We start from the raw sequence: 229700 nt of genomic DNA, 5'->3' as shown, positions 1-229700 counted from the left end.
ACGTCGAGAGAGGCCGTGAGTCCAGGCCCATCAGCCGACGGCTCCTTCCATCTGCAGTTCGATGAGCCGGTTGAGCTCAAGCGCGTACTCCATCGGCAGCTCGCGCGCGATGGGCTCGACGAACCCGCGCACGATCATCGCCATCGCCTCGTCCTCGGTGGCGCCGCGGCTCATCAGGTAGAACAGCTGGTCCTCCGACACCTTGGAGACGGTGGCCTCGTGGCCCATCTCCACGTCGTCCTCGCGGACGTCCACGTAGGGGTAGGTGTCGGAGCGGCTGATCTGGTCGACGAGCAGCGCGTCGCACTTGACCGTGGACCGGCTGTGCTCGGCGCCCTCCTGGATCTGGATCAGGCCCCGGTAGGACGTCCGGCCGCCGCCGCGCGCCACCGACTTCGACACGATGGTGGACGAGGTGTTGGGCGCGGCGTGCACCATCTTGGCGCCGGCGTCCTGGTGCTGGTCCTCGCCCGCGAACGCGATCGACAGGGTCTCGCCCTTGGCGTGCTCGCCGAGCAGGTAGACCGCCGGGTACTTCATCGTGACCTTGGAGCCGATGTTGCCGTCGATCCACTCCATGGTGGCGCCCTCGTAGGCGACGGCGCGCTTGGTCACGAGGTTGTAGACGTTGTTGGACCAGTTCTGGATGGTGGTGTAGCGGACGCGGGCGTCCTTCTTCACCACGATCTCCACCACGGCCGAGTGCAGCGAGTCCGACTTGTAGATCGGGGCGGTGCAGCCCTCGACGTAGTGCACGTACGAGCCCTCGTCGGCGATGATCAGCGTCCGCTCGAACTGGCCCATGTTCTCGGTGTTGATCCGGAAGTAGGCCTGGAGCGGGATCTCCACGTGCACGCCCGGCGGGACGTAGATGAACGAGCCGCCCGACCACACCGCGGTGTTGAGCGCGGCGAACTTGTTGTCGCCGACCGGGATCACCGAGCCGAAGTACTCCTGGAAGATCTCCGGGTGCTCCCTGAGCCCCGTGTCGGTGTCCAGGAAGATGACGCCCTTCTCCTCAAGGTCCTCGCGGATCTTGTGGTAGACGACCTCGGACTCGTACTGGGCGGCGACGCCGGCGATGAGGCGCTGCTTCTCCGCCTCGGGGATGCCGAGCTTGTCGTAGGTGTTCTTGATGTCCTCGGGAAGCTCCTCCCAGGACGTCGCCTGCTGCTCGGTCGAGCGGACGAAGTACTTGATGTTCTCGAAGTCGATGTCGGACAGGTCCGAGCCCCAGGTCGGCATCGGCTTCTTGGCGAACAACCGCAGCCCCTTGAGCCGCAGGTCGAGCATCCAGTCGGGCTCGCTCTTCTTGCCCGAGATGTCGCGGACGACGTCCTCGTTCAAGCCGCGCCGGGCCGAGGCGCCGGCGGCGTCGGAGTCGGCCCAGCCGAACTTGTACCTGTCGAGCCCTTCCAGCTCTGGGTGGGCTGCAGTAGTCATAGGGAGGTCCTCCCGGACTCCTCGTCATGTGCAAGTGTCGGCGCGGGGGGAGGACCCCCCGCGCCCGCCGGCGGCTCCGCCGGTTCGTGCCCGCCGCCCGCCCCGTCCCCTCCGCAGAGGGAGCGGGGGCTGACGTGGGTGGTGCAGATCCCGTCGCCGTGGGCGATGGTCGCCAGCCGCTGCACCGGGGTGCCCAGCAGCCTGCTGAACGCCTCGGTCTCGGCCTCGCACAGCTGCGGGAACTCCGCGGCGACGTGCGCGACCGGGCAGTGGTGCTGGCAGAGCTGCTCCCCGCCGCCCGGCTGGGGCGCCTTGGCGGCGGCGGCCGCGTAGCCGTCGCCGGACAGCGCCTCGGCCAGCTCGCGGACCCGCTGGTGGGGCGGGGCCGCCTGGACGACCGGGTGGTAGCGGCGTTCGAGGTCGGCGATCTGCCGCCGGGCGAACTCGGCGACCGCCCGCTCCCCCGCCGTCTCGGCGAGGAACCGGAGCGCGCTGGTCGCCAGGTCGTCGTAGGCGTGCACGAACGCGCTGCGCCCGGCGTCGGTGATGGCGAACCACTTGGCCGGGCGGCCGCGCCCGCGCCGCGTCTGCGGGCGGGCCCGGCGCACCTCGATCATGTCGTCGGCGAGCAGGGCGTCCAGGTGGCGCCGGATCGCGGCCGGCGTCAGGCCGACCCGCTCCCCCAGCGCCGAAGCGGTGATCGGGCCGTGCTCCAGGATGAGCCGGGCCACCCGCGCGCGCGTGTCGCGCTCGCTGTTGCCGCTCCCGGAGCGGGCTCCGCTCCCGCCAACGTGCGCACTCTCCGGCGGCGCGCCGACGGGCCGCGCGGTGGCGGCCTCGGCGCTCGTCGGATCCTCGCTCACGTTTTTCACAACATCAGTGTGCCCTAATTCCTTCCGCCGGGCCAACGGAACGTCCGATGTCCTCGCTCACACAGGTAAGCCTTACCTACGTCCCGCCCGCCTTCCGCTTCCGCCCGCCGCCGCCCTGCCGGGGCCGCCGGACGCGCGGCGGCGCCGCGTTCCGGGGCTCGCGGGGCAGCACCACGACGGGGCACGAGGACGCGCGGACGATCTTGCCGGAGGTCGCGCCGAGGAACACCTTGCGCAGCGGGCCGTCATGGCTCGACATGCACGCCAGCACCTCGCCGGGGAGCATATCGACCGAGCGCAGGGCCTTGGCGATCCCGGTCCCGTCCGCCGTCTCGGTCCGCACCTCCAGGCCGGGCCCGGCGAGGCTCGCCGCCTGCTCGGCCGCGCGCGCCAGGTCCCGTTCGGCCCGGTCGAGCTGCCGCCGGACGACGTCCTCGGCGTTCCCCCGGAACTTGGCGGCGAGGCCGGGCGGGCGCGGCACCAGCGTGACGAGCCGTACGGGCAGGCCGAGCGAGGCGGCGATCGCGGCCGAGGAGGCCAGCGGGGCGTCGGCGTCGCGGCGCGGCCAGTACGCGACGGTGAGGCGCTCGAACCGGTCCGGGGCGCCCTCGGCGTACCCGCGCGGGGCGAGCATGACCGGCACGGGCGAGCCGTGCAGGAGCTGGTCGGCGGTGCTGCCGATCGCGATCCGGTCGCGGCGGCCGCGCGGGGCCGAGCCGACGACGATCAGGTCGGCGCGCACCTCCTCGGCGATGTCGATCAGGCCGCGCCCGCTGCCCCGGTGGGCGTGCACCCGCGGGTCCAGGGACCGCTTCGGCACCTTCAGCTCGGCGAGCCGGGCGGCGCCCTGCTCGACGGCCGCCCGCGCCTGGTCCCTGAGGTAGGCGACCCACTCGGCGTCGACCGAGCCGGGGCCGCGCGCGGGCCAGGCGGGCGGGTGGACGTTCGCGACGGTCAGCGGCGACCTCGCGGCGCGGCAGACGAGGGCGGCCAGCGCGAGCGCGTCCTCGCCCCGCTCGTCGGGCGAGTAGCCGACGACGACCCGCATCGGGTCCTGCTGGCTCATGGGCTCTCCTTCCGGAGCTCGGGCGGCTTGGCGAGGCGCGAGTGGCGGCGCCCGTAGGCGAAGTAGGCGACGAGGCCGACCGCCGCCCAGGCCAGGAAGACCAGCCAGGTCACCCCGCCGAGGCCGACCATCAGGTAGACGCAGAAGCCGATCCCGAGCAGCGGCGTGACCGGGTAGAACGGCGTGCGGAAGCTGCGCGGCATCTCGGGCCTGGTCCGGCGCAGCACGATCACCCCGGCGCTGACCAGCGCGAACGCGAACAGCGTGCCGATGCTGGTGGCGTCCACCAGCTTGCCGAGCGGGACCAGCGCCGCGAGCACCGCGATGAACGAGGCGACGATCAGCGTGTTGGCGACCGGGACCGAGGCGCGCCGGCTGACCTTCTGGAACACCGGCGGGACGAGCCCGTCCCGCGACATCGCGAACAGGATGCGCGTCTGCCCGTACATGACGGTCAGCACGACGCTGGCGATGGCGACGACGGCGCCGAACGACAGCACGATCGACGGCCACGACATCCCGGTCGACTCGTCCAGCACCTTGGCCAGCGACGCCTCCGAGCCGCTCAGCGCGAACCGCCGCCAGGACATCGCCCCGACCGCGGCGAGCCCGACCGCGACGTACACGAGGGTCACGATGACCAGCGACAGGATGATCGCGAGCGGCAGGTCGCGCTTGGGGTTCTTGGCCTCCTCGCCCGCGGTGGACGCCGCGTCGAACCCGATGTAGGAGAAGAACACCTTCGAGCCGGCGGCGCTGACGCCCGCCCACCCCATCGGCACGAACGGCGACATGTTCCCGGACTTGAACGCCGTCGCGGCGACCGCGCAGAAGAACACCAGCACGCCGATCTTCAGGAAGACCATGATCATGTTGGCGACGGCGCTCTCGGACGTCCCGCGCAGCAGCAGGGACGCGGCGATCGCCACCACCGCGACGGCGGGCAGGTTGATCCAGCCGCCGTCGCTGCCCGGCGAGCCGCTGACCGCCGCGGGCAGCGTGAACCCGAACGCCTTGTCGAAGAACTCGTTCAGGTAGGAGCCCCAGCCGACCGCGACGGCCGACACCGACACCGCGTACTCCAGCAGCAGGCACCACCCGCACACCCACGCGACGAGCTCGCCGAGCGTGGCGTACGCGTAGGAGTAGGACGAGCCCGAGACCGGGATCGTCCCGGCGAGCTCGGCGTACGACAGGGCGGAGAACAGCGCGGTGACCGCGGCCAGCACGAACGCCAGCGTCACGGCGGGGCCGGCGAGCGGGACCGCCTCGCCCAGCACCACGAAGATCCCCGTGCCGAGCGTCGCGCCGACGCTGAACAGCGTCAGCTGGAGCAGGCTCATCGACCGCTTGAGCTCGCCGCCCTCGCCCTGCCCGCCCTCGGCGACGATGTCGTCGACCGGTTTGGTCCTGACCAGGCTGTGCAGCAGCGTCCCCGGCGGCGAACCGCCGGACGGCGCCGTTCCGGAAGCCAATGCGTTCCCCCCGTAGTCCTGCGTCGGCCGCGTTCGGCCTCCGGCGTGCCCGCCCCTGACGGCGGGCCTGTGCGTGGCTAGAGCGTGCTGGCCAGCGGCCAGGTGGCGTTGGGCGTGACGATCGTTCCCGCGGTGCCGGCCAGGATCTGGACGCACTGGTCGAGCCTGCCGATCGCGGCCATGTCCCCGGTGCGCTCCACGAACCCGGTGACGGCCTCGACCTTCGGGCCCATCGACCCGGCCGGGAAGTCCTCGGCGCGCAGCTCGTGCGGGGTGGTCTGCTTGATCTCCTCCTGGTGCGGCGTGCCGAAGCCGCGCATCACCCGGGTCACGTCCGTCAGGACGAGCAGGGCGTCGGCCTCCAGCGTCTCGGCGAGCAGCGCGGCGGTCGCGTCCTTGTCCACGACGGCCTCGACGCCTTCGAGCTGGCCGACGTCGTTGCGGACGACGGGGATGCCGCCGCCGCCCGCGCAGATCACCACGGTCCCGGCCCGGACGAGCTGGCGCAGCAGCCGCGTCTCGATCACCCGCTGCGGCGCGGGCGAGGGCACCACGCGGCGCCAGTGGTCCCCGTCGGCCTTGATCCGCCAGCCGTACTCGCGGGCCAGCCGCTCGGCCTCGTCGCGGGTGTAGACCTGCCCGACGAACTTGGTCGGGTCGTCGAACGCCGGGTCCACCGCCGAGACCAGCGTCTGGTTGATCACCGCCATCACCTGCCGGCCCGGCAGGGCGTTCTGCATGGCCTGGAGCAGCCAGTAGCCGATCATGCCCTGGGTCTCGGCGCCGATCGTGTCCAGCGGGTAGGGCCGCGTCAGGTTCGGGTCGTTGATGCTCTCCAGCGACAGCACCCCGACCTGCGGGCCGTTCCCGTGCGTGACGATCAGCTCGTGCCGTTCGGCGAGCGGCGCGAGCGACTTGACGGCGGCCATCACGTTGGCCCGTTGCAGCGAGGCGTCGGGCCTGTCCTCCCGCCGCATCAGCGCGTTCCCTCCGAGCGCGACGACGACGCGCATGGCCTCCCTCTCCCCGCTCTCCCGCGTTCCCATGGCCGTGCGCCCGCTCAGCCGAGCGTGGCGACCATGATGGCCTTGATCGTGTGCATCCGGTTCTCGGCCTCGTCGAAGACGATCGAGGCGTCGGACTCGAAGACCTCGTCGGTCACCTCCAGGGCGTCCAGGCCCGTCCGCTGGTAGACCTCCTCGCCGACCTCGGTCCCGCGGTCGTGGTAAGCGGGCAGGCAGTGCATGAACCGCACCCGCGGGTTGCCGGTGGCGCGCAGCACCCCGGCGTTGACCTGGTACGGCCTGAGGAGCCTGATCCGCTCGTCCCACACCTCGTCGGGCTCGCCCATCGAGACCCACACGTCGGTGAGGAGGAAGTCGGCGCCGCGCACGCCCGCCGCGACGTCGTCGGTGACGGTGATCTCCGCGCCGGTGCGCTCCGCGACCCGCCTCGCGGGCTTGAGGACCAGGTCCTCGTCGGGCCAGAGGGCCTTCGGCGCGACCATGCGGACGTCCATGCCGAGCAGCGCCCCCGCCGCGACGTAGGAGTGCCCCATGTTGTTGCGGGCGTCGCCGAGGTAGGCGAACGCGACCTCGCGCAGCGGCTTGTCGCTGTGCTCCCGCATGGTCAGCGCGTCGGCGAGCATCTGCGTCGGGTGCCACTCGTCGGTCAGGCCGTTCCACACCGGGACGCCGGAGTGCTCGGCCAGCTCCTCGACGAACCGCTGCCGGGACCCCCGGTACTCGATGGCGTCGAACATCCGGCCGAGCACCCGCGCGGTGTCCTTCATCGACTCCTTGCGGCCGATCTGCGAGCCGGCCGGGTCGAGGTACGTCACGTGCGCGCCCTGGTCGTGCGCGGCGACCTCGAACGCGCAGCGGGTGCGGGTGGAGGTCTTCTCGAAGATGAGCGCGATGTTCTTGCCGGTCAGGCGCGGGCGCTCGACGCCGCCGTACTTGGCGCGCTTCAGCTCGGCGGCGAGGTCGATGAGGAACGTGAACTCCCTCGGCGTGAAGTCCAGCTCCTTCAGGTAGCTGCGCCCGCGAAGGTTGAATGCCATGTCGCTCTCCGTACGGTGGTGGGCCCGCGGTCAGGCGTCGCGTTCGAGCGGGCAGCTCATGCAGCGGGGGCCGCCCCGGCCGCGGCCGAGCTCGCTGCCCCGGATCGTGAGGACCTCGATGCCGTTCCTGCTCAGGTGGTTGTTGGTGGTGGTGTTGCGCTCGTAGGCGATGACGACGCCGGGCTCGACCGCGAGGACGTTGGACCCGTCGTCCCACTGCTCGCGCTCGGCGGAGAACACGTCCTGCGTCGCGGTCAGCACCTTGATGTCGTCGAGCCCGAGCGCGGCGGCGATGGCCCGGTGCATCTCCTCGGGCGGGTGGTCGGTGATCCTCAGCTCCTTGTCGGTGTCGCCCGGCTCGACGGTGAACGAGGGCAGCATGCCCATCCCGGCGTACTTGGTGAACACGCCGTGGTCGACCATCGTCATCACCGTGTCCAGGTGCATGAACGCCCGCTTGCTCGGCAGCCGCAGCGCGACGATCCGCGCGCAGCTCCCCGCGGCGAACAGCGTCTGCGCCAGCATCTCCACGGCCTGCGGCTGGGTGCGCTCGCTCATCCCGACCAGCACCGCCCCGTTGCCGATCACGAGGACGTCGCCGCCCTCGATGGTCGCGGGCGCCATCGCGGTGCCCTCGTTCCACACGTGGTAGCCGCCCGCCTCGGGACGGCCGTAGCCGTCGGCGAACATCGGGTGCCACCGGTAGACGGCCTCCATGTTCACCGTCTCGCGGGTCCGCGCCTTCTTGCGCATCGCGTTGATCGACACGCCGTCGTACACCCAGCAGGACGTGTCGCGGGTGAACAGGTGGTTCGGCAGCGGCGGCATGACGAACTCGTCCATGCCGATCGAGTGGAACGCGATCGACTTCGGCTCCTCGATCCGGTCCAGCAGCTCGCGCTTGGTGATGCCGCCGATGAGGAACGAGCCGAGCTCGCGGGTGTCCATGGCGTCGAACGCGTTGCGGATCGCGTCGGTCGCGAGCGGCCCGAACCAGTGCGGGTCGGCGACGTAGTCGAGGATGTGCCGGCGGGCCTCGGGGATCTCGACCGTCTCGCGCAGCAGGTCGAGCAGCAGGCTGACCCGTACGCCCCGGGCCGCGAGGACCTCGCGGAACTCGTCGTGCTCCTCGCCCGCGCGCTGCACCCACAGCACGTCGTCGAACAGCAGGCCCGCCGCGTTGGACGGGGTGAGCCGTTTCAGGGACAGCTCCGGGCGGTGCACCAGGACCTGCCGGAGCCGCCCCACCTCGGACCGGACGTTGAAGGACATCGTCTGCCTACCTCCTAGGAGCCCCCGGCGCGCGCCGGAGAGGTGCCGCCGCCCGCGCGGGCGGGCATGTCAGGAGCCCGGGTCGGCCGGGGAGGCGGGCCGCCGCTCGCTCGGGCCGAACTCGCCGCGCCGGGCCTTGGTCCAGATGTAGACCGGGACGCCGACGAGCATCGCGAGGACGCCCAGCATCACGGCCTCCTCGCCGGAGCCGTACACGATCGCGAACGCGAACAACAGCGCCGCGACGGCCATCGCCAGGTCCCGCGCCATCCGTCCCCGGTCGACGCCGCGGCCTCCCGTGACGAGCCAGTAGAGCTGCGCCGCCGCGGAGAAGAAGTACGGGATCGCGGTGGTGAACGAGGCGAACAGCAGGATCGTGTTGAACGTGTTCTCCGACGCGTACGCGAACAGCAGCATCAGCGAGGTCAGCGCCGCGCCGACCAGGATGCCGAGCACCGGCGCGCCCCGGCGCGACAGCCGGGCGAAGCCCGCCGGGAACAGGCCGTCGCGCGCCGCCGCCATCGGCATCTCGGCGACGAGCATCGTCCAGCCGTTCAGCGCCCCGATCCCGGACGCGACCGCGCAGGCCGCCATCACCCCGCCCCAGCCGCTCCCGCCGAACATGTTGTTGATCGCGTCGGCGAACGGGGCGGTGGAGCCGACGAGCTGGCCGTGCGGGACGGTCCCGAAGATCGCCACGGTCGCCAGCAGGTACATCAGCCCGCAGGCGACGACGCCGCAGAGCCCGGCCCGGCCGATGTTGCGCTCCGGGTCCCGGACCCGCTCGGCGACGATGGTCACGCTCTCCATGCCGGAGTAGATGAACAGGATCAGCCCGGCCGCCAGCCAGACCGAGTCCCACAGCGAGCCGCCCTCGGCGTTGAACGGCCCGAAGTTGTCCGACGACATGAAGAACAGGCCGACCAGCGCCACGAAGATCAGCGGGACGAACTTCAGCACCGTGGTGACGAGCTGGAACACCCCGACGTTGCGCACGCCGCCGAGGTTGATCAGCGCCGGCACCCAGACGCCGACGAGGCCGACGGCGATCTGCCCGGCCGTGCCGTTCCAGTGCAGGAAGTAATTGACGTAGCCGACCCAGGCGACCGCGATTCCCGCGTTCCCGCCCCAGGCCGTCAGCCAGAACGACCACGCCGTCCAGAAACCCGCGAATTCCCCGAAAGCCTGGCGCGCGTACGCGTAAGGGCCGCCGCTCGACGGAAGGCGCGCGCCGAGCCTTCCGAACACGATCGCGAGCGCGACGGCGGCGAGCGTCGTGACGATCATCACCAGGAAGCTGATGGTGCCGATCGCCGCGAGGGAGGCCGGCAGCAGGAAGATCCCCGTGCCGACGATGTTGCCGATGACCAGGGACGTCGCCGCGGGCATGCCCAGCCTGCCGCCGCTCGCGGCATGGCCCTCGCCCGGGGGGCGCCCCGTCCCCGCCCGGGTGAGCTCCCCCGCGTCCGGTGGCGGCGATGCGGGCTCTCCCATGCGCATCCCCCCGACACGTGAACGGCCCCCGTTGGGTCACCACGGCACACGGGTGACACGCTGGGAATTACCCGGGACCCCTCCCCCGAAACTCGGCCGGCATTGCCCCCGGACGCCTTATCACCAGCAGATCATCGGCCGATTTTTGCCTTTTCCGGAAGGCGGGGAATTCCTTGGCACCTACTTGAGGGAAAGGGGAGAAAGGCCCCCGGGCGTCCGCTCGCCCGTCCCCGCCCGTGTCAGGCGTGGGGCGCGATCGGGGCGGCGGGGGCGTGGGCGCCCGCGCGCGGCGGGGAGGCGGGGGTGTGCGAGGGGGCCGTGTGGCGGTGGCCGGCGAGGGCCGCCGCGAACAGGACCGCGAGCAGCAGGAGAACGGCCAGGACGACGGGCAGCAGCGTCCAGGCCGACGGCAGCCCCAGCGGGCTGGCCTCGTACCCGCCGAAGGCCGCGAGGCGCCGGGCGTACTCGGGATCCTCGGCGGCGGTCCGCCGCGCGAGCCGTTCCAGCGCCCGGCTCTCCGTCTCCGACAGCGGCATCTCGTCCCCCCACGGCGGCGCACCCGCCCCAGGCCACCGTTTTAACCGATTTGGTGTCTAGTGTCCAAATATTTGACCGGGCGCTGACCCGGGCGCGCGGCCGCCGGGCCGCCCCGGGCGCCCGGCGGGTCCGCACCGCCGGGCCAGGCGCGGACCTGTCGGAGGGCCGCCCTAAACTCGGTTTCATGGCACCCCCCGGAGACGGCGCGGTCGAGATCGACGCGCTGGTGAAGCGTTACGGCCCCACCGCCGCCGTGGACGGGCTGTCCTTCCACGCCGCCCGGGGCGAGGTCACCGCGATGCTCGGCCCGAACGGGGCGGGCAAGACCACCACGATCGAGATCTGCGAGGGGTTCCGGCGCGCCGACTCCGGCACGGTCCGGGTCCTCGGCCGCGACCCGGGCGACCGGGAGCTGCGGGCCCGCGTCGGCGTGATGCCGCAGTCCGGGGGCGTGCCCGGCACCGCGCGGGCCGGGGAGTTCCTGCGGCTGGTCGCCTCGTTCCACGCCTCCCCGCTCGACCCGGCCGCGCTGCTCGCCCGGCTCGGCCTCACCGAGCAGGCCCGCACGCCGTTCCGGCGGCTGTCGGGCGGGCAGCAGCAGCGGCTGTCGCTCGCGGTCGCGGTCGTCGGGCGCCCCGAGCTGGTGTTCCTGGACGAGCCGACCACCGGCCTCGACCCGCAGGCCAGGCACGCCACCTGGGAGCTGGTCGGGGAGCTGCGCGCCGCCGGGGTCGCGGTGGTGCTCACCACCCACCACATGGACGAGGCCGAACGGCTCGCCGACCAAGTGGTGATCGTCGACCACGGCCGGATCGTCGCCGAGGGCAGCCCCGCCGAGCTGACCGGCGCCGAGCGGCAGCTCCGCTTCCGGGCGCGCCCCGGCCTCGGCGTGGAGGAGCTGCTGTCGGCCCTGCCGGTCGGCAGCACCGCCAAGGAGTCGCCCGCCGGGCACTACCTGATCGAGGGCAGCGTCGACCCCGGCCTGCTCGCCACCGTGACCGCCTGGTGCGCGTCCCACGGCGTCATGGCCGACGACCTGCGGATCGAGCGCCGCACCCTTGAGGACGTCTTCCTCGAACTGACCGGACGGGAGCTGCGCTCGTGACCACCGCGACGCCGGGCGCGGAGCCCGCCCGGAGCGCGCGCCCCTCGACCTCGCCCCGGCGCCCGGCGCGGTCCCGCTGCCGCGCATGATCCTCGCCCAGACCGGCTACGAGATCCGCACGCTGCTGCGCAACGGCGAGCAGCTCCTGCTCACGTTGATCATCCCCGTCGTCCTGCTCACCCTGTTCAGCGCCACGTCGCTGCTCGACCTCGGGCCCGGCGACCGGGTCGACTTCCTCGCCCCCGGCGTCCTCGCCCTCGCGGTCATGTCCACCGCGTTCACCGGGCAGGCGATCGGCACCGGCTTCGAGCGCCGCTACGGGGTGCTCAAGCGGCTCGGCGCCACCCCGCTGCCGCGCGGCGGGCTGATCGCCGCCAAGACCCTCACCGTGCTCGCGGTGGAGGCCATCCAGGCCGCGGTGATCTGCGCTGTGGCGCTGGCGCTCGGCTGGCACCCGCACGGCGACCCGTTCTCCGCGGTGCTGCTCCTGCTGCTCGGCACCGCCGCGTTCAGCGGGTTCGGGCTGCTCATGGCGGGAACGCTGCGCGCCGAGGCGACGCTCGCCGCGGCCAACCTCGTCTACATCCTGCTGCTGGCCGTCGGCGGGGTGGTGTTCCCGCTCGACGACTTCCCCGGCGGAATACGTTCGGCGCTGGAGCTGCTGCCCATAGCGGCGCTCGCCGACGGGCTGCGCGACGTCCTCCAGCACGGCGCGGCGCTCCCCGGCGGGCCGCTGCTGATCCTCGCGGTGTGGGCCGCCGCCGGCCTCGCCCTCGCCGCCCGATTCTTCAAGTGGGAGTGATACGTGGCGCTCGCTGAGGCACCCGGGTCCTACGGCGCGGCGGGCGGGGCGCCCCGCCGCGCCCGGACGCTGTCGCTCGGCTCCGTCCCGCCGCCCGCGCTGATCCTGCTCGGCATCGTCTCCGTCCAGGTCGGCGCGGGGATGGCCAAGCACATCTTCGACCAGATGTCGCCGAGCGCCGTCGTGCTCATGCGGCTGCTGACGTCGGCGCTCGTGCTCGGGTTCATCGGCCGCAGGGCGCTGCGCACGGTGGTGCGCGACCACTCCCGGCGCAGCCTGGCACTCGCCGCCGGGTTCGGGCTGGCGCTGGCGCTGATGAACTTCTCGATCTACCAGTCGTTCGCCCGGATCCCGCTGGGCGTGGCGGTCACGGTCGAGTTCCTCGGGCCGCTGACGGTGTCGCTGCTGGCGTCCCGCCGCCCGCGCGACGCGTTCTGGGCCCTGCTCGCGGGCGCGGGGGTCGTGATGCTCGCCAAGGGCGGCGGCGGCATCGACCTGATCGGCGTCGGCTTCGCCCTGGTCGCCGGGGTCTGCTGGGCCGCCTACATCCTGCTGAGCGCCGCCACGGGCCGGCACTTCTCCGGGTCCACCGGCCTCGCGCTCGCCAGCGTCGTCGGCACGATCGCGATCCTGCCGCTCGGCGTCACCACGGGCGGGTCGGCGCTGCTCGACCCCCGGCTGCTGCTGATCGGCCTCGGCGTGGGCCTGCTGTCGTCGGTGATCCCCTACTCGCTGGAGCTGGAGGCCCTGCGGCGGATGCCCGCCCAGGTCTTCGGCATCCTGATGAGCCTGGAGCCGGCCGTCGCCGCGCTCGTCGGCGTGGCGCTGCTCGGCGAGGTGCTGACGGGCCGCCAGTGGGCCGCGATCTGCTGCGTGATCGTCGCCTGCGCGGGCGCCACGCTCGGGCCCGCACGCCGCCCGAGGCCCCCGAGTCCTGACGCCGCCGGGCGGCCGGCGATCATCGCTTCCGGCGAACGCCCCGCCGGTGGCGGGCGCCCAGCGCAGCGTGACAGGATCGAACCACAGGGACGAGCCGTACGAACCGGAGAGGAGCCGCCGTGACCGGCTGGGGAGAGGACCAGGGGCTGCCGCCCGAGTACTTCGACGCGGGGTCGGCGTCGTTCGTCGACTTCCTGCGGCTGCACTCCCCCGACCTCCTCCCGGTCAACCGGGTCGACGAGGACGCGTCCGCGCTGGACCTCCCGCACGGCACGACCGTCCTCGCGCTGACGTTCCCCGGCGGGGTGATGATGGCGGGCGACCGCCGCGCCACCCGCGGCAACCAGATCGCCTACCGCGAGCTCGACAAGGTCCAGCGCGCCGACGAGTACTCCGTCGTCGCGTTCGCCGGAACGGTCGGCCTGGCGCTGGAGATGGTCCGGCTGTTCCAGGTCGAGCTGGAGCACTACGAGAAGATGGAGTCGGCCGCCCTGTCGCTGCCGGGCAAGGCCCGCCGCCTCGGCGCCGTCATCCAGGCCAACCTGGCGCAGGCGCTCCAGGGCCTCGCGGTCGTCCCCCTGTTCGCCGGGTACGACGCCGACGCCGACACCGGCCACATCTACACCTACGACATCACGGGCGCCCCGCAGGAGGCCCGCCGCTTCCACTCCGACGGGTCCGGCTCGCCCTACGCGCTCGGCGCCCTGAAGAAGCTCTACCGCGACGACCTCACCGAGGAGGAGGCCGCCGCCGTCTGCGTCCAGGCCCTGTACGACGCGGCCGACGACGACTCGGCGACCGGCGGCCCCGACCAGACCCGCCGGATCTACCCGACGATCGCGGTCGTCACCGCCGACGGCTTCCGCGCCCTGCCCGAGGACGAGGTGTCCGGCATCGTCGACGAGGTCGTCCGGGCCCGCTTCGACCGTCCCGACGGCCCGATCGCCCCGCTGCACTGACCTCAGGGAACGTCGTACCCGGGTCCTAGACTCGGGATCATGGCACGCGCGAACGACGAGGCCGCGGCCCTCGTCCAGGAACTGGCCGACCTGCTCTCGATCACCGGCGGCGACGCCTTCAAGATCCGCGCGTACGAGAAGGCGGCGCGCGCGATCGCGGGCTACCCCGACGACATCTCCGCGCTCTCCCCGAACGACCTGAAGAAGATCCCCTCGATCGGCGGGGCGATCGCCAAGAAGCTCGAGGACTACAACCAGACCGGCACCATCCGCCAGGTCGAGGAGCTGCGCACCCAGATCCCCGCGGGCGTCCGCAGGCTCACCACGATCCCGACCCTCGGCCCGAAGAAGGCGCTGGCGGTCTACGAGGAGCTCGGCATCTCGTCCATCGACGAGCTGGCGGCCGCGATCCGCGAGGGACGCCTGCGCGGCCTCAAGGGCTTCGGCGCCAAGACCGAGGACAACATCCTGCGCGGCATCGAGCTGATGGAGTCCACCGGCGAGCGGGTCCTCATCGACGCCGCCGCCGACCTGGCCGACGAGATCGTGGCGGCCCTGTCGCCCCTCGCCGAGCGCTGCGCGTTCGCCGGGTCGCTGCGCCGGATGCGCGAGACCATCGGCGACGTCGACGTCCTGGCCGCCTCCCGCGACCCGCGTCCCATCATGGAGGCGTTCAAGGCCCTGCCGTACGTGTCCGAGGTGATCGGCGGCGGCGACAAGAAGACCTCCGTCCGCACCACCCGGGCCTCCAGGTGGACCTGCGCGTCGTACCGCCCGAGTCGTGGGGCGCCGCGCTCCAGTACTTCACCGGCTCCCAGGCCCACAACGTGCGCACCCGCGAGATCGCCGTCCGCGCCGGGCTGAAGCTGTCGGAGTACGGCCTGTTCGACGCCGGCACCAACGACCTGATCGTCTCCGAGACCGAGGAGCAGGTCTACGACCGCCTCGGCCTGCCCTGGATCGCGCCGCCGCTCCGCGAGGACCAGGGCGAGATCGAGGCCGCGCTGGACGGGTCCCTGCCCGCCCTCGTCACCGTTGACGACCTCAAGGGCGACCTGCACAGCCACACCGACCTCACCGACGGCACGGCGTCCCTGGAGGAGATGGTCCGCGCCGCGTCGGCGCGCGGGCTGTCCTACTACGCGATCACCGACCATGCGCCCAACCTGTTCATGCAGCGCATGACCGACGAGAAGATGCTGGCCCAGCGCGAGCGGATCCGCGCCCTCCAGGCCGAGTACCCGGGCCTGACCCTCCTGCACGGCGCCGAGCTCAACATCGACCCGGACGGCGAGGTCGACTGGGACGTCGGCTTCCTCTCCGGCTTCGACATCTGCGTGGCCTCGGTCCACTCCCACTTCACCCAGACGCCCGAGGAGATGACCCGCCGCTTCGTCCGCGCCTGCGAGAACCCGCACGTCCACGTGATCGGCCACCCCATGGCCCGCCTCATCGGCCGCCGCTCCCCCGTGGACGCCGACTGGGACGAGGTGTTCCGGTGCGCCGCCCGCACGGGCACCGCGATGGAGATCGACTCGTTCCCCGACCGGCTCGACCTGCCGTCCGACCTGATCCGCCGCGCCCGGCGCCTCGGCGTCAAGTTCGCGATCGACACCGACGCCCACGCCGTCGGCCACCACCGCAACATCCGCTACGGCGTCGGCACCGCCCAGCGCGGCTGGCTGACCCCCGACGACGTCATCAACACCTGGCCGCTGGACCGCCTCCGCGCCTTCCTCGCCAAGCCCACCCCCTGACCCGCTGGAGAACGGACACCATGACCGAGATCTCGTCCCAGGGCTACGGACCGGACCACGAATCACCGTTCGCCTACGGGCCGCACCACGTGCAGATCGCGATCGCCCCCGGCACCGAGGACGAGTGCCGCAGGTTCTACGTGGACGTTCTCGGCATGCTGGAGATCAAGAAGCCGCCGGCGCTGGCGGCCCGCGGCGGCCTGTGGGTCCGGGCCGACGCCCTGGAGATCCACCTCGGCGTCGAGCAGGACTTCCGCCCGGCCCGCAAGGCCCACCCCGGCATCCGGGTCGCCGACCTGGACGCGCTGGCCGAGCGGCTGACCGCCAGCGGCGCCGAGGTCACCTGGGACGACGCCTTCCCGGGCCACCGCCGCTTCTACGCCTCCGACCCCCTGGGCAACCGCCTGGAGTTCCTCCAACCCGACGGCTCACACCCGCAGTGGTGACAACAACCGGACCGCCGCTTGGCCGACTCCCGGCGGCGTCGTCAGAAGCTGGTCCCTCGATCGCCGCCGCGCCTTTCCTCACGACGCCCACCCATGATCCCGGGAGACGTCCCGCAATCACCGTCGCCGTCCGCAATGGACCGAGTACTGTGTGCGCGCACGGCGTTACATCAGCTCTGCGACGACCTGACAGACTGGGAAGGAGGGCCGCACATGACCGATGTGGCCACCACGTCTTCAGCGAGGACACCGATGAGCGCCGTCCCGGACTGGCCTTACGGCCCGTACACCATCGATGACCTGGACGCATTGCCGGATGAGGGAGTGCGTCGCGAGCTTGTGAACGGGTGGATCACCGTGGCCCCCTGGCCGAGCACAGTGCACGACCACGCCGCCAAGGTCCTTGAGCGGGCCCTCGACCGCGCCGCCGAAGCGGCGGGCGCCGACGCGTACGTCAAAGGGCCGCTGGACCTCGACACCGGCCCCGCCATCCGCGTTCCGGACCTCGTGGTCATCGACGGGCCCGCGGCCCGGGCGGCTCGCGCGCGCAAGGCTCGCGCTTACGACGCGATCGACGCCCTGCTGGTGGTGGAGATCGTGTCACCCAAGAGCGGAAGCGAGCGGACCGACCGCGTGGACAAGGTCTTCGAGTACGCCAGGGCGGGCATCCCGCAGTACTGGCTGGTCGATCTGGAGCCCGAACCCGGCGTCGTCGTGCGGACGCTGGGCGACGACGGCCGCTACCACGTGAGCGGCTCGTTCCTCGCGGGCACGGACCTCAAGGTGGACGAGCCGTTCCCGTTCGCCTTCCCGGTCGCCTCACTGACAGGGTGACCGGCCGGCGGTTCAGGGCGCCGCCTCAGACGCGGCGGTCGCGGCGGACGACGTACGGCGGAAGCGCGGGGCCGGGCCTCACGCCAGATCGTGCCGTCCCGACTTCACACCCTCAATCAGCGCCCGCCATTCACTCGCCGACAGCGAGAGGTACGCACCCTCGGAGTGCTTGCTGTCGCGTACGACGGCGCCGCGACCGGAGGCGGCCACCTCGACGCAGTTGCCATTGCCTCCGCTGCGGGAGCTCTTCCGCCAAACGACCATGGCACGATCAGGAGCGGACATCCCACACCCCCCTCATTCGGCCAATTCTCTCAGCAGCGAGTTCGTTGATGCCGGACTGGCCGCTCCGGCCCTCAAATGCTCAAACGTATCCGCGTACCGTTTGATACTCGCGTCGTCGTCCAGGAACAGGTCGTTGCTCAGTCCCTCGACGTACACGATATCCGGTGCGACCGGCTCGATGAACTTGAGAATGGCGAACGCTCCGAGCATCGCGGGATGCGCTCCGGCCTCGAACGGCAGCGCCTGCACCACGATCCCGGGGCGCCGCATCATCTGGCGCAGGTGCTCCATCTGCGCGCGCATTTCGGCGGGAGTTCCCACCTGCCTGCGCAAGGCCGCCTCGTCGATGATCGCCCAGAGTTTCAGGCCATCGAGAACCGCCTGGCGGCGCATCCGAGTCTCAACGCGACGTTCGACCTCGTCATCACTGGCTTCGGGCAGCATCCCGCGAATGACATGGCGGGCGTAGTCTTCGGTCTGGAGCAGGCCAGGAATGATCGTTGTTCGTAGGTCCACAGTTCGTGCGCCTCGGACTCGAAGGCGATGAAGGTGTTGTAATCGTCGGGCAGGTCCTCGTGGTAGGGCATGACCCAGGTCTGCTGGGACGCCTCGCGCAGCATGGTGGTGAGCGCCTCGCGCATGGCGCCGTCCACCTCGTAGAGGTCGAGCAGCGCCTTGAGGGTGCGTCCCTGCGGGCGCGCTTTGGCGGTCTCGATGCGCCAGAGGGTGGCGGCGTTGATGCCGGTGGCCTCCGACACGTCGTCGCGGCTCAGCCCACGCCGCGTGCGGAGGGAGAGCAGCTCGCTCGCGAGGCGGCGCAGGCGCGCCGTCGGGGGCCGGACGGGCTTCGCCATCGGGTTCTCCTCCAGGGGGCAGGGGTCTGGCGGAGCGCCGGGAGGCCGGGCCTCTCGGCGAGAACTTCAGTCAGATGAACGCAATACATTGCATCCTTGGTCACCGTGTGTGCATGTTTGTGCACAGCTTTCCACATGCCGCGGCGCGGCACCCCCATCTCCAGAAAGGGGCGGACGATGACCCCCTGCGGACCGCTGACCGCGCACATCACGTTCGTTCCCCGGACGAGCACCGTCGGGTGCGCGCGGCGGGTGGCCACGGACGCGCTGCACGCCTGGCGCATCGAGCACGTGGCCGACGAGGTCCGGCTCATCGTGTCGGAGCTCGTGACCAACTCGCGGCAGGCGTTGGAGGCTAGTGCGGACGCGTGCGTCCGGCTCGGGCTCGCCTATGGGAGGCGGTCCTGAGGGTCACGTTGTGGGATCTCAGTCCGTTGCCGCCGGTCGTGGCGCTGCCGGTGCTGGAGGGCGTGGACGGGCGAGGGGTGCCGATCGTGCGGGTGGCACTGGAGTGAGGGGCCGCCGGGGCGGGGGCCGTTCGCGGGGAAGGTGGTGTGGTCGGGGTGCGAGGGGTGGCGGGACGTCAGGCGGGTTGCGGGGCCTGGTGCTTCTGGGCCGGGACGGGCTCGGTCGCGGGGACGGGGCCGCGGTCGCGGAGGGCGAACAGGATGCGGAGGGCGGCGATCCACATCAGGACGGCGCCGAGCATGTGCAGGACGACCAGCGGCGCGGGGACGCCCATGAAGTACTGGATGTAGCCGAGGGCGCCCTGGGCGAGCTCGATGGCGACGAGTTCGACGGCGCGGCGGCGGGCGGCCGTGGGGGCGCCCGTGCGGATCAGGGTGACCAGGAGCACGACCGTGAGGGCGACCGTGATCCAGGCGAGGCCGCTGTGGACGCGGGCGACGTTCTCGATGTTGAAGCCGTAGCGGCGCGAGTCGGCGTCGCCCGCGTGCGGGCCGGTGCCGGTGACGACCGTGCCCGCGATCAGGACCGCGGCGGCGGCGGCGACGAGGGCGCGGGAGAGGTTGCGGACGTACGGGGCGACCAGGTGGCGCGGGCGGTCGTCGCCCTCGCTCGCCCGGGCCCACAGCGCCACGCAGAAGATCAGCAGCGCCGGGGAGACCAGGAAGTGCAGGCTGACCGAGGCCGGGTGCAGCTTGGTGAGAACGACGATCCCGCCGATGACGGCCTGGGCGACGACGCTCAGCGGCTGGGCCGCGGCCCACCAGACGAGGTCGCGGCGGCGCGGGCGCAGGCGCCAGGCGGCGACGAAGACCAGGACGCCCACGGCGAGCACGAGGAACGTCAGCATCCGGTTGCCGAACTCGATCGCCATGTTGACGGCCCCGTGGTCGGGGCTGTGCGTCGGGGTGAGGCTGTCGCCGGTGCACTTCGGCCACTCGGGGCAGCCGAGGCCCGACTTGGTGACGCGGACCGCGCCGCCGGTGGCGACGATTCCGGCGTTGCCGAGGACGCCCAGCAGCGCCAGGAACCGCAAGGACGCGGAGGTGGGGTGCCATACGGCATCGCGCGCCTTGGTCAGCGCGTTGGTTCGCTCAGCCACGCGTCAATCGTATGGGTGGTCCGGCGTGCGGCCGATCCGCCCCCCGGACAACGCGTCACGGGCCGTGCAGGAAACCGGACGGCCCGCGGGGCGCCCACGGCGGGCCCTCCGGGCGGCGGGGCGGGGTGCGCAGAAACGCCTGGCGCGCCGTGGCCATGAGGTCCAGCAGGGCGGTACGGCGCGCCGCGAACCAGCGGGGGTCGGCGACGCCGCGTTCGGCCCGCTTGTGCAGGAGCGCCAGCTCGGTCGCGGCGAGCTGGTAGTCGACCATGGCGCGGGCGGCGGGCGGGCCGCCGACCGCGCGGGCCCACCGGCGGGCGGCGCGGCGGGACGGGATGGCGCGCAGCATCCGGATGTCCTGCGGGGTGACCAGGCCGGTGCCGCCGTACGTGGGCAGGTAGCGCTCGATGAGGCGGACGGTGCCGCGCCGCTCGACCGCCACGACGACGATGAGGACGACCAGGACGCAGCCGTCCAGGAGGTACACGACCGCGAGGCCGCCCATGCCGAACGTGGTCGCGCCGTTCCACAGGCCGTGCAGGAGCATGGCCCCGAGCAGGCCGAGGACGGGCGCGAACAGTTGCAGGCGGCGGTGGGTCGCGGCGTAGGCGACGCCGAGGCCCGTCATGGACGTGAACAGCGGGTGGCTGAGCGGGGCGACCAGGCCGCGCAGGATGAAGACCGCCTGGAGCTGGTCGGCGCCGCCCTCGTCGAACGCCCGCATGTAGTAGGTGACGTTCTCCATCATGGCGAAGCCGAGGCCGACCATCGCGGCGTAGATGATCCCGTCGGCGAACCCGTCGATCTCGTTGCGGCGGAACCAGAGCAGGCCGAACAGGACGGCGCCCTTGAGCGACTCCTCGATGACCGGGGCGCCGAGGGTGGCGCTGACGACGTGGCCCTTCGCCTCGCCGAAGATCGGCACGGTGACGTACAGCAGCCCGAGGGTGTTGAGGACGAGCGCGCCGAGGACGGCGATCCCGGCGCCCCAGGCGAACGAGAAGAGCAGGGCGCGGGCCGGCTCGGGTTCGAGGCGGTCGAGGGTGAGGGTCAGCGCGACCAGCAGCGGGATGGGCAGGATCGCGAGGACGAGCCCGACCCAGAAGCCCGCGCCGCCGTACAGCGCGTCGATGCCGAGCGCCACGACGGCGCAGAACAGGCAGACGGCGGTGCCCGCGATCAGGGCGATCGGGGGCCGGCCGGGGACCCGCCCCTCCAGCACCGCCTTCGGGTCTAGCTGCGCCATGACGCGAGCGTAACCGGAGGGGGCCGGGCCGCCGACGCCGGGGCATGACCTGGGGGAACCGTACGGTCACGGCGCGTGTCCGCACGGAACGGATCAGTGCAGGAGCGGGTCGACGGCGACGGCCGTGAACAGCAGCGCCAGGTAGACGTTCGACAGGTGGAAGAAGCGCATCGGCCGCAGGTGGACGCCGGTGACCCCGGCGCGGACGGCGCGCAGCAGCCGGTGCCCCTCCGCGAGGAAGACCAGGCCGAGCACGACGGCGACGGCGCCGTACAGCGGTCCCATCCCGGCCACCGGCCACAGCACGAGCGAGCAGGCGACGGTCGCGTAGCTGTAGGCGAGGGACTCGACGATGACGCGGCGCTCGCTGGCGACGACCGGCAGCATCGGCACCTTCGCGATCGCGTAGTCCTCGCGATAGCGCATGGCGAGCGTCCAGGTGTGCGGCGGCGTCCACAGGAACACGACGCCGAACAGCACGAACGGGGCCCAGTCGAGGCGGCCGGTGACGGCCGACCAGCCGATCAGCACGGGCATGCAGCCCGCGATGCCGCCCCACACGACGTTCTGCGAGGTGCGCCTCTTGAGCAGCAGCGAGTACACGAAGATGTAGAACAGGATCGCGAACAGCGACATGGCGGCGGACGGCAGGTTGACCGTGAGGGCGAACCCGGCCGTGGACGCCGCGGCGAGCGTGATCCCGAACACCAGGGCGCGGGCCGGGGTGACCTGCGCGCGGGCGAGGGGGCGGCGCCGCGTGCGGCGCATCTTGGCGTCGATGTCGCGGTCGATGTAGCAGTTGATCGCGTTGGCGGCGCCCGCCGAGAGGGCCCCGAACGCGAACGTCAGCAGGACGGTCCCGAGCGGCGGCGTCCCCCCGGCGGCCAGGAACATCACCGGGATGGTGGTGATCAAGAGCAGCTCGATCACGCGCGGCTTGGTGAGCGCCACGTAGGCGCGCACGCTCGCGCCGACCGACCGGGGTTCGGCGACCGGCTGGGGGGCGGGGAGCGCAGGCGCCCCCGGCACCTGGTCGTCCAGCTCGACCCCGGGCTTGTTACTGAGCACCGTCACAATCGGGTCCACGTCCAACTAGGCAGGAGAAGTCGCGTACCGCCTCGGACGGTGCGCCCCCGTGATCGGGCCGCGCCCGGGCCGGTGGCGGCGACTGCGGCGGCTGTCGCCAACCGCGCAATCACTCTAGTGCGACCCCTCCGGGAGGCGAGCACCGGGGCACCGGACGCGCCGCGCGCGCCGGGCCGGACGTGACCCGCGCTACACCGCGGGCCCGGCGCGCGCGTCCGGCCGGGGCCGACCGGCGGCCGCGCGGGCGAGCCCGGCCTCCCCGCGAGATCACCCGGGCGGGGGGTTAGTCGCGGAAGCGATCGGGCAAGGGTCGAAAAGGAGCGGATCGGCGGGCGCGCGGCGGCGGCACGGCCGCCGTTCTCCGCCCCCGGCCGGGGGGCCGCCCGCGCGGTAGGCTCGGAAAGGGCACGGCATGATCTTCGCCGGCCGCGCACCGGCGGCCGAACGGGGGGCGATCGCGCCGGACGTCCCGCGGCGCCCGCACGGGCGCGCACGGCGGCGGTCCGGGGCGGCCCGGCTCCGAGACCCGAAGGAAGAACGCGTGGCCCGGCCCGCGCCGCGGCGGCGGAACCGCCGCGGACGCGAGGATCGGCCGTGCCGCGTGACCGTACATCGCTACATGTGGTTCGAGAGGAGCCTGGCGTTCCGTGAGTGGGGACATCAGCACGTTTGAGTGGTCCGATCTGGACCGGCGGGCGGTGGACGTGATCCGCGCCCTCGCGATGGACGCGGTCGAGGAAGCCGGCTCCGGTCACCCCGGGACGGCCATGAGCCTGGCACCGGCCGCCTACCTTCTTTTCCAGCGTTTCCTGAAGCACGACCCGACCGACCCGAACTGGGCGGGCCGCGACCGTTTCGTCCTGTCCTGCGGGCATTCCAGCCTGACGCTGTACATCCAGCTCTACCTGTCGGGCTACCCGATGACGCTGGACGACCTGAAGTCGCTGCGCAAGTGGGGCAGCCTGACGCCCGGCCACCCGGAGCACGGGCACACCGCGGGCGTGGAGACGACGACCGGGCCGCTCGGCCAGGGCATCGCCAACGCCGTGGGCATGGCGATGGCGGCCCGCCGCGAGCGCGGCCTGTTCGACCCGGACGCCGAGCCGGGCGCGTCGCCGTTCGACCACACGGTGTGGGCGTTCGCGTCCGACGGCGACATCGAGGAGGGCATCAGCCACGAGGCGAGCGCCCTCGCCGCGCACCAGCGACTCGGCAACCTGGTCCTGCTGTACGACGACAACCACATCTCGATCGAGGACGACACCGCGATCGCGCTGTCGGAGGACGTGCGGGCCCGGTACGAGGCGTACGGCTGGGACGTGCACCACGTCGACTGGACGGTGGACGGCGAGTACGAGGAGAACCTCGGCCGGCTCGCCGAGGCGTTCGCCGCGGCCAAGGCCGAGACGTCGCGCCCGTCGTTCATCGCGCTGCGCACGATCATCGGCTGGCCCGCGCCCAACAAGAAGAACACGGGCAAGATCCACGGTTCGGCGCTCGGCGCCGACGAGGTGGCGGCCACCAAGAGGATCCTCGGCATGGACCCGGCGGCGTCGTTCGACGTGCCGGACGAGGTGCTCGCGCACGCGCGCGCCGTGTCCGACCGCGGCCGCGCCGAGCACGCCGCGTGGGACGACGCGTTCGGCAAGTGGCGCGCCGCCAACCCCGGCCGCGCCGCCGAGTACGACCGCATCGCCCAGCGCACGCTGCCCGACGGGTGGACGGCCAAGCTGCCGGAGTTCGAGGCGGGCAAGGCGCTGGCGACGCGCGCCGCGTCCGGCGAGATCCTCGCCGCGCTCGCTCCGGCGCTGCCGGAGCTGTGGGGCGGCTCGGCCGACCTCGCCGAGAGCAACAACACCACGATGAAGGGCGAGCCGTCGTTCATCCCCGAGGAGTTCCAGACCAAGGAGTTCCCCGGCGACCGCTACGGCCGCACGCTGCACTTCGGCGTGCGCGAGCACGCGATGGGCGCGATCCTCAACGGCATCGCGCTGCACGGCGGCACCCGCCCGTACGGCGGCACGTTCCTGATCTTCAGCGACTACATGCGCCCGGCGGTGCGGCTCGCGGCCCTGATGAAGCTGCCGGTGACGTACGTGTGGACGCACGACTCGATCGGCCTCGGCGAGGACGGCCCGACGCACCAGCCGGTCGAGCACCTGTGGGCGCTGCGCGCGATCCCGGGCCTGGACGTGGTCCGTCCCGCCGACGCCAACGAGACGGCCGTCGCGTGGCGGACGATCCTGGAGCACACCGACCGGCCGGCGGGCCTGGCGCTGACGCGGCAGAAGCTGCCGACGATCGAGCGCGGCAACGGCGTCGCGTCCGCGGAGGGCGTGGCGAAGGGCGGCTACGTGCTGGCCGACGCGCCCGACGGGCACCCGAAGGTGATCATCATCGCGACCGGCAGCGAGGTCGAGCTCGCGCTGGAGGCCCGCGAGGCGCTCCAGGCCGAGGGCACCCCGACGCGGGTCGTGTCGATGCCGTGCGTCGAGTGGTTCGACGCGCAGGACGACGCGTACAAGCAGCAGGTGCTGCCGAAGGCGGTCCGCGCGCGGGTGTCGGTGGAGGCCGGGATCGCGCTCGGCTGGCGCGCGTACGTGGGCGACGACGGCGAGTCGGTGAGCCTGGAGCACTTCGGCGCCTCGGCCGACTACAAGACGCTGTTCCAGCAGTTCGGCATCACGTCCGAGCGCGTGGTCGCGGCGGCCAAGGCCAGCCTGATCAAGGCCGGCGCCGGGAGCGCCGGCAAGGGCTCGACCACCGGCAACTGACCGGGCGGCGGGCGGCGGCCCGCGCCACCGGCCGGGGCTCCACCGGGGCCCCGGCCGGCGCCCGACCCGACCCGACCCGACCCGGCCCGGCCGGGCCTGGCCTGGCCGGACGGTCCGCCGCCCCACCCCCCGGACCCGCGAAACTCGACGAGGAGAAAAGCGATGAGTGAGAACCTGAAGAAGCTCTCGGACGAGGGCGTGTCGATCTGGCTCGACGACATCAGCCGCGAGCGGCTGCGCTCCGGCGGCCTCGCGAGCCTGGTCAAGGACAAGCACGTCGTCGGCGTCACCTCCAACCCGACGATCTTCGCCAAGGCGCTGTCCAAGGGCTCGGCGTACGACGAGCAGGTCCGCGACCTGGCGGTGCGCGGCGTGGACGTCGAGGAGGCGTCCCGCGCGATCACCACCTACGACATCCGGTGGGGCTGCGACGTGCTGCGCCCCGTCTACGACCGCACCGAGGGGCTGGACGGCCGGGTGTCGATCGAGGTCGACCCGCGCCTCGCCCGCGACACCGAGAAGACCGTCGCCGAGGCGCGGGCGCTGTGGTGGCTGGTCGACCGGCCCAACCTGTTCATCAAGATCCCGGCGACCGAGGAGGGGCTGCCCGCGATCACCCGGGCGCTCGCCGAGGGCATCAGCGTGAACGTGACGCTGATCTTCTCGCTGGAGCGGTACGGGAAGGTCATCGACGCGTTCCTCGCCGGGCTGGAGCAGGCCCGCGACAACGGCCGCGACCTGACCCGGCTCGCGTCGGTCGCCTCGTTCTTCGTCAGCCGCGTCGACACCGAGATCGACAAGCGGCTCGACAAGATCGGCTCGGCGGAGGCGAAGGCGCTGCGGTCCAAGGCGGGCCTCGCCAACGCGCGCCTCGCGTACGCCCTGTACGAGGAGAAGTTCGGCACCGACCGCTGGAAGTCGCTCAAGGACGCCGGGGCGCGGCCCCAGCGCCCGCTGTGGGCGTCCACCGGCGTGAAGGACCCCGACCTGCCCGACACGCTGTACGTGGACGAGCTCGTCGCGCCCGGCACCGTCAACACGATGCCGGAGGCGACGCTGGAGGCCGAGGCCGACCACGGCCGGGTCGCCGGCGACACGGTGCGCGGCTCGTACGACGGCGCCCGCGCGCACATGGCCGCGCTGAAGGACGCCGGCGTCGACTACGACGACGTGGTCCGGGTGCTGGAGGACGAGGGCGTCGAGAAGTTCGAGGCGTCCTGGAAGGAACTGCTCGGCACCATCGCCCGCGAACTGGAGGACAAGGCCGAGGGGGCCCGCGCGTGACCTCGCTGGTGACCGCCGGAGGGGTTTCGGTCACCATCCGAGGCGCCGTCCTCGACGAGAGCGAGACGGTCCTCGACCGTCTCGTCTCCGACGGCGTTCCGCGCTCCCTGACGTCGCGGAACGCGAACCTGTGGGGCCCCGACGCGGCCGCCGCCGGCGCGGGCCGGCGGCTCGGCTGGCTCGACCTGCACGCGACGTCGCGGCCCCTGCTCGGGCCGCTGCGCGAGCTGGCCGAGGCGGCGGGCGAGGCGGGCCTCGACCGGGTCGTGCTCGCGGGCACGGGCGGGTCGGCGGTCGCCGCGGAGGCGATCGCCGCCGCGGCCGGGGTGGAGCTGACCGTTCTCGACACGGCCGACCCGGGCAGGTCGCCCGGGTGGCCGGCGGGGACGGGCTGGACCGGACGCTGGTCGTGGTGTCGGACCGGAGCGGCGAGACCGTCGAGACCGACGCGCTGCACCGCGTGCTGGACGGCGCGTTCCGCGACGCCGGGATCACCGGCGCCGGCCTCGCCCGCAGGTTCGTCGTCGTGACCGGCCCGGGATCGCCGCTGGAACGGCTCGCGGCCGAGTCGGGCCACCGGGTCGTCCGGGCCGACCCGGGCGTCGAGGGCGCCTACTCGGCGCTCGCCGCGTCCGGGCTGGCGCCCGCGGCGCTCGCGGGCGCCGACGTGGAGGCGCTGCTGGACGACGCGGAGCGGCTGTCCCCCGCGCTCGCGCAGCCGTACGACAACCCGGCGCTGGCGCTCGGCGCCACGCTCGGCGCGTCGGCGCTCGGCGGGCGCGACAAGCTGGTGCTCGCCGACCACGGCTCGGGCCTGCCGGGGTTCGGCGGCTGGGCCGAGCAGCTCGTCGCCGAGTCGACCGGCAAGGACGGCAGGGGCCTGCTGCCGGTCGTGGTGGAGGGCGTGGACGCGCCCGGGTTCGAGCTCGCGCCGGACGTGCGCCGCGTCGTGCTCGGCGGCCGTCCCGACGACCCCGGTCCGGGCCGCGGATCCGGGACCCGCGAGGCGGCGGTCCGGGAGGCCGGGCTGAGCGTCGCCGGGCCGCTCGGCGCGCAGTTCCTGCTGTGGGAGTACGCGACGGCGGTGGCGTGCCGGGTGATCGGCGTGGACCCGTTCGACCGGCCCGACGCGCGGACGTCCGCCGAGGCCGCCGCCGCGTTGCTGCGGGCCGAGGAGGGCGCCGCGCCGACCGTCGTGCACCGGCCGCCCGCGCTGGTCTCCGGCGCGGTGGAGGTGCACGCGCCCGAGGAGGCGCTGAAGGGCGCCAAGTCCCTCGCGGACGTGCTGGAGGCGGTGCTGGACGGCGTCGACGACGGCGGCTACCTCGCCGTCATGGCGTACCTGGACCGTTCGGGCGACGCCGGGGCCGAACGGCTGCGGGCGCTGCTCGCGTCCCGCGGCGCGGAGGTGCGCAAGCATCCGGCGCCCGTCACGTTCGGGTGGGGTCCGAGGTGCCTGCACACCGCCGGGCAGTACCACAAGGGCGGCCCGCGGAACGGGTCGTTCCTCCAGGTCACCGGACACAACGAGGCCGACGTCGCGGTGCCGGGCAGGCCGTACACGCTGGGCGAGCTCCAGCTCGCCCAGGCGTTCGGCGACCAGCGGGCGCTGCGCTCGCTCGGCCGTCCGGTCGTCCGGCTCCACCTGCGCGACCGCGCGGAGGGCGTCGCCCAGCTCGCCGAGGCGCTCGGCTGACCGCCGCCGGGCCGTCCTGACGGGCCGTCCCCGCGCCGCCGCGCCGTGCGCGGCCCTGCGGAGTGCTCACCGGGGTGCGTGCCGGCGACCGGCGAGTCATATCACCGGCCAGAAGATCGAGGAGTCGGTCGCGAATGGGCGTTCTCTCCTGAAACGATGGGGCTTAGGAGGGATAGTGTCTCGGTTCGACGTACTGACGCGCGGCGACGTCCTCGACTCGGCGCTGCTGGCGCGGGACTACCTCGTCGACTGCGGCGTGCCCGGCGCGCTGGCCGCCAAGGACCCGCGGCTGTGGGGGCGGCGCGCCGTCGACCACAGCAGGCTCGGCTGGCTGGACCTGCCGTCCGCGTCCCGCGGGCTGCTCGCCCAGGTGGACGGGCTCGTCGCCGAGGCGCGCTACTCCGGCCTGGACCACGTCGTGCTGATCGGCGTCGGCGCGGAGAGCCTCGCCGCGCAGGCGATCGTCGAGGCGCACGCGTCCGCCGCCGCGGCCCCGGGCGCGCACGGCGCGCCGGGCCGGGCGCCCTCCGGCGAGCTGACCGTGCTGGACGGCGGCGACACCGCGGCCCTCGCGTTCGCCCTCGAACGGCTCGACCGGACGCTCGTCGTCCTCGCCAGCAAGTCGGGCGTGTCGCTGGAGGGCGACGCGTACCGGCGGATCTTCGCCGACGCGTTCCGGCGGCACGGCATGTCCGAGCGCGAGATCGCGGGCCGGTTCCTCGTCATCACCGACCACGGCAGCCCGCTGCACGACTTCGCCCGCCAGTGCGGCTACCGGATCGGCCTCACCGACCCGTACCTGCCCGGCCACTTCGGCGCGCTGTCGGCGTACGGGCTCGTCCCGGCGGTGCTCGCGGGCGCCGACGCCGAGGGGCTGCTGGACGAGGCGGGCGCGCTCGCCCCGTCGCTGTCCGGGAACGACGACAACCCCGGCCTGCTGCTCGGCGCGATCCTCGGCGGCTGCGCGCAGCAGGGCCCGGAGGGCATGGCGCGCGACAAGGTGGTGCTGCGCGAGCCGGGCGGGCCCGGCGCGCTGTCGGCGTGGATCTCGCAGCTGCTGTCGGTCGGCACCGGCAAGCGCCGCCGGGGCGTGCTGGCGTTCGAGCCGCCCGGCAGCCCCGCCGGCTGCCCCGACGTGCACGGCGTCGCGATCAACCCGAGGGCGGCGGCGCACGAGGACGCCGACACCTCGCTGTGGGCGCCGCTCGGCGCGCAGTTCCTGCTGTGGGAGTACGCGACGGCGGTGGCGGGCTGGCTGCTCGGCGTGAACCCGTTCGAGGCGGGCAGCACCGTCGTGCAGGAGGCCGAGGACGACGCCGCGACGATGCTGCGCGCGGCGGGCGCCGGGCCGCTGCCGGGCGGCGAGCCCTCGTTCGTGGACGGCGGCATCGAGGTGCACGCCGACGTGCCGGGGCCGAGCGGCGCGCCCGGCGTCGGCCTGCTCGGCGCGGGCGCGCTGCCCGCGGTGCTCGACGGGCTGCTCGGGACGCTGCCGAAGGACGGCTACCTCGCGGTCACCACGTACCTGTCGGGCGACTTCTCGGGCCGCTACCTCGCGCCGTCCCTCGCGCGCCGCGCGGGCCGTCCCGTCGTGTACGGGGCGGGCCCGGGGTTCCCGCACGCGACCGGGCCGATCCACAAGGACGGGCCGGGCAACGGGTCGTTCCTGGTCATCACCGGCGAGCCGGCGCCCGGCGACGCGCTCGCGGCGCACCCGATCCCCGGCCGCCCGTACGGGCTGGCCAAGCTCCAGCTCGCGCGGGCGCTCGCGGAGGTGCGGGCGCTGCGGCAGCGCGGCCTGCCGGTCGTGCGGCTGCACCTGCGCGAGCCCGTCTCCGGCTTCGGCCGCCTCACCGAGGCGGTGCGGGCGGTGGCCGGGGCGCAGCGGACCACCCGATGAGCTTCACCTCCGTCGTCTCCGGTGAGACGTCCATCACCGCGCGCGGCCCGATCCGGGAGGCCGCCGAGCGGGTGCTCGGCCGGCTGTGGATCGACCAGGTCCCCGTACGGCTCGCGTCGGAGGACGCGGCGCTGTGGCCGTCGTCGGCCGCGGCGGCGGTCGAGGGCCGCGCGCTGTGCTGGCCGGGGCAGCCGGGGCCCGCGCGGGCGCTGACCGGCCGGATCGCCGCACTGCGCGGCGAGGCGCGGGAGGCGGGCGTGACCGAGGTCGCGCTGCTCGGCCGCGGCGCGCCGGCGCGGGCCGCCGACCTCATCGTCCGGCACGCCCTGGACCGGGAGGCCGCCGAGGCCGCGGCGGGCGGCACGCGTTCCGCGGGCGCCGCCCGCCGGTCGCCGCTGACCGTGCTGGACGGGCCGGAGCCCGGCGCGCTGCTGCGCGTCGCGGGCGACCGCGAACGGCTGCTCCGCACGCTCGTCGTCGTGACCGGCGACGATCCGGCGACCGACATGCTGCGCCGCGTCCTGCTGCGGGCGTTCGAGGAGGCGGGGCTCTCCCCCGGCCAGATCGCCCGGCGGTTCGTGATCGTCGCCGATCCGGGCGCCGCGCACGCGAAGGACGCGGCCGAGGCCGGGCACCCGGTGTTCGACGCGCCGAGGCCGACCGTGTTCGGGGCGCTGTCGCCGTACGCGCTGGTCCCGGCGGGACTGGCGGGCGCCGACGTCGGCGCGCTGCTGGACGAGGCGACCGCCGTCCTGCCGTCCCTCACCAGGCCGGAGAACAACCCCGGGCTGGTGCTCGGCGCGATCCTCGGCGGCGCGGTCCGCGCGGGCCGCGAGAGCGTCGTGCTCGGCGGGTACGCGGCGGCGGTGCCGGGGCTCGCCGACTGGATCGCGCCGCTGCTGGCCGAGGGCACGGGCGGGCGGCTGCTGCCGATCGTCCAGCGCGGCGGGATGCCCGTGCTGCCGACCGGCGACATGTTCCTCGTCACACTGGACGGCCGGCCGCGGCAGGACGACGCGACCGTGTCCGGTCCCCCGGCGGCGCAGCTCGTCGTGTGGGAGTACGCCGTCGCGGTGGCGGCGTACCTGCTCGGCGTCGACCCGCTCGGCCCGCCCGTCGCGCCCGCCGCGTCCGTCGTGCCCGCCGTGCCCGTCGCGCCCGCCGTGCCCGCCGCGTCCGGCGCCTCCGCTCCGCCCGGCGCGCCCGGCGCGCCGAACACGCCCGGCGGCGACACCGGCGGCGGGGCGCTGTTCAGCGACGGCGATCCGGGGCGGGCCGTCGAGGTGCACACGAGCGACGCGGCGTTCGCCGGGGCGGGCGACCTGCCCGCGGTGCTGGACGCGGTGGCGGGGCGGGCGGGGAGCGCCGGGGGCCGCGGGCACCTGTCGATCGTCGCCTACCTCGACCCGGACGAGGCGCGGGGGCAGGGTACCCAGGTCAGGCGGCTCGCGGGGCTGCTCGCCGCGCGGTGTGCCCGCCCCGTGACGGTCGCCTGGGGTTGCCGTTACCCCGCGTTCGGGAATGATCATCAAGAGAAGGGCGTATACCTGATGGTGACCGGGAACGTCGTCCGCGACGTGCCGGTCCCTGACCGGCACCACCGGCTGGGCGCGGTCCAGCTCGCGCAGGCGCTCGCGGACGCCCGCGCGGCCCGGGGCGGCGGCCGCCCGGTGGTCCGGCTGCACCTGCAGAACCGGTGGTCGGGCCTCGCCCGGCTGCTCGACGCGGCCCGAGGAGGGGCATGAGTCCGCCGTCACCGGCGACACGTAGTGATAGCAGGACGAGTCAGTGGGCAAGAACGGTCCACGGCATAGTGCGAGAAGAGGGGGCCGCCACGTGACCACCGCCAACCCGCTCCGCGATCCGCGCGACAAGCGCCTGCCACGGGTCGCCGGACCGTGCGTGCTGGTGCTGTTCGGCGTGACCGGGGACCTGTCGCGCAAGAAGCTGCTGCCGGCGATCTACGACCTGGCCAACCGGGGGCTGCTGCCCCGGGGTTCTCGCTGGTCGGCTTCGCCCGCCGCGAGTGGGACCACCAGGACTTCCGCCAGATCGCGTACGAGTCCGTCAAGGAGCACGCGCGCACCCCGTTCCGCGAGGACGTCTGGGAGCACCTCGCCGAGGGCATGCACTTCGTGCCCGGCGAGTTCGGCGACCCGGGCGCGTTCGACGCGCTCGCGATGGCGGTCAAGGAGCTGGACGAGAGCCGCGGCACCGGCGGCAACTACGCCTTCTACCTGTCGATCCCCCGAAGTTCTTCCCCCAGGTCGTGGAGCAGCTCCAGCGCAGCGGCCTCGCCGAGCGCGGCCACGGGGCATGGCGGCGGGTCGTCGTGGAGAAGCCGTTCGGGCACGACCTGGCGAGCGCGCAGGAGCTCAACGACACCGTGCACCGCGTCTTCCCCGAGGAGTCGATCTTCCGGATCGACCACTACCTCGGCAAGGAGACGGTGCAGAACATCCTGGCGCTGCGGTTCGCCAACACGATGTTCGAGCCGATCTGGAACCGGTCGTACGTCGACCACGTGCAGATCACGATGGCCGAGGACATCGGCATCGGCGGGCGCGCGGGCTACTACGACGGGATCGGCGCCGCCCGCGACGTGATCCAGAACCACCTGCTCCAGCTCCTCGCGCTGACCGCGATGGAGGAGCCCACCTCGTTCAGCGCCGAGGCCGTCCGCGCCGAGAAGGCCAAGATCCTGTCCTCGGTGCGGGTGCCGGGCGACCTCGCCACCTCCACCGCGCGCGGGCAGTACGCGGCGGGCTGGCAGGGCGGCGTGAACGTCCGCGGCTACCTGGACGAGGAGGGCATCCCGAAGGACTCCCACACCGAGACCTACGCGGCCGTCAAGCTCGACATCGACAACCGCCGCTGGGCCGGGGTGCCGTTCTACCTGCGCACCGGCAAGCGCCTCAGCCGCCGCGTGACCGAGGTCGCGATGGTGTTCCAGCAGGCGCCGCACCTGCCGTTCTCGCACACCGACACCGAGGAGCTCGGGCAGAACGCCCTGGTGATGCGGGTGCAGCCGGACGAGGGCATCACGGTGCGGTTCGGGTCGAAGGTGCCGGGCACCTCGATGGAGATCCGCGACGTCAACATGGACTTCGCCTACGGCGAGTCGTTCACCGAGGCGTCCCCCGAGGCGTACGAGCGGCTGCTGCTCGACGTGCTGATCGGCGACCCCCCGCTGTTCCCCCGGCAGGAGGAGGTCGAGCTGTCCTGGAAGATCCTCGACCCGATCGAGGAGTACTGGGCCGCGCAGGGCGCGCTCGACCAGTACAAGTCCGGCGGCTACGGGCCCGACAGCGCCGACGAGCTGATGGCGCGCGACGGCCGTACTTGGAGGCGACTCTAGCGATGAACATCGATCTCACCGACACCACCACCCGGCGCATCCAGGACGCGCTGACGCAGGCCCGGCACCTGATGGGCGGGCCGGCGATCGGCATGGTGCTGACGCTGATCATCGTGACGGACGAGTCGGCGCAGTACGACGCGGTCCGGGCGGCCACCGAGGCGGCCCGCGAGCACCCCTGCCGCGTCCTGACCGTCATCTCCCGCGACGCGCGCGGCAACTCCTCCCGGCTGGACGCCGAGATCCGGATGGGCGAGACCGGCCCCGGCGAGACCGTGCTGCTGCGCATGTACGGGCCGCTCGCCGAGCACGCCGACTCGGTGGTGGTCCCCCTGCTGATGCCCGACACGCCCGTGGTGACGTGGTGGCCGGGCGGCAAGGTCCCGAAGGTGCCGTCGGCCGACCCGCTCGGCCGGCTCGCGCAGCGCCGCGTGACCGACTCGTACGCGGCCCGCGACCGGCTCGGCACGCTCGCGCAGCTCGCCAATGGCTACCAGCCGGGCGACACCGACTTCACGTGGACCCGGCTGACGTCGTGGCGGTCGCTGCTCGCGGCGGCGCTCGACCAGGACCACGACGAGATCGTCTCCGGCGAGGTGGCGGCCGAGCCCGACAGCCCGAGCGCGGAGCTGCTGGCCGCGTGGCTGTCGGTGCGGCTCGGCGTGCCGGTCGGCCGCGCCGTGTCGGACGGTCCGGGGATCACCGGGGTGCGGCTCGCGACCGAGTCCGGCGAGCTCGGCATCTCCCGCCCGGACGGGCGGGTCGCGACGCTGTCGCGGACCGGCCAGCCCGACCGGCAGGTGTCGCTGATGCGGCGGCACATGCCCGAGCTGCTCGCCGAGGAGCTGCGCCGCCTCGACCCCGACGAGGTCTACCAGGAGGCGGCGGTCCGCTTCGCCAAGGACCTGGCGGCCGGGTCGTCGCAGGGCGTCGCCGCCGACCCGGTGTCGGACTCGCCGAGCGCCGCGACCGCCGAGGGCGCCGCGCGCGGGACGTCGGCCGGGACGTCGGAGGGCAAGGCTTCCGCGAGCCGTACGGCCAAGCCGCGCGCGGCCCGCAAGAAGCCGGCGGAAGAGTCGTGACGCCGACGGTCCTGGTCCACCGCGACCAGGAGCTGCTGGCCAAGGCGGTCGCGGCGCGGCTGGTGACGCGGATCGTGGACGCGCAGGCGGCGCGCGGGTCGGCGTCGGTCGTGCTGACCGGCGGCGGCGTCGGCACCGCCGTGCTGGCCGCGCTCGCCGCGACCGGCGCGCGCGACGCGATCGACTGGCGCGCGCTGGACGTGTGGTGGGGCGACGAGCGGTTCCTGCCGACCGGCGACCCCGACCGCAACGAGACCGGCGCCCGCGACGCGCTGCTCTCGCACGTCGGCCTCGACCCGGCGCGGGTGCACCCGATGCCCGCGAGCGACGGCCCCGACGACGGCGACCCGGAGCTGGCCGCCGAACGGTACGCGGCCGAGCTGCGCGCCGCCGCCCGTCCCGAGGACCACGGGCCCGTCCCGTCGTTCGACGTGCTGATGCTCGGCGTCGGGCCGGACGCGCACGTGGCGTCGCTGTTCCCGGAGATGCCCGCGCTGTACGACGAGCGCCCGGTCGTCGCGGTGCGCGGCGCCCCGAAGCCGCCGCCGACGCGGCTGTCCCTGACGCTGCCCGCGATCAGGGCGGCGCACGAGGTGTGGGTGCTGGCGGCGGGCTCGTCGAAGGCCAAGGCCGTACGGCTCGGCCTGTCGGGCGCGGGCCCCGTCCAGGTCCCGGTCGCGGGCGCGCGCGGGCGGCGCGCCACGCTGTACCTGCTCGACCGCGCCGCGGCGGCGGAGCTGCCGCCCGGCATCGAGCGCATCGCCTCGCCCTAGGCACGCCGCTCCACCGGCCGGTCGCGGACCGTGCGCCCCTCCCCGGAGGGCCGCACGGTCCGTCCCGTTCCGGGCCTCCTCCGCGCGCCGCGTATCCGTCGTCCCGACCAGATCGGGGCGCGACGCCGCATACTCTGGCGAACGGGGGGAATCCCGTGTCGAGCGATGAGGAGTTCCAAGGTGCTCAAGGGTCGGGCCGGGCTCGCGGGAGTGGCGATCGTCTGCGCGGCGGCGGTCGCCGCCGGCTGCTCGTCGGGGGGCGACGGCGACGGCGGCAAGGACGGCGGCAAGGACGGCGGTCCCGCCGGGACGCTCGCGATCAGCCCGGCGCAGGGCGCCAGGCAGGTGTCGCCCGACCAGCCGGTGACGGTGAAGGCCGACAAGGCCAAGGTCACCGCGGTGACCGTCGCCGACGCCAAGGGCCGCTACAAGGCCGAGGGCGCCCTCGCGCCCGACGGGAAGTCGTGGCGGACGACGCGTCCGCTGCGCCCGGCGACGTCCTACACGGTCACCGCGCGCGGCACCGGCGACGGCGGCAAGCAGATCAACGCCACGGCGGCGTTCACGACGCTGACACCGCGCAAGAAGCTGGAGAGCGGGATGTCGCCGCTGGAGGGCGAGACGGTCGGCGTCGGGATGCCCGTCCAGCTCTTGCTGACCCAGCCGGTGCCGACCAAGGCCGGAAAGCAGGCGGTGGAGCGCGCCCTTGAGGTGCGCATGTCCAAGCCGGTCGAGGGCGCCTGGTACTGGATCAGCGACAAGGAGGTCGACTTCCGGCCCCGCGAGTACTGGCCGTCCGGCGAGAAGGTCAAGGTCGTCGCGAGGCTGGCGGGCCTGAAGGCGGGCGACGGCCTCTGGGGCATGAAGGACCGCACGCTCACGTTCACCGTGGGCCCGAGGCACATCACCACGATCAACGCCGAGACGCACCGGGCGAAGGTGACCAACGGCGGCAGCACCGAGCGGACCATGAAGGTCAGCCTCGGCAAGCCCGGCGACGACAGCTACACCGGCGTCATGATCGCGCAGGAGAAGGCCGCGAGCATGGTGATGGACTCCGCCACGACCGGCGACCCCGGCGCGTACCGGATCCCGACCAAGTGGAACGTCCGCATGACCTACAGCGGCACGTTCGTCCACTCCGCGCCGTGGTCGACCGGCTCGCAGGGCAACTCCAACGTCAGCCACGGCTGCGTGAACGCCGCCCCCGACGACGCCAAGTGGTTCTTCGACTTCACCAACCGGGGCGACATCATCGAGGTCACGGGCACGACCCGCAAGCTCCAGTTCGGCAACGGCCCGACCCCCTGGGCCAAGTCCTGGACCGAGTGGCTCAAGGGCAGCGCCCTCGGCGCCCCGGTCACGGGCACAGCGCTTAATTGAAGCCCCGGCCCAGGACGCTCGCCTGGCGGCTCGCGTCCTGACCGCTGCTTTGCGAGTGCTGCATCGCTTCGCGATCTGTCCGGGGGAGGCTCGCCTTCGGCCTCGCCTCCCCCGGACAGTCAACGCACTCGCGCGATGGCTTGGGGCGTTGGAGGAGCCCCTTAGCCGTCCCGAGTCGTGCGGGGCGCGGTGAGGGCGGCGGTGGTGGCGGCGGCCAGGTCGTCCAGGTAGTCGGCGGGCAGGGTGGTGCGGGCCACGGCGAGGCGCCAGTAGAGCGGGCCCGTGATCAGGTCGAGGGCCAGGTCGGCGTCGGCGCCCGCGGGCAGCTCGCCGCGGGCCGCCGCGTTGCCGAGCACCTCGGTGACCACGCTCTGCTGGGTGTCGCGGAGCGCCGCCTCCAGGGTGCGGGCGATGTCGGGGTTGCGGGCCGCCTCGGCGAGCAGGTCGGGGACGATCTGGGTGGCCAGCGGGTCGCGCAGCGCGCGGGCGATCTTGCCCAGCAGGTCGCGGACGTCCCCGCGCAGCGTGCCGGTGTCGGGGATCGCCACGTCCTGGACGGCGACGGCCGACACCACGTCGATGACCAGCCGCAGCTTGGACGGCCACCGCCGGTAGACGGCGGTCTTGCCGACGCCGGCCCGGCGGGCGACGGCCTCGATCGACATCCGCCCGTAGCCGTGCGCCGCGAGCTCCTCCAGGACGGCGAGCCGGATGGCCTCGGTGATGTCCTCCCGGAGCACGGCGGCTCCGGCGGGGGCACGCCGGGAGGCCCGGGGATCGGCTGGCATGGCCTCACCCTACCGGCACGGCGGTACGCGCCCGCCACGACGAAACGGTTGCGTTCCGACGTGGCCCTGCCCTACCGTCGAACGGGACGACGGGACGGTAGCGTTCTGTCGTGAAATGCCGGGAAGGATACCGACGTGAGCGGACGACAGCGGGCCGGCGCCGCGACGCGGGCCCCGGACACGGAGGTGGGACCCGCCGAGCTGGCCGCGCGGTACGGGCTGACGGTGAGCGGGTCCCGGCCCGGCCCGGCCGTCTACGGGCGGCGGCTGTGGTCGCGCCGCCACTTCATCGCCGCGTTCGCCACCGCCCGGCTGAACGCCATGCACACCGGCGCGCGGCTCGGCGGGCTCTGGCAGGTCATCACGCCGCTGCTGAACGCGGCGGTCTACTACCTGGTCTTCGGGCTGCTGCTCGGCACCCGGCACGGGACGCACGGCTTCGTGCCGTTCCTGTGCACGGGGGTGTTCGTCTTCGGGTTCACGCAGAGCGCCGTGCTGGCGGGGACGCGGGCGGTGCAGGGCAACCTCGCCCTGATCCGGGCGCTGCACTTCCCGAGGGCGTGCCTGCCGCTGGCCTCCACGCTGCTCCAGCTCCAGCAGCTGCTGTTCTCGATGGCCGTGCTGATGGTGATCGTCGTGGCGTCCGGGGAGCCGGTCACGGCCCGCTGGCTGCTGGTCGTCCCGGTGCTGGCGGCGCAGTCGGCGTTCAACGCGGGCCTCGCCATGGCCGTGGCGCGGATCGGCGCGCGGGAGACCGACGCCGCGCAGCTCATGCCGTTCGCGATGCGGACCTGGATGTACGCCTCCGGCGTGTTCTACGACCTGCGGGGGCTCACCGAGCACGCCCCGGGCTGGGCCGCCGCGCTGCTGAACGCCAATCCGGCACTGCTGTTCATCGACCTGATGCGGTACGCCCTGATGGACTCGGTGCCCCGGTCCGGCCTGCCCGCGCACGCGTGGCCGCTGGTCCTCGCGTGGACCGCCGCGGTGGGCGCGGGCGGCTACCTCTTCTTCTGGCAGGCCGAGAAGGAGTACGGACGTGGCTGAGACGCGCGTTCCCACCGTCATCGCCGACGGGCTGCACATCGTCTACCGGGTGCACGGCTCGGCGGCGGGACGCGGCCCGGCCCCGTCGGCGCTCGGCCGCCTGCTGCGGCGCCGCCGGTCCCCCGCCGTCCGCGAGGTGCACGCGGTCAAGGGCGTGAGCTTCACCGCCTACCGGGGCGAGGCGATCGGCCTGATCGGCAGCAACGGCTCGGGCAAGTCCACGCTGCTGCGCGCCGTCGCGGGCCTGCTGCCGCCGCACGAGGGCCGCGTCTACACCGACGGGCAGCCGGCGCTCCTCGGCGTCAACGCGGCGCTGATGAACGACCTCACGGGCGAGCGCAACGTCGTCCTCGGCTGCCTCGCCATGGGGATGCGCCCGCGGGAGGTCCGGGAGTGCGCGGACGACATCGTCGACTTCTCCGGCATCGACGAGCGCGGCGACTTCAGCTCGCTGCCGATGCGGACGTACTCGTCGGGGATGGCGGCGCGGCTGCGGTTCGCGATCGCCGCCGCCAAGACCCACGACGTGCTGATGATCGACGAGGCGCTGGCGACGGGCGACGCGGGGTTCCGGCGGCGCAGCCAGGAGCGGGTGCGGGAGCTGCGCGAGCAGGCGGGCACGGTGTTCCTCGTCAGCCACAGCCTGGGCACGATCCGCGAGACCTGCGAGCGGACGATCTGGCTGGAGGCGGGCGTGATCCGCATGGACGGGCCGACGGACGAGGTGGCCGGCGCCTACGAGGAGTTCGCCCGGGGGCGGTGACGGCCGCGCGGGGCCCGTCCGTGGACCAAAGTCGATGCGGGCGCGACCTTGGCGAGGTCTCCCCGTACCGCGGGCTGGGTAGCGTTGGCCTGGTGAGACTCCGGCCGGCGATGCGCGAGAGGGCGTCCGACGCGGCGGTCACGGCCGTCGCGGTGGTGCTCGGCCTGCTCATGCTCCGCTCGGCGCAGGTGGACCCGATGCCGGGCCAGCACGTCCACCTGCCCTCGGACCTGGCGGTGGGGGGCGCGGCCTGCCTGGTCCTGCTGCTGTTCCGGCGCCGGTGGCCGGTCCAGGTCGCCCTGCTGCTGTCGGTGGGCGACCTGCTGGCGTCCTCGGCGATGGGCGCGACGGCGATGGGCCTGTTCACGCTGGCGTCGCACCGCCCGTGGCGGGTGGCGCTGGCCGTCGCCGGGCTGAACGCCGTCCGGGTGCTCGTCACGTTCCGGCTGGCGGGCACGGACCGGGAGTACGTCGAGAGCGTCACCGTGGTGCTGCTGGTCTACGCGGTGATCGTCGCGATCGGGATGCTGGTGCGCTCGCGCCGCCAGCTCGTCGAGTCGCTCACCGAGCGGGCCCGGCAGGCGGAGGAGGGCCAGCGGCTGCGCGTGGAGGAGGCGCGGCTGCTCGAACGCGAGCGGCTGGCCCGCGAGATGCACGACGTCCTCGCCCACCGGATCTCGCTGCTCGCCGTCCACGCGGGGGCCCTGGAGTTCCGCGCCGACGCGCCGGACGAGCAGCGCCGCGCCGCCGGGGTCATCCGCCGCAGCGCGTACGAGGCGATGGAGGACCTGCGGGAGGTGATCGGCGTGCTGCGCGAGGCCGCGCCGGGCGCGCAGCCGGAGCGCCCGCAGCCGACGCTGACGGACCTGCCCGCGCTGGTCGAGGAGTCGCGCCGCGCGGGCGCGCACGTGACGCTGGACGAACGGGTCGCCGACCCGGAGAAGGTCCCGGCCCGCGTGGGGCGGCACGCCTACCGGATCGTCCAGGAGGGGCTGACCAACGCCCGCAAGCACGCCCCGGGCGCCCGCGTGCGCGTGACGGTCGAGGCGGTCGGGCCGTTCCTGGCCATCGAGATCGACAACCCGCTGCCGCCGGGCCCGCGCCCGCCGGCCCTGCCCGGCGCGGGCGCGGGGCTGGTCGGGCTGGCCGAGCGCGTCGGCATGATCGGCGGCACGCTGGACCACGGCCTCAGCCCGGAGGGCCGCTTCCGCCTGGCCGCCCGCCTCCCCCTCCCGGACGCGTGACCGGCCGCGCCCCGTCCGCCGCCGAGGCGAGGGCGGACGTGTCGTAGCGGCGCAGCGCGGCCGTCCACCCGGCGGCGATCAGCGCGCCGGCGGCGAGGCCCGCCCCGAGGAACACCGGGCGCGGGTCGTCCCCGCAGGCGCCGGTGAGCGCCCCGGCCGCCGCCGCGCCGACCGGCGTCGCCGCGAGGAACAGCGCCCGCACCGCCGTCGTGGCGCGGCCCATGAGCTCGCGGGGGATCCACGCCTGCCGGGTGGCGCGGTTGACGACGCTCGCGACGGTCACCGCCCACACCTGAACGGCGTTCGCCGCGAGCAGCGCCCACCAGGCGGTGGCGAGCCCCATGGCCAGCAGGGACGCGGCGGCGACGCCGATGGCGGCCGACAGGGCCCGCAGGGGGCCGAGGCGGGCCGCCAGGGCGGGCGCGGCGAGCGCGCCGCCGAGCCCGCCGAGGCCGCCCGCCGCGACGGCGGCGCCGACCGCCGCCGGGGACAGGCCGAGGGTGACGCGGGCGAGGAAGACGATCAGCGTGTCCACGGCGAGGCACAGGTTGACCATCGTCTGGAGGGCGGTCAGCACGAGCAGCGGCCGGAACGCCAGCACGAACCGGACGCCCTCCCCGAACGCGCGCACCGGCCCGTCCGCCCGCGCCGGACGGGCCGCCGGGCGGCGGCGCGCCACGGCCGCGAGGGACGCCAGCGACACGGCGTACGTGGCGGCGTTGAGCAGCAGCGCCGGTTCCGGGCCGACGGCGGCGGCGAGGACGCCGACCAGCGCGGGACCGGCGACCTGGGACGCCTGCGCGGCGGCCTCCAGGGCGGAGTTGGCGCGCAGCAGGCCGGGCCCGGGGAACAGGTCCTTGACGGCGACGGCGAGGGCGGCGTCGAAGAAGACCGTGGCCGCCCCCGACAGGAACGCCAGGGCGAGGACGAGCCACAGCCGGGCGCCGCCGCACCAGGCGAGCACCGGCAGCGCGACGAAGACCGCCGTCCGGACGGCGTCGGACGCGATCAGGGTCGTCCAGGGGCTGAGCCGGTCGGCGACCGGGCCCGCCGGGACGCCCGCGAGGAGGTACCCGATCCCGCGCGGCGCGGCGGCCAGCCCGGCGGCGAGCGGGTCGTGCGTCAGCCGCAGGACGAGCAGCGGGACGGCCAGCAGCGCGAGGCCGTCGCCGAGCGCCGACACCGCCTGCCCGGCCAGGAACACGCGGGCGGGCAGGCGCGCGGGAGGGGACCGCGCCGCGCGGAGGGGCATGGGCGGGGCGTACCCGCCGCCCGCTCAGGCGAAGCGGGCCAGGAACGGCTCCAGGGCGTCGGCGAGGCGTTCGGGCTGCTCGGCGGGGACGTAGTGCGTCGCGTCCTCGACGGTCGCCACGGAGCAGTCGGGCAGGACGCGGGCGACCGCGTCGAGGGACGCGTCCGTGACGTCCGACAGCGAACCCTTGACCAGCAGCGCCGGGCGGGCAGCGGCCAGCAGCTCGGGCTCGTAGGAGTGCGCCGTCCAGTCCTCGCGGCAGGCGAGGACGTGCTCGCGGCGGAACACCGGCACGAGTCCGTCGCTCTCGTCCCGGACGAACGAGGGGGCGAGGTAGGCGCCGACCCGTTCGCCGAAGTAGCCGAAGAACGCGTCCCACGACGGGAACGGCAGCGGCCAGCCCTCCACCCACGCGCGCGTGCGCGCCTGGTCGGGCGTGCGGGTGGTGTCGGGGTGCATGTCGACGGCGGCGAACGCGCGGACCAGGTCGGGGCGGCGGTGCGCGAGCATCCAGGACGTGATGGCGCCCATCGAGTGCCCGGCGACGACGGCGGGGCCGAGGCCGAGCCGTTCGATCAGGGCGGCGGCGTCGGCGGCGAACGCGGCCCGGTCGTACGGGCCGTCCGGCTTGCCGCTCGCGCCGTGCCCGCGCTGGTCGGGGAGCACGACGCGGAACCGGTCCGCGAACCGTTCGGCGATCGGCCGCCACGACGAGCCGCGCGTGTAGAGGCCGTGCAGGATCAGCAGGCCCGGCGCGTCGGGGCGGCCGAGCTCCTCGTAGGCCAGCTCGACGCCGCCGTGGCCGGGCGCCGCGCCCTTGCGTGCGCGCATCAGTGGCATCCGTCCAGGACCCGCGGGGCCCAGTCGCGGGCCAGCACGTCCACCAGCCCGAGGTCGGTGATCTTCACGGTCGGCGAGACCGCCAGCGTCAGGGTGGACACGCTCATGAACGGGTTGCGGTGCCGCCAGCCCCACGCGGCGAGCTCCTCGCGCACGAGGCGGGAGGCGTCCGCCACGGCCGCGGCCGGCTCGGCCGACATCACGCCGCCGACGCCGAGCGGCAGCCGCGCGGTGACCGTCCCGCCGCGCGCGACCGCCACTCCCCCGTCGCCCGCGAGGACGGCCTCGGCGGCGGCCCGCATCGACGCGCGGGTGGTGCCGAGCGTGACCAGGTTGTGGCTGTCGTGCGCGTACGTCGTGGTGACCGCGCCGTCCGCGAGGTCCATCCCCGTCACGGGCACGCAGGCGGTGTGGTCGCGGCCGTGCCGGTTGCGGACCCAGCACAGCGCGGCGCGCCCCTCCCACGCGACGACGCCGCCGCGCACGTCGAGCTCGATCTCGGCGGGCTCGGTGTAGGTGTCGACCGGGTTGACGCGCAGCGCCCGGAAGCGGTGCGGCCCGTCCGGCAGGTCCACCCGCCACGCGTACTCGCCGTCCGGCAGCCCGTCCACGTGCACGGACCCGCTGAACGGCCGGCCCTCCGGGCGGGGCTCGGGGTAGGCGGCGCGGCCGCCCTCCGCGACGACGCGCCCGCCCGCGAGGACGGTGTGGACGGCGAAGTCCTCCAGCGGCCCGTCCAGCAGGACGAGGTCGGCGCGCTTGCCCGGCGCGACGACGCCCCGGTCCGGGAGCCGCAGCCGCTGCGCCGGGGTCCAGGTGAGGGCGCGCAGGACGTCGAGCGCGGGCAGCCCGGCGGCGACGGCCGTGCGGGCGATGTGGTCCAGGTGGCCCCGCGCGGCGATGTGGTCGGCGGCGAGGTCGTCGGTGACCAGGCAGAACGGCGGGAGCATCGGCAGCGCGAGCAGCGCGGCGGCGACCTCGGGCTCCAGGCACTTCTCCTGGAGCATGACCGTCATGCCGAGCCGGGCCTTCTCGACGGCGACCTCGGGGGTGTTCTTGGTGTGGTCGGAGTCGATCCCGGTCGCCATGTACCGGCTCAGCTCCTCGCCGGACAGCCCGGGGCAGTGCCCGTCGAGGATCACGCCCCGGTCGCGGGCCGCGCCGATGATCGAGTGCATCCGCGGGTCGCCGGACACGACCGCGCGGTAGTCCATCACCTCGGCGAGGGCGCGGACGCCGTCCCAGCCGAGCAGTTCGTCCACGTCGGCGGCGTCCAGGTGGGCGCCGGAGTGCTCGAACCCGGCGAGCGCGGGCACGCAGGACGGCACGCCCCACAGCTGCGTCTGCGGCGTCGCCCGGCCCGCGCCGACCATCCAGCGCATCGCCTCGCGGCCCGCGACGTTGACGATCTCGTGCGGGTCGGCGAGGACGGTGGTGGTGCCGCGCGGCAGCGTCAGCCAGGCGAACGCGGCGGGCGTGAGGAACGAGCTCTCGACGTGCATGTGCGCGTCGAGGAAGCCGGGGACGACCAGCCTCCCGGCCGCGTCCAGCTCCTCGCGCGCCGCGCCGGGCGCGGACGGCGGGACGACGCCGGTGATCGTCTCGCCGGTGACGAGGACGTCGGCCTCGAAGGTCTCGCCGGTGAAGACCGAGACGACCCGGCCCCCGCGGATGCGGATGTCGTGCACCTGATCCCCCGATCAGTGGACGGAGTTGTAGAAGAAGTAGAGGAGGAACGGCAGCATGACCCACATCCCGAGGTGGATCTCCTTGAACCGTCCCGCCACGGCCTTGATCAGCACGTAGGCGGTCAGCCCGGCGGCGATGCCGGTGCCGAAGTTGCCCCAGAACAGCGTGCAGGCCACCACGAGCGCCGCCGGGATCGCGTCGGTCGGGTCGGACATGTCGACCTTGCGGAGCCCGGCCAGCATCCCGAGCCCGATGAACACCAGCACGGGCGCGGTGACGGCCTGCGGGATCATGGTGGCGAGCGGGGTGAGCAGCAGCAGGACGGCGAACAGGCCGCCGGTGACGACGGAGGTCAGCCCGGTCCGGCCGCCGGAGTCCGAGCCCGCGGCCGACTCCAGGTAGGTGGTGACGCTCGGCCCGCCGATCGCCGAGCCGCCGATCACGCTGACCGAGTCGACGAGGAACGGCTTGTTGACGTTCGGGATCTCGCCCTTGTCGTTGGCGAGCCCGACCCGTTCGCCGACGGCGAGCACGACGCCGGTCGTGGAGAAGAACTCCGCCGCGAACAGGGCGAACAGGTAGGGCAGGTAGTCGGGCTTGAGCGCGCCGAGGATGTCGACCTCGAACCCGACCGGGCCGAGCCCGGCGGGCAGCTCGAACAGCGAGTCCGGCACCTTGGCCACGTCCAGCGGGATCGCGACGACGGTCAGCGCGACCATGGTGATCAGCAGCGCGCCGGGCACCTTGCGGGACGCGAGCGCGGTCACCACGACCAGGCCGCCGATCGCGAGCCAGGCCGAGTGCGAGCCGAGGTCGCCGAGCTTCATCCCCTTCGGCCCGAACTCGATCAGCCCGGCCGAGCGGAACCCGAGCATCGCGATGTAGAGCCCGATCGCCGCGCCGATCGACAGCCGCACCGAGTCGGGGATGACGCGGGTGACGAGCTGCCGGACGCCGAGCAGGGTCAGCGCCAGGAACGCCACGCCGGACCAGAACACCATGCCCATCGCGACCGGGTAGGGCACCTGGTCGTGCTGGATCAGCGTGACCGCGACGAGGGCGACGCCGCCGAGGCCCGGGGCGAGCACGAACGGCAGGTTGGCGTACAGGCCCATGAACAGCGTCGCCAGGACCACCGTGACGATCACGCCGGTGGTGGCCGCCGCGCGGGGCACCCCGGCGTCGGCGAGCATGCCGGGCACGACCACCACGACGTACGCCGCCGCGAGGAACATGCTGAGGCCCGCGACCACCTCGGTCCGGACCGAGGTGCCCCGCTCGCTCAGCTTGAAGAAGCGGTCGAGCGTCGAGGGCCGCGCGCGGCCCGGCGGGCTCGACGGGCCCCGCTGCCCGGCATCTGTGACCATCCATGCTCCTCAGAGGTGCAATCGCTTGCAGCAGGTGAGCTGCAAGCGCTTGCACGATAGGATACCGGCCGGAAGGGGGCAAGCGATGACGCGGCTGGACGACGTCGCACGTGAGGCGGGGGTGTCGGCCTCCACCGTGTCGCGCGCCCTGACCCGTCCCGGCATGGTCTCCGAGGCCACCCGGTCGCGGGTGCTGGCCACCGCCGAACGGCTCGGCTACCGGCACCATCCGGCCGCCCGCGCCCTCGCCACCGGCCGCGCCGGGCTGCTGGCCTTCGCCGTCGCCTCGCTCGCCAACCCGTTCCACGCCCCGATCATCGCGGGCGCGCAGGAGGCCGCCGAGGAGGCCGGGTCCGAGCTGATCGTCGTGGTGACCGACGGGTCGGCCGCCCGCGAGGAGGCCCTGTTCGAACGGCTCGCCGACCGGGTGGACGGCTTCGCCGCCGTCGGCCCCGCCGCGCCCGCGGCCCGGCTCGCCGAGGCCGCCCGGCGGCTCCCGCTGGTCACCCTCAACCGGCGGGTCCGCGGCGTCAGCTCGGTGGTCATCGACACCCCGGGCGGGATGGCCGGGCTCGGCGCCCACCTCGCCGCCCTCGGCCACGCGCGCGTCGCGTACCTGGGCGGCCCCGAGGGGTCGTGGCTGGACCGGCGGCGCCTGCGCGAGCTGCGGCGGGCCATGCCGGACGCCGAGATCGCCGCCTCGGGGCCGTACCCGCCCGAGTTCGACGCCGGGACCCGGGCGTTCGACGCCGTCGCGGCCTCCGGCTGCACCGCCGTCGTCGCCTACAGCAGCACGGTCCTGCTCGGCCTGCTGCACCGGATGACCATGAAGGGCCTGCGCGCCCCCGGCGACCTCAGCCTCGCCTGCGCCGACGACCTGTCGGCGGCGGGCCTCGCCATGCCGGACGTCACGGCGCTGCGCGTGCCGGGCGCCGAGGCGGGCCGCCTCGCGGTGGAGCGCCTGCTGGACCTGGCGCGCTCAAGCCGTCCGGGGACGCCCGCCCACCAGACCCTCGGCGTGACGCTCCTCCCCCGCGCCTCCACGGCCGCGCCGGGACGGGGCGCCGGGACGGGGCGCCGCCGGGGTGATCGGGAGCGCGCCCGGCCCGTAGAGTGAGCGGATGGACTCTCCGACCCGCGTGCTGATCGTGGACGACGACGCGCTCGTCCGGGCGGGCCTGTCGATGATGCTGGCCGGGGCGGAGGACCTGGAGGTCGTCGCGGACGTCGCCGACGGCGCGGAGGTCGTCCCGGCGGTCAACGAGCACCGGCCGGACGTGGTGCTCATGGACATCCGGATGCCGCGCCTGGACGGCCTCGCCGCGACCGAGCGGCTGCGCGCGCGCCGGGAGCCCCCCGAGATCATCATCCTGACCACGTTCGACACCGACGACCACATCCTGCGGGCGATGCGGGCGGGGGCGAGCGGGTTCCTGCTCAAGCACACCCCGCCCGCGGAGATCGTCCGCGCGATCCGGCAGGTGGCGTCCGGGGAGCCGATGATGTCGCCCGCCGTGCTGCGCAAGATGATGACCTACGTCGCCGACACCGGCGTCGATCCGCGCCGCGAGCGGGCCCGCGAGCTGCTCGGGCGGCTGAGCGAGGGCGAGCGCGCGGTCGCGGCGCTCGTCGGCCGGGGCCGCACCAACAGCGAGATCGGCCGCGAGCTGTCGCTGAGCGTCGCGACCGTCAAGGCGTACGTGTCGCGGCTGCTGACCAAGCTGGAGCTCAACAACCGCGTGCAGATCGCGCTGCTCGTCCACGACGCGGGGACCGCCGACCCGGCGGGGTGAGCCCGCGGGCGCCCCGGCCCCGCCGACCGTCCGGTCCCGCCGTGCCGTACGGCCCCGCCGACCGTCCGGTCCCGCCGTGCCGTACGGGATGGCCTTTCGGCCCGGGGCGCTTCGACTTCGGTCGCGGCGGCGCCGACCATCGGCCGACGCGGCGGGCCCTCCGCGCTTGCGACGCTGGATGCATGATCAGTGTTGAACGCCTGACGAAGCGCTACGGAGAGGTCGACGCGGTCCGGGACGTGACGTTCCGGTGCGAGCCCGGCACCGTGACCGGCTTCCTCGGCCCGAACGGGGCCGGGAAGTCGACCACGATGCGGATGATCTGCGGGCTGACGCCGCCGACGGCCGGGAGCGCCACCGTGAAGGGCGTGCCGTACCGGAGGATCGCCAATCCGGGGCGGCACGTCGGGGTGCTGCTCGACGCCGCGGCGCAGCACGCGGGCCGCACGGGGCGGGAGACGCTGGCGCTGACCGCGCGGATCCTCGGGGTGGAGCAGGACCGGGTGAAGCGGTCCCTGGACACGGTCGGGCTGTCGCCGAAGGCGGCCGGGCGCCGGGTCGGCGGCTACTCGCTCGGGATGCGGCAGCGGCTCGGGATCGCGCAGGCGCTGATCGGCGACCCGAGCGTGCTGATCCTGGACGAGCCCGCGAACGGCCTGGACCCCGAGGGGATCTTCTGGATGCGGGGCTGCTGCGCGACTTCGCCGACCGGGGCGGGACGGTGCTGCTCTCGTCCCACCTGCTGCGGGAGGTCGAGGCGGTCGCGGACCGGTTCGTGGTCATCGCGAACGGCCGGGTGGCCGCCGAGGGGACCAAGGACGACCTGCTGTCGGGCCCGGCGGGGACGCTGGTGCGGGCGCTGGATCCGGGGGCGCTGGCCGCCGCGCTGGCCGCGGCCGGGCTGGGGCCCGCCCGGCGGAGGGCGGCGCGCTCGTCGTGGACGGGACGCCGGAGGCGGTGGGACGGGCCGCCGCCGCGGCGGGCGCCGTCCTGCTGGAGCTGCGCCAAGCCGGCGGGGGCGGCCTGGAGGAGCTGTTCCTGTCCCTCACCGCGCCGCCCGCACCCGCCGCGCCGCCCGCAGCGAACGGCTCGGCCGCCGCGGCCCCCGTCCCGGCCCGGATCGCCACGGAGAAGGAGGACGTCCGATGACCGCGCCGACCGCCCAGGCGACCGCGCCGGGCGCGCTGCTCGACCCGCCCCGGCCGCCGCTCGGACGGCTCGTCGCCGTCGAGCTGCGCAAGATGACCGACACCCGCGCGGGGCGCTGGCTGCTGGTCCTCATCGGGCTGACGGCCGTCGCGATGATGCCGGTCGTGCTGTTCGCGATGGACGAGGAGGAGCAGTCGCTGCGGGAGATGTTCGTGGCGTCGCAGACCGGGGTCGCGCTGCTGCTGCCGGTCCTCGGCATCCTCGCGGTGACGGGCGAGTGGTCGCAGCGGACCGCGCTGACGACGTTCGCGCTGGTGCCCGAGCGCGAGCGGGTGCTCGCCGCCAAGCTGCTGGCCGGGGCGGGCCTGGCGGCGGCGTTCGCGGCGTTCGGCGGCGCGGTGGCGGTGCTGGCCCGCGCGGTCGGCGGCGCGGCCGGGCTGTCGGGCGGGAGCTGGTCGCTGCCGCCTTCGCTGTTCGCCACGGCCGTGCTGTTCGCGGTGGTCACGCTGGCGATCGGCGTGGCGTTCGGGATGCTGTTCATGAACCCGGCCGTCTCGATCGTGCTGTACTTCCTGCTGCCCACGCTCTGGAGCACGCTCGGCGAGATGATCGACAGGCTGAAGGGCCCGGCGGGCTGGCTCGACACCAACCAGACGTTGAACGTGCTGTACGAGACGGGCGTCAGCGGTGAGGAGTGGGCCCGCGTCGGGACGTCCCTGGCGGTGTGGCTGCTGGTCCCCCTCGCGGCGGGCGCGGTCCGGCTCGCCCGCCGCGAGGTGAAGTAGCGGGCCTCAGCCGTCCGCCCCCTCGCGCGCCGCGGCCCCGGGCCGGTCGGGCTCCCCGCCCGGCCGGCCGGGGCCGCGTTCGGCGAGGGGGACGTGCCTGAGCAGGAGGGCGGCGGCGAGCCCGACGGCCAGCAGCGGCAGCGACGCGGCGAACAGCACCGAGAACGCGTGCGCGAACGCCTCGGCGACGCCGTCCCGGACCGGCGCGGGAAGGGTGCGCAGCACCTCCGGCCGGACGGCGTCGTCGAACGAGGGCACCCGTCCGGCCGGGACCCGCTTCCCGACCTCGGCCGCGAACCGGCCGGAGACGATCGAGCCGAACACCGCCATCCCGGCCGCGGTCCCGACCATCCGGGCGGCGAACACGCCCGAGCTGGCCGCGCCGAGGTCGCGCGGCGGCGCGGAGTTCTGCGCGACGAGCAGGACGACCTGCTGCGACAGGCCGGCGCCGAAACCGAGGACCGCCATGAACGCCCCGGCGGCGACCAGGCCCGTCCCGGTGTCCATGGTGGCGAGCAGCGCGACCCCGGCGGCGCTGACCGCCATGCTCGCGGCGGGCAGCCGGTGGTAGCGGCCGGTCCGGGCGATGCGCCGCCCGGCGAGCGACGAGGACGCCAGCAGCGCCGCCATCATCGGCAGCAGGAGCAGGCCCGACTCGGTGGCGCCCGCGCCCCCGACGACCTGGAAGAACATGGGCAGGTACGTGGCGAGGCCGAAGCCCGTCGCGCCGCCGACGGCCGCGACCGCGCACGCGATCGCGAACGAGCGGTCGCGGAACAGCCGGGGCGGGATCACCGGCTCGGCCGCGCGCCGTTCGGCGAGGAGCCACAGCGCGAGCAGGACGGCGGTCGCAGCGGCGAGGCCGAGCGTCTCGGCCGAGGCCCACGCGTACCGTCCGCCCGCCCAGCTCGTCAGCAGGGTGAAGCAGGTGACCGCGCCGCCGAGCAGGACGATGCCGGGGTAGTCGACCCGGGGCCGCCCCTTCGGCTTCGGCAGCCGCAGGAACAGCAGGGTGGTCGCGAGCGCGGCGAGCCCGAGCGGCAGGTTGAGGTAGAAGGCCCACCGCCAGGACGCGTGGTCGGTGAGGAGGCCGCCGACGAGCGGGCCCGCGACGCTGGACACGGCGAAGACGATCGCCGAGTAGCCCTGGTAGCGCGCCCGCTCCCGCGGCTCGAACAGCTCGCCGGTGAGCGCGAACATCGAGCTGAGCAGGCAGCCCGCGCCCGCGCCCTGGACCACGCGGAACGCGATCAGCAGCGTCATCGTCGGCGCCGCGCCGCACGCCGCCGACCCCGCGAGGAACGCGGCGAGGCCGGCGAGCAGCACGGGCCTGCGGCCGAACAGGTCGCCCAGCCGTCCCGACAGGGGGACGGCGACGCTGGTCGCGAGGACGTAGGCGGTGGAGACCCAGGCGAGCCGGTCCAGGCCGCCGAGGTCGCCGACGATCGTCGGCAGCGCCGTGCCGAGGACGGTCGCGTCCAGGGACGACATCAGCCCCGCGAGCAGCAGCCCGCCGAACACCAGCAGCCGCTCGCGCCGTCCCATGGGCACGTTCATGTGCGCTCCTCACTTAGCTGACTAAAGCATTTAGATGCTAAGAGCACACACATGTGGAACGCAACCGTCCCGCTAGACTCGGCGGCATGGACGACCCGGTGACCGCCGTGGAGCGGAACATGGTCCGGCTGCGCCGCGGGATGTCGCGGCAGCGGCTCGGGAAGGCGGCGCTGCGCGAGCACCACCTCCCCGTGGACCTCCAGATCCTGCATCTGGTGGACGTGATCGACGAGGGCCCGGACGGCCCCGGCCAGGAGATGAGCGTCGGCCTCGTCGCCGCCCGCCTCGGCGTCGACGCGTCCCGGGGCAGCCGGATCGTCGCCGAGGCCGTGAAGTCCGGCTACGTCCGCCGGGTCGCCTCGCAGGAGGACGGCCGCCGGATCCGCCTGGAGCTGACCGACGAGGGCCGCGGCGTCGTCGAGGCCGCCCGGGTGACGCGGCACCGGCACATCGCCGAGGCGCTCGACGGCTGGACCGCCGAGGAGCGCCGCGAGTTCGCCCGCCTGCTCGACCGGTTCCTGGACGGCTTCGCCGGCTGAGGTTTGACCTTGCCCCTGGGGCAGAGCCCAGCATCGGAGGCGTCCCCCACGAGGAGGAACGCATGGGACTGCTGACGATCGGCGCGTTCGCGAGGGCGGCACGGCTGTCGCCGAAGGCGCTGCGCCTCTACGACGACCTCGGGCTGCTCTCCCCCGCGCGCGTCGATCCGGCGTCCGGGTACCGGCTGTACGACCCGGCGCAGCTCGAACGGGCCCGCCTGGTCGCCTGGCTGCGCCGCCTCGGCATGCCCCTCGCCCGCATCCGGGCGGTCTGCGACCTGCCGGCCGCGAAGGCGGCGGAGGAGGTCCGGGCGTACTGGGCGGACGTCGAGGCCGGCACCGCCGCCCGCCGCGATCTCGCCGCGTTCCTCGTCGACCACCTGGCGAGGAAGGAGACCCACGTGACCGCGCAGCTCCGGCTCGACCACGCCGCCCGCACCGACACCGGGCTCGTCCGCGAGTCCAACCAGGACTGCGCCCGCGCGGGCGACGGCCTCCTGGCCGTCGCCGACGGCTTCGGCCCCGGCGGCGCCGCCGCGAGCGCCGCCGCCGTCCACGCCCTGACGGGCCTGGACACCGCGTCGGGCGACCTGCTGAACGTCCTGGACGAGGCCGTCGAGCAGGCCGCCCGCGCCGTCCGCGAGGCCGCGGCCTCCGGCGGCACCACCCTGACCGCCCTGCTGTGGACGGGCTCGCGGTTCGCGCTCGTCCACGTCGGCGACTCCCGCGCGTACCTGCTGCGCGAGGGGAGCTTCTTCCAGATCACCCACGACCACACGCTCGTCCAGGCGATGGTGGACGAGGGCCGCATCGCGCCCGAGGAGGCGGACGCGCATCCCGACCGCGCCCTGCTGTCCCGGGCGCTGGGCGGCGGCGCGGTCTCCCCCGACATCCGCCTGCACGACGTCCTGCCGGGCGACCGCTACCTGCTGTGCACCGACGGCCTGTCCGCGGTCGTCCCCCGGGACGAGATCGAGTCAGCGCTGGCGTCGGCCCCGACCCCCGACGACGCGGCCGACGCCCTCGTCGCGCTGGCCACCGGCCACGGCGCCCCCGACAACGTGAGCTGCGTCGTCGCCGACGCGGCCCCGGCGGATCAGCGTGAGACGGGCACGCGCCGTCCGCGGACCAGCAGGCGGAGCACCCACGCCTGGACGAGGCCGACGCCGGTCGTCGCGACGAAGAACACCGCCATGTCGAACGGCCGGGGCAGCTCCCCCGCCATCTCGGTCAAGGCCAGGGCGACGGCCGACAGGGGCAGCGTCGCGAAGACGAGCCAGATCCCGATGAAGCCGGGGTCTTCGGCGAACATGAGCACCGCGGCGACCATCACGGTGACGGCGATCACCATCCCGGCGTACAGGCCGGGAAGGATGATCCCGAACCAACCTGAACTGCGGCGTGCCGCGACTGCGGAAAGACGAGCGAACATGACTCCATGGTCGCCGTCGCCGCAGGTCGTCCGCCTGAGTACCCGTACTCAACCCGTCCGAGTAGCCGCGCCCGGGCTGGTCTGTCGGACGCCGCTGCTACCAATGGCGCCATGCGCGACGACGGCGAGGCAGAGGTCGAACGGTTCGGATGGGTCCACGACGCCATCGGCGACGCCGCGTGCGTCACGATGGTCGAGTCGGACGACCCCGGCGCGGTGGCCCGCGCCTTCGGCGGCGTCCTCGACCAGGCGTGGGACGGCTCCCTGGGAGAGCTGCACGACGACGGAGGCGTGACCCGCCAGGTCGCCGTGCGCCGCGTCGGCGACGGCGACGGCGGCCTGGTCATCGGGATCGAGATCAACGGCTACCAGGGCTCGCTGCCGGAGGTCGTGCGCCGCGTCGCCGAGCACGGGCGGGCCGTCAGCGCGTTCTGGAACATCGACAGGAACACGAGCTTCTGCCACGGCGCGGACGGCCGCCTGCTGACCACCTTCGACGTGATGGCCCCGGACGGGCGGCACGGCGACGCGCCCGACTGTCTGGAAGGGCTCCGGGCGGGCCTCCCCTGGGATGACGGCGACTGGATCCAACTGATGTTCGCGCTGTCCGCCCGCGTGCTCGGGCGGCCGTTCGAGCGCGCATGGCTGGACGAGGACTTCACGATCGTCCCGATCCTGACGTGGCCGGACGACGTACGCGACGAGATCCAGCCCGAGTACGACTCGCTGACGTACGACGAGCCGACGATGGCCTACGCGCTGCGCACGTCCGGCGCGGCGGCCCTGAGACGCGCCGCTCGCGCCGCCGCGTCGTACGCGGCGGGCGTCGCGGGCCTGGCCGACGACCCCATGGTCCTCAACGGCCTGAACGGGCGCGGCGCCGGCGACCTCCTCGCGCTCGAACGGAGCCTCAGCGGCCAGGACGAGGAGGCCCGCCCCCGCGCCGTACGGGCCGTCCGGGCGCTCGCGGCCTCCGATCCGCTCGCGGCCGCGCACCAGGCGATCGACTCCGCCCGTTCCACGGTGCGGGCCGAGCGCGGCGACCTCCCGCCGCTGCGGGGCGCGGTCCTGTCGGCGCTCGGCGATCCCGCCCCGCCCGCCGGCTCCCGCGGCCTCGCGGCAGGCGACGGCGCGCCGCTCGAACGGTACGGCTGGCTGGCCCGCCACTGGCTCGCGCCGTCCGGCCGCGTCACCTACATCCGGACATCCGACCTCGCCGCCGTCGCCCGCGCCTGCGGCGTCGACGCGCGCCGGGCGCCCACCGGACCCGCCGCCCTGAGCGACGCCCCGGCGGCGGCCATCCGCCAGGAGGGCGACTGGACCATCGTCGTCGAATCCCACCCCTCGTCGGTGATCACACCGGAGGCCCGTCGCCGGCTGTCGGAGAGCACGATGGTCGTGCACGCCGACTGGTGCGCCAGAAGCATGCCGATCTTCTACTACCTGGTGGGCGGCACGCCGCTGACGGTCCTGCGGCCTCCCGGAGTCGATGACGCGTCCGGAGAGGCGCCCCGTGCGCTGCGCCAGGAGATCTCCGACGTGGGCGGGGCTCCCGAGGGCAGGAACGGCACGTACCAGGGCATGTGGATGCTGGCGCTCGCCGAGCGGATCACCGGCGTGCCGCTGACGCCCGGATCGCTCGACCTGCCCCACCTGCTGACGGTCACGCCAGGTGACGGCGGAGGCTCGGCGGGGTAACAGATGTCGCGTTCGAGTGGCGCGAGGGGATCCGCGACCTGCACAATGCCCCGCATGCCCCGCAATGAAGATCATGTCCGGACCCGGCGCCGCGTCCTGCGTTCCGGGACGACGGTGGAGGACGTCGACGCGTTCGCGCAGGACCGCGAGTGGCCCATGGCGGACGTCATCGAGCGCGACCGGGCGGCCGGGACCGACGGCAGGGTCACCTGGCGGGCCGGGGACGGCGTGGCGCTGGTGTACGTCGAGGACGCGCTGTTCGGGATCGGCTGCTACACCTTCGACGGCGACCCCGGCGAGCTGGCGGCGCTGGCGGACAAGGCGCTGGAGCCGTGGTCGGTCGAGGAGCTGTGCGCGCAGCTCGACGAGGCGCCGGACGCCAAGGCGCGGGGCCAGCGGGTGCTGCGGCTGGGGCTGGCGGCGCCCGTACGGCACGACGCGGAGGTCTTCGCGCGCATCGCGGCGACCTTGAACGACACCGACCCGCGCGTCCGCTACGCGGCGCTGTACGCGGCCTCGTTCACCGGCTACGGCGAATTCGCTCCGCTTGTGCGGAGGATGGCGCAGAACGACCCCGAGCAGTTCATCCGCGACCGGGCCGCCCGCCGCTGACCCCGGCCGCCGCCCCGCTCCCCGAGCAAGGCCCAGGCCGGGCGTGGTCCCCGGTCCTGGGCCTTGCTCGTTCCGCGGGCCGGTCAGCGGCAGGCGGTCAACAGTAGGCCGTCACCAGGTGACGGACAGGCTGGAGAAGCCCCGGATGAGCAGGCCCTTCTTCCAGTGCAGGGCGGCGTCGTCGGCGCTGATGCGCAGGGCGGGGAAGCGGGTCAGGAGCGTGTGCACGGCGATCTGGAGTTCGGCGCGGGCGAGCTGGGCGCCCAGGCAGAAGTGGACGCCGTGGCCGAAGGCGATGTGCGGGTTGCTCTCCCGCGTCACGTCCAGGTCGTGGGGGTTGTCGAAGACGGCCTCGTCGTGGTTGGCCGAGTTGATGGACGGGACGACGGAGTCGCCCGCCTTGATGGTGACGCCGGAGAGTTCGACGTCCTCGGTCGCCACGCGGGGGATGCCGCTCACCGCGCCGAGGGGGGTGTGCCGCAGGAGCTCCTCCACCGCGTTCGGGATGAGGGCGGGGTCGGCGCGCAGGGCGGCGAGCTGGCCGGGGTTGCGGGCCAGCATGTAGGTGAAGTTGGCGATCTGCGTCGCCGCGGTCTCGTGGCCGGTGACGAGGAGGCCGACGGAGAACTCGACGAGCTCCTGCTCGGAGAGGCGGTCCTCCTGGTCGCGGGCCCGGATGAGGCCGCTCAGCATGTCGTCGCGGGGCGCGGCCCGGCGCGCCTCGATCAGGCCCGCCAGGTACAGGTTGAGCTCCTTGACCGCCGCGAAGATCTCCTCGGGCGGCAGCGCCGTCGTGGACAGCAGGGCGTCCGACAGCTCGCGGAAGCGCCCGTGGTCGGCGTAGGGGACGCCGAGCAGCTCGCAGATGACGGTGACCGGCAGCGGGAGCGCGAACATGGTGACCAGGTCGGCGGGCGGGCCGTGCTCCAGCATGGCGTCGGCGAGCCCCTCGGCGATCTCGGTGATGCGGGGGCGCAGCGCCTGCACGCGGGCGCCGGTGAACGCCTTGGAGACCAGGCTGCGGATGCGGGTGTGCTCCGGCGGGTCCATGCTCATGACCCCGGCGGGGAACAGCGGCTGCGGGGTGAAGCGCGGGCCGTCGGGGTTCCTGGTCGTCTCGCGGCTGCTGAAGCGCGGGTCGGTGAGGACCTCGCGGACGTCGGCGTGCCGGGTGACCAGCCACGCCTCGCCGCCGAACGGGAGCCGGACGCGGACGACCGGGCAGGTCGCGCGCGCTTCGGCGTACTCGGGCTCCAGGGCGAGGCTCGTTCCGTCTCCGAACGGGTAGTCCACGGTGTCTCCTTCTCAGTCGGTGGGGGCGAGGGCCGTGCCGTCCGCCGCGCGCACCCGGATCGCCTCCATGGGGCACGCGTCGGCGACGGACAGCAGCAGCGGGTCGGGGGCGGCGGACGGGTTCCGGGGTACCGAGCGGCCCTCGACGAGGGCGAAGTGGGCGGGGGCGGTGCCGACGCACACGCCGCTGGCGATGCAGTCCGGGGTCACCTCGACGTGCCAGGGGCCGTTCATGCCGCGACCTTCTCCACGACCGGCGCGGCGGGCGCGGGGACGTCGCGGAGCCGCCACATCCCGGCCGTGTAGACGCCGTCCACGACGAGGATCGCCACGTACAGGAAGGGCAGCAGGACCGAGTGGTCGTACACCGGGGCGGGCGGGTAGAGGAAGACGCCCAGCGCCGCCAGCCCGGTCCCGGCCATCTTGCTCAGCGCGATCCCGAGCGACTGGCCCGCGGCGGAGCGGCGGGCGTTCAGCATCGCCAGGAAGAGTCCCGACATGACGAGGTTCTGCACGAACGAGGCGCGGACCCCGAAGACGTCGTCGAACTCCTTGTTGAGCAGGACGATGGTGGGGCCGGTGACGGCGAGGACGAGCGCGAACATCGCGTAGAAGCCGGCCCGGGGCAGCCAGTCGAACTGGCGCGGCCCGTAGCGCAGCGTCTGCGCGAGGATGACCAGGTCGAAGACCAGCCAGACGAAGTTGACCACGAACTGCGCGGCCAGCTTGACCGGGTCCTCGTGCGGCGGCAGCTCCACCAGGGTGTACCAGAACTCCCAGGTGAGGTTGGCCGACAGCGCCACCAGCGGCACGCCGTAGACCTTGTCCCGCCGCGACCGCAGGATGATCAGGATGTAGGCCAGGGTCCACATCAGTCCGGCGAGGGACTGGATGACGATGCCGGTCATCGCTGGGCACCTCCGGGGCGTGCGGCCCGCGCGGCCTCGCGGCCGAGGGCGAGCGCGTAGCCGATGATCTGCGCGGCGGCGGGCCGCCGCTGGGCGGGGGCGGGGATCTCGTTGTCGTCGCACACGACGTCGATGAGGTACGGGCGGCGGGCCACGCGGGCGACGCGCAGCGCGTTGCGCAGCCCGGCCATGGTGGTGACGCGCTCGGCGGCCAGGCCGTACGCGCGGGCCGCCTCGGCGAGGTCGCCGTTGTGCAGCGCCGACCCGTACTCGGGCCAGCCCATGATCTCCTGCTCGAACCGGATCGCGCCGAGCCGCCCGTTGTCGAAGACCACCACGGTCACGGGCAGGTCCAGGTCGGCCAGCGTGCCGAGCTCGCTGAGCGTCACCGCGAGGCCGCCGTCGCCGACCGCGGTGAGCACCGGCCGGTCCGCGCCGGGCGCGAGGGCCGCGGCGGCGGGCACCGCGAACCCCATGGTGGCGAACGAGCTGGTCCACACGAAGTCCTGGCGGCCCGTGAGGTACCGGTAGATCCACAGGGTGGTCAGCCCGACGTCCACGGTGACGAGCGGCGCGGGGCCGCCGCCGGCGAACCGGTCGGCCAGCTCCATGGCGAGCGCGGACGGCCGGATCGGGCGGCTCGGCCGGGTGGGGATGCGGCTGCGCCGTCGCCGCGTCGCCAGGTAGCGGGCGTGCCGGGCGCGGGCGAAGCCGAGGTGCTCGCCTCCGGGGGACGCGGCGGCGCCGAGCCGTTCGGTGAGCGCCTGCGCGGTGTGCCTGGCGGTGCCGTGCAGGGGCAGGCCGGCGCGGGAGGCGTTGGCGAGCCGGCCGAGGTCGTGGTCCACCTGGATCAGGTGGTGGTCGCCGGGCAGGTCGAAGGCCGAGGCGCCGCGCCGGGAGATCCCGAACGCGACGACCACGTCCGCCTCGTCCAGGGTCTCGGCCGCGCTCTGGTGGCCGGACGAGCCGATCGCCCCGGCGTGGTGGGCGTGGTCGTCGGGCAGGACGCCGCGTCCGGGCATGGTGGTCACCACCGGAGCGCCCAGCGCCGCGGCGAGTTCGCCGATCTCGGTGGTGGCGCCGCGCCCGCCGCGCCCGATGAGGATGACGGGGCGGCGGGCCGCGGCGAGCAGCGCGGCGGCGCGGTCGAGGTCGGGGCGGCGGGCAGGACGGGCGACGGCGCGGGCGGTCTGGGACCGGGCACCGGTCCGTCCGCCGGACGGTCCAGGACGGCGGGGTCGATCTCGATGTGGACGGGCTGCCCGGCCGCCGCCGTGCGCAGCGCGTGCACGGCGGCGGCGAGCGTCCCCGGGGCGCCGTCCAGCCGCAGTGTGCGCGCGGCCCCGGCCAGCAGCAGGGTGCCGTCGACCACGGCGCCGGGCGTTCCCAGCACGACGACGGGCGCGTGGTCGTAGGCGGCGTCGTAGAGGCCGTTGAGCTGGAGCACGGTGTCGGCGTCGGGGCCGGTCAGGCACAGGGCGGGGCGGCCGGTGTGCTTGGCGAGGGCCGAGGCCGCCATCGCGGCGGACTCGGTGTTGCGAACGGCCCGTACGGTGATGCCCGCCGCCTTGCACAGCCCGGCCAGCGGCTCGGTGGCCGGAGTGGGGCGGACGAACGCCGCGGCGGCGTCCAGCTCGGCCAGGACCTCGGCGAGCGCCGTCCCGACTGAGGGGCCGTCCGGCGTCCCGGTGGGAGCATCGGCGGCGGCGCGGGCGGCGGCGCGGCGGGGCGCGCTGAGAGTGGTGGTGTCGCGGCGCGGCTCGGCGCCGAGGAGGGCCTCGCCCGAGACGTGGATCAGTTCGGGGCCGCCGGGCGCGGCCGTCAGGGCCCCTTCCAGGGCGGACGGCGTGGCGGCCGCGGCGGTCGCCAGCCCCGCCGCGGCGGCGAGGCGCCGCACGTCGGTGCGCCGGTCGTCCGCCACGCAGATCAGCGAGACCGGGACGCGGTAGCGGCACAGCGTCAGCAGCTCGCCGGCGAAGTCCTGGAGGGCGGTGTCCGTGGTGACCGCGACGGTGCGGCGGCCGGGACGCGCGAACGCGGCGCCGATCGCGGCGGGCAGCGCGCTGCCCGCGACCCGCAGCCCGAAGGACGAGGTCAGCAGCCGTTCGCGGACCGGCAGGGCCCTGAGCGCCCCGTCCAGCGGACGTCCCGGCTCCAGGGCGACCACGGCGTCGGCGGGCAGGGCCCGGTCGATGACCTGCCAGAGCGGCGCGGGGGAGCGCCGTCGCGCAGGTCGCCGACGGCGCCCAGCAGCCCGCCGGTCCGTTCGCCCGGCGGCGCCAGCTCGCGGAGCTGCCGGAGGATCTCGGCGGGCTCGCCGAGCAGCCGGATCCAGCCGTCCGGTCCGGGCCGCGCGCGTTCGGCGCCCTCGGCGACCTGGACGACGTCGTGGCCGTCGGTCAGCTCGCGGGCCGAGGCGCTGCACGCGCCGACCAGCAGCACCCGCCCGCATCCGCGCAGGGCCCGCACGCAGTCGGCCACGCGCTCGTGCAGCACCGGCAGCGCGGGCCCGTCGGGCAGCGCCGCGAAGTAGCGGTACCCCTCGGGCAGCACCAGCACCGGTGCGCCCAGGTGCTCGGCGAGCGCCTCGATGGGGCCCGCCTCCCGAGCGGTGACCGCACCGACGATCACGGCGGTCGGCGCGGTGCCGAGCAGGTCGGCGACCCCGCCGAGCAGTGCCTTGTCGGCGGCGCTCCCCGCGCCGGGAAGGCTCCGCGCCCGCGGGACGGCCGCCCCGCGCAGCGGCGCGGCGAACACGTCGGACGGGCAGGCGAGGTGGGCGGGGCCGCGGCGCAGCGCCGCCTCGGCCAGGGCGCGGTGCACCATCGGGATCTGGCCCGGGGCCCCGATCGACCGGTTGTAGACGGTGGTCTGCGCCATCAGCGCCACCGGGTCGATCTCCTGGAACGAGTCCATGCCGACCTGCTCGACGGGGACCTGGCCCGAGAGCGCCAGCAGGGGTGCGCGGTCGGCGTGCGCCTCGAAGACGCCGAGCGGCAGGTGGGTGGCGCCCGGTCCGGCGGTGCCGACGCAGACGCCCGGGACGCCGGTGAGCTTGCCGTACGTGGCGGCCATCAGCGCGCCCGCGCCCTCGTGCCGTACGCCGACGAGGCGGATGCGGCCGTCTCGGCGCAGCGCGTCGACGAACGCGTTGAGCGATTCGGCGGGCATGCCGAACACGGTGGTGACGCCCGCGTCGGCGAGGGCGGCGACCGCGGCGTCGGCGAAGCGGCGCCGGCCGGCCAGCTCGCTGTAGATGTGGCGGTTGACCTGCATGCTCGATCAGTCCTCCGGTCGGGTGGCGACGTGCGCGTAGGCGATGCCGCCGGTCAGGGGCGTCCGGGCGTAGCGGACGAGGCCCGCTCCGGCCAGCAGGTCGCGGATCGCGTCCGGGCCCCGGTACGTGGTGATCTCCTCGCGCAGGTGGCGGTAGCCGTCCAGGCCGCGGGCCCGGCCGAGCAGGCCCATCACGCCGAGGCCGCCCAGGTAGGCCGACCGCAGCAGCGGCTGCTCGGGGACGCCGAGCTCCAGCAGGACGAGCCGTCCGCCCGGCCGCAGCACGCGCGCCATCTCGGCGGCGCAGCGGTTCCGGTCGTCCATGTCGTCGATGGCGAACGCGACGGTGACGGCGTCGAACGACGCGTCGGGGAAGGGCAGCTCCTCCCCCGGCGCGCGTTCCAGGGAGACCCGGCCGATGAGCCCGCGCCGGGTCACCTTCCGTTCGGCCACCGCGAGCATCGCCGCGTTGATGTCGCAGCCGGTGACGCGGACGCCGGGGTGCCGCTCGGCGAGCGTGACGGCGAGGCTGCCCGTGCCGGTCGCCACGTCCAGCACCCGGCTTCCGGGCTCGGCGGCCGCCAGGCGGGCGGCGGTGCGCCTCCAGCGCCGGTCCGATCCGGCGCTCAGCAGCGAGTTGAACAGGTCGTAGCGGGGGCGACGCGGTCGAACAGCGCCTGCGGTGTGGCGGGACGGCGGCCCGGGGCGGGCCGCGCGGCGGCGGGGCGCCGCGCGGCGGGAGGCTCGTCGGCGGCGGTCGGACGCTCCATGGCGGAGGGCTCCTTGTCGGGGGTCGGAGGCGGGGCGGCGGCGTCGGCGTCGCGGCGCGAGTCCATCGCGAGCAGGTCGCTGCCGGCGATGAGCACGGCGCCGGCGACGATCACGGCGACGCTGCTCCAGTGCGGCTCCTGGAGCAGCAGGATGGTCGCGAGGAACGCGCTGGACATCGCCATGTCGCTGCGCAGGAGGGCGTTGGCCGCGGCGGCGTCGCGGGCCCGTACGAGACGGAGCCCCTGGTAGGCCGCCACGAGCGTCCAGGGCATGGCCCAGAGCACCCGCGCCGGGGAGGCCCCGGCGACCACCAGGACCGGCAGGCAGAGGTAGACCGCGACGGTGGCGGCGGCGGCGCACCGGGCCGCGGCGCGGCGGGACGCGAACAGCGTCGCGGAGGTGCGCAGCCCGGCGGCGCGGTCGCCGTCGTAGTCCGGGACGTTCTTCACCAGGCCCTTCGCCACGAACCAGGCGAGCAGGAAGGCGAGCATCGTCCAGGCGGCCCGGTCCGGGACGCGCACGTCCCCGATGCCGACGAACCAGCCGATCAGGAACGGTCCGATGACGGCCTGGGCGAAGACGTACAGGCCGAGGAGCGGGCGCGCCTTGAGCCGGAGCGGGCGGAAGGAGTACTGGTGCAGGGCCGCGAGGCCGACCAGGGTGAAGGCGGCGAAGGCGAGGCCGTGGAGGGCCGCGAGCGCGAGCATGAGCACGTTGAGCGCGACGAGCGTCCAGGCCAGGCGGCGCAGGCCGAGCCGGTACAGCGTCCACATGCGTCCCGGCAGGTTGCGGCTGTCCTCCTCCACGTCGGTGTAGGTGTTGTGCAGGTTGGCCGAGAACCCGACCAGCAGCGCCAGCAGCGCGGCGGGCAGGGCGCGGGCCGGGGAGACGGGGGCGTGGCCGAGGCCGAGCGCGAACGCGACCAGGCCGGGCACGCAGGTCCGGGGCCGGCCGAGCGTGACGATCAGCCGGGCGGCGGCGGCCGGCGGGGCCGTCCCGCCGCCGCGGCGGACGGCCGCGACCTGCTGGGGCGGGCGCAGGGCGTGGAACCGCCGCGCGGTGAGGGGCGCCGGAGGCGCCTGGGCCGTGGGAGCCGAGGTCATCGCGGGCCGCCCCTCAGTAGGTCCGGCCTGCGAGGCAGGTCACCAGCTCCGACAGCATCGCGTGGCCCGCCGGAGTGAGCGCGCCCGCGGCCGCCGACAGCGCCCCGGCCGCGTGCCGGGTCTGCTCGGCGACGGCCGCCCGGGCGTAGGCGGGGCCGCCGGAGGCGAGGACCTCCCCGAGAACGTCCTGGACCGCTCCATCACCGGCGTCCTCGCGCAGCGCGGCCAGCGGGCCCGCCAGCCGCGGGCGCTCCCGCACCGCGTGCAGCACCGGGAGGGTGAACACGCCCTCGACCAGGTCGTGCCCGGCCGGCTTGCCGAGCCGGTACGCCGGGCCGGTGAGGTCGAGCAGGTCGTCGACGAGCTGGTAGGCCAGCCCGAGATGGTGCCCGTAGTCCGCCAGCGCCTGCTCGGCGGCGGCGTCCACGCCCGCGGCCATCGCGCCGAGGCGGCAGGCGGCCGACAGCAGCGCGGCGGTCTTGCCGGTGATCGCCTCGTAGTAGGCGTCCTCGGTGCGGGCCGGGTCGAACAGCGTCGCGGACTCGCGGGCCTGCCCCTCGCAGAGCCGGACGAACGTCGCGCAGCCGAGCGCGCCCTCCCGCGGCCCGAGGTCGCCGGCCACCGCCAGCGCGCGGGCCAGCAGGAAGTCGCCGGCCAGCACCGCCCGGATGTTGCCCTCGCGGACGTTGACGGTGGGCGCGCCGTGCCGGACGTCCGCCTCGTCCATCACGTCGTCGTGCACCAGGCTCGCCAGGTGCAGCAGCTCGGCGACCGCGCCGCCCCGGACCGCCCGCTCGCACACCTCCTCCCGCGCGGGTCTCCCGGGGGCGGCGCCGTCCGGCGCGCAGCACCAGGTCGCGTACGCGGTGGCCAGGGCGAGCAGCGGGCGGAGCCGCTTGCCGCCCGCCACCACCGGCGCGACCGCCTCGGTGATCAGTCCGTCGGCCGCGGCGCTCTGGTCGGCCAGCAGGTCCAGGCAGGCGCGCAGGTCGGACTCCCACCGCCCGGTCGTGACGCAGCCGGCCACCAGCCGGTGCGGCGCGGTGCCGAGCAGCCGCGAGAGCTGCGCCTCGGGCCCGGCGGCCGTGAGCAATGCATCCATGACTCCCCTCGAACAAGACGGGTCCAGTCGGTCCACAACAGCCGGACATTACGTCGAAGAATTGCTGGTCGTCAGCCTTCTGGCAAGTACCGGACGACTTTCCTAATTTGAAATGCAAAATGAATATAATCGCGCGCACGGATAACATGCATAAACGACTTCCGTACACTCGCCCAAGGGAGATCATTTTCTTCCTTGACCCTGGCGCGCACGGCATGAACAGTGGGAATGCTCCGTTCACCACGCTTTACCGAGCGTACACACACGACTCCGAGGAGGAGTGGGCCATGAAACTCAGCGCACTGGAGGAGCTCCGAACCGCCCGTGGGCTCGACCGGAGCATGGCACCCGCGATGCGCGAACTCAGTGCCCGTTCGGGCCCGGTCGCGCAATTCGGGTTCGGGCCGCTCAAGGTAACGTTCCTCTTCGGCCCGGAGGCCAATGAATTCCTTTTCTCCAATGCGCGGAAGTTCCGCTGGCGGGGCGGTTTCGAGTCGCTGGTGCCGCTGGCCGGCGAGACCGCGCTGCTGGTCAGCGACGGGCCCGGCCACGACCGGCGGCGCGGCCTGGTGCAGCCCGCCTTCACCCGCGAGCCGGTGGCCGGATACCTGGACGTCCTGCTGGGAGAGCTCGACGCGACGCTCGATTCATGGCGTCCAGGACAGCAGGTGGATCTTTACTCGACCTTCCGCGCGATGGTGCGGGCCTCCACCGTCCGCGGGTTCTTCGGGCCCGCCCTGGCCGCGGAGCACGCCGCGCTCGGCGCCGACCTGGAGGACGCGCTCCACCTGCTGAACTTCTCGCCGCCCCGGCAGCAGCTGCTCCAGGCCGTCCCCAACCCGGTGCGCCGGCGCGCGCGGGACGCCATCGCGCGCATCGACCGGCGGGTGCGCGCGGAGATCGCCCGGCGCCGTTCCGCCGCCGACCCCGGCGGCGACGTCCTCGGCGTCCTGCTCGCGCACGGCGAGGGCGCCATGACCGACACCGAGCTGCGCGACATGGTGGTCAGCCTGATCGTGGCCAGCTACGACACGACCAGCGCCGCGCTCTCCTGGGCGGTGTACGCGCTGTGGTCGGACGGCGCCGCCTTGGGCAAGGCCGCCGAGCAGGTCGCCGAACGCCTCGGCGGCCGCCCGCCGGTGCTCGGCGTCCTGCGCGAGCTGCCCTACCTGGACTGGGTGACGTCCGAGACGCTGCGCCTCTACCCGCCCGCGATGGCCGGCGCCCGCACCGCCGCGGAGGACTTCGCCTTCGCCGGGCACCGCGTCCGGGCCGGGGACATGGTGGTCTACAGCCAGTACGTCACGCACCGGCTCCCGCGCATCTGGACCGACCCGGACACGTTCTGGCCCGAGCGCTGGGACCGGAGCCGTCCGGGCTACCGGCACCCGTCCAGCTACGAGTACCTGCCCTTCGGCGTCGGCGCGCGCCGCTGCATCGGCTCCAACCTCGCCCGCGCCGAGGTCGCCGCCGTCCTGGCCCGCCTCCTCCAGCGCACCGAGCTGACCCTGCTGTCCCGCGACGTCGAGCCCACCGGCTTCACGGCGATGTACCCGAAGGGCGGGATGACCGTCCGCGTGGACGGCGTGAGGACCCCACTCCCGACCCCCTGAGCACCCCGGACACGCGGCCGGCGACGTCCATGTCGCGAACCCGCCGGACCCCGGCGGGCCGCGCTGCTGCACTTGAACGCATGGTCAGAAGCTGGTGCGCCGTCGTGGCGCTGACGACGGGGTTCTTCTCGATCGTCACCACCGAGATCCTCCCGATCGGCTTGCTGACGTCGATCGGGTCCGACTTCTCTGTCTCGGACGGGACGGCGGGCCTGATGATGACGATGCCCGGGCTCCTGGCGGCGGTCGCGGCCCCGGCCGTCACGGTCGCGACCGCCCGGTTCGACCGGCGGACGATGCTGTGCGCGTTCATGGCGCTGCTCACCCTGGCGAACGTGCTCGTCGTCGTGGCCCCGGCGTTCTGGGCCGTACTGCTGTCGCGGGTGCTCGTCGGGGTGACGATCGGCGGGTTCTGGTCGGTCGGCGCGGGGCTCGGCGGCCGTCTCGTGGCGAACGGGCCCCGCGCGACGTCGATCGTCTTCTCCGCCGTCCCGCTCGGCTCCGTCCTCGGCGTCCCAGCGGGAACCCTGATCGGCGACCTGGCGGGCTGGCGCGCCGCGTTCGCCGTGATGGCCGCCCTCAGCGCGGCGGTCCTCGTCGCACTCGCCGCACTCCTGCCCCCGCTGCCGCCGCAACACGCCACCCGCCCGCACGTGCTCACCGGGCTGCTGCGCCTCCAGGGCGTACGGGCCGGACTGCTCGTGACGTTCCTGATCGTGCTCGCCCATTTCGGGACCTACACCTACGTGACGCCGTTCCTCCAAGACGTCACGCACGCAAGCCCGACGACCATCACGGCGCTGCTGCTGGTGTACGGCGCGGCCGGAATCATCGGCAACTTCGCCGCAGGCCCACGCGCCGCCCGCCACCCACGCGCCACCTTCGCAACCGCCGCCGCCCTCCTAGCGGTCGCAACACTTCTCCTGCCCGTACTGGGCCGCTGGCACTTGGCCGCGTTCGCGCTCCTCCCCTTGTGGGGCATCGCGTACGGGGCGGTGCCGGTGTGCTCGCAAACCTGGTTCGCGAAGGCGGCCCCCCACACCCCGGAAGCCGCCTCAGTGATCTTCACCGCGTCGTTCCAGGCGACCCTGTCCCTCGGCGCCCTGACCGGCGGCGCCGCCCTGGACCACACGTCCCCGTCCATCCTGATGCTGCTGGGCGCGGCAACAGCCACCCTCACAGTCGCGGCCATATCCACCCGTCGCCCCGAACGCCCGCGCAGCCCCCTACCGGCCGAACCCCACCACCACGATCACGCGGTCTGACGCCCGTCGCGCTTGAGCACGCCCAGGAGCGCTCGCCACTCCCCCGCCGAGAACGCCAGCACGGGACCGTCCGGATCCTTCGAGTCCCGCGCCAGCACACCGGTGCCCAGACCCGCGACCTCCACACACTGGGTCTGGCCGCCTCCGCTGTAACTGCTTTTGCGCCAGCGGGTGGTTGAGAAATCGTTCTCGCTCATACGTCGGACGATAGCCGTTCGATCAAGTCTCGGGATCTGATTTCCGGGAGGGCGATCTCGCGGAGGCGGTCCATCGCCAGGTGGTAGTGCTCGACGTCCGAGGGCTCGTCCACGTACCAACTGCGGGTCAGGCTGTCCATCGCGACGACCTCCAGCAGCGCATCGGGACCGATGCCGATGATGGTGAACGATCCGTCGACCGCGGGATGGCCGCCGGCCGAGAATGGCACGATCTGAAGCTCGACATGCGGCAGTTCCGCCATCTCCAGCAACTTGGCGTACTGGCACCTCATGACGGATGGGCCTCCCATCTGGACGTGCAGCGCGGCCTCTCCCAGCACGGCGGAGATCCTGGGCGGGTTCGGCCGGTCGTGAAGCGCCTGCCGCATCATCCGGAACTCGACGTCGGCCTCGGCGTTGTGCGGCCTGCGCAGAGCGAGACCTGAACTGCTGATGACCGCACGGGCGTAGTCCTCGGTCTGGAAAAGCCCGGGAACCAGTTGTGCTTCGAAGTTTCGCAGGAAGACGGCTTCGGATTCGAGCGCCGCGTAGTCGACGATGCCGGGTTCCAGACGTTCGTCGAAGTCGTGCCACCAGCCGTCCTGGCGGCCCTGGGAGGCGAGCGAGAGGAGACGGTCGCGTACCAACTGGTCGGTGACGCCGTACTCGTTGAGGATGTGTTTGAGGTCGCGGGGGCGGATGGCGCGGTGGCCGTTCTCGTACGAGCTGAGCGAAGCCTGGGAGTAGTCGAGCAGGCGACCTGCCGCGCGTTGCGTGAGGCCGAGGTCCACCCGAAAGCGGCGCAACGCTTCGCCGATCCTCCTCCGGCGGTACGTCAGCCGAACGTCGTCGTCTCGCATGCGCACGAGACTGTCACGCCAAGTAGCCGTTCGGTGATTTTCCGTGGAAGTTAGAAGTATTCGTTTTTGAACACATCAGCCGGTCCACGGATCGCGGGTGAATACATCCAACCTCCCCGGAAAGCGTTGAGGGGGTCACGGAGCGCGACGACGCTGGCGGGGACTTCGAACGGAGGGATCGGCGATGGCAGACATGACGGTGCTCGCCGTGCTGACGCTGCCGGGGGTGGCGCGCTCGGCGCCGTACGCCCGGCGGTTCCTGCACGACACCCTGGTGCCGGGGCATCTCGGGCCGCGTGACGAACTGCTGGACGACCTCGTTCTCGTCGTGGACGAGTTCGTGGGGAACGGCATCCGGCACACCGCGTCCGGCAGAGGCGGCAAGGTGACGATCTCGCTGCTGCGCGGGCAGGGCCTGCTGCGGGCGGAGGTGACCGACGACGGGGCGGACGGCGCGCGGCCCGTCCTGCGCGAACATCCGCAGGACGAGAGCGGGCGGGGGCTGCACATCGTGGAGGCCGTCGCGACGCGGTGGGGGCACCGGCCGGACGGAGCGTGCACCACGGTGTGGGCCGAGTTCGCGGTGGACGCGGCTGCCGGCCGTCCGGAACCGGCGGCCCACACCGCCGCGAACGGCCTGCCGCGACCTTGACCGGGCGCGCCGATACTTCGACGGTCGTTTGAACGTCCGCGTCCTACGTTCGGACCATGGAGCTCCGACGCGAGGGGGCCGTCCACGAGCGGCGACGAGCGATCGTGAACGAGACGCTCGCCGACATCGCCCCGTCCGCGCTGCGTGAGGACGTCCGCGCACGACTCGCCCCGAACAACACGGTCAGCGACGAGACCCGCGTTCGGGACGTGCTGGTCGCTGTTCTCGGCCGGGCGCTCGGCGTGCGCGGTCCGGACGCGTTGGACGCGCTCGTGGAGGCGGTGCCGGTGGCGGCGGCGCGGTATCTGACCGGTGATCCCGATCCGGCCGCCGACGCGGCGGTGCGGACGCTCGTCCAAGTGCTCGGCGGCGGCCTCATGGACGAGGAGGTCGCCAACCGGATCGCGGTGCTCATGCAGGCTTGCGAGGCGACGGTCGCGCTCGTGCGGAACGCGACCGTGCTCGCGCGGGACCTGCCCGACCCGGGGCGCTGGCCCGCCGAGGCGGTCGTCGCGGAGACGCTCCGGTACGACCCGCCGGTCCCGGCCATGCGCCGGACGGTCCGCGAGGACGTGGAGGCGGGCGGGCACGCCGTCGCGGCCGGGAGCCTCGTGACGCTCGACCTGCGCGCCGCCAACCGGGACCCGGCCGTGTTCTCCGACCCCGACCGTTTCGATCCGGGCCGCGCCGAGCCGTGGCACCTGACGTTCGGCGCGGGACGCCGTCCCTGCCCCGGCGCCGACCACGCCCTGCACCTCGCCGCGGGCGTGCTGGACGCCGCCCTGGCCACGAAAGAGACCGCACGATGACGACGCGTACGGAGGAGAACCGCGGGATGAGCGACTTTCGCGATCTGCACTACGGGGAGCGGCCGTTGCTGCTGCCGAACGCCTGGGACTTCGCCAGCGGCGCGGCGCTCGCGGAGGCGGGGTTCGCGGCCGTCGGAACGACCAGCCTGGGCGTCGCGGCGGCGGCCGGGAAGCCCGACGCGACCGGGGACACGCGGGCGGAGACGCTCGCGCTGGCGCGGAACCTCGCGCGGCTGCCCGTGCCCGTGACGGTCGACATCGAGGGCGGTTACTCCGAGAGCCCCGGCGAGGTCGCCGCGCTCGTCGCCGAGCTGGAGTCGTACGGCATCGCCGGGGTGAACCTGGAGGACGGGCGGTCCGGCGGGACGCTCGTGGAGGCCGAACGGCACGCCGCCGTGGTCGAGGCGGTCAAGGCCGCGGCGCCCGGGGTGTTCCTCAACGCGCGGACGGACACGTTCTGGCTCGGCGGCGACTCCCCCGACCTGGACGAGACGCTGCGGCGGACCGCCCTGTACGACGCGGCGGGGGCGGACGGCGTGTTCGTGCCCGGCCTCGCGGAGGACGCCGACGTGCGCGCCGTGCTGGACGCGGTCGAGGTGCCGCTGAACGTGCTCTACCTGCCCGGCCGGACCCCGTACGAGCGGATGGCCGGGCTCGGCGTGCACCGGATCAGCCTCGGGTCGCTGCTGTTCCGCGCCGCGCTCGGGACGGCGGTCGCCACCGCGCTCGGGATCGCGCCCGGACCGGTGGCGGCGGAGCCCGCCGCCCCGTACTCCTACGCCGACGTGCAGCGGATGGTCAGCGCCGCCGCGCCCTGACGGCCCGCTCGTGGGCGGCGACCGCGTCGCCCAGGAACGCGACCGACTCGCGGAGGGTGCCGCGCTCGCGGGTCTTGGCGAGGACCGCGAGGCGGTGCAGCGGGATCACGGTCTGCATGAACCCGGCCGGGGTGTTGGAGCGGATCATCGGGATGCGGTCGTGCGCGTCGGACAGGCCGAGGTCCTGGTAGCCCCACCGGCTCGGCGCCGCGCGCAGCAGGGTCTCGCCGACGTAGCGGACCGCGCCCTCGACGAACGGCCCGGAGCCCGCCGCGATCACCGAGTCCCAGTCGGGGTGGCGTTCGAGGACGAGGCCCTCCAGCGCGTCGAGCGAGTCGAGGGAGAAGTCGAACGGGAAGCCGCCGGGCAGGTGGCCGGCCCGCCACCCGTCGAGCGCCTCGGCCATTCCGGCCGTCCAGGCGTCGAGGAACGCGCGGGCCGGGGCGGTCATGGTGCGCCGGTCGTCCTGCGCGTACCAGTCGGGGGTGCCGGGCTCGGCCGCGGGGGGCGCGCCGCGGCGCGGCTTGCCGTCGCCCGGCCGGAGGGCGAGGCCCTCCAGGTCGATGGCGAGCTCGTCGTGCAGCGCCCGCGCCTGCTCGGGCGTCGCGAGCACGTAGAGGTCGCCGCCGCCCTCGCCGTCCCCGGGGACCGCGTAGAACATGCGGGGGTCGTCGCCGCCCGGTTCGAGGTCGTCGACGCACTCCATGATCGTCATATGGTCGAGGCGGCCGTCCGGCCCGTGCTCGACCTGCCACCACACCGGCTCGCCGTCGCGCAGGAAGTGCAGGCTCTCCTCGCCGCGCTCGTCGCGGACGAGCTCGACGTCGCCGACCGCGACGGCGCCGCCGCCGCACGCGGCCGCGCGTTCGAGCACGGCGGCGTAGCCCTGCTCCAGGTCGTCCACCGGCTCGTCCGGGACCCAGACCGTGGCGCCGCACTCGTCGAGCAGGTCGAGCAGGGCCTCGTGGCCCATCTCCCCGTCGGGCGCCGTGAACCCGATCGCCGCGAGCGCCTTCGCGGCGTCCTCCGGCGGCACCATGCCGATCTCCACCAGCCGGTCGGACACGCCCCGGCCCGTCATCCGCGTCGTTCTCACCATGCGGGGATGATGGCAGCCGCGTCGGACCTTCTGCGTTTCTTCGAGTGAACCGGCAGGTCACGGGCCGTCCCCGGCGGACCCCGCCGATTCGGGCGCGCGGGACCCGGGTATGGGCCCGGCAGGACCGGAAGGGGGAACGGGCATGGCCGAGATCCGCTTCGACGAGCTGCCGCTCGACCTGGCGTTCACCGACGTGCGCGGGGACGGGCGGCGCCGGCTCGCGCTGTTCGCCGACCCGTGCGACCCGTTCACGCGGGAGCTCGTCCGCGACCGGCTGCCGGACGTCACCGGCGTCACCGTGCACACGATCCTGCTGCCGCTGGAGATCTACTCCGGCGCCGACCGGCTGACCCGGCTGATCTGGGCCGCGCCGGACCGGGCGGACGCCTGGTACCGGTGGATGATCGACGGGACCGAGCCGCCCGGCCCGCCGGACGAGCACGCGCCGCTGTCCCGGCTGCGGCTGGCCGCCGAGGAGATCGGCGTCAACGCCACGCCCACGCTCGTCTTCGAGGACGGCACCATGCTCGCCGGGGCCGCTCCCGCCAGCGAGATCGCCGCCCACCTGAGCTAGCGGTCGTGGCCGGTGACGGCCGCCGCCACGCGGGCGAGGGCCGAGGTCCGGGGCGACGCGGCGGCGGCCTCGCGGGCGTCGGCGGCGCGGTAGAGGGCGTACATCGCCTGGACGCCGAGCCAGCGCAGCGGCTCGGGCTCCCAGCGGCGGACGCGGCGCCCGGTCCACGGCAGCGCGGTGAGGTCCGTGTCGCGGCGCAGCAGCAGGTCGCGCAGCGTTCGCCCGGCGAGGTTGGACGCGGCGACGCCGTGCCCGGTGTAGCCGCCCGCGTGGCCGAGCCCGGTGAGGTGGTCCACGGCGACGGCCGCGCACCAGTCGCGCGGGACGCCGAGGACGCCCGACCAGGCGTGCGCGACCTGCCCGCCCTCGGCGGCGACCGCCGGGAACATTCCCGTCAGCGCCCGCCACAGCGCGTCCACCGTCGCCGGGCTCGTCCGGCCCGCGCCGTCCGGCCCGGCGCCGAGGTCGCGCAGCCGGGAGGCGTAGCGGTACGGCCGGCCCCGGCCGCCGAACGCGATCCGCCCGTCGCCCGTGCGCTGGGCGTACACGTAGTAGTGCGCCATGTCGCCGAGCAGCTCGCGGCGCTCCCAGCCGATCCGCTTCCACGCGCCGTCCGGCAGCGGCGTCGTCACGATCATCGAGCTGTTCATGGGCAGCCAGGCGCGGTGGTGGCCCTCCAGCGCGGCGGTGAACCCCTCGGTCGCGCGGACGACGTACTCCGCCGTCACCGTGCCGTACGGGGTCGCGGCGGCGGCCGGGGCGCCGTTCGCGCGCGGGAGGATCCGCAGGGCGGGCGTGCGCTCGTACACCTCGACGCCGAGGTCGCGGACGGCCTGCGCGAGCCCCTGGACGAGCGCGGCGGGCTGCACGCGGGCGCAGTGCGGGCTCCACGCGGCGGCCGTCATGCCCTCGACGCGCAGCCGGTCGTCGCGTTCGGCCCGGTCCAGCAGCCGCAGGTCGCCGCCGTCCCAGCCCCACGCGGGCGCCGAGGCGACCAGCTCCTCCAGGCGGGCGCGCTGGGCGGCGTTGCGCGCGACGGTCAGGACGCCGCCCTTGACCAGGTCGGCGTCGATGCCCTCCGCCCGCGCGACGCGCGCGATCTCGTCGACCGCGCCGAACATGGCCCGTTGCAGCGCGACCGTCGCGGCACGGCCGTGCGCGGCGGCGTAGCGTTCGCGGGAGCCCGCCAGCTCGCCGACGGCCCAGCCGCCGTTGCGGCCGGACGCGCCGTACCCGGCGAACTCCCGCTCCAGCACGACGACGCGCAGGCCGGGGCGGGCCTTCTTGAGGTAGTACGCGGTCCACAGGCCGGTGTAGCCGGCACCCACCACGCAGACGTCGGCGGTGCGCGGGCCGGGGAGGCGGGGGCCGGGGACGGGGCGGCCGATCGGGCGGTACCAGTACGAGACGCCGCCGTTGGCGAAGCCTTCGGCGAGCGGGGCGCCAGGGGACCTCATCCCCTCATCCTGAAGGATCCGATCGCGGAACGGCCAGAGCGCCACGGATCCCGTCGTCGCCGCGCGGACGGGGTACGGGTTCAGGCGTCGATGGCCGGGCGGGCGCCGAGCCAGGCGGTGCGGTACGCGGCGTAGTAGGCGGGCCCGTCCGGGCCGTTCGCGCCGGCGTCGGGGCCGCCGCCCGCGCCGCGCCGCCACGGCCGCATGCCGAGCCGTTCGACGACCTCGGCGGACGAGGAGTTGCGCGCGTCGATCTCGGCGGTCACCCGGGGCAGGCCGACGACGCCGAACGCGTAGTCGAGGACGGCGCGGGCCGCCTCGGCGGCGAGGCCCTGCCCCCACCGGTCCGGCTCCAGGCTGTAGACGATCTCGACGTCCGGGCCCCGGCCCGCCGGGCCCTCCTGGCGGCGCAGCCCGACCACGCCGACGAGCGCGCCGTCCGGGTCGGGGCCGGCGGTGGGGAGGCCGCCCCGCCCCCGCGCGCCGCGCCCGTACGGCCGCGCGCCGGCCCTGCGGGCGCCGGGGCGCGCGTCGATCAGCGGCCCGGGACGCAGCGCCCACAGGCCGTACCCGGCGGTCGCGAAGTCGCGCTGGCTGGCCGCGATGATCTCGGTGACCTGCACCGGGGTGATCACCAGGTCGTCCAGCAGGTACCGCCGGACGAGCGGCCCGGTCCAGTGCGCGAGCAGCGCCCGGTGGTCGCTCATGCCCACGGGGTGCAGCGCGAGGCGCCCGGTCCGCAGCACGTCAGTCATGGGGATCGTCCTGTTCCCACGCGGGCGCGGGCTCGCCGTCCGGCACGCCCACCCGGAACACCCGGAGCTGGAGGGCGAGGGCCGCGTAGTACCCGACCAGCGTGACCAGTTCGACGACGGCGGCGCGGCCGAGCGTCGCCGTCGCCTCGGTGAACACCGCGTCGCCGAGGTCGCCCTCGGCGGCGAGCTGCCGCGCCGCCTCGTACACCACCCGCTCGCGGACGTCGCCGAGCATCGGCGCCCGCCCGGCGCGCAACGCGGCGACCTCGTGCTCGGTGAGCCCGGCGCCGAGGCCGGCGCGCTCGTGCGCGTACCACTCGAAGTCCGAGCGGGCGTGCGCGGCCACCACCAGCGTCGCGATCTCCCGCTCCCGCTTGGTGAACCCGGTGCGGAACCGCAGCGCGGCCCCGAGCTCCTGGAGCGGCAGCCCGACGGCCGGGCTGTAGAGCATCGCGTTGAACGGCCCGAGCAGCCGGCCCGCCTCGTCCACCATCCGGAAGGCCGGGCGCCGTCCCGAGCGCGGCCCGCGCGCGCCGCCCGTCACGGCGTCGTAGACCTCGCGCTGCTCGTCGCCGAGCGCGCGGGGGAGCAGGAGGGGCAGGCGCGTTCCCGGCGGGTCCCGCGGAGGTGGATCGTTGACGTGCTCACCGCTCAAGGGGTCGATCACTCACCGCACGCTAGGCCGTCGCGGCGGGCCCCTCAACCCCTGTCCGCAATGTGGAACCGGCTCCGCAGGAGGACGTGGCGGTCGCGCCACAGGCGGCCGCGGGGACGGCCCGCGGCCCCGCCCGCCGCGCCCGTCCCGGCCGCGGATCGTTCCAGACGGGCGCGGCCTGCGGCGTTTCCCCGGACGTCCGGGCGGGGCCGCTGGAAGGATGGCGCGGTGACCGGTATCTACGACGACCCCTGGGCGTACGAGCTGGCCTGTTCGTTCCGCGACGTGCCCGCGGAGGTGGACGTGCTGCTGCGCTGGACGGCCCGCCACCGCGCGGGCGCGGCGGGCCCCGGCCCGCGCTCGGCGGGCTGGACGGCGGCGGCGTGCGCGACGTCCTGGAGCTGGCGGCGGGCCCGGCGGAGCACGCCCGCGAGTTCGCCCGCCGGGGCGTGGCGGCGACGGCGCTGGACCTGCATCCCGCGATGTGCGCGTACGCCGCGCGGCGGGCCAAGGAGGAGGGCGTCGGGCTGGACGTCGTCCAGGAGGACATGACGGCGTTCGCACTCGGCCGCCGGTTCGACCTCGTCGTGACCATGCTCGACTCGACGTCGCACCTGATGACGCTGGACGCGTTCACCGCGCACCTGGACCGGGCCGCCGAGCACCTGCGGCCCGGCGGCCTCTACGTGGTGGAGATGTCGCACCCGCGCGACCGGCTCAGCGACGACCCGAGCGTCAGCACCGGCTGGACGGTCGAGCGCGGGGACGTGCGCGCCACCGTCCGCTGGGGCGAGCCGTCCGACCGCCTCGACCCCGTCACCCAGGTCTCCGACGACCACGTCACCATGACGGTCTCCGGCGGCGGAGCCGGGGCGGGACGCGGGTGATCCGCGACGTGGTCCCCTACCGCTTCTGGTCGGCCACCGAGCTGGCGGCCGCCGTCCGCCTCTCCGGCTCCCTGGAGATCGTCGCCCAGTACGGCGACTTCGCCGACGTCCCGCTGTCCGCCCGGACGCCTGGCGCATGATCACCGTCCTCACCGCCCGCTGACCGGCCCGCGGGGCGGGCGGGCACCGATCGGCGCCCGCCCGCCGGCGCGGGTCAGGGGGCGGTCGCCCAGCCGGGCATGGGGTATCCGGCGAGCAGTTCGCGGACCTCGCCCGCGACGCGGGCCACCGCCGCCTCGTCCTCGGCCGCGACGGCCTGGACGACCTCGTCGATCCACGCGGCGATCCGCGGCATCCGGTCCTCGGTGAGGCCGCGGGTGGTGATCGCGGCGGTGCCGAGGCGGAGGCCGGACGGGTCGAACGGCTTGCGCGGGTCGAACGGGACGGCGTTGTAGTTCAGCTCGATGCCGGCCCGGTCGAGGGCCTGCGCGGCGGGCTTGCCGGGGACGCCCTTGCCGGTCAGGTCGATCAGGACCAGGTGGTTGTCGGTGCCGCCGGAGACCAGGTCGTAGCCGCGTTCGAGCAGCGCGGCCGCGAGGGCCTTGGCGTTGGCGACGACCTGGTGGGCGTAGGCGGCGAAGCCGGGGCGGGACGCCTCGTCCAGCGCCACCGCGATCGCGGCGGTCGTGTGGTCGTGCGGGCCGCCCTGGAGGCCCGGGAACACGGCCTTGTCGATGGCCTTCGCGTGCTCCTGCGTCGACAGGATCATCGCGCCGCGCGGGCCGCGCAGCGTCTTGTGCGTGGTCGTGGTGATCACGTCGGCGTGGCCGGCCGGGGACGGGTGCGCCCCGCCCGCGATGAGGCCCGCGATGTGCGCGACGTCGGCGGCCAGCACCGCGCCGGCCTCCCGCGCGATCTCGGCGAACGCCGGGAAGTCGATCGTGCGCGGGACCGCGGTGCCGCCGCACCAGATCAGCTTCGGCCGCTCCTTGAGCGCGAGGTCGCGGACCTGGTCCATGTCGACCCGGCCGTCCTCGGCGCGGACCTCGTACCGGACGGGGTTGAACCATCTGCCCGTCGCCGACACCGACCAGCCGTGCGTGAGGTGCCCGCCCATCGGCAGCGACAGGCCCATCACCGTGTCGCCCGGCTGGAGGAACGCCAGGTAGACGGCGAGGTTGGCGGGCGACCCCGAGTAGGGCTGGACGTTGGCGTGCTCGACGCCGAACAGGGCCTTGGCGCGCTCGATCGCGAGCAGCTCGATCGGGTCGACGTTCTGCTGGCCCTCGTAGTAGCGGCGGCCGGCGTAGCCCTCGGAGTACTTGTTGGTGAGGACGGACCCGGTCGCCTCCAGGACGGCGGGCGAGACGTAGTTCTCCGAGGCGATCAGCCGGATCTTCTCGAACTGGCGGCGGGCCTCCGCCTCGACCAGCCCCGCGATCTCGGGGTCCTGGCTCTGGAGGTGGGGAAGGGCCGGTTGGTGCATGACTGCCTCCGCGCTCGTCGGCGCCGGGGACGCGCTGGGCGGGCGCCCCGGCGGGGGCCCGTACACCCAGGCGCGCGGTGTGCGGACTACTTTCGCTCCCCGGTGGTCGACTCCACCTTGACTGCGCCAGTCGCGTCCGCGCCATCATAACGGCCCGCCCGGACGGCGGGTCGAGACGGGATCGAGACGAGCACGAGACCACCGAGCAGCAGCGGCGGCCACGCCGGGCGCGTGAGCGAACGGTACGAGCGCGGCGAGACGGCGAGGACGGCGGCCGTGAGGGCGAGCCCGCCGGTGAGGATCCGCGCCCCGGCGGGCCGTTTCTCCGAACGATCATTCGGCGGTGAGCCTGGCCGCCAAACCGTCCAGGACGCAGCCGAGGCCGAACGCGAACCGCCGGTCGCACTCGCGGTCCACGTCCAGGCCGGCGGAGGCGTCCGCCGCCATCCGGCGGGCGAGCAGCGGGTGCCGTTCCGTCGCGCGGCGCAGGTAGTCGGCCGCGGCCTCGTCCCGCCACCGCCCCGACCGCTCCAGCGCGGCGCGCCACGCGACCTCGGCGGTGGCGGCGCCCACGACGTGGTCGTTGACGGCGGCGAGCGCGGCGTCCAGGTCGGCGCCGGCGAAGCCCGCCGCCGACAGCGCCCCCAGCCCGGCCTCCGCCAGCGCGAAGGCGTTCGGGCCCAGGTTGGGCTGCCCCACGAGATCGGTCAGCGCCCACGGGTGCCGCAGCAGCATCCCCCGGTGCGCCGAGGCGAGCGCGGCGACCCGTTCCCGCCACTCCCCTCCCCCGCCGTCCGCCGGGCGCCGCGCCTCCGCCGCCGGGCCGATCTCCGCGAGGACCTCGCCGAGGACGTCGTCGAACGCGAGTTCCAGCAGCTCGTCCTTGGTCGCGACGTACCAGTACAGGGCGCCGGCCGTCACGCCCAGCTCGCCCGCGACGCGGCGCATCGACAGCCCGGCGCGGCCCTCCGCGTCGAGGATCGCGACGGCGCGCCGGACGAGCTCCGCGCGGTCGAGCCGCCGGTCGCGGGGCGGCCGGTCGGGCCGCAGCCATACCGAGGAAGTGGGCACGCCCTTATCCTATACAGTGTTCAAGACTCTTGAACGACGTTTAACACTTGGAGGCGGACATGGCCGACGTCCACGCGACCGTCTGGGACGACACGGAAGGCGGCGCAGCCACCGCCGTGCTCGTCCACGGATCGACGTCCTGGGGCGACGACCCCGAGTTCGGCTTCGCCGCGCAGCGCCCCCTGGCCGGCCGCTTCCGCGTCCTCGCGATGGACCGGCGCGGCCACGGCGCGAGCGCCGGCACCGGCTCGGACGCGTTCGCCAGCGACTACGAGGTCGACGCGGACGACATCGCCGGGCTGCTCGGCGACGGCGCACACCTCGTCGGGCACTCCTACGGCGGCGTCGCGGCGATGCTGGCGGCGGCGCGGCGGCCCGAGGCGGTCCGGTCCCTCACGCTGATCGAGCCGGGCTGCTACCAGGCGGCGGCGGACCACCCCCTGGTCGCCGCGGCGCTGGAGGCCAACCGCGCGGGCCTCGCGGAGCTGCCCGCCGACCTGCCGCCCGAGACGTACCTGGCGGCCGCGACCGACGCCGTCGGCCTCCCGCCGCTGGAGCCGACGCCGCGGCGGCTGCGCGCCGCCGCGTCCGCCCTGCGCGAGCGGCCGTGCTGGGAGGCGCCGATCCCCGTCGCCGCGCTCGCCGCCGCGCCCTGGCCCAAACTGGTGATCACCGGGACCTGGGAGAACGCCCTGGACCTCTACCGGGAGCGCGGCGGCGAGCCGATCATGGCCTGCGCCAGGGTGACCGCCGACCGCATCGGCGCGACGCTGCTGCGCGCGCGGGGCGCGGCCCACTACCCGCACGTGGAGACGCCGGAGACCGTCAACGGCGCCCTCGCGAACCTCTGGGCCTCCGCCCCGTGACCCGCGCGTGCCGTACGGGCCTCAGCGCGGCACGGCCACGCCGATCACCCGCGGCGCGACGACGGAGACCTTCGCGCTCGGCGGGAAGATCAGGTTGCGGCGGGACTTCAGGTCGTACCCGGCGCGCTCGATCGTCGTGACGGTGTCGCGGTTGCAGTGGCAGCCGCCGTTGAGGCGCGACCACAGCCGGTCGAGGAGGTCCTGGCGGCGGCCCCAGCCGCCGCCGGACCGGACGTGCTCGTAGAAGCGGACCTCGCCGCCCGGCCGCAGGATGCGCCGGAACTCGGCGAGCGCGGCGACCGGGTCCGACACCGAGCACAGCACGCCCGACACCACGACGGCGTCGGCGGACGCGTCGTCCAGCGGGATCGCCTCGGCGGTGCCGTCCAGCAGCCGGATCGGGACGCGGGCGGTGCGCGCCGCCGCCCCGGCCCGCTCGCGCAGGAACGGCTGGGGCTCGACGGCGATCACGTCGCGGACCCCGGACGGGTAGTGCGGGAAGTTCAGGCCGTTCCCGGCGCCGATCTCCACCACGTGGCCGGACAGCCCGTCCAGCAGCTCGCGGCGCAGTTCGGCCTGGCCCCGTTCTTCGGCACGGCCCGCGACGAGGTCGAAGTAGCGGGCGAAGAGGGAGTTGGTCATCCACTGATCATCAACGCCCGCGCGCCGGAGCGGAACCCCGCCCGCCCCACCGGCGGGCGCCCGCCCCACCCGCGCCGCCGGCGCCGGGACGCGAACGGCCCGGTCTCCCAGGGGGAGCCGGGCCGAGGCGAGGGAACGGAGGGGGCGGGGTCAGCTGCGACCCGCGGACTCCAGGGCCTTCCTGACGGCGGCGCGCTTCTCGCGGAGCTTGGCGAGGGCCTCTTCGAGGATGGCCTCGCCGTCCTCGTCGCTCCGGCGCTCCTTCACGTACGCCAGGTGCGTCTTGTAGGGCTCGGTCTTCGGCGGGGCCGGGGGTTCTCCGAGTCCTGCCCGGCCGGGAACCCGCAGCGGGGCAGTCCCAGGTGTCGGGGACCGCGACGTCCGTCGCGAAGCTGGGCGGGTCTCGTGCCGGTTGGCACAGTAGAAGGTGACCCATACGCGGGCGCCGCGTCTCCGCGCTCGGCCTCCCCCATCGGACCGGCCCCGACACGGCTGCCCCGAATCGCGTTGCCACTACCCACGGACTACTCCTCGTTGAAGTCTGCCGCCGCGCGGTGCCCGCGAGGGCGCTCGGCGCGGCGATGTACGTTGCTCCGGCCGGCTCAGCCGACGCCCTTGCCCTTGAACAGCAGCCCCAGCACGATGATCGAGGCGAACCAGATCACACCGGTGCCGACGGTCAGGCGGTCGAGATTGCGCTCGACGACCGACGATCCGCCGAGGGACGAAGAGACGCCGCCGCCGAACATGTCGGACAGGCCGCCGCCCTTGCCCTTGTGCATCAGGACGAGGACCACCATCAGCAGGCTCGTGACGATGAGCACGATGGACGTTGCGATGATCACAGTTCAGCGCCTTCTTCTGGCCTACCCCCGCGCGGTGCGGGGCTTGTCGTTTTCCAGGCTGGTCGTGACGGGGTCGGAGCGGCGAGCCGGACGGTTTACCCGTCAGCTACGAAGGGTACGACGAAGTCTTCGCTGGTTCGGCAGGAACCCCCATGTCGCAACCGAATTGATCAGTTTTGATCAGACCGGCAGGTCCCGGTACCGGCAGATCTTGACGAACTCTCCCGGGTCAAGGCTGGCACCTCCGACCAACGCGCCGTCCACGTCGGCCTGGGCCATGATCCCGGCGATGTTGGCGCCCTTGACCGACCCGCCGTACAGGATACGCACCTGGTCGGCGACCCCGCCGTCGTAGAGCTCGGCGAGCCGGGTGCGGACCGCCCCGCAGACCTCCTGCGCGTCCTGGGGGGTCGCGACCTCGCCGGTGCCGATCGCCCAGACCGGCTCGTACGCGATCACCAGCGTGCGGGCCTGCTCGGCGGTGATCTTCTCCAGGGCGCCGTCCACCTGCGCGAGGCAGTGCGCGACCTGCCCGCCCGCCTTGCGGACCTCCAGGCCCTCGCCGACGCAGACGATCGGGACGATCTCGTTGGCGATCGCGGCGCGCGCCTTGGCGTTGACGGTCGCGTCGTCCTCGCTGTGGTACTGCCGCCGTTCGGAGTGCCCGACGGTGACGAACGAGCAGCCGAGCTTGGCGAGCATCGCCCCGGAGACCTCCCCGGTGTACGCGCCGGACGCGTGCTGCGAGACGTCCTGCGCGCCGTACAGGAGCTGGAGCCGGTCGGCGTCCACGGACGTCTGCACCGAACGGATCGCGGTGAACGGCGGCAGGACCGCGACGTCGACCGCCTCGTAGTCGGCCTCCTTCAGCCCGAACGCGAGCTTCTGGACGAGCGCGATCGCCTCCAGGTGGGAGCCGTTCATCTTCCAGTTGCCCGCCATCAGCGGCTTGCGGGAAGGGGTGGCAGGGGCCATGCGTCAGTCCTCCAGGGCCTGAAGGCCGGGCAGCGTCTCGCCTTCGAGGTATTCGAGGCTCGCGCCGCCGCCGGTCGAGATGTGGGAGAAGGCGCTCTCGTCGAAGCCGAGCTGCCGGACCGCCGCGGCGGAGTCGCCGCCGCCGACCACGGTGAACGCGCCGGAGTCGATGAGGCCCTGCGCGACGGCGCGGGTGCCGTGCGCGTAGGGCTCCATCTCGAACACGCCCATCGGGCCGTTCCAGAAGACCGTGCGCGCGCCCGCGAGGCGGGAGGCGAACAGCTTGCCGGACTCGGGGCCGATGTCCAGGCCGAGCCGGTCGGCGGGGATCGCGTCGGCGGCGACGACGGAGTGGTCGGCGTCGGCGGCGAACGCGGTGGCGGCCACGACGTCCACGGGCAGCACGAACTCCACGCCGGTCTCCTCGGCGCGCCGCAGGTAGTCGCGGACGGTGCCGAGCTGGTCCTCTTCCAGGAGGCTCTTGCCGACCTCGTGCCCCTGCGCCTTGAGGAACGTGAAGACCATGCCGCCGCCGATGAGGATGCGGTCGGCCTTGCCGAGCAGGTTGTCGATCACGCCGAGCTTGTCGGAGACCTTGGAGCCGCCGAGGACGACCGCGTAGGGCCGTTCGACGTCGTCGGTGAGCCGCCGCAGCACGCCGACCTCGGTCGCGATCAGGCCGCCGGCGGCGTGCGGGAGCCGCTTCGGCACGTCGTAGACGCTGGCGTGCCTGCGGTGCACGGCGCCGAACCCGTCGCCGACGTACAGCTCGGCGAGGGCGGCGAGCTTGTCGGCGAACGCGCCGCGCTCGGCGTCGTCCTTGCTGGTCTCGCCGGGCTCGAACCGCAGGTTCTCCAGCAGGGCGACCCCGCCGCCCTCCAGCTCCAGCGCGGCGGCCTGGGCGGAGTCGCCGACCACGTCGCTGGCGAACGTGACGGCCGAGCCGAGCAGCTCGGCGAGCCGCGACGCGACCGGCGCGAGGGAGAACTCGGACCTGACCTCGCCCTTCGGGCGGCCGAGGTGGGCGCAGACGATCACTCTGGCGCCCCGGTCGCGCAGCGCCCTGATCGTGGGCACGCTGGCCCGGATCCGCCCGTCGTCGGTGATCCGCCCGTCCTGGAGGGGGACGTTCAGATCGGCCCGGACGAGCACCCGCTTCCCGCTGACGTCGAGATCGTCGATGGTGCGCATCGAAATGCGATGTCCTTCCGGAGATGCGGCCGCCGTGGCCGCGCGGCCCCCTCGAACGGGACGCGCGGGCCACGGCGGAGGGACCCTTCTAGAGGCCGGCGCCGACGAGCTTGACGAGGTCGACCAGGCGGTTGGAGTAGCCCCACTCGTTGTCGTACCAGCCGACGATCTTGACCTGGTCGCCGATGACCTTGGTCAGGGTGGCGTCGAAGATGCAGGACGCCGGGTCGGTGACGATGTCGGAGGAGACGATCGGGTCCTCGGTGTAGGTGAGGATCCCGGCGAGCGGCCCCTCGGCGGCGGCCTTGAAGGCGGCCTTGACGTCCTCGACGGTCGTCTCGCGGCTCAGCGTCGCGGTCAGGTCGGTCGCCGAGCCGGTCGGCACCGGGACGCGCAGCGCGTAGCCGTCGAGCTTGCCCTGGAGCTCGGGCAGCACGAGGCCGATGGCCTTGGCGGCGCCGGTGGAGGTCGGCACGACGTTGACCGCGGCGGCGCGGGCGCGGCGCAGGTCCTTGTGCGGGGCGTCCTGGAGGTTCTGGTCCTGGGTGTAGGCGTGGATCGTGGTCATCAGGCCCTTCTCGATGCCGAACGTGTCGTTCAGCACCTTGGCCATCGGACCGAGGCAGTTGGTGGTGCAGGACGCGTTGGAGATCACCGTGTGCTTCGCCGGGTCGTAGGCGCCGTCGTTGACGCCGAGGACGATGGTGACGTCCTCGTTCTTGGCCGGGGCGGAGATGATCACCTTCTTGGCGCCGTTGTCGGCGTGCACCTTGGCCTTGGCGGCGTCGGTGAAGAACCCGGTGGACTCGACCACGACGTCCACGTCGAGGTCGCCCCACTTGAGGTTGGCCGGGTCGCGCTCCTCGAACGCCTTGATCGACTTGCCGCCGACCACGATCTCGTCGGAGGTCGCCTTCACCTCCTGGCCGAGCCGGCCGAGGATGCTGTCGTACTTGAGCAGGTGGGCGAGGGTGGCGTTGTCGGTCAGGTCGTTGACCGCCACGATCTCGACGTCGGCTCCGCTCGCCAGGGCTGCGCGGTAGAAGTTGCGGCCGATCCGGCCGAACCCGTTGATGCCTACTCGGATGGTCACGGAACGGCTCTCCTCGTACGTCGTCGTCTCGCCCGGCGTCGTCCCGGGCCGTGTCTGCCTGATTGCGGCGGCGCCTCCCGCGTCGGTCCCGGAGGCGTCCCCACGTCCGACCCTATCTAATGGGGGCCGCCCGGCCCGACACCGGCCACGTGGGAAATCGCGGGTGAGCCCGGCTCCCCCGTCCGGGGGATCAGTAAGATCGCCTTCCATGCGTACGGGGTGGTTCGTCCTGATCCTGGGGACCTTGGCGGGCCTCCTCGCACCCTCCGCCGCCGCGTCCCCCGCGTCCGCCGCGCCCGCGCCGGGGAGCCGCGCCGACCATCTCGCCGCCGCGCTGCGGCGCGACCCGGTGTACGTGACCGATCACGCGCCGCGCGCGCTGGCGCCGGACGCGCCGGCGCGGATCCGGGCGGCGGTGCGCCGCCTCGGCGTGCCCGTCTACGTGGCCGTGACGCCGACCCTGCTGGGCGGCGGGACCGAGGGCTCGGACGATCTCGTTCCGCTGCTGCGCGACCGGCTGCGGCGGGACGGGGTCTACATCGTGGTCGCGCCGGAGGGGACGGACGGCGCCGCCCGGCAGTACGGCGGCGGCCGCTCCCTGCCCGTCGAGGACGCCTGGGCGGCCACGGAGCTGGAGATGCCGTACGACGCGGGCGCGGTCGCCGTGCTCGACCGGTTCGTGGAGATCGCCGCGTCGGGCCGCGCGCGCGAGCGCCGCGACCATCCGCGTCCCCGGCCGAAGTCCAAGGTCAGGCAGGCCCTGGACGAGGACGACGCGTCCGACCGGCGCGCCGAGCTGCTGGAGCGTTCCGCGTTCGGAGGCGGAGCCGCGCTGAGCGGGCTCCCCCTCCTCGCCCTGCTCGTCGTCCGTCGCCGTGCGGGGCGGCGCGCCGTACGGTCCGGCGGCCGGAACGCCTCGAAGGCCAAGAACGGACAGCGGAGGAGGCGGCGATGACCTCCACGCGCGTGCGGACGCTGTTCTTGGGGCTTTGCTGGGCTGCCTGGCACCGTTCCCGGCGGCGGGCGCTGCGGCGGGCGCTGCGGCGGGCGAGCGCACGCCGCGGGCCGTGGCGTCCGGGGGTGAGAACGATCCGATCCCTGCGTACGCCTACAAGCGGCTCGACAGGATCGGGGCGGCGCTGGCGAAGGACCCGCTGTTCGTCGATCCCGATCTGGCGTCGGCGCTGGGCCCGGCCGACCGGGCGCGCGTCCGCAGGGCCGCCGGTGCGGCGTCGCGGCGGATCGGCGCGCACGTCTACGTGGTCGTGGCGCCGAACCCGAGGCAGTCGGAGGCCGAGGGCGACGACGAGGCGTTCCTGACCATGCTGCACCGGCGGACGGGCCGCGACGGCCTCTACCTGATGGCGAACTCGCGGGGGCGCTTGCAGGCCGGGGCGTTCAGGGTGCCGCGCGAGATCCGGTTCTCCGACCTCTGGGACGACGCCCGGCCGGACGAGGACCGTCCGTTCGCGGGCCTCGCGGCGCGGCTGGCTGACCGGCTGCGCCACTTCGGCGACCGCCCGTCGGCGTCGCCGACGATGCCGTACCGGATCGCCTCCCCGGACCCGTTCGGCAAGGAGAACGAGCTGCGTCCCGCGGAGGCGCACCCGAAGGGGCCGTTCCTGACCGGTCTCCTGCTGGCCGGGCCCGTCGCGGCGATCGCGCTCTACTGGCTCGGCCGCGGCGGGGCCGCCCTGCGCCGCAGGACGGGGCCGCACCGTCCCACGGTCCTGGACGCGGACGCGATGCCCGTCGAGGCGCACCCCGGCGCGCCTGACAGGCCGAGCACGCGGTGGCTGCGCCGGACGGGCGGCCGCGACCTCGAACGGCTGCGGCTCCTGCTGCCCGCCGCCGGGGACGGGCGCGGCACCCGGTACGCCCTGTCCGCCTACGACGCCGCGAAGATCGTCTACGACGAGGCGGGCGGTGGCGCCGAGGGCGCGCTCGACCTCGCCGGCGCGATCGTGCTGGCCCGGCAGGGCCGCGCCGCCCTCGCGCGCCGGACCGAGAACCCGCCTCCGCCGTGCTTCGTCAACCCGCTGCACGGCGAGTCCACCCACCGCAGGCCGGTCGAGCTGGACGGGCGGACGCGGCGCCGCCCGCTGTGCGCCGCGTGCAACGGCGCGAAGCCGGACGCGCTGCCCGGCCGGGTCCTCAAGGTCCCCGGCCCGGACGGGCCCCGGCCCCACTTCCTGGTCCCCGGGATCTGGCGCGACACCGCGTTCGGCGCCGACGGCAACACCCTCGTCCCCCGCGTACTGGAGCATCTCGGTGTCCACTAAGCCCTCCCCCGGCGAGACGCTGGCGGCGGCCCTGCGCCGCTCCCCGATCCACGTGGACCGCTCCCTGTCGGCCGCGATGCCGGCCGCCGAGCGGCGCCGCCTGGCCGCCGCGTTCCGCAGGGCGCCCGCGCCGGTGTTCGTGCTGCTCGTCCCGCTGGTCAAGGGCGGCACCTGGAGCGACCCGGAGCAGCTCGCGACCGTCGTGCACGACCGGCTCGGCCGCGACGGGATCTACGTGACGCTGGACGACGCGCCCGACCAGATCCAGGCGTACGAGTTCGGCGGCGAGTGGCAGGCGCGGGACGCCGCGTGGGCCGTCAACCTCGACCGGGCGATGAACGACGCGTCCCTGGTGAGCAGGCTCGACCGGCTCGCCGGCCTGCTCGCCGCGGGGACCGGGACCCGCGAGTACCGGCGCCTGTCCGACGAGCTGGACCGGCGCGTCCGCCACAGCGACCGGCCCGACGCCCCGTCCGGCGACGGCGGAGGCGCCGTGCCGCTCGCGGCCGGGGGCGCGGCGGCCGTCGCGGTCGCGGGCGTCGCCGGGCTGCTGGTGTGGCGGCGGAGGAGGATGGCGGCGGTCCGGCGGGCCGACGCGGGCCTGCTGCTGCCCCGCACGGTGTTCTCCACGGCCGGGCGGGCGAGCGAGGAGCAGCTCCGCGAGCAGGCGTCCCGGGAGGTCGTCGCGTTCGGCGAGCTGCTGGACGGGACGGAGGTGGACACGGCGCGCGAACGGCCCCGCGCGCTGCTGACCCGCGCGCTGGACGCCTACCAGGCCGCGGGCAAGGCGCTGGACGGGGCGCGCGGCGTCGCCGACCTCGCCGGGGTGCTCGTCCTGGTGGACCAGGGCCGCGACGCGCTCGCGTCGGCGCGCTCGGTCGCGGGCGGCGGGGCCGAGACGCCGCCGAGCCCGCTGTGCTTCTTCGACCCGCTGCACGGCGACGCCGCGGTGAAGGTCGACTGGCGCCCCGTCGGGACGCGCCGCTCCCTGGAGGTGCGCGCGTGCCGGGCCTGCGCCAAGGCGGTCCGCGCGCGGCGCACCCCCGAGATCCTCATGGACCGGGTGGACGGCCGGGACGTCCCGTACTTCGAGGCCGACCCGGACCGCAGCGTGTGGGCCGCGACCGGCTACGGGCAGCTCCGCGACGACCTGGTCCACCGCGTCCTGCGCGGCGACCTCGGCCCCCGCGCCTGACCCGCGCCTGACCCGCGCCCCCAGGTCACCGGCGCGCCCGGCCCGGCCGCGCGGGGCCGGTGACCTGGCGGAGGACGGCGGATGAACCTTCGGTGACGCGGGCAACCCCGGGCGCGTCCCCGGGAGTCTTCGGAGGTGTATCTACGATCTTCGAGGGCCGTCCGGCTGGCGGCCTGGGCCGCGCCCGCCGCGCTGGCGCTGCCGCTCGCCGCCGCGTGCTCGCAGGCCCGCTCCGTCTCCCCGCCGCACGCCTCGCCGCACGCGGTCCGCCCCGCGGCGGCGACGTGCCTCGGCTACAACGGGCTGGACCGGCAGAACACCGCCGCCGAGGTGAAGGCGGGACGGTTCCGCGGCCCCGGCTCGCCGCCCGTGCGCGTCGCGAAGGGCACGGACGTGGACTGGGGCCTCGACCCGTACCGCGACCGCACCTGGCAGCTCTGGCTGCACTCCCTCGAATGGCTCGGCGGCCCCCTCAAGGCGTACCGGCTGACCGGGGACCGCGCCGCGCTCGCCGCCGCAGCCGGGATCGCCCGCGACTGGATCGCCGACAACGAACGGCCCGGCGCGCGGTTCGGCGACGAACGGCGCGAGGCGATCGACCAGTCCGCCAAGTTCCGCCTGATCACCCTCACCTGCCTGCGCGCCGACTACCGGGCGGCGTGGCTGGACGCCGCGATCGCGCGACACGCGTCCTGGCTCGCCGACCCGCGCCACTACTCCGGCCCGTGGAACCACGGCACCGACGAGTCGCTGATCCTGCTCGCGGCGGGCTGCGGCATCGGCCGCGCCGATCTCGCCGACACCGGCTACCGGCGGCTCGTCGACGCGGTCCTGAGGCCGCCCGGCGGCGCCCGGCCCGCGATCGACGCCGAGGGCGCCAACAACGAGCAGTCCACGCACTACTCCGTCTACAACCGCGGCCGCTGGCGGCTCGCGATCGACGCGATGCGCGGCTGCGGGCGCCGCGTCCCGGACGAGCTGGTCCGCAGGCACCGGCTGATGGACGAGTTCATCGCGTTCCAGACGACCCCGGCGGGCGACCTGCTCCAGATCGGCGAGTCGTTCGCGAGCACGGTGGACCGCGTGGGACGGCCGGGCAGCGGGCCGCTGAAGTACGTGCTGACCAAGGGCGCCGAGGGCAGGCGGCCGAGCGCACGCGCGCGCGTGTACGGCGCGGGGTACGTGATGGGCCGTTCGGGCTGGGGCGGGCGCGGGCGGCCGTTCGCGCGGGAGACGGCGTACACGGCGCGGTTCGGCCCCGGCCGCTACGCGCACGGGCAGAACGACCACATGGCGCTCACGTTCTTCGCGCAGGGACGCGACATCCTCGTGCCGAGCGGCCACATCGGCTACAGCGACAAGGCGTGGCAGGCGCGGCTGCGGGCACCGGACGCGCACAACACCCTCGTCGTGCGGGACGCGCCGTTCCGGAGCAGCGCGTCCACGGCGCTGACCGCGCACCGCTTCGCGTCCGGCGCCGACTTCTTCCGGTTCTCCGACACCGCCTACGCCGGAACGACCCGTACCCGGTCGGTGCTCGCCGCCTCGGGCCCCGACGTGCTGGTCGTCCTGGACGAGGCCCGGTCGCCGGCGCCGCGGACGGTCGAGCAGCTCTGGCACCTGCCCGCCGCGTTCACCGCGTCGGCCCGTCCGGACGGCGCACGGGCGGCGGCGGGCGGAACGGGCGGGACGGGCGGAACGGCCCCGGTGCGCGCCCACTTCCTGCGGGTGCCGCTGCCGGGGACGGCGCTGCGGCCCCGGCGGTCAGCAAGGGCTGGATGGTCCCGTCGGCGCGGACCGTTCGCGACGCGCCCGTCGTACGGCTCGGCGCGCACGGCGCGGACGTGCGGATGCTGACGCTGATCGCACCGGTCCGCGGGGAGGGGACTCCGGTGGTGCGGTCGGCTCCGGGGCCGGGCGGCTCCCTGCGCGTCACGCTGACCATGCCGGACGCGGCGGACGCCACGAGCGCGCCGAGCCCGGCGGGCGCGGGGGCCGGGGCGGGCGGACGGCTCGCCGTCGAGGTCGCCCCGGACGGGACGATCCGCCGCCTGCCCTGAGGCCCCGTCCGTCCGCCGGGCTCAGGGGGCGAGCATGTCGGCGGTGAGGTTGGCGTCGGTGCCCGGGATGCCCTGGTCGCCCGCGCGCTTGTCGGCCATCGCCAGCAGACGCCTTATACGGCCCGCGATGGCGTCCTTGGTGAGCGGCGGGTCGGCGAGCTGGCCGAGCTCCTCCAGCGACGCCTGCTTGTGCTCCAGCCGCAGCCGCCCGGCGTTGACCAGGTGCTCGGGCGCGTCGTCGCCGAGGATCTCCAGGGCGCGCGCGACGCGGGCGCCCGCCGCGACGGCGGCGCGGGCCGAGCGGCGCAAGTTGGCGTCGTCGAAGTTGGCCAGCCGGTTGGCGGTCGCGCGGACCTCGCGGCGCATCCGCCGCTCCTCCCAGGCCAGGACGCTGTCGTGCGCGCCGAGGCGGGTCAGCAGCGCGCTGATCGCGTCGCCGTCGCGGACCACGACCCGGTCCACGCCGCGCACCTCCCGCGCCTTGGCGTGGATCTTGAGGCGGCGGGCGGCGCCGACCAGCGCGAGCGCCGCCTCCGGCCCCGGGCACGTCACCTCCAGCGACATCGAACGGCCCGGCTCGGTGAGCGAGCCGTGCGCGAGGAACGCCCCGCGCCACGCCGACTCGGCGTCGCAGGCCGCCCCCGCGACCACGTGCCGGGGCAGGCCGCGCACCGGCCGCCCGTTGTTGTCGATCAGCCCCGTCTGCCGCGCCAGCGACTCGCCGTCGCGGAACACCCGCACCACGTAGCGGTTGCCCTTGCGCAGCCCGCTCGGCGCCAGCACCACGACCTCGGAGGTGTGCCCGAACACCTCGGCGATGTCCTTGATCAGCCGCCGCGCCGCCACCCCGGTGTCGATCTCGGCCTCGATCACGATCCGCCCGCTGACCAGATGCAGGCCGCCGGCGAACCGCAGCAGCGTCGAGACCTCCGCCTTGCGGCAGCACGGTTTCATCACCGGCAGCCTGCTCAGCTCGTCCTTGACCACACCGGTCATCGCCATGAATGAACCCTCCCCTATCGGTCTTCCAGCAGTGTCGCCGATGACGGCCCCGCCGGATGTCAGTCATGAAAGATCTGTACGAAGGCTTGGGCCAGCCGGGCGGGATCATGACGCGGCGACCCGTCGCGGGCCGCGACGTCGGCGAGCACGAGCCGTCCCCCGAGCGCCCGCACGGCCTTGTCGAGCGCCTCGGCGTCGTCCACCACGCCCTCGTCGGCGAGCACCACGTCCACGCGCAGGTCGGGGGCGTGCGCCTGGAGGACCTCCAGATGGGTCTGCGGGGAGAAGTCGTCGGTCTCGCCGGGCTGCGGGGCGAGGTTCAGCGCGACGACGCGGCGGGCGCGGGAGCCGGTCAGCGCGCGGGCGAGGGCGGGGACCTTCAGGTGCGGCAGGACGCTGGTGAACCAGGAGCCGGGCCCGAACACCACCCAGTCGGCGTCCTCGACCGCGGCGAGCGCCTCCGGGCAGGCGGGCGGATCGGACGGGACCAGCGACACCCCGAGCACGGTGCCGGGCGTCTTCGCGCACGCGACCTGGCCCCTGACCTGGCTGACCTCGCCGGGCCTCGCCGGGTCGGCGCCGCGCACCTCGGCGACGATGTCGAGCGGTACGGCCGCCATCGGCAGCACCCGCCCGTGCGCGCCGAGCAGCCGCCCGACCCAGTCGAGGCCCGCGACGGTCGAGTCCGGGGCGTCGCCGCCGAGCAGCTCCCACAGCGCGACGATCAGCAGGTTGCCGACGGCGTGGTCGCGCAGGTCGCCCTGCGAGCGGAACCGGTGCTGGACGACGTCGCGCCACGTCTGGCCCCACTCGTCGTCGCCGCACAGCGCGGCGAGCGCCATCCGCAGGTCGCCGGGGGCAGCACGCCGAGCTCGCGGCGCAGCCGCCCGCTGGAGCCGCCGTCGTCGGCGACCGTGACGACCGCCGACAGCCGGTCGGTGACGCGGCGGAGCGCGGACAGGGAGGCGTAGAGGCCGTGGCCCCCGCCGAGCGCGACGACCTTCGGGCCGGGGGCTTTCACCGTGCCGTTCTTCTCCTCGTCCGTGGCCTGTGCCGGGGGCGGGACCCGCGCCGCGCCCCCGCGGCCCGCGTGCGCGCGCCGCTCCGGGCGGCTCGCGCGCGCGTGCGGCGCACAGGGGTCACTCGCGGCCCAGATCGCGGTGGGCGACCTGCACCTCGATGGCCTCGTCCCTCAGCCTGGCGGCGAGTTGTTCCGCCATGGCCACACTACGGTGTTTGCCACCGGTACATCCCACGGCGAGCGTCACGTAGTGCTTTCCCTCGCGCTCGTAGCCGTCGGACAGCAGCCTCAGCACCTCGGTGTAGGCGTCCAGGAACTCCTTGGCGCCGCGCTGCCCGAGCACGTAGTCGCGGACGGCGGTGTCGCGGCCGGTCTTCGGCCGCAGCTCGGGCACCCAGTGCGGGTTGGGCAGGAACCGGCAGTCGACCACGAGGTCGGCGTCGACGGGCAGCCCGTACTTGTAGCCGAACGACACGACGGTCGCGCGGAGGCTGGACTCGCCGGTGTCGTTGCCGAAGAACCCGACGATCTTGGCGCGCAGCTCGTGCACGTTCAGCCCGCTGGTGTCGATCACCAGGTCGGCCTCGGCGCGGACCTCGCGGACGGCCTCGCGCTCGCGGGCGATGCCGTCGACGAGGCGGCCGTCGCCCTGGAGCGGGTGCGGCCGGCGGACGCTCTCGAACCTGCGGACCAGGTCGGCGTCGCTCGCCTCCAGGAACACCACGCGGGGGTGGACGCCGCGCGCCTCCAGCTCCGCGATGGACGAGTGCAGGTCCTCGGTGAACCCGCGGCTGCGCACGTCGACCACCACCGCGATGCGGGGCACCGCGTCCTTCACCCGCCCGCCGAGGTCGGCCATGGTGGCCAGCAGCCCCGGCGGCAGGTTGTCGACTACGAACCAGTCGAGGTCCTCCAGCGACTTGGCCGCGGTGCTGCGGCCCGCCCCGGACATCCCGGTCACGATGACGATGTCCGGTATCCGCGTCTCGGCGGTCACGTCGGCTTCCCCTCCCCCTGCGGTCCCCCGCGCTCGCCCGGCGCTCCGCCGGGCCCGGGCTCCCCGGCCCGTTCCCCTGTGCGGGCGCGCGTCCCCCGTGGAGCGCGGCCGCGATGGACTCGGCGCCGCGCCGGCCGATGCCGGGAACCTCGGCGATCTGCTCGGGCGTCGCCTCTTTCAAGCGCTTCACGGACCCGAAGTGTTTCAGCAGCGCGGCGCGGCGCGCCGGGCCCAGTCCCGGAACGCTATCGAGTTCGCTCACGGTCATGGCCTTGGAACGCCGCTGCCGGTGGAAATTGATGGCAAACCGGTGCGCCTCGTCGCGGACCCGCTGGACCATGAACATGCCCTCGCTGTTGCGCGGCAGGATCACCGGGTCGTCCTCGCCGGGCAGCCAGATCTCCTCCAGCCGCTTGGCGATGCCGCACACCGCGATGTCGTCGACGCCGAGCTCGTCCAGCGCCCGCTGCGCCGCCGCGACCTGCGGCGGGCCGCCGTCGACGATCACCAGGTTGGGCGGGTAGGCGAACTTGCGGGGACGGCCCGTCTCGGGGTCGATCGGCTGGTGCGCGCCGGCGGCCTCCAGGTCGGCGGGGTCGGCCGGGCCGCCGCCGGGGCCCGCGGGGGCCTCGGCGCCCGCGGCCGGCTCCGCGCCCCCGTCCCCCGCGCCGGCTCCGTCGTCGGTCCCCTCACCGTTGCCGTCTCCGTCGCCGTACGCGTCGAAGCGGCCGGTCTTCTCGCTCTCCGCCAGGTAGCGGCGGAACCTGCGGGTGATCACCTCGTGGATGGAGCGGACGTCGTCCTGCCCCTCGACCGCCTTGATCGAGAAGCGCCGGTACTCGGCCTTGCGGGCGAGGCCGTCCTCGAACACCACCATCGAGGCCACCACGTTGGTGCCCTGGAGGTTGGAGACGTCGTAGCACTCGATCCGCAGCGGCGCCTCGTCGAGCTCCAGGGCCTCCTGGAGCTCGCGGAGCGCGAGGCTGCGGGTGGTCAGGTCGCTGGCGCGGCGGGTCTTGTGCTGCTTGAGCGCCTCGTGCGCGTTGCGGGCCACGGTCTCCAGCAGCGCCTTCTTGTCGCCGCGCCGGGGGACGCGCAGCCGCACCGGACCGCCGCGCACCTCGCCCAGCAGCTCGGTCATCGCCTCCTCGTCGGGCGGCAGCGCGGGCACCAGCACCTCGCGCGGCACCGAGTCGCTCTCGCTGTAGATCTGGATGAGGAACGTCTCGACCAGGTCGGCGGTGGTGACGGCCTCGACCTTGTCGACCACCCAGCCGCGCTGCCCCCGGATCCGCCCGCCGCGCACGTAGAACACCTGGACGGCGGCCTCCAGCTCGTCCTCCGCGAACGCGATCATGTCGCAGTCGGTGTTGTCGCCGAGGACGACCGCCTGCTTCTCCAGGGCCCGTTCGAGGGCGCGGACGTCGTCGCGCAGGCGGGCGGCGCGCTCGTACTCCTGGCTCGCGGCGGCCTCGCGCATGTCGCGTTCGAGGCGCCTGATGAAGCGGGCGGTGTTGCCCGCCATGAACTCGCAGAAGTCGTCGGCCAGCAGCCGGTGCTCGTCGGGCGAGACCCGGCCGACGCACGGCGCGGAGCACTTGCCGATGTAGCCCAGCAGGCAGGGCCGGTCGAGCTGGTGCTGCCGCTTGAACACCCCGGCGCTGCACGTGCGCACCGGGAACACGCGCAGGAGCTGGTCGACCGTCTCCCGGATCGCCCACGCGTGCGAGTACGGGCCGAAGTAGCGCACGCCCTTGCGCTTGGCGCCTCTCATGACCATCACCCTCGGGAACTCCTCGTTGAGGGTGACGGCGAGATAGGGATAGGACTTGTCGTCGCGGTAACGGACGTTGAACCGGGGGTCGAACTCCTTGATCCAGGAGTACTCGAGCTGGAGCGCCTCGACCTCGGTGCCGACCACCGTCCAGTCGACGCGGGCCGCGGTCTGGAGCATCGTCTGGGTGCGGGGGTGCAGGGAGGCGAAGTCGGCGAAGTAGGAGTTGAGCCGCGAGCGCAGGCTCTTGGCCTTGCCCACGTAGATCACCCGGCCGTGCTCGTCGCGGTACCGGTACACCCCCGGCGAGTCGGGAACGGACCCCGGGGCGGGTCGATAGGTCGCCGGATCTGCCACGGTGGAAAGCCTAGTAGGGCCCGCCGACACCCCGCGCGCCCGAGACCGTCGCCCGCGGGTGACGCAGATCTCGTCCGCGCGCCCGTTCGGGCCGCCTCTCCTCGGTTATGGCCATCCAGAAGTCCGTTTTGTCCCCGCGCCCTGGAAGGAGGCCGGTCGGATCGTGTCCGCGCTGTGGGCCTGGATCGTGCTGGCGGTGACCGTCGCCGCGTCCGTGACCGTCGTGGAGGCGGTCCGGAGGCTGCTGGCGGGGAGGTTCTCGACGCGGTGGCCGGAAGCGGGCGCGGTGGCCCGCCGCTGCGCCGCTCCCGCCTTCGCGTTCGCCGTCGTGGTGAGCGCGAACGCCGCGCTGCCGTACGGGACGCTGCCCCACGGGCCCGGCCGCGCCCTGGACCACCTGCTGCGGATCGCGGCGATCGGCGCCACGACCTGGCTCGTCCTGCGGATCGCGTACGCGCTCAGCGACCCGCCGCTGAACCGGCTGACCCGCATCGCGGGCGAGCGCAACCGCCGGGCCCGGCGGGCCCGCACCCAGATGCTGCTGCTGCGCCGGATCGCGGCCGTGGTGGTGTGGATCCTCGCGGTGGGCGCCGCGCTGTTCACCTTCCCCGCCGTACGGGCCGTGGGCGCGGGGGTGCTGGCCTCCGCCGGGGTCGCGGGGCTCGTCGTCGGGATCGCGGCGAGGCCCACGCTCGGCAACCTGTTCGCCGGGCTCCAGCTCGCCTTCAGCGACGCGCTGCGGCTGGACGACGTGGTCGTGGTGCAGGGCCAGTGGGGACGCGTCGAGGAGCTGACGCTGTCGTACGTGGTGGTGTGCCTGTGGGACGACCGGCGGCTGATCCTCCCGGTCTCGTACTTCACCGAGCAGCCGTTCGAGAACTGGACGCGGCACACCAGCCGGGTCCTCGGCACCGTCCTGCTGCACGTGGACTGGACCGTCCCGGTGGACGACCTGCGCGAGGAGCTGTACCGGATGCTGCGCGAGCACCCGCTGTGGGACCGCCGCGAGTGGGTCCTCCAGGCGGTCGAGACGCTGCCGAACGGCCTGGTCCAGCTCCGCGCGCTGGTGAGCGCCGCCGACTCGGCGAGCGCCTGGGACCTGCGCTGCGACGTCCGCGAGCACATGATCGCCTACATCCGGGACCGGCACCCGGACGCGCTCCCCCGCTTCCGCGCCGAACTCCCGGCCCCCGGCGAGGCCCTGGCCCCCCACCACCCCCCCGAACCCGCCACCCACACCCCGTAACGCCAAGCCACGCACGCAGCCCAACCGAGCCTTTCTCGGGCGAGAACGCGCCGTAACGCCGGGCCACGCGCCATTGGGCCAGGGAACGCGCCGTGGCGCTGGGGCACGCGCCGTTGGGGCCGGGCACGCCCTGGCACCGGGCACGCGCCATTGGGTCGGGGGACACGCCGTAACGCCGGGGGATGCGCCGGGTGCCGGGCACGCGCCGTTGGGGCCGGGCACGCGCCCTGGCGGCGGGCGACGCCTCGTTGGGCGGGGGACGCGCCGTCCGGGCCGGGCACGCGCCGTAGCGGCGGGGCACGCGTCCTGGCGCCGGGGAAGCGCCGTTGGGCCGGCGGATGCGCCCGGGTGCCGGGCACGCGCCATTAGGGCCGGGCACGCGTGTAGCGCCGTGGGGCCGGGCACGTGCCCTGGCACCGGGCACGTGCCCTGGCTCGGGGGCAGCGCCGTTGGGCCGGGGCACGCGCCGTTGGGGGCCGGGACGGGTCGTAGGGGTGGGGGTCGTGTTGTTGGGGTGGTCAGGCGAGGGTGATCTTGTCGCCTTGGACGGTCACGGGGCGCTCTTCCAGTGGCTCGGTGGCGGGGGGCTTCGCGACCGAGCCGTCGGAGATCTTGAACTTGCTGCCGTGGCAGGGGCAGTTGATCGTGCCGCCGGACACCGAGCCGACCGCGCAGCCGCGGTGCGTGCAGGTGGCGCTGAACGCCTTGAACTCGCCCTTCGCGGGCTGCGTCACGACGACCTTCGCGTCCTTGAAGACCTTGCCGCCGCCGACCGGGATCTCGCTCGCCGAGGCGAGCGCCGCGCCGCCGCCCGCGCCGCCGGACGAGCTCTGGCCGCCTCCGGCCGGGCTCTCGCCGCCGGAGGCGTCACCGTCGTCGTCGCCGGACCCGCCGCACGCCGCCGCCAGGCCGGCGGCGCCGACGAGCCCGGCTCCGACCAGGAGCCCGCGCCTGGTGTTCCCTTCGGGCGGCCCGGTCGCGGGCCGGGCCTGCGTGCCGTCCACCTGCGGTTCGAGCTCCTGAGCCATGGATCCTGACCTCCGCGGTTCGCGCCTGGGTTCTCCGCCGTCACCGGGGAGTACGGACGCGGGCCGTTGAAGGTTCAATCCGTTGCGCGGCGGCCGGTCAGGCGACCACGATGGCGTCGCCCTTCACCTGGACCGGGTACTCCTGGAGCGCCTTGGAGGCCGGGCCGTGCGCCACCGACCCGTCCGCGATCTCGAACTTGCTGCCGTGGCAGGGGCAGTCGATCGTGCCCCCGGCGACCTTGTTGGCAAGGCAGCCCTGGTGCGTGCAGACCGCGCTGAACGCCTTGAACGTGCCCTTGCTCGGCTGGGTCACCACGATCTTGGTGTCGGCGTACACCCGGCCGCCGCCGACCGGGACGTCCGCGACCTTGCCGATCTCCTTGCCCTTCAGCTTGTCGGCGGGCTCGGGCTCCTTGCCCCCGCCGCCGCACCCGGCGGCGAGCAGCGCCGCCCCCGCCGCGCCGGCGCCGCACAGCACGGCGCGGCGGCCGACTCCCCCGTTCCCGGCGGCCACGGCGGCCCCGGTCGTCATCTCGTCACTCATGGTCCTCATCATGGACCCGGCGGTACGGAGCGACGATCCGGGGCCGGGGGCGCGGGGGCGCGGGCGGGTGTCAGATGCCCATCTTGGCGAGGAACTGGCCGGTGTAGCTGGCCTCGACCTTGGCGACGTCCTCGGGCGTGCCGGTCGCGACGACCGTGCCGCCGCGCGAGCCGCCCTCGGGGCCCATGTCGACGATCCAGTCGGCGGTCTTGATCACGTCGAGGTTGTGCTCGATGACGATCACCGTGTTGCCCTTGTCGACCAGGCCGTTGAGGACGCCGAGCAGCTTGCGGATGTCCTCGAAGTGCAGGCCGGTCGTCGGCTCGTCCAGCACGTAGATCGTGCGGCCGGTGGAGCGCTTCTGGAGCTCGGCGGCCAGCTTGACGCGCTGGGCCTCGCCGCCCGACAGGGTCGGCGCGGGCTGCCCGAGGCGGACGTAGCCGAGCCCGACCTCGTTCAGCGTGTGCAGGTGCCGGTGGATCGCCTTGATCGGCTCGAAGAACGCGGTGGCCTCCTCGATCGGCATGTCGAGGATCTCGGCGATCGTCCTGCCCTTGTAGTGGACCTCCAGCGTCTCGCGGTTGTAGCGGGCGCCGTGGCAGACCTCGCAGGGGACGTAGACGTCCGGCAGGAAGTTCATCTCGATCTTGATCGTGCCGTCGCCCGAGCAGTTCTCGCAGCGGCCGCCCTTGACGTTGAACGAGAACCGGCCCGGCTGGTAGCCGCGCACCTTCGCCTCGGTGGTCTGCGCGAACAGCTTGCGGATGTGGTCGAACACGCCGGTGTAGGTCGCCGGGTTGGACCGCGGGGTGCGGCCGATCGGCGACTGGTCGACGTGCACGACCTTGTCGAGCTGGTCGACGCCGTTGACCCGCTTGTGCTTGCCCGGGACCGTGCGGGCGCCGTTGAGCTGCTTGGCGAGCGAGCTGTAGAGGATGTCGTTGACCAGGGTGGACTTGCCCGACCCGGACACGCCGGTGACGGCCGTGAACACGCCGAGGGGGAACGCCACGTCGACGTCGCGCAGGTTGTTCTGCTGGGCGCCCTTGACGGTGACCTCGCGGCCGCGCTGCCGGGGGCGGCGGATCTCGGGGACCTTGATCTCGCGGCGGCCGGACAGGTAGGCGCCGGTCAGCGAGCGCTCGGACGTCCGCAGGTCGTCGACCGTGCCGGACACGACGATCTCGCCGCCGTGCTCGCCCGCGCGCGGGCCGATGTCGACCACCCAGTCGGCGGCGTTGATCGTGTCCTCGTCGTGCTCGACCACGATCAGCGTGTTGCCCATGTCGCGCAGCCGGATCAGGGTCTCCAGCAGCCGGTGGTTGTCGCGCTGGTGCAGCCCGATGGACGGCTCGTCCAGCACGTACAGCACGCCGACCAGGCCGGAGCCGATCTGGGTCGCGAGCCGGATGCGCTGCGCCTCGCCGCCCGCGAGGGTCGCGGAGGCGCGGTCGAGGGTGAGGTAGTCCAGGCCGACGTCGAGCAGGAACCCGAGCCGCGCGTTGATCTCCTTGAGGACCCGCTCGGCGATGTGCCGGTCGCGCTCGTCCAGCTCCATGGCCAGCAGGAACTTGGCGCACTCGCCGATCGGCATCGCGGCGATGTCGGCGATCGACCGCCCGCCCATGGTGACCGCGAGGATGACCGGCTTGAGCCGGGCGCCCTTGCAGGTCGGGCACGGGATCTCGCGCATGTAGCCCTCGAACTTCTCCCGGGTGGAGTCGGTCTCGGACTCGGCGTGCCGCCGCTGGATGTAGGGGATCACGCCCTCGTAGGCGGTGTAGTAGGACCGCGTGCGGCCGTAGCGGTTCTTGTAGCGGACGTGGACCTGGGTCTCGTGCCCGTTGAGGATCGCCTTGCGCGCCTTGGCGGGCAGCCGCTCCCACGGGGTGTTGAGGTCGAAGCCCATCGCGTCGCCGAGCGCCGACAGCAGCCGCAGGAAGTAGTCGCTGACGTGCCCGTTGGACCAGGGCTGGATCGCGCCCTCGCCGAGCGTCAGCTCGGCGTCGGGGATGACCAGCTCGGGGTCGACCTCCATGCGGGTGCCGAGGCCGGTGCAGTCGGGGCAGGCGCCGTAGGGCGAGTTGAACGAGAACGAGCGCGGCTCCAGCTCCTCGAACGACAGGTCGTCGTAGGGGCAGTAGAGGTGCTCGGAGAACATCCTGGTGCGGTGCTCGTCGCCCTCGGGCACGTCGACGAAGTCGAGGACGATCGTGCCGCCCGCGAGGCCGAGCGCGGTCTCGACCGAGTCGGCGAGCCGCTGGCGGGCCGAGTCCTTGACGGCGAGGCGGTCGACCACCACGGAGACGTCGTGCTTCTCCTGCTTCTTCAGCTTGGGCGGCTCGTCCAGCCTGATCATCTCGCCGTCGACCAGCGCGCGGGAGTAGCCCTTGGACTGGAGCTCGCGGAACAGCTCCAGGTACTCGCCCTTGCGGCCGCGGATCACCGGCGCGAGCACCTGGAACCGGGTGCCCTCCTCCAGCTCCAGCACCCGGTCGACGATCTGCTGCGGCGCCTGCCGGCTGATCGGGCGGCCGCACTCGGGGCAGTGCGGGTGGCCGATCCGCGCGTAGAGCAGGCGCAGGTAGTCGTAGACCTCGGTGATCGTGCCCACCGTCGAGCGCGGGTTCTTGCTGGTGGACTTCTGGTCGATCGACACGGCCGGGGACAGGCCCTCGATGAAGTCGACGTCGGGCTTGTCCATCTGGCCGAGGAACTGGCGGGCGTAGGCCGACAGCGACTCGACGTAGCGGCGCTGGCCCTCGGCGAAGATCGTGTCGAACGCCAGGCTGGACTTGCCGGACCCCGACAGACCGGTGAACACGATCATGGAGTCCCGCGGCAGGTCGAGCGAGACGTCCTTCAGGTTGTGCTCGCGTGCTCCACGCACGATGAGTCGGTCATGCACGGCGTACTTCCGGTTCCTCTGGGCGCGGTGACGGGGACGGGACGGGCCCCCAGGCTAATCGCGGGGTGCGACAGAACGCTGCCGGAATCCCCCGAAGTGATAACGGCGACGGACGTCGCCGCATTTCATGGGTGGTACCCGCCCGCCCCCGAGAGGGCGGGCGCCACCCGGAAACCGTACACGTGTTCGAAGATCTCCCGCCACCCGAACGCGCCGACGCCACCCGGGGCCCCACCCCGCCTCTCCCGCCCCACCGGCCCTCCCGCGGCCGCCCGCGCCGCCTCCCACCGGCGCGTCCAAGGCCGTCCACGGCCCCGCTCCCTTACCAGAAGGTGACGAACGTCGCACCCCACCACCCCTCCGGACGCCGGGACGGGCCGTCCGGCGGTCACGGACGGGGGCGCAGGCCGTCGAACAGCAGCCCCAGCGCGCGGCGGCGCAGGTCCGCGTCCCAGCCGGCGTGCAGGGCGCCCTGGCAGGCGGCCACCACGAGCGCCACGACCTCGTCCCGCCCCGCGTCCGCGCGGACCGTCCCCGCCCGCTGGGCGGCGGCGAGCAGCACGCCGATGCCGTTCGTCGTCGTCCTGCGTGCCCGCGACGGACGGGTCGCGCCCTGGCGCGAGCGACAGGACGCCGCCGCCATGGCGACCGCCCTGGCGGAGGCGTGACCGCCGGGGCCGCCGGGCCGGGCCGTGTGGCGCGGGGGCTGGGGTTGGGACAAGATGGAGGCTTCTCCGGGGGAAGGGGCCGGTTTGGACGACTGGAAGAACATCGTCGACGAGCTGGACGGCGGAGTGGAGCGGATCCTCGCCACGCTGTCGAAGCTGACCGACGAGGACATGCGCGCCCCCTCCGCTCTGCCCGGATGGACGCGCGGGCACGTCGCCACGCACATCGCGCGCAACGCCGACTCCCTGTGGAACCTGCTCGAATGGGCCCGTACCGGCGTGGAGATCCCGCAGTACCCGAGCGTGGAGGCGCGCAACGCCGACCTGGAGGCGGGCGCGGGCCGCGGCGCCGCCGAGCAGGCCGAGGACGTCCGCGCGACCGCCGAACGGTTCGCGGCGCAGGCCCGGTCGCTGCCCGAGGGCGCGTGGGACGCGCAGGTGCGGGCGATGCTCGGGTTCTCGCATCCGGCCTGGTACGTGGTGTTCCGCCGCTGGCACGAGGTCGAGGCGCACCACGTGGACCTCGCCGCCGGGTACGGCCCGGCCGACTGGCCCGAGCCGTACGTGCGGTGGGCCCTCGGCAGCACGCTCACCGACCTCGCCGGGCTGCCCCCGGAGAAGCGCGCGGCCCTCGCGGGGCACCGGCTGACGGCGACCGACTCCGGCGAGTCCGCCGACCTCGGCTGGACGCCCGGCGGCCCGGAGGTGTCGGGGTCGGGCCCCGCGCTGCTGGCCTGGCTGAGCGGCCGGTCGGACGGGGCGGGCGTCACCGTGCGGCCCGACGGCCCGCTGCCCGAGCCCCCGCCCTGGCCGCACGAGCCGTCCGGTTTCTGACGCGCGATCCGCCGGAACGCCGGGCGGCCGGGCCGCCAAGGCCGCCGGAACCCCGGTCAACAGGGCCGCCAAGGCAGCCGGTCAGCGGCCGGCGGAGCCGTGCTCGCCCGCCATGCGGCGCAGCGTCTCGACGGACCGTACGGCGATCCGGTGCCGCGCGACCGTGAGGGCCTCGCGCAGGGGGTCCTCGGCGAGGAGCCCGGCGACCTTGCGGCGGCCCATGCCCGCCCAGCGCCCGAGGTCCTGCTGGTACACCGGCACCGCGACCTGGGCCGCGCCGTCGCCGTTCGCCCCGGGCAGGGGCGTGCCGAAGCGGGCGACCAGCCGCAGCAGGCGGCCCGCGAGGCGGCGGGCGGGGTCGTCGGGGAAGTGGGCGGCGCGCAGCTCGTTGGCGTCGCGGAGCCGTTCGGCGAGGACGGCGGCGACGGCCCACGTCGCGCCGGGATGGGCGTCCAGGACGGCGCGGAACCGGTCGGCGGGCAGCACCAGCGCCTCGACGGCCGTGAGCGCCTCCGCGCTGGCCTGCCGGGCGCCGCCGTCGGCGGCCTCCAGCTCCCCCACCACGTCGCCGGGGCCGAGCAGGTCGAGGATGACGGTCTCGCCGCCGCGGTCCGTCCACACCTTCACCGCGCCCGAGCGCAGCACGAACACCTGGGAGGAACGGGTGTGCTCGCGGGTCAGCAGCGCGCCGGGCCTGATGATCACCGTGGCGCCGGCCCGGCGCAGCGCCTCGCGGGCCCGGCCGGGCAGCGCGTCCCAGAACGGGGTGATCTCCATCTCGCCTCCTCGCGGCCGGGGTGGGGGCCGTTCCCCCGCCGTCATTCCGCCGTGCCGTCGCCGCCTTCCGCGCCGCCCTCCCCCGCCGCCGGGCCGTCGGCGTCCTGGCCCTCGGCCTCCAGCCACTTGTCGAGCGCGCGGGTGCGGCGGGCGCAGTCGGCGGCGGCGGCCGCGTCGCCGAGGGCCAGGTGCGACTCGCGCAGCGCCTCCAGCGCGATCCGCTGGCCGCGGTGGTCGTCCATGTCGCGGCGGATGACGATCTCGGTGCGGAAGTGGCCGACGGCGCTCGCGTGCTTGCCGAGCCGCTGGCAGGCGCGGCCCATGGTGCGCAGCGAGTACGCCTGCTCGCGGGTGTCGCCCAGCTCGGTCGCGAGGTCGAGGGCGCGGCGGCCGGTCTCCAGCCCCTCCTCGGCGCGGCCGAGGTCGAGCTGGATGGCGGCGAGGTGGACCAGCGCGGTGCCCTCGCCGTGCCGGTCGCCGACCTCGCCGAGCAGCCGCAGCGCCCGGCGCTCCATCTCCAGCGCCTCCTCGGGCCGGCCGCTGCGGCGCAGGACGGCCGCGAAGGTGTCCATGCCGACGCCCATCCCGTACCAGTCGCCGCCCTCCTCGCGGATCCGCAGCGCCTGCCGGGCGGCGCGCTCGGCGTCCTCGGGCAGGCCGAGCCGCAGGTACGTGCGGGCGAGGCTGCCGAGCGTCCCGGCGAGGCCGCCGCGCGCGCCGAGCTGGTGCCACAGGTCCAGGGCCTCCAGGCCGAGGACGAACGCCTCCTGGTGCCGTTCGAGGCGGCGCATGGTGACCGACAGGTGCTCCAGGTCGTGCGCCTCGCCGTGCTGGTCGCCGATCTCCCGGCGGATCTCCAGGGCGCGGACGAGCTGCTCGCGGGCCTCCCGGTAGCGGCCGAGCCGCCAGTGCGCGACGCCGATCTGCGCGAGCGCCTCCGCCTCGCCGTGCCGGTCGCCGATCTCGCGGTGCAGCCGCAGCGCCTGCCCGCAGTAGGTGAACGCCTCGGCGAACCTGGCGGCGTCGCACATCAGCATCCCGAGGGTGGTCAGCGCCCGCGCCTCGCCGTGCCGGGCGCCGAGGGCCCGGTAGGTGCGCAGCGCCTGCTCGGCGTCCTTCTGCGCCATGTCGCGCAGGCCGAGCCCGGCGTTCATCCGGGCCAGCTCGGTGAGCGCCTGCGCGGCGCCGTGCCGGTCGGCGTGGTCCTGCCGGATGTAGAGGGCCTCCAGCGCGTGCGAGACGGCCTCGTGGACGTCGCCGCGGCGGCGGTGCACCTGCGCGAGAGTGAGCAGCGTCTCGGCGACGCCCGGCAGGTCCCCGGTCCTGCGCCGCACGCCGAGCGCCTCGCCGGCGTGGGCGAGCGCGGCCTCGTAGTCGCCGAGGCCGAGGTGGGCGCGGGCCAGGGTCTCGTGGCCCTTGGCGACGCCGCCGTCGTCGTCCAGCGACGCGTGGACGCCGAGCGCGCGGCGGGCGTGCTCGATCGCGGTGAGGTAGCGGCCGAGGGCGGCGTGCACGTCGGCGAGGGTGCCGAGGCTGATCGCCTCGCCGTACCGGTCGGGCGGGTCGGCCGAGCGGAACGCGCGCCGCGCGTCCTCGCCGTACCCGACGGCCTGCACCGCGCGGCCCAGCTCGAAGTGCGCGACGGCGAGGTTGTGCAGCATGACCGCGGCGGCGGCCCAGTCCTCCTCGGTGCGGGCCGCGCGCAGGCCCGCGTGGTGGACGGCGATGTTGTCCTCGCTGTACCGGCGGAACGCCTGGAAGTCGAACAGCGCGTCGGCCAGCTCCCAGCAGGTGCGGTGCAGCCCGAGCCTGGACGCCTGGTGGACGGCCGCGACGAGGTTGCGCCGTTCCGCCTCGAACCACGCGAGGCCCGCCGCGCGGTCCGCGGCGGGCGTTGACGGCGGGCGCGCGGAGGGCCCCGCGAGGGAGGGGCGCCGGTGGCGGCCGAGCGCCGCGCCCGCCGCGCGGGCGTCGGCGAGGTAGCCGGCGAGGAGCCGCCGCTGCGCCGCGAGCCGGTCGTTGTCGGCGTCCTCGCTGAGGCCGCGTTCCCGGGCGAAGTCGCGCAGCAGCTCGTGCAGCCGGTAGCGGCCGGGCGCGGCGTCGTGGACCAGGTACGCCTGCCGCAGCCCGTCCAGGCACTCGCTCGCCTCGTCCAGGGGGCGGTCCATCAGCGTGGCGAGGGTGGCGGGCGTGAAGTCGGGTCCCGCGACGAGCGCGAGCCGTCGGAACGCCTCGCGCTGGTCCCGGCGCAGCCCCCGGTACGCCACGTCGAAGGTCGGGCTCAGCACGGCGCGCAGCCCCTGCGGGCCCGCCTCGTGCAGCCCCGTCCCCTGGCCCGCGCCGTCGTTCAGGAGGCTCTCGTGGAGGAAGCTCTCGTGCAGCAGCCCCTCCTGGAGCCCGGCCTCGACGAGGCCGCTGGTGACGGGCAGGCCGGCAGTGTACGGGGCGGCGGCGGGCGCGTCGTGGTCGGCCAGCTCGCGGACGGTGCCGGCGATCGACTCGCCGGGGTTCTCGGCGAGCTTGCCCGCCATCACCGCGAGGGCGAGCGGGAGGAACCCGCACTCGCGGGCGAGCCGTTCGACCGCGCGGTGCTCCTCGCGCACGCGCGCGTCGGCGGGACCGAGGACGGCGGCGATGAGGTCCACGGCCTCCTGGGTGACCATCTCCCTCAGTTCGAGCGTGCGGATGTCGGCGCCCTCCAGCAGCGCGGGCAGCCGCCGGCGGCTCGTCACGATGACGAACCCGGCGCCCGCGGCGGCGAGCAGCGGCCGGATCTGCCGGGCGGACGCGGCGTTGTCGAGGATCAGCAGCGTGCGCCGGTCGCGCAGCAGCGAGCGGCACTGCGCGCCCAGCTCGTCCTCGGTGCGCGGGAGCTGGTCGCCGGGCACGCCGACGCCGCGCAGGACCTGCCCCATCGCCTCGGCCGGGGTGACGGGGCTGCGGGCGGTGCCGCGCAGGTCGGTGAAGATGACGCCGTCGGGGAACCGTTCGGCGACGCGGTGCGCCCAGTGCAGCGCCAGCGTGGTCTTGCCGACCCCGGCCATCCCCTGGATGACGACCGCGCGCGGCAGCTCGCTCTGCGCCACGAGCAGGTCGAGCTTGCCGAGGCTGACGGTGCGCCCGGTGAAGAACGGGTTGTCGGCGGGCAGCGGCGTCCCGGGCGGCCGTCCGGAGGAGGTCTCCAGCCGCACGCCCGTCCGCACGGCGATCCCCGAACGGGTCCGGCCCGCCTTGGCGGGGCCGCCCGCGCGCGGCGCGCCGGACCGCGGAACGGGTCGCGGGCCGGGGCCGCGCCGTTCCGCCCGTTCGCCCCAGTCGGGAGAGGCGGGCCGCAGGCCCTCCGCGTCCTCGTCCGCGCGGGACGCCGCGGGCCACTCGTCGCCCCAGGGGCTCGCGGCCTTGCGCAGCGCCTCCGGGTCGAGGATGGTCAGGGGCCGCGCCTTGCGCGACAGGATCTCCTTGTCGCGCCACAGCCGGAACCAGCGGACGAGCGTCTCGCGCGAGATCCCCGACCAGTTCGCCAAGTCGGCCTGGCTGAGCCGGAGCGGGATCTCGATGCCCTTGGAGGTGCGCTCGCCGAAGCGGTTGCCGAGCTCCAGCAGGTGGTACGCGAGGCGCTGCGGATGGTCGGCCGCGCGGACGGCGTGCCGCCGCCCGCCGCACGTGTCGCGTTCGGCGATCGTGTGCATCATCGCCTCGGTCACCTGCGGGTTGGCGTCCAGCAGGCTGCCGAACTTGCGGCGGTCGATGCGCAGCGCCGCGACGTGGCCGAGCGCCGCGACCGTCCCCCGCTGCGGGTGCCCCCACGGGGCGAGCCCCCCGATCAGGTCGCCCGCCCCGTAGAGCTCGATGATCGACTCGTCGCCCTCGCTGGAGTCGACGAACTCCTTGGCGACCACGTTCGTCACCGTCCGCGCCCCGGAGCCGAACAGCACGTGCACGCCCGGGGCCGTGACGCCCTGGTGGCACAGCATCCCGCCGGGCGGGACGACCGTCCGCCGGCCCATCGCCCGCAGCGCCTGGCGCTCGGTCACCGCCAGCCGCGCCCAGAAGCTGCCGGGCCGCACGTCGTGGTCCAGCACGCTCATCCCCCCGCCCCGGCGACGGCCGTCCCGACCGTCCAGAACAGGAACAGCACCGAGGCCGTGACCGCCCACGCGACCGCCTGCCAGGACAGCTCGCCGCACCGGTGCGCCGCCGCGAGCAGCCGCCGCAGCTCACCGTCGCGCACGCGCGCGTCGAGGACGGCCGCCGCGCCGAACGGCGTCCAGGGCACTCCGGGATCGACGGCCCCGCCGGTACGGCCGCGCGCCTCGCCGAGCGCCCTGCGCATCGTCCGGCGGGACCGCAGCACGCAGCCCAGCGACGCCGCGTACGGGCCACCCACGAGCGGCAGCAGCGCGAGCGCTGCCGGTCCCGGCCGGGCGCCCCCGCCCAGCCGGGTGGCGGCGCCGACGAGCACGAGCGCCAGCAGCACGACGGCCACCGCCGCGTCCCGCCCGCACAGCCGGACCAGCTCGCACGCGTGCCCGAGGAGCTCCTCGGGCCGTTCCTCGCGGCCGGAGGGGCTCCCCTGGCCGGGGCGGAATGCGGTCACCACCACGCCACCGTCCTCACAGGTCGTTCCCGGCGAACCTGACCTTCCACGCACCATCGTGCGGCAAGCGGGCCGGGAGTTCCGCCAAGAACGGCACGTTCCGCCTGCGTCCGGCGACTCATATTCGCCGGGCCCCCGGATGGGAGAGGATGGGATCACGTCCCGACGGAAGGCGGACCATGACCTACACGGGAATCGTCGAGGCCGGCGGCAGGCCCGACGTGCGGGAACTGCCCGGCCTGACCGTCACCAAGGTGTCGGTCGGGCCGTACGACAACAACGCCTACCTCCTGCGCTGCACGGCGACCGGGGAGCAGTTGCTGGTCGACGCGGCCAACGAGGCGTCCCGGCTGCTGGAGCTGATCGGCGACGGCCCGCTCACGCGGATCGTCACGACGCACCGGCACCAGGACCACTGGATGGCGCTGAGCGAGGTGGCGGCGGCCACGGGCGCGCCCGTCGTCGCGCACCCGTTCGACGCCGAGGCGCTGCCCGAGCCGGTGGGCGAGCCGGTCGAGCACGGCGCGACCGTGCGGGTCGGCCGGGCGTCGCTGGAGGTCGTCCACCTGCGGGGGCACACGCCCGGGTCGATCGCCCTGCTGTACGACGCGGGCGGCGAGCTGGCCGCCAAGCCGCACCTGTTCACCGGCGACAGCCTGTTCCCCGGCGGGGTGGGCAACACGTGGGGCGACCCCACGCTGTTCAAGCAGTTGCTGGCCGACGTGGAGGAACGCGTCTTCGAGCGCCTGCCCGACGCGACCTGGTTCTACCCGGGCCACGGCAAGGACTCGACCCTCGGCCGGGAGCGTCCCTCCCTGCCCGAATGGCGAGCCCGCGGCTGGTGACGATCCCGGCCGCGGGCTGCCTGCGGGTTATCTCAGAGGGTGGGTGGGGGTTTTCCGCCGGTACGGCCATCGGCCGTGATCAGGTGAAGATGCTGACGCCTCCGGGGCCGACGAGCAGCCCGACCACGATGAGGACGATGCCCCAGAGCAGGTCGCGGCGCGCGAGCAGCACGTAGATGCCGGAGATGACCAGGATCACGGCGATGAGCCACAAGATGAACATCATGACGCCGTGGTCCCCTCAGGAAAGAACGACAAACAAGCACGCCCAACACGGCATGGGACGAACGCGGCGGGCGGACCGCCTCGCGACCCCGCCGGACGCCGCGCGCACGGGGCGCCGCGGGCCCTCGCGGCCCGCTCGGAACCACCGATGAGGGGAGTTCGTTTCTCCCACCACCATCGACCTCGGGGACCGAGACCAGGAGAGCCGACATCCGCGAACGCGAAGAGGTGGATCCCGGGACGGCCCTGCGCTTTCCGGCCGGCTCGCTGGTGCTGGTCGCCGGGCTGCCCGGCGCGGGCAAGAGCACGATGCTGGACCGGCTGTACGGGCTGAGCGGCGAGGAGACCCGGCCGGTCCGGGCCGGCGGGGCGCGGGTGATCGACTCGCGGCAGTCCAGGAACCGCTGGGCGCGGCTGCTGCGCCCGCTGCCGACCCGCGCCCGCACCCCCTCGTGCACGCCACCCACGTGTGGCGGATCGCGCGCGCCGTACTGGGGGGCCACTCGGTCGTCGCGCACACGCGCGGGACGTGGCCGCACATCCTGCGCGGCTTCGCGTGGCTGGTGCGGCGGCGCGGCGGGCGGATGTACCTGGTCCTGATCGACGTCGATCCGGAGACGGCGCGGGCGGGGCAGTTCGCGCGCGGCCGGACGGTGACGGCGGCGACGTTCGCGCGGCACACCCGCCGCTGGGGCCCGCTGATCGAACGGGGCCGCGCGGGCTCGGTCCCGCCGGCGGACGGCGTCACGGTCCTGGACCGCGACGCCGCCGACAGGCTGGAGGCGATCCTGTTCGTCCCGAGCCGTCCGCCGCCTCAGCGCAACCCGGCGAACCAGCGGACGACCAGCGCCGTCCCCGACAGGTTCGAGCCGAGGTGGCGCGAGCCCCCGTAGGTCCGGTCCGCCACGTCCACGACGGGCGCCCGCACGCCGCGCGCGGCGAGGGACGCCGCGCAGTGGGCGGTGTTGGCGGTGGTCGCCTGCTCGTCCCGGCCGATCTCGTAGAGCCGGACCGGGACCCGCGGCGTCCACGCCGTGCAGACCTCGCCGTCCACGCGCAGCGCCTCGGCGAAGCTCGGCGTCGGGTGGCGCAGGAGGTCGAACCCGCGCGGGGTGAGCAGTTCCCCGATCGTGCCCGGCAGCGTCTCCAGCATCTCCCGGCCGGGCGTGGTGCCGTCGAACAGCCGCTCGGCGTCCTTGGCGTACGGCTGCCGGAACACCTCCTCCGGCGCGGTGTAGAGGCCGCCGTGGACGCGGTTCCACGAGGTGAGCAGGTACGTGGCGTACGCGACGCTCATCTTCGGGTCGAGCTCGTGGCCGAGCAGGGCGGGCAGTTCGGCGCCGCGGAAGTCGTAGGCCCCGCTGATCGGCGCGACGGCGCGCGTCCGGAACCAGGGGTCGGCGCCCTCCTGGAGCGCCCGCGCGAGGCCGAGCGCCGCCGACGCCCCCTGCGAGAACCCGGTGACGAGGACGTCGCGTTCCAGCGTCCGGCCGCGGCGCGGCGCGAACTGCCGCGCGGCGCGGAGCATGTCGACGGACGCCGTGGTCTCCGAGGGGACGTCCTTCCACGGGTGCGCGCCGGGCCCGGACCCGAGCCCCAGGTAGTCGGGCGCGACGGCCGCGAACCCCGCCGCGCCGTACGTGACCGCGGGGCCCCGCGCCCACACGGTGTCCGCGCGGGACGGCGCGTCCGCCTTGTAGCTCATCGTGCCGTGGGCGTACGACACGGTGCGCAGCGCGCCGCGCGCCCCGTCGCGCGGCAGGACGAGCAGGCCGCTGGCGGTCGTGGCGCGCCGCCGGGTGTCGACCGTCCGGTAGACGAGCCGGTAGGCGTCGACGCCGTACCTGACCCGGCCGGCGTCGAAGCCGTCGCTCTCCAGCCACTCGCGCACCTTCCGGGCGGGCATGGCGCGCACGTGCTCGGCCGACAGCAGTTCGCCGCGCGCGGCCGCGGTCTCGGCGGGCTTCGCGGACGGGGCCCGCTCGCCGTCCGCCGCGAGCGCGGGCACGGTCGCGGCGGCGGTCACCGCCGCGCAGGCGGTTCCTGCCAGCACGCCCGCCAGGGCACGGGATCGGGAACGGTTCATCGGGGGCCTCTCTCTCGTTCGCGGTGATCATCTCGTTCGGGCCCCCACAGCCTCCGGCCCGCCGGCCCGGACCCGCATCGCGCTCCCTGGTGATCTCGTCCCCGCTACCTGAGAGGGCCCCGCGGCGAGGGCGGCGTCCGGCCGGGGCGGGTCCCGGCGGTCTATAGGGTCGGGGCAGCACGGAACCGAAGAGAGGCGGGAGCATGGCGCAGCAGGTACGCGGGGTGGTGGCACCGGGCAAGGGCGAGCCGGTGCGGATCGAGACGATCACGATCCCCGACCCCGGACCCGGCGAGGCCGTGGTGAAGGTCCAGGCGTGCGGGGTGTGCCACACGGACCTGCACTACCGGGAGGGCGGGATCAACGACGAGTTCCCGTTCCTGCTCGGGCACGAGGCCGCCGGGGTGGTCGAGTCGGTCGGCGACGGGGTGACCGGGGTGGAGCCCGGCGACTTCGTCGTCCTCAACTGGCGGGCCGTGTGCGGGCAGTGCCGGGCGTGCCTGCGGGGGCGCCCGTGGTACTGCTTCGACACCCACAACGCCGCGCAGAAGATGACCTTGGCGGACGGGACGGAGCTGTCGCCCGCGCTCGGCATCGGGGCGTTCGCCGACAAGACGCTCGTCGCCGCCGGGCAGTGCACCAAGGTGGACCCGGCCGCGAAGCCGGAGGTGGCGGGGCTGCTCGGCTGCGGCGTGATGGCCGGGCTCGGCGCGGCGATCAACACCGGCGGGGTGGGCCGCGGCGACTCCGTCGCGGTGATCGGCTGCGGCGGCGTCGGCGCGGCGGCGGTGCTCGGGGCGCGGCTCGCGGGCGCCGGCACGATCATCGCGGTCGACCTGGACGAGCGGAAGCTCGCCACCGCGGCCGGCCTCGGCGCGACGCACACGGTGCGCGCCGGGGACGGCGACGTGGTCGAGGCCGTCCGGGAGCTGACCGGCGGGTTCGGCGCGGACGTGACGATCGACGCGGTGGGCCGCCCGGAGACCTACGAGCAGGCGTTCTACGCGCGCGACCTCGCCGGGACCGTCGTGCTGGTCGGCGTCCCGACGCCGGAGATGCGGCTGGAGCTGCCGCTGCTGGACGTCTTCGGGCGCGGCGGCTCGCTGAAGTCGTCCTGGTACGGCGACTGCCTGCCGTCCCGCGACTTCCCGATGCTGATCGACCTCTACCTCCAGGGCCGCCTGGACCTGGACGCGTTCGTCTCCGAGACGATCCCGCTGGACGGCGTGGAGGCCGCGTTCGAGAAGATGCACCACGGCGACGTGCTGCGCTCGGTGGTGGTGCTCTGATGGCCGCCCGGATCGAGCACCTGGTCACGTCCGGGACGTTCTCCCTGGACGGCGGCACCTGGGACGTCGACAACAACGTCTGGATCGTCGGGGACGACGCGGAGGCGGTCGTGATCGACGCCGCGCACGACGCCGACGCGATCGCGGCGGCGGTCGGCGGCCGGCGGCTCGTCGCGATCGTGTCCACGCACGGGCACGACGACCACATCGACGCGGCGCCCGCGCTGTCGGCGCGGACGGGCGCGCCCGTGCTCCTGCACCCGGACGACCTGATGCTGTGGAAGCAGCGGCATCCCGATCTCGACCCGGACGGCGCGCTGGCCGACGGGCAGACGATCGCGGTCGCGGGGACGGACCTCACGGTCCTGCACACCCCCGGCCACAGCCCCGGCGCGGTGTGCCTGCACGCCCCGGACCTCGGGACGGTCTTCTCCGGCGACACCCTGTTCCAGGGCGGGCCGGGCGCTACGGGCCGTTCGTACTCCGACTTCCCGACCATCGTCGCCTCGATCCGCGAGCGCCTCCTGACGCTCCCGGGCGAAACGGTCGTCCGCACGGGCCACGGCGACAGCACGTCGATCGCCGCCGAGGCCCCCCACCTCGACGAATGGATCGCCCGCGGGCACTGACCGTCCCCCGGCGGCCGCCGAACGCGAGACGGCGGGCGGCGGGGCGGCTAGTGTCCCCCTTGGCGGACGGGCCGAGCGCGCCGCCGAGGATGCCGGTGGACGAGCGGCGCCGGCCGGCGAGGGGGTGCGATGCGGCTCAGGGCTACGCCCGCCGTGCTCGCGGCGTGCGCGGTCATCGCGCCGGCCGCCGCGGGCTGCGGCACGGATTCGAGCGCGTCCACGGGCGCGCTGAACGTTCCGCCGCCGACCGCGTCGGCGCCCGCCGCGGCCCCGCCGCCGTCCGGAGCACCGCCCGCGTCGCCGTCCGCCGGAGCGTCCGAGGACCCCGGCGCCCGCGCGACCGGGCCGCTCGGCAAGAAGGGCGGCTGGCGGATCACGACGTACTACACGGCCGTCGAGAGCTTCCACAAGGGCGCGCGCAAGGCCGTGCGCGGATGCCCGAAGCTGCACTGCTCGCACGGCAGGACGCCGCTGGGCTCCTACCCGGCGGACTTCCTGAAGATCATCCAGACGGAGGGCAGCGGCCGGATCACCACCGGGCCCAACCGGGGCCGCTACCTCAACTGGTCGCACAGCGTCGGCTGGTGGCTGGACGACACGACGCGCGACTCGGGCGCGCGCCCGCTGAAGGCGTGGAGCTCGGCGGCGGCCGACCGTTCGGTGCTGAAGCGCGGGCAGCGGTTCGTCATCACCGACTGCGGCAGGGACGGCAACGGCCGTCCCGTCGAGGCCGCGGTGTGCGAACGGTTCCGCAAGGCCCGCTGGACGGTCACGGACCTGTTCCGCCCCGGCTACGGCGGCGAGAACCACGCCGACGTCTACATCGGCGAGGAGACCGGCCCCGGCTTCGTCCACTCCCCCTACTACACCACCCTCAAGGGCGCCACCCTGGGCACCGCCTGACCCCGTGCGCGCCCGCGGGAACGCGGGTCAGGCTCGTGACGGGCGGCGCGGGGAGGCGAGCCGGGTGGGCTCGGCGCGGCCCCTCAGGGTGACCTCCTCGCCCTGCCACCAGTGCGCCGCCTCGGCGGGGTCGGCGGCGTCCACGAGGGACCCGGCGGCGAGGACGCGGTCCTCGGTGGTCTTGGCGAGGTCGGTGAGGCGGGCGGCCTCGTTGACCGGGTCGCCGATGACGGTGTACTCGAAGCGCTCCTCGGCGCCGATGTGCCCGGCGACCGCCTCGCCCGCCGAGACGCCGACGGCCGCGCGCAGGCCGGGGACCTCGCCGCGCAGCCGGACGGCCAGGTCGCGGGCCGCGGCGAGGGCGCGGTCTGCGGCGCTGTCCAGCTCCAGCGGCGCGCCGAACACCGCGAGGGCGGCGTCGCCCTCGAACTTGTTGATCCAGCCGCCGTGCGCGCCGATCACCTCCACCACCACGGCGAAGAAGTCGTTGAGCAGCTTGACGACCTCGGTCGGGGGACGGTCGGCGGCCAGCCGGGTGGAGCCGATGATGTCCACGAAGATCACCGCGACCTCGCGCAGCTCGCCGCCGAGGTCGATGCCGCGCTCCAGCGCGACCCGCGCGACGTCCTCGCCGACCTGGCGGCCGAACAGGTCCTGGAGCCGGGCGTGCTCGCGCAGCCCGGCGGCCATGTGGTTGAAGCCGGCCTGGAGCAGCCCGACCTCGCTGGCGTCGTACACGGGGACCTGGACGTCGAGGTCGCCGCGCTCGACCCTGGCGAGCCCGAGCCGCACCGACTCCACCGGGTCGGCGATCGCGCGGGCGGCGCCGTAGGTGACGCCGAGGCCGACGAGCAGCGCGGTGCCGCCGAGCGCGAGCACGGCGTACGCGAAGTCCCGCACGGTGACGGTCGCGATGAGGAACGACCCGACGGCGAGCGCGATCAGCCCGAGGATCGGGACGGCGGTGCCGAGCGCCCACGCCAGCACCGACCGCGCGACCACGCCGGGCAGCCCGGAGCGGCGCGGCATCCCCATCCGCAGCGCGGTGGTCACGGCGCGGCGCAGCAGCCGCTCGGTGAGCAGGTAGACGATCGTGCAGGTGGTGAGGCCGCCGAGCAGGCTGGTCAGGCCGAGCTTGACGGCCAGCAGCCCGGAGAACGGCGCGTTGATCACGACCCAGCCGACCGTGCCGATCCCCCACAGCGTGAGGTGCACGGCCATCAGGCGCAGCGGCCCGTACAGCAGGAGCGAGCGCTCCAGCCGGTTGGGCTCCTCGTGCCGTTCGGCGAGGCGGCGGACGCGGCGGAAGAACCGTTCGCCGAGGACGAACCCGACGGGCAGCGCCGCGGTCACGTAGGCGGTGAAGACCCAGAGGTTGACCTGGCGCAGCCGTTCGGACTCCTCGCCGTCGGGGTTCGGGATCACGATGGTGAACAGCAGGACGACCAGGGCCCCGCCGAGGTTGGCGACGCCGGTCGAGAGCGTCACCATGACGCGGGCGCGGCGGGCGATGCGGGCGCGGGTGTCGCCGGGACGCCCGTCGATCAGGCGCCACAGGGGGCCGAACGGGCTCCGGCCCGGCCGCAGCGCCGCCGGATCGGCCTGTTCGATCTCCATGAGGGTGCAGATTAGCCGCTTCAGGGCAATGTTCCGCACGTCACACCCCCCCGGCGGGACCTCCGCCACCGCCGGGACGGCGGGCGGGGCTCAGGTGCGGATGGGGTCCAGCAGGCGGTGCGGTTCGCGGAGGTACACGCTGACCGGGTCGTCGCGGCGCAGGGCGCCGGGGCCGGGGTGCATCTCGACCTCGGTCGGGCGGACGGGCCGGTCGCAGGCGGGGCAGGTGGCGTCGTCGGCGAGCCGGCCGCCGCACTCGGCGTGCACGAAGATCCGCATCTCCTCGGCCGAGCGGTGCCGCTCGCCCCACCGGGCGAGGGTGTGCACGACCGGCCACAGCTCGACGCCCATGGGCGTCAGCGCGTACTCGTTGCCCTCCTTGGCGAGCACGCCCGCCTCGGTGAGCGCGTGCAGCCGGGCGGACAGGACGGCCCGCGGGATGCCGAGGTGGGCGAGGTAGTCGCTGAACCGCCGCACCCCGTACAGGGCGTCCCGGACGATCAGCAGCGTCCAGCGCTCCCCGACGACCTCCAGCGCGCGGGCCACGGAGCAGTCCTGCCCCGCGTAGTCCTTACCGAGTGCCATGCCCGCCACACTACCCCCGCCCAGGTTCGGTGAACGAACCACGCTGTGCTAGGGTCGGCGATCTTCCGGTTCATTCACTGAACCAGCCTAGCTCCGGGAGAACCCATGACGACCACGGCGCCCCCACGGGCGGACCGGCGGGCCGGCGGTTCCGCGGCGGTCATCGCCGTGCCCGCCGCCGCCACCCTCCTCGCGCTGATGAACTACACCGCCCCGATGGCGGTCCTCGCGGACACCTCCGCGGGCCTGCGCGCCGGGACCACGGGCCAGATCTGGATCATGAGCTCGATCAGCCTCGGCCTCGCCGCCGCGCTGCTCGCGGTCGGCAGCCTCGCCGACGACCACGGCCGCCGCCGCGTGTTCGCGATCGGGACGGCCGCGCTCGCGGCCTCCAGCGCGGCGTGCGCCGTCGCGCCCGGCGCCCTGGTCTTCGTGATCGGCCGCGTCGTGCAGGGCGCGGCGAGCGCGGCGCTGATCGCGACCGGCCTCGGGATCATCGGCGCCTCGTTCGAGGGGCACCGGCGGGCGCACGCGACCGGCGTCTGGGGCGCGATGCTCGGGCTCGGCATCGCGCTCGGGCCGATCGCGGCGGCCCTGATGACCACCGCCGCCGGCTGGCGCTCCTGGTACTGGGCGGCCGCCGCCGCGTCCGTCCTGCTCGGCGCCGCCGCCCTGCGCACCCTGCCCGAGTCGCGCGCCGCCCGGCGGCGCGGCCTGGACCTGCCCGGCGCGGCCACGCTGAGCCTCGGCGTCGCCGCGCTGCTCGCCGCGATCACCTGGGGCCGGACGGGCTGGACGGCGCCCGGGGTGCTCGGCCTGTTCGCGGCGGCGGCGGTGCTGCTCGCCGCGTTCGCCGTGATCGAGCTGCGGCGCGCGGAGCCGATGCTGGACCTGGCGCTGTTCCGGCGGAGCCCGTTCCTGCTGTCGATCATCGGGGCGCTGGTCACCGGGCTCGCCGTGATCGGGATCATGAGCTACCTCGCGACCGTGATGAACGTCGCGCTCGGCCTGTCGCCGTTCGCGTCCGCGCTGGTCCTGGCCGTCTGGTCGAGCCTGTCGTTCCTGGCCGCGCTCCAGGCCCGGCGCCTGCCGCGCCGCCTGTCGGCCGGGCACCTGCTCGGCGCGGGCCTGCTGCTCAGCGCCGCCGGCGAGGTCGCGATGCTCGGCCTGAGCCCCGGCTCGGCCTGGGAACGGCTCGTCCCCGGGCTCGTCGTCGCGGGGATCGGCAGCGGCCTCGCGAACGCGATGCTGGCGCGCCTCGCCGTGGAGAGCGTCCCTCCCGACCGGGCGAGCATGGGTTCGGGCGCCAACAACACCGCCCGCTACATCGGCGCGGCGCTCGGCGTCGCGATCGTGGGCGCGATCGCCGCGGGCGGCGACAAGGCCTCCCTCGCCCACGGCACCAACGTCGCGATGCTCCTGTCCGCGATCGTCGCCGCGCTCGGCGGCGGGGCGGCCCTGGTCGTCCACCGCCGCCCCGCCCAGTGACCTCCGCGGGCCCGTGACCTCCGCGCGCCGGGGCCGGGGAGACCGGCGCGCGGGGCCGCGCCTCAGGCGAGCTCCTCGACGAACGCGGCGAGCTGCGCCAGGTTGCGGCACTCGAACATCGGCACGACCTCGCCGTACCGGGACGCGGCCGAGTCGCCGGTGTCCCAGCGCGGGCGCGGCTCGGGGTTGAGCCAGTACGCGTGCCGGGCCCGACCCGCCATCGCGCGCAGCGTGGGCAGCGCCAGGTCGCCGTAGTTGGACCGGGCGTCGCCGAGGATCAGCAGCGACGTCTTCGGCCCGACCGCGTCGGCGTACCGGTCCTCGAACACCTTGATCGCGTGGCCGTAGTCGCTGCGCCCGGTGATCCACACCAGGTCGGCCTCGGCGGCGAGCCTGGTCATGGCGTCCGCGACGTCCGCGCCCGGCGCGAAGTACTTGGTGATCTCGTCGGTCGCGTCGATGAACGCGAACGCGCGGACCTTGCTGAACTGCTCCCGCAGCGCGAACGTCAGCAGCAGCGTGAAGTGCGCGAACGCCGACACCGAGTCGGAGGCGTCGCACAGCACGACCAGCTCCGGCTTGTGCGGGCGGCGCGGCCGGTGGTGCGTGGTGAGCGGCACGCCGCCGCTCGCGAGCGACGCGCGGACCGTACGGCGGAAGTCCAGGCGGCCCCGGGCGCCGAGGCGCTGCCGCTGCGCGAGCCGGGTCGCCAGGCGGCGCGCCAGCGGGTACACCTCGCGGCGCAGCGCGGCCAGCTCGGCGCGGCGGGCGGAGGAGAAGTCGAGCCGTTCGAGCGGCGGCCGGACCGACAGGCGCGCGGTCCGTTCGACGCCGGTGTCCTCGGCGATGCGGCGCCGCACCTCGGCGCCGACGAGGCTCTCGAAGCGGGAGATGCGGTCGCGGAACGTGCGCCGCGCGATCCGTTCGGCCATGCCACCGCGCTCCTGGCCGTTCAGCACGGCGCTGAGCAGGCCCGCCATCAGCGTGTCGGGCGACATCGCGTTCAGCACCCCGGACGAGAACCACGACTCCTGGCCCGGCGTGCGGCCGTAGTCGCCGACCGCGGCGCGCGCGAACCGCCGCAGCCCGGCGTCGTCGCCGTCCAGCAGCAGGTCCGCCAGCTCGCGGCGGCGCGCCTGCACCTCCGGGTCGAGCGGCGGCGGTACGGGCCGTCCCTCGCCGTCGAGGGTGCGCGCGGGACGTTCCCATGCGGCCGGGTCTCCGCCCGCGACGCCGTCGCCGAGCGCGGGCGGGAACCACAGGTCGAAGAGCGTGTCGAACGCGGGGCGGTGCGCGGGCCGCTTGACCAGCGTCGCCGCGTACGCCGCGCGCAGCGACGCCCGGTCGAGCAGGTCGACCGCCCGCATCGCCCGGACGGCGTCCAGCCCCTCCGCGACCGACACCGGCAGGCCCGCCTCGCGCAGCGCGGCGACGAACCCGGTGTGCCGGTCGACCAACGACGCCATCGCGTTCAGCTCCCCTCGTCCCCTCGGTCTCCGCGGCCCCTCGGTTCCCGCGGCCGGACCTCAGCCCTTCAGGCCGAGCTCCTTGACGGCGCGTTCCTGGTCGGAGACGTGCTTGAGGACGACGCCGAGGGTACGGGCGACCGCGGCCTCGTCCAGCTCGTCCAGCCCGAGCGCCAGCAGGGTGCGGGCCCAGTCGATCGTCTCGGCGATGGACGGCGCCTTCTTGATCTCCAGCGCGCGCAGCGTGCCGACGGTGCGGACGAGCTGCTCGGCGAGCTCGGCCTCGATGCCCGGCACTCGCGCGAGCACGATGTCGCGTTCCCGCGCCGGGTCGGGGTAGTCCAGGTGCAGGTACAGGCACCGCCGCTTCAGCGCCTCCGACAGCTCGCGCGCCGCGTTCGAGGTGATCGCGACGAACGGGCGGCGGACGGCGCCGACCGTGCCGAGCTCGGGGATCGTGACCTGGTAGTCCGACAGGACCTCCAGCAGCATCCCCTCCACCTCGACGTCGGCCTTGTCGGCCTCGTCGATCAGCAGGACGGTCGGGTCGGCGCGGCGGATCGCGGCCAGCAGCGGCCGTTCGAGGAGGAACTCCTCGGAGAAGATGTCGTCGTGGGTCTCCCGCCAGGCCCGGTCCGCCGGGGCCGCCTGGATGGCGAGGAGCTGCTTTTTGTAGTTGAACTCGTACAGCGCCCGCGCCTCGTCCAGGCCCTCGTAGCACTGGAGCCTGATCAGCTCGGCGCCGGTCGCCGCGGCGACGGCCTTGGCCAGCTCGGTCTTGCCGACGCCCGCCGGGCCCTCCACCAGCAGCGGCTTGCCGAGCGCCTGCGCCAGGAACACGGTCGTCGCGATCGACTCGCCGGCGAGGTAGCCGACCCCGGCGAGCCGCTCGGCGGCGTCGGCGGGCGAGGCGAACAGCGGGTCGGAGTCGAGCGTCATCCCTTGCCCTTCGGCTTCGTCCTGACCTTGGTGTACGGCTGGTTCGTCCCGGCGAACAGCAGCTTGGCGCCGTTGTCGGTGACGGTGACGCCCCAGTACGACGCGGTCTTCGGGTCGCCGCCCTGCCAGGAGAAGCGGAACCGGTCCTTGCCGTCCGGGATGGCCTGCCCGCTCCAGAGCGTCTGCCGGCCCTTCTTCCACACGCCCTTGCCGTCGGCGGTGAACTCGAAGTAGTCCTTCGCGGCCGCCACCCACCGTCCGACGAGCGGCTTGACCTGCGCCGCCTGGACGGCGGGCATCGGCGCGAGGCTGGTCGCGGCGCCGCCCTTCGCCGGAGCGGCCTCCCCGCCGCCGCCGCATCCGGCGAGCACCAGCGCGGCGGCGACCGCGGCGGCCGGCGGGAGGGTCGAGCGGGCCCGCAGTCTCACGATGGACCTCCGGAGGATCTTGGAAGGATTCGGCAGTTTACCGGCGCGCCAGCGGACCGTTTCCGGACCGCCGCTCCCCTCATCCCTGCGGGGTACGCACCGGTTCGTCCCGAGGAGGGAGGTCACCGGCGCCCCCCATTGCCTATAACCGAACCATGACCACACCACGCCTGCCGCGCGAGGACCTGACCGCGGCGCTGGCCGCCCGCCGCGAGCTGGGCCCCGAGTACGACGACGCGTTCATCGAGACGGTCGTCGACCGCATCAAGGAGACCCTCGACGCGCGGGGCGCGTCGCCGGCCCCCGCCCCCGCGCCGCGGCGCGCGCCCGTGACGACCGGCACGGGCGGCCAGGACCACAGCCTCGCCCTCGCGGTGCTGTCGCTGCTGGCCGCCATCCCGCTCTCCGCGATCGCCGTGGTGAACGCCGACCTCCCGGGCCTGTTCCTGATCCTGGCGATGATCGTCCTGGTGAACGCCACCTACATGTTCCGCCCGCGCCGCTGAGTTGATGGAAGCCCCGGCGGTGTCGATTGAAGCCCCGGCTCAGGCCGCTCGCCTGGCGGCTCGCGTCCTGACCGTGCCTTCGCGAGCGCTGCATCGCTTCGCGATCTGTCCGGGGGAGGCTCGGCTTCGCCTTCGCCTCCCCCGGACAGTTAACGCGCTCGGGTCGTGGTTGAGGTGGTCTTGGCCGTCCGGGTCCTTCGCGGGGGCGGGGCCGGGCGGCCTGCGGGGCTACTTGCCGGGTTCGGGGTCGCGGGGTAGGCCGAGGAGGCGTTCGCCGATGATGTTGAGCTGCACCTCGGTGGTGCCGCCGTAGATCGTCATCGCGCGGCTGAACAGCATCGCGCGCGCGACGATGCCGCTCTCGGCCATCGGCACCTCGGTGGTCGCGGCCGTGCCCTGGGCCGCCCAGCAGTAGTCGGCGACGTCCTGGTTGAACTGCACGCCGAGCAGTTTGCGGACGCTCGCCTCGGCGCCCGGCTCCACACCGTTGAGCTGCTTCAACGTGGTGCGCAGCCCGAGCAGGTCGATCGACTGGCCCTGCGCGACCAGCTCCCCGACCTCCGCGGTCGCGACCGCGCCCAGCTCCCGGCCCTTGAAGAAGTCGAGCAGTTCGGGCACGCCCATGCCCATCCCGCCGCCGGTCGACAGCGACACCCGCTCGTTCGACAGGGTGTTGCGGGCGACCTGCCAGCCCTTGTCGACCTCGCCGACCACGCAGTCGTCCGGGACGAACACCCCGTCGAGGAACACCTCGTTGAAGATGGCCTCGCCGGTCAGCTCCTTCAGCGGACGGACGTCCACGCCCTCGGACTTCATGTCCACGAGGAAGTAGGTGATGCCGTCGTGCTTGGGGGCGTCGGGGTTGGTGCGGGCGATGCAGAAGCCCCACTGGGCGAACTGCGCGACCGACGTCCAGATCTTCTGGCCCGTCAGCTTCCAGCCGCCCTCGACGCGTTCGGCCTTCATCGACAGCGACGCCAGGTCCGAACCGGCGCCCGGCTCGGAGAACAGCTGGCACCACACCATCTGCCCGCGCAGCGTCGGCCGCAGGAACCGCTCCTTCTGCTCCTCGGTGCCGTACCGCACGAGGGACGGGACGAGCCACGCGCCGATCACCAGGTTGGGCGCCTTGACCTTGGCCGCGCGCAGCTCCTGCTGGATGAGGATCTGCTCGACCGGGCCCGCGCCCTTGCCCCAGGGCTCGGGGAAGTGCGGGACGGTCCAGCCGTCGTCGCCCATCCGGGCGTTCAGCTCGTTCTTGTCCTTGATCGCCGCCAACTCGGCGACCTGGGCGCGGATGCGCTCACGCAGCGGCTGGGTGCCCTCGTCCAGCTCCAGCTCCACCTCGCGGCGCCCACCGTCCAGCGCCAGCCCCGCCACCTTGGCCGCCCAGCCCTCAGACGACCCCAGCAGCGCCCGCAACGTCAGCGCCCGACGCAGGTACACGTGCGCATCGTGCTCCCAGGTGAACCCGATCCCACCCAGGATCTGGATCGCGTCCCGCGCCGTACGCACCCCCGCGTCCGCCGCGACCACCGCGGCCACGGCGGCCGCGAACCCGGCCTCCCTCGCCCCCTCGTCCAGCGCACGGGCCGCGTCCCACGCGGCGGCGCGGGCCTGCTCCAGCCGGATCAGCATCCGGGCGGCCTTGTGCTTGACCCCCTGGAACTGCCCGATCGGACGACCGAACTGCTCACGCACCTTGGCGTACTGCGACGCCGTCGCCACCAGCCAGCCCGCCAGACCCGCGGCCTCCGCACCGAACAACGCCGCAGCCAGATCACGGACCCGGCCACCGGTCACACCGTCCAGCACCCGGTCAGCGGCCACCGCCACCTCGGGAACCTCGACGGTCGCGACGCGCCGCACCCGGTCCAGGCTCTCGACCGGCGTGACCTTCAGCGCGGACGCGTCGACCGCGACCCACTGCTCGCCGTCGTCGGTCGCGACCGGCAGGACGACCACGTCGGCGAGCACCGCGCCCAGCACCGTCGCGGCCGTGCCGCCGACGACGAGCGCGCCGCCGTCGCGGCGGCCGGTCAGCGCACCGTCCAGCGCCACCGCCGCCGTCCTCGACCCGTCCGCCAGCGCGGGCAGCAGCTCGGCGCGCGCCTTGGCGTTGCTGGAGGCGTCCACCACCGCGCTCGCCAGCACCGTCGGAAGGAACGGTCCCGGCGCGGCGGCACGGCCCAGCTCCTCCACAACGATCGCCAGCTCCAGCAGCCCGTAGCCCTGCCCGCCCTGCTCCTCGTCCAGATGCAGCCCGAGCAGGCCCTGCTCGGCCAGGGCCGACCAGAACGGCGGCCTGGTCTCCTCATCGGCTTCCAACGCCGCGCGTACGACCGTCGCCGGAATGTTGCGCTCGGCGAAGCCGCGCACCGACTCGGCGAGTGCCTCATGCTCCTCGGTCAGCCCGATGGCCATTCGTCACCTTCTCTCAGACCCGCTGTCGACCAAAATTCTAGAACAGCATTCTGGTCCTGTGGGGTAGTGACGTTACTAACAGGTCACTTCCGCGGCTCGGCCGGGCCCGCCGCAGCGTCCGACCCGGCGTCCGGCGCGGCCGCCCCGTCCGCCGCGGCGGCCACGGCCCCGCGGGCTTCGCCTTGCCCCGACCCCAGGTCAGGCTGGCGACGGTGGTCGCGACGAGGGTCCCGGCGATGACCGAGAGCGACAGCCAGATCGGCACCTCCGGCGCCCAGGCGACACCGTACTCGTGCAGCGCGTGGAAGATGAGCTTCAGGCCGATGAACCCGAGGATGAACGCCAGGCCGTGCCCGAGGTACACCAGCCGCTCGGCCAGCCCGCCCAGCAGGAAGAACAGCTGCACGAGGCCCATCAGCGCGAACGCGTTGGCGGTGAACACCAGGTACGGCTCGGTGGTCAGCCCGAAGATCGCGGGGATGGAGTCCAGCGCGAACAGCACGTCGGTCGAGCCGATCGCGATCATGACGATGGCGAGCGGGGTGACCATCCGGCGGCCGTCCCGCCGGGTGAGGAACCGGTCGCCCTCGTACTCGTCGGACGTCGGCACGACGCGCCTGGCCCACCGCAGCAGCGCGTTCTCCTTGAAGTCCTCGTCGTCGCCGCCGCGCACCAGGCCGTACGCCGTCCAGAGCAGGAACCCGCCGAAGATGACGAACACCCACGTGAAGTTGGCGATGGCCGCCGCGCCGACCGCGATGAAGACGCCGCGCAGGACGAGCGCGATGACGATGCCCGCCATCAGCACCGTGTGCTGCGCGTGCTTCGGCACCGCGAACCGCGCCAGGATCACCATGAACACGAACAGGTTGTCGACGCTGAGGCTCTTCTCGGTGACGAACCCGCCGAAGTACTCGGCGGCGTACCGCCCGCCCGAGAACGCCCACACACCGAGCCCGAACAGGACGGCGAGGCCGATGTAGAAGACCGACCAGAACGCGGCCCTGCGGGTCGTGAACTCGCGGGTGTCGCCGCGGTGGACGACGAAGAGGTCGATGGCGATCACGGTGAGGATCCCGGCGAGGGTCAGGGCCCACACCCATGGCGAAACGTTCAAGATGCACCTCCGGCGTACGTGTTCGAGCGCCGGAGGTCTCTCCCGTCCTGCGCCGTCACGGCGCGGACCGCGGGCCCCGGGCCGGTGCGGACCGGCCGTGCTGACGAGACCCGTGCGCGGGGATACTCCCCTCCATCACCCCGTCCAACGGGGGCGGGCGGCGAGTCGTTCCCGTTCCGCGAACTTTGCTCGGCTTGCGCCGACTCGCTGGGTTTGCGCCGAGTCGCTCAGCTCGCGCCGAGCAGTTCCGCGTAGAGCGCGGCGAGCTGCTCGACCGCGTCGTCCTCGGTGGGCAGCGTCGCGGCGCGCTGGGCCGCCGCCGCGCCGAGCCGTACGGCCAGGGCCGGGTCGTCCAGGACGCGGCCGACGGCGCGTTCGAGCGCGGCGGCGTCGCCCGGCGGGACCAGCAGCGCGGCCTCGCTCTCCGGGCCGCGCACGAGCGGGCCCCCTCCCGCGGCGGGGCCGCGCCCACCATCCCGGGAATGCCGCCGACGCGGGTCGCGACCATCGGCCGTCCCGCGCGCAGGATCTCCTGGACGATCAGCGGCTGCCCCTCCCACACGCTCGGCACGACCGCGATGTCGCTCGCGGCGAGCAGGCCGGGGACGTCGTCGCGCTGCCCGAGCAGCCGGACCGGGAGCTTCTCGCGCTCGATCCGTTCGCGCAGCGCGCCCTCCAGCGGGCCCGTCCCCGCGATCGCGACGAGCGGCTCGGGCGTCCGCCCCGCCCAGCCCGCCGCCGCGTCGAGCAGGGCCGGCAGGCCCTTCTGGTCGGCGAGCCGCCCGACCGTGAGGATCAGCGGCCGGTCGCCGACGCCGAGCCGCGCGCGCAGGTCGGCCCGGACGGCCGGGCTGGGCAGCTCGCTCGGCGCGGGCGCGGGCACCAGCGCGTGCCGGACATCGCGCGCGCCGAGGGCGCGCATCCGCTCCTCCAGGTCGGGCGAGACGCCGAGGACCGTGCGGGCGCCGCGCGCGACGAGCCGTTCGAGCGCGCCGTAGATCGCGGCGGTCCGGCCGCCCGCGATGACCGCGTTGTGCAGCGTCACCGCCAGCGGCGGCCCGCCCCGCGCGAACCGCAGCGGGCCCGGCGCCACGCGCGCGCACGCGGTGGCCGCGAGCGCGCCCGCCCGCAGACCGTGCGCGTGCACGACGTCGGCGTCGCGCAGCAGCGTGCGGAGCCGCGCGACGGCCTTCGCGTCCTGGATCGGGCGCGGCCGGTCGGTCAGGTCGACCTCCGCGAAGCGCGCCCCGGCCGCGCCGAACCCGAACGCCTCCTCCGTGGACGCGGGCCCGCAGACCACCACCGACGCGCCGCGCCCCGCGAGGCCGGCCGCGACCGAGCGGACGTGCCGTCCGACGCCGCCGCCGCTGGTCCCGAGCACGAGCGCGACGCGGGTGCCGCGCGGGACGCCGCCGTTGGTGTGCGATTCAGGCATTGCGCGTGACCCTCCGGGTGAGGACGGCGCGCAGCCCGCGGCCGTCGATGGCGAACGCGATCGCCAGGAACACCGCCCCGGCGGCGACGGCGGCGAGGAGCCCGACGCCGACGTTGCGGACCTGCGCGCCCGTGCCGAGCAGCGCCGCCGTCGCGTACCCGGCGGCGCCTCCCCCGGCGCCCCCGGCGAGCCCGGCGGCGAGCGCGCGCGGCACGCCGACCGCCGCGGCGCGGCCCCGGGCGCGGACGAGCGTCGCGACCAGCAGGACCCCGGCGACGGTCATCCCGGCGGTGTTGCCGAGGCCGAGCGCGGCGACCACCCAGCGGCGGTCGGCGGAGAACACCAGCGCCACGTCGGCGGCCATGACGACCAGCCATCCCGCGACGACGGCGAGCGCGCCCATCCGGCCGCGGTGGCACGCGTACAGCACGCGGCCGAGGTGCGCGACGAGCCCGTACCCGACGACGCCGGGCGCGAACGCGAGGACCGCGCGGGTCAGCACCTCCTGCTGGCCGGCGCTGCCGGGGTTGAACACGACGGCGACGGGGAGCGCCACCGCGGCGAGCACCGCCGCCCCGGCGCACGACACCAGCAGCACCGCGCGGGTCGTCGAGGCCGTGATCCGGTCGAACTCGGCCGCCTGGTCCTCGCCGCCGCGCGCCGACAGCATCGGGAACGCGCTGGTCGCGATCGGCACCGCGAGGATCGCCCACGGCAGCAGGTAGATCGCCCACGCGTACTGGTAGTTGGCGAGCGCGCCGCCGGTCCCCTCGTAGCTGAGCCGGACGACCAGCAGCGCGGACAGCTGCTGCGCCGCGACCGTCGCGAGGCCCGCGAGGGCCAGCCGCCGCACGCGCCGCGCGACGCCGTCGGGGAAGCCGAGCGCGGGCCGCAGCCCGAGCCGCAGCCGCCACGCGGCGATCCCGGCGGTGGCGGCCATCGCGACGCCGCCGAGCGCGGTGCCGACCGACAGGGTCAGCTCGGCGTGCGCGGGCAGGCCCGCCAGGTCGTTCTCGTAGCCGTCGCCGAGCGGGGCGTACACCACGTACGCGCCGATCACCACCAGGCTCGACATCAGCGGCGCGAGCGCGGGCGCGACGAACCGGCGGTGCGACTGGAGCAGCCCGTACAGCACGACCGCGAGCCCGTACATCACCATCTGCGCGGACATCACGGCGAGCATGTCGCCGCCGACCGACACGATGTCGTCGCGGGAGCAGCCCTGGAGGTCGGTGCCGACGAGCATCCGCATGATCGGCCTGGACCCGAGCGCCATCAGCAGCGACAGCGGCACCATCAGCAGGACGATCCAGGTCAGCAGCGCCGACGCGATCCGGCGGACCTGCTCGCGGTCGCCGCGTTCGGCGGGGCCCGCGAGGACCGGGACGACCATGCTGGCGAGCGCGCCGCCCGCGACGATCTCGTAGACGATGCTCGGGAACTGGGTCGCGGTGAAGTACGCCTGGCTGAGGCACGACGTCGTGACCGTCTGCGAGAACGCGTAGGTGCGGCCGAACCCGGCGAGGCGCGACAGCACGGTGATGACCGCGATGACGACGGCCGCGCCCGCGAGCCCCCCGGTCAGGCGGCGGAGGTTCGGTGTCACGGCGGCGGGCTCGCGGGCGTCGGCACGGGGTGGTTCTTCCAGGAGTCGGGACGTGGGGGAGCTTCGCGGCGGGCGGGCCGCCGCGCGCCGTCACGGGTGCGGCGCGGGGACGGGGGTCAGGACGCGGGGTCGCCGCTCGTCTCGCTCTCGGCCGAGCCGGGCTGCGGCGGCACCGCCGCGCGCGCGGCGCCGGGGCCCCCGTCGGCGGGCGCGGGCGGCGCGGGGTCGGCCGCGGCGGCTCCGGAACCGGCGGACGCGGGGTCGGCCGCCGCGGGGGCGGGCGCCTCGACGGGCCGGCGGCCCAGCATGTCGATGCGGTTGAGCGCCGGGGTGCGGGCGATGACCTTGGTGAAGCTGACGAACTCGCTCGCGGCGTTCAGCCCGACGAGGCCCGCGAGGACGGCGAGGCGGGGCCCGCGCCCGAGGCGGGTGGCGGCGAGGCCGAGGAGCGCGCCGAGCGCGTTGGAGCCGGTGTCGCCGAGCATGGCCCGTTCGGCGAGGTCCTCGGGGAGCAGCGCGGCGGCGGCGCCGAGCGGCGCGGCGACCAGGGCCGAGCCGGACGGGGTGAGCGCGAGCGGGACGCCGGTGATGAGGCCGACCTTGATCGCGCGCCCGGGGCGCAGGTCGAACAGGTTCATCAGGTTGGCGCTCCCGGCCACGATCGCGCCGTTGACGAGCGCGTCGAACGCGCGGCCGGAACGGGACGGCGCGGGCGACCCGGCGATCGCGGCGGCGGCGAGGCCGGTCGCGCCGATGCCGAGGATCTTCACCGCGCCGCTGGTGACCTCGCCGCGGGCGAGCGCGGCCAGGTGCCCCTTGAACCCGCGCGACGACGCGGAGCCCGCCAGGTCGTCGTAGCCGCCGAGGACGCCCGATCCGGCGCCCGCGAGGAGCGCGGCGGCGCGGGCGCGGCCGGGCACGCCGGGCGCGAGGAGGCCGGCGGCCGCGGCGCCCGCGACGAACGCCGGGCCCTCCAGGAGGGTGACGGGCTCGCCGCGGTGGTTGGTGCGGCCCCACACCTCGGCGCCGTCCAGGCCGTTCATCCCGGGGGACGGCGCGTCAGCGCGGTGTGGGCGGCGCGGGCCGCGGCGGCGCCGAGGGCCGTGCCCGCCAGCAGGCGCGCGCCCCTCGCGGCGGCGCCGGCCGCGCCCTTCACCGCGCTCCCCGCCGTGCTGCTCGCCGCGTCCCCGACCGTGCCGGAGGCGATGCGTCGGTCCATCGAGGTCACCCGTTCTTCCCCGCTGCGGGCGCGGGCGAGGGCAGGTAGCCGCTCACGCCCGAGCCGATCCCGTAGTGTCCGGACTTGCCGCCCATCTCGTTCTGGAGCGCGAGGAGCGCCACCACCTGGCCGGACGAGGTGTCGACCATGTCGGCGGTGGAGACCGACTTCTCGGCGTCGGAGTCGCGCAGCGCCTTGATCAGCCCGCCGTCCTGGGCGGCGGTGAGCGGGCCACCGACGACGGTACCGCGATCGGCGGCGTCGAGGGCGGTGGCCAGCGAGATCAGCGCCTTGTTGTCGGCGTCGCGCCCCTCCGCCGCGTACGGGGTGGACGGCGCGACCATCACCGCGAGGGTCGCGTGCTGGCCCGGCTTGCCGCTGGTGGTGACGTACCCGGCCTGCCGGAACCCGTTGAGGACGGTGCCGCCGGAGGCGTCCTCCCGGCCCGCCTTCGCGGCGTCGCGGGTGACCAGCGCGGACGCGAGCACCGTGCCCGCGCGCCCGTACGGGCCGTCGGCGGCGGGCAGCTCGACGCCGTCGGGCTTGAGCTGGGTGGCGAGCTCGTCGACGGTCTCGGTCTGGTTGTCGTCCAGGTACTTCTTCTGGATGGTGACCCGGCCGGTGACGGCGGCGCCCGCGTTCTTGGCCAGCTCGCTGACCTGCTCGATGCTGTCGTTGCTCGCGCCCGGCGTCTCGACCAGCACGACCGACTGGCCCTTGAGGCGCTCGGCGACCGTCTGCGTGCCGAGCACCGAGGCGTACTGCTCCTCGCCGTCGATCTGGTGCTGGAGCTGCCGCTGCTGCGTGCGCGCGTCGTTCAGCCCCTTGGACGCCGAGTTGGCCTGCCGCTTCAGCGTGTCGGTCACCGAGTCGGACAGGGTGGTGGAGCCGAGCACGATGCCGAGCGCGAGGGCCAGGAAGATCGCGACGATGGAGACGAGGTGGTAGCGGAAATCGATCACGTGAAGAGTCCGGTCAGCCAGAAGAGGAAGGCGTGCCAGCGGTCGGCGAGCAGGGGGCGCAGCACGTCCCCCACCGGTGACATGAACACGGCGGTGGTCATGGCGACGAACGCGCCGAGGACGAGGAACATCAGCGACCAGGTGGAGATCCGGCTCCGGTAGAGCCGGCTCACCCCCTTGGCGTCGACGAGCTTGCTGCCCACCCGCAGCCGGGTGAGGAACGTGCTCGCCATGCCCGCGCGGCCCTTGTCGAGGAACTCGACCATGTTGGCGTGCGTGCCGACCGCGACGATGAGCGTGGCGCCCTTGTCGTCGGCGAGCAGCATCGCGATGTCCTCGCTGGTGGCGGTGGCGGGGAACGTCACGGCCTCCTGGCCGAGCTCGTGCACCCGCTGGAGGCCGGGCGCGCGCCCGTCGCGGTAGGCGTGCACGACGATCTCCGCGCCGCTGGTCAGCGCGTCGTCGGAGACCGAGTCCATGTCGCCGACGATCATGTCGGGACGGTAGCCGGCCTCCAGCAGCGCGTCCGCGCCGCCGTCCACGCCGATCAGCACCGGGCGGTACTCGCGGATGTAGGGCCGCAGCGTCGCGATGTCCTCGCGGTAGTGGTAGCCGCGCACGACGATCAGCGCGTGCCGCCCGTCGATCTCCGTCTCGACGTCCGGGACGCCGACGCCGTCGATGAGCAGGTCGCGCTCGCGCTTGACGTACTCCATCGTGTTGGCGACGAACGCCTCCAGCTGGTGCGCGAGGCCCGCCTTCGCCTCCACCAGCGCCGCCTCGACGGTCTCGGGCGTCTGCGCGGTGCCCTTGGCGACCACGTCCTCGCCCTTGAACACCGAGGAGTCCTCGACCCGGACCTGGTCGCCCTCCGCCAGCTTGACGAAGATCTCGGGCCCGACGTCGTCGACGAGCGGGATCCCGGCGTCCACGAGGATCTGCGGGCCGAGGTTGGGGTAGCGGCCCGAGATGCTCGGCGCCACGTTCACCACCGCGCCGACCTCGCAGGACACCAGCGCCTCGGCGCTGACCCGGTCGAGGTCGACGTGGTCGATCACCGCGACGTCGCCCGGCTGGAGCCGCTTGGTCAGGTCCTTGGTCCGCCGGTCGAGCCGGGCGGCGGCGGTCACGCCCCGGCGGCCGTCGTCGCGGCCCCGGCCGAGCGCGCGGACGCGCCGCGGCAGCTTCGGTGACCGCCGGGCGCGGCGCTCGGCGCCCCGCTCGGTCGTCGGAGACGGATCGTTCATCGTTTGCCATCCTGCCAGAGCGCCGAAGGTGACACCTGCAACGACGAGCGGCGAGGCGTGTTCGTTCGTGCGCTCTGCGTAGTTTCGGAGTGCTACAGGGCTTTGGAACGCTTCGCGCGGGGCGTGCGGCCTGGGCGCGCGCCGTTCCCTGGGGGGCGGGGGCCCGGCGGTCTCGCCGGGTCAGCGTTCTTCGGCGGCGAGCTCCAGGAGTTCCTCGGCGTGGGCGCGGCCGAGCTCGGAGTCCTCCAGCCCGGCCAGCATCCGGGACAGCTCCCGGACGCGGCCCTCGCGGTCGAGCGCGGTGACGCCGCTGCGGGTGACCGTGCCGTCGTCGGACTTCTCCACCAGCAGGTGCTGGTCGGCGAACGCGGCGACCTGCGGGAGGTGGGTGACGACGATCACCTGCGCGTTGCGGGCGAGCCGGGCGAGGCGGCGGCCGATCTCGACGGCCGCCTTGCCGCCGACGCCCGCGTCGACCTCGTCGAACACGAACGTCGGGACGGGGTCGGCGCCCGCGAACACGACCTCGATCGCGAGCATCACGCGGGACAGCTCGCCCCCGGACGCGCCCTTGTGCAGCGGCAGCGGCGGCGCGCCGGGGTGCGGCGCGAGCCGTACCTCGACCTCGTCGGCGCCGTGCGGGCCGTACTCCCCCGTCTGCGCCACCGTGACCTCGACGCGGGCGTGCGGCATCGCGAGGGCGGTCAGCTCGGCGGTGACGGCGGCGGAGAACCGCTCGGCGGCGCGGGCGCGGACCGCGCTCAGCTCGGCCGCCTCGGCGGCGAGCCGCTCGGTCAGCTCGGCGTGCTCGGCGGTCAGCTCCTCGATGCGCCCGTCGTCGCCCTCCAGCTCGGTCAGGCGCGCCGCGGACCGCCGCGCCCACTCCAGCACGCCGTCGATCGTCTCGCCGTGCTTGCGGGTCAGCGCGGTCAGCTCGGCGCGGCGCTCCTGGACGGCGGCCAGCCGCGCCGGGTCGGCGTCGACCGACTCGGCGTACGAGGCGAGGTCGGTGCCGACGTCGGAGACGAGGTAGCCCGCCTCCGCGAGCCGGTCGGCGAGGCCCGCGAGCTCGGGGTCGTGGTCGCGGACGGCGTCGAGCGCGTTGCGGGCCGTGCCGAGCAGGCTCACCACGTTGGCCGCCTCGAACGCCGCGGCCGGGTCGCCGAGCAGCGCCTCGTGCGCCGCGTCGGCGGCGCCGCGCAGCGCGTCGGCGTGGCCGAGGCGCTCCTCCTCGGCGGCCAGCTCGGCGTCCTCGCCGGGCTTCGGGTCGACCTTCTCGATCTCCTCCAGGCCGAAGCGCAGCAGCTCGGCCTCCTGCGACCGCTCCCGCGAACGGGTCGTCAGCTCCTCCAGCAGCGCGGTGACCTGCCGGTGCCGCTGGTAGGCCCGGGTGTAGGCGCGCATCGGCTTGGTGAGGGCGCCGCCCGCGTAGCGGTCGAGCGCGCCGCGCTGCCGCCCCGCCTGGAGCAGCCGCTGCTGGTCGGACTGGCCGTGCACGGCGACCAGGTCGTCGGCCAGGTTGATCAGCAGGCTGACCGGGACCGACCGGCCGCCGAGGAACGCCCGCGACCGGCCCTCCGCCGACACCGACCGGGTCACGATCAGCATGCCGTCGTCGAGCTCGCCGCCCGCCTCCTCGACCCGTTCGACGACCCGGCCCCCGGCGTCGACGACCAGCCGGCCCTCGATCGTGGCCTTGCCGGCGCCCGGCCGGACCCGCTGCGGGTCGGCGCGCCCCCGAACAGCAGGCCGAGGCTCGTGACGACCATCGTCTTGCCCGCCCCGGTCTCGCCCGTCACGACGTTGAAGCCCGGGGACAGATCGAGCACGGCCTCGTCGATCACGCCGAGGCCCTGGATCCGCACCTCATCGACCATCGGACGCACCAGCGTCACAACCCCTCGCAAACGATCCCGGTTCCAGCGCCTCGCTTGGCTCGCTTGGTGAGATTATCGCCCCTGCCCGGTTCCGGCTGCCCCGCCGGCGGCGTGCGATCCGCCGCTCCCGCCCGCGCGGGGCCGGTCCGCGCCGCCCGCCGCCGGGTCGCCCTCGCCCCCCGCGGGGACCTGCTCGACCTGCGCGTTCCCGTCCGGCGCGGGCTGCGCGGCGGTCTGCCGCACCCGTCCCCGCCAGCCGGTGACCGGCAGCCCGAACTTCGTGACGAGCCGATCGGTGAACGGCGTCAGATGCAGCCGCGCGAGCCGTACGGGCTCGGTGCCCCTGCGCACCTCCACGCGCGCGCCCGGGGGGAGGTCGAGCGTGCGGCGCCCGTCGCTCCACAGGACGGCCCGGGGCGTGTCGGGCAGGACCTCGATCGCCACGACCGAACGCGGCGACACCACCAGCGGCCGGGCGAACAGCGAGTGCGCGCTGATCGGCACGACCAGCATCGCCTCCACCTCCGGCCACACCACCGGGCCGCCCGCCGAGAACGCGTAGGCGGTCGAGCCGGTCGGCGTCGCGCACACCACCCCGTCGCAGCCCCAGTTGGACAGCGGCCGCCCGTCGATCTCGGCGACGACCTCCAGCATCCGCTCCCGCTCGGCCTTCTCGACGGTCGCCTCGTTCAGCGCCCACGTCGTGCCGGTGACCGTGCCGTTGCGGCGGACGACGACGTCGATCGTCATGCGCTCCTCGACGTCGTAGCGGCGCGTGACGACCCGGTCGACGGTCGCGGCCAGGTCCTCGCGCTCGGCCTCGGCGAGGAACCCGACGTGCCCGAGGTTGACGCCGAGCAGCGGGGTGCCCGCCGACCGCGCGAGGTCGGCCGCGCGCAGCAGCGTGCCGTCGCCGCCGAGGACCATCACCACCTCGGCGCCCTCGGCCGCCGCGGACGTGCGCGGCATCACCTCGACGCCGGCGCAGCCGATGTCGTCGGCCTCGCCGTCCAGCACCCGGACCCCGATCCCCGCCTCGCTCAGCCGCTCGATGACGAGCTGCGCGCTGCGGACCGCCTCGGGGCGCCCCGTGTGCGCGACGACGAGCACCGATCTGCTGCTCACTGCGGGCCCTCCGTGATGGCCTCGGCCAGCTCTGCCTCGTCCAGCGGCGGCGCGTCGGCGCGCAGCCACAGGAAGTACTCCACGTTGCCCGACGGGCCGGGCAGCGGGCTCGCCGTCACCCCGCGCACGCCGAGCCCGAGGGTCGCCGCGTGCGCGGCCACGCCCCGTACCGCCTCGGCGCGCAGCCCTGGGTCGCGGACGACGCCTCCGGCGCCGACCCGGTCCTTACCCACCTCGAACTGCGGTTTCACCATCATCGCGTAGTCGGCGCCGGCGGCCGTGGCGCCCTGCACGGGCCCGAGCACGAGCCGCAGCGAGATGAACGACAGGTCGCCCACGACCAGGTCGGGCAGCGGCTCGCCGAGCATCCCCGGCTCCAGGTCGCGGATGTTGACCCGCTCCAGCACGGTCACGCGGTCGTCGGTGCGCAGCGGCCAGGCGATCTGCCCGTAGCCCACGTCGACCGCGTACACGTGCTCCGCGCCGGCCCGCAGCAGCACGTCGGTGAACCCGCCGGTGGACGCGCCCGCGTCGAGGCACCGCCGCCCCGCGACCTTGAGGTCGGCGAACGCCTCCAGCGCGCCCGCGAGCTTGTGCCCGCCGCGCGACACGTAGTCGGGGCCGGCGTCGCCCTCGGCGAGGAGGATGGCCGCGCCCGCGTCCACCTGCGTGGCCGCCTTCCCGGCCACCTGCCCGGCGACCTTGACGCGCCCGTCGGCGATGAGCTGCCCCGCCTGCTCCCGCGACCGCGCCAGTCCGCGCCGTACCAGCTCGGCGTCCAGCCGCCGACGGCTCATCCCCGCCCCTCCGGCCGCCCCGGCCCCGACCAGCCGTGAGCCGGACCGCCCTGCGGCGGACGGCCCTGCACCGGACCGCCGTGGACCGGACCGCCCTGCGGCGGGCGGCCCTGCACCGGACCGCCCTGGGCCAGACCGCCGTGGGGCGGGCGGCCCTGCCCCGGCCTGCCCTGGGCCAGACCGCCCTGCCCCGGGCCGCCCTGCCCCGGGCCGCCCTGCGGCGTGCGGCCCTCCGCCGGCCCGCCGAGACCGCCGGGACCGCCGCTGTGGGCGGGGGGCGGGGCGGGGCGGGGGTGGCCGGGGTGCTCCGGACGGGGCGCGGCGGGCGGAGCGGGGGCGGGGCGCAGCGCGTCCGGGAAGCGGCCGGGGCGGGCCTGGTCGTCCTGGTCGGCGGACGCCAGCAGCTCCTGGAGCCGCTGGTGGACGTCCTCGAAGATCTCCACGTGCTCGGCCACGGGCGCCCCGCCCAGCTCGGCGAGGCGGGCCAGGGCGGTGTCCACGCGCGGGTCGCCGGTCGGCTCGGGCGGCGGCCCGCCGGGCCGCCGCTCGAACGCGGGCCGCTCGGGCGCGGGCCGTCGCGGCTCGGCCGCCGTCTCCGCGGCCTCGTCGGACATCACGATTACCTCCATGGGGCCCCGGACCGCGGGTCGCGGGTCGCTTCGGGCTCAGTCAGAACGCTACCGTCCCTTCACGACATCGTTGTCGACCGAACGGGGAACGGCCTGACCATGGCGAACGAGGACGATTGCCGCGCCGCGCTCGACCGCATCGCCGAGCGCCTCGCGCAGGTGGACGCCGACAAGCTCGCCGAGCACGTCGTCGAGCGGACGATCAGCGCCCGCATCCCCGACGCGGGCCTCGCCTATCGCACGCGCATCCACGCGGGGGGCCTCGACCCGTTCCAGCCGACCGACGACCCGAAGAGCGCCCAGGTCCGCCTCACCGTGGGCAGCGACGACCTGGTCGCGATGGCCCGCGACGAGCTGAACCCGGCCAAGGCGTGGGCGACCGGGCGGCTCAAGATCGAGGCGAGCATCTTCGACCTGCTGCGCCTGCGCAAGCTGCTGTGAGCCGGGGCGGCGTCACCGCCCGGCGAGGCCCAGCCGCTCCAGCGGCGCGGCGAACCCCTCCGGCGCGACCGGCCGCTCCGCGTCCCACACGGCGGCGGCCAGCGCGCGCAGCCCGTCGTACGGGTCGCCCGAGCCGGTGAGTTCGACCGTGTCCCCGCGCGCGCCGTCCAGCCCCCGCAGCGGCGGTCCTCGCCGTCCCGCACGACCTCGGGGTGGGGGACGAGCAGGCCGCCGAGGTCGGCGGCGAGGTAGGTGGGCCGGTGCTCCGGCTCCGCCGCCAGCAGGGTCGCCGGGTCGGTCACGCCGGTGAACACGAGCAGGCTGTCGGCGCCGCCGTTGTGCGCGCCCTCGATGTCGGTGTCGAGCCGGTCGCCGACGACGAGGGGCCTGCGCGCGCCCGTCCGCAGGATCGACTCCTGGTGCAGCGGGCGCTCAGGCTTGCCCGTCACGACCGGTTCCCGGCCCGTCGCCGAACGGATCACCTGGAGCAGCGACCCGTTCCCGGGGAACGGCGGCCCGTCCCCGCCCGGCAGCGTCCGGTCCCCGTTGGACCCGACGAACAGCGCGCCCTGGCTGACGGCCCGCGACCCTTCGGCGATCAGCCCGTACTCGATGCCGGGCGCGTAGCCCTGCACCACCGCGGCCGGGCGTTCGGAGGCGTGCGACACCGGCCGGAGCCCCTGCGCGTACAGGGCGTGCCGGAGGCCCATCCCCCGACGACGAGGACCTTGGACCCGGCGGGGACCCGTTCGGCGACGTAGCGCGCCGCCGCCTGCGCCGACGTCACCACGTCGTCGGCGGACGCCGGGACCCCGACGTCCGCGAGGAGCCCCGCCACCGCCGAGGGCGTACGGGAGGCGTTGTTGGTGACGAAGGCCAGCCGCTGCCCGGCGGCACGCGCCTTGGCGAGCGACTCCGCCGCGTTCGCCACCGGCTTGTGCCCGATGTAGACGACGCCGTCCAGATCCAGCAAGGCGACGTCGTACGCCTCGCTCAACGGCCGCTCGCTGCCCTTCATCGCGCTCCTCGTCGGTCGTCCGTCGGGGTCCACAGCATCCCATCCGCCGGGCGGGGGCCTCCGGGCGGCGTCGCCGTGAGGGGAAGGAGGGCTCACTCGCGGGAGGCCAGCGTGGCGCGGGCCTGCCGGAGGGCGTTGGCGTAGTCCTTGTTGTCGGGACGCATCGCGGCGGCGAGGGCGAGGTGCTCGACGGCGCCCTCGAAGTCGCCGAGGCGGCTCAGCGCGAGCCCGAGGCCGAACAGGGCGTAGTCCTCGGCGGGCTCCTCGCGGACGATCTCGCGGAACGTCTCGGCGGCGTCGCCGAAGCGGCGCGTCCCGAACTGGGCGCGGGCGAGGGCCTCGCGGATGCTCAGGGACGCCGGCTCGGCGTCGGCCGCGCGGGTCAGGAGCTGAAGGGCCGCCGCGGCGCTGCCGGTCCGCAGCAGCTCCAGGCCCCGGGTGTACCACTCGTAGACGCCGCCCCCGGGCGCCGCCGGTTCCTCCCCCTGGGAATCCTCGGGCCGTCCGGGCCCTTGAACACTCATGTGGACCTCCCCTCGGACACTGATCGTCATGACGGTACCCGGCGGGCGCGCGGACGCCCCCCGGTGATTACCATGCCCACAGTGGACGACGACCTCCCCTCGGGCCTCGGGCCCGAGGAGTTCAGCGCCTGGATCTTCGGCGCCGCGGCGCCCCGGGCCGAGGGAGGGCTCGTGCTGGCGCCGTTCCGCGGCGTCCGGTTCGTCCCGGATGTCGTGGGCGATCTGGCGTCGGTCACCACGCCGCCGTACGACCTGATCGACGAGGACGCGGTGCGGCGGCTGCTGGCGAGCGGCGGGCACAACATCGTCCGGCTGATCCTGCCGCGGGCGGACGGCCAGGGGTACCGCGAGGCGGGCGAGACGCTGTACCGGTGGCTGGACGAGGGCGCGCTGGCCGCCGACCCCGACCCGGCCCTGTACGTGTACGAGGCGTCCGAGGGCGGCGCCGTGCGGCAGCGCGGCCTGATCGGCGCGCTCGGGCTGCGCGCCGAAGGCGACCGCGTCGTGCTCCCCCACGAGAACGTGTTCCCCGGGCCGGTGCGCGACCGGCTCGCCCTGATGGCCTCGGCGAACGCCAACCTGGAGCCGATCTTCCTGGTGTACGAGGGCGGCGGCGACGCGGCGCGGATCGTCGACGAGACGGCGGCCACCGCGGCGCTGGCGGAGTTCCGCGCCGACGACGGGTCCGCGCACCGGCTCTGGCGGATCACCGACCCCGGGCTGCACGCCCGGATCGCGTCCGACCTGCGGAACCGCCGGGCGCTGATCGCCGACGGCCACCACCGGTACGCCACGTACCGGGCGCTCCAGGCCCGCCACCACGCCGCCGGCCACGGGCCGGGCCCGTGGGACCACGGGCTCGCCCTGCTGGTCGACTCGACCGCCTACCCGCCGCGTCTCGGCGCGATCCACCGCGTCCTGCCCTCGCTGGAGCCCGCCGCGGCCCTCGAACGCGCGCGCACGGTGTTCCGCGTCGCCGAGCAGCCCGACCTGCTCGCCGGCGTCGAGGCGCTCGCCGCGGCGCGGGGGCCGGCGTTCCTGCTGAGCGGCGGCGGCCGGCCGCACCTGCTCACCGACCCCGACCCGGCGCGGCTGGCCCGCGCCATGCCCGCCGAGCACTCGCCGCGCTGGCGCGGCCTCGACACGGCGGTCCTCGACCACCTGCTCGTCCGCGGCGTCTGGGACGTCCCGGAGAACGAGCGCAGCGTCGAGGTCGTCCACGACGACCCCGTGGCCGCCGCCGACCGCGCCCGGCACACCGGCGGCACCGCGGTGATCCTCAACCCGCTGAGGGTCGAGGACGTCCTGGCCATCGCGGGCGAGGGCGAACGGGTCCCGCGCAAGTCCACCTCGTTCGGCCCGAAGCCCCGCACCGGCCTCGTCCTGCGCCTCCTCGACGCCGCCCGGTGACACGCCCCGATCCGCCCGCCCGGACGGCTCCAGCCGGAGACCGCCCGCGGCCCGACCGACCCCGTCCGGAGGGAACGACGAACATGGCCAAGCTCATCGACAAGGTCGCGTGGCTGCACCTGGAGGGCGGCCGGATCCTCAGCACCCGTTCACGCGGGAAGGACGCGTACTACCTCCCCGGCGGCAAGCGCGAGGCGGGCGAGAGCGACCTCGACACGCTCCAGCGGGAGATCGCCGAGGAGCTGACCGTGACGATCCTGCGCGACACCGCCGTCCACGCCGGCACCTGGGAGGCGCGGGCGCACGGCCACGCCGAGGACGTCACGGTCCGCATGACCTGCTACCACGCCGACTACACCGGCACGCTCGCGCCCAGCCACGAGATCGAGGAGGTCGTCTGGCTCGGCTACGCCGACCGCCCCCGCGTCTCCCCGGTGGACCAGCTCATCTTCGACGACCTGCGCCGCGCCGCCCGCCTCGCCTGAGCCCGGGGCGGTGGCACGCCGCGGGTGGCACGACCGCGCCTCCGGGAGCGATGATCGCTCCATGGACACCACGACGACGATCACTCCCCTCGGCGGCGACGTCTACGAGATCGACACCCGGATGGCGGGCTACGCGGGCATCACCGCCGGATACCTGATCATGTCCGACCGGCCGTGCCTGGTGGAGCCGGGCACGGCCGGGTCCGCGCCCGTGGTGCGGCGGGCGCTCGCCGACCTCGGCGTCGGCCCGGCCGACCTGGCGACCGTCGTGGTGACCCACATCCACCTCGACCACGCGGGCGGCGTCGGCGACATCGCCGAGACGTACCCGGACGCCGAGGTCGTCGTGCACGAGAAGGGCGCGCGCCACCTCGTCGATCCCGAACGGCTCATGCGCAGCGCCCGCATGGTGTACGGCGACAGCCTCGACACGCTGTTCGGCGAGCTGAGGCCCACCGAGGCGCACCGCATCCGCGCCGTCGAGGAGACCGGCGTCATCGACCTCGGCGGGGGCCGCCGCCTGGAGTCGCACTACTCCCCCGGCCACGCCAAGCACCACGTCGGGCTCGTCGACTCGCAGACCGGCGACCTGTACGTCGGCGACGCCGCGGGCATCTACATCCCGGAGACCGCGGACGTGCGGCCCGCCACGCCGCCGCCGGACTTCGACCTGGAGACGGCACTGAAGTCGCTCGACCGGTTCAAGGCGCTCCAGCCCGAACGGCTCCTGTTCGCGCACTACGGGCCCGTGTCGGAGGTGGCCGACACGCTGGACCGGTCGGCCGAGGAACTGCGCGTCTGGGTGGACGCCGTGCGCGGCGCCCGCGACGAGGGCCTCGACCTCGACCACGCCGTCGCGATGGTCGTCGACCGCACCAGCGAGCGCTACGCCGTCACGCGCGACGACGCCGACCCGGACCTCGCCGCCAAGCAGGAGATCCTCAGCAGCGCCAGGAGCAACGTCGCGGGCATCATGCACGCCCTCGACCGGCACGCCTGACCGCGGTCACCGGCGGAACGGGCCGGCCACCTCGAACGTGAACCCGTCCGTTCCGCCGACGAACCCGCTCTCGCCCCGCTGCGACGAGAAGTACAGGCGGCGCCCGTCCGGCGAGAACGCCGGCCCGGTGATCTCCGACTCGTCATGGCCCAGCACCTGGAGGAACGGCGCGACCACCCCGTCCGGCGTGATCACGTTGATCTCCATGTCGTCGCCGTCCTCGGCGACGTAGAGGTCGCCGGACGCCGCGCCGGTGAGGTTGTCCACCCCGTGCAGGGGCGCCTCGCCGCCGGTGACCAGGTCGTCGTCGTACGCGATGTCGAGCCGTCCCTCTTCCGCGTCGTACGCCCACACGCGGTTGTCGCCCTTGGTCGTGAAGTAGCACACGCCGCCCGCGTAGTAGCAGCCCTCGCCGCCGTCGAAACGCATCGCGCCCGACACCTGCGCCCGCGTGGGCGTGACCCAGAGCTGCGGATTGGGGACGCGTTGCCAACCCACCGGGCCCGTACCGGTGCCGACCATCACGTCCAACGTCCCGTCCGCGAGGTCGCCCCACGTCTTCGGCGTGAACCGGTAGAAGCACCCGTCCGGCTGGTCCTCGGTGAGGTAGACGGCCTTGCGGTCGGGGTCGCAGGCCGCCGCCTCGTGCTTGAAGCGCCCCATCGCCGGACGCGGGCGCGCGGCCTTCACCCCGCGGGGATCGGTCTCGTACACCAGCCCCAGTCGTGCTCCTCGCAGGACAGCCACGCGCCCCACGGCGTGGCCCCGCCCGCGCAGTTGAGCGTGGTCCCGCTGAGAACACGGTAGGCGGACGTGACGCGCCCGCCCGCGTCGAACCGTACGGCCGACGCTCCCCCGACCAGCGGGACCTCGGAGTTGCTGACGTAGATCCAGCCGTCCCCGTCGGCGAAGCACGCGCCGCCGTCGGGCGCGGGATGCCAGGTGTGGCGCGTCCCCTCGACCCGCTGGAGGGAGCGCGCCACGACCCGTCCGGTGAAGCCCTCCGGAAGCCGGAGGCCGTTGGCGTCGGCGGCCAGCAGCGGACCGTACGGACCGGGCCCGGGTTGCGCGGGCCCGGCGAACGCCTCCTGCCACAGTGCTCCGGAGAAGGCCGTCGCACCGCCAGCGACGGCCGCGGCGCGCAGGAACGTGCGTCGGTTCAGGGGCATGGCGCTCCTCACAGGATCCGTTCCGGACCGCGATGAAGCCGATCACCACCGGACGACCCCGGTGGCCCCGAACGGCACGATCCCGTGAATATCCGGTGAAAAGCCCCGCCCGTCAAGACCTCTGACCGGCGCGCGTCACTCCCCCGCCGACGGCCGTTCCGGCCCCTCCGGCTTGGGCTCCAGGAAGATCACGTTCGCCTCCGGGGACTCCTCGCCGACCCCGTCCTGCCCGGAGCCCTCCTGCTCGTCCTGCCCGGCCGCGACGTCCTCCGGAGCCGCCTTGAACTCGATCGCCGTGGCATCGCCGCCGACCGCCTCCACGAAGCCCTCAGACGCACCCTCTCCGCCCGAAACCCCGCCAGAAGCACCCAAGCCAGCCCCAGCCACGCCAACCCGCCCGACGCCCGCCTCAGCCCCTTCGGCCGAACCTCCCTCATCCTCTCCGACACGGGATCCCGCAGCAGGAGAACCGCCGTCCGGCTCCTCACCTACATCGCCACCCACCGCAGCAGGAGAAGCACCGTCCAGCCCCTCGCCCGCACCACCGCTCCCCGCAGCACGCCCCTCAGAGCCCGAGCCCTCCGAAGCCGCGCTGACAGAGCGGTCCGCAAGCCCCTCGCCCGCTTCAGCCGAGCCGCCAGATCCAGCCGAACCACTTCCAGGAGCCGCAGCACCGGACGCACCCTCACGCCCCGCACCCGCCTCCCCGGCCGCGCCAAGCACACCCGCAGCAGACTCATCGCCAGCAGAGACGTCCGTACGCCCCTCATCCGCATCTCCAGCGGCCTCGGGCGCGTCGCCGTTCTCCGCCGCGCTGGGCAGAACCGCATCCGGGTCCGCCACGCCATCAGCACCCCTGCCGCCCTCAGCGACAGCGTCACCGCCCTGGGCGTCCTGGAGTGCCTGCGAGGGAGCGTCGGAACCGTCGTCGGGAACGCGCTCCGCGGCGGCAGTCGCCGAGGCGGCGACGTCGGAGGCCTCGACGGCTTCCGCGGCCCGCTGGTCAGCGACGGCGGAGCCTGCGGCGACGTCCGGCGTCCCGCCCTCGGACACGTCCGCCTCCAGGCCGAACTCGTCCTCCACGGTGTCGAGGATGTCCAGACCTTCGAGGTCCGCGTAGCGTTCGGCCGCGTCCGTCTCTCCGTCCCGGTCGGCCGCCGCCGCCCTGGCGAACCAGTCGGACGCCTCCTCGGTGCGTCCCGCGTCGACGAGCGCGTCCGCGTAGGCGTAGAACAGCCTCGCCGACCACGGGCGCAGCCGCCGGTCCCGAAGCTCGGGCACCTGGAGCGTGACCACGGCCGCGTCGAACTGCCCGAGGTCACGACGCGCGCCCGACTCCACGATCCGGAGTTCGACGCGCCCCATCGGGTCGAGCTTCTTCGCCTCCGGCGCCTTCACCAGGTCCAGGGCGCGTTCCGGACGGCCGAGGCCGCGCTCGCAGTCCGCCATGACCGGCAGGTACGAGTCCTCACCGGCGTGCAGGCGCCGCGCGGCGCGCAGCTCGGCGAGCGCCTCCGCCCACTCACCCGTGTAGTACGCCGCGAGCCCGGCCGCCTCACGGACGATGCCGACCCGCGAAGCCAGCCGCCGCGCGGCCCGCGCGTGCCGGTACGCCAGCTCGGCGTCGTCCTCGGCGAGCCTGCCCGCCATCACCAGATGACGCGCGACCCGGGCCGCCAGATCCTTCGGCAGCGTGCGCAGCTCGGCCCGCGCGTCGACGTCCAGCTCCTCACCGGTGACATCGTCCGGGAGCGTCGGATCGTCGTGCTTGGGCGCCTGCACCTCCCGCTCGCGACCGGAGTCACGACGGTCGGACCGGTCCCGAGGCGGGCCATAGGAACGTCCGCCGCCATCCTGCGGACGGCGCGGCCCACGTCCCTTGAACGTCTTGTCGCGGTCACCGCCAGGGCGCCGCCCTTCACGATTGCCCTCGAACCGCCGTCCACCCGAACGCTGACCCGAGTCACGATCCTGCCGGAACCCGCCGGCCCGCCGGTCCCGCCGCCAGGACGCCTCTCGCGGCTCTCGTTCCGCTCACCGGACCGCCCCTGAAAACGACGATCCTGCGGACGCCCCTGGAACTTCCGCTCCTGCGGACGTCCCTCAAACTTCCGCTCTTGAGGACGTCCCTCGAACTTCCGTCCGTCCGAACGCCCCTCGAAGTTCCGCCCCTGCGGCCGTCCCCCGAACTTCCGCTCTTGAGAACGCCCTTCGAACTTCCGCCCCTCCGGACGCCCTTCAAACTTCCGGTCCTGCGGCCGGCCCTGGAACTTCCGCTCCTCCGAACGCCCCTCGGAACCCCGCTCCTGCGGACGACCTTCGAACCTCCGGTCCTGCGGCCGGCCCTCGAACTTCCGTCCCTCCGGACGCCCCTGGAACTTCCGATCCTGCGGCCGGCCCTCGAACTTCCGCCCCTCCGGACGGCCCCGGAAATCACGGCCTTGAGGCTTTCCACCCTCAGGACGCTTGTCTTCCCGCGAACCACCGGCGCGAGGACCACGGGGACCGCCGTATCCGGCCCCTCCCCGTTCGCCCTGCTGGCCGCGGCGGTCATCAGACCCCCTGAACGGCCGGCTCGGACGACGTTCATCACGCTGTCCTCCGGACCGCTCCTGGCGATCCTTCCAGCCACCGCCACCGCCACCGCCACCGCCGGCCCCGGCGGGCCGCCCCCAGCACCGGGCCGCCCGCCTGACGCGGGCCGTCCACCGGAGCCGGTACGGCCACCGCCGTTCGGTCGCCCACCGCCCTGGGGCCCACCGCCGCCCGCGGGACGGCCGCCGGAGAACGAACCGCCACGCGGGCCGCCGTTCCCCTGCCTACCGCCCTCACCGGACCGGTTCTCCGAACGGCCGCGGCCGCCCTGAAAGCCACCGGACCGAGGCGCACCGCTACGAGGGCCTGCGCCCTTCCGAGGTCCGGCCCCACCGGGCCCGCCGCGGGGGTCGCCCCCGCGCCGGTCGGGCGTGCCACGCCCTCCGCCCTTGCCACGCCGCTCGCGGTTCTCGTCGCTGCGGCCGTCCTCTTCCGCGCTCATCACGTCCGTCACAGTTCTCGGTGGTTCGTGGACTCTTGCAGCCTACTTTGAGCAGGACCCAGACATGCGTCGAGGGCCGCTCCGATTAAAGAATCGAAACGACCCTCGACCAAATAAAGTCCGGCGGTGTCCTACTCTCCCACACAGTCTCCCGTGCAGTACCATCGGCGCTGAAGGGCTTAACTTCCGGGTTCGGGATGGGACCGGGTGTTTCCCCTTCGCCAAAACCACCGAACGACCAACCCCGACACCACCCCACGAGGGGTTGTGCGGGAAACTCTTGGCCGCCCAAGCAACATCCGGCTCAGGCAACAACTATTCACACATCAAAAACCACACGGATCAAAGAACCCGCGAACGGGGTCTTCGGGTTCCCGGTTGTTGTTCGGGAACCACACAGGGACGCGAGCACACCAGGCGCCGACCACCCCCGATAACGGGGGCGGCGGGGTCTGTCGATTGGTTTGAACGTTGTGTGTGTTCAAGCCACTCGGCCTATTAGTACCGGTCAACTCCACACGTTACCGTGCTTCCATGTCCGGCCTATCAACCCAATGGTCTGTTGGGGGCCTTACACCCACAAAAGGGGTGGGAGAACTCATCTCGAGGAAGGCTTCCCGCTTAGATGCTTTCAGCGGTTATCCCGACCGAACGTAGCCAACCAGCCGTGCCCCTGGCGGGACAACTGGCACACCAGAGGTTCGTCCGTCCCGGTCCTCTCGTACTAGGGACAGACCCTCTCAATTCTCCTACGCGCGCAGCGGATAGGGACCGAACTGTCTCGCGACGTTCTAAACCCAGCTCGCGTGCCGCTTTAATGGGCGAACAGCCCAACCCTTGGGACCTACTCCAGCCCCAGGATGCGACGAGCCGACATCGAGGTGCCAAACCATCCCGTCGATATGGACTCTTGGGGAAGATCAGCCTGTTATCCCCGGGGTACCTTTTAGCCGTTGAGCGACACCACTTCCACACGTAGGTGCCGGATCACTAGGCCCTGCTTTCGCACCTGCTCGACATGTCTGTCTCACAGTCAAGCCCCCTTGTGCCCTTGCACTCACCACCTGATTGCCAACCAGGCTGAGGGAACCTTTGGGCGCCTCCGTTACTCTTTAGGAGGCAACCGCCCCAGTTAAACTACCCACCAGGCACTGTCCCCCACCCGGATCCACGGGTGCGGGTTAGACGCTCAAAACGACCAGAGTGGTATTTCACCAACGACTCCACCCAGACTGGCGTCTGGGCTTCACAGTCTCCCACCTATCCTACACAAGACGCTCCAAGCGCCAATGCCAAGCTGTAGTGAAGGTCCCGGGGTCTTTCCGTCCTGCTGCGCGAAACGAGCATCTTTACTCGTACTGCAATTTCGCCGGGCCTGTGGTTGAGACAGCGGGGAAGTCGTTACGCCATTCGTGCAGGTCGGAACTTACCCGACAAGGAATTTCGCTACCTTAGGATGGTTATAGTTACCACCGCCGTTTACCGGCGCTTAGATTCTCAGCCTCGAAAACTCGCGTCTTCTAACCGGTCCTCTTAACGTTCCGGCACCGGGCAGGCGTCAGTCCGTATACAGCGTCTTACGACTTCGCACGGACCTGTGTTTTTAGTAAACAGTCGCTTCCCCCTGGCCTCTGCGACCACACCCAGCTCCGGAGGCATGCTCCATCACCGGGCCTGGTCCCCCTTCTCCCAAAGTTACGGGGGCAATTTGCCGAGTTCCTTAACCACAGTTCACCCGATCGCCTTGGTATTCTCTACCTGACCACCTGAGTCGGTTTGGGGTACGGGCCGCCGGTACACTCGCTAGAGGCTTTTCTCGGCAGCATGGGATCACTCACTTCACCTAAAACGGCTCGGCATCACATCTCACCCTGTGTGTGCCGCGGATTTACCTACGGCACGGGCTACCTGCTTACCCCAGGACAACCACCGCCTGGGCTGAGCTACCCTCCTGCGTCACCCCATCACTCACCTACTACCCCCTCGGGTCGACCGCTAGGCCCATCCCGGTCCCCGAAGGAACCAGGCGGGATTCAGGGTCTTAGCATCAGAGGGTTCAGCGTTGGCGCATACCAGCGGGTACGGGAATATCAACCCGTTGTCCATCGACTACGCCTGTCGGCCTCGCCTTAGGTCCCGACTTACCCTGGGCGGATTAGCCTGCCCCAGGAACCCTTGGTCATCCGGCGCACACGTTTCTCACGCGTGATTCGCTACTCATGCCTGCATTCTCACTCCCACACCCTCCACCGCACGATCACTCGACGGCTTCACCGGACGCAGGACGCTCCCCTACCCACCCCAGCATCAGCTGGAGTGCCACGGCTTCGGCGGTGTGCTTGAGCCCCGCTACATTGTCGGCGCGGAATCACTTGACCAGTGAGCTATTACGCACTCTTTCAAGGATGGCTGCTTCTAAGCCAACCTCCTGGTTGTCACGGCAACTCCACATCCTTTCCCACTTAGCACACGCTTAGGGGCCTTAGCCGATGATCTGGGCTGTTTCCCTCTCGACTACGAAGCTTATCCCCCGCAGTCTCACTGCCGCGCTCTCACTTACCGGCATTCGGAGTTTGGCTGACGTCAGTAACCTTGTAGGGCCCATCAGCCATCCAGTAGCTCTACCTCCGGCAAGAAACACACGACGCTGCACCTAAATGCATTTCGGGGAGAACCAGCTATCACGGAGTTTGATTGGCCTTTCACCCCTAACCACAGGTCATCCCCCAGGTTTTCAACCCTGGTGGGTTCGGGCCTCCACACCGTCTTACCGGCGCTTCACCCTGCCCATGGCTAGATCACCCCGCTTCGGGTCTACAGCATGCGACTCACAACGCCCTATTCAGACTCGCTTTCGCTACGGCTACCCGCCACCGGTTAACCTCGCCACACACCATAACTCGCAGGCTCATTCTTCAAAAGGCACGCCATCACGAACAACACTCCCCGAAAGGAGTGCTGAGGACGCTCTGACGGCTTGTAGGCACACGGTTTCAGGTACTATTTCACGACCCCTCACCGGGGCACTTTTCACCTTTCCCTCACGGTACTGGTCCGCTATCGGTCATCAGGAAGTATTCAGCCTTACCACGTGGTCGTGGCAGATTCACACGGGATTTCACGGGCCCCGTGCTACTCGGGACAACACCCAGGAGACAACATGATTTCGCTTACCGGACTCTCACCGTCTACGGTCGGCCATCCCAAACCGTTCAACTATCACATTGTTTTATAACTCCCCGCCAGACTGGTAGACCTGACCGGATGCTCCCACAACCCCGCACACGCAACCCCTACCAGGTATCACACGCGCACGGTTTAGGCTCCTCCGCTTTCGCTCACCACTACTCACGGAATCACTTTTGTTTTCTCTTCCTGCGGGTACTGAGATGTTTCACTTCCCCGCGTTCCCACCAACCGCCCTATACATTCAGACGGCGGCGACACCCCATGACGGGTGCCAGGTTTCCCCATTCGGAAATCCCCGGATCACAGTCTGGTTGCCGACTCCCCGAGGCATATCGCAGGCTCCCACGTCCTTCATCGGCTCCTGATGCCAAGGCATCCACCGTATGCCCTTAAAAACTTGAACACACAAAACGATCAAACAAATCGCAGACAAGACACCAACCCCCGACACCACCCGCCGGCCCCAACCCCCTCACCGGAAAAACAGTCAGAAGGAAGAAAGACCAAGATGGTCGAGGTCGAGTCTCGCCAGAGATGCTCGCGTCCACTGTGCAGTTCTCAAACAACAAACGAGTCCACCAAACCCGCACAGCTGAAAAGCATGCGGAGTCTGGTCCCGTAGTCCAGAAGAAACACCCCAACCCCCTCCACCCACACCAACGAGTCGGTGTGTGTTCAAGGGGGCTGAAGGGCCCGTTTCCTCAGGACCCAACAGCGTGCCCACCCCACCACCAGCCCGACACCGGCGACTCCCACTCCCCACACAGACCCAAAGAGTCCGCGGGGCGGTACTTGCCGGCTCACACGGGCGGTGAGCTGAATAGCCAGTGCTCCACATCTATGAGCAGCCACCCGGCGAACATGCGCCGCCGATGATGGCCACCGACCACAACCTCCCCACGGGGAGGGGTGTGGCCGATTGGTGCTCCTTAGAAAGGAGGTGATCCAGCCGCACCTTCCGGTACGGCTACCTTGTTACGACTTCGTCCCAATCGCCGGCCCCACCTTCGACCGCTCCCCCCGCACAAGGCGGTTGGGCCACGGGCTTCGGGTGTTGCCGACTTTCGTGACGTGACGGGCGGTGTGTACAAGGCCCGGGAACGTATTCACCGCAGCGTTGCTGATCTGCGATTACTAGCGACTCCGACTTCACGAAGTCGAGTTGCAGACTTCGATCCGAACTGAGACCGGCTTTAAGGGATTCGCTCCACCTCACGGTATCGCAGCCCTCTGTACCGGCCATTGTAGCATGTTTGCAGCCCAAGACATAAGGGGCATGATGACTTGACGTCATCCCCACCTTCCTCCGAGTTGACCCCGGCGGTCTCCCATGAGTCCCCACCCGAAGTGCTGGCAACATGGAACGAGGGTTGCGCTCGTTGCGGGACTTAACCCAACATCTCACGACACGAGCTGACGACAGCCATGCACCACCTGTCACCGGCCCAAAAGGACCCCGCATCTCTGCGGGTTTTCCGGCGATGTCAAGCCTTGGTAAGGTTCTTCGCGTTGCGTCGAATTAAGCAACATGCTCCGCCGCTTGTGCGGGCCCCCGTCAATTCCTTTGAGTTTTAGCCTTGCGGCCGTACTCCCCAGGCGGGGCGCTTAATGCGTTAGCTACGGCGCGGAATCCGTGGAAGAACCCCACACCTAGCGCCCAACGTTTACGGCGTGGACTACCAGGGTATCTAATCCTGTTCGCTCCCCACGCTTTCGCTCCTCAGCGTCAGTACAGGCCCAGAGAACCGCCTTCGCCACCGGTGTTCCTCCCGATATCTGCGCATTTCACCGCTACACCGGGAATTCCATTCTCCCCTACCTGCCTCTAGTCTGCCCGTATCCACCGCAGACCCACAGTTAAGCTGTGGGCTTTCACGACAGACGCGACAAACCGCCTACGAGCTCTTTACGCCCAATAATTCCGGACAACGCTTGCGCCCTACGTATTACCGCGGCTGCTGGCACGTAGTTAGCCGGCGCTTCTTCTGCACCTACCGTCACTTCCGCTTCGTCGGTGCTGAAAGAGGTTTACAACCCGAAGGCCGTCATCCCCCACGCGGCGTCGCTGCGTCAGGCTTCCGCCCATTGCGCAATATTCCCCACTGCTGCCTCCCGTAGGAGTCTGGGCCGTGTCTCAGTCCCAGTGTGACCGGTCGCCCTCTCAGGCCGGTTACCCGTCGTCGCCTTGGTAGGCCATCACCCCACCAACAAGCTGATAGGCCGCGAGCCCATCCCCAACCGAAAAACTTTCCACCACCCGGCCATGCGACCAATGGTTGTATCCGGTATTAGACCCAGTTTCCCGGGCTTATCCCAGAGTCAGGGGCAGGTTGCTCACGTGTTACTCACCCGTTCGCCGCTCGAGTACCCCCGAAGGGGCCTTTCCGCTCGACTTGCATGTGTTAAGCACGCCGCCAGCGTTCGTCCTGAGCCAGGATCAAACTCTCCATCAAGGCACAACGACAAGCCCAGGGGCGAACCCAGACCCGCCAAACCTCAGGAAACAATCCCAGCAAACAACCCCAAACCAACGTTCAGGGCCGTATTGCCTCAAAGAAATCCCCAACCACCAGCCAACAAACGACCGGCGGCCACGGGGCGACCCGACCCAAAAAGATCGAGCCGATAAAGGCACTGGCTTTTAACACGCTGTTGAGTTCTCAAGAAACGGACACCCACCGCGCCAGACCCACTCACGCGGGCCTTGCTCCGGGGCAACCCTTCAAGCCTACCCGATCCGTCCGGTTACGCAAACCTTGTCCGGTTCGGGGTTCCATGTCCCGTCTGGGCGCGAAAGATCCGCGTCCATCAGGTCTCTGGAGGTTCCCCGGGGTCGGCCGCCGTCTCCGGCGTCCCGCTCCCCTTGGGGCAGGTAGAACACTAGGTCGCCCCGCCGGGACCGTCAAATCAAGCCTCTGGAGCACGAAAGCGCAGGTCACGCTGGCTTTTGCCGCCCTGTAGAGGCCCCGGGTCCGGTACCCGTGACCGCACTGTGACGTTGAACTGACAATGTTTCCCGCTCAGCGGCCCCCTCAAACACCAGGGATGCCCGCCCGGAACGCTTCCGGGCGGGCATCCCTTGAGGCCCACGAGCCGCCGCGCGTCGCAGCCGTGCACGGCTCCGCGTCGGTGGAGTCTGCCGGTTCAGGCGGGCTGAGCAGCTCCTAGCCGGCGGTCACCTCGATGCCGCCGACGTTGCGCTTGCCTCGGCGGAGGACCAGGTAGCGGCCGTGCAGGAGGTCCGTGGCGGCCGGAACGGCGTCCTCCGACTCGACCTTGGCGTTGTTGAGGTACGCGCCGCCCTGGCCGATCGTCCGCCGTGCCTCCGACTTGCTCTTGCACAGGCCGGACTCCACGAACAGGTCGGTCACGGGTGGCAGGTCGCCCGGCGGGACCTCGGCGCGCGGTACCTCGGCGAGGGCGGCGCGCAGGGTCCGTTCGTCCAGCTCCTCAAGGACGCCCTGGCCGAACAGCGCGCGCGAGGCCGCGACGACCCGTGCGGTCTCGTCGGCTCCGTGGACGAGCGTGGTCAGCTCCTCCGCCAGCGCGCGCTGCGGGGCGCGGGCGGCGGGACGGTCGACGCCCTGCTTGATCAGGTCCTCGATCTCCTCGCGGGTGCGGAAGCTGAAGACCTTCAGGAGCTTCTCCACGTCCCGGTCGTCGGCGTTGAACCAGAACTGGTAGAACGCGTACGGCGAGGTCAGTTCGGCGTCGAGCCAGTACGTCTCGCCGCCGGCGGTCTTGCCGAACTTCGTCCCGTCGGCCTTGGTGAGCAGGGGCGTGGTGAGGGCGTGCGCGGTCTCGCCCTCGGCGCGCCTGATCAGGTCGGCGCCCGCGGTGAGGTTGCCCCACTGGTCGCTGCCGCCCGTCTGGAGCCTGCACCCGTACCGCCGGAACAGCTCCAGGTAGTCCATCGACTGGAGCAGCACGTAGCTGAACTCGGTGTAGCTCATGCCGGTCGAGTCGAGCCGCTTCTTGACGGTGTCGCGGGCGAGCATCCGGTTGACCGGGAAGTGCTTGCCGATGTCGCGCAGGAACTCGATGGCGGTCATCCGGCCGGTCCAGTCGAGGTTGCTGACCATCAGGGCGCCGTTCGGCGAGTCGTCGAAGTCCAGGTACCGCGACACCTGGCCGCGGATCCGCTCGACCCATCCGGCGACGGTCTCCTCCGAGTTGAGGACGCGTTCGGCGCTCTTGCCGGACGGGTCGCCGATGAGGCCGGTGGCGCCGCCGACCAGGCCGATCGGCCGGTGCCCCGCGCGCTGGAACCGGCGCAGGGTGAGGAGCTGGATCAGGTTGCCGAGGTGCAGCGACGGCGCCGTCGGGTCGAAACCGCAATAGAGCGTGACCGGCCCCGCGGCGAGCAGGGCGCGCAGTTCGCCCAGATCGGTGGACTGCGCGATCAGATCGCGCCACGCGAGGTCATCCAGGATGTCGGTCACGTTCTCCCTCGTCTCCGGCTTGCTTCGACGTCACCCACCAGCGTGCCCGATGGGCCGTCCCACACGGTAACGATATTCAACGGCCATGGAGGAGGTACCGCGCGGGAACGGACATCCGGCGGCCCGTCCCCGACGGACGGAGTGGCCGGGTCCGGTGAATCTGGAGCGCGGGCGCCTCGGCGCCCCTGCGAAACGGTCCGCCGCCTGGGTTATGACTCCAGAACGAGCCACAGTGTGGGGGCGGCTAGGGAGTCAGCGGTCCGCGCTGAGCGTCTTGCGGCGGCGGGGGACGTGCGCGCGGTACGGAGAGACGCTGGGTTCGCCCTCGATCCAGAAGCGCCAGGGGGTCTCCTTGGCGCCGTTCACCCCGGTTCGCGGGCCCGAGCGGATGAGCGCCGGATCCGCTGGTTCGCCCGTCAGGATCCGCAGGGGGCCGTCGGGTGAGCACACGTCCAGGCCGTTCTCCTCGCGCGCGATGCCGAGGGCCTGGCAGAGGCGGGCGGGGCCGCGCGCCAGGTCCCGTTCGGTCGAACGGGGCCGACGCAGCCGGGCCGTGTCGGCGCCCTCGACCACCTCGCCCGCGCGCAGGAGCACCCCCGAGGCGAACCCGACCGGGCCGCACACGAGGTTGGCGCAGAAGTGCATGCCGTAGGTGAAGTAGACGTACGCGTGGCCCGCCTCGCCGAACATCACCTCGTTGCGGCGCGTACGCCCTCGGTAGGCGTGCGAGGCGGGGTCGAGGGGCCCGGCGTACGCCTCCACCTCGGTGAGCCTCAGCGCGACCTCTCCTTCGGCCGTACGGTGCGCGAGGACCCGCCCCAGCAGTGCGGGCGCGACCTCGTCGACCGGCCGGTCGAAGAACTCCCGTGGCAGCAACGCTCCGTTCATCGCCTCACCGTGCTCGTCCGTCGGATGCCAGACGCTCACTTTATGGCCCTGCGGGCACTGTTCCGCCCGTGATGGGCCGTACGGGCTCTCTCCCCCGCGCGTGCGCGTGGGAGAGAGCCCGGCATCGGCGGGACGGCGCGTTCCCCTGCCTCCGCCCCGCGCGCGCGTGGGGCGGGGGTCCAGGGGTCAGGCGTCCGGGTCGGCGGTGGCCCAGGCGGCGTGCTCGTTCACCTGGGCGCGCAGGGAGGCGAGCTGCTCGCGGACGCGTTCCGGGGCGGTGCCGCCGTACGCCTTGCGGGACGCCAGGGCGCCGGGGACGTTCAGGACCTCGCGGACGTCCGGGGTGAGGTGCGGGGAGACCTTCGCCAGCTCCTCGTCGGTGAGGTCGTCGAAGTCCTTGTCGTTGACCTGGCACCAGACGACGAGGTGGCCGACGACCTCGTGGGCGTCGCGGAACGCCACGCCGCGCCGGACCAGCAGCTCGGCGAGGTCGGTGGCGAGCGCGAACCCCTCGGGGGCGAGCGCTTCGAGGCGTTCGGTGTTGACCCGCATGGTGGAGATCAGGCCGGACATCGCGGGCAGGACGAGCAGCAGCGTCTCGACGGCGTCGAACGCGCCCTCCTTGTCCTCCTGGAGGTCGCGGTTGTAGGTGAGCGGCAGGCCCTTGAGGGTGGTGAGCAGGGCGACCAGGTGGCCGATCAGGCGCCCGGCCTTGCCGCGGGCCAGCTCGGCGACGTCGGGGTTCTTCTTCTGCGGCATGATCGACGACCCGGTGGCGTAGGTGTCGTCCATCTCGATCCAGCGGAACTCCTGCGAGGCCCAGAGGCAGACCTCCTCGCCCAGGCGGGACAGGTGCACGCCGGTCATCGCGGCGGCGAACAGGAACTCGGCGACGAAGTCGCGGTCGGCGACGGCGTCCATCGAGTTGGGCGCGGCGGCGTCGAAGCCGAGCTCGGCGGCGGTCGCCTGCGGGTCCAGCGGCAGGGACGAGCCCGCGAGGGCGCCGGAGCCGAGCGGGGAGACCGCGGCGCGGCGGTCCCAGTCGCGGAGCCGGTCGATGTCGCGGGTCAGCGGCTGGACGTGCGCGAGGAGCTGGTGCGAGAACAGCACCGGCTGCGCGTGCTGGAGGTGCGTCATGCCGGGCGCGGCGACGCCCATGTTGTGCTCGGCCTGCGCGATCAGCGCGGTCTCCAGCTCGACCAGCCGCGAGACGACCTGGCGGGCGTGGTCGCGCAGGTACAGGCGCAGGTCGGTGGCGACCTGGTCGTTGCGGCTGCGGCCGGCGCGCAGCTTGCCGCCGAGCGCGCCGAGGCGTTCGAGCAGGCCGCGTTCGAGGGCGGTGTGCACGTCCTCGTCGGCGACGGTCGGGCGGAACCCGCCCGAACGGCACGCCTCCTCCAGGTCGTCGAGGGCACCGATCATCCGGTCGAGCTCCTCGCCGGTGAGCAGCCCCGCCCGGTGGAGCACGCGGGCGTGCGCGCGCGAGCCCATGAGGTCGTACGGGGCGAGACGCCAGTCGAACTGGACGCTCACCGAGAGCCGCGCGAGCGCGTCCGACGGCCCGCCCTCGAACCGGCCGCCCCACAGTCGCGTCGGTGCCTTGGTCACGGAAATCCTCTTCTTCCCACCGCTGTACGTTCGTTGTGTCTGTCTGGTCGTCCGGTCCGGGCGTCGTGCCGGCCGGCGGGCGTCCGCCGCTCCGGCCGGGGAACGACCCGGCGCGTCCCGCCCCGCGAGCGGGCCGTACGGCCGGACCGTCGTGCCGTGGCCGCCCGTCCGCGCGGAACGGACGGAGCGGCCGCATGACGTCCGCCTCAGCGTACGGCCAAACGGCCTCCGGCCTCACCGTACGGCGGGCACCGCGCCTTTCGCGCCGCACCTTTCGCGTCGCGCCTTTCGCGCCGCGCCCCGCCCGCGTGCGGACGGCGCGCCGGGGCCCGAGCGGTCAGGGCGTCCGGTCGCGGTCCCGGGCGGACGCGATCTTGCTGGGCAGGCTCCACAGCTCGACGAAGCCCTTGGCGAGGCTCTGGTCGAACGTGTCGCCGGTGTCGTAGGTGGCCAGGTCGTGGCTGTAGAGCGAGGCGCCGCTGCGGCGGCCCGTGACGACGGCCCGGCCGCCGTGCAGGGTCATCCGGACGTCGCCGGACACGTGCTCCTGCGCCTCGGCGATGAACGCGTCGAGGGCGTCCTTCAGCGGCGAGAACCAGAGGCCGTCGTAGACCAGCTCGCCCCAGCGCTGGTCGACCGAGCGCTTGAACCGGGCGAGGTCCCGCTCGACGGTGACGTTCTCCAGCTCCATGTGCGCGGTGATCAGCGCCACGGCGGCGGGCGCCTCGTACACCTCGCGGCTCTTGATGCCGACGAGCCGGTCCTCGACCATGTCGATCCGGCCGACGCCCTGGGCGCCCGCGCGGCGGTTCAGCTCGGCGATCACCTGGTACGGGCCGAGGGCGCGGCCGTCGAGCGCGACGGGGACGCCCGCCTCGAACGTGATGACGACCTCGTCGGCCTCGCGCGGCTCGGCGGGGTCGGCGGTGTAGTCGTAGACGTCCTCGGTCGGGCCGTTCCAGATGTCCTCAAGGAAGCCCGTCTCGACGGCGCGTCCCCACAGGTTCTGGTCGATCGAGTAGGGCGACCTGGCCGTCACGTCGATCGGCAGGCCCTGCTCACTGGCGAAGGCGATGGCCTTGTCGCGCGTCCAGGCGTGGTCGCGGGCCGGGGCGATGACCCGCAGGTCGGGGTGCAGCGCCGACAGCCCGGCCTCGAACCTGACCTGGTCGTTGCCCTTGCCGGTGCAGCCGTGCGAGACGGCGGTGCCGCCGAACGTCCTGGCCGCGGCGACGAGGTGCTTGACGATCAGCGGCCGGGACAGCGCGGACAGCAGCGGGTAGCGGTCCATGTAGAGCGCGTTGGCGCGCGTCGCCGGGACGCAGAAGTCGGCGGCGAACTCCTCCTTGGCGTCCACGACGACCGCCTCGGCGGCGCCGCAGGCGAGGGCCCGCTCGCGGATGGCGTCGAGGTCCTCCCCGCCCTGGCCGACGTCCACGGCGACGGCGATGACCTCGCCGCCGGTCTGCTCGGCGAGGAAGGGGATGGCGACGGAGGTGTCGAGTCCTCCGGAGTAGGCGAGGACGACGCGCTCGCTCATGGCTCGGGCCTCCTGAAGGGTTCCGGGGTCGGTGTTCGCTGGGGCGTCTCCCCCGGCGGCTGCGGTGCCGGGCGGGTGCGGGGCCGGGCAGGGCCGGGCGGGTGCGGGGTCAGACGGGCCGGGGCAGGGTCAGGGCCAAGCGGGTGCGGGGGCCTGGCGGCCCCTAGGCTCGTCGCTCCCGCGGGTCGGCCAGCCGCAGGAGCGCCTGGGCCAGGTCCTCGCCGCCGTCCGGGTCGCGGGCGATGACCAGGATCGAGTCGTCCCCCGCGACCGTGCCGAGGATCGACGGGAGCTCGGCGTGGTCGATGGCCGACGCCAGGTACTGCGCGGCCCCGGGCGGGGTGCGCACCATGACCAGGTTGGCGGACGCCTCGGCGGAGACGAGCAGCTCGGCCGCGAGCCGGGTGAGCCGGCCCGCGAACGTCTCCGCGGCGCCGGTGCGGGTGCGCCTGATGCGCTCCCCGCCCTCGCCCGGCACGGCGTAGATGAGGCTGCCGTCGTCGGCGCGGAGCTTCACCGCGCCGATCTCGACCAGGTCGCGCGAGAGCGTGGCCTGGGTGACCTCGACGCCGGCGGCGGACAGCAGGTTGGCGAGCTCGCCCTGCGAGTGCACCGGGTGCCGGGTCAGCAGCTCGATCACCTTCGCGTGCCGGGCGGCCTTGGTCATCGGGGTCGTCATCGGGCGCTCTCCAGCAGCCAGGTCAGCAGCGCCTTCTGCGCGTGCAGCCGGTTCTCCGCCTCGTCCCACACCCTGCTGCGCGGCCCGTCCAGGACGGACGCGGCGATCTCCTTGCCGCGGTAGGCGGGCAGGCAGTGCAGGACGACCGCGTCGGCGGCGGCGCGGCCGAGGACCGCCTCGTCGATGGCGTACGGCTCGTACAGCGCGGTGTCCTTGCCGTCCTGGCCCATCGACACCCAGGTGTCGGTGGCGAGGACGTCCGCGCCGGACGCGGCCCCGGCGGCGTCGGCGGTGACGGTGACCGAGCCGCCGGTCGCCGCGGCGAGCTCGGTAGCGCGGGCGACGACCTCGGGCGCGGGCGGGAGCGGGGCGGGCGCGGCGATCCGCACGTGCATCCCGGCCGTGGCGCAGCCGAGCAGGTACGAGTGGGCCATGTTGTTGGCGCCGTCGCCGAAGTAGGCGAGGGTGACGCCGGCGAGGCCGCCCTTGGCCTCCCGCACCGTCTGGAGGTCGGCGAGGACCTGGCAGGGGTGGAACGCGTCGGTGAGGGCGTTGACGACGGGCACGGACGTCCCGGCGGCCATCTCCTCGATCCGCTCCTGCCCGCCGGTGCGCCACACGATGGCGGCGACCTGCCGTTCGAGGACGCGGGCGGTGTCGGCGACGGTCTCGCCGCGGCCGAGCTGGCTGGCGCCGGCGTCCATCACCACGGCGTTGCCGCCGAGCTCGGCGACGCCGACGGCGAACGAGAGCCGGGTGCGGGTGGACGGCTTGTCGAACAGCACCGCGACCGACCGGGGGCCCTCCAGGGGGCGGCGGGAGAACGGGTCCTTCTTGAGGGCGGCGGCGAGGTCGAGGACCTCGGCCTGCTCGGCGGGGGCGAGGTCGTCGTCCCGCAGGAAGTGCCGGGTCATCGGGCGGCCTCCTTAGCGGCGGCGGTGAGGATCGAGGGGAAGGCGTCGACGAACGAGCGGGCCTGCGCGGCCGTGAGGACCAGCGGAGGCGCGATCCGGATCGCGTCGGGCTGCACGGCGTTCACGAGGAACCCGGCGTCGCGCGCGGCGGCCTCGACGGCCGGCGCCGCGGCCTCGGTCAGGACGGCGGCGCGCCACAGCCCGCGGCCCCGCACGCCCGCGAGGAGGGGGTGGTCGATCGCGGCGAGGCCGTCCGCGAGGATCCGCCCCACCTCCCGCGCGTGGTCGAGCAGCCCGTCGTCCTCGATGGTGGTGAGGACGGCGAGCGCGGCGGCGGCGCTGACCGGGTTGCCGCCGAACGTGCTGCCGTGGTCGCCCTTGGCGAAGATCGTCCCGGCGGCGCCGAACGCGACGCACGCGCCGATCGGCAGGCCGCCGCCGAGGCCCTTGGCGAGCGTCAGGACGTCCGGCCGGCGGCCCTCGTGCTGGAACGCGAACCACGCGCCGGTGCGGCCGATCGCCGACTGGATCTCGTCGGCGACGAACAGCGCGCCGGTCGCGTCGCAGATCTCCCGCACGGCCGTGAAGTAGCCGTCCTCCGGCGGGACGACGCCCGCCTCGCCCTGCGTCGGCTCCAGGAAGACCGCCGCGCACTCCTCGGTCACGGCGGCCTTGAGCGCGCCGGCGTCGCCGTACGGGACGAACCGCACGTCCAGCGCGAACGGCCCGAACGGCTCGCGGATCGACGCCTTCCCGGTGAGGGACAGCGCGCCCATCGTCCGGCCGTGGAAGCCGTTCTCGGCGGCGACGACGTACGGGCGGCCGCCGGCCTTGCCGTACTTGACGGCGAGTTTCAGCGCGCACTCGTTGGCCTCGGTGCCGCTGTTGGCGAGGAACACCCGGCCGCCGCCGCCCGCGAGGCCGAGCAGCCGCTCGGCGAGCAGCACCTCGGGCTCGTGCAGGAACAGGTTGGAGGTGTGCGCGAGCCCCGCGGCCTGCGCGGACACCGCGGCCGCCAGCGCGGGGTGGCCGTGGCCGAGGGAGCTGACCGCGATGCCCGCGATCAGGTCGAGGTACTCGTTGCCGTCGGCGTCCCAGACCGCGCACCCCTCGCCGCGCGCGAGCGCGAGCGGGGGGACGCCGTAGTTGGGCATGAACGCGGCCTCGTACCGCTTCCTCAGCTCGTCGTTGGCTTTCGTGGCGTTCGTCATCAGACCGTGCTCCCGTTCCCCGCCCACGTCGCGTCCTCCAGCACGGGACCGCCGGGGTGACCCGGCAGGACCATCGTGCCGATCCCCTCGTCGGTGAAGATCTCCAGTAGCAGCGAGTGCAGCACCCGCCCGTCCAGCACGTGCGCCTGCGGCACGCCGCCGCGCACCGCGTGCAGGCACGCCTCCATCTTGGGCAGCATGCCCGCCGACAGCTCGGGCAGCAGCGCCGCCAGCTCGTCGGTGGTCAGGCTGTCGACAACGTCGTCGCTGGCCGGCCAGTCGGCGTACAGGCCCTCGACGTCGGTGAGGACGACCAGCTTGGTCGCGTCGAGCGCGACGGCGAGCGCGGCGGCGGCGGTGTCGGCGTTGACGTTGTAGACCTCGCCGTCGTCGCCGCGCGCGATGCTGGACACGACCGGGACGCGCCCGTCGTCCAGCAGCGCCCGCACGGCGCCGACCTGCACCTCGACGATCTCGCCGACCTGGCCGATGTCGACGGCCCTGCCGTCCACCAGGGCGAGCTTGCGCTCGGCGGTGAACAGGTTGGCGTCCTCGCCCGACATCCCGACGGCGAACGGGCCGTGCCGGTTGATCAGCCCGACGACGTCGCGCTGCACCTGGCCGGTCAGCACCATCCGGACGACCTCCATGGCCTCCGGGGTGGTGACGCGCAGCCCGGCGGTGAACGTCGACTCGATGCCGTTCGCCGCCAGCGCCGCGTTGATCTGCGGGCCGCCGCCGTGCACGATCACCGGCCGCAGCCCCGCGTACCGCAGGAACACCACGTCCTCGGCGAACGAGTGCCGCAGCGCCTCGTCGGTCATCGCGTGCCCGCCGTACTTGATCACCACGGTGGCGCCGTGGAAGCGCTCCAGCCACGGCAGCGCGCTGATCAGCGTCTCGGCCTTGGCGGTCACGCCCGCGCGGTTGCTGCGGATCCGCGCCCCGGACACGGTGCTCATGTCGAGTACGCCGAGTTCTCGTGGACGTAGTCGGCCGTGAGGTCGGTCGTCCAGACGGTCGCCGAGTGCGGGCCCGCCGACAGGTCCACCGTGATCGTCACGTCGCGGGGGCGCAGGTCCACCTTGTCGCGGTCGTCGCCGAACGAGCCGTTGCGGCAGACCCAGACGCCGTTGATCGCGACGTTGAGCTGGTCGGGCTCGAAGACGGCCTCGGTGGTGCCGACGGCGGACAGCACGCGGCCCCAGTTGGGGTCCTCGCCGTGGATGGCGCACTTGAGCAGGTTGTTGCGCGCGATGGAGCGGCCGACCGAGACGGCGTCGGAGTCGCTCGCGGCGCCGACGACCTCGATCGCGATGGCCTTGGACGCGCCCTCGGCGTCCACCAGGAGCTGCCGGGTGAGGTCGCCGCAGACCTCGGTGAGCAGCGCGGTGAACTCCGCCTCGTCCGGCGTGACGCCCGCGGCGCCGGACGCCATCAGCACGACGGTGTCGTTGGTCGACATGCAGCCGTCGGCGTCGAGCCGGTCGAGCGTGACGGCGGTCGCCGAGCGCAGCGCCCGGTCCAGCGCGGCGGCGTCCAGGTCGGCGTCGGTGGTGAGCACGCAGAGCATGGTGGCCAGGGACGGGGCGAGCATCCCGGCGCCCTTGGCCATGGCGCCGACCATGTAGCCGCCGGCGCCCTGCCGGAACGAGATCTTGGCGACGGTGTCGGTGGTGCGGATCGCGTCGGCCGCGGCGAGCCCGCCGTCGCCGCGCGACAGCTCGGCGACGGCCTTGTCCACGCCCGGCAGCAGCGCGTCCATGGGGAGCCGCTCGCCGATCAGCCCGGTGGAGCAGACGATGATCTCGCCCGCCGAGTCGGCCAGCAGCGCGGCGGCGCGCTCGGCGGTGGCGTGGGTGTCCTGGAACCCGGGCGCGCCGGTGCAGGCGTTGGCGCCGCCCGCGTTGAGCACGACGGCGCGGGCGCGCCCGCCCTTGGCGACCTGCTCGGACCACAGCACGGGCGCGGCCTTCACGCGGTTGCGGGTGAAGACGGCGGCGGCGGCGCGCGAGGGCCCGTCGTTCACGACGAGGGCCACGTCGCGGGCCCCGCTGTCCTTGAGTCCGGCGACCACGCCTGCGGCGCGGAAGCCCTGAGGGGCGGTGACGCTCAAGGGGACACTCCGATCGTGGTGAGCCCGAGTCCTTCGGGCAGGCCGAGGGCGAGGTTGGCGCTCTGCACCGCGCCGCCCCCGGTTCCCTTGGTGAGGTTGTCGATGGCGGCGACCACGACGACGCGTCCGGCGGCCTCGTCCAGGGCGACCTGGAGCAGCGCGGTGTTGGCGCCGAGGGTCATGGAGGTGGCGGGCCAGCGCCCCTCGGGGAGCAGCCCGGCGAACGGCTCGCCGTCGTACGCCTCCTCGTAGGCGGCCCGGAGCGCGCCGGCGGTGAGGCCGGGACGCGCCTTCGCGGTGCAGGTGGCGAGGATGCCGCGGCTCATCGGCGCGAGCGTCGGGGTGAACGAGACCGTCACCGGCGCGCCCGCGACGGCGCTGAGGTTCTGGACCATCTCGGGGGTGTGCCGGTGCGTGCCGCCGACGCCGTACGCGCTGACCGAGCCCATGACCTCGCTGCCGAGCAGGTGCGGCTTGGCGGCGCGGCCCGCGCCGGACGTCCCGGAGGCCGCGACCACCACGACGTCGGGCTCGACGAGCCCCGCCGCGAGCGCCGGGAACATGGCGAGGGTCACCGCGGTCGGATAGCAGCCGGGCACCGCGATCCGCTTGGCGCCGCGCAGCGCCTCGCGCTGCCCGGGCAGCTCCGGCAGCCCGTACGGCCACGTCCCCGCGTGCGGCGAGCCGTAGAACCGCTCCCAGTCGGCCGGGTCGGCGAGCCGGAAGTCGGCCCCGCAGTCGACCACGAGCACGTCGTCGCCGAGCCGTTCGGCGAGCGGCCCCGACTGCCCGTGCGGCAGCGCGAGGAAGACGACGTCGTGCCCGGCCAGGGTCTCGGGGGTGGTCTCGGCCAGGACGCGCCCGGCCAGGGACCGCAGGTGCGGCTGGTGCGCGCCCAGCTCCGTGCCCGCGTTGGAGCCCGCCGTCAGCGCGCCGATCTCGATCTCTGGATGTCCCGCCAGGATGCGCAGCACCTCGCCGCCCGCGTACCCGCTGGCGCCGGCCACCGCCGTCCGGATTCCCATGTGCACACTGCCCTTCTCCAGCAACGAGCAAGAGTATGCATGATGTTGGATGAGTATTCAATGTGACGGTGCCCGCTTCTCACCATCCGAGACATACCGGGCCCGCGGCGGCGGCAGTTACTTAGATGCCTAATGATTTGACACCTAACATTCGTACCCCTAAGAATGCGGGCCATGGAGAACCTCGGTTTCGGCGACCTGGCGGCCCTCGGCCCGGTCGACGAGTGGCCGATCGGGCGGCTGTTCGCGGCCGCGTCGCGGCTGTCCGGGCCGGTGGTCTGGCGGATCGTGGAGCGCCACGGCGTGAGCCCGGCGGGGTTCTTCCTGCTGCGGGTCCTGCTCGGCCAGGACGGCCTGCGGCCGGGCGAGGCCGCCCGGCGGCTGATGATCACCCCGGCGACGGTCACCTCCGTGGCCGACACCCTGGAGCGCAACGGGCACATCGAACGGCGCCGCGACCCCGGCGACCGCCGCGCCGTCCTGCTGCACATCACCGACGCCGGGCGCGCGCTCATGGCCGAGAAGGGGCCGGGCATCGGCGCCGACCTCCACGGCCTGTACGCGGTGGTCGACGAGGACGACGAGCCCGCCGTCCGCCGTTTCCTGCTCAGGCTGATCGAACGGTTCGAGACCTATCCGGACACGAAGGGAGACGGCGCGTGACCCCATCCCCAGAGATCGCCGTCCGCACGGTGGATCTGCACAAGACGTACTCCGGGCCCCGGGGCGGCGTCCAGGCCGTACGGGGCATCGACCTGGAGGTGCGGCACGGCGAGTTCTTCGGCCTGCTCGGCCCGAACGGGGCGGGGAAGTCGACCACGATCGGCATGCTCACCACCCTGGTCGTCCCGACGGCGGGCGAGGCGAGCGTCTGCGGCTACGACGTCGTGAAGCGGTCGGTCGACGTCAAGCGCCGCATCGGCATGGTGTCGCAGAACAACACCCTCGACAGCGACCTCACCGCGTTCGAGAACCTGGAGTTCCGCGGCCGGTTCTTCGGCCTCGGCGCCCGCGACGCGCGGCGCCGCGCGGACGAGCTGCTGGAGATGTTCGGCCTCACCGAACGGCGCGGCGGCAACCCGTTCGAGCTGTCGGGCGGCCAGGCCAAGCGGCTGATGATCTGCCGCGCGCTGGTGCACCGGCCCGAGGTGCTGTTCCTGGACGAGCCGACCGCGGGCCTCGACCCGCAGACCCGCGTCAACCTGTGGGAGGTGCTGCGCGGGCTCCAGGCCGAGGGCCAGACGATCCTGCTCACCACCCACTACATGGAGGAGGCCGAGGCGCTCTGCGACCGGGTCGCGGTCGTCGACCACGGCAGGGTGCTCGCCAGCGACACCGTCGACGGGCTGAAGGGCTCGACCGGCGCCGACACCGTGATCACCGTCAGCTACGACGGGGACGTGCCGGACGGCGTCCGGGCCCTGGACCGGCGCGACGGCATCAGCAAGGTCGAGCTGGGCGAGGGGCAGGTGCGGGTGTTCGCCACCGCGCCGGACGGCCTGCTCGGCGAGCTCGTCACCGCGGCGGCCTCGGCGGGCGTCACGGTCACCGACGCCTCGCAGCTGCGCCCCAGCCTGGAGACCGCCTTCCTCACCCTGACCGGACGGGAGTACCGCGAATGACCACGATCTCCCCCGCGGCCGGGACGTCGGCCGCGGGCCGCCCGCCCGCCCCGCACGTCCCGCGCCCCACCCTCGCCCGCACGTTCCTCGCGATGATGGCCCGCGAGCTGCGGGTGCTGCGCAAGAACTTCGTCTCGACGTTCGTGCGCGTGCTCATGCAGCCGCTGATGTTCGTCTTCGTGTTCGCCTACGTGCTGCCCAAGATCGGCGGCGGGGCGATGGCCGCCGGCGGCGGGAGCGGCGCGACGTTCGCCACGGTCCTCGTGCCCGGCCTGGTCGGGTCGTCGATCGTCATGCAGGGCGTGATGGCGGTGGTCTTCCCGCTGATGATGGAGCTGAACTGGCAGCGCTCGATCACCGACCGCGCGCTCGCGCCGCTGCCCGTCCCGCTGCTGGCCGTACAGAAGATCGCGGCGGCCGGGCTCCAGGCCCTGATCGGCGGCCTGCTGGTGTTCCCCGCGGTGCTGTTCATCCACGCCGACGGGCAGGCGCCCAGCGTCCACGTCGACAACTGGCCCGTGCTCGTCCTGGTCCTGGTGCTCGGCTCGCTGATGGCCTCGGCGGGCGGGCTGCTGCTCGGCACGCTCATCGACCCGCAGAAGGTGCAGGTGCTGTTCGCCCTGGTCCTGATGCCGATGTCCATGCTCGGCTGCGTCTACTACCCGTGGGCCGCGCTCGACCACGTCCGCTGGCTCCAGATCGTCACCCTGCTCAACCCCATGGTGTACGTGAACGAGGGCCTGCGCGCCGCCCTCACCCCGCAGATGGACCACATGTCCTTCTGGGCCTACATGGGCGTGCTGGTCGTCAGCACCGCCCTGCTGACCTGGTCGGCGACGAGGACGTTCACCAAGCGCGTCCTCACCTGAAGCGGCACCGCGCCGACGACGCACCACGGCCGCGCGGGCGGACGGGCCCCTTCCCAGGAGGCCCCGTCAGCCCGCGCGGCCGTTGGAGCGGCCTCAGAGCGGGTCGGTCTCCGTCAGTCCGGTCACGCGGTCCATCCTCAGCCAGCGGGTGATGCCGAGCGTCCTGAGGAACGGGACGTCGTGGCTGACGACGACCAGCGCGCCTTGGTACGAGTCGAGCGCCTGGGCGAGCTGCGCCGCGCTCGCCATGTCGAGGTTGTTGGTCGGCTCGTCCATCAGCAGCAGCCGCGGCGCGGGCTCGGCCAGCAGCAGCGACGCCAGGACGGCGCGGAACCGCTCGCCCCCGACAGCGCCCCCGCCTTCCGGTCGGCCTTCGCGCCCCGGAACAGGAAGCGCGCGAGACCCGACCGGATCGCGTTGACCGGCGCCGCGGGCGCCTGGACCCGGACGTTGTCGACCACGCTCAGCGCGTCGTCCAGGACGTCGAGCCGCTGCGGCAGGTAGCGCACGCCCTCCACGCCCGTCCTGACCACGACGTCCGGCCCCACGCCGAGCACGGCGTCCGGCGCGCCCACCGCATCGGCCGGCCCGTCCTCGGCCTCACGCGCGGGCGCGGGCGCGGGGTCGATCCTCGGGACCTCCTCCCCGCGAGCGCGCGGAGGAAGGTGGTCTTGCCCGAGCCGTTCGCGCCGACCAGGGCGATCCGCTCGGGGCCGCGCACGATCAGCTCCGAGAGGGTCGCCGGGGACGGCTCGGCGGCGGCGAGCCCGGTCACGGTCAGGACCGTACGGCCCGCCGGGACCTCGGTCGCGGGCAGCTCGATCCGGATCTCGTCGTCCTCGCGGACCGCGTCCTCCGCCTCCGACAGCCGGTCGCGGGCCCCGGCGAGCCGTTCCTCGTGCATGATCCGGTGCTTGCCCGCCGACACCTGCGCCTGCCGCTTGCGCTCCTGCATGATGATCTTCGGTTCGCGCTTGCTCTCCATCATCTTGTTGCCGTAGCGGACGCGGCGGGCGAGCTTGACCTGCGCCTCCTCCAGCTCGCGCTTCTGGCGGCGCAGGTCGGTCTGGGCGGCGCGGACGGTCCGCTCCGCCGCCTCCCGCTCCACCGCGAGCAGCTCCTCGTACCCGGTGAGGTTGCCGCCGAACGACCGGACGCCGCCCTCGCGCAGGTCGGCGATCTCGTCGACCCGGTCGAGCAGCTCCCGGTCGTGGCTGACCACGACCAGCACCCCCGGCCAGGACGCGACGGCGTCGTACAGGCGGCGGCGCGCGTCCAGGTCCAGGTTGTTGGTGGGCTCGTCCAGCAGCAGGACGTCGGGCCGGGCGAGGAACCGCGCCGCCAGCCCGACCATGATCACCTCACCGCCGGACAGCGTGCCGGCGGTGCGGTCCAGGCCGACCCCGGCGAGGCCGAGCCGGTCGAGCTCGGCGCGGGCGCGCTCCTCCACGTCCCAGTCGTCGCCGACGGCGGTGAAGTTGGCCTCGGTGGCCTCGCCGCGCTCGATGGCGTGCAGCGCCGCGCGGGCCGCGCCGATGCCGAGCAGGTCGGCGACGGTGCGGGCGGTGCCGAGCGGGAGGTCCTGCGGCAGGTAGCCGACCTCCCCCGCGACGCTGACCGTGCCCGACGCCGGGCGCAGCTCCCCGGCGATCAGCCTGAGCAGCGTCGACTTGCCCGAGCCGTTCACCCCGATCAGCCCGGTCCGGCCGGCGCCGAACGCGGCGTCCAGGCCGTCGAGCACCACCGTGCCGTCCGGCCAGGCGAACGACACGTCCTGGCAAACGATCGCGAATGACAAAGGGGCCTCCATGACACGTCGGTGGAATGCGGACTCATGGAGACACCGCGAGCGGAACGCGCGACGAGCCGGAGGGCGGAAAAGGAGAACGCCCGGCGGGACGAGGGTCCACTGAGGTCACGTAGCGCGTGCCCGCGCGCTCGTCGAGGACGAGCGGGGCCGCCGCGCGGTGTCGGACCTCAGTTCCTCAATGGACTCCCCAGCCGGACGACAATGTGACCGGTCCAGCGTAGCCGGACCCTCTGACCAACACAAAACCCCGAGGACGCATTCCCGCGCCCCGGGAAAAGACCGAACGGCCCCGCGCGGACGCGCGGGGCCGTTCATCGCAAGGGGCGCCTACGCGCCGCGCAGGGTCGCGCCGGTGCGGTCGGCGGCCACCGCCACGGCGGCGTCGCGGGCCGCGGACGCCTCCTCGGCCGTGAGCGTCCGGTCGGGCGCCCGGAACCGCAGCGTGTAGGCCAGGGACTTGCGCCCCTCCCCCACCTGCTCGCCGGTGTAGAGGTCGAACAGCCGGATCGACTCCAGCAGGTCGCCCGCGCCCTCGCGCAGCGCGCCCTCCACCTCGCCCGCCGGGACGTCGGCGCCGACGACCAGCGCGACGTCCTGCGTGGCGACCGGGTACGTCGACACCTTCGGCGAGCGCGGCAACCGCGGCTCGCCGAGGCGGCGCATCTCCAGCTCCATCGCGCAGGTGCGCGCGGGCAGCCCGTACGCCTTGATCACGCGGGGGTGCAGCTCGCCCGCGTGCCCGACGAGCGTGCCGCCCGCGTACAGCGCCGCGCACCGTCCCGGATGCCACGGCTCGTGCCGGTCCGCGCGCACGGCCAGCTCGACGCCGACCTCGCGGGCCACCGTACGGGCCGTCTCGATCGCGTCGGCCCAGATCCCCGGGCGGCCCGGCCCCCACCAGCCGGACGGCTCGCGCTCGCCGGACAGCACCACCGCGACCCGCAGCGGCTGGTCGGGCAGCGCCGCGTCCACGGAGGCGATCTCCTCGGGCGTCGGGCCGCGGTCGACCCGCAGCCGCGGCGCCTTCGCAGGAGCGCCCTCGCGCGGGCGGAACACCAGGCCGAGCTCGTACAGGCCGACGTCGCCGAAGCCGCGGCCGAGGTTGCGCGCGAGGGCGCGCAGCAGGCCCGGCAGCAGCGTCGTGCGCAGCAGCGGCTCGTCCTCCGACAGCGGGTTGGCGAGCCGCAGCGCCGTGCGCCGCGGGTCGTCCGCCGGGAGCTGGAGGTCGTCCCAGTCCCGCTCCGAGGCGAACGGGAAGCTCAGCACCTCCACGTAGCCCGCCCCGGCGAGGGCGCGGCCCACCCGGCGGCGCGTCCGCTGCTCCACGGTGAGGCCGCGGCCCGCGACGGGGCGCGGCGCGCGGGCCGGGATGTTCTCGTAGCCCTCCAGCCGGATGACCTCTTCGGCCAGGTCGTTCGGGTCGGTGAGGTCGGGACGCCACGACGGCGGCGCCACCGTCAGCGTCTCGCCGCCCTCGACCGCGCAGCCGACCTGCTCCAGCCGCCGGACGACCGTGTCGCGGCCGTACGCGACGCCCGCGACCCGGTCGGGGTGCCCCGCCGGCATCGTGATCGCGACCGGCGGGGCCGGCGCCTGCGCGTGGGTGACGCCCGCGACGATCTCGGCGCCGCCGAGCTCGGCCAGCATCCGCGCCGCGCGGTACGAGGCGTACAGCGGCAGCTCCCGGTCGACGCCGCGCTCGAACCGGTACGACGCCTCGCTGTGCAGCCGGTGCCGGCGGCTCATCCGCGCGGTGCCGATGGCGTCGAAGTGCGCGGCCTCGACGACCATGTCGGTCGAGGCGCCGTCGATCTCGGTGGCGAGGCCGCCCATCGTCCCGGCCATCGAGATCGGCCCGGACGCGTCGGTGATCAGGATGTCCTCGGGGTCGAGCGTGCGCTTGACGTGGTCGAGGGTCTCCAGGCTCTCGCCCGCCTCGGCCCGCCGCACCACGATCGGGCCGGTGAGCTTGGCCCGGTCGAACGCGTGCAGCGGCTGCCCGAGCTCCAGCATCAGGTAGTTGGTGACGTCCACGGCGAGCGACACCGGCCGCATCCCGGCGCGGTGCAGGCGCACCCGCATCCACAGCGGCGTCTGCGCCGCCGGGTCGAAGCCGCGCACCTCGCGCAGCACGAACCGGTCGCACGCCGACGGGTCGGCGATGCTCGCCGGGTAGGCCTCGCCGGACGCGTCGGCCTCGGCCGGCAACTCCACGGCCGCGGGGTCGGTGAACGCCGCGCCGTACGCGATGGCCGCCTCGCGCGCGATGCCGCGGATCGACAGGCAGTAGCTGCGGTCCGGGGTGATCGCGATGTCGAGCACGTCGTCGCGGAGCCCGAGCAGCTCGATCGCGTCGGCGCCGATCTCGGCGTCCGGCGGCAGCACCAGGATGCCGTCGTGGTCCTCGCCGATGCCGAGCTCGCTGACCGAGCAGATCATGCCCTCGGACAGGTGCCCGTACGTCTTGCGCGCGCCGATCTGGAACCCGCCGGGCAGCACCCCGCCCGGCAGGATCACCACGACCCGGTCGCCGACGGCGAAGTTGACGGCGCCGCACACGATGTTCTGCGGCTCGCCGCTGCCGTTGGCCCGTCCCACATCGACCCGGCAGTAGCGGATCGGCTTCTTGAACCCGGTCAGCTCCTCGATCGCCAGCACCTCGCCGACGACGAGCGGGCCGGTGATGTCGGCTCCGGCGCGGTCGACGGTCTCGACCTCCAGGCCGGCGTCGATGAGTCTCGCGGCCAGCTCGCGGCCGGTGACGGCGGCGGGAAGGTCGACGTACTCCCGCAGCCACGAAAGCGGGGCCCGCATCAGATCTCCATCCCGAACGGGAGGGTGAAGCGCACGTCGCCCTCCATCATGTCGTGCATGTCCTCGGCCCCGTGCCGGAACATCAGCGTGCGGTCGATGCCGAGGCCGAACGCCCAGCCGCTGTAGCGGTCGGGGTCGATGCCGCAGGCGACCAGCACCCGCGGGTTGACCATGCCGCAGCCGCCCAGCTCGATCCAGCCCTCCGAGGAGCAGGTGCGGCACGGCTCGCCGCCCGGCTCCGCCGACGCGCCCCGGCACACGAAGCACCGCATGTCGACCTCGGCGGACGGCTCGGTGAACGGGAAGTACGACGGCCGCATCCGCGTCGTCAGGCCCTCGCCGAACATGCCGTTCACGAACGCGTCGATGCCGCCGCGCAGGTCGGCCATCGTGATGCCCTCGTCCACCACGAGCCCTTCGAGCTGGTGGAAGACCGGGCTGTGGGTGGCGTCCAGCTCGTCGGTGCGGTACGTGCGGCCGGGCGCGACCACGTACACCGGCAGCGGCTTGGTCAGCAGCGACCGGATCTGGAGCGGCGAGGTGTGCGTGCGCAGGACCAGGCCGGTGTCCTCGGACCCGACGAAGAACGTGTCCTGCATCGTCCGCGCCGGGTGGTCGGGCTTGAAGTTGAGGGCGTCGAAGTTGAACCACTCCGCCTCGACCTCGGGGCCCTCCGACACCTCGAAGCCCATCGAGACGAACACGTCGGCCATCCGCTCCCGGATGGTGGTGAGCGGGTGCCGGGCGCCGCGCGCGCCGCGCTCCCACGGGAGCGTGACGTCGACGGCCTCCTCGACGAGCACGCGCTGGTCGCGTTCCTCCTCCAGCTCGGCCTGGCGGGCCTTGAGCGCCTGGCCCACCGCGCCGCGAGCGGCGCCGATGCGCTTGCCCGCCTCGGCGCGGGCCTGCGGCGGCAGCGCGCCGATCTCGCGGTTGGCGAGGGCCAGCGGGGAGCGGTCGCCCGCGTGCGCGAGGCGCGCCCGCTTCAGCGCGTCGAGGTCGGCGGCCGAGGCGATGGCCGCGAGGGCCTCGTCGCGGGCGCGATCCAGCTCTTCGGGCTGCAACGCGGACACCTCGACAGGGTCGTAGGACTTGTTGGGTGCAGACATGGTGGTGTGATGACTCCGGTCGGCGTGGGACGCCCGCAGTCTAGTGGGCGGGCGTTCGAGATCCTTGACAGCGGATCGCGGACGAGGCGTGCGCGGTTCGCGCGGCCCGCGCGGCGCGGATGGTCAGGACGCGTAGTCCGGTGCGCCGGCGGGCACGGTAAATCGGAACTCGGCGCCGCCGCCGGGCGCCCGCTGGACCGTGATCACGCCGCCGTGGGCCTCGACCAGGCCCTTGACGATGTAGAGCCCGAGGCCGGTGCCGCCCCGGCGGTTGCCTCCGGGGCCGCGCCAGAACTGCCGGAAGACGCGCTGGGCCGCCTCGGGGGGATCCCCTCGCCCTCGTCGCGTACCGACACGGCCGCCCCTTCCTTGTGCGCGTCCGGCTCCACCACGATCGTGACGGTTCCCGCGCCGTGACGCACGGCGTTTTCCACCAGATTACCGAGGATCTGGTCGACTTTGTCGGGGTCCAGCCACATCTCGGGCAGGTCGCCGCGCGACTCGAAGCGGAAGCGGTCCTCGGCCTCCCCGGCCGCGATCCGGCCCGCGATGACCTTGCGGACCTCCTCGGGCAGGTCGACGACCTGGCGGTGCATCTCCAGCCGGCCGGCCTCGATCCGGGAGACGTCCAGCAGCTCGGTGATCAGGCGGGTGACGCGGTCGGCGTCGGCGTTGACGGTCTCCAGCATGACCCGCTTCTGGTCGTCGTTGAAGCGGTGCCACTTGGCCAGCAGCGTCGCGGTGAAGCCCTTGACGCTGGTCAGCGGGGAGCGCAGCTCGTGCGCGACGGTCGAGACGAGGTCGGCGCGGTCGCGTTCCTGCCGGGCCCTGCGGATCGCGTCGCGCAGGCACACCGTGAACCGTTCGACCCGGCCGTGCTCGTCGCGCCGGTAGGCGGCGGTGACGAGCAGCTCGGTGCCGCCGGGCAGGAACAGCGACCGCTCGGGGTGCCGGGTGCGGGTGCGGAGTCCCTCGTACGGGGCGAGGCACTTCCACCAGTCGCGCCCTTCGGCGTCGTGCAAGGGCAGAACGTCCCGGAAGTCGCGTCCCACGGCGGCGGCGGCGTCGACTCCGGTCATCCGCGCGGCGGCGGCGTTGAACACCAGGACCCGCGCGTCGCGGCCGGCGACCATGAGCCCGTCGGGGAAGTCGTCGGCCGCGCCGATCGCGGGCAGGGGTCCGGGCTCGTGCGGGGAGTCCTCTCCACCCACAACGGCCTCCAGAACACCGGTGAGAACGCGGCCTGTCGAAAGAAGACTCTATCCGGAGACGGCCACCTTGCGGGACCCGGAGAACCCCCTACGGAAAGGCATTTGTGACCGCCCCGAGGACCACCGCCCGTCGCGTACGACGACGCCCGCACGGCAACACCGGCCCCGGACGCATCCGGACCGAAGCGCTCGCACCATGTCGGCCGCGCCGCTCGCGTCCACGACGGGGACGCTGCCGGGCGAACGTCACCGGCTGAACATCACCGGCCGGCAGCCCAGGGCGGGCCCTTGCGTTCCTGCGACCCGCCCAGCCGCGCGTCCCGCTCCCGAGCTCCCGCACGGAGCAAGCCGAACGCTGGCAGGGCGGGCGGGTCAGGGGGTGTGAGGGTCCCCGGTCAGGCGGAGGAACCGGCGGCGGACAGCGCTCCGGCGATGTCGGCATGCACGGTGAACAGGCGGTGCAGGCCGGTGATGCGCAGCAGCCGGAGCTGAGCGGGCCGGACGCGGGCGAGGTGGATCTCGCCGCCCTCGGCGGAGATCTGGTTGTGCGCGGCGACGAGCGCGCCGAGACCGGTCGCGTCGCAGAACGGGACGCCGGCGAAGTCGACGACGATCCTGCGGGGGCCGCCGCCGTGCAGCTTGATCAGCCGGGCGCGCAGCACGTCGGCGGTGTGCAGGTCGATCTCGCCGACCACCTCCGCCACGACCGCGTCGGACCGCTCCCGCACGACGGTGACGTCGAGGCCCGCCTGCACGGCCGGGGCCTCGGGGACGGCGGGCGCGCCGGTGCCGCCCCGGGCACGCGCGCCCGCGCGGCAGCGGACGTCAGGCCCCCGCCTGCCGGGCCGCCTGGCCGCCCTGCTCTCGTCGATCATCACGTCGCCCCCACTCTGCACGGCGTCATCGCCGCCCTTGTTGAACACCGTAGGCATCCGGCGAGACACGTGGATCCATCGCCGGGTTGGTATCCCGCTCCTACCTGGGAACGAGTGACCGCCGGACGCGAACCCCCCGCCCGCGTCCCGGCGGGGTTCCATCCTCCCAGGTCAAGAGAGGCGAAAAGCCCTATGGCGCGGCCGTTTGCGGCCATCGGGCGGGTGAAACGGGCCCGCGTGGGAGGGGTGGACCTTCGGGTGATCCGCGACGGCCGTCCGGGGGCCGTACGGGCCTGTGGCCTGCGCCACGTTCGCGCCGGGCGGGAGGCCGTCGCGCGGCGCCGCCGCTCTGCCCGGCGGCCTCAGCCGCGCGGCGCCGCCGCTCCGCCCGGGGCCTCAGCCGCGCTGCGCGCGGGCGGAGGCGTAGAGGCAGACGGCGGCGGCGGTGGCGAGGTTGAGGCTCTCGGCGCGGCCGTAGATCGGCACGCGGACGACCTCGTCGACGTGCCGGAGGATCTCCTCGGGCAGGCCCCACGCCTCGTTGCCGAAGACCCACGCGGTGGGCCCGGAGAGCACGCCCCGGTCGATCGCCTCGTCCAGGGTGCGCTCGCCCGCGCCGTCGGCGGCGAGGACGGTCAGGCCCGCGCCCTTCAGCTCGGCGATCAGCTCGTCGAACCGGGGCCCGACGACGACCGGCAGGTGGAACAGGCTGCCCGCGGACGCACGGACGCACTTGCCGTTGTACGGGTCGACCGACGCGTCGGTGAAGACGACCGTCTCCGATCCGGCGGCGTCGGCCGTGCGCAGGACCGTTCCGGCGTTGCCGGGGTCGCGGACGTGGGCGAGCACGGTGACCAGCTTCGGGCCGGTCTCCAGCGCGCCGCCCAGCGGAACGTCGACGAACTCGCAGACGGCCAGGAGCCCCTGCGGGGTGACGGTCTGCGCGAGCTCGGCCATGACCTCGCCGCTGACCCGCAGCACCGGCGCGCCGGCGCGTTCGGCGGCGGCGACGAGTTCGGGGTGGCGGCTCTCGGCCTCGGCGGTGGTGAACAGCTCGGCGAGGCCGCCGGGGATCTCCAGGGCCTCGCGCACCGCCTGCGGGCCCTCGGCGAGGAAGCGGCGCTCCCGCCGCCGGAACGCGCGTTTGGCGAGCCGCCGAGCGGCCTTCACCCGTGGTGATCGGATAGAGGTCAGCTCGCGGCCCGCCATGGCGCTGTGCTCAGCCCGTCTTCCGGTGACCGGCTCAGGCCGCCGCGCTGCCCTCGGCGGGCAGCGCCTCCTTGGCCAGCTTGACCAGGGCGGCGAACGCGGGGGCGTCGTTGACGGCGAGCTCGGCCAGCATGCGGCGGTCGACCTCGATCTCGGCCGCCTTCAGGCCCTGGATGAACCGGTTGTAGGTGATGCCGTTGGCGCGGGCCGCAGCGTTGATCCGCTGGATCCACAGGCGGCGGAACTGCCCCTTGCGGTCCTTGCGGTCCCGGAACGCGTAGGTCATGGAGTGGAGCTGCTGCTCCTTGGCCTTGCGGTACAGGCGCGACCGCTGGCCGCGGTAGCCGCTCGACCGCTCCAGGACGACCCGACGCTTCTTGGCGGCGTTGACCGCTCGCTTCACGCGTGCCACGTGTTCACTCCTTCGTGGGGGCCGGGGCCGTCGGGCCTCGGCCGGTCGTACGGGTTGACTGGGCCGGCGGCTACTTGCGCAGCAGCTTCTTGATGTTCTTGGCGTCGGCGTCGGCCACCACGGCCGGGCCGTCCAGGCGGCGGGTCCGCTTGGTCGGCTTGTGCTCAAGAAGGTGGTTGCGGTTGGCGCGGCGGCGCATCACCTTGCCGGAGCCGGTCAGCTTGAACCGCTTCTTGGCACCGCTGTGGGTCTTGGTCTTCGGCATGGTCGCCGTCGTCTCCCTCGCTCGGCCCCCGTGCGACCGGCACGGGGGCGCGCCTGATCGGACGCGTCCCGCAGCTCTCACGGGAGCGCCTGGTCAGGCTTCAATGTACGTGCGTCACGACCTCGCGAGCACCGCGAGGTCAACCGGGCCCGCCGGCGGGCGGTCCCGGAGCGGCCCGGCCGGGCCGTTCGGGCGGTGCCGGGCTAGGCGTCCGCGGCGTCGCGCTCGGCGTCCGCCGCGTCGCGCTCCGCCTTGGCCTCGGCCTTGGCCTCCGCCTTCTTCTTGTGCGGACCGAGCACCATGATCATGTTTCGGCCGTCCTGCTTGGGCCGCGACTCGACGAAGCCGAGGTCGTCGACGTCGTCGGCGAGCCGCTGGAGCAGCCGGAAACCGAGCTCGGGACGGGACTGCTCACGACCGCGGAACATGATCGTGACCTTCACCTTGTCCCCGGCCTTCAGGAACCGCACGACGTGACCCTTCTTGGTCTCGTAGTCGTGCGGGTCGATCTTCGGGCGGAGCTTGATCTCCTTGATGATCGTGTGCGCCTGGTTCTTCCGCGCCTCACGCGCCTTCATCGCGGACTCGTACTTGAACTTGCCGTAGTCCATGAGCTTGGCGACGGGCGGGCGCGCGGTGGGCGCCACCTCGACCAGGTCGAGGTCCGACTCACGCGCGAGTTCAAGGGCCTTGGCGATGGGCACGATGCCCACCTGTTCGCCGTTCGGGCCGACGAGCCGGACCTCGGGCACGCGAATGCGGTCGTTGATACGCGGTTCGGCGCTGATGGGACCTCCTTGGGGCCGTTACTCAAGTTCTGGGACCGGTCGTACCCCGGGGCCTTTCACGCGAAAAGCCCCGCACGACTCGCATGCGGGGCCACCTTCGGTCTCCTCGGCGACGTCGATCGCCGGGGATGACGGGGGAACGGACGCGCCGCGTCCGTGCACCTGGACCGAATACCCACCGGCCTCGTCGGCCGGTCAGGTGGGAGGTGGCCTCCGCTTGAGCGCCCGGCACGGCAGACCTCGCGGTCGTCCGCACAGGGCCGGTCAGCATTCAGGTTATCACCTGTCCGGCGCCTGCGCGCCGTACCGGCGGGGCACGATTTCCCATCCGCACAACCACGGCGGCCCGCGCCACATTCCCGCTCCCGTTGCGGATATATCGGTCAACGTTATATACAGATGATATGAGCAGGTCCATGCAGGAACCCACGTTCCTGATCCTCACCGCGCTCGCGGAGGGGGCCAGGCACGGCTACGGGATCATCGAGGACGTCGGGCGGATCTCCGACGGCCGGGTCCGGCTCCGCGCCGGCACGCTGTACGCGGCGCTCGACCGGCTGGCGTCGGACGGGCTCATCGCCGCCGACCGCGAGGAGGTCGTGGCCGGCCGGCTGCGCCGCTACTACGTGCTGACCGAGGACGGCGCGCGGCGGCTCGCCGACGAGGCCGAACGCCTCGCGCGCCGGGCCGAGATCGCCGCGCGGCGCCTGGCCGCCCTCCCCCGCCTCGGCGGCGGGCCGGACGGCGCCGGCCTGGGCGGCGCGGGAGCGCCCGCCTGACCGCACGGATCCGAACGCCCCCCGCGCCGAACCGCACCCGCGCCGAACCGTCCGGACGGCTCGGGACGGCTCCGCATGTTCATCTCCCGGTCTGGAGGGACCGTTGAGCACTCTTGAACATCGTTACCGCCGGCTGCTGCGCTGGTATCCGGCCGACCACCGGGACCGCCACGAGGACGAGATGCTCGGCGTCCTGCTGGCGACCGCCGGGCCGGACCGGGAGCGGCCGACCGCGCGCGAGTCCGCCGACCTGATCGCCGGCGGCCTGACCGTCCGGCTGCGGAGGCTGCCGCGCGCGTTGCGCGGCCCCGAGTGGCGCGAGGGGAGGCGCTGGCCGCGACGTTCGCGTCGCTGATCCTTCTCGGCGCGTGCGTGCGCTACGCGGTCTCGGCCGCCGTGGCCGCGTACGAGACGCAGGGGGCCGGCATCGCGCCCGAGACCCTGTACGCGACCGCGCCGCTCTGGGCGGGCTGGGCCGCCGTCGCGGTGCTGGCGCTGCGCGGGGCGCGGACCGTCGCGTCCGCCGGAGTCGTGGCGGTGGCGGTGGTGACGCTCGCCGTGTACCCCGCGCTCGACCCGTCCAGCCTCAGCGCCGAGGGGAACGCCTCCGTCCCCATCCTGCTCGGGGCGGTCATCGTCGCGGGACTCCTCGGCTCGCGCGGGACGCCCGTCGGCCCCCGGCTCCTCGCCCGCCGCACGTTCGCGATCGCGCTCTGCGCCGCCGTCGGGCTCGGCGTGGTGGCGGTCGCGCACGCCTTCACCTGGTTCTACCTCCCCGAGGAGGCACTGAAGGACGCGTACCTCGGCCCGGCGCTGGGGGGCGCGGACGCGCTGGCCCCGATCGTGGTGGCGCTGGCGGGAGGCATGTGGCTCGCCCGCACGCCCGCCGGACGGCGCGCGGCGCCGCTGCTGGCGGTCCCGCTGCTGCCGGCCGCGCTCGGGCCCGGCTACGTCGCGTACAGCAGCGTGTTCGGCGCGGTGATCATGGCGATCGTGACGGTGCCCTCGCTGCTGGCGTTCCTGGTGGCGGGCACGCGGAAGGCGGTGCGCGGGGCCCGCGCCGCGCGGTGAGAGGTGACGGTCATCTGCCCGGCCGGGGACCCTGGCTCGACGGGCCGGACCTGTACCGTTGACGCACGACGGCCCGCCGGGGTCGGCTCCACGGAGGGAAGCTCCGCGATGCCCCGCCGCAGCACGGTCAACGGTACGGCCGGCCGGTTCACCGCGACGACGCGGATACGGCTCGAGTTCGCGCAGAAGGCGTTCATCGTCGACGAGGGCAGGCTGCTCCTGGTCCGCAAGTCGGCGTCCGACCCGTTCCACCCGGGGCGGTGGGAGGTGCCCGGCGGGCGGCTGGAGGTCGCGGCCGACCTCGGGCTCGACGACCACATCCGGCGGGAGGTGTGGGAGGAGGTCGGCCTGAAGGTCGAACCCGGCCCGCCGTTCCACATCTGGCAGTGGTTCATGCGCGACCGCGACCGCGCGGACGACGCGACGGCGCAGGTCCGGGTCGTCGCGGCGGCGCGGCGGTGCCGCCCGATGAGCCTGGACGTCAGCCTCGACCACCAGACCGAGAGCGACCACCTGGCCGAGAGCGCGTGGGTGCCGCTGGCCGAGGTCGGCCGGTACGAGCTGATCCCGGACCTGCGGCCGGTCATGCGGGCGTTCCAGCGGTTGCGGCCTGCCGGCGGCTGAGGGTGGGCATCGCCGCGTCCGCCCGTTCGCCGGTGCAGTGGCCCGGCCTGGACGGCGCCGCCGAGCGCCGCTTCTCCCTGGTCGTGCTCGGGGACGTGCGGATCGAGGTGCGCGCGTCGCTGTCCACCGTGCGGTTCACCGACCTGACCTCGGACCGGCTCGCGTACGCCCCGGCGCGCGCGGTCGTCTCGGGCACGGCCGTCAACCTGGCCCGCCGCGCGACCGGCTACTTCCGCCGCGTCGCGGTGCTCGGCAAGGTCGGCGACGACGACTTCACGCCCGTGATCCGGCGCGAGCTGCGGCGGCTCGGCGTGCACGACCTGCTCGGCGTCGAGCACGGCATGCCGAACGGGGTGGCGGTGATGCTGCGGGACAGGCCGGACGGCGACGGCCGGGGCGTGCGGCTGCTGATCGCCGAGGAGGACGCCCCCGACCGGCGGCTCGCCGAGGCCGACGTGCGGCGCGCGGCGCCCGGGATCCGGCGCGCGGACGCGCTGTTCACCGACGGGTACGCGCTGCTGGCCCCCGTCTCGCGGGGCGCCCTCCACGCGGCGGCGCGGACGGCGCGCGAGGCGGGCACCGCCGTGGTGTTCGACCTGGTGCCGCACGACATCGACGCGCGCCTGCCTCTGGTGGACGTGCTGCCGCTGCTGTCCCTGGCCGATGTGGTGATCTCGGAGGCGCCGACGCTGGCCCGGCTGCTCGGACGGCCCGCGCCCGTGGGCGGCGCGGAGATGCGGGAGCTGCTGCCCGCGCTCGACCGGGCCGTCCCCGGACGGCCGCTGTGGCTGCTGCGCTTCGGCGCCAGCTCGCTCGAACGCGTCCTGGCGCACCAGCGTGAACGGCTGCTGATGGAGTACGCGAGCGGCTATGGCGAGGGTGTGGAGCGCACGGGCTTCGGCGACCGGCTGGCGGCGGGCGAGCTCTACTGGTGGCTGTCGTCCCGCTGAACCTCGTCCACCGCTGAACGCAGCGCGGCGAGCGTGCGCAGGAACCGTGCCCGGCTGTCGGGCAGGCCGAACAGTTCCTGCCAGCGCCACACCGGTCGTTCCTGGCCGGCCTCGTTTCCGGGACGGTTCGTGCGTTCATCGTCGTTGCGCGGTCCGGTTCCCGGCGCAGCGGGGTGTACGAAGCCGTCGCGGGGAGGCTGCGCGGTCGCGTCGAGCGCCGCGAGGACGGCCCACCGCAGGAACTGGCTCGGAACGGTGTCGCCCGGATGGACGGTGAGACAGTCGTCCTGATCCAGGAGCAGGTAGGACCGGCCGCTGAGGACACGGTCCCGTACCGCGCCGTGCCCAGCGGGCTTGCCCGGGAGGCCGCGGTCTTCGACGACCTGGCGGATCGCGAGCCTGCCCGGGAGGAAGTGCCAGTGCGCGTGGTCGATGCACGCGCCCCCGCCCTGCGACCTGCCCGGACCGTGCTCGAAGACGACCAGCTCTCCGCTGCCGTACGCGGCGCGGTAGAGGCGGGCGACGCGCTCGCGCCACGCCCGCGCACGGGTCCACAGGCGGGGGGAGAACGTCCCGGCGGACTGGTGGTGCCGGGCCGTGACCAGCAGAACGTGCCCGTCGAGCAGGGGCGCGACGTCCGGCGTGAGCAGGAAGTCTCCGTCGGCGTCGAGGACGGCGTCGGCCCCCGGCAGGCCCGCCATCTCGTTGAAGCGGAAGCGCAGCGGCGGGCACAGCACGCACTCCCCCGCGGCGTCGTCCCCTGCCAGTGGCTCGGCCAACGCGTCCTCCAGGGTCACGGGTCGCACGAGCGGTCATCACCCAGCGTGCCCGCTCGCCTGCCTCGTTGATCGGTACGGCGAGCGCCACAGCGCTGGAACCGGAGGGGTACAAAGCCTGCCCTGACGGGAATACTGACGGGGAGAAGGCGGAACAGTGAACCAGAACCCCCGAATCCCCTCAACGGCGCGAGGCGCCCACTCCGTACCCATGACGACTCCGATCATCGACCTCGCCGCACTCGACCGCAGACTGAACGAGTCGCTGGACGTGCTGCGCGACACATACGCCCCCGACCAGGGCTCCGGCGGCGGCTGGTACCACGAGCTGAGCAGACCGGAGCCCGGCGCGACCGCGACGGCCCTCGGCCTGCTGGCGTTCGTGGAGGCCGGCCGGCCGTTCGAGCACCTCGACGAGGGGCTGGCGTTCCTCGCCAGACGCCAGTCCGAGTCCGGCGACCCGCTGCGCGACGGCGGCTGGGCGACCAAGACCAGCCTCGGGATGCCGGTCGTGGAGGCCACCGCGTGGATCGCGCGGTTCCTCGCCCGCGCGCGCTGCGACCTGCGCGACGACGCCCCGGACCTGCGCCGCGCCTACCACTGGCTGCTGCGCAACCAGAACCCCGACGGCGGCTGGGGGTCGCTGCGCGGCAGCCCGTCGCGGGTGTGGCTGACCTGCCTGGCGCTGCGGGCGCTCGCGGCGATCAACCCGTACGACCCGGCGGTGGACCGGGGCGTGGAGTGGCTGACGTCCGACCGCACCGCCGTGCGGCCCGCGTGGGGGCCGACCCCGACGGCCGGCCCGACGGTCACGCACACCGCGTTCGCGCTGGTCACGCTCGCCGAGGCGCGGCCCGCGCTGCGCACCGAACGGCTCATGGCCGCCTACGACTGGCTGGGCGCGAACCTCGACCCCGACGACGAGCACATCTGGATCGAGACCTACGACGTGTCGCCGCACGGCTCGGCGTCCAAGCCGGTGTGGCGGCTCGCGCTGTGGCACTACGGGCTGCCGATGGCGCTGTCGGCGCTGCTGCGCGACCCGCGCGGGCCGACCGGTCCGCTCGTCGCGCGGGCGTTCCGCACGCTGGTGCGCGGCGAGGTGACCGGCCCGCGCTGGACCGGCTACCCGGGCAGCGGGCGCTCGTCGCTGTGGACGCTGTGGTGGCGGCTGGAGACGCTGATCGACCTGTCGCGCGTGCCGCTGGCCGCGACCGGCGACGTCCTGCACTGGCTGCCGGACGCGACGGTCGTGCAGCGCGCGCACGCGCGGGAGCTGCCCCTGGCCGCGCTGCTCCCCCACCGCCGCCGCTTGCAGCCGATGACGCACGTCCGCCGGCACTGGTCGGCGGTGCTGCTCACCCTCGTCGGCGCGGCGAGCCTCGTGGGCGTCGCGGGCGGCGTGTGGGGATGGCGCGACTTCTGGCTGAGCGTCATCCTCCCGATCATGCTGACCGCGGTGGACGAGTCCGTGAAGCGCCGCAGATCCCCGGCCGATCCCCCGATCCGGCCCCGGCGCCCGCTCCCGCGCCCGCACCGCTCGACATGCCGAACGTCCGCTGAGCGCCGCACCCGGACCGGCCCCGCGGACGCGCCGGTCCGCGGGCGGGCGGCGGGTCAGGTGGCGGAGCGGCGGGCCAGTTCGGCTTCGCCCGCCGCGCGCATGGCGTCCACGGGGACGTCGTCGCGGCCGGTCATCAGGGCGACCTGGCGGACGGCCTGGTGCAGGAGCATGTCGAAGCCGCCGACGACGGTTCCGCCCGCCGCGGCGACGGCGGCGGCGAGCGCGGTCGGCCACGGCGCGTACACCACGTCGAACAGCGCGGCCCCGGAGGCGGCGACCGGCTCGGCGTACGCGTCGGCGGAACGGCCCGGCAGCGTCGAGACCACCAGGGCCGCCGGGAGCAGGGCCGGGAGCCGGTCGAGGCGTTCGACGCGGACGTCCAGCCCGAACCGGCCGCCGACCTCGGCGGCGTCCGCCGCGCGCTCGGGGGCGCGGACGGCGAGGACCGCCTCGTCCAGCCCGAGCCGGGCGAGCGCCGCCAGCGCGGACGCCGCGGTCGCGCCGCCGCCCAGCACCACCGCCGACGCGGGCGCGCCGAGCCCCGCCTCCGACAGCGCGGTCACGATGCCGTGCACGTCGGTGTTGTCGCCGAGGCGGCGGCCGCCGCGCAGGACGACCGTGTTGGCGCCGCCGACCTTGACCGCGAGGTCCGACACCTCGTCCACCAGCTTCAGCGCGACCCGCTTCAGCGGCATCGTCAGCGACAGGCCCGCCCACTCGGGGCCGAGGCCGTCGAGGACGCCCGCCAGGCCGTCCTCGCCGCACTCGACCGCCTCGTACGTCCAGCCCTCCAGGCCCATCGCCGCGTACGCCGCCCGGTGCAGCACCGGGGACAGCGAATGCGCGATCGGTGAGCCGAGGACGGCCGCCCTGCGGGCCGTCAGTTCCCCGGGTGCTCTTGCTGCCATTGCTCGAACTTCTTCTTCAGCCTCTCGAATTCCGCCGGGTCGTCGGTGAACTCGGTGATCTTCTTGGACGGGTTGGTCGCGATGAAGTACAGCCACGAGCCGGAATCCGGCTTCACCGCCGCCTCGATCGCCTCGGGCCCCGGGTTGGAGATGGGGCCCGGCGGGAGCCCGTCGTGCAGGTAGGTGTTGTAGGGCGACTGGGTCTTCAGGTCGTTGTGGGTGACCGTCAGGGTGCGCCGGTTGAGCGCGTACAGCACGGTCGTGTCGAACTGGAGCCTCATGTGGCGGCTCAGCCGGTTGCGGATCACGCGCGAGATCTTCGGGAAGTCGGACGCCCGCCCGCCCTCGGCCTGGATCAGGCTGGCCATGGTGACCAGCGTCGCCGGGCTCATGCCCGCCTGCTCGGCCTTGGTCTCCAGATCGACCTGCTCGGCCTCCTTGGTGAACCGCTCGACCATCTGCTTGAGGATCTGCTTGGCCGAGCCGTTCGGGTCCAGGTCGTAGCGGCCCGGGTACAGGTAGCCCTCGACCTTGCCCTTCGCGTACGACGGCAGGCCGAAGTCCTGCGGCCTGGCCGCCGCCTTCTGGAAGTCGCGCAGGGGTATGCCGGTCTTCTTCGCGATGAGCCGGTAGACCTCCACGGCCCGCATGCCCTCGAACACCGTGATCTGGTTGCCCGCGCGCGATTTCGGGTCGAGCAGCAGCGCCATCGCCGCCTTGGACGACATCTTCAGCCGCATCCGGTAGAAGCCCGGCTGGATGCCGCTCGCCCGGGTCTCCTTGCCGTACACCTTCAGGAACGCCCGGCTGCTCTTGACGACGCGGTGCTGCTGGAGCGTCACGGCGATCACCGAGCCGCTGTCGCCGTCCTTGATCTGGACGGTCACGTTCCCGCCGCCCTGCCCGGAGTAGTCGGGCGGGTGCATCCGGTTGTCGAGCCAGGCGTAGCCGAGCACGCCGCCGGTGCCGAACACCGCCACGACGAACGCCAGCGCGAACAGCGCGGCGGCGCGGCCGTTGCGGCGGCGCCGCTTCTGCCGCCTGCGGGTACGGCGGCGCTCCCGGCGGCCGGGCGGCTCGTCGTGGTACGGCTGCTGCTGAGCGCCCTCGCCGTACGGGTCCGAGAACAGGTTCAAGTCGTTCATGCGCTTCCCCGGACGATCTCGCCTGAGGGACGCCCCGTCAACCGTTCGCCGTCCAGCGCCGCCTGGAGCAGGACGGCCGCCGCGGCCTGATCGACGACCTGGCGCCGGGCCCGGCCGTGGACTCCGCCGGCGCGCAGCCCGCTCTCCGCCGTGACGGTGGTGAGCCGCTCGTCGTACAGCCGGACCGTCTCCGGGGAGAGCCGGCCCGCCAGCCTGCGCGCGAACGCGCGGGCCTTGCCCGCCGCCGGGCCCTCGCGGCCCGACAGCGACGTCGGCAGCCCGACGACCACCTCGATCGCCTCGTGCTCGGCGACGAGCGCGACGAGGCGGTCGATGTCCCCCTTGCCGCTCCTGACGGTCTCCAGGGGTGAGGCGAGGACGCCGCCGGGGTCGCAGCGGGCCACGCCGATCCGCACGCTGCCCACGTCGACCCCGAGCCGGACGCCCTGCCTCATCGCACCGCTCCGGACGGCCGGAACGGGCACGGCGCGGGTCTCAGGCCCGCCGGGTGGTTCACGCGGCCCCTACTGCTCGTTCGACCGCGGCCAGCGCGTCGCCGAGGGCCCCGGCGTTCGCGCCCCCGCCCTGGGCGAGGTCGTCCTTGCCGCCGCCGCCCCCGCCGAGCGCCTTGGCGGCGAGGCCGACCAGTGCGCCGGCCTTCAGGCCGCGCTCGCGGGCGCCCTCGGTGACCGCGACGACCACGACGGGCCGGTCCTTCGGCACGCCCGCGACCATCACCACGGCGGGCCGCGACGTCAGCCGCCCGCGCACGTCGACCGCGAGCTTGCGCAGGTCGTCGGCGCCGGTGCCGTCGGGCGCGCGGTGCCCGACGAACGCGACGCCGTTGACGTCGCGGGCGCCGTCGGCGAGCGAACCGGCGACGGCGAGGATCTGCTGCGAACGGAGCCGGTCGAGCTCCTTCTCCGCGTCGCGGAGCCGGGTGACCACGCCGGAGATCCGTTCGGGCAGCTCCTCCTTGCGGACCTTCATCTGCTCGGCGAGCTGGGAGACCAGCACGTTCTCGCGGGCCAAGAACCGGAACGCGTCGATGCCGACGAGGGCCTCGACGCGGCGGACCCCGGCGCCGATGGACGACTCGCCCAGCACCTTGATCAGGCCGAGCTGCCCGGAGCGCGCGACGTGCGTGCCGCCGCACAGCTCGCGGGAGTAGTCGCCGACCTCGACGACCCGCACCTCGTCGCCGTACTTCTCGCCGAACAGGGCCAGCGCGCCCATCGCGCGGGCCTCGTCGATCGAGGTGTGGAACGCCCGCACGTCCAGGTCGTTGATCAGCACGTCGTTGACCTCGTCCTCGACGTCGCGCAGCACGCTGACCGGCACCGCGCCCGACGCGGTGAAGTCGAAGCGGAACCGGCCCGGCGAGTTCTCCGACCCGGCCTGCGCCGCGCCCTCGCCGAGCGCGCGCCGGAACCCGGCGTGCACCATGTGCGTCGCGGTGTGCGAGCGGGAGATCGCGCGCCGCCGGTCGACGTCGATCTCGGCGTACGCGGTGTCGCCCACCTGCGCCTCGCCGCTGCGGACCCGCCCGCGGTGCACGATCAGCCCGGCGAGCGGCGACTGCACGTCGTCCACCTCGATCACCGCGCCGCTGCCGAGCCGGATCAGGCCCTGGTCGGCGAGCTGGCCGCCGCCCTCGGCGTAGAACGGGGTGCGGTCGAGGACGACCTCGACCTCCGCGCCCTCCCCGGCGGCCTGCACGCTGGCGCCGCCGACGAGCAGCCCGGCGAGGCGCGCCTCGCCGAGGACGTCCTTGTAGCCGATGAACTCGACCCGGCCGTCGGCGCGGCCCAGCATCTCGTCCAGCACCGACACGTCGAGGTTGCCGGTCTTCTTCTCCCGCGCGTCGCGCTTGGCGCGGTCGCGCTGCTCGGCCATCAGCCGCCGGAAGCCCGCCTCGTCCACCTCCAGGCCCGCCTCCGACGCCATCTCCAGCGTCAGGTCGATCGGGAACCCGTAGGTGTCGTGCAGCTTGAACGCCTGGTCGCCCGGCAGCGCGGAGCCGCCGGAGCGCCGGGTCTCGGCGACCGCCGTGTCGAAGATCGCGGTGCCGGTGCGCAGCGTCTGGAGGAACGACTCCTCCTCCGCGTCGATCACCGCGTGGATGCTGTCGGCCGTGCGGATCAGCTCGGGGTACTGCTCGCCCATCGCCCGCACCGCGACCGACGTCAGCTCGTGCATCAGCCCGGCCTCCTCGCCGCCGAGCAGCCGCAGGTTGCGGATGGAGCGGCGCAGGATGCGGCGCAGCACGTAGCCGCGGCCCTCGTTGCCGGGACGGATCCCGTCGGCGACCATCATCGTGCCGGAGCGGACGTGGTCGGCGACGACGCGCAGCGACACGTCGTCGCGCTGGTCGCGGCCGTAGCCCGTGCCGGTCAGGCCGGCGGCGCGGTCGAGGACCTTCCACAGGGTGTCGGTCTCGTAGATGTTGTCGACGCCCTGGAGGATCGCCGCCATGCGCTCCAGGCCCATGCCGGTGTCGATGTTCTTGGACGGCAGGTCGCCGAGGATCGGGAAGTCGTCCTTGCCCTCCCCCGGGCCGCGCTCGAACTGCATGAACACGAGGTTCCACACTTCGAGGTAGCGGTCCTCGTCGGCGACCGGGCCGCCCTCGCGCCCGTACTCGGGGCCCCGGTCGTAGTAGATCTCCGAGCAGGGCCCGCACGGGCCGGGGACGCCCATCGACCAGAAGTTGTCCTCCATGCCGCGCCGCTGGATGCGGTCGAGGGGGACGCCGACCTTCTTGTGCCAGATGTCCTGGGCCTCGTCGTCGTCGGTGTAGACGGTGGCCCAGAGCCTCTCCTCGGGGAACCCGAACCCGCCGTCGGCCTCGGACCGCGTCAGCAGGTCCCAGGCGAACGGGATCGCCTGCTCCTTGAAGTAGTCGCCGATGGAGAAGTTGCCCAGCATCTGGAAGAACGTGGCGTGCCGGGTGGTCTTGCCGACCTCCTCGATGTCGGGCGTCCGCACGCACTTCTGGGCGCTGGTCATCCGCTGCGACGGCGGCGTGCGCTGGCCGAGGAAGTACGGCTTGAACGGGACCATGCCCGCGTTCACCAGCAGCAGGGTCGGGTCCTCGGCGATCAGGCTGGCCGAGGGCACCACGGTGTGCCCGCGCTCTTCGTAGAACTTGAGGAAGCGGCGTGCGACCTCTGCCGACTCCATGATCAGTGGCCATCCTTGTCGTCGTCGATGATCGTGTAACGCGCTCTGAGGACCCGGCGGCGCGCGGGGCCCTCGGTCTCGGGGGAGCCTGGTCCATCGCGACGGCCTCGCGCAGCTCCTCTTCGCGGGCCCGCATCTCGGTACGGACGTCGTCCGCGAAAAGCCTCAACCGCTGCCCGGCGCCCTGCCCCGCGTCGACCGCGCGGGCGGCGACGCCCTCGGGCGACCAGGTGCGCGCGAACCGTTCGACCTTGCGCTTGACGCGGTGCGTCGCGTAGACGCCCGCGCCCGCTCCCAGCGAGAGCCAGAACAGCCGCTTCACGCCGCCTCGCCCCGCCCGCCGCGTACGGGCGCGCCGCGCATCAGCGGCGCCCCTTGCCGGAGGAGCGCGCGGGAAGCTGCGGGCGGCCCTCGCCGCCGCGCTCCTCGCCGTCGCGGTGCAGGGCCTTGCGGACCCCGTAGGAGAACGCGGCGGCCTTCACGAGCGGACCGCCGACCACGGAGGTCATCACGGTGGTGACCGCCGAGACGTTCTGGGTGACCCCGGCGACCTGCTTGGTGATCATGTCGGTGCGGCCGAGCTGCTCGTTGGCGCGCCGGACGGTGCGGGTCATGTCCTCCATCAGCGGGCCCGCCTGGTCGCCGATGTCGGCGACCAGCCGTCCCGCGTCGCGGAGGAGGCGGGCGAGTTTGAGCAGGGTGAAAGCGAGGAAGGACACCAGGACCGCCCAGAACACGGCCACGATGAGACCTGCTAGCTGTCCACCTGTGAGCATCAGGGCTTCCGTTCGCTGTGGGTTCGGCTCGGGCCGGATTCGGTCAGACAGACCCTACCGTGGGCGGAGGTCCCGGCCGTGCCGGGCCGAAACACCCCGTCCGGGCCGGCCGCGGGCCCGCCGCGCACCGGCGTGCGGCCCGCCGCCCGGCACGCGGGTCCTGCGGGCAGGCTACCGGGCGCGGGCCCGGATCGGCGGGATCACCGGCCCGGCCCGTCGCCGCCCTTGGCTCCCTTGCCTCCCTCACCCCGCAGAACGGAGCGGATGCGCGCCAGGACCTCGGTGAAGCGCGCCTCGGCGCCGTGCCGCGTCGGCCGGTAGTACTCGCGGCCGTCGACGGCGTCGGGGGCGTACTGCTGGCGGACGACCCCGCCGGGGTGGTTGTGGGCGTAGCGGTAGCCCTTGCCGTGCCCGACCTTGGCCGCGCCCTTGTAGTGCGCGTCGCGCAGGTGCCCCGGGACGGGGCCGGCGAGGCCCTTGCGGACGTCGCCGAGCGCCTCGTCCACCGCCGTGATCACCGCGTTGGACTTGGGCGCGAGGGACAGGTGGATCACCGCCTGCGCGAGGTTGATGCGCGCCTCGGGCAGCCCCACGAACTCGACGGCCTGCGCGGCGGCGATCGCGGTCTGGAGCGCGGTCGGGTCGGCCATGCCGACGTCCTCGCTGGCGTGCACGATGAGCCGCCGGGCGACGAACCTCGGGTCCTCGCCGGCCTCGATCATGCGGGCGAGGTAGTGCAGCGCCGCGTCCACGTCGCTGCCGCGGATGCTCTTGATGAACGCGCTGATGACGTCGTAGTGCTGGTCGCCCTCGCGGTCGTAGCGGACGGCGGCCCGGTCGACGGCGCGTTCGAGCACGTCGGCGTCTATCGGGCGGCCCTCCTCCACGACGAGCGCGGCGGCCTCCAGGTAGGTCAGCGTGCGGCGCGCGTCGCCGCCCGCGAGCCTGATCAGGTGGTCCTCGGCGGCGGGGTCGAGCTCGTGCGCCCCGGCGAGGCCCCGCTCGTCGGCGAGGGCCCGGCGGACGACCTCGCGCAGGTCGTCCTCGCCGAGCGGTTCGAGGGTGAGCAGGAGCGAGCGCGACAGCAGCGGGCTGATCACGGAGAAGAACGGGTTCTCGGTGGTGGCGCCGATGAACGAGACCCAGCGGTTCTCGACGGCGGGGAGCAGCGCGTCCTGCTGGGCCTTGTTGAACCGGTGCACCTCGTCGACGAACAGCACCGTCTGGCGCCCGGACATGCCGAGCTCGCGGCGGGCCAGGTCGATCTCGGCGCGGACCCGCTTCACCCCGTCGCTGACGGCGGAGATCTCCACGAAGCGGCGGCTGGTCGCGTGGCTGACGACCGTGGCCAGGGTGGTCTTCCCCGTGCCGGGCGGCCCCCACAGCACCAGGGACATGGGGACGTCGCGGTCGACGAGCTGCCGGATCGGCGTGCCCGGCCCGAGCAGGTGCGCCTGCCCGACCACCTCGTCCAGCCCGCGCGGCCTCATCCGCACGGCCAGCGGCTGCTCGGCGCCTCCCCCGCCCCCGGCGGGGACGCGTAGGGCGCGGCGGACGCGGCGGGCGCGCCCGGCGCGGGCTCGTCGGCGGCCGGGTCGTCGAAAAGCCCCTCCGCGAGGCCCGGTTCACCCCTCTTGGTCACTCTCCGACACTATCTCGCCGTGCGGACATTCCCGGCCGTCCGCCGTCGCACCCCGCGCCATCGCGGTCGCCGCCGTCGCGCCCCGCGCCATCGCGGTCGTCGCCGTCGCGGCCCGTGCCGCCATGGCCCGTGCCGTCGCGGCCCGCGCGGTCATGGACCGCGCGGTCATGGACCGCGCCGTCGCAGGCCGCGCCGTCATGGCCCGCGCCGTCATGGCCCGCGCCGTCAAGGGCCGCGCCGTCGCGCCCCGCGCCGTCATGGGCCGCGCCGTCATGGGCCGCGCCGTCATGGCCCGCGCCGTCATGGCCCGCGCCGTCGCGGCCCTCGCCGTCGCGGTGGGCGGGGAGGTGGGCGGTGGCGGCGACGCATCCGAGGACGATCGCGGCGCCGACCGCGCCGTCCAGCCAGTAGTGGTTGGCGGTCAGGACGACCACCAGGAGCGTGACCACCGGGTGGAGGACGATCAGGTGCCGCCACCGGCCGCGCCCGTAGCGGACCACGCCCCACGCGACCATCAGCGCCCAGCCGACGTGCAGGGACGGCATCGCGGCGAACTGGTTGCTCATGCCCTGGCCCGGCTCGTTGGCGTACGCGCTCGGGCCGTACACGGTCATCAGGTCGACGAGGCCGTGCCCGGAGAGCATCCGGGGCGGGGCGAGCGGGTACAGGAAGTGCACCAGCAGCGCGACGGCGGCGGAGCCGACGACGATCGCGCGCACGCGCGGCCAGGCCCGGCGGCGCAGGAACCACACCCACGCCATGAACAGCACGCTGGCCGGGAAATGGACGCGGACGTAGTACTCGTTGGCGATCCGGACCCAGCGGTCCCAGCCGAGGGCCCAGCGCTGGAAGGACGACTCGTCGGGCAGGCCGAGCGTCCTTTCGAGGTCCCAGAGCCGGCGCGCGTTGCCGAACGCCTCGTCCGGGCGGCCGTCCGCGAGGTGCCGCCCGTACCCGTACAGGCCGAGCAGCGTCGCCATGAGGGCGACCTGGAGCCCGGCCGAGGCCAGCAGGGCGAGGAGTCTCCGGCCGGTCCACGGCATCGCCCCCGAATCCGCCGAACGCCGCATGCCTTCCATCTTCGGGGCTCCGGAGCCGGACGCCCTCGTACGTCCGAAGGGTCCTGGAATCCCCCTCAGGTCCCAGGCGGGCCCGCCCTTCCGGCGGCGCGGGAACCCTGCCCGGCCCTGCGGCGTTGGTAAGGCCCGGAAGCGGAAATCTGGAGCGTGACGGTGACCGGGACGACCTGGCGTCGGCGCCATGGGCAGGCCGGCCTGCTCGTGGCGCTGCTCGTCGTGGCCGGGCTCGTCTTCAGCTACGGGCTGGGCCACGCCCCGCCCATGCGGATCTGCACCGAGCACGACCTCGGCGGCCCGTCCGCGATCGCCGCGTCGGCGCCGGAGCGGACCCATGAGGTCCCCCGCACGTCCCCGGACGCGACCGCCTCGGCCCTCGCCGCTGTGCCCGCCCCGGCGCCCGCCTCGCAGCCGTCCGCTCCGTACGCGTCGCCGACCGTTCCGATGAAGGCGCCGCCGCTCAGCCCGCTGGACGCCTGCCTGTGCCTGGCCGTCCTGCTGACGTTCCTCGTCCTCGCCCTCGCGTCCTCCCCGGGGCGTTCGCGGCTCCGGCTGGCCGCGCGGAACGGCTGGACGCTCGCGCCGCCGCCCGCCGGCGTGCCCTCCCCGCCGTCCCTCTCCTCTCTCCAGGTGCTCCGGCTGTGATGACGCGGCCGTAAAGGCCCACGTCCCGTCACAACCCGGCTCAGCATCCCTGAGAGGAATACACGCATGTCCAAGAGCGCCCGCAACGCGCGCGCCGGGAAAGCCCGGCCCAACGCCCTCACCGAACGGCAGGTGCCGTGGGGAGGCATCGCCTTCTTCGCCGTGATCGGCGTGGTGGCGATCGTCGCGATCTCGTACGCCTTCCTCCAGACCCGGCCGTCGTCGGCGTCCGGGTCCGGTTCCGGCTCGGCGGACATCGCCGGGCTGGTCGAGAAGAACGGCCTGAGCCGCGACCACACGACCGGCCCGGTCAAGTACGACACCAGCCCGCCGATGGGCGGCGCCCACGACCCGATGTGGCAGAACTGCGACGCCCGCGTCTACGACCGGCAGCTCCGCAACGAGAACGCCGTCCACTCCCTGGAGCACGGGGCCGTCTGGGTCGCGTACCGCCCCGACCTGCCCGCCGCGCAGGTGAAGGCCCTGAAGGACAAGGTGTCCGCGACCGACTACTCGCTGATGAGCCCCTACCCGGGCCTCGACGCGCCCGTCGTCCTCACCGCCTGGGGCAAGCAGCTCAAGCTCCAGAACGCGTCCGACCAGCGGGTGGACGCGTTCCTGCGGGCGTTCGTGAAGGGCCCGCAGACGCAGGAGCCCGGCGCGGCCTGCGACGGGGCCAAGGACACCCCGTGACCGTCCAGGAGGGCTCTGAGGACCCGGGAGCCGTCCGCGAGGAGCCCGTGGACCCTCCGTCCCTTCCGCGCGCGCGGAAGGGACGGAGGGCGACCGTCATCGTGGCGGTGGCCGTCCTGCTCGTCGCCGCCGTTCTCGCGGGCAGGTCGGCGCTCGGGTCCGGTCCGCCGGGGAACGAGAGCGCCGAGGCGGGTTTCGCGCGGGACATGAGCGCGCACCACGCGCAGGCGGTACGGATGTCGTTCATCGTCCGGGACCGGACGCGGGACCCGGCGACCAGGCTGCTGGCGTACGACATCATCACCACGCAGTCGGCCCAGATCGGCATGATGACCGCCTGGCTGGACGAGTGGGACGTGCCGAAGACCGACCCCGGCGGCCCGATGCGCTGGATGGCGGGGCACCCCGGGCACGGCGCGGCGTCCGCGTCCGCACCCTCCCCCGCGCCGGACGGCGACGGGGCGCGGATGCCGGGGATGGCCACGCGGGAGCAGCTCGCCGGGCTGGAGCGCGCCTCGGGGCGTTCCGCCGAGGTGATGTTCCTGCGGCTGATGATCGCCCACCACCGGGGCGGCGTGGCCATGGCCGAGGCGGTCCTGACCCGTACCGGCCACGCCCGCGTCAGGGCCCTGGCGCGCACCATGGTCACCGGCCAGCGGTCCGAGATCGACCTGATGAACGGCATGCTCAGGGAGCGCGGTTCGGCGGCGGCCTGACGCCCCGTGCCGATCTTCCCCATAACGCTTGACAGGGGAGGCCGATCGCGGGTCACTGACCACCATGGCCAGAAACCTCAGCGGCTACCGGCGGACCCTCGACCTGTTCGAGGGCGTGGTCGGCGGCGTGGCCCCGGACGCCTGGGGCGCGCCGTCGCCCTGCGCGCGGTGGTCCGCCAGGGACGTCGCCGGGCACGTCACCGGCGGCCAGCACATGATCCGCGCGCTGGCCGCCGGCGAGCCCGTCCCGGACGTCAACGCCGACCCGGCCCGCTTCAGCCCCGGCGACGCGCTGCTGGCGTGGCGGACGGCCCGCAAGGAGTGCGCGGCGGCCCTCACCCCCGAGGCGCTGAGGCGGCCCGTCCCGGTCGGGGCGCTGGGAGAGCTGCCGCTGGCCGACTTCCTGGAGGGCTACATCCTGGAGCCGCTCGTGCACGCCTGGGACCTCGCCCGCGCCACCGCCCAGCCCGAACGCCTCGACCCGGACCTCGTGCACCACGCGTTCGCGACGGCCCAACTGGTGGCCGCTCCCTTACGGGCGGCAGGCCACCTGGCCCCGCCGCTCCCCACCCCGCCTGGAGCCGACGAGCAGACCCGCCTCCTGGCCTTCCTGGGACGCCCCGCCTAGAACGGCCGCGGCCCCAGCGCGGCTAGGAGAACTCCGCGAGAGTGCGCTCGGCCTCTTCGAGCCAGGCGCGGCGGGCGCTGAGCGCCTCCTCGGCGTCGCGGACGTCCTTGTCGCGGCCCGCCGTCCGCGCCTTCTCCAGACGCTTCTCGAGCTGCTCGATCGAGTTGCGGAGCTGCGCGACCGTGGCCTCGGCGCGGGCGCGGGCCTCGGGGTTGGTGCGGCGCCACTCCGACTCCTCGGCCGTGCGGACCGCCTCCTCGATCTTGCGGAGCCGTCCCTCCAGCCGGTCGCGCTGGTCGCGCGGCACCATCCCGGCGGCCTCCCAGCGCTCCTGGACGGCGCGCAGCGCCTGCCGGGCCTGGCGGACGTCGCGGACGGGCACCAGCCGCTCGGCCTCGGCGAGGATCTTCTCCTTCTCCTCGGCGTGCACCCGCAGCTCGGCGTCGCGTTCGGCGAACGCGGCGGAGCGGGCGGCGAAGAAGGTGTCCTGCGCGCCCTTGAACCGGGCCCACAGGTCCTCCTCGGCGTCGCGCCCGGCTCGGCCCGCGAGCTTCCAGCGGCGCATCAAGTCGCGGTACGCGGCGGCGGTCTCGCCCCAGTCGGTGGAGCCGGTCATCGTCTCGGCCTCGGCGACCAGGCGCTCCTTCTCGCGCCTGGCCTCCTCGCGCTGGTCGTCCAGCGTCGCGAAGTAGACCTTGCGGCGCTTGGTGAACGCGTTGCGCGCCGACGACAGCCGCTTCCACAGCGCGGTCTCGGTGGGCCGGTCGATGCGGTCGGCGGCCTTCCACTCCTCGACGAGCTGGCGGAGCCGCTCGCCGCCGTTCTTCCAGTGGGTCTCCTCGACCGCGATGCGCTCGGCCTCGGCGACGATGCGCTCCTTGATCTCCCGCGCCTCGTGCCGGGCGTGCTCGCGCCGCGCCTTGACCTCCTCGCGGCGCCGCCCCACCTGCTCGGTGAGGCCGTCGAGCCGCCGGGCGAGCGCGTCGAGGTCGCCGACGGCGTGCGCCTCGGTGACCGCCTCGCGCAGCCGCTGGATGCTCTGCTGGGCCTGCGCGGGCTGGAGGTCGGTGGTGCGGACGCGCTGCTCCAGCAGGCCGATCTCGGTCGCGAGCGAGTCGTACTTGCGCTTGAAGTAGGCCAGGGCCTCGTCCGGCGCCCCGGCCTGCCACGACCCGACGACGCGCTCGCCGTCCGACGTCCTGACGTAGACGGTGCCGTCCTCGTCCACCCGGCCCCAGGGATCGGTCGCGCTGGACACCCTTGCCTCCTGAATCGCAGGCCCGAACGGGATCACACCCACCGGACCCTCCACACCTTAGTATCCCGTTCGCCTATTTCCCGGCGATCGAGACGTCCTGGATCGTGACCTTCTTCTTGGGTTGTCCCGTCCCGTCCTGGCCCGGCTTGTCGATCCCGCCCTTGGCGACCTTGTCGAGATCGTCCAGGCCAGAGGTGATCTTCCCGAAGACGGTGTAGTCCGGGGAGAGCTGCGAGTCGCCGTACACGAGGAAGAACTGGCTGCCGTTCGTGCCGGGACCGGCATTGGCCATCGCGAGGGTGCCCTTGCCGTACTTGGCGCCCTCGGTGTTCTCGTTGGCGAACTGGTACCCCGGGCCGCCGCTGCCGGTGCCCGTCGGGTCGCCGCACTGGAGCATCTTCAGCCCCTCGCTGGCCGACAGGCGGTGGCAGGACGTCTTCTTCCAGAAGTCCTTCTTGGCCAGGAACGCGAACGAGTTGACCGCGCAGGGCGCCTTCGCCCCGTCCAGCTCCAGGCCGATGTCGCCCTGGGACGTCTCGATCGTCGCCTTCACCGGCCCGTTGTAGGCCGGCTTCACCGGCGGGGTCCCGAGGTCCTTCGGCGCCCCGGCCTCGCCCGCCTTCGGGGTGTAGGCGCACTCCCCCGGCTTGGCGGACGGCGTCGCCGCCGCGTCCGGGCCGTCGGCCTTGGACTTGTCGTCCTTGCCGGCGAACACCGCGATCCCGACGCCGGCGGCCGCGATCACCGCGACGCCGACGGCCGACCCGATGACCTTCATACGGCGGGCGCGGGCGGCCTGAGCCTGCCGGCGCTGCTCCTGACGCTCGTAGCGCTGCCGTGCGAGCTGCTTCTTGCGGTCCTTCCCCGCCACGTGCCTGCCCCTCCGCTGTGATCAGGTGAACGTGCAGCGCATAGTAGCGGTACCGGCGAGCCGGGCGTACCGCCCGAGCGCACCCGTTTCCACCGCGCCGACACGGCGATCGGCCTATCTCGTTCGCGGTGGCCACGGCCGCGCCGGTACCCTCGTGACCGGATACCGCCACACCTGCGCGCGGCCGGGGACGGTCCCGGCCGATGGGCGCGAGAGCCGGCGGCCCCGCGGAAACGTTCAGCTACTTCACAGGAACGCCGCCGCGGACAGCCCCGCCTGAGAATGGCCTGAAGGAAGGACGACCGTGCTCGTCGCCGGGTTCCCCGCTGGATCGTTCGAGGCGAACTGCTACGTCGTGGCGCCCGCCGCGGGCGAGGAATGCGTGATCATCGACCCCGGGCAGGACGCCGAGGCGGGCATCGACGAGCTGCTGCGCGAGCATCGCCTGAAGCCCGTCGCGGTGCTCCTCACGCACGGCCACATCGACCACGTGTGGTCGGTCGCCCCGGTCTGCGGCGCCAAGGACGTCCCGGCCTACATCCACCCCGACGACCGCGACCTGCTGACCGATCCGGCCAAGGGGTTCTCCCTGGCGGCGGGGCAGCAGCTCTTCGGCGGGCTGACGCTGTCGGAGCCCGACGACGTCAAGGAGCTGGCGGACGGCGCGGTGCTGGAGCTGGCCGGGCTGTCGTTCACCGTCGACCACGCCCCCGGCCACACCCCCGGGTCGGTGACGTTCCGGACCCCGCCGGACGGGCAGGTCCCCGACGTGATGTTCACCGGCGACCTGCTGTTCAACGGGTCGATCGGCCGCACCGACCTGCCGGGCGGATCGTACGAGGAGATCCTCGCCAGCCTCTCGCGGGTGTGCCTGTCCCGCCCGGACGAGACGGCCGTGCTGCCCGGCCACGGTCCCGAGACGACCATCGGGCACGAGCGGGCCACCAATCCGTTCCTGCTTGAGCTCGTCCCGGGGGGTCCAGGGGGGTCGTCCCCCATGACCAGCACAGACGGCCCCAACAAGGGATTTTGAGCCTAGACACATGAGTTCGAGCTTCCAGGCCCCCAAGGGGGTCAGTGAATACGTTCCGCCGCGCGCGGACCTCTTCTACGCCATCCGCGAGGCGTTCGCCGAGCAGGCGCGGCTGGCCGGTTACGGCTACCTGGAGCTGGCGGTGTTCGAGGACACCAACCTGTTCCGGCGCGGGGTCGGCGAGTCCACCGACGTGGTCAGCAAGGAGATGTACACCTTCGAGGACCGCGGCGGCCGGTCGCTGACGCTGCGGCCCGAGTTCACCGCCACCGTCCTGCGGTCCGTCCTGGAGCACGGCCTGCACAAGCAGGGCGGCCTGCCGGTCAAGGTGTGGACGACCGGGCCCGCGTTCCGCGCCGAACGGCCCCAGCAGGGCCGCTACCGGCAGTTCTACCAGCTCGACCTGGAGGCGATCGGCTCCGAGGACCCGCAGGTCGACGCCGAGACGATCGCGATCGCGGCGGGCTGGTACCGCTCCATCGGCCTGACCCGGGTGCGGCTGCTGCTGAACTCGCTCGGCTGCAAGGAGTGCCGTCCCGCCTACCGGGCCCTGCTCCAGGAATTCCTGCGCGGCCTCGACCTCGACGAGCCGACCCGCGAGCGCATCGAGATCAACCCGCTGCGGGTGCTGGACGACAAGCGCCCCCGGGTCCGCGAGCAGCTCGAAGGCGCCCCGCTGATGGCCGACCACCTGTGCCCGGCGTGCAAGGCGTACCACGACCGGGTCCGCGAGCTGCTCGGCGACCTCGGCATCGAGTGGGAGGACACCCCCACCCTCGTGCGCGGGCTCGACTACTACACCCGCACGACGTACGAGTTCGACCACCCGATGCTCGGCGCGCAGTCAGGCATCGGCGGCGGCGGGCGCTACGACGGCCTGTCGGAGGACATCGGCGGCCCGGCGCTGCCCGGCATCGGGTTCGGGCTCGGCCTCGACCGGACGGTCCTGGCGCTGGAGGCCGAGGGCGCGCCGTTCGCCGCCGCCCCCGCTGCCAGGTGTTCGGGGTGGCCCTCGGCGAGGAGGCCGAACGGCGCCTGTTCTCCCTCGTCGCCGAGTTGCGCGCCGCCGGGATCGCGGCCGACATGGCGTACGGCGGCAAGCGGCTCAAGGGCGCGATGAAGGACGCCGACCGTTCCGGCGCGGCGTACGCGGTGATCCTGGGCGAGCGAGATCTCGCCGCCGGATCCGCGCAGGTCAAGGATCTCGCGGCCGGCGACCAGGAATCGGTCGCGCTCGACGCGCTCACCACGACATTGAAGGAAAGGCTCTCACGATGATCCGCTCGCACGAGGCGGGGACGCTCCGCAGGGAGCACGCCGGGCAGCAGGTGACGCTGGCCGGCTGGGTCGCCCGGCGCCGGGACCACGGCGGCGTCACGTTCATCGACCTGCGCGACGCCTCCGGCACCGCGCAGGTCGTGTTCCGGGAGGAGGACGCCGCGCACGACCTGCGGGCCGAGTTCTGCGTCAAGGTCGTGGGCGAGGTCCGGATCCGGCCGGAGGGCAACGAGAACCCCGAACTGCCCACGGGCGACATCGAGGTCGCCGCGGCCGACATCGAGGTGCTGTCGGAGTCGGCGCCCCTGCCGTTCCCGATCGAGGGCGACGCCAACGTCAACGAGGAGGTGCGGCTCAAGTACCGCTACCTCGACCTGCGCCGCGACGCCGTCGCCAAGGCGATGCGGATCCGCTCGCAGGCGTCGTTCCTCATGCACGACGTGATGCGCGGGCACCGGTTCGAGTACGTCGAGACGCCGACGCTCACCCGCTCGACGCCCGAGGGCGCCCGCGACTTCCTCGTGCCGGTCCGGCTGAAGCCCGGCCACTGGTACGCGCTGCCGCAGTCGCCGCAGCTGTTCAAGCAGCTCCTCATGGTCGGCGGCCTGGAGCGCTACTACCAGCTCGCCCGCTGCTACCGCGACGAGGACTTCCGCGCCGACCGGCAGCCGGAGTTCAGCCAGATCGACATCGAGATGTCGTTCGTCGAGCAGGACGACGTCCTCCAGGTGGGCGAGGACCTCGTCGCGCGGCTGTGGAAGGAGGTCGCCGGCTACGAGATCCCCCGGCCGATCCCCCACATCACCTACGCCGACGCGATGGCCCGCTACGGCTCCGACAAGCCCGACCTGCGGTTCGGCAACGAGCTGACCGACATGACGGCCTACTTCGCCGACACCTCGTTCCGCGTGTTCCAGGCGCCGTACGTCGGCGCGGTGGTCATGCCGGGCGGCGCGGCCCAGACCCGCAAGGAGCTGGACGCCTGGCAGGACTGGGCCAAGGCCCGCGGCGCCCGCGGCCTCGCCTACGTGCTCGTCCAGCCGGACGGGTCGTTCACCGGCCCGGTCGCCAAGAACCTGTCGGACGCCGAGAAGGCGGGGCTCGCGGCCGAGACCGGCGCCTCGCCGGGCGACGCGGTGTTCTTCGGCGCGGGCAAGCGGCACGCGACCCAGGAGCTGCTCGGCGCGGCCCGCCTGGAGATCGGCCGCCGCCGCGGCCTGATCGACGAGTCCGCGTGGGCGTTCACCTGGGTCGTGGACGCCCCGATCTTCGAGCCCGTCGAGGACGACAAGGGCGAGCAGATCGGCTGGACGTCGGTGCACCACCCGTTCACGGCGCCGAAGCCCGAGTACGCCGACACCTTCCACGACGACCCGGGCTCGGCCCTCGCCAACGCCTACGACCTGGTCTGCAACGGCAACGAGATCGGCGGCGGCTCCATCCGCATCCACCGCGCCGAGATGCAGCAGCGGGTCTTCGACGTCCTCGGCCTCTCCAAGCAGGAGGCGGAGTCCAAGTTCGGGTTCCTGCTGGAGGCGTTCAAGTTCGGCCCGCCGCCGCACGGCGGGATCGCCTTCGGCTGGGACCGCACGGTCATGCTCCTCGCCGGTGAGAGCTCCATCCGCGACGTCATCGCCTTCCCCAAGGCCGCGTCCGGCTACGACCCCCTCACCGCGGCCCCCACCCCCATCACCCCGCAGCAGCGCAAGGAGGCCGGCATCGACGTCGTCCCCGAACAGGAGACCCCCGCCGACGCCTGACCCGCCGACGCGAAGGGCCGGGCACCGCGACCGCGGTGCCCGGCCCTCGACGTACGAGCGGGACGGTGCCGGAAGAGAAGACTCGGCGGAACGAACCCGGCGCGGTGCCGGGCGGGGGTCAGCGGGTGGCGCCGCTGGTGACGCGGTAGACGTCGTAGACGCCGTCTATGGAGCGGACGGCCTTGAGGACGTGCCCGAGGTGCTTCGGGTCGCCCATCTCGAACGTGAACCGGCTGACGGCCACGCGGTCGCGGGTGGTGGTCACGGACGCCGACAGGATGTTGACGTGCTGGTCGGACAGGACGCGGGTGACGTCGGACAGCAGCCGGGGCCGGTCGAGCGCCTCGACCTGGATGGCCACCAGGAAGACCGAGTCCTCGCCGGGCGACCACTTGACGTCGATGAGGCGGTCGGGCTGCTCCTTCAGGCTGGCCACGTTGGCGCAGTCGTTGCGGTGCACGGACACGCCGTGGCCGCGGGTGACGAAGCCGACGATGTCGTCGCCGGGGACGGGCGTGCAGCAGCGCGACAGCCGTACCCAGACGTCGGGGTCGCCGGCGACGACGACGCCGGGGTCGCCGGCCGGGCTCTTGCGCTTGCGGCGGGTCGGGAGCGCGATCTCCGCCAGGTCCTCCTCGGCGCTCTCGACGCCGCCGAGGGCGTCGACGAGGCGCTGGACGACGTGCTGGGCGGAGACCTGGCTCTCGCCCACCGCCGCGTAGAGCGACGAGACGTCCGGGTAGCGCATGTCGCGGGCGAGGGCGAGGAGGGCCTCGCCGGACATCATCCGCTGGAGCGGCATGTTCTGCTTGCGCATGGCGCGGGCGATGGCGTCCTTGCCGGACTCGATCGCGGTGTCGCGCCGCTCCTTGGAGAACCAGTGCTTGATCTTGTTGCGGGCGCGGGCGCTCTTGACGAAGTTCAGCCAGTCGCGGCTCGGGCCGGCGTCCTGCGACTTGGAGGTGAAGACCTCCACGGTGTCGCCGTTGTCGAGGGTCGATTCGAGGGGTACGAGGCGGCCGTTGACGCGGGCCCCGATACATCGGTGGCCCACCTCGGTGTGGATCGCGTACGCGAAGTCGACGGGCGTCGCGCCCTGCGGCAGCGCGATCACGTCGCCCTTGGGGGTGAAGACGAAGACCTCGGAGACCGAGAGGTCGAAGCGGAGCGACTCCAGGAACTCGGCCGGGTCGGCCGTCTCCTTCTGCCAGTCGAGGAGCTGGCGGAGCCACTGCATGTCGCCCGCCTTGCGGCCCGCGACAGTCTCCTCCTTGTACTTCCAGTGCGCGGCGACGCCGTACTCGGCGCGCCGGTGCATGCCCCACGTGCGGATCTGGAGCTCGACCGGCTTGCCCTCGGGGCCGATCACCGTGGTGTGCAGCGACTGGTACATGTTGAACTTCGGCATCGCGATGTAGTCCTTGAACCGGCCGGGGACCGGGTTCCATCGCGCGTGGATCGAGCCGAGGGCGGCGTAGCAGTCGCGGACGCTGTCGACCAGGACCCGGATGCCGACCAGGTCGTAGATGTCGTCGAAGCTGACGTCCCGGGCGATCATCTTCTGGTAGATCGAGTAGTAGTGCTTGGGGCGGCCGGTGACGGTCGCCTTGATGCGGGCCTCGCGCAGGTCGGTCGAGACGTTCTCGATGACCTCCTGGAGGTAGACGTCGCGGCGGGGCGCGCGCTCGGACACCAGGCGGGCGATCTCGTCGAACCGCTTGGGGTACATCGTGGCGAACGCCAGGTCCTCCAGCTCCCACTTCAGCGTGTTCATCCCCAGCCGGTGGGCGAGGGGCGCGAAGATCTCCAGGGTCTCACGGGCCTTGCGCTCCTGCTTGTGGCGCGGCAGGTAGCGCAGCGTGCGCATGTTGTGCAGGCGGTCGGCGAGCTTGATCACCAGGACCCGGATGTCGCGGGACATCGCGACGACCATCTTGCGGACGGTCTCGGCCTCGGCCGCCTCGCCGTACTTGACCTTGTCGAGCTTGGTGACGCCGTCGACCAGCGCGGCGATCTCGTCGCCGAAGTCGGAGCGCAGCTCCTCGATCGTGTACGGGGTGTCCTCGACGGTGTCGTGCAGCAGCGCGGCGCACAGCGTCTCGGTGTTCATGCCGAGCTCGCCGAGGATGGTGGAGACGGCGAGCGGGTGGGTGATGTACGGGTCGCCGCTCTTGCGCTTCTGGGTGCGGTGGTAGTGCGCGGCCACGTCGTAGGCGCGCTCGATCAGCCGCAGGTCGGCCTTCGGATGCGTGTTGCGGACCGTCTTGATCAGTGGTTCGAGTACCGGGTTCATAGTGGGGCCGCGCTGGGCGCCCAGCCTGGCCAGCCTTCGGCGCACCCGGGCGGCGGACGGTGGGATCGTAGCCGGAGCCGGCCTGGATGTACTGGTGGACGACGTGCTGGCGGACGACGCGCCGGCGGACGGGCCCGGCGGTGCGGCCTGGTCGGACGCGGCGGACAGCACCTGGTCGGCGGACGGCGGCGGGGTCGCGGGCACCGGCGGGGACGCGGGTGGCGGGGCCGCGGGGGCGGGCTCGGGTGCGGGGGACGCGGGCGGCGCGGGCTCGGGCGCGGGCGCGCCCTTCCCGGCGGACCCTCCGGCCGTTCCGGTCGCGGCGTTCTCGCCGCCGGATCCGGCCTCGGGTTTCGCCGCGGCGGCGGTCACCGCGTCTGTTGATACCACCTCACCGGGCACTCAGCCTCCCTGGAAATGTGGGCGCCGCACCCATGAGGTCCCGCGGGGAAGCGCCCGTCCCCGCCGGACCCGATGCCGCCAGTGTATCCGGCACCGATTTCGTACTAGACCGTAACCAGCGAATGGACGTCCAGATTCCCCAGCTTGTCGCGCCCGTGCAGGAACGACAGCTCGATCAGGACCGACAGGCCGACCACCTCGGCTCCGGCCCGGCGGACGAGGTCCGCGGCGGCCCGGGCCGTTCCTCCGGTGGCGAGCACGTCATCGACGATCAGCACCCGGTCTCCGGGCCCGAACGCGTCGACGTGCATCTCGATCGTCTCGGTCCCGTACTCGAGATCATAGGTCTCCTCGTACGTCCGCGAGGGCAGCTTCCCTTTTTTGCGCACCGGGACGAAACCCGCGCCGAAATGGTAGGCGACCGGCGCGGCGAGGATGAATCCTCGCGCCTCGATCCCGACGATGTGGTCGATCGTGCCGCGCCCGTAGTGGTTGACGATCGAGTCGACCGCGCCGGCGAACGCCACGTGGTCCGACAGCAGCGGCGTGATGTCCTTGAACACCACGCCCGGCTTCGGGTAGTCGGCGATGTCGCGGATCCGGTCCCGGATCAGCTTCTCTAGGTCCACTCGTTGCGCTCCCCTGTCGCGCGTCGGCCGTGCCCGGTCCCGTCGGTGCGACGGGCCTGGCACGGCCGGCGTCCTGCTCTCAACGACTACGTTCGATCATGAAACGGCGCGGGCGTCACTTGCCGCGGCGCTGCTGGCGGGTGCCCTTGCGGGGCTGCTGCCGGGGTCCCTGCTGGACGACCTTGCGCACGGTCACCGAGGCCGGGACGCTCTGCCCCGCCTCGCCGGAGGCGGCCTCGCCCGAGGGGGCGTCGTCGCCCGCCGGGTCGTCCGCGGGCCCGGCGGCGGTCGCCTTGGCCATCTTGGCCTGGCGCTTGGCGCTCTGGCCGCGACGGGCGATGTTCTCGCGGAGCTGGCGGTACTTCGGCTCGCGCTCCTTCAGCTGGACGAGCAGCGGCGTCGCCACGCAGATCGAGGAGTACGTGCCGACGATCATGCCGACGAACAGCGACAGCGACAGGTCCTTCAGGGTGCCCGCGCCGAACAGGAAGGTGCCGATGAACAGGATGGCGCCGACCGGCAGGATCGCCACCAGCGAGGTGTTCAGGGAGCGGACCAGCGTGCTGCTGAGCGCCTGGTTGGCCGCCTCACTGTAGGTGATCTTGGAGGTGGTGGTGAGCGGCCGGGTCACCTCCTTGATCATGTCGAACACCACGACGGCGTCGTACAGCGAGTACCCGAGGATCGTCAGGAACCCGAGCAGCGTCGCCGGGGTCACCTCGAAGCCCGACCAGGCGTACACGCCCGCCGTGATCACCAGGTCGTGCGCGAGCGCGACCACGGCGGCGAACGCCATCCGCCACTCGAACGCCACCGACAGGTACAGGATGATCAGGATGATGAAGACGGCGAGCGCCTGCCACGCCTTCTTCTGGATCTCGCCGCCCCAGGACGCGCCGACGACCTGGGTGCTGATCTTGTTGCTCGGAACGTCCAGTTCCTTGGTGATGTTGTCCTTGATCTTGGTGACCTGCTGGGAGGACAGGCTCTCGGTGGTCACCCGCCAGTCGCCGCCGGCCTTCTGCACGATGGCCTGGTGCGCGCCGCCGCCGGTGACGGCGCCGCGGACCTTCTCGATCGAGGTGTGGGGCGCCTTCAGCGTGAAGACCGAGCCGCCCTTGAACTCCACGCCGAAGTTGAGGCCCTGGACGACCAGGCCGAGGATCGACAGGACGAGCAGGACGCCGGAGATCGAGTACCAGATCTTCGGCTTGCCGACGATGTCGGCGCTGATCTCACCGCGGTAGATCCGGGAGATGACCGCGCGCAGTCCCATGATCAGACCTCCTGGCTCGTCGTGCGGGCGGCGGGCCCGGAGGCGTCCGCGCCGGTGCGGCGCAGCCGCTTGGCGTCCAGCCCGGACAGCTTGTGGCCCTTGCCGAAGAACGCGGTGCGCGACAGCAGCGCCACCAGCGGCTTGGTGAAGAAGAACACCACGATCACGTCGATCAGCGTGGTCAGGCCCATCGCGAACGCGAAGCCCTTGACGCCGCCGACGGCGAGGAAGAACAGCACGAGCGCCGCGAGGAACGTGACCGCGTCGGCGACGAGGATCGTGCGCCGGGCCCGCTTCCAGGCGTTCTCCACCGAGGGCCTCAGCTTGCGTCCCGCGCGCAGTTCGTCGCGCAATCGCTCGAAGTAGACGATGAACGAGTCGGCGGTGATGCCGATGGACACGATGAGGCCGATGATGTGGGCCAGCGACAGCCGGAAGCCCATGTTCTCACCGAGGATCACGACCGAGAGCCAGGTGATGCCGGAGGCGACGATCAGGGACGAGACCGCCACCAGGCCGAGGCCCCGGTAGTAGAGCAGGCAGTAGAGCACGACCAGGACCAGGCCGATCGCGCCCGCGATGAGGCCGCCCTTGAGCTGGTCGGAGCCCAGCGTCGAGGAGACCTCGTCGATGGAGCTCTGCTTGAACTCCAGCGGCAGCGCGCCGTACTTGAGGACGTTGGCGAGGTCGGTCGCGTAGCTCTGGGTGAAGCTGTCGGGCGGGCCGTCGATGCTCGCGGTGCCGCCGGTGATCGCGCCCCGGTTGATGCTCGGGGCGGACACGACCTGGCCGTCGAGCACGATCGCGACCTGCGCCTGCGGTGAGCCCGGGTTGGCCTGGTACGCCTGGTACGCCTTGGTGGTGACGTCGCCGAACTGCTTGGCGCCCTTGCCGTCGAACTTCAGCGCCACCGACCAGCTCGCCTGGCCCTGCTGGGCGTCCGGCGGCATCGCGTTGGCGCTGGAGACGTCCTCGCCGAGCACCTGGACCGGGCCGAGGATGTACTTGGAGATCCGGCCGCTCTCCTCTTTCTGGTCGCACGCGGCGACCCACTTCCTGTTCGGGTCGTTGGACCCGGGGACGCGCCGGTCGCCGGTGTAGCAGTTGAGCTGCTCGAACTGCTTGACGACCGCCTTGTCGTCCACGGCGGACAGGTCGTCGCCCTGCTGCGGGACCTGCGGCGCCGGCTGCGACGGGGTGCCGGACGGCGCTGTCGACGGGTTCGCGGACGGGGCGCCGGAACCGGACGGGTTGGGCGTCGGCGCCGTCAGCGCCCCCGACAGGGCCCGCCCGCGCGGCGTGGCCGTGGTGGACGGCTTGGCCGAGGCGCTGGAGGACGGCGTCGAGGACGGCGACCCGCTGGGCTCGCCGCCCTTGCCGTCCTTGCCCTTTCCGTCCTTGCCCTTGCCGGTCGGGCTCGTCGTGGGCGTCGGCGTCGCGGCTCCGGCCGGCCGGCCGTCGGCGATGGCGTACGCCTGCCGGAACTGGAGCTTGGCGGTGGTGCCGATGAGCTGGACGACCCGGCCCTGCCCCTCGCCGGGCACGTTCACGACGATGTTGTTGGTGCCCTGCTTGGCGACCTCTGCCTCGGAGACGCCCAGCCCGTTGACGCGCTGCGTCATGATCTTGACGGCCTGGTCCATCTGGCTGGAGGGCGGGTTCTTGCCGCTCTCGGTCTTCGCGGTCAGCGTGACGGTCGTGCCGCCGGCCAGGTCCAGCCCGAGCTTGGGCGTCGGGTGGCCCTGGAGGAACATCAAACCGGTCAGGGCCGCCAGGACCGCGAAGAGCGCGGCGAGCGTGCGCCCGGGCCTGGGGACATTGCTACGAGGCGAAGCCACTGGTCGTCCAACTTCCCGTCTAGAGTCGATGCCGGTCCGGCGTCAGGCGGAGTTCTTCCCCGATGCCTTCGCCTTCGCCTTGGACGGGACGTCGTCCTCGACCTCGTCACCGGCAGCGTCCTCGACCTCGTCGGCCGGGCCCTCGGCGTCCGCGGCGGCGCTCTTGGAGGCGCCCTTGGGCGCGTCCTTGGACAGGTCGATCGAGGTGCCCTCGGCCTTGCCGTCCAGCTCGTCGTCCTCGACCTCGTCCTCAACGGACTCGTCGAGGTCCTCGTCCTCGGTCTCGGCGTCGGCCTTCAGGACCTGCATGACGGCCTGCTTGACGAACCGGACCTCGACGCCGGGGGCGATCTCCAGGAGCAGCCCGTCGTCGTCGACCTCGACGACGGTGGCGCGCATGCCGCTGGTCGTCAGCACCCGGGCGCCCGGCTCCATGGCGCTCTGCATCTCCATCTGCTCCTTGCGCCGCTTGCTCTGCGGGCGGATCAGCAGGAAGTAGAAGACGAGCGGCACGGCGAGCAGAAGCAGCAGGTTGAAGGCTCCGCCGCCGCCTGAACCCGCCGCGATAATCATGTTGCTGCCCATCACAGGGGCATCCTTCCGATGTGTTTTGCCCAGCCTGTGGCCAGATCGGCCTCTTCCGAGGACCGCCGGCTGGAGACGGTGTGACCAAGTCCCGGAGTCTAGAGAGTACGCCAGACACCGGCAACGACGTGACGACCGGCGACGCCGGGAAGTTCCCAAGCCGTTACCAGATGATCACTGATCGGGCCGATCGGAGTCTCCGGTGAGGGAGTCCGTGTCGAACAAGGTACCCGCCATGGGGGACGACGGCGGCGGGGCCAGGCCGAGGTGGGCCCAGGCCGCGGGGGTGGCGATCCGCCCGCGCGGCGTCCTGGCCAGCAGACCCTGGCGGACGAGGAACGGCTCGGCCACGACCTCGACCGTCTCGGGCTCCTCCCCCACCGACACCGCCAGCGTCGAGAGCCCCACCGGTCCCCCGCCGAACTTGCGCATCAGCGAGGCCAGCACGGCCCGGTCGAGCCGGTCCAGGCCCCGTTCGTCGACCTCGTAGAGGGTGAGCGCGGCGCGGGCCAGCTCGTGGGTGACCGCGCCGTCGGCGCGGACCTCGGCGTAGTCGCGCACGCGGCGCAGCAGGCGGTTGGCGATGCGCGGGGTGCCGCGGGAGCGGCCGGCGACCTCGGCGGCGGCGTCGCCCGCGATCTCGACGTCCAGCAGCCGCGCGGACCGCCGGACGATCACCTCCAGCTCGGCCGGCTCGTAGAAGTCCATGTGCGCGACGAACCCGAACCGGTCGCGCAGCGGCCCGGGCAGCATCCCGGCGCGGGTGGTGGCGCCGACCAGGGTGAACGGGGCGATGTCGAGGGGGATCGCGGTCGCGCCGGGGCCCTTGCCGACGACGACGTCGACCCGGAAGTCCTCCATCGCCATGTAGAGCATCTCCTCGGCGGGCCGCGCCAGCCGGTGGATCTCGTCGAGGAAGAGCACCTCGCCCTCGGCGAGGGTGGACAGCACGGCGGCGAGGTCTCCGGCGCGTTCGATCGCCGGGCCGGACGAGATCCGCAGCGGCTGCCCGAGCTCCGCCGCGATGATCATGGCGAGGGTGGTCTTGCCGAGGCCGGGGCCGCCGGACAGCAGGACGTGGTCGGGGGTGCGTCCGCGCTGGAGGGCGCTGTGCAGGACCAGGGAGAGCTGCTCGCGGACGCGTTCCTGCCCGATGAAGTCGTCGAGCTTCTTCGGGCGGAGGGCGGCCTCGATGACCTGCTCCTCGGGCCCGTCGGCGTCGGCGGAGACCAGCCGGTCGTTCGGATCGGTCACTTGCTCAGCTTCTTCAGCGCGGCCTTGAGGAGGGCGGCGACCGGCGGGGTCTCGCCGCCCGCGGCGAGGTCGGCGGCGACGGCGTCGACCGCGGCGTCGGCGTCGCGGGCGGACCAGCCGAGGTTGATCAGCCCGGCCTGGACCTGGTCGCGCCAGACCTCGGCGCGGGCGGGCGCGCGGACGCCGTCCGCGCCGTCGCCGACGGGGCCGCCGAGGCGGTCCTTCAGCTCCAGGACGATGCGCTGGGCGCCCTTCTTGCCGATGCCGGGGACCCTGGTGAGCGCCGCCAGGTCCTCGGCGGCGACCGCGCGGCGCAGCGCGTCGGGCGTGTGCACGGCCAGCATCGCGAGGGCGAGCCGGGGGCCGACGCCGCTGGCCGTCTGGAGCAGCTCGAACACCGACCGCTCGTCGTCGTCGCCGAACCCGAACAGGGTGAGCGAGTCCTCGCGGACGACCATCGAGGTCGGCACCCGCGCCTCGTCGCCGACGCGCAGTCCGGCGAGCGTGGCGGGGGTGCACTGCACCGAGAACCCGACGCCGTGCACGTCGATCACGGCGCCGTCCGGTCCGGCCGCGGCCACCCGGCCGCTGACGAAGGCGATCACTGCCCGACTCCTCCCTTGCCCCGGCCCGCGCGGGCCGCGAGCCGCGCCTGGTCCAGCCGGGTCCGCGCGCCGCCGCGCCAGACGTGGCAGATCGCCAGCGCCAGCGCGTCGGCCGCGTCGGCCGGTCTCGGCGCGGCGTCGAGCCGCAGCAGCCGGGTCACCATCATCGTCACCTGGGCCTTGTCGGCGCGGCCGTTGCCGGTCACCGCGGCCTTGGCCTCGCTCGGGGTGTGCATCGCGACGGGCAGGCCCCGGCGCGCCGCGAGCAGCATCGCCACGCCCGCCGCCTGCGCGGTGCCCATCACCGTGCGCACGTTGTGCTGCGAGAACACCCGCTCGACCGCGACCGCGTCGGGCCGCAGCTCGTCCAGCAGGGCCGCGATGCCCGTCTCGATGCCGAGCAGGCGCAGCGCGATGTCGTCGTCGGGGCTGGTGCGCACGACGTCGACGCGGACGAGCCGGAGCGGCTTGCCCGGGGCGCCCTCCACGACGCCGACCCCGCATCGCGTGAGCCCCGGGTCCACGCCCATCACCCGCACGGCCCGCTCCTTCGATCATCTGTTCGGCAGCCGACACGTTATCGGACCAGGATGACATCGGTCGCCCGCGCGGCGGGCGTGTCCCGCCGTACGCGCGGCCGGGGCCGGGCGTACGGCCGCGGCCGGTCAGAAGTAGTCGAGGGAGAACGGGGCGGCGGCGAACGCGGCGGACAGGGCGTGGAGCGCGCCGGCGTCGCCGGCGGCCAGCCCGGAGCGGCTCAGCGTGCTCGCCGGGAGGCCCGCGTAGAGGGCGGACAGGCCCCGGATCCCGACGCGGACGGCCCCGGCGTCCTCGGACGTGGCGCGCTCCAGCCGTCCCTCGCCGTCCTTGACGATCAGCCGCCAGGCTCCCGAGTTATCGGGCAGCAGCGCGTCCTCGACGACGAGCGGGACCTCGGCCGACAGCCCGGCGGGATAGCCGCGCGCCGCGATCGCCGCCGGCGCGTCCACCACGCGCAGCATCCACTGGTGGCGGGCGACGTCCTCGTCGTCGCGGTCGCGCAGCAGCCACAGCACCGGGTCGTACGGCGAGACGCAGGCGCGGACCGTCCGGGCGATCGTCGAGCCGGAGCCGACGATGCCCCACAGCGCCCGGTAGGTCGCCTCCGAGCCCGCGACGAGCCTCTCGACGCGCAAGACCTCGTTGCCCTGGCCCCACCTGTAGGCGAGGAAGCCGTCCTCGGCCAGGTAGTAGTACAGGTCGGGCTGGCCGAGTTCGAACCGCCACCGCTGCTCGCGGCGGTCGATCGGCCCGCTGTCGCGCGCGGCCTCGTGCACCCTTCGCAGCACCGAGACGACCTCGGCGGCGTCGTCCGGTCCGGCGCGGCGCACCCGGACGGGGTCGCCGGCGCGCAGGTCGCGCAGGTCGGACGCGCTCAGGTCGAGCCAGTTCTGCGCGCCCGCGTGCTCCCAGCCGAGCGAGCGGTACAGGGCGGTGGTGGCCGGATAGAGCATCGACACCGCGTGGCCGAACCCGGCGCAGCGTTCGAGCACGTACCGCATGAGCGCGCCGCCGACGCCGCGCCCGCGGGCCTCCGGCGCGACGGTCACGCCGCTCACGCCGCCCATCGACACCGGCCGGCCGTTCCACCACTGGTCCATGTCGTGGAGATGCGCGACGGCGACGACGCGGCCGTCCTCGTAGCCGGCGAAGTAGCGCCGCTTGTCGAGGTTCTCCCGCGCGGCGCCGACGCGGGCGGCCCACTCGTCGTCGGCCAGCGGGCCGAACGCCCTGGAGCGGATGTCGCGGGTGGCCTCGAACTCCTCGGTCGTGGTGAGAGCGCGAATCTCCATGATCAGACCGTACGCGAACGACGACGCCGCCGCGTCCCGTTAAATCGGGCGCGGCGGCGTTCGAGGACGCCGGGGAACGGGGTCCCGCGTCAGGCGTCGATCTTGGCCAGCACGTCGTCGGGGACGTCGAAGTTGGCGTAGACGTCCTGGACGTCGTCGGAGTCCTCCAGCGCGTCGAGCAGGCGGAACACCTTCTTGGCGCTGTCCTCGTCGAGGGGGACGGTGACGCTCGGCAGGAACTTGGACTCGGCCGACTCGTAGTCGATGCCGGCGTCCTGGAGGGCGGTGCGGACCGCGACCAGGTCGCCGGCCTCGCTGACGACCTCGAAGTTGTCCTCGTCGAGCTCGTTGACCTCTTCGGCCCCGGCGTCCAGGACCGCCATCATCACGTCGTCCTCGCTGGTGCCGGACTTCGGGACGATCACCACGCCCTTGCGGTTGAACAGGTACGACACCGAGCCGGGGTCGGCGAGCGAGCCGCCGTTGCGGGTCAGCGCGACCCGGACCTCGGACGCGGCGCGGTTGCGGTTGTCGGTGAGGCACTCGACGAGCACCGCGACGCCGCCGGGGGCGTAGCCCTCGTAGGTGATGTTCTGCCAGTCGGCGCCCCGGCCTCCTCACCGGCGCCGCGCTTGCGCGCGCGCTCGATGTTGTCGTTGGGGACCGAGTTCTTCTTCGCCTTGTAGATGGCGTCGTAGAGGGTGGGGTTGGCGTCGGGGTCGCCGCCGCCGGTCCGCGCCGCCACCTCGATGTTCTTGATCAGCTTGGCGAAGAGCTTGCCCCGCTTGGCGTCGAGGGCCGCCTTCTTGTGCTTGGTGGTCGCCCATTTGGAATGGCCGGACATGTCAATCCTCCTGCTTCGTCGCCCGGCGCACCAGATCGGCGAAGTAGTGGTGCACTCGGTGGTCGCCCGTCAGCTCCGGATGGAACGCTGTGGCCATCAGCCGGCCCTGGCGGACGGCGACGATCCTACCGGCGTTCCGTCCGGTCTCGGAGCGGCCGAGGACTTCGACCGAGTCGCCGACGGCCTCCACCCAGGGCGCGCGGATGAAAACGGCGTGGTACGGCGTGTCGCCCATACCGGTCAGCTCCACGTCGGACTCGAACGAGTCGACCTGGCGGCCGAACGCGTTGCGGCGCACGGTCATGTCGATGCCGCCGACGGTCTCCTGGCCGTCCGCGCCGTCCCGGATCCGGTCCGCGAGCATGATCATCCCGGCGCAGGAGCCGTACGCGGGCATCCCGGCCTCGATCCGCTTGCGCAGCGGTTCGAGCAGGTCGAACGTGCGCGCCAGCCGCCACATCGTGGTGGACTCGCCGCCGGGGAGCACGAGGCCGTCGACCCGTTCGAGCTCCTCGGGGCGGCGCACGGTCGTCGCGCGGGCTCCGGCGGCCTCCAGGGCGCGGGCGTGCTCGCGCACGTCGCCCTGGAGGGCGAGGACTCCGATCATGGGCACGGCAGCAGTCACGGACGAGCCTTTCGGGGGAGGGGTTCGGGTTCCATCTTCGACAACGCCCGCCCCCACTCCCGATCTTCCCGCGAACGGCCCGTACGGCGCGCGAACGTGCGGGACTCGGGCGTTCCGGCCGGGCCCGGAGGGGGCTAGCCGTGCTTGAAGCGGCGCAGCGGGAGTTCGAGGGGGAGGAACCCGTCCCCGCCGCGGTCGGCGATGCCGCGCCCGAACATGTAGCGCTCGGCGAGCGCGAGGCCGAACTCCTCGGGGTCGAACGGCAGCGGCACGTCGGGGGCGCCGGCGTCGATCGCGTCCCAGAACGGGCGCTCGACGGGCAGCCGGGCGCCCTGGTCGACGACCACGCCGTCCTCGGCGGTGACGAACACGTCGCGGCGCAGCTCGCCCGCCTCGTACCAGCGGAACCAGCAGCCGGACACGACGTTGTGCAGGACGAGCACGCCGCAGCCCGCGCCGGGCAGGGCCGCGGCGGCGGTGTCGGCGATGCGGCGGGCGTCGTCGTCCAGGCAGAACAGGCGCCGGTCGCACAGCAGCAGGGCGCGGTCGTAGGCGCCGACGAACAGCTCGTCCTCGTAGGGCCAGAGCGCGAAGTCCAGGACGGTGTCGCCGGTCTCGGTGAGGGTCGCCGCCGGGTACAGGCCCTTGGCCAGCGCGGCGGCGGCGGCCGGATCGGGTCTCAGGCCGGGCCGGAACACCTCGGCGGGGCTCCCACGCTCGCGCAGGCCAGTGCGACCGACCAACCCATCTCGTCCCCTCCCGCGGCCGGGCACCGCCCGGGGTTCGCCCTCCCCCACCGGCCGCGCGGCCAGCGTAAACCCTGCCAGGGCGCGCTGTGGAGGGGGCACCGGAAGTAACCGACCGGTCACTTGGTCCGGTCCCGGACACGCGTCCGCCCCCGGGCGCGGGCCCGGGGGCGGGTCGTCCGACGGGCCGCCCCGGCGGGGCGGGCCGCGGTCGCCGCCGGTCAGCGGCGGGTCGCGGCGGCCGGCGTCACCAGCCGCGGCCGGCGAACTTCTGGTCCTCGCCGAGGGACGCGACGTTGATGCCGACCATGGCGTCGCCGAGGCCGCGGGAGACCTTGGCGATCACGTCGGGGTCGTCGTGGAAGGTGGTGGCCTTCACGATGGCCTCGGCGCGCTGCGCGGGGTTGCCGGACTTGAAGATGCCCGAGCCGACGAACACGCCCTCGGCGCCGAGCTGCATCATCATCGCGGCGTCGGCCGGGGTGGCGATGCCGCCCGCGGTGAACAGCACGACCGGCAGCTTGCCGGCCTCCGCGACCTCCTTGACCAGCTCGTACGGGGCCTGGAGCTCCTTGGCGGCCACGAACAGCTCGTCCTCGGGCAGCGACCGCAGGCGCCGGATCTCACCGCGGATCCTGCGCATGTGCGTGGTGGCGTTGGAGACGTCGCCGGTGCCCGCCTCGCCCTTGGAGCGGATCATCGCCGCGCCCTCGGTGATGCGGCGCAGCGCCTCGCCGAGGTTGGTCGCCCCGCACACGAACGGCACGGTGAACGCCCACTTGTCGATGTGGTTCTCGTAGTCGGCCGGGGTGAGCACCTCGGACTCGTCGATGTAGTCGACGCCGAGCGCCTGGATCACCTGGGCCTCGACGAAGTGGCCGATCCGGGCCTTGGCCATGACGGGGATGGAGACGGCCTGGATGATCCCGTCGATCATGTCGGGGTCGCTCATCCGGGAGATGCCGCCCTCGGCGCGGATGTCGGCGGGCACCCGCTCCAGCGCCATGACGGCCACCGCGCCGGCGTCCTCGGCGATCCTGGCCTGCTCGGGGGTGACGACGTCCATGATCACGCCGCCCTTGAGCATCTCCGCCATGCCGCGCTTGACGCGGGCGGTCCCGGTCGCGGGGGCGCCGTCGGCGGCGGGACTCGGCTGTGCGTCGGGACTGGGAGTGGACACGGGCATTCCTCACATGAACGGACGACAGATCAGGTTCCATGATATTGCCTGCTCGTCACGCTGTTCGACCCGCCACAGTGTCAACGGAAGGCGGGGCGGCCTTACGCCGTGTACAGCCGCGTGCCCGGGAACGGCTCCTTACACCCCGGACCGCCCGCCTCCGGCCCGGCGGAGGCCCTCGGAGGGCGCCCCCGCCGAGGGCCCCTCGCGCCGTTCGGGATCAGGGTTGGTAGGGCTTGCCGTCGTTGAGGAGGACGACCCAGACCTGGCCGGGCGCGAACGTCATCGGCTTGCCGTCCGGGGTGGTGTAGGTCGTGCCCTTGCCGGCGCTCGGCCGCGACCACTTGGCGTCGTACGCCTTGCCGTCGCGCAGGACCGTGGCGCGGCCCGTTCCGGTGGTGTGGATCAGCGGCGTGTAGCTGCCCAGGAAGTCGTGGAACGGCGAACGGGTCGTCTTGGCGTACTGCACGACGATGGTCTGGCCGCCCAGGATCCCGCCCTCGGCGGCCCGGTCGGGCTGCCCGCCCCAGGACGCCAGCCAGCGGCGCTGCTTGGCCGACCAGGTGAAGCCCATGGTCGTGGCGGGCCACTTGGCGGTGAAGCCGCGGGTCGGCTTGCCGCCCGCGGGCGCCGGACCGAAACGGAAGCCGATGTCGCGGGGCGGCGCGGCGTTCGGGGCGTGCTTCAGGAGATTCCGGGGGTCGGCGTAGAGGTTGTAGGGGATCGGCTTCGGACCGGCGCGGAAGTAGGCCGAGCCCGCGTTGTCCTGGGAGATGTCGTACACCGGCGCCCTGCGGATGTACTTCTTCATCTTGCTCTGCACGCCGGAGAACGCGAACGCCGGGCGGCCGAACTGCGGCAGCAGGTGCAGGTCGGAGATGCGGGCGCTGCGGACGGGCCCGACCCGCTTCGGCAGCCTGGACGAGTAGACGGCCATCAGCCGGGTCTCGCCGCCCTCGACCTGCTCGACGTACACGATGTCGGCCGAGCGGACGCCGGTCTGCGGCATCGCGGGCCGGGTGTTCTCGATCTTGACCGCGAGGACCGGGTTGCGCAGGCCGGTCCGGCCCCGGTGAACGGGTGGGTGGTCGGCGCGGCGGAGCCGTCCGTCCCCGGGGCGCCCGGCGGTCGCGCGCCGTCCCCGCCGCCGGAGCCGGAGCAGGCCGCCAGGGCGCCCCGAGCACGAGGACGCCGAGCCCGGCGGTCACCCGTCCGCGGACGGAACGATCCCAGACGAAACGCACGATGTTTCCCTCCCATGCGGCGACCCGCCCGAGGGTAGCGAATCAGAATTAGGCGTTTGTCCTGCTATGGGGGGTGATGGTCAGATGCCCGGCGGGTCGTCGTCGATCTCGAAGAAGCCCGGCAGCGGGGCCTTGCCCGCGAGCGGCAGCACCCGGATCAGCAGCTTGCGGCGGGCGATCCGGGCCTGCGAGACCGCGTCGTTGTAGAAGCGCCGGGCGTAGGCCACCTTGGCCGCCGACGAGGACAGCTCCTCCAGCACGGTCGGCCCGTCGGCCTCGGCGGTCAGGGCGCCGACGAACTCGGGCTGGTCGACCACCGCCCGCAGCGCCCGCGACAGGTCGCTCTCGGCGAACTCGCGGTTGTCGGCGTCGGCGGTGCGGGCCTCGTGCGCGGCGGTCGCGAGCACGAGGCTGGTCGCCGGGTCGAGCAGCCGGGACGCCGCCAGCTCCAGCGCCGCCGCGGCCCGCCGCACGAGCGCGGCGTCCAGCGCGGCGCGGGCCGTCTCCACCCGCACGTGCAGCCGGTCCAGCCGCGTCGCGCGCCACGAGACGTACACGCCGGCGAGGAAGACGACGGCGATCCAGAACAGCACATCGATGATCCAGTCGGGGAACACCCGGCCTCCTCCTAGGCCCCGAGGCCGGACTCGACGACGCCCGCGTCGCCGGCGGCGACCGTCTCGTACACGCGCAGCACGTCGCGGGCCACCGACGACCAGTCGTACGCCCGCACGGCCGCGCGCGCCTCGGCCGACAGGTGCTTGCGCCGCGCCGGGTCGTCGAGCAGCTCACCCGCCGCCGCGGCGAGCGCCTCGTGGTCGCCGACCGGGAACAGCGCCCCGGCGCGCCCGCCGAGCAGCACCCGGTCGAACGCCTCGATGTCGCTGGCGAGGATGGGCGCGCCCGCCGACATCGCCTCGGCGAGGACGATGCCGAAGCTCTCGCCGCCGAGATTGGGCGCGACGAACACGTCCACCGAGTGGTAGGCGCGGATCTTGTCCTCCTCGCTCACCATGCCGAGCACGACGACCCGTCCGCGCAGCCCCGGCGAGACCCGGGAGACCACCTCGTCGGCGTCGCCCGGCCCCGCGAGCAGCAGCCGCAGCCCCGGCCGCTCGCGCCCGAGGATCTCGAACGCCCGCAGCAGCACCTGGAGGCCCTTGCGCGGCTCGTCCATGCGGCCGAGGAAGCCGAGCGCCCCTCCCCCGGCCCGTCCGGCGCCGCCCTCGCGGTCGCCGTCCGCGCCGTCCGCGCCGTCGCCGCGGCCGGGCCAGCCCGGGAGCGGCGCGGCCATCGCGTAGCGCTCGGTCGCGACGCCGTTGGGGATCAGGACCGCGTCGCCGCCGAGATGCTCGACCAGGGTCTTGCGGGCGGCCTCGGACACCGCGATCCGGCCGGTGATCTTCTCCAGCGCGCTCTGGAGGATCGGCGCGGTCACCGACACCACCCGCGACTTCTCGTACGAGGCGTGGAAGGTGCCGACGATCGGGCCGTCCGCGGCCCAGCACGCGAGCAGGCCGAGCGACGGCGCGGCGGGCTCGTGGACGTGCAGCACGTCGAAGCGGCCCTCGTTGATCCACCGCCGCACCCGCCCGGACGACAGGAACCCGAACGCGAGCCGCGCCACCGACCCGTTGTAGGGCACCGGGACCGCGCGCCCGGCCGACACCACGTAGGCGGGCAGCCGGGCGTCGTCGTCGGCCGGCGTGATCACCGACACGTGGTGGCCGAACCCGATCAGCGCCTCGGCGAGGTCGCGGATGTGCTGCTGGACGCCTCCGGGGACGTTCCAGGTGTACGGGCAGACGATGCCGACCCTCACCGGCCGGCCCCCCGGCCGGCGCCCGGCAGGTCGTCCACCCAGACCTTCTGGAGCATGTGCCAGTCCTCGGGGTGGGCCCTGATGCCCGCCTCGAAGACCCGCGCGAGTTCCTGGGTCATCGCCTGGATCCTCTCCTGTCCGCCGCCTTCGCCCGGAACCGGGATCTCCTCGTGCACGCGCGCCGCCCAGTACTCGCCCTCGTACCACAGCGTGACCGGGATGAGCGCCGCGCCGGTCCGCGTCGCCAGGGCCGCCGCCACCCCGGGCATCCGCGCGGTGGCCCCGAAGAACTCGACGTCGACGCCGCCCGCGGTCAGGTCGCGGTCGACGACCAGGCACACCGGGCGTCCCGCGCGCAGCCGCTGCGCGAGCCGCCCGTACGCCGAGGCGCCCTGGTGCGCCAGCACCTCCATGCCCAGGCTCTCACGGAACGCGACGAAACGGTCGAACAGCGACTCGGGCCTGAGCCGCTCGGCGACCGTGGTGAACGGGTGGCCCTGGTGGACGAGCCACGCGCCGGCGTGCTCGTAGTTGCCCATGTGCGGCAGCGCGAGGATCACGCCGCGGCCCGCGTCGAGGTTCTCGAAGATCTTCTCGTGCCCGGTGACGCGCATCTTCCCGACGATGCGCTCGCGGTCGTACTCGGGCAGCCGGAAGACCTCCAGCCAGTAGCGGAAGTAGGAGCGCAGCACCTTCCTGCTCAGGACGCGGACCTCGTCGTCCACCTCCGCCTTGCCGAGCACGCGGCACAGGTTGCGTTCGAGCTGCCGGACGCCCCGGCCGTGCCGCTGCCAGGTGCGGTCGGCGAGGGCCGCGAACGCCAGCCGCGCCGCCCCCTCGGGCATCTTGCGGACCACGCCCCACCCGAGGGCGTACGCCGCGTCCATCACGTCGTCGCGCACCTGCGCGGGCGCGGGGGCCCGGAGGTTCACGGTCATCCGCGCCTCTCCGGCGCCGGGGCGCCGGCCTGCGGCTCCGCGCCGTTCCGGACGGCGGGCCCGGGCTCGGCGGGCGCGGGCGCGCCGGGGTCGGCGGGCGCGGGGGCGGTCGCCTGCCGGTAGACGGTCGCGAACCGCTGGAGGACGGTGACCGTGGACAGGACCGCGAGCACCCACAGGGCCAGCGCGAGGATGAACGGCACGCCGAGCCCGTCCAGCCCGGCGGCGACGAGCGCGATCAGCAGCCGTTCGGCGCGCTCAGCGATGCCGACGTCGCAGGTGTAGCCGAGGCCCTCGGCGCGCGCCTTGGCGTACGAGACGACGACGCCGGCGACCAGGCAGTAGAGCGCGACCGCCGCGAGCTGCTCCTGGTCGTCGCGGTAGAGGCCGATCATCAGCCCGGAGAAGATCGCGGCGTCGGCGACCCGGTCCATGGTCGAGTCGAGGAACGCGCCGAACTTGGAGATCTTGCCGGTGACCCGCGCGACCGCGCCGTCCAGCATGTCGAACAGCACGAACGCGGTGATGACCATCGTGCCCCAGAAGAACTCCCCGCGCGGGAAGAAGCCGAGGGCGCCGGCCATGACGCCGGCGGTGCCCACGACGGTGATCGCGTTGGGCGAGACCCCGGTCCGGGCGACGGCCCGGCCGATGGGGGTCAGGACGCGGCCCAGCGCGGGCCGCACTTTGTTGAGCATCGCCGTCCGTTCTTGTGATGTCGAGTCGGGAGCCGGCCGGCCGGGCGCGGCGGGCGGGCCGGACGCGGTCTCGGACGGGCCCGGCCGGCGGGCGGGCGGGGCCGCACGGCGGGCCCATCGTAGTGCGGCGGCCCCCTTCCGGGGGTGCCGGCGGCGCTCCGGACCGGCGCGCCCGCCAAGAGATGCGCCGGGTTTGCCGCCCACCCCTTGTGATCCGCGCCGCCACGGGAAAGGGTGTTGGCACGGGTGTGACGTCGGTCACGCACGTCGCACAGGCCGGGCGCCGCACTCGGACGTCAGGGCCGGGCCCCGTCGGGCCGGGCCCCAGCCGCACGCGGGCCTCCGCGGGGAGGCCCGTCCGAGGAGGTAGTCATGGCGGACAAGGGAGGCCACCCGGGAGCCCCCGGCAGGGCGCCGGAGGCCGGGCAGTGCGACAGGGTGCGCAACGTCGCGCTGGTCGGCCATTCCGGGGCGGGGAAGACGACGCTCGCCGAGGCGCTCCTCGCCGCGACGGGCGCCGTCCAGCGGCCCGGCCGGGTCGAGGACGGCACCACGGTCAGCGACTTCGACGAGGTCGAGGTGCGCCAGCAGCGTTCGGTCAACCTCGCCCTGGCCCCGTTCATGTACGGCGACATCAAGGTCAACCTGATCGACACCCCCGGCTACGCCGACTTCGTCGGCGACCTGCGCGCCGGGCTCCGGGCCGCCGACGCGGCCCTGTTCGTGATCTCGGCGGTGGACGGCATCGACGGCCTCACCCGGATGCTCTGGGAGGAGTGCGCCGCCGTCGGGATGCCCCGCGCCGTGGTGATCACCAAGATCGACCAGCAGCGCGGCGACTTCGACGACGTGGTGCTGTCCTGCCAGGACGCCTTCGGCGAGGGCGTGCTCCCCTGCTACTTCCCGGTCGGCTCCGGCGACGGCCTGAAGGGCCTGATGGGCCTGCTCACCCAGCGCTGCTTCGACTACTCCAGCGGCGAACGGGTCGAGTGCGCGCCCGACCCGGAGTTCGTGGACCAGATCGCCGAGCAGCGCGCCGCGCTCATCGAGGGGATCATCCAGGAGTCCGAGGACGAGACCCTCATGGACCGGTACCTGTCCGGCGAGGAGATCGACGTCAAGGCCCTGGTCGAGGACCTGGAGACCGCCGTCGCGCGCGGCAGCTTCTACCCCGTGCTCGCCACGTCCGTCCCGCACGGCGACCACCCCGGGCCGGTGGTCGGGATGCGCGAGCTGCTGGAGGTCGTCACGCAGGCGTTCCCGTCCCCGCTCGAACACGGCATCCCGCCGGTCACGCCCGTCAAGGGCGGGCCGCCCAAGGAGCTGCGCTGCGATCCCGACGGGCCCCTGGTCGCCGAGGTCGTCAAGACCACCTCCGACCCGTACGTGGGCCGGATCTCGCTGGTGCGGGTCTTCTCGGGCACGCTGCGTCCCGACATGACCGTGCACGTGTCCGGGCACGGGTTGGAGGACCGCGGCCACGAGGACCACGACGTGGACGAGCGCGTCGGCGCGCTCACCTCGCCGCTCGGCAAGACGCAGCGCACGGCCACGGCGTGCCGGGCGGGCGACGTGTGCGCCGTCGCCAAGCTCGCCCGCGCCGAGACCGGCGACACCCTCTCCGACCCGGCCGCGCCGATGGTCATGGCGCCCTGGTCGATGCCCGACCCGCTGCTGCCGGTGGCGATCCGCGCGCGGTCCAAGGCCGACGAGGACAAGCTGAGCCAGGCGCTCGGCCGGCTCGTCGCCGAGGACCCCACCCTGCGGCTGGAGAACAACGCCGAGACCCGCCAGCTCGTGCTGTGGTGCATGGGCGAGGCGCACGCCGACGTCCTCATCGAACGGCTCCGCACCCGCTACGGCGTCGAGGTCGAACGGGTGGACCTGCGCATCCCGCTGCGCGAGACGTTCGGCGGGAAGGCCAAGGGCCTCGGGCGGCACGTCAAGCAGAGCGGCGGGCACGGCCAGTACGGCATCTGCCACATCGAGGTCGAGCCCCTGCCGTCCGGCGGGGGCTTCGAGTTCGTCGACAAGATCGTCGGCGGGGTCGTGCCGCGCCAGTTCATCCCGTCGGTCGAGAAGGGCGTCAGGCAGCAGATGGCGCGCGGCGTGCACGCGGGCTACCCCCTGGTCGACATCAAGGTCACGCTGTACGACGGCAAGGCGCACTCGGTCGACTCGTCCGACATGGCGTTCCAGGCGGCCGGCGCGCTCGGGCTGAAGGACGCCGCGTCCCAGGTCCCGGTCCTGCTGCTCGAACCGGTGGACGAGCTGTCGGTGCTCGTCGCCGACGAGTACGTGGGCCCGGTCATGTCCGACCTCACCTCGCGGCGAGGCCGGGTGCTCGGCTCGCAGTCAGTCCCGGGCGGCCGGACCATGGTCAAGGCGGAGGTGCCGCAGCTGGAGGTCGTCCGGTACGCGATCGACCTGCGGTCGATGTCGCAGGGCACCGGCACGTTCAGCCGCGCGTTCCTGCGGTACGAGCCGCTCCCCGCCCACCTGGCCGACAAGCTCGCCGCCGAGGACGCCGGAGGAGGCTGACCCGGCGGTACCCCTGCCCCGTACCTCCTCCCCGCCGCCCTCCGGCCCGGCGTCCGCCGCCGGCCGGGCCCGTCCCCTCGGCCCGGCCGGCGGCGCGGCGCGCCGGGCGGGTGGACGACGCTATCTGGGGGTATGCCCCTCAAGTCCCCCCATGTCTCATCCCTGAGGCTGATCCACGATTCGGCCATGCGGTCGATGGTGTCCTGGTAAGGACGTGAAATTCTGACATCGTTATGGGGAACTCGGGGAAAGACCGCAGCCGGAGGCGCTGGGACGCCGGAAGGTCATCAAGAGGATCGGGCTCGCGGCGGGCGGGCTGCTCGCCGGCGGCGCCGGCGTGGTCGCCCAGCAGGCGTGGGAGCGGCAGGTCCCGCCCACGCCCGCGTCGGCGTCGTCGGTCGACTCCTGGCAGCCGCCCGAGCACCAGGTCGACGTCGTCTGGGCCGTCGACACCGACCGGCGCCTCGTCGCGCTCACGTTCGACGACGGGCCGATGGAGCACTGGACGCCGCAGGCGCTGGACGCGCTGGAGGAGGCGAAGGTCCCCGCGACGTTCTTCGTCGTCGGCAGCCGGATGCGGCGCAACGCCGGGCTCGTGCGCGGCCGCCTCGACCGCCACGAGATCGGCAACCACACCTGGCGGCACGACGACCTGTCCACGATGAGCCACCGCGACGCCTACCGGTCGATCCACCGCACCCACCTGGCGATCAGGGAGGTCACGGGCAAGGAGGCCCGGCTGCTGCGCCCGCCGTGGGGCCGCGTCGGCGGGACGACCCTGCACGTCGCGGGCGAGCACGGCTACGACCTGGCGCTGTGGTCGCTGCTCGTCCAGGACCGCAAGCTGCACAAGCGCCCCGAGGCCATGGTCGAGGCCATCGTCGACAACGCCCGTCCGGGCACGATCGTCCTCGCCCACGACGTCGGCGCGCCGAGCCGCGAGACCGCCGTCCGGGAGCTGCCCGCGATGATCCGCGGGCTGCGCGGCAAGGGCTTCGAGTTCGTCACCGTGTCGCAGCTGCGCGAGGCGTCCACCCGCCCCGGCGGCACCCGCCGCCCCGAGCAGGGCGAACACCCCGGCCCCGCCGCCCCGCGCCTCAACGCGGGCCAAGCGCGCCCGGCGTCCCCAAGCCCCGCGGACCCGGCGACCCGGCACGCCTCAGGTCCCGCGCGGCCCTAAGCTGACGAGATGCATCTGGTGGTCTCTCGCCTGGGCTCGCGCGCCCGGCTCTGGCGGTCGCTGGTCGCCGCGGCCATGATCGGCGGGCTCTTCTACACCAGCGCGTACGGGTCGGACGACGACTTCCCGCTGGGCCCGATGACGCAGTTCGCGTTCTCGGTCAAGAACGACGGCGGGGAGATCCACTCGCACTGGCTGGAGGCCGACACCGCGGCCGGCGAGCACGTCAAGCTGTCCATGGACGCGGTCGGCTCGGGCATGAAGCGCGCCGAGATCGAGGGCCAGATGGACCGGCTCGTCCGCGATCCCTCGCTGCTCCAGGGCATCGCCGACGGCCAGCGGAGGCTGCACCCGGGCAAGCCCCGGCTGACGAAGATCTACATCGTGAAGCAGGTCCAGACGTTGAAGCACGGCAAGGTCGTCAAGACCGTCCTCCAGACCCGCGTCACCTGGAACGTTCGATGACGGCCCCCGGCGAGCCCTCGCCCGCCGGCGACGCCGGGCAGGGGCGCAGGCCCGCGACGCCCTGGGGGCGGTGGTGGTACGGGCCGATCCCCCGCGCGCGGATCGCGTGGCTGCGGGTCGTCGCCTACGTGTTCCTGCCGTTCGACATGCTCCTGCTGACCAGCAGCTCGCTCGCGCACGCGCGGCTGCCCGCCGACCTGTACCAGCCGGTGCGGCTCGCCCGCTGGCTGCACCTGCCCGCGCCGACGCCCGCCGCGATGTACACGGTGCTCGTCGTCACGATCGCGGCCGGGCTGGTCGCCATGACCGGCCGGGTGCTGCCGCGCGCGACCGGCTACGTCGCCGCCGCGGGCTACCTGTGGTGGGTCACGATCAGCATGTCGTACGGCAAGGTCGACCACGACCACCTGGCGCTCGTCGTCGCGCTGTGGGTGCTGCCGAGCGTCGGGCGGGCCGGGTTCGGCGACCGGAGGGGCAGCGAGGCGGCGGGGTGGTCGACCCGTTCGATCCAGGTCTCGGTCGTCGCCGCCTACTTCCTGTCGTCCTGGGCCAAGATCCGCGTCGGCGGGTTCCCCGAGTGGCCGAACGGCGCGACCGTGCAGTGGGCGCTGAGCCGCCGGGGGACGCCGTTCGGGCGCAGCCTCATCCAGTTCCCGCTGATGCTCAAGATCAGCCAGTGGGGCACGTTCGTCGCGGAGTTCACCTCGCCCGCGCTGCTGTTCGTCCGCGGCCGGCCGCTGTACCTCGGGGTGATCGGCTTCGCGCTGTTCCACGCCGTGACGTACGCGCTGATGACCATCCACTTCCTGCCGCACGCGATCTTCCTGAGCGCGTTCCTGCCGCTGGAGCGGGTCACCGACCGGCTGCCCGCGCGGGTCCGGGGGTGGCTCGGCGCGGCCCCCGGCGCGAGCCCCGCCGCGGAGGAGGAGCGGGCGGACGGCTCCGAGCCGCCCGGCCCCCGCGGCGACCGCACGCCCCTGCCGTCCTGACCGGCGCGGCCCGTACGGTCCGCGTCACTTCCCGGCGGTCGCGCCCGGACGCCTGTCGGGGGGCAGCCTGCACGCGGCCGTGCCGCCGGGCATCCGCTGCCGGTTGTCGGCGACCAGCCGGTACGCGGCGCTGGCCAGCCAGCTCAGCGGCGCCACGCGCATCAGGACGCCGGGGACGCGCCAGAGGCCGCCCGCGTCGGTGAGCATCCGCCCGATCGCGTCGGACCCGCCGGAGACGCGGCCCGTGCGGTCGATCCACAGGACCTCGTGCCCGGCCCGTTCCCGCGTGGTGCCGAGGGCCCCCAGATCGGCGAACTGGAACGCGACGACCTCGGCCGAGGTGGGGATGCGCCGTTCCAGGAAACGGGCGGACGACGTGCAGAAACCGCAGTCGCCGTCGTAGACCAGCACCGGCCGCTCGCGTCGCTTCATGATCCCATCATGCCCCGCCGCCGGGCGGGCCTCCGCGCCGCCCGCCGCCGACCGCGCGGCGCGCCTCCACGCGGCGGGCGGCGGACGCGGACGGCCCGCCGGGCGGCGTCAGACGTCCTGCGGCCAGGCGTCGGCGAGCATCCGCCGGGTGTCGCGCAGGAGCTGCGGCAGCACCTTGGTGTGCCCGACGACCGGCATGAAGTTGGTGTCGCCGCCCCAGCGCGGCACGACGTGCTGGTGCAGGTGCGCGGCGATGCCCGCGCCCGCGACCTGGCCGAGGTTCATGCCGACGTTGAAGCCCTGCGCGCCGCTCGCCTTGCGCAGCGCGGCGAGCGCCCGGCGCGTGAACACGGCCAGCTCGGTGTACTCGGCCTCGTCCAGCTCGGTGTAGTCGGCGACGTGCCGGAACGGCACGACCATCAGGTGGCCGGAGTTGTACGGGTACAGGTTCAGCACCGCGAACACCGACCCGCCGCGCGCGACGACCAGCCCGTCCTCGTCGCTCATCTTGGGGATCTCGCAGAACGGGCACGCGCCCTCGGCCTCCGGCCCGCCCGGCTTGTTCTCGCCCTTGATGTAGGCCATCCGGTGCGGCGTCCACAGCCGCTGGAAGTTGTCGGGGATGCCCGCGCCGCCCCGTTCCTCCTCCAAACGGGGCCCGGACGGCGTCCCCGCACCGGACTCGGGCGCGTCGTCGCGCGCCTCCTGCACCACGGGCTCCTCCGGCTCTACGCTCAAGGCGGCGCTCTCCTTTTGTTCAACGGCCCTGACCAGCAGCATAGAGAGAGGAGCGGCCCGGCCTGAAGTCGGGATCCCCGGCGGGCACCGGCGCGCGCCCGCGAATCTAGACTTTCGTGACGCCGCACGCGCCACTCCGACACCGCGTCGCCCCAGCACCGGGCGGACGCGTCCGACCCCGTGGGGAGCCGATTCGATGACCGGGGAGACCCCCCTTCCGGAGCCCGGTTCCATGCCGTTCTACCCCGGCCCGCCGAGCCCGTCCGGACCGCCGAACGCGCCCGGCGCGCCCGGCGCGCCCGGCACCGCGCCCAACGCGCCCGGTGGGCCCGGGATGCCGCCGAACGCGCCGGAGGCTCCGCCCGGTTCCGGGCCCCCGCCGGGGTCGCCGGGGTCGCCGCTCGCCGCGCCGACTCCCGCCGCTCCCCCGCCCCTCTCCACGCCGCTGACGGGCAGCGCCCCGCCCGCGACGCCGCTCTCGTCCACGCCGTCCGCCGTGTCGGCGGCGCCCGCGGGGGCGTCCAGCGCCCACCGCGTCCCGCCGGGCCGCGACGGCGGCGATCCCGGCTACGGCGGCCGGATCACCATCGACGACGAGGTCGTCGTGAGGATCGCGACGCTGGCGGCGCTGGAGGTCGCCGGGGTGGTCGCGCTGACGGCCCGCGAGGGGCCCGGCCGGGGCGGCGGGGTCGCGGTGCGCCTGCGCGACGAGGAGGTGTCGCTCGACCTCGGCGTCGCCGTCGAGTACGGCAGCGTGATCATGGACGTGGCGACCGCGGTGCGGGCCAACGTGGCGCGCGTGGCCGGGCTCATGCTCGGCAGGCGGGTCGCGGAGGTCAACGTGGCCGTCGAGGACGTCCGGGTGCCTCCCGGGCCGTCCGCCTGACCGCCCGTCCCGTACGGCCCCGGACCGCCGAACGGCTCATGCGGGAAGGGGCCCGGAGGGCGGTACGGGACGAGTCCCCGGGGTCGCTCCCCTCCCGCCCACGGGAACGACCCCGGCGACTGGACTGGCACTCTAGACACGGCACCGATGCATACCAAGCGGTTTCTGCCGGGACGGGCGGGCGCGGGCGGTATGCGACGCCCGGCGGCACGCGTCACCCCGCGAACGACCGCCTGAGGCGTCCGCGGGCACGTCCACGGAAGCGGGAGGCGCCCGCGGAAGCACCGTCCGCGGGACGGTTCAGGCGCTCGGGCGGGCGTAGCAGGTCTGCATCGAGACGCCGACCGACACCGTGGTGACCCTGACGCGTTCGACCGACTGCGGGGCGACGCCCCTGAACAGGAACTTGTGCGGCTTCCCGCCCCGTACGGTCGCCTGCTGGGGCTCCGGCGAACGGCCCCGCGCGGTGACCTCGGCCCGTACGGCGCCGCTGCCGGAGACGGAGATGGAGACCTCCAGCCCGCCGGTCGCGGCCCGGTAGGAGGCCGTTCCGGCGGGGCACCAGGAGATGCCGGCGCCCGAGCCGTTCTGGCCGGGCATCGCGGGGCCTCCCCCGCCGCCGCCCTGCCCGCCCGGGTAGGGGCTGCCGCCGCGGGTCTGCTGCGTCGCGGGGTTGGACGCCGCCGCGGACGGCCCGGGGTAGCCGGGCACTCCGGCCCCGCCGGGGCCGGCGCCCGCCGTCGCGCTCGGGGCGGTCGAGGTCTCGGCTCCGGCGGACTCGGACCCGGCGTCCTTGTTGACGGCGGGACGGATGAGGACCACGACGGCCGCGGCCGCGAGGAGCAGGGCGCCGCCGTATCCGGCGATCCGGGCCCAGAACGACCGCCGGGCGCGCCGGGCCGCCCTCGTGGACTTCATCTCCGCACATCTCCCCGGTGGTGGCAGGTGACCGTTGAGGCTACCAACTCCGCGTGCGTCACGCGGGGCGGGCGGCGAGGGGGTACGGAACGGCCCCGCCCGGCGCGGATCAGCGCCGGACGGGGCCGCCGGGACGGAGCCCGGACGGGGCCGCCGGACCGCCCGCCGGACGGGTCGCCGGAACCGGGCCGCCGGGCGGGCGGACCGCAGGGTCAGATCTGGACGCGGGCCTCGATCGCCTTGACGATCTCGTCGGCCGCCTCCTCGATCGGGACGCCGTTCTTCTGCTCGCCGTTGCGGTAGCGGAACGAGACCGCGTCCCGCGCCACGTCGTCGTCGCCCGCGAGCAGCATGTAGGGGATCTTCTGCTTCTGCGCGTTGCGGATCTTCTTCTGCATCCGGTCGGAGGAGGTGTCGACCTCGACGCGGACGCCCCGGTCGCGCAGCACGGCCGCGACCTTCTCCAGGTGCGCGACGTGCGCGTCGCCGATCGGGATGCCGACGGCCTGCACCGGCGACAGCCACGGCGGCATCGCGCCCGCGTAGTGCTCCAGCAGCACGCCGAAGAACCGCTCGATCGACCCGAACAGCGCCCGGTGGATCATGACGGGCCGCTGCCGGGTGCCGTCCGCCGCCTGGTACTCCAGCCCGAACCGCTTCGGCTGGTTGAAGTCGACCTGGATGGTGGACAGCTGCCAGGTGCGGCCGATGGCGTCCTTGGCCTGGACCGAGATCTTCGGGCCGTAGAACGCGGCGCCGCCCGGGTCGGCGACCAGGTCGAGCCCGGACTCGGCGGCGGCGGTGCTGAGCGCCTCGGTCGCCTCCTCCCAGTCGGCGTCGTCGCCGATGAACTTGGGCGAGTCGTCGCGGGTGGACAGCTCCAGGTAGAACTCGTTCAGGCCGTAGTCGCGCAGCAGGTCCAGGACGAAGGTGAGCAGGTTCCTGATCTCGTCGCCCATCTGCTCCTTGGTGCAGTAGATGTGCGAGTCGTCCTGGGTCATGCCGCGCACGCGGGTGAGGCCGTGCACGACGCCCGACTTCTCGAACCGGTAGACCGAGCCGAACTCGAACAGCCGCAGCGGCAGCTCCCGGTACGACCGCCCGCGCGCCTTGAAGATCAGGTTGTGCATCGGGCAGTTCATCGGCTTCAGCCGGTAGTTCGAGCCGTCCACGTCGAACGGCGGGAAGGTGTCCTCGTCGTAGTACGGCAGGTGCCCGGAGGTCTCGAACAGCCCCTCCTTGGTGATGTGGGGGGTGTTGACGAACTCGTAGCCGCCCTCCTCGTGCCGTTTGCGCGAGTAGTCCTCCATGACCCGGCGGACGACGCCGCCCTTCGGGTGGAAGACGGCGAGGCCGCTGCCGATCTCGGTCGGGAACGAGAACAGGTCGAGCTCCGCGCCGAGCTTGCGGTGGTCGCGCTTCTCGGCCTCCTCCAGGAACCGCAGGTACTCGTCCTGCTTGTCGCGGGACTCCCAGGCGGTGCCGTAGATGCGCTGGAGCTGCGGGTTCTTCTCGCTGCCCCGCCAGTACGCGCCGCCGGTGCGCATCAGCTTGAACGCCGGGATGACGCGGGTGGTCGGCAGGTGCGGGCCGCGGCACAGGTCCTTCCAGCGCAGGTCGCCGGTCTTGGCGTCGAGGTTGTCGTAGATGGTCAGCTCACCCGCGCCGACCTCCACGTCCGCGCCGTCGTCGGCGCCCGCCGCGCCCTTCAGGCCGATGAGCTCCAGCTTGTACGGCTCGTCCGCCAGCTCGGCGCGCGCCTCGTCGTCGCTGACGGGGCGGCGGGCGAACCGCTGGCCCTGCTTGACGATCTCGCGCATCCGCTTCTCGACGCGCTTGAGGTCGTCGGGGGTGAACGGCTCGGCGACGTCGAAGTCGTAGTAGAAGCCGTTCTCGACGGGCGGGCCGATGCCCAGCCTGGCCTCGGGGAACAGCTCCTGAACGGCCTGCGCCATGACGTGCGCGGCGGAGTGCCGCATGATCGCGCGGCCGTCGTCGGAGCCGATCTCGACGGGCTCGACGGCGTCGCCGTCGGCGACCCGGTGGGCCAGGTCGCGGAGCTCGCCGTTGACGCGGGCCGCGACGACGGTGCGCCCGTCGGCCTGGAGGGCCTCCCCGGCGGTCGTGCCGGCGGGCACCACTCGCTCGTTCCCGTCGAGGGTGATGCGCGGCTCTGACACGGTTGACACGGGTACTCCTCGTGGATGGTGGGTGGGACGGGCGGCTGCCGATGCTACCGACCGCCGGCCCGCGGACGCTCCCCCGGAAAGCCGTGAGGCCCCGGGATCGCTCCCGGGGCCTCACCGCTCGTCTGGGTTCAGGGCAAGCGGCCGTCGCGCCGGGAGTGACCCGGCGTCGTCGTCTCGAACGAGAACGCGTCCGCCATGGCCAGCATGATAGCCGATGCCCCGGCGGCCCGCCCAGCGTCCGGGAGCGCGCGTCAGGTGTCCGGGAGCGCGGCCCGGGCGCCCGGGAGCGCGCGTCAGGTGCGGCGGGGGGATGGGATCTGGTCCATGTCCTCCAGCTCGCGCCCCTTGGTCTCGGGGACGAGGCGGTGGACGAACACGAGCGCGAGCACCGCGAAGAGGGTGTAGATGCCGTAGGCGAGGCCGAGCGAGAACCCGGAGATGCCGGGGAACGTCGTGGTGACGATCCAGTTGGCGAGCCACTGCGCGGCGGCGGCGACGGCGAGCGCCGACGCCCGGATGAAGTTGTTGAACATCTCGCCGAGCATGACCCACACGACGGGGCCCCAGGAGGCGGCGAAGGAGACCACGAAGAGGTTGGCGGCGACGAGCGCGACCGGTCCGGCGACGTCGCCGAGCGCCGGGTCGCCGTCCACGACGGGGGCGGTCGCGAAGCAGACGGTCAGGGTCGCCAGCGTGACCGCCATCCCGGCGGCGCCGGCGAGCAGCAGCGGGCGCCGGCCGATCCGGTCGACCAGCGCGATCGCGACGAGCGTGGCGGCGACGTTGACGATCGAGTTGATCACCGAGGTGAGCATCGCGTCGTTCTCGCTGAAGCCGACCGCCTGCCACAGCGACGAGGAGTAGTAGAAGATCACGTTGATGCCGACGAACTGCTGGAACACCGACAGCAGGACGCCGACCCACACGATCGGCTTCAGCCCGAGGGACGCGCCGCGCAGGTCGCCCAGCCGGACGGGCCGGTCGGTCTCGATGGACCGGGCGATCTCGTCGATCTTGGCGTCCACGTCGCCGCGGCCCATCACCCGCGCCAGCACCTGCCGGGCCCGGCCGACCTGCCTCTTCTTGACCAGGTAGCGGGGCGACTCGGGGATCGTCGTCGCGATCACGCCGTACACGACGGCCGGGACGATCGCGCTGGCGAACATCCACCGCCACGCGCCGCCGCCCCAGGGGAACGTTCCGGACGCGCCGCCGTCGGAGACCCGGGCGATCACGTAGTCGACCACCAGCGCGGCGAAGATCCCGAGGACGATCGCCATCTGCTGGAGCGAGCCGAGCCGTCCGCGCAGCTCGGCGGGCGCGATCTCGGCGATGTAGGCGGGCGCGATCACCGACGCGGCGCCGATGGCGACGCCGCCGAGCAGCCGCCAGGCCGTGAGGTCGACGGCGCTGAACGCCAGGGCGGACCCGGCGGAGCTGATGACGAACAGCAGCGAGGCGATCAGCATCGTCCGCACCCGGCCGATCCGGTCGGCGAGCGGCCCGGCGAACCAGGCGCCGACCGCGCAGCCGAGCAGGGCCGCGGACACGACGAAGCCGACGACGAACGAGTTCAGGTGGAAGGTGGACTTCAGCGCGTCCACCGTGCCGTTGATGACCGACGAGTCGTAGCCGAAGAGGAACCCGCCGAGGGCCGCCGCGCCGGCGAGGAGCACGGCGGTGGCGGCGGAGTGGGAGGGACCGGCCTGCTCGGGCGCCGCCTCCCGGCCCGCGCCGCTACGCCCTGTGGTCATGCCGCTTGATCTTCCCGATCGGAAGGACCTTATGCGGGCGGGGCGTTCCGGACGGCCGCGCCGGGCCCGCCGGACGGCCCGCGGGCGCGTCAGTCGCGGACCGCGACCCCGATGACGTGCGGCGCGGCCGGGTTGGGGGCGCGCGAGTCGGGGAACCGGAAGCGCCGCTGCCGGACGACGCTGAAGCCCGAGCCGGCGATCCACCGGTCCGTCGGCCGCCCGACGTGGCAGCCCGCCGCGAGGGACGGCCAGAGCACGTCGGCGAGGCGCTGGAGCCTGACCGTTCCCGGCGATCGTCCGCGCACGTGCTCGTAGTAGCGCAGCTCGCCGCCGGGCCTCAGCACCCGCCGCAGCTCGGTGAGGGCGCGGACGGGGTCGCGGACCGAGCACAGCACGAGCGAGACCACGGCCGCGTCGAACGACGCGTCGTCCAGGTCGAGGTCCTCGGCGATCCCGGGCCGCACGGAGACCGGGACGGGCGCGGCGGAGGCCGCCCCGGCGGCGAGCGAGCGCAGCCGGGGCTCGGGTTCGAGCGCAACCACCTCGGTCACGGCGGGCGGGTAGAAGCGGAAGTTGGCGCCGTGCCCGGCGCCGAGCTCCAGGACGCGGCCGGACGCGCCGTCCAGCAGTTCGGCGCGGTGCGCGTCCCCGCCGATCCGCGCGGACGCCGCGTCGAGCCGCGGGTAGACCCGCGCGAACACCGGATGCCGACGATCAACGCTCACATCCGGCAGTCTCCGCCCCGCGCCGCCCCCGATCAACCCGGGCGGCCGCCCGGCCTCAGGGGAGGGAGGGGACGGCGGAGCCGCGCCGGCGCAGCTCGGGGACGACGCCCTCCCCGAACCAGTACGCCTCCTCCAGGTGCGGGTAGCCGGACATGACGAACTCCTCGATGCCGAGCGCCGCGTACTCCTCGATGAGGTCGGCGACCTCGGCGTGGCTGCCGACGAGGGCGGTGCCGGCGCCGCCGCGGACGAGGCCGACGCCGGCCCACAGGCCCGGGTGGATCTCCAGGTCGCGGACGGACCCGCTCGCGCGGTAGCGCTCGTGCAGGGTCCGCATCCGCCGCTGGCCCTCGGACTCGCTGGCGGCGAGCGCCTCCTGCGCCTTGGCGACGTCGCCGGGGCGGACGCCGTCCAGCAGCCGCGCCGCCTCCGCCCACGCCGCCTCGGACGTGTCGCGGCTGATCGTGTGGAGCCGGATGCCGAAGCGCAGCGTCCGGCCCTCGGCGGCGGCGAGGCCCCGGATCCAGTCGATCTTCTCGGCGACCTGCGCGGGCGGCTCTCCCCAGGTGAGGTAGGTGTCGACGTGCCGGGCGGCGACGGGCCCGGCGGCCTTGGAGGACCCGCCGAAGTAGATGTCGGGAACGGGGTCCGGCGGGCGGGAGACCAGCGCGCCGTCCACGTGGTAGTGCTCGCCCTTGAAGTCGTACGGCTCGCCGGACCAGGCGCCGCGCAGGATCGACAGGAACTCGCCGGTGCGGGCGTACCGGTCGCCGTGCGCGAGGTGGTCGCCGAAGCGCCGCTGCTCCGCCGGCTCGCCGCCGGTCACCACGTTGAGCAGGAGCCGCCCGTTCGAGACGCGCTGGTAGGTGGCGGCCATCTGCGCGGCGAGCGTCGGCGAGACGAACCCGGGCCGGAACGCCACGAGGTACTTCAGCCGGGACGTCTCGCGCAGCAGCGCGGCGGTGACGAGCCAGGCGTCCTCGCACCAGGTGCCGGTCGGGGTCAGCACGGCCTCGAACCCGAGCTGCTCGGCCGACCGCGCGACCTGCGCGAGGTAGTCGATGTCCGGCGGCCTGATCCGGTCGGCCGTGCCCGGCCGGGCATCGGGCCGGC

At 73.8% G+C, this 229700-nt stretch carries 200 protein-coding genes, 3 rRNA genes, 15 pseudogenes and 1 riboswitch (2 of these 219 cut by a window edge); of the genes and pseudogenes, 77 read left to right on the top strand and 141 right to left on the bottom strand.

Annotation, left to right across the window (positions count from 1 at the left end; translation table 11 throughout):
• The 10 genes from sufD to GEV43_RS37555 form a co-directional block, all read right to left on the bottom strand.
• Positions 1-31, bottom strand: the start of a protein-coding gene (sufD, locus tag GEV43_RS37600) for a Fe-S cluster assembly protein SufD (RefSeq protein WP_160825476.1). It extends 1094 nt beyond the left edge of the window; only the first 31 of its 1125 coding nucleotides appear in the window; it begins with the start codon at positions 29-31; its stop codon lies beyond the left edge, outside the window.
• Positions 31-1443 carry a Fe-S cluster assembly protein SufB gene (gene sufB / locus GEV43_RS37595; protein ID WP_160825475.1) on the bottom strand — a complete coding sequence of 471 codons (1413 nt, stop codon included), beginning with the start codon at positions 1441-1443 and terminating at the stop codon, positions 31-33. The genes sufD and sufB overlap by 1 nt, the downstream gene beginning before the upstream one ends.
• Positions 1440-2306 carry a metalloregulator ArsR/SmtB family transcription factor gene (locus tag GEV43_RS37590; protein ID WP_160825474.1) on the bottom strand — a complete coding sequence of 289 codons (867 nt, stop codon included), beginning with the start codon at positions 2304-2306 and terminating at the stop codon, positions 1440-1442. Before GEV43_RS37590 ends, sufB begins: the two co-directional genes overlap by 4 nt.
• 85 nt (positions 2307-2391) lie before the next feature.
• Positions 2392-3381, bottom strand: coding sequence for a universal stress protein (locus GEV43_RS37585; protein WP_241684187.1), 990 nt, complete (start codon positions 3379-3381; stop codon positions 2392-2394).
• Positions 3378-4856 carry an amino acid permease gene (locus tag GEV43_RS37580; protein WP_206681565.1) on the bottom strand — a complete coding sequence of 493 codons (1479 nt, stop codon included), beginning with the start codon at positions 4854-4856 and terminating at the stop codon, positions 3378-3380. The genes GEV43_RS37585 and GEV43_RS37580 overlap by 4 nt, the downstream gene beginning before the upstream one ends.
• 77 nt (positions 4857-4933) lie before the next feature.
• The gene (arcC, locus tag GEV43_RS37575; protein WP_160825473.1) at positions 4934-5869 is read right to left on the bottom strand and encodes a carbamate kinase; all 936 of its coding nucleotides are present in this window, start codon (positions 5867-5869) and stop codon (positions 4934-4936) included.
• A 47-nt stretch (positions 5870-5916) separates the two neighbouring features.
• On the bottom strand, positions 5917-6918 hold the full coding sequence (gene argF / locus GEV43_RS37570; protein ID WP_160825472.1) for an ornithine carbamoyltransferase: 1002 nt from the start codon (positions 6916-6918) through the stop codon (positions 5917-5919).
• Between the two features lie 30 nt (positions 6919-6948).
• Positions 6949-8190 carry an arginine deiminase gene (locus GEV43_RS37565; RefSeq protein WP_160825471.1) on the bottom strand — a complete coding sequence of 414 codons (1242 nt, stop codon included), beginning with the start codon at positions 8188-8190 and terminating at the stop codon, positions 6949-6951.
• A gap of 69 nt (positions 8191-8259) precedes the next feature.
• Positions 8260-9684 carry an APC family permease gene (locus tag GEV43_RS37560; RefSeq protein ID WP_160825470.1) on the bottom strand — a complete coding sequence of 475 codons (1425 nt, stop codon included), beginning with the start codon at positions 9682-9684 and terminating at the stop codon, positions 8260-8262.
• A gap of 239 nt (positions 9685-9923) precedes the next feature.
• Complete coding sequence (locus GEV43_RS37555) at positions 9924-10220, bottom strand: DUF3040 domain-containing protein (protein WP_160825469.1); 297 nt, start codon at positions 10218-10220, stop codon at positions 9924-9926.
• 185 nt (positions 10221-10405) lie between these two features.
• Between GEV43_RS37555 and GEV43_RS37550 the strand changes: the two genes are divergently transcribed.
• The 8 genes from GEV43_RS37550 to GEV43_RS37520 all read left to right on the top strand — a co-directional run bounded on the left by GEV43_RS37550 (position 10406) and on the right by GEV43_RS37520 (position 17063).
• Positions 10406-11326, top strand: coding sequence for an ABC transporter ATP-binding protein (locus GEV43_RS37550; protein ID WP_160825468.1), 921 nt, complete (start codon positions 10406-10408; stop codon positions 11324-11326).
• Positions 11327-11411: 85 nt separating this feature from the next.
• A complete protein-coding gene (locus GEV43_RS37545) occupies positions 11412-12128 on the top strand; it encodes an ABC transporter permease (RefSeq protein ID WP_160825467.1) in 717 nt (238 codons plus the stop codon).
• A 3-nt stretch (positions 12129-12131) separates the two neighbouring features.
• A complete protein-coding gene (locus GEV43_RS37540) occupies positions 12132-13190 on the top strand; it encodes an EamA family transporter (protein ID WP_309240139.1) in 1059 nt (352 codons plus the stop codon).
• Positions 13187-14026, top strand: a complete 840-nt coding sequence (prcB, locus tag GEV43_RS37535) for a proteasome subunit beta (protein ID WP_160825466.1) — start codon at positions 13187-13189, stop codon at positions 14024-14026. The genes GEV43_RS37540 and prcB overlap by 4 nt, the downstream gene beginning before the upstream one ends.
• 39 nt (positions 14027-14065) lie before the next feature.
• Positions 14066-14890, top strand: coding sequence for a helix-hairpin-helix domain-containing protein (locus GEV43_RS52150; RefSeq protein ID WP_241684186.1), 825 nt, complete (start codon positions 14066-14068; stop codon positions 14888-14890).
• The gene (locus GEV43_RS52145; RefSeq protein ID WP_309240138.1) at positions 14779-15783 is read left to right on the top strand and encodes a PHP domain-containing protein; all 1005 of its coding nucleotides are present in this window, start codon (positions 14779-14781) and stop codon (positions 15781-15783) included. Before GEV43_RS52150 ends, GEV43_RS52145 begins: the two co-directional genes overlap by 112 nt.
• A gap of 20 nt (positions 15784-15803) precedes the next feature.
• Positions 15804-16229, top strand: a complete 426-nt coding sequence (locus GEV43_RS37525; protein WP_160825465.1) for a VOC family protein — start codon at positions 15804-15806, stop codon at positions 16227-16229.
• 213 nt (positions 16230-16442) lie between these two features.
• Positions 16443-17063, top strand: coding sequence for a Uma2 family endonuclease (locus tag GEV43_RS37520; protein ID WP_241684185.1), 621 nt, complete (start codon positions 16443-16445; stop codon positions 17061-17063).
• A 78-nt stretch (positions 17064-17141) separates the two neighbouring features.
• Here the strand turns inward: GEV43_RS37520 and GEV43_RS37515 are convergent, their stop codons facing one another.
• The 3 genes and pseudogenes from GEV43_RS37515 to GEV43_RS52135 all read right to left on the bottom strand — a co-directional run.
• On the bottom strand, positions 17142-17327 hold the full coding sequence (locus GEV43_RS37515; RefSeq protein ID WP_309240238.1) for a DUF397 domain-containing protein: 186 nt from the start codon (positions 17325-17327) through the stop codon (positions 17142-17144).
• A gap of 33 nt (positions 17328-17360) precedes the next feature.
• The gene (locus GEV43_RS52140; RefSeq protein WP_309240137.1) at positions 17361-17864 is read right to left on the bottom strand and encodes a DUF5753 domain-containing protein; all 504 of its coding nucleotides are present in this window, start codon (positions 17862-17864) and stop codon (positions 17361-17363) included.
• A gap of 170 nt (positions 17865-18034) precedes the next feature.
• A pseudogene (locus GEV43_RS52135) lies at positions 18035-18202 on the bottom strand (helix-turn-helix domain-containing protein); the annotation flags it as partial.
• Between the two features lie 177 nt (positions 18203-18379).
• Here GEV43_RS52135 and GEV43_RS37505 point away from each other — a divergent pair.
• Entirely contained in the window at positions 18380-18610 is a 231-nt protein-coding gene (locus GEV43_RS37505; protein WP_160825463.1) for a hypothetical protein, read from the top strand.
• Between the two features lie 175 nt (positions 18611-18785).
• Here GEV43_RS37505 and GEV43_RS37500 read toward each other — a convergent pair whose 3' ends face one another.
• The 3 genes from GEV43_RS37500 to GEV43_RS37490 all read right to left on the bottom strand — a co-directional run bounded on the left by GEV43_RS37500 (position 18786) and on the right by GEV43_RS37490 (position 22089).
• Positions 18786-19769, bottom strand: a complete 984-nt coding sequence (locus GEV43_RS37500; protein WP_160825462.1) for a heme A synthase — start codon at positions 19767-19769, stop codon at positions 18786-18788.
• A gap of 55 nt (positions 19770-19824) precedes the next feature.
• Complete coding sequence (locus GEV43_RS37495) at positions 19825-21015, bottom strand: PrsW family intramembrane metalloprotease (RefSeq protein ID WP_160825461.1); 1191 nt, start codon at positions 21013-21015, stop codon at positions 19825-19827.
• A gap of 93 nt (positions 21016-21108) precedes the next feature.
• Positions 21109-22089, bottom strand: coding sequence for a heme o synthase (locus GEV43_RS37490; protein ID WP_375539126.1), 981 nt, complete (start codon positions 22087-22089; stop codon positions 21109-21111).
• 659 nt (positions 22090-22748) lie between these two features.
• Here GEV43_RS37490 and tkt point away from each other — a divergent pair.
• The 9 genes and pseudogenes from tkt to GEV43_RS37445 all read left to right on the top strand — a co-directional run bounded on the left by tkt (position 22749) and on the right by GEV43_RS37445 (position 36351).
• Positions 22749-24875 carry a transketolase gene (gene tkt / locus GEV43_RS37485; protein WP_160825460.1) on the top strand — a complete coding sequence of 709 codons (2127 nt, stop codon included), beginning with the start codon at positions 22749-22751 and terminating at the stop codon, positions 24873-24875.
• Between the two features lie 162 nt (positions 24876-25037).
• Complete coding sequence (gene tal, locus GEV43_RS37480) at positions 25038-26159, top strand: transaldolase (RefSeq protein ID WP_160825459.1); 1122 nt, start codon at positions 25038-25040, stop codon at positions 26157-26159.
• 373 nt (positions 26160-26532) lie between these two features.
• Entirely contained in the window at positions 26533-27855 is a 1323-nt protein-coding gene (locus GEV43_RS37475) for a glucose-6-phosphate isomerase (RefSeq protein ID WP_309240136.1), read from the top strand.
• Between the two features lie 175 nt (positions 27856-28030).
• The gene (locus tag GEV43_RS37470; RefSeq protein ID WP_160825458.1) at positions 28031-29755 is read left to right on the top strand and encodes a phosphoheptose isomerase; all 1725 of its coding nucleotides are present in this window, start codon (positions 28031-28033) and stop codon (positions 29753-29755) included.
• Positions 29752-31500 (top strand): glucose-6-phosphate isomerase, encoded by a 1749-nt coding sequence (locus GEV43_RS37465; protein WP_160825457.1) that lies wholly within the window; start codon positions 29752-29754, stop codon positions 31498-31500. Before GEV43_RS37470 ends, GEV43_RS37465 begins: the two co-directional genes overlap by 4 nt.
• Before the next feature lie 91 nt (positions 31501-31591).
• Positions 31592-33113, top strand: a pseudogene (gene zwf / locus GEV43_RS37460) (glucose-6-phosphate dehydrogenase).
• Positions 33114-33115: 2 nt separating this feature from the next.
• On the top strand, positions 33116-34195 hold the full coding sequence (locus GEV43_RS37455; protein ID WP_160825456.1) for a glucose-6-phosphate dehydrogenase assembly protein OpcA: 1080 nt from the start codon (positions 33116-33118) through the stop codon (positions 34193-34195).
• On the top strand, positions 34192-34968 hold the full coding sequence (gene pgl, locus GEV43_RS37450; RefSeq protein WP_309240135.1) for a 6-phosphogluconolactonase: 777 nt from the start codon (positions 34192-34194) through the stop codon (positions 34966-34968). Before GEV43_RS37455 ends, pgl begins: the two co-directional genes overlap by 4 nt.
• A 180-nt stretch (positions 34969-35148) precedes the next feature.
• Positions 35149-36351, top strand: a complete 1203-nt coding sequence (locus GEV43_RS37445) for an Ig-like domain-containing protein (protein ID WP_309240134.1) — start codon at positions 35149-35151, stop codon at positions 36349-36351.
• Positions 36352-36512: 161 nt separating this feature from the next.
• On the opposite strand, the gene GEV43_RS37440 is transcribed toward GEV43_RS37445, so the two are convergent.
• Positions 36513-37139, bottom strand: a complete 627-nt coding sequence (locus GEV43_RS37440; RefSeq protein WP_160825454.1) for a TetR/AcrR family transcriptional regulator — start codon at positions 37137-37139, stop codon at positions 36513-36515.
• Positions 37140-37274: 135 nt separating this feature from the next.
• Between GEV43_RS37440 and GEV43_RS37435 the strand changes: the two genes are divergently transcribed.
• The 3 genes from GEV43_RS37435 to GEV43_RS37425 all read left to right on the top strand — a co-directional run bounded on the left by GEV43_RS37435 (position 37275) and on the right by GEV43_RS37425 (position 40193).
• Positions 37275-38186 (top strand): ABC transporter permease, encoded by a 912-nt coding sequence (locus GEV43_RS37435; protein ID WP_160825453.1) that lies wholly within the window; start codon positions 37275-37277, stop codon positions 38184-38186.
• Positions 38179-38949: an ABC transporter ATP-binding protein gene (locus GEV43_RS37430; RefSeq protein WP_160825452.1), complete on the top strand. Its 771-nt coding sequence runs from the start codon at positions 38179-38181 to the stop codon at positions 38947-38949. Before GEV43_RS37435 ends, GEV43_RS37430 begins: the two co-directional genes overlap by 8 nt.
• A 92-nt stretch (positions 38950-39041) precedes the next feature.
• Positions 39042-40193: a histidine kinase gene (locus GEV43_RS37425; RefSeq protein WP_309240133.1), complete on the top strand. Its 1152-nt coding sequence runs from the start codon at positions 39042-39044 to the stop codon at positions 40191-40193.
• On the opposite strand, the gene GEV43_RS37420 is transcribed toward GEV43_RS37425, so the two are convergent.
• Genes GEV43_RS37420 through GEV43_RS37405 form a run of 4 tightly spaced genes read right to left on the bottom strand, consistent with a single transcriptional unit; the run spans position 40138 to position 45341 of the window.
• Entirely contained in the window at positions 40138-41445 is a 1308-nt protein-coding gene (locus GEV43_RS37420; RefSeq protein ID WP_160825451.1) for an MFS transporter, read from the bottom strand. The genes GEV43_RS37425 and GEV43_RS37420 overlap by 56 nt on opposite strands.
• Before the next feature lie 24 nt (positions 41446-41469).
• On the bottom strand, positions 41470-42276 hold the full coding sequence (locus tag GEV43_RS37415) for an alpha/beta fold hydrolase (protein WP_160825450.1): 807 nt from the start codon (positions 42274-42276) through the stop codon (positions 41470-41472).
• Positions 42276-43973: an adenine deaminase C-terminal domain-containing protein gene (locus GEV43_RS37410; RefSeq protein WP_160825449.1), complete on the bottom strand. Its 1698-nt coding sequence runs from the start codon at positions 43971-43973 to the stop codon at positions 42276-42278. Before GEV43_RS37410 ends, GEV43_RS37415 begins: the two co-directional genes overlap by 1 nt.
• A gap of 12 nt (positions 43974-43985) precedes the next feature.
• Entirely contained in the window at positions 43986-45341 is a 1356-nt protein-coding gene (locus GEV43_RS37405) for an NCS2 family permease (RefSeq protein ID WP_160825448.1), read from the bottom strand.
• Between the two features lie 85 nt (positions 45342-45426).
• Between GEV43_RS37405 and GEV43_RS37400 the strand changes: the two genes are divergently transcribed.
• From GEV43_RS37400 to GEV43_RS52130, 3 genes are all read left to right on the top strand, one after another.
• Positions 45427-46458, top strand: a complete 1032-nt coding sequence (locus GEV43_RS37400; RefSeq protein WP_160825447.1) for a LacI family DNA-binding transcriptional regulator — start codon at positions 45427-45429, stop codon at positions 46456-46458.
• A gap of 4 nt (positions 46459-46462) precedes the next feature.
• The gene (locus GEV43_RS37395; protein WP_160825446.1) at positions 46463-47134 is read left to right on the top strand and encodes a response regulator transcription factor; all 672 of its coding nucleotides are present in this window, start codon (positions 46463-46465) and stop codon (positions 47132-47134) included.
• Between the two features lie 182 nt (positions 47135-47316).
• Positions 47317-49068, top strand: coding sequence for an ATP-binding cassette domain-containing protein (locus tag GEV43_RS52130; RefSeq protein ID WP_241684184.1), 1752 nt, complete (start codon positions 47317-47319; stop codon positions 49066-49068).
• Positions 49069-49074: 6 nt separating this feature from the next.
• Here the strand turns inward: GEV43_RS52130 and GEV43_RS37380 are convergent, their stop codons facing one another.
• Positions 49075-50625, bottom strand: a complete 1551-nt coding sequence (locus GEV43_RS37380) for an MDR family MFS transporter (RefSeq protein ID WP_160825444.1) — start codon at positions 50623-50625, stop codon at positions 49075-49077.
• 86 nt (positions 50626-50711) lie between these two features.
• Here GEV43_RS37380 and GEV43_RS37375 point away from each other — a divergent pair, with 86 nt between their 5' ends.
• Positions 50712-51164 carry a MarR family winged helix-turn-helix transcriptional regulator gene (locus GEV43_RS37375; protein WP_160825443.1) on the top strand — a complete coding sequence of 151 codons (453 nt, stop codon included), beginning with the start codon at positions 50712-50714 and terminating at the stop codon, positions 51162-51164.
• 62 nt (positions 51165-51226) lie between these two features.
• Positions 51227-52111: pseudogene (locus GEV43_RS56675) on the top strand (MerR family transcriptional regulator); the annotation flags it as partial.
• Positions 52112-52260: 149 nt separating this feature from the next.
• Here GEV43_RS56675 and GEV43_RS56670 read toward each other — a convergent pair.
• Entirely contained in the window at positions 52261-52494 is a 234-nt protein-coding gene (locus GEV43_RS56670; RefSeq protein WP_375539138.1) for an SCO4225 family membrane protein, read from the bottom strand.
• A 213-nt stretch (positions 52495-52707) separates the two neighbouring features.
• On the opposite strand from GEV43_RS56670, the gene GEV43_RS52125 reads away from it, so the two are divergent.
• The gene (locus tag GEV43_RS52125; protein ID WP_160825442.1) at positions 52708-54294 is read left to right on the top strand and encodes a DUF6461 domain-containing protein; all 1587 of its coding nucleotides are present in this window, start codon (positions 52708-52710) and stop codon (positions 54292-54294) included.
• A 54-nt stretch (positions 54295-54348) separates the two neighbouring features.
• Positions 54349-54906, top strand: coding sequence for a HEAT repeat domain-containing protein (locus tag GEV43_RS37360; protein WP_160825441.1), 558 nt, complete (start codon positions 54349-54351; stop codon positions 54904-54906).
• Positions 54907-55017: 111 nt separating this feature from the next.
• Here the strand turns inward: GEV43_RS37360 and GEV43_RS37355 are convergent, their stop codons facing one another.
• The 9 genes from GEV43_RS37355 to GEV43_RS37315 are packed head-to-tail and all read right to left on the bottom strand — an operon-like array spanning position 55018 to position 63359.
• Positions 55018-56199, bottom strand: coding sequence for a cytochrome P450 (locus GEV43_RS37355; protein WP_160825440.1), 1182 nt, complete (start codon positions 56197-56199; stop codon positions 55018-55020).
• A gap of 12 nt (positions 56200-56211) precedes the next feature.
• Entirely contained in the window at positions 56212-56433 is a 222-nt protein-coding gene (locus GEV43_RS37350) for a ferredoxin (protein WP_160825439.1), read from the bottom strand.
• Positions 56430-57107 carry a hypothetical protein gene (locus GEV43_RS37345; RefSeq protein ID WP_160825438.1) on the bottom strand — a complete coding sequence of 226 codons (678 nt, stop codon included), beginning with the start codon at positions 57105-57107 and terminating at the stop codon, positions 56430-56432. The genes GEV43_RS37350 and GEV43_RS37345 overlap by 4 nt, the downstream gene beginning before the upstream one ends.
• Positions 57104-58207 (bottom strand): thiamine pyrophosphate-dependent enzyme, encoded by a 1104-nt coding sequence (locus GEV43_RS52120; RefSeq protein WP_309240236.1) that lies wholly within the window; start codon positions 58205-58207, stop codon positions 57104-57106. The genes GEV43_RS37345 and GEV43_RS52120 overlap by 4 nt, the downstream gene beginning before the upstream one ends.
• The gene (locus GEV43_RS37335; RefSeq protein ID WP_160825436.1) at positions 58135-59274 is read right to left on the bottom strand and encodes a thiamine pyrophosphate-dependent enzyme; all 1140 of its coding nucleotides are present in this window, start codon (positions 59272-59274) and stop codon (positions 58135-58137) included. The genes GEV43_RS52120 and GEV43_RS37335 overlap by 73 nt, the downstream gene beginning before the upstream one ends.
• The gene (locus tag GEV43_RS37330; RefSeq protein ID WP_160825435.1) at positions 59202-60383 is read right to left on the bottom strand and encodes a thiamine pyrophosphate-binding protein; all 1182 of its coding nucleotides are present in this window, start codon (positions 60381-60383) and stop codon (positions 59202-59204) included. Before GEV43_RS37330 ends, GEV43_RS37335 begins: the two co-directional genes overlap by 73 nt.
• A 6-nt stretch (positions 60384-60389) precedes the next feature.
• On the bottom strand, positions 60390-61013 hold the full coding sequence (locus GEV43_RS37325; protein WP_241684330.1) for a class I SAM-dependent methyltransferase: 624 nt from the start codon (positions 61011-61013) through the stop codon (positions 60390-60392).
• Positions 61010-62257: a UbiA family prenyltransferase gene (locus tag GEV43_RS37320; protein ID WP_160825434.1), complete on the bottom strand. Its 1248-nt coding sequence runs from the start codon at positions 62255-62257 to the stop codon at positions 61010-61012. The genes GEV43_RS37325 and GEV43_RS37320 overlap by 4 nt, the downstream gene beginning before the upstream one ends.
• 13 nt (positions 62258-62270) lie before the next feature.
• Positions 62271-63359 (bottom strand): polyprenyl synthetase family protein, encoded by a 1089-nt coding sequence (locus GEV43_RS37315; RefSeq protein WP_160825433.1) that lies wholly within the window; start codon positions 63357-63359, stop codon positions 62271-62273.
• A 287-nt stretch (positions 63360-63646) separates the two neighbouring features.
• Here GEV43_RS37315 and GEV43_RS37310 point away from each other — a divergent pair, with 287 nt between their 5' ends.
• Entirely contained in the window at positions 63647-64972 is a 1326-nt protein-coding gene (locus GEV43_RS37310) for a cytochrome P450 (protein ID WP_160825432.1), read from the top strand.
• 80 nt (positions 64973-65052) lie between these two features.
• Positions 65053-66237 carry an MFS transporter gene (locus GEV43_RS37305; protein WP_241684183.1) on the top strand — a complete coding sequence of 395 codons (1185 nt, stop codon included), beginning with the start codon at positions 65053-65055 and terminating at the stop codon, positions 66235-66237.
• Here GEV43_RS37305 and GEV43_RS37300 read toward each other — a convergent pair.
• Both GEV43_RS37300 and GEV43_RS37295 read right to left on the bottom strand, forming a co-directional pair.
• A complete protein-coding gene (locus GEV43_RS37300; protein ID WP_160825430.1) occupies positions 66225-66434 on the bottom strand; it encodes a DUF397 domain-containing protein in 210 nt (69 codons plus the stop codon). The two genes, GEV43_RS37305 and GEV43_RS37300, sit on opposite strands and share 13 nt — an antisense overlap.
• Positions 66431-67294 carry a helix-turn-helix transcriptional regulator gene (locus GEV43_RS37295; RefSeq protein WP_160825429.1) on the bottom strand — a complete coding sequence of 288 codons (864 nt, stop codon included), beginning with the start codon at positions 67292-67294 and terminating at the stop codon, positions 66431-66433. Before GEV43_RS37295 ends, GEV43_RS37300 begins: the two co-directional genes overlap by 4 nt.
• Before the next feature lie 184 nt (positions 67295-67478).
• Between GEV43_RS37295 and GEV43_RS37290 the strand changes: the two genes are divergently transcribed.
• The 3 genes from GEV43_RS37290 to GEV43_RS37280 are packed head-to-tail and all read left to right on the top strand — an operon-like array spanning position 67479 to position 69573.
• Positions 67479-67946, top strand: coding sequence for an ATP-binding protein (locus GEV43_RS37290; RefSeq protein ID WP_160825428.1), 468 nt, complete (start codon positions 67479-67481; stop codon positions 67944-67946).
• Between the two features lie 56 nt (positions 67947-68002).
• Positions 68003-68755 carry a cytochrome P450 gene (locus GEV43_RS37285; protein WP_160825427.1) on the top strand — a complete coding sequence of 251 codons (753 nt, stop codon included), beginning with the start codon at positions 68003-68005 and terminating at the stop codon, positions 68753-68755.
• A gap of 26 nt (positions 68756-68781) precedes the next feature.
• Positions 68782-69573: an isocitrate lyase/phosphoenolpyruvate mutase family protein gene (locus tag GEV43_RS37280; RefSeq protein WP_160825426.1), complete on the top strand. Its 792-nt coding sequence runs from the start codon at positions 68782-68784 to the stop codon at positions 69571-69573.
• Here the strand turns inward: GEV43_RS37280 and GEV43_RS37275 are convergent.
• A complete protein-coding gene (locus tag GEV43_RS37275) occupies positions 69554-70672 on the bottom strand; it encodes a hypothetical protein (protein ID WP_160825425.1) in 1119 nt (372 codons plus the stop codon). The genes GEV43_RS37280 and GEV43_RS37275 overlap by 20 nt on opposite strands.
• A gap of 142 nt (positions 70673-70814) precedes the next feature.
• Between GEV43_RS37275 and GEV43_RS37270 the strand changes: the two genes are divergently transcribed.
• Entirely contained in the window at positions 70815-71246 is a 432-nt protein-coding gene (locus tag GEV43_RS37270; protein WP_160825424.1) for a DsbC family protein, read from the top strand.
• Here GEV43_RS37270 and GEV43_RS37265 read toward each other — a convergent pair.
• The 3 genes from GEV43_RS37265 to GEV43_RS37255 all read right to left on the bottom strand — a co-directional run bounded on the left by GEV43_RS37265 (position 71243) and on the right by GEV43_RS37255 (position 74125).
• Positions 71243-72703: an FAD-binding oxidoreductase gene (locus GEV43_RS37265; RefSeq protein ID WP_160825423.1), complete on the bottom strand. Its 1461-nt coding sequence runs from the start codon at positions 72701-72703 to the stop codon at positions 71243-71245. The genes GEV43_RS37270 and GEV43_RS37265 overlap by 4 nt on opposite strands.
• An 80-nt stretch (positions 72704-72783) precedes the next feature.
• Positions 72784-73458, bottom strand: coding sequence for a GNAT family N-acetyltransferase (locus GEV43_RS37260; protein ID WP_160825422.1), 675 nt, complete (start codon positions 73456-73458; stop codon positions 72784-72786).
• A complete protein-coding gene (locus tag GEV43_RS37255; protein WP_160825421.1) occupies positions 73451-74125 on the bottom strand; it encodes a carboxymuconolactone decarboxylase family protein in 675 nt (224 codons plus the stop codon). Before GEV43_RS37255 ends, GEV43_RS37260 begins: the two co-directional genes overlap by 8 nt.
• A gap of 74 nt (positions 74126-74199) precedes the next feature.
• Here GEV43_RS37255 and GEV43_RS55485 point away from each other — a divergent pair, with 74 nt between their 5' ends.
• Positions 74200-75000 carry a class I SAM-dependent methyltransferase gene (locus tag GEV43_RS55485; protein WP_309240132.1) on the top strand — a complete coding sequence of 267 codons (801 nt, stop codon included), beginning with the start codon at positions 74200-74202 and terminating at the stop codon, positions 74998-75000.
• Positions 74997-75140 carry a hypothetical protein gene (locus GEV43_RS52110; protein ID WP_241684182.1) on the top strand — a complete coding sequence of 48 codons (144 nt, stop codon included), beginning with the start codon at positions 74997-74999 and terminating at the stop codon, positions 75138-75140. The genes GEV43_RS55485 and GEV43_RS52110 overlap by 4 nt, the downstream gene beginning before the upstream one ends.
• 74 nt (positions 75141-75214) lie before the next feature.
• Here GEV43_RS52110 and glyA read toward each other — a convergent pair whose 3' ends face one another.
• Positions 75215-76486: a serine hydroxymethyltransferase gene (gene glyA / locus GEV43_RS37245; RefSeq protein WP_160825420.1), complete on the bottom strand. Its 1272-nt coding sequence runs from the start codon at positions 76484-76486 to the stop codon at positions 75215-75217.
• Between the two features lie 57 nt (positions 76487-76543).
• A riboswitch (ZMP/ZTP riboswitch) is annotated at positions 76544-76630 on the bottom strand.
• Between the two features lie 189 nt (positions 76631-76819).
• The gene (locus GEV43_RS37240; RefSeq protein ID WP_160825419.1) at positions 76820-77557 is read right to left on the bottom strand and encodes a TetR/AcrR family transcriptional regulator; all 738 of its coding nucleotides are present in this window, start codon (positions 77555-77557) and stop codon (positions 76820-76822) included.
• 59 nt (positions 77558-77616) lie between these two features.
• Here GEV43_RS37240 and GEV43_RS37235 point away from each other — a divergent pair, with 59 nt between their 5' ends.
• Positions 77617-78423 carry an alpha/beta fold hydrolase gene (locus tag GEV43_RS37235; RefSeq protein WP_160825418.1) on the top strand — a complete coding sequence of 269 codons (807 nt, stop codon included), beginning with the start codon at positions 77617-77619 and terminating at the stop codon, positions 78421-78423.
• A 21-nt stretch (positions 78424-78444) separates the two neighbouring features.
• On the opposite strand, the gene GEV43_RS37230 is transcribed toward GEV43_RS37235, so the two are convergent.
• The 7 genes and pseudogenes from GEV43_RS37230 to gap all read right to left on the bottom strand — a co-directional run bounded on the left by GEV43_RS37230 (position 78445) and on the right by gap (position 83169).
• Positions 78445-79065 carry a class I SAM-dependent methyltransferase gene (locus GEV43_RS37230; protein ID WP_160825417.1) on the bottom strand — a complete coding sequence of 207 codons (621 nt, stop codon included), beginning with the start codon at positions 79063-79065 and terminating at the stop codon, positions 78445-78447.
• A 150-nt stretch (positions 79066-79215) separates the two neighbouring features.
• Positions 79216-79452 (bottom strand): annotated as a pseudogene (locus tag GEV43_RS52105) (RNA polymerase-binding protein RbpA); the annotation flags it as partial.
• Positions 79398-79538: pseudogene (locus GEV43_RS56665) on the bottom strand (hypothetical protein); the annotation flags it as partial. The pseudogenes GEV43_RS56665 and GEV43_RS52105, both read right to left, overlap by 55 nt.
• 129 nt (positions 79539-79667) lie before the next feature.
• Positions 79668-79910, bottom strand: a complete 243-nt coding sequence (gene secG / locus GEV43_RS37220) for a preprotein translocase subunit SecG (RefSeq protein WP_160825415.1) — start codon at positions 79908-79910, stop codon at positions 79668-79670.
• A 180-nt stretch (positions 79911-80090) separates the two neighbouring features.
• Positions 80091-80885, bottom strand: coding sequence for a triose-phosphate isomerase (tpiA, locus tag GEV43_RS37215; RefSeq protein WP_160825414.1), 795 nt, complete (start codon positions 80883-80885; stop codon positions 80091-80093).
• Positions 80886-80888: 3 nt separating this feature from the next.
• On the bottom strand, positions 80889-82076 hold the full coding sequence (locus GEV43_RS37210; RefSeq protein ID WP_160825413.1) for a phosphoglycerate kinase: 1188 nt from the start codon (positions 82074-82076) through the stop codon (positions 80889-80891).
• 88 nt (positions 82077-82164) lie between these two features.
• Positions 82165-83169 (bottom strand): type I glyceraldehyde-3-phosphate dehydrogenase, encoded by a 1005-nt coding sequence (gene gap / locus GEV43_RS37205; protein WP_160825412.1) that lies wholly within the window; start codon positions 83167-83169, stop codon positions 82165-82167.
• Between the two features lie 208 nt (positions 83170-83377).
• On the opposite strand from gap, the gene GEV43_RS37200 reads away from it, so the two are divergent.
• From GEV43_RS37200 to GEV43_RS37180, 5 genes are all read left to right on the top strand, one after another.
• Entirely contained in the window at positions 83378-84124 is a 747-nt protein-coding gene (locus tag GEV43_RS37200) for a hypothetical protein (protein ID WP_160825411.1), read from the top strand.
• A 112-nt stretch (positions 84125-84236) separates the two neighbouring features.
• Entirely contained in the window at positions 84237-85451 is a 1215-nt protein-coding gene (locus GEV43_RS37195) for a hypothetical protein (protein ID WP_160825410.1), read from the top strand.
• Complete coding sequence (locus tag GEV43_RS37190; RefSeq protein WP_160825409.1) at positions 85441-86646, top strand: hypothetical protein; 1206 nt, start codon at positions 85441-85443, stop codon at positions 86644-86646. Before GEV43_RS37195 ends, GEV43_RS37190 begins: the two co-directional genes overlap by 11 nt.
• Before the next feature lie 135 nt (positions 86647-86781).
• On the top strand, positions 86782-88503 hold the full coding sequence (locus tag GEV43_RS55480) for a heparinase II/III family protein (protein WP_160825408.1): 1722 nt from the start codon (positions 86782-86784) through the stop codon (positions 88501-88503).
• A complete protein-coding gene (locus GEV43_RS37180) occupies positions 88497-88706 on the top strand; it encodes a hypothetical protein (RefSeq protein ID WP_160825407.1) in 210 nt (69 codons plus the stop codon). The genes GEV43_RS55480 and GEV43_RS37180 overlap by 7 nt, the downstream gene beginning before the upstream one ends.
• A gap of 21 nt (positions 88707-88727) precedes the next feature.
• On the opposite strand, the gene whiA is transcribed toward GEV43_RS37180, so the two are convergent.
• The 4 genes and pseudogenes from whiA to uvrC form a co-directional block, all read right to left on the bottom strand.
• Positions 88728-89708 carry a DNA-binding protein WhiA gene (whiA, locus tag GEV43_RS37175; RefSeq protein WP_160825406.1) on the bottom strand — a complete coding sequence of 327 codons (981 nt, stop codon included), beginning with the start codon at positions 89706-89708 and terminating at the stop codon, positions 88728-88730.
• A 59-nt stretch (positions 89709-89767) separates the two neighbouring features.
• Positions 89768-90729 (bottom strand): annotated as a pseudogene (gene yvcK, locus GEV43_RS37170) (uridine diphosphate-N-acetylglucosamine-binding protein YvcK).
• A 118-nt stretch (positions 90730-90847) separates the two neighbouring features.
• Positions 90848-91681 (bottom strand): RNase adapter RapZ, encoded by an 834-nt coding sequence (gene rapZ, locus GEV43_RS48560; RefSeq protein WP_206681632.1) that lies wholly within the window; start codon positions 91679-91681, stop codon positions 90848-90850.
• A 157-nt stretch (positions 91682-91838) separates the two neighbouring features.
• Positions 91839-93857 (bottom strand): annotated as a pseudogene (uvrC, locus tag GEV43_RS37160) (excinuclease ABC subunit UvrC); the annotation flags it as partial.
• Positions 93858-94020: 163 nt separating this feature from the next.
• On the opposite strand from uvrC, the gene GEV43_RS37155 reads away from it, so the two are divergent.
• Positions 94021-95103: a mechanosensitive ion channel domain-containing protein gene (locus GEV43_RS37155; protein ID WP_309240131.1), complete on the top strand. Its 1083-nt coding sequence runs from the start codon at positions 94021-94023 to the stop codon at positions 95101-95103.
• Between the two features lie 518 nt (positions 95104-95621).
• Here the strand turns inward: GEV43_RS37155 and GEV43_RS37150 are convergent.
• From GEV43_RS37150 to GEV43_RS37135, 4 genes are all read right to left on the bottom strand, one after another.
• Positions 95622-96131: a Rieske (2Fe-2S) protein gene (locus tag GEV43_RS37150; RefSeq protein WP_160825405.1), complete on the bottom strand. Its 510-nt coding sequence runs from the start codon at positions 96129-96131 to the stop codon at positions 95622-95624.
• Between the two features lie 97 nt (positions 96132-96228).
• Positions 96229-96675 carry a Rieske (2Fe-2S) protein gene (locus tag GEV43_RS37145; RefSeq protein WP_241684181.1) on the bottom strand — a complete coding sequence of 149 codons (447 nt, stop codon included), beginning with the start codon at positions 96673-96675 and terminating at the stop codon, positions 96229-96231.
• 70 nt (positions 96676-96745) lie between these two features.
• Entirely contained in the window at positions 96746-99583 is a 2838-nt protein-coding gene (gene uvrA, locus GEV43_RS37140; protein WP_160825404.1) for an excinuclease ABC subunit UvrA, read from the bottom strand.
• Positions 99584-99971: 388 nt separating this feature from the next.
• On the bottom strand, positions 99972-100304 hold the full coding sequence (locus tag GEV43_RS37135) for a hypothetical protein (RefSeq protein WP_160825403.1): 333 nt from the start codon (positions 100302-100304) through the stop codon (positions 99972-99974).
• A 31-nt stretch (positions 100305-100335) separates the two neighbouring features.
• Between GEV43_RS37135 and GEV43_RS37130 the strand changes: the two genes are divergently transcribed.
• A complete protein-coding gene (locus GEV43_RS37130; RefSeq protein WP_206681563.1) occupies positions 100336-101085 on the top strand; it encodes a maleylpyruvate isomerase family mycothiol-dependent enzyme in 750 nt (249 codons plus the stop codon).
• Between the two features lie 81 nt (positions 101086-101166).
• Here the strand turns inward: GEV43_RS37130 and GEV43_RS37125 are convergent, their stop codons facing one another.
• From GEV43_RS37125 to GEV43_RS37115, 3 genes are read right to left on the bottom strand one after another with little or no spacing between them, the layout of a single operon-like run.
• A complete protein-coding gene (locus tag GEV43_RS37125) occupies positions 101167-101862 on the bottom strand; it encodes a Crp/Fnr family transcriptional regulator (RefSeq protein WP_160825401.1) in 696 nt (231 codons plus the stop codon).
• Positions 101863-101903: 41 nt separating this feature from the next.
• Positions 101904-105950: a tetratricopeptide repeat protein gene (locus tag GEV43_RS37120; protein WP_160825400.1), complete on the bottom strand. Its 4047-nt coding sequence runs from the start codon at positions 105948-105950 to the stop codon at positions 101904-101906.
• Positions 105947-106465 (bottom strand): hypothetical protein, encoded by a 519-nt coding sequence (locus GEV43_RS37115; RefSeq protein WP_160825399.1) that lies wholly within the window; start codon positions 106463-106465, stop codon positions 105947-105949. The genes GEV43_RS37120 and GEV43_RS37115 overlap by 4 nt, the downstream gene beginning before the upstream one ends.
• A gap of 173 nt (positions 106466-106638) precedes the next feature.
• Here GEV43_RS37115 and GEV43_RS37110 point away from each other — a divergent pair, with 173 nt between their 5' ends.
• Positions 106639-107304: an MBL fold metallo-hydrolase gene (locus GEV43_RS37110; protein WP_160825398.1), complete on the top strand. Its 666-nt coding sequence runs from the start codon at positions 106639-106641 to the stop codon at positions 107302-107304.
• Between the two features lie 79 nt (positions 107305-107383).
• Here the strand turns inward: GEV43_RS37110 and GEV43_RS47080 are convergent, their stop codons facing one another.
• Complete coding sequence (locus GEV43_RS47080; RefSeq protein ID WP_164717260.1) at positions 107384-107530, bottom strand: GPGG-motif small membrane protein; 147 nt, start codon at positions 107528-107530, stop codon at positions 107384-107386.
• Positions 107531-107981: 451 nt separating this feature from the next.
• Here GEV43_RS47080 and GEV43_RS52095 point away from each other — a divergent pair, with 451 nt between their 5' ends.
• Entirely contained in the window at positions 107982-108422 is a 441-nt protein-coding gene (locus tag GEV43_RS52095) for a hypothetical protein (protein ID WP_241684180.1), read from the top strand.
• On the opposite strand, the gene GEV43_RS37100 is transcribed toward GEV43_RS52095, so the two are convergent.
• Positions 108344-109582 carry a S9 family peptidase gene (locus GEV43_RS37100; protein WP_206681562.1) on the bottom strand — a complete coding sequence of 413 codons (1239 nt, stop codon included), beginning with the start codon at positions 109580-109582 and terminating at the stop codon, positions 108344-108346. The genes GEV43_RS52095 and GEV43_RS37100 overlap by 79 nt on opposite strands.
• 236 nt (positions 109583-109818) lie before the next feature.
• Here GEV43_RS37100 and GEV43_RS37095 point away from each other — a divergent pair, with 236 nt between their 5' ends.
• From GEV43_RS37095 to GEV43_RS37085, 3 genes are all read left to right on the top strand, one after another.
• Positions 109819-110904: an S-(hydroxymethyl)mycothiol dehydrogenase gene (locus GEV43_RS37095; protein ID WP_160825396.1), complete on the top strand. Its 1086-nt coding sequence runs from the start codon at positions 109819-109821 to the stop codon at positions 110902-110904.
• On the top strand, positions 110904-111533 hold the full coding sequence (locus GEV43_RS37090) for an MBL fold metallo-hydrolase (RefSeq protein WP_160825395.1): 630 nt from the start codon (positions 110904-110906) through the stop codon (positions 111531-111533). Before GEV43_RS37095 ends, GEV43_RS37090 begins: the two co-directional genes overlap by 1 nt.
• Positions 111534-111662: 129 nt before the next feature.
• A complete protein-coding gene (locus GEV43_RS37085) occupies positions 111663-112436 on the top strand; it encodes a hypothetical protein (protein WP_164717259.1) in 774 nt (257 codons plus the stop codon).
• Between the two features lie 27 nt (positions 112437-112463).
• Here the strand turns inward: GEV43_RS37085 and GEV43_RS37080 are convergent, their stop codons facing one another.
• Entirely contained in the window at positions 112464-114053 is a 1590-nt protein-coding gene (locus GEV43_RS37080; protein ID WP_160825394.1) for an adenylate/guanylate cyclase domain-containing protein, read from the bottom strand.
• Positions 114054-114143: 90 nt separating this feature from the next.
• Complete coding sequence (locus GEV43_RS37075) at positions 114144-114638, bottom strand: helix-turn-helix domain-containing protein (protein WP_160825393.1); 495 nt, start codon at positions 114636-114638, stop codon at positions 114144-114146.
• 105 nt (positions 114639-114743) lie between these two features.
• Between GEV43_RS37075 and GEV43_RS37070 the strand changes: the two genes are divergently transcribed.
• Positions 114744-116126 carry an MFS transporter gene (locus tag GEV43_RS37070; protein WP_160825392.1) on the top strand — a complete coding sequence of 461 codons (1383 nt, stop codon included), beginning with the start codon at positions 114744-114746 and terminating at the stop codon, positions 116124-116126.
• Positions 116127-116188: 62 nt separating this feature from the next.
• Here GEV43_RS37070 and GEV43_RS37065 read toward each other — a convergent pair whose 3' ends face one another.
• From GEV43_RS37065 to GEV43_RS37055, 3 genes are read right to left on the bottom strand one after another with little or no spacing between them, the layout of a single operon-like run.
• On the bottom strand, positions 116189-117592 hold the full coding sequence (locus tag GEV43_RS37065) for a VWA domain-containing protein (RefSeq protein WP_160825391.1): 1404 nt from the start codon (positions 117590-117592) through the stop codon (positions 116189-116191).
• Positions 117593-117652: 60 nt separating this feature from the next.
• A complete protein-coding gene (locus GEV43_RS37060) occupies positions 117653-118531 on the bottom strand; it encodes a MoxR family ATPase (RefSeq protein WP_160825390.1) in 879 nt (292 codons plus the stop codon).
• The gene (locus tag GEV43_RS37055; protein ID WP_309240130.1) at positions 118528-118959 is read right to left on the bottom strand and encodes a hypothetical protein; all 432 of its coding nucleotides are present in this window, start codon (positions 118957-118959) and stop codon (positions 118528-118530) included. The genes GEV43_RS37060 and GEV43_RS37055 overlap by 4 nt, the downstream gene beginning before the upstream one ends.
• Before the next feature lie 155 nt (positions 118960-119114).
• Here GEV43_RS37055 and GEV43_RS37050 point away from each other — a divergent pair, with 155 nt between their 5' ends.
• Entirely contained in the window at positions 119115-119465 is a 351-nt protein-coding gene (locus tag GEV43_RS37050) for a hypothetical protein (RefSeq protein WP_160825389.1), read from the top strand.
• A gap of 228 nt (positions 119466-119693) precedes the next feature.
• Here GEV43_RS37050 and GEV43_RS37045 read toward each other — a convergent pair whose 3' ends face one another.
• The 12 genes and pseudogenes from GEV43_RS37045 to GEV43_RS55475 form a co-directional block, all read right to left on the bottom strand.
• Positions 119694-121889, bottom strand: coding sequence for an acyl-CoA dehydrogenase (locus GEV43_RS37045; RefSeq protein WP_160825388.1), 2196 nt, complete (start codon positions 121887-121889; stop codon positions 119694-119696).
• 37 nt (positions 121890-121926) lie between these two features.
• A complete protein-coding gene (locus GEV43_RS37040) occupies positions 121927-123006 on the bottom strand; it encodes a TerC family protein (protein WP_160825387.1) in 1080 nt (359 codons plus the stop codon).
• A 227-nt stretch (positions 123007-123233) separates the two neighbouring features.
• Positions 123234-124441: pseudogene (locus GEV43_RS37035) on the bottom strand (glycosyltransferase family 4 protein).
• On the bottom strand, positions 124434-126047 hold the full coding sequence (gene murJ, locus GEV43_RS37030) for a murein biosynthesis integral membrane protein MurJ (protein ID WP_160825386.1): 1614 nt from the start codon (positions 126045-126047) through the stop codon (positions 124434-124436). The pseudogene GEV43_RS37035 and the gene murJ overlap by 8 nt, the downstream one beginning before the upstream one ends.
• Positions 126048-126163: 116 nt before the next feature.
• Positions 126164-127203 (bottom strand): annotated as a pseudogene (locus GEV43_RS37025) (hypothetical protein).
• A gap of 68 nt (positions 127204-127271) precedes the next feature.
• On the bottom strand, positions 127272-128228 hold the full coding sequence (locus tag GEV43_RS37020; protein ID WP_160825385.1) for a copper transporter: 957 nt from the start codon (positions 128226-128228) through the stop codon (positions 127272-127274).
• Positions 128225-129475, bottom strand: a complete 1251-nt coding sequence (steA, locus tag GEV43_RS37015) for a putative cytokinetic ring protein SteA (RefSeq protein WP_160825384.1) — start codon at positions 129473-129475, stop codon at positions 128225-128227. Before steA ends, GEV43_RS37020 begins: the two co-directional genes overlap by 4 nt.
• A 180-nt stretch (positions 129476-129655) precedes the next feature.
• A pseudogene (recN, locus tag GEV43_RS37010) lies at positions 129656-131352 on the bottom strand (DNA repair protein RecN).
• Between the two features lie 72 nt (positions 131353-131424).
• Positions 131425-132477: an NAD kinase gene (locus GEV43_RS37005; RefSeq protein ID WP_160825383.1), complete on the bottom strand. Its 1053-nt coding sequence runs from the start codon at positions 132475-132477 to the stop codon at positions 131425-131427.
• Entirely contained in the window at positions 132474-133274 is an 801-nt protein-coding gene (locus GEV43_RS37000; RefSeq protein WP_160825382.1) for a TlyA family RNA methyltransferase, read from the bottom strand. Before GEV43_RS37000 ends, GEV43_RS37005 begins: the two co-directional genes overlap by 4 nt.
• Complete coding sequence (locus GEV43_RS36995; RefSeq protein WP_160825381.1) at positions 133271-133891, bottom strand: hypothetical protein; 621 nt, start codon at positions 133889-133891, stop codon at positions 133271-133273. The genes GEV43_RS37000 and GEV43_RS36995 overlap by 4 nt, the downstream gene beginning before the upstream one ends.
• A gap of 60 nt (positions 133892-133951) precedes the next feature.
• Positions 133952-134155, bottom strand: coding sequence for a hypothetical protein (locus GEV43_RS55475; RefSeq protein ID WP_309240258.1), 204 nt, complete (start codon positions 134153-134155; stop codon positions 133952-133954).
• Between GEV43_RS55475 and GEV43_RS36990 the strand changes: the two genes are divergently transcribed.
• Complete coding sequence (locus GEV43_RS36990) at positions 134063-134344, top strand: SCP2 sterol-binding domain-containing protein (protein WP_309240235.1); 282 nt, start codon at positions 134063-134065, stop codon at positions 134342-134344. The two genes, GEV43_RS55475 and GEV43_RS36990, sit on opposite strands and share 93 nt — an antisense overlap.
• 12 nt (positions 134345-134356) lie before the next feature.
• Here the strand turns inward: GEV43_RS36990 and GEV43_RS36985 are convergent.
• Positions 134357-135362, bottom strand: a pseudogene (locus GEV43_RS36985) (HAD-IIA family hydrolase).
• Positions 135363-135454: 92 nt separating this feature from the next.
• Complete coding sequence (locus tag GEV43_RS36980) at positions 135455-135886, bottom strand: tetratricopeptide repeat protein (RefSeq protein WP_160825379.1); 432 nt, start codon at positions 135884-135886, stop codon at positions 135455-135457.
• Between the two features lie 72 nt (positions 135887-135958).
• Here GEV43_RS36980 and GEV43_RS36975 point away from each other — a divergent pair, with 72 nt between their 5' ends.
• From GEV43_RS36975 to GEV43_RS36965, 3 genes are all read left to right on the top strand, one after another.
• Positions 135959-137296, top strand: coding sequence for a DUF1015 family protein (locus GEV43_RS36975; RefSeq protein WP_160825378.1), 1338 nt, complete (start codon positions 135959-135961; stop codon positions 137294-137296).
• Positions 137297-137379: 83 nt separating this feature from the next.
• Entirely contained in the window at positions 137380-137781 is a 402-nt protein-coding gene (locus GEV43_RS36970; protein WP_160825377.1) for an NUDIX domain-containing protein, read from the top strand.
• A gap of 61 nt (positions 137782-137842) precedes the next feature.
• The gene (locus GEV43_RS36965; RefSeq protein ID WP_160825376.1) at positions 137843-138781 is read left to right on the top strand and encodes an MBL fold metallo-hydrolase; all 939 of its coding nucleotides are present in this window, start codon (positions 137843-137845) and stop codon (positions 138779-138781) included.
• 6 nt (positions 138782-138787) lie between these two features.
• Here GEV43_RS36965 and GEV43_RS36960 read toward each other — a convergent pair.
• From GEV43_RS36960 to argC, 15 genes and pseudogenes are all read right to left on the bottom strand, one after another.
• Positions 138788-139950 (bottom strand): annotated as a pseudogene (locus GEV43_RS36960) (alkaline phosphatase PhoX).
• A 135-nt stretch (positions 139951-140085) separates the two neighbouring features.
• Positions 140086-141600: a hypothetical protein gene (locus tag GEV43_RS52085; protein ID WP_241684177.1), complete on the bottom strand. Its 1515-nt coding sequence runs from the start codon at positions 141598-141600 to the stop codon at positions 140086-140088.
• A 1505-nt stretch (positions 141601-143105) separates the two neighbouring features.
• Positions 143106-143222, bottom strand: a 5S ribosomal RNA gene (rrf, locus tag GEV43_RS36950).
• Between the two features lie 242 nt (positions 143223-143464).
• Positions 143465-146579 (bottom strand): 23S ribosomal RNA (locus GEV43_RS53435).
• 530 nt (positions 146580-147109) lie between these two features.
• Positions 147110-148629 (bottom strand): 16S ribosomal RNA (locus tag GEV43_RS36940).
• The 16S, 23S and 5S rRNA genes sit together here, the layout of an rRNA operon.
• Positions 148630-149340: 711 nt before the next feature.
• On the bottom strand, positions 149341-150618 hold the full coding sequence (gene tyrS / locus GEV43_RS36935) for a tyrosine--tRNA ligase (RefSeq protein WP_160825375.1): 1278 nt from the start codon (positions 150616-150618) through the stop codon (positions 149341-149343).
• 252 nt (positions 150619-150870) lie between these two features.
• Positions 150871-151506 carry a DNA-3-methyladenine glycosylase gene (locus GEV43_RS36930; protein ID WP_160825374.1) on the bottom strand — a complete coding sequence of 212 codons (636 nt, stop codon included), beginning with the start codon at positions 151504-151506 and terminating at the stop codon, positions 150871-150873.
• Positions 151507-151692: 186 nt separating this feature from the next.
• A complete protein-coding gene (gene argH, locus GEV43_RS36925) occupies positions 151693-153114 on the bottom strand; it encodes an argininosuccinate lyase (RefSeq protein ID WP_160825373.1) in 1422 nt (473 codons plus the stop codon).
• Positions 153115-153451: 337 nt separating this feature from the next.
• Entirely contained in the window at positions 153452-154654 is a 1203-nt protein-coding gene (locus GEV43_RS36920; protein ID WP_160825372.1) for an argininosuccinate synthase, read from the bottom strand.
• 163 nt (positions 154655-154817) lie between these two features.
• Positions 154818-155333: an arginine repressor gene (locus GEV43_RS36915; protein WP_160825371.1), complete on the bottom strand. Its 516-nt coding sequence runs from the start codon at positions 155331-155333 to the stop codon at positions 154818-154820.
• Positions 155330-156247 carry an ornithine carbamoyltransferase gene (gene argF / locus GEV43_RS36910; RefSeq protein WP_160825370.1) on the bottom strand — a complete coding sequence of 306 codons (918 nt, stop codon included), beginning with the start codon at positions 156245-156247 and terminating at the stop codon, positions 155330-155332. Before argF (GEV43_RS36910) ends, GEV43_RS36915 begins: the two co-directional genes overlap by 4 nt.
• Complete coding sequence (locus tag GEV43_RS36905) at positions 156244-157458, bottom strand: acetylornithine transaminase (RefSeq protein WP_160825369.1); 1215 nt, start codon at positions 157456-157458, stop codon at positions 156244-156246. Before GEV43_RS36905 ends, argF (GEV43_RS36910) begins: the two co-directional genes overlap by 4 nt.
• Positions 157458-158420, bottom strand: coding sequence for an acetylglutamate kinase (argB, locus tag GEV43_RS36900; protein WP_160825368.1), 963 nt, complete (start codon positions 158418-158420; stop codon positions 157458-157460). Before argB ends, GEV43_RS36905 begins: the two co-directional genes overlap by 1 nt.
• On the bottom strand, positions 158417-159574 hold the full coding sequence (gene argJ / locus GEV43_RS36895) for a bifunctional glutamate N-acetyltransferase/amino-acid acetyltransferase ArgJ (protein WP_160825367.1): 1158 nt from the start codon (positions 159572-159574) through the stop codon (positions 158417-158419). Before argJ ends, argB begins: the two co-directional genes overlap by 4 nt.
• The gene (gene argC / locus GEV43_RS36890; protein WP_160826052.1) at positions 159571-160599 is read right to left on the bottom strand and encodes an N-acetyl-gamma-glutamyl-phosphate reductase; all 1029 of its coding nucleotides are present in this window, start codon (positions 160597-160599) and stop codon (positions 159571-159573) included. Before argC ends, argJ begins: the two co-directional genes overlap by 4 nt.
• A 174-nt stretch (positions 160600-160773) precedes the next feature.
• Between argC and GEV43_RS36885 the strand changes: the two genes are divergently transcribed.
• From GEV43_RS36885 to GEV43_RS36875, 3 genes are read left to right on the top strand one after another with little or no spacing between them, the layout of a single operon-like run.
• Complete coding sequence (locus GEV43_RS36885; RefSeq protein ID WP_160825366.1) at positions 160774-161262, top strand: MarR family winged helix-turn-helix transcriptional regulator; 489 nt, start codon at positions 160774-160776, stop codon at positions 161260-161262.
• A complete protein-coding gene (locus tag GEV43_RS36880; protein WP_160825365.1) occupies positions 161259-162221 on the top strand; it encodes an ABC transporter ATP-binding protein in 963 nt (320 codons plus the stop codon). Before GEV43_RS36885 ends, GEV43_RS36880 begins: the two co-directional genes overlap by 4 nt.
• Positions 162218-163090 carry an ABC transporter permease gene (locus GEV43_RS36875; RefSeq protein ID WP_160825364.1) on the top strand — a complete coding sequence of 291 codons (873 nt, stop codon included), beginning with the start codon at positions 162218-162220 and terminating at the stop codon, positions 163088-163090. Before GEV43_RS36880 ends, GEV43_RS36875 begins: the two co-directional genes overlap by 4 nt.
• A 93-nt stretch (positions 163091-163183) precedes the next feature.
• Here the strand turns inward: GEV43_RS36875 and GEV43_RS56660 are convergent, their stop codons facing one another.
• The 11 genes and pseudogenes from GEV43_RS56660 to infC form a co-directional block, all read right to left on the bottom strand.
• The gene (locus tag GEV43_RS56660) at positions 163184-163366 is read right to left on the bottom strand and encodes a hypothetical protein (RefSeq protein ID WP_375539125.1); all 183 of its coding nucleotides are present in this window, start codon (positions 163364-163366) and stop codon (positions 163184-163186) included.
• Positions 163366-163599, bottom strand: a complete 234-nt coding sequence (locus GEV43_RS56655; RefSeq protein ID WP_375539124.1) for a hypothetical protein — start codon at positions 163597-163599, stop codon at positions 163366-163368. Before GEV43_RS56655 ends, GEV43_RS56660 begins: the two co-directional genes overlap by 1 nt.
• Positions 163554-164888 (bottom strand): ATP-binding cassette domain-containing protein, encoded by a 1335-nt coding sequence (locus GEV43_RS36870; protein ID WP_375539123.1) that lies wholly within the window; start codon positions 164886-164888, stop codon positions 163554-163556. Before GEV43_RS36870 ends, GEV43_RS56655 begins: the two co-directional genes overlap by 46 nt.
• Positions 164889-165227: 339 nt before the next feature.
• Positions 165228-167714 carry a phenylalanine--tRNA ligase subunit beta gene (pheT, locus tag GEV43_RS36865; RefSeq protein WP_160825363.1) on the bottom strand — a complete coding sequence of 829 codons (2487 nt, stop codon included), beginning with the start codon at positions 167712-167714 and terminating at the stop codon, positions 165228-165230.
• Positions 167714-168823, bottom strand: coding sequence for a phenylalanine--tRNA ligase subunit alpha (gene pheS, locus GEV43_RS36860; protein ID WP_160825362.1), 1110 nt, complete (start codon positions 168821-168823; stop codon positions 167714-167716). Before pheS ends, pheT begins: the two co-directional genes overlap by 1 nt.
• 123 nt (positions 168824-168946) lie before the next feature.
• Positions 168947-169956 (bottom strand): annotated as a pseudogene (locus GEV43_RS36855) (ATP-binding protein).
• 473 nt (positions 169957-170429) lie between these two features.
• Complete coding sequence (locus tag GEV43_RS36850) at positions 170430-170966, bottom strand: STAS domain-containing protein (RefSeq protein WP_241684176.1); 537 nt, start codon at positions 170964-170966, stop codon at positions 170430-170432.
• Positions 170967-171305: 339 nt separating this feature from the next.
• Complete coding sequence (locus GEV43_RS36845; protein WP_160825361.1) at positions 171306-172118, bottom strand: RNA methyltransferase; 813 nt, start codon at positions 172116-172118, stop codon at positions 171306-171308.
• Between the two features lie 34 nt (positions 172119-172152).
• A complete protein-coding gene (gene rplT, locus GEV43_RS36840; RefSeq protein WP_160825360.1) occupies positions 172153-172530 on the bottom strand; it encodes a 50S ribosomal protein L20 in 378 nt (125 codons plus the stop codon).
• Between the two features lie 70 nt (positions 172531-172600).
• Complete coding sequence (gene rpmI, locus GEV43_RS36835; protein WP_160825359.1) at positions 172601-172795, bottom strand: 50S ribosomal protein L35; 195 nt, start codon at positions 172793-172795, stop codon at positions 172601-172603.
• Positions 172796-172998: 203 nt separating this feature from the next.
• Positions 172999-173583, bottom strand: a complete 585-nt coding sequence (infC, locus tag GEV43_RS36830) for a translation initiation factor IF-3 (protein ID WP_160826050.1) — start codon at positions 173581-173583, stop codon at positions 172999-173001.
• A 416-nt stretch (positions 173584-173999) separates the two neighbouring features.
• On the opposite strand from infC, the gene GEV43_RS36825 reads away from it, so the two are divergent.
• From GEV43_RS36825 to GEV43_RS36805, 5 genes are all read left to right on the top strand, one after another.
• Positions 174000-174362: a PadR family transcriptional regulator gene (locus tag GEV43_RS36825; protein WP_160825358.1), complete on the top strand. Its 363-nt coding sequence runs from the start codon at positions 174000-174002 to the stop codon at positions 174360-174362.
• Between the two features lie 103 nt (positions 174363-174465).
• A complete protein-coding gene (locus GEV43_RS36820; protein WP_160825357.1) occupies positions 174466-174717 on the top strand; it encodes a hypothetical protein in 252 nt (83 codons plus the stop codon).
• A complete protein-coding gene (locus GEV43_RS36815; RefSeq protein WP_160825356.1) occupies positions 174675-175433 on the top strand; it encodes a hypothetical protein in 759 nt (252 codons plus the stop codon). The genes GEV43_RS36820 and GEV43_RS36815 overlap by 43 nt, the downstream gene beginning before the upstream one ends.
• 108 nt (positions 175434-175541) lie before the next feature.
• Entirely contained in the window at positions 175542-176057 is a 516-nt protein-coding gene (locus tag GEV43_RS36810; RefSeq protein ID WP_160825355.1) for an NUDIX domain-containing protein, read from the top strand.
• Between the two features lie 2 nt (positions 176058-176059).
• Positions 176060-177007, top strand: coding sequence for a PfkB family carbohydrate kinase (locus GEV43_RS36805; protein ID WP_160825354.1), 948 nt, complete (start codon positions 176060-176062; stop codon positions 177005-177007).
• Here GEV43_RS36805 and GEV43_RS36800 read toward each other — a convergent pair.
• Entirely contained in the window at positions 176983-177813 is an 831-nt protein-coding gene (locus GEV43_RS36800) for a hypothetical protein (RefSeq protein ID WP_160825353.1), read from the bottom strand. The two genes, GEV43_RS36805 and GEV43_RS36800, sit on opposite strands and share 25 nt — an antisense overlap.
• Positions 177814-177994: 181 nt before the next feature.
• Between GEV43_RS36800 and GEV43_RS55470 the strand changes: the two are divergent.
• Positions 177995-178477: pseudogene (locus tag GEV43_RS55470) on the top strand (prenyltransferase/squalene oxidase repeat-containing protein); the annotation flags it as partial.
• A gap of 923 nt (positions 178478-179400) precedes the next feature.
• On the opposite strand, the gene GEV43_RS36795 reads toward GEV43_RS55470, so the two are convergent.
• The 8 genes from GEV43_RS36795 to GEV43_RS36760 form a co-directional block, all read right to left on the bottom strand.
• Positions 179401-180255 carry a shikimate dehydrogenase gene (locus GEV43_RS36795; protein ID WP_160826049.1) on the bottom strand — a complete coding sequence of 285 codons (855 nt, stop codon included), beginning with the start codon at positions 180253-180255 and terminating at the stop codon, positions 179401-179403.
• Positions 180228-181400 carry an endolytic transglycosylase MltG gene (gene mltG, locus GEV43_RS36790; protein WP_160825352.1) on the bottom strand — a complete coding sequence of 391 codons (1173 nt, stop codon included), beginning with the start codon at positions 181398-181400 and terminating at the stop codon, positions 180228-180230. Before mltG ends, GEV43_RS36795 begins: the two co-directional genes overlap by 28 nt.
• Positions 181397-181855 (bottom strand): Holliday junction resolvase RuvX, encoded by a 459-nt coding sequence (ruvX, locus tag GEV43_RS36785; RefSeq protein WP_160825351.1) that lies wholly within the window; start codon positions 181853-181855, stop codon positions 181397-181399. The genes mltG and ruvX overlap by 4 nt, the downstream gene beginning before the upstream one ends.
• Positions 181856-181913: 58 nt before the next feature.
• Complete coding sequence (gene alaS, locus GEV43_RS36780) at positions 181914-184583, bottom strand: alanine--tRNA ligase (protein WP_160825350.1); 2670 nt, start codon at positions 184581-184583, stop codon at positions 181914-181916.
• A gap of 362 nt (positions 184584-184945) precedes the next feature.
• The gene (locus tag GEV43_RS36775) at positions 184946-185359 is read right to left on the bottom strand and encodes a DUF948 domain-containing protein (RefSeq protein ID WP_160825349.1); all 414 of its coding nucleotides are present in this window, start codon (positions 185357-185359) and stop codon (positions 184946-184948) included.
• Positions 185360-185559: 200 nt separating this feature from the next.
• Complete coding sequence (locus GEV43_RS36770; protein WP_160826048.1) at positions 185560-186849, bottom strand: replication-associated recombination protein A; 1290 nt, start codon at positions 186847-186849, stop codon at positions 185560-185562.
• Positions 186846-187001 (bottom strand): hypothetical protein, encoded by a 156-nt coding sequence (locus tag GEV43_RS36765; protein ID WP_160825348.1) that lies wholly within the window; start codon positions 186999-187001, stop codon positions 186846-186848. Before GEV43_RS36765 ends, GEV43_RS36770 begins: the two co-directional genes overlap by 4 nt.
• Complete coding sequence (locus GEV43_RS36760) at positions 186998-188071, bottom strand: phosphatase PAP2 family protein (protein ID WP_160825347.1); 1074 nt, start codon at positions 188069-188071, stop codon at positions 186998-187000. The genes GEV43_RS36765 and GEV43_RS36760 overlap by 4 nt, the downstream gene beginning before the upstream one ends.
• A gap of 162 nt (positions 188072-188233) precedes the next feature.
• On the opposite strand from GEV43_RS36760, the gene GEV43_RS36755 reads away from it, so the two are divergent.
• The 4 genes from GEV43_RS36755 (at position 188234) to GEV43_RS36740 (ending at position 190759) form a co-directional block, all read left to right on the top strand.
• Positions 188234-188722, top strand: a complete 489-nt coding sequence (locus GEV43_RS36755; protein WP_160825346.1) for a hypothetical protein — start codon at positions 188234-188236, stop codon at positions 188720-188722.
• Positions 188723-188788: 66 nt separating this feature from the next.
• A complete protein-coding gene (locus tag GEV43_RS36750) occupies positions 188789-189415 on the top strand; it encodes a DUF3105 domain-containing protein (RefSeq protein WP_160825345.1) in 627 nt (208 codons plus the stop codon).
• Positions 189412-190131 (top strand): DUF305 domain-containing protein, encoded by a 720-nt coding sequence (locus GEV43_RS36745; protein WP_309240129.1) that lies wholly within the window; start codon positions 189412-189414, stop codon positions 190129-190131. Before GEV43_RS36750 ends, GEV43_RS36745 begins: the two co-directional genes overlap by 4 nt.
• 64 nt (positions 190132-190195) lie before the next feature.
• The gene (locus GEV43_RS36740) at positions 190196-190759 is read left to right on the top strand and encodes a TIGR03086 family metal-binding protein (protein WP_160825344.1); all 564 of its coding nucleotides are present in this window, start codon (positions 190196-190198) and stop codon (positions 190757-190759) included.
• Between the two features lie 22 nt (positions 190760-190781).
• Here the strand turns inward: GEV43_RS36740 and GEV43_RS36735 are convergent, their stop codons facing one another.
• Positions 190782-192017 (bottom strand): DUF349 domain-containing protein, encoded by a 1236-nt coding sequence (locus GEV43_RS36735; RefSeq protein WP_160825343.1) that lies wholly within the window; start codon positions 192015-192017, stop codon positions 190782-190784.
• 73 nt (positions 192018-192090) lie between these two features.
• Positions 192091-192888 (bottom strand): peptidylprolyl isomerase, encoded by a 798-nt coding sequence (locus tag GEV43_RS36730; RefSeq protein WP_160825342.1) that lies wholly within the window; start codon positions 192886-192888, stop codon positions 192091-192093.
• 304 nt (positions 192889-193192) lie between these two features.
• On the opposite strand from GEV43_RS36730, the gene GEV43_RS36725 reads away from it, so the two are divergent.
• Genes GEV43_RS36725 through aspS form a run of 4 tightly spaced genes read left to right on the top strand, consistent with a single transcriptional unit; the run spans position 193193 to position 196959 of the window.
• Entirely contained in the window at positions 193193-193921 is a 729-nt protein-coding gene (locus GEV43_RS36725; RefSeq protein ID WP_160825341.1) for an MBL fold metallo-hydrolase, read from the top strand.
• A gap of 10 nt (positions 193922-193931) precedes the next feature.
• On the top strand, positions 193932-195041 hold the full coding sequence (hisS, locus tag GEV43_RS36720; protein ID WP_241684175.1) for a histidine--tRNA ligase: 1110 nt from the start codon (positions 193932-193934) through the stop codon (positions 195039-195041).
• Positions 194927-195199, top strand: a complete 273-nt coding sequence (locus GEV43_RS52075) for a His/Gly/Thr/Pro-type tRNA ligase C-terminal domain-containing protein (protein WP_309240128.1) — start codon at positions 194927-194929, stop codon at positions 195197-195199. Before hisS ends, GEV43_RS52075 begins: the two co-directional genes overlap by 115 nt.
• Positions 195196-196959 (top strand): aspartate--tRNA ligase, encoded by a 1764-nt coding sequence (aspS, locus tag GEV43_RS36715; protein WP_160825340.1) that lies wholly within the window; start codon positions 195196-195198, stop codon positions 196957-196959. The genes GEV43_RS52075 and aspS overlap by 4 nt, the downstream gene beginning before the upstream one ends.
• A 118-nt stretch (positions 196960-197077) precedes the next feature.
• On the opposite strand, the gene GEV43_RS36710 is transcribed toward aspS, so the two are convergent.
• From GEV43_RS36710 to pgsA, 18 genes and pseudogenes are all read right to left on the bottom strand, one after another.
• Complete coding sequence (locus tag GEV43_RS36710) at positions 197078-199252, bottom strand: bifunctional (p)ppGpp synthetase/guanosine-3',5'-bis(diphosphate) 3'-pyrophosphohydrolase (protein ID WP_175250977.1); 2175 nt, start codon at positions 199250-199252, stop codon at positions 197078-197080.
• A gap of 506 nt (positions 199253-199758) precedes the next feature.
• On the bottom strand, positions 199759-200283 hold the full coding sequence (locus GEV43_RS36705; RefSeq protein ID WP_160825338.1) for an adenine phosphoribosyltransferase: 525 nt from the start codon (positions 200281-200283) through the stop codon (positions 199759-199761).
• Between the two features lie 115 nt (positions 200284-200398).
• Positions 200399-201559 carry a protein translocase subunit SecF gene (gene secF, locus GEV43_RS36700; RefSeq protein ID WP_160825337.1) on the bottom strand — a complete coding sequence of 387 codons (1161 nt, stop codon included), beginning with the start codon at positions 201557-201559 and terminating at the stop codon, positions 200399-200401.
• 2 nt (positions 201560-201561) lie between these two features.
• Entirely contained in the window at positions 201562-203397 is a 1836-nt protein-coding gene (secD, locus tag GEV43_RS36695; RefSeq protein WP_309240127.1) for a protein translocase subunit SecD, read from the bottom strand.
• 42 nt (positions 203398-203439) lie between these two features.
• Positions 203440-203982, bottom strand: coding sequence for a preprotein translocase subunit YajC (yajC, locus tag GEV43_RS36690; protein WP_164717258.1), 543 nt, complete (start codon positions 203980-203982; stop codon positions 203440-203442).
• Positions 203983-204156: 174 nt separating this feature from the next.
• Positions 204157-205236: a Holliday junction branch migration DNA helicase RuvB gene (gene ruvB, locus GEV43_RS36685; RefSeq protein ID WP_160825336.1), complete on the bottom strand. Its 1080-nt coding sequence runs from the start codon at positions 205234-205236 to the stop codon at positions 204157-204159.
• Complete coding sequence (gene ruvA, locus GEV43_RS36680) at positions 205233-205841, bottom strand: Holliday junction branch migration protein RuvA (RefSeq protein WP_160825335.1); 609 nt, start codon at positions 205839-205841, stop codon at positions 205233-205235. The genes ruvB and ruvA overlap by 4 nt, the downstream gene beginning before the upstream one ends.
• Positions 205838-206380 (bottom strand): crossover junction endodeoxyribonuclease RuvC, encoded by a 543-nt coding sequence (gene ruvC, locus GEV43_RS36675; protein ID WP_160825334.1) that lies wholly within the window; start codon positions 206378-206380, stop codon positions 205838-205840. The genes ruvA and ruvC overlap by 4 nt, the downstream gene beginning before the upstream one ends.
• Positions 206381-206506: 126 nt before the next feature.
• Positions 206507-207673 carry an enhanced intracellular survival protein Eis gene (gene eis, locus GEV43_RS36670; protein ID WP_160825333.1) on the bottom strand — a complete coding sequence of 389 codons (1167 nt, stop codon included), beginning with the start codon at positions 207671-207673 and terminating at the stop codon, positions 206507-206509.
• A gap of 89 nt (positions 207674-207762) precedes the next feature.
• Positions 207763-208517: pseudogene (locus tag GEV43_RS36665) on the bottom strand (YebC/PmpR family DNA-binding transcriptional regulator).
• A 1-nt stretch (position 208518) separates the two neighbouring features.
• Complete coding sequence (gene pdxT, locus GEV43_RS36660; RefSeq protein ID WP_160826044.1) at positions 208519-209124, bottom strand: pyridoxal 5'-phosphate synthase glutaminase subunit PdxT; 606 nt, start codon at positions 209122-209124, stop codon at positions 208519-208521.
• A 152-nt stretch (positions 209125-209276) separates the two neighbouring features.
• Entirely contained in the window at positions 209277-209885 is a 609-nt protein-coding gene (locus GEV43_RS36655) for a DUF6928 family protein (protein ID WP_241684174.1), read from the bottom strand.
• A 250-nt stretch (positions 209886-210135) separates the two neighbouring features.
• On the bottom strand, positions 210136-211074 hold the full coding sequence (gene pdxS / locus GEV43_RS36650) for a pyridoxal 5'-phosphate synthase lyase subunit PdxS (protein ID WP_160825332.1): 939 nt from the start codon (positions 211072-211074) through the stop codon (positions 210136-210138).
• 214 nt (positions 211075-211288) lie between these two features.
• A complete protein-coding gene (locus tag GEV43_RS36645) occupies positions 211289-212077 on the bottom strand; it encodes a DUF3048 domain-containing protein (RefSeq protein WP_241684173.1) in 789 nt (262 codons plus the stop codon).
• A gap of 315 nt (positions 212078-212392) precedes the next feature.
• Entirely contained in the window at positions 212393-212929 is a 537-nt protein-coding gene (locus tag GEV43_RS36640) for a LemA family protein (protein ID WP_160825331.1), read from the bottom strand.
• 11 nt (positions 212930-212940) lie between these two features.
• A complete protein-coding gene (locus GEV43_RS36635) occupies positions 212941-214134 on the bottom strand; it encodes a glycosyltransferase family 4 protein (RefSeq protein ID WP_160825330.1) in 1194 nt (397 codons plus the stop codon).
• Entirely contained in the window at positions 214131-215072 is a 942-nt protein-coding gene (locus GEV43_RS36630; RefSeq protein ID WP_160825329.1) for a phosphatidylinositol mannoside acyltransferase, read from the bottom strand. The genes GEV43_RS36635 and GEV43_RS36630 overlap by 4 nt, the downstream gene beginning before the upstream one ends.
• Complete coding sequence (gene pgsA, locus GEV43_RS36625; protein ID WP_160825328.1) at positions 215069-215770, bottom strand: phosphatidylinositol phosphate synthase; 702 nt, start codon at positions 215768-215770, stop codon at positions 215069-215071. The genes GEV43_RS36630 and pgsA overlap by 4 nt, the downstream gene beginning before the upstream one ends.
• A 372-nt stretch (positions 215771-216142) precedes the next feature.
• On the opposite strand from pgsA, the gene GEV43_RS36620 reads away from it, so the two are divergent.
• The 4 genes from GEV43_RS36620 to GEV43_RS36605 all read left to right on the top strand — a co-directional run bounded on the left by GEV43_RS36620 (position 216143) and on the right by GEV43_RS36605 (position 220945).
• Positions 216143-218311: an elongation factor G-like protein EF-G2 gene (locus tag GEV43_RS36620; RefSeq protein WP_160825327.1), complete on the top strand. Its 2169-nt coding sequence runs from the start codon at positions 216143-216145 to the stop codon at positions 218309-218311.
• A gap of 337 nt (positions 218312-218648) precedes the next feature.
• Complete coding sequence (locus GEV43_RS36615) at positions 218649-219491, top strand: polysaccharide deacetylase family protein (RefSeq protein ID WP_160825326.1); 843 nt, start codon at positions 218649-218651, stop codon at positions 219489-219491.
• A gap of 9 nt (positions 219492-219500) precedes the next feature.
• Positions 219501-219956 carry a hypothetical protein gene (locus tag GEV43_RS36610; protein WP_160825325.1) on the top strand — a complete coding sequence of 152 codons (456 nt, stop codon included), beginning with the start codon at positions 219501-219503 and terminating at the stop codon, positions 219954-219956.
• The gene (locus GEV43_RS36605) at positions 219953-220945 is read left to right on the top strand and encodes an HTTM domain-containing protein (protein ID WP_160825324.1); all 993 of its coding nucleotides are present in this window, start codon (positions 219953-219955) and stop codon (positions 220943-220945) included. The genes GEV43_RS36610 and GEV43_RS36605 overlap by 4 nt, the downstream gene beginning before the upstream one ends.
• A 24-nt stretch (positions 220946-220969) precedes the next feature.
• Here GEV43_RS36605 and GEV43_RS36600 read toward each other — a convergent pair whose 3' ends face one another.
• Positions 220970-221377: a thiol-disulfide oxidoreductase DCC family protein gene (locus GEV43_RS36600; protein WP_160825323.1), complete on the bottom strand. Its 408-nt coding sequence runs from the start codon at positions 221375-221377 to the stop codon at positions 220970-220972.
• 108 nt (positions 221378-221485) lie between these two features.
• Complete coding sequence (locus tag GEV43_RS36595; protein WP_241684172.1) at positions 221486-222115, bottom strand: HIT domain-containing protein; 630 nt, start codon at positions 222113-222115, stop codon at positions 221486-221488.
• A gap of 196 nt (positions 222116-222311) precedes the next feature.
• Between GEV43_RS36595 and GEV43_RS36590 the strand changes: the two genes are divergently transcribed.
• The gene (locus GEV43_RS36590; protein ID WP_206681561.1) at positions 222312-223001 is read left to right on the top strand and encodes an Asp23/Gls24 family envelope stress response protein; all 690 of its coding nucleotides are present in this window, start codon (positions 222312-222314) and stop codon (positions 222999-223001) included.
• 300 nt (positions 223002-223301) lie between these two features.
• Here the strand turns inward: GEV43_RS36590 and GEV43_RS36585 are convergent, their stop codons facing one another.
• From GEV43_RS36585 to GEV43_RS36565, 5 genes are all read right to left on the bottom strand, one after another.
• A complete protein-coding gene (locus tag GEV43_RS36585) occupies positions 223302-223919 on the bottom strand; it encodes a hypothetical protein (protein WP_160825321.1) in 618 nt (205 codons plus the stop codon).
• A 212-nt stretch (positions 223920-224131) separates the two neighbouring features.
• The gene (thrS, locus tag GEV43_RS36580; protein WP_160825320.1) at positions 224132-226108 is read right to left on the bottom strand and encodes a threonine--tRNA ligase; all 1977 of its coding nucleotides are present in this window, start codon (positions 226106-226108) and stop codon (positions 224132-224134) included.
• Positions 226109-226401: 293 nt separating this feature from the next.
• Entirely contained in the window at positions 226402-227862 is a 1461-nt protein-coding gene (locus GEV43_RS36575) for a sugar porter family MFS transporter (protein ID WP_160825319.1), read from the bottom strand.
• A gap of 89 nt (positions 227863-227951) precedes the next feature.
• The gene (locus GEV43_RS36570) at positions 227952-228587 is read right to left on the bottom strand and encodes a class I SAM-dependent methyltransferase (RefSeq protein WP_160825318.1); all 636 of its coding nucleotides are present in this window, start codon (positions 228585-228587) and stop codon (positions 227952-227954) included.
• 55 nt (positions 228588-228642) lie between these two features.
• Positions 228643-229700, bottom strand: the 3' portion of a protein-coding gene (locus tag GEV43_RS36565; RefSeq protein ID WP_160825317.1) for an LLM class flavin-dependent oxidoreductase. It continues 88 nt past the right edge of the window; only the last 1058 of its 1146 coding nucleotides appear in the window; its start codon lies beyond the right edge, outside the window; it ends in the stop codon at positions 228643-228645.

The organism is Actinomadura sp. J1-007 (genome assembly GCF_009793335.1).
Taxonomy (GTDB): domain Bacteria; phylum Actinomycetota; class Actinomycetes; order Streptosporangiales; family Streptosporangiaceae; genus Spirillospora; species Spirillospora yumaensis.
This window is presented reverse-complemented; position numbering and strand designations above follow the sequence as displayed.

Coding starts and splice junctions, on each gene's coding strand:
- GEV43_RS36645 (WP_241684173.1), bottom strand. CDS start 212,077: ATGCCGCAGACCGGCGTCCGCTCGGCCGACATCGTGTACGTCGAGCAG.
- GEV43_RS36845 (WP_160825361.1), bottom strand. CDS start 172,118: ATGGCGGGCCGCGAGCTGACCTCTATCCGATCACCACGGGTGAAGGCC.
- GEV43_RS37555 (WP_160825469.1), bottom strand. CDS start 10,220: ATGCCGCTGTCGGAGACGGAGAGCCGGGCGCTGGAACGGCTCGCGCGG.
- GEV43_RS37415 (WP_160825450.1), bottom strand. CDS start 42,276: ATGCGCGCACGCAAGGGCGCGGCGCCCGGCCACGGCGGCGTCGAGCTG.
- GEV43_RS36915 (WP_160825371.1), bottom strand. CDS start 155,333: ATGACGACCCCGATGACCAAGGCCGCCCGGCACGCGAAGGTGATCGAG.
- rapZ (WP_206681632.1), bottom strand. CDS start 91,681: ATGTCCGGGGCGGGCCGCAGCACCGCGGCCAAGTCGCTGGAGGACCTC.
- arcC (WP_160825473.1), bottom strand. CDS start 5,869: ATGCGCGTCGTCGTCGCGCTCGGAGGGAACGCGCTGATGCGGCGGGAG.
- GEV43_RS36710 (WP_175250977.1), bottom strand. CDS start 199,252: ATGAACCCGGTACTCGAACCACTGATCAAGACGGTCCGCAACACGCAT.
- GEV43_RS52150 (WP_241684186.1), top strand. CDS start 14,066: ATGGCACGCGCGAACGACGAGGCCGCGGCCCTCGTCCAGGAACTGGCC.
- GEV43_RS36750 (WP_160825345.1), top strand. CDS start 188,789: ATGTCCAAGAGCGCCCGCAACGCGCGCGCCGGGAAAGCCCGGCCCAAC.
- GEV43_RS36970 (WP_160825377.1), top strand. CDS start 137,380: ATGGCCAAGCTCATCGACAAGGTCGCGTGGCTGCACCTGGAGGGCGGC.
- GEV43_RS37560 (WP_160825470.1), bottom strand. CDS start 9,684: ATGGGAGAGCCCGCATCGCCGCCACCGGACGCGGGGGAGCTCACCCGG.
- GEV43_RS37505 (WP_160825463.1), top strand. CDS start 18,380: ATGACCCCCTGCGGACCGCTGACCGCGCACATCACGTTCGTTCCCCGG.
- GEV43_RS37585 (WP_241684187.1), bottom strand. CDS start 3,381: ATGAGCCAGCAGGACCCGATGCGGGTCGTCGTCGGCTACTCGCCCGAC.
- glyA (WP_160825420.1), bottom strand. CDS start 76,486: ATGCACCAACCGGCCCTTCCCCACCTCCAGAGCCAGGACCCCGAGATC.
- GEV43_RS37305 (WP_241684183.1), top strand. CDS start 65,053: ATGGTCAGAAGCTGGTGCGCCGTCGTGGCGCTGACGACGGGGTTCTTC.
- GEV43_RS36975 (WP_160825378.1), top strand. CDS start 135,959: ATGCCCACAGTGGACGACGACCTCCCCTCGGGCCTCGGGCCCGAGGAG.
- GEV43_RS37420 (WP_160825451.1), bottom strand. CDS start 41,445: ATGCCCCTCCGCGCGGCGCGGTCCCCTCCCGCGCGCCTGCCCGCCCGC.
- pheS (WP_160825362.1), bottom strand. CDS start 168,823: ATGTCTGCACCCAACAAGTCCTACGACCCTGTCGAGGTGTCCGCGTTG.
- GEV43_RS36760 (WP_160825347.1), bottom strand. CDS start 188,071: ATGCGGCGTTCGGCGGATTCGGGGGCGATGCCGTGGACCGGCCGGAGA.
- GEV43_RS37545 (WP_160825467.1), top strand. CDS start 11,412: ATGATCCTCGCCCAGACCGGCTACGAGATCCGCACGCTGCTGCGCAAC.
- GEV43_RS37395 (WP_160825446.1), top strand. CDS start 46,463: ATGGACTCTCCGACCCGCGTGCTGATCGTGGACGACGACGCGCTCGTC.
- GEV43_RS52085 (WP_241684177.1), bottom strand. CDS start 141,600: ATGGCGGGCAGGCTCGCCGAGGACGACGCCGAGCTGGCGTACCGGCAC.
- GEV43_RS47080 (WP_164717260.1), bottom strand. CDS start 107,530: ATGATGTTCATCTTGTGGCTCATCGCCGTGATCCTGGTCATCTCCGGC.
- argC (WP_160826052.1), bottom strand. CDS start 160,599: ATGGGAATCCGGACGGCGGTGGCCGGCGCCAGCGGGTACGCGGGCGGC.
- GEV43_RS37060 (WP_160825390.1), bottom strand. CDS start 118,531: ATGACGCTCGACTCCGACCCGCTGTTCGCCTCGCCCGCCGACGCCGCC.
- GEV43_RS52130 (WP_241684184.1), top strand. CDS start 47,317: ATGATCAGTGTTGAACGCCTGACGAAGCGCTACGGAGAGGTCGACGCG.
- GEV43_RS37565 (WP_160825471.1), bottom strand. CDS start 8,190: ATGTCCTTCAACGTCCGGTCCGAGGTGGGGCGGCTCCGGCAGGTCCTG.
- steA (WP_160825384.1), bottom strand. CDS start 129,475: ATGAACGATCCGTCTCCGACGACCGAGCGGGGCGCCGAGCGCCGCGCC.
- alaS (WP_160825350.1), bottom strand. CDS start 184,583: ATGGAGTCGGCAGAGGTCGCACGCCGCTTCCTCAAGTTCTACGAAGAG.
- GEV43_RS36825 (WP_160825358.1), top strand. CDS start 174,000: ATGCAGGAACCCACGTTCCTGATCCTCACCGCGCTCGCGGAGGGGGCC.
- GEV43_RS52125 (WP_160825442.1), top strand. CDS start 52,708: ATGCGCGACGACGGCGAGGCAGAGGTCGAACGGTTCGGATGGGTCCAC.
- GEV43_RS37320 (WP_160825434.1), bottom strand. CDS start 62,257: ATGACCTCGGCTCCCACGGCCCAGGCGCCTCCGGCGCCCCTCACCGCG.
- GEV43_RS37345 (WP_160825438.1), bottom strand. CDS start 57,107: ATGACCGGCATCGTCATCCAGTCCCTCGCCGGACTGATGTGGACCCTG.
- GEV43_RS37275 (WP_160825425.1), bottom strand. CDS start 70,672: ATGGTGAGAACGACGCGGATGACGGGCCGGGGCGTGTCCGACCGGCTG.
- GEV43_RS37455 (WP_160825456.1), top strand. CDS start 33,116: ATGAACATCGATCTCACCGACACCACCACCCGGCGCATCCAGGACGCG.
- GEV43_RS37380 (WP_160825444.1), bottom strand. CDS start 50,625: ATGAACGTGCCCATGGGACGGCGCGAGCGGCTGCTGGTGTTCGGCGGG.
- GEV43_RS37270 (WP_160825424.1), top strand. CDS start 70,815: ATGGCCGAGATCCGCTTCGACGAGCTGCCGCTCGACCTGGCGTTCACC.
- GEV43_RS37090 (WP_160825395.1), top strand. CDS start 110,904: ATGGCCGCCCGGATCGAGCACCTGGTCACGTCCGGGACGTTCTCCCTG.
- rpmI (WP_160825359.1), bottom strand. CDS start 172,795: ATGCCGAAGACCAAGACCCACAGCGGTGCCAAGAAGCGGTTCAAGCTG.
- argB (WP_160825368.1), bottom strand. CDS start 158,420: ATGAGCACCGTGTCCGGGGCGCGGATCCGCAGCAACCGCGCGGGCGTG.
- GEV43_RS37495 (WP_160825461.1), bottom strand. CDS start 21,015: ATGGCGCAGCTAGACCCGAAGGCGGTGCTGGAGGGGCGGGTCCCCGGC.
- ruvX (WP_160825351.1), bottom strand. CDS start 181,855: ATGAGGCAGGGCGTCCGGCTCGGGGTCGACGTGGGCAGCGTGCGGATC.
- GEV43_RS36920 (WP_160825372.1), bottom strand. CDS start 154,654: ATGAGCGAGCGCGTCGTCCTCGCCTACTCCGGAGGACTCGACACCTCC.
- GEV43_RS37065 (WP_160825391.1), bottom strand. CDS start 117,592: ATGGCGTCGTTGGTCGACCGGCACACCGGGTTCGTCGCCGCGCTGCGC.
- GEV43_RS37070 (WP_160825392.1), top strand. CDS start 114,744: ATGACGACCACGGCGCCCCCACGGGCGGACCGGCGGGCCGGCGGTTCC.
- GEV43_RS36575 (WP_160825319.1), bottom strand. CDS start 227,862: ATGACCACAGGGCGTAGCGGCGCGGGCCGGGAGGCGGCGCCCGAGCAG.
- pgsA (WP_160825328.1), bottom strand. CDS start 215,770: ATGCTCAACAAAGTGCGGCCCGCGCTGGGCCGCGTCCTGACCCCCATC.
- GEV43_RS36980 (WP_160825379.1), bottom strand. CDS start 135,886: ATGAGTGTTCAAGGGCCCGGACGGCCCGAGGATTCCCAGGGGGAGGAA.
- GEV43_RS36585 (WP_160825321.1), bottom strand. CDS start 223,919: ATGAAGTCCACGAGGGCGGCCCGGCGCGCCCGGCGGTCGTTCTGGGCC.
- GEV43_RS36630 (WP_160825329.1), bottom strand. CDS start 215,072: ATGACCGTGAACCTCCGGGCCCCCGCGCCCGCGCAGGTGCGCGACGAC.
- GEV43_RS36930 (WP_160825374.1), bottom strand. CDS start 151,506: ATGAACGGAGCGTTGCTGCCACGGGAGTTCTTCGACCGGCCGGTCGAC.
- GEV43_RS37550 (WP_160825468.1), top strand. CDS start 10,406: ATGGCACCCCCCGGAGACGGCGCGGTCGAGATCGACGCGCTGGTGAAG.
- GEV43_RS37520 (WP_241684185.1), top strand. CDS start 16,443: ATGACCGATGTGGCCACCACGTCTTCAGCGAGGACACCGATGAGCGCC.
- GEV43_RS37180 (WP_160825407.1), top strand. CDS start 88,497: ATGCTGACGCTGATCGCACCGGTCCGCGGGGAGGGGACTCCGGTGGTG.
- GEV43_RS36850 (WP_241684176.1), bottom strand. CDS start 170,966: ATGCCTACGGTGTTCAACAAGGGCGGCGATGACGCCGTGCAGAGTGGG.
- GEV43_RS36775 (WP_160825349.1), bottom strand. CDS start 185,359: ATGCTCACAGGTGGACAGCTAGCAGGTCTCATCGTGGCCGTGTTCTGG.
- GEV43_RS37350 (WP_160825439.1), bottom strand. CDS start 56,433: ATGAACGGCCCCTGGCACGTCGAGGTGACCCCGGACTGCATCGCCAGC.
- pdxS (WP_160825332.1), bottom strand. CDS start 211,074: ATGCCCGTGTCCACTCCCAGTCCCGACGCACAGCCGAGTCCCGCCGCC.
- GEV43_RS37290 (WP_160825428.1), top strand. CDS start 67,479: ATGGCAGACATGACGGTGCTCGCCGTGCTGACGCTGCCGGGGGTGGCG.
- GEV43_RS37200 (WP_160825411.1), top strand. CDS start 83,378: ATGCGTACGGGGTGGTTCGTCCTGATCCTGGGGACCTTGGCGGGCCTC.
- GEV43_RS36590 (WP_206681561.1), top strand. CDS start 222,312: ATGACCGGGGAGACCCCCCTTCCGGAGCCCGGTTCCATGCCGTTCTAC.
- GEV43_RS37405 (WP_160825448.1), bottom strand. CDS start 45,341: ATGGTCACAGATGCCGGGCAGCGGGGCCCGTCGAGCCCGCCGGGCCGC.
- argF (WP_160825472.1), bottom strand. CDS start 6,918: ATGGCATTCAACCTTCGCGGGCGCAGCTACCTGAAGGAGCTGGACTTC.
- GEV43_RS56670 (WP_375539138.1), bottom strand. CDS start 52,494: ATGGTCGCCGCGGTGCTCATGTTCGCCGAAGACCCCGGCTTCATCGGG.
- GEV43_RS37400 (WP_160825447.1), top strand. CDS start 45,427: ATGACGCGGCTGGACGACGTCGCACGTGAGGCGGGGGTGTCGGCCTCC.
- hisS (WP_241684175.1), top strand. CDS start 193,932: ATGAGTTCGAGCTTCCAGGCCCCCAAGGGGGTCAGTGAATACGTTCCG.
- GEV43_RS37525 (WP_160825465.1), top strand. CDS start 15,804: ATGACCGAGATCTCGTCCCAGGGCTACGGACCGGACCACGAATCACCG.
- GEV43_RS36965 (WP_160825376.1), top strand. CDS start 137,843: ATGGACACCACGACGACGATCACTCCCCTCGGCGGCGACGTCTACGAG.
- GEV43_RS36610 (WP_160825325.1), top strand. CDS start 219,501: ATGCATCTGGTGGTCTCTCGCCTGGGCTCGCGCGCCCGGCTCTGGCGG.
- GEV43_RS36605 (WP_160825324.1), top strand. CDS start 219,953: ATGACGGCCCCCGGCGAGCCCTCGCCCGCCGGCGACGCCGGGCAGGGG.
- GEV43_RS37080 (WP_160825394.1), bottom strand. CDS start 114,053: ATGGAGATCGAACAGGCCGATCCGGCGGCGCTGCGGCCGGGCCGGAGC.
- GEV43_RS37315 (WP_160825433.1), bottom strand. CDS start 63,359: ATGGATGCATTGCTCACGGCCGCCGGGCCCGAGGCGCAGCTCTCGCGG.
- GEV43_RS37095 (WP_160825396.1), top strand. CDS start 109,819: ATGGCGCAGCAGGTACGCGGGGTGGTGGCACCGGGCAAGGGCGAGCCG.
- GEV43_RS37375 (WP_160825443.1), top strand. CDS start 50,712: ATGGACGACCCGGTGACCGCCGTGGAGCGGAACATGGTCCGGCTGCGC.
- GEV43_RS37265 (WP_160825423.1), bottom strand. CDS start 72,703: ATGAGGTCCCCTGGCGCCCCGCTCGCCGAAGGCTTCGCCAACGGCGGC.
- GEV43_RS37295 (WP_160825429.1), bottom strand. CDS start 67,294: ATGCGAGACGACGACGTTCGGCTGACGTACCGCCGGAGGAGGATCGGC.
- GEV43_RS37085 (WP_164717259.1), top strand. CDS start 111,663: ATGCGGCTCAGGGCTACGCCCGCCGTGCTCGCGGCGTGCGCGGTCATC.
- GEV43_RS37360 (WP_160825441.1), top strand. CDS start 54,349: ATGCCCCGCAATGAAGATCATGTCCGGACCCGGCGCCGCGTCCTGCGT.
- GEV43_RS36875 (WP_160825364.1), top strand. CDS start 162,218: ATGACCACGATCTCCCCCGCGGCCGGGACGTCGGCCGCGGGCCGCCCG.
- whiA (WP_160825406.1), bottom strand. CDS start 89,708: ATGGCGATGACCGGTGTGGTCAAGGACGAGCTGAGCAGGCTGCCGGTG.
- yajC (WP_164717258.1), bottom strand. CDS start 203,982: ATGGGCAGCAACATGATTATCGCGGCGGGTTCAGGCGGCGGCGGAGCC.
- GEV43_RS37440 (WP_160825454.1), bottom strand. CDS start 37,139: ATGCCAGCCGATCCCCGGGCCTCCCGGCGTGCCCCCGCCGGAGCCGCC.
- eis (WP_160825333.1), bottom strand. CDS start 207,673: ATGGAGATTCGCGCTCTCACCACGACCGAGGAGTTCGAGGCCACCCGC.
- GEV43_RS36810 (WP_160825355.1), top strand. CDS start 175,542: ATGCCCCGCCGCAGCACGGTCAACGGTACGGCCGGCCGGTTCACCGCG.
- GEV43_RS37110 (WP_160825398.1), top strand. CDS start 106,639: ATGACCTACACGGGAATCGTCGAGGCCGGCGGCAGGCCCGACGTGCGG.
- GEV43_RS37150 (WP_160825405.1), bottom strand. CDS start 96,131: ATGGCTCAGGAGCTCGAACCGCAGGTGGACGGCACGCAGGCCCGGCCC.
- pdxT (WP_160826044.1), bottom strand. CDS start 209,124: ATGATCGGAGTCCTCGCCCTCCAGGGCGACGTGCGCGAGCACGCCCGC.
- GEV43_RS37230 (WP_160825417.1), bottom strand. CDS start 79,065: ATGACCAACTCCCTCTTCGCCCGCTACTTCGACCTCGTCGCGGGCCGT.
- GEV43_RS37120 (WP_160825400.1), bottom strand. CDS start 105,950: ATGAGCGTGCTGGACCACGACGTGCGGCCCGGCAGCTTCTGGGCGCGG.
- GEV43_RS37310 (WP_160825432.1), top strand. CDS start 63,647: ATGAAACTCAGCGCACTGGAGGAGCTCCGAACCGCCCGTGGGCTCGAC.
- secF (WP_160825337.1), bottom strand. CDS start 201,559: ATGGGACTGCGCGCGGTCATCTCCCGGATCTACCGCGGTGAGATCAGC.
- GEV43_RS37280 (WP_160825426.1), top strand. CDS start 68,782: ATGAGCGACTTTCGCGATCTGCACTACGGGGAGCGGCCGTTGCTGCTG.
- GEV43_RS37000 (WP_160825382.1), bottom strand. CDS start 133,274: ATGAGCCGTCGGCGGCTGGACGCCGAGCTGGTACGGCGCGGACTGGCG.
- mltG (WP_160825352.1), bottom strand. CDS start 181,400: ATGAACGACTTGAACCTGTTCTCGGACCCGTACGGCGAGGGCGCTCAG.
- GEV43_RS36600 (WP_160825323.1), bottom strand. CDS start 221,377: ATGAAGCGACGCGAGCGGCCGGTGCTGGTCTACGACGGCGACTGCGGT.
- GEV43_RS37260 (WP_160825422.1), bottom strand. CDS start 73,458: ATGACTGACGTGCTGCGGACCGGGCGCCTCGCGCTGCACCCCGTGGGC.
- GEV43_RS37045 (WP_160825388.1), bottom strand. CDS start 121,889: ATGGCCATCGGGCTGACCGAGGAGCATGAGGCACTCGCCGAGTCGGTG.
- GEV43_RS36620 (WP_160825327.1), top strand. CDS start 216,143: ATGGCGGACAAGGGAGGCCACCCGGGAGCCCCCGGCAGGGCGCCGGAG.
- GEV43_RS36740 (WP_160825344.1), top strand. CDS start 190,196: ATGGCCAGAAACCTCAGCGGCTACCGGCGGACCCTCGACCTGTTCGAG.
- tpiA (WP_160825414.1), bottom strand. CDS start 80,885: ATGGCCCCTGCCACCCCTTCCCGCAAGCCGCTGATGGCGGGCAACTGG.
- GEV43_RS56660 (WP_375539125.1), bottom strand. CDS start 163,366: ATGGACGAGCCGACCAACAACCTCGACATGGCGAGCGCGGCGCAGCTC.
- GEV43_RS37145 (WP_241684181.1), bottom strand. CDS start 96,675: ATGAGTGACGAGATGACGACCGGGGCCGCCGTGGCCGCCGGGAACGGG.
- GEV43_RS36905 (WP_160825369.1), bottom strand. CDS start 157,458: ATGACGAACGCCACGAAAGCCAACGACGAGCTGAGGAAGCGGTACGAG.
- GEV43_RS36770 (WP_160826048.1), bottom strand. CDS start 186,849: ATGAGGCCGCGCGGGCTGGACGAGGTGGTCGGGCAGGCGCACCTGCTC.
- tal (WP_160825459.1), top strand. CDS start 25,038: ATGAGTGAGAACCTGAAGAAGCTCTCGGACGAGGGCGTGTCGATCTGG.
- GEV43_RS37075 (WP_160825393.1), bottom strand. CDS start 114,638: ATGGCACTCGGTAAGGACTACGCGGGGCAGGACTGCTCCGTGGCCCGC.
- GEV43_RS37465 (WP_160825457.1), top strand. CDS start 29,752: ATGAGCTTCACCTCCGTCGTCTCCGGTGAGACGTCCATCACCGCGCGC.
- GEV43_RS37285 (WP_160825427.1), top strand. CDS start 68,003: ATGGAGCTCCGACGCGAGGGGGCCGTCCACGAGCGGCGACGAGCGATC.
- GEV43_RS37515 (WP_309240238.1), bottom strand. CDS start 17,327: ATGGTCGTTTGGCGGAAGAGCTCCCGCAGCGGAGGCAATGGCAACTGC.
- GEV43_RS36885 (WP_160825366.1), top strand. CDS start 160,774: ATGGAGAACCTCGGTTTCGGCGACCTGGCGGCCCTCGGCCCGGTCGAC.
- GEV43_RS37235 (WP_160825418.1), top strand. CDS start 77,617: ATGGCCGACGTCCACGCGACCGTCTGGGACGACACGGAAGGCGGCGCA.
- pheT (WP_160825363.1), bottom strand. CDS start 167,714: ATGCGGGCCCCGCTTTCGTGGCTGCGGGAGTACGTCGACCTTCCCGCC.
- GEV43_RS37300 (WP_160825430.1), bottom strand. CDS start 66,434: ATGAGCGAGAACGATTTCTCAACCACCCGCTGGCGCAAAAGCAGTTAC.
- sufB (WP_160825475.1), bottom strand. CDS start 1,443: ATGACTACTGCAGCCCACCCAGAGCTGGAAGGGCTCGACAGGTACAAG.
- argF (WP_160825370.1), bottom strand. CDS start 156,247: ATGACCCGGCACTTCCTGCGGGACGACGACCTCGCCCCCGCCGAGCAG.
- GEV43_RS36795 (WP_160826049.1), bottom strand. CDS start 180,255: ATGGCAGCAAGAGCACCCGGGGAACTGACGGCCCGCAGGGCGGCCGTC.
- GEV43_RS37330 (WP_160825435.1), bottom strand. CDS start 60,383: ATGCAGGTCAACCGCCACATCTACAGCGAGCTGGCCGGCCGGCGCCGC.
- GEV43_RS37125 (WP_160825401.1), bottom strand. CDS start 101,862: ATGGAGATCACCCCGTTCTGGGACGCGCTGCCCGGCCGGGCCCGCGAG.
- GEV43_RS37050 (WP_160825389.1), top strand. CDS start 119,115: ATGACCACACCACGCCTGCCGCGCGAGGACCTGACCGCGGCGCTGGCC.
- GEV43_RS37210 (WP_160825413.1), bottom strand. CDS start 82,076: ATGCGCACCATCGACGATCTCGACGTCAGCGGGAAGCGGGTGCTCGTC.
- aspS (WP_160825340.1), top strand. CDS start 195,196: ATGATCCGCTCGCACGAGGCGGGGACGCTCCGCAGGGAGCACGCCGGG.